Here is a 230,686-nt window from a genome sequence, read left to right on the forward strand (position 1 = left end):
TTGACTTCCTCCCCTCCCTAAACGGAGGGGATTCCTTCTACAAGACGGTCAAGCCCGACCGCAAGAATGTTTTTGGCCGCGTTAATATCGCGGTCATGAGTGACACCGCACTCGCATATCCATTCTCTTATTCCAAGATCTGCTCTACCTTTCGGACTGTTTTGGCGTGAGCCGCAACACGAACAAGTCTGGGTGGTGTAACTTTCATTAACTTCGATATAGTGACAACCTGCATACTTGCATTTATAATCCAGTTGTCGCTTCATCTCAAACCATCCTGCGTCATAGACAGACTTAGCTAGTTTGCTTGAAGTAAATGAGCTTGATTGAAGTTTACCGACCACTATCAAGGCGTTGTCCTTAATCAGACTGGTGGTAAACTTGTGAATTAAGTCTTGACGAGTGTTTTTTATCTTGGCGTGAATGGCTTTTACGCGCTTTTTATGGTTTGCTCTTTGAGCAATGGTAAGTTTTTTAGCCCATTTCTGGGTTTGCTTAATGGTTAGCTTGTCGCCTTGGCTGCTGGTAGCAGCATCCTTACACCCTAAATCAACACCAACCTTACCATCACCACCTTTAACCTTAGGAAAGTCTTTAACGGTGATACAGGCATACCAGTGGCCGCGATTGTCTTGCACTAGCTCCAGAGTATTGATGCTGTACAGGGCTAGATTATAGCTGTCCCATAGATCTATTGTGAGTTTTTTACCCTTAGCGAGGCTTAGTTGGATAGTGGACTTAAGGCTTTTCTTGCCTGATTGACGGGTTGCTAAGTGCTTAATGGCAGTCTTTTTAAACGGAATCCAGCCCAAGCTTCTTCTCTTGGCTTTTGGATTATTAGTACGCCAGTTGAGTTTGGCTTTTTTAAACTGTTTACGGGATTTAGCGTGAACCTCACTGATCGCTTGCAAGGTTTGACTGTGCAGATTTAGGTATTCACTAGCCCCTTTGGTGTACGTGGCCAAGTCATAGGCTGAAAAGAATTTGCCTGTGCGCTTAAGATGTTTAAAACTAAGCTCATTGACGTAATTCCAGACAAAGTTGACCGCACCAGCTAAGATATTGAGCTGCTTGGCATGTTTGTCTTTGGTGCGTAGTTTGAGCGTTTTCATAGAATGATTATGATCTCAATAAGCAGAGTTGACAAGGTAGATGTCATCTTAGGTGACAACGGTTGACGCCTTACATCCATGCCCTAGAAGGATGTGGTTTTACGGCGCTGGTGATAAATGCTATGAAAAAACTCATTCCAACTCATACTACAGCCGCTCATACAACAAACCCTTACTTAGGGTATAGCCGTCAGGAGTGTCGTCAATTATTGGCTAACAGTAATATTGAAAGTATTGCTTTTGGACACTGGCTTGCGATTCCTAGCCAGCAGCTATTATTGGTCTTTAAACACCAACGCTGCGTAGCCACTGATGACTACTCAAAAGTCGCTTAATAGGGAATCAACATCAGAGCACCTCGTACCACTGTTACAAGCACAAAAAAGCCTTTTACCTTTAATGAGAGTCAATAAAAGATAAAAGGCTCGCTACTGACCCAAGGCTTAGAGCTATTCAGTAATCGATGCAACCGGCGCGACTACGTCTGCATTTTGACCGCGGTGACGCAAGTAATGATCGAGTAATACAATCGCGAGCATCGCCTCAGCGATAGGCGTCGCTCTTACTCCAACGCAAGGGTCATGACGGCCTTTAGTGAGCATATCGATCGCTTCGCCATCGGTGTTTATACTTTTGCCAGGGGTGGTAATACTAGAAGTAGGCTTGAGCGCGATACTGACGCTAATATCTTGCCCAGAGGAGATACCGCCCAAGATACCGCCAGCATGATTGGCAGTAAAGCCATCCGGAGTCATCTCATCGCGAGATTTATGACCGAATTGACCGGCGACCGCCATACCATCACCGATCTCCACACCTTTCACCGCATTGATGCTCATCATCGCATGGGCAATCTCAGCATCTAGGCGATCAAATACCGGCTCACCAAGCCCGACCGGTACGCCGCTTGCGACAACCTCAAGCTTAGCACCGCAGCTGGTGCCCGCGCGTCGCAGACTATCGATTAAGGTTTCAAAGCGCGATACTGCTTCGCTATCCGCGCAAAAGAATGGATTGCTATTGACGAATTCCCAGTCGATTTGGCTTGGATCAGTGACTTGGCTGTACTCATTACCAATCTGCGTCACATGCCCATGAATCTGTATACCTAAGCGCTCAGACAGATACTTCTTAGCGATAGCGCCTGCGGCCACACGCATGGCAGTCTCGCGAGCTGAAGAGCGCCCGCCGCCGCGATAATCACGAAAGCCGTACTTCATACTATAAGTATAATCGGCATGACCGGGGCGGAAAGTATCTTTAATGTCGCTATAGTCTTTAGATTTTTGATTGGTATTACGGATCAGTAAGCCAATAGAAGTACCCGTCGTTTTACCTTCAAAGACGCCAGAGATGATCTCGACTTCATCGGGCTCGCGGCGCTGGGTTGCGTACTTAGAAGTCCCAGGCTTACGGCGATCTAGATCAACTTGCAAGTCCTCGCTAGATAATGCCATACCTGGCGGCACCCCATCGATGATAGCCATCAGGCCAGCCCCATGCGACTCTCCGCAAGTTGTGACACTAAAGAGTTTTCCTATACTATTACCTGCCATGTCTATCCTTCAATACTCAATGCTATTAATATTGGGCTACTGTCCATCTTACGCTTTTGGCTTCACTTACCTCTTTACTGGTAAAAGGTGCTGATTATTGCACTTGATGACTCTCTAAAAGCTGTACATAATGGGCAAATGACTCACGGTGCTCTAACAGGTCATCATAAGTGATCGCAAAGATACCGTGACCGCCATGAGCGAACTTTAACCAATTAAACTGAATATCAGGATAAGCTTGCATCAGTGCCCATTCACTATCGCCAACCTCACAGACGAGTAGACCTTCTGGCGTCAAGTAATCAGCGGCGTCAAATAATATTTTATGCACTAGATCTAAGCCGTCTTGACCGGCGGCTAACGCATGATCAGGCTCATATAGAAACTCAGGCGGCAAGTCAGCCATGATTGCCGCATCAACATAAGGCGGGTTAGTGACAATAAGTTCGTACTGATTGTCGCTTGGCAGCTTAGCAAACAAATCAGATTCAATCACATTGATTTGATGCCCCAGATCATGATGATCGACATTGACCATCGCCACCTCAAGCGCGCCTTTATCGATATCAGCGGCGTCCACCAAAGCATCGACAAAACGTGTCGCAAGCGCAATAGCAATACAGCCAGAACCGGTGCACAAGTCTAAGATACGCTCAGGCTGTGTCAACTGCTTCATGTCAAGGCCGTGCTCGAAGAACTTAGTGGCTGACTCGCCTGCATCCATAGCGTTTATGCTGCTGATACCAATCGGCTTGGCAAGCTCATTGACATCGAAATATGGATAGAACTGCTGACGGATCATCTCAGCTATTGGCGAGCGCGGGATAAGCACACGCTCATCCACATAAAAAGGTAAATCACAAAAATACGCTAAATTGATCAAATAACTAAGCGGCTTACGTTGAATGATACGCGCTTCTAATAGCTCTAGCACCGCTTGCTTCTCTGAGGCAGTCAGACGGCAGTCTAATATTTGCTCATTTGCTGACCAGTCAAGCGACAAAGAGTGCAAAACAATAGCAGAAGCCTCAGCGAATTCGTCGGTCGTACCTTGCGCTACTACCACATCATAGTTCCGCAATTGCGTCACACAAAAACGAATGAAATCGCGAATCGTCACTAATTGCTGACGCGCCTCTTCAAGCTCACTATGAAAATTAGCAAATTCGCTATGATCGGTGTCTTCAGCATTTAGCTCATGTCCATCTAGATCATGACCATCATAGTCATACTGATTTGGATTTTGCTGCTGAAAGTCTTCTGCGCTCATTATCTGCTCGTCTGACATACGGCCTCTTTTATGGTTTGTTTGATAGCGTTAAGGTTTGTTGATAGCATAAAATTATTGGTTTCGATTTAAAGCATTATAAACTTAAAGCGAATATGACGCCAATCAATCCTACAACTGATAATAGCAAATCCCCGGTTGCACTCTACTCAGACGAACTGCACTTCTAGAGCAATCATGTTATGATAGAAGCATGCTTAGTATAAGTTGCATTAATAGTACCTGACTCGAAAGCACCTTACTCGCTTCTTGCTAAGCGTCTGTTTTGCGCAATATACTCTTTATATTATGACTCAATCCTCTCTCCCTAGTCATTAAAGCGTCAACGCCTGACGTCTGTCTGCTCATTACTACAAAAAGAGGGGTTAAAAGTTTGCGAAGCGTCCAGATAATGCGCATAATACTTCCATAATAACCACCACATTGTGACCCTTTATGATGAAAATAAAACCTATTGTAACTGCAATCTCTATTGCCACGCTGAGTCTTAGTGCCACTGTCTTTGCTGCACCGACAGACAATACTCGTACTTTGCCTGTAGACAATCTGCCAGATATCGACAGCTTATCTGGTATCAATCTAGAAGAGAGTCGTAGCAGCTCAGTTGCTAGTGATGCGCGTAACACTTTGCCGAATAACGACTCAGCAACCAATGCTCAGCCGCAAGTGAGTACGCCGGCAGCCTCTGATAGAATGGGACAACTGATTAACAGTAAACGCGCCGCTCAGCCTAATATCGGGACTGGCATAGCTTCTAACGACATAGCTTCTACAGACATCGCTGCTAACAACACAGCATCTAACGCTGTTGCCGCTGATAATATGAGCGTAGAAGAGCTCACCCGTAAAGACCAGCAGTCTGATACGACTGATGATATCAGTGACGGTCAGGCTCTAGCAGGCCCTAGTAGTGCGGCAGCGGACACCTCAAATTTTGAAGTCACTAATAGCGCACAGCTCCAAAACATCGGCGATGAGTCTGCTATCAAGAGCATCGAGGATAAGAATGGTAAGAGATATACCACGCTAGATTTATCCAATTATGCCAAGCAAGTCAATGGCTCGACTTGGTCGCCCAACATGAACGTCAACTCAGCGATGACGATTAAATTGCAAGCGCTTCTCGACTGGAACCATGCTTCACCAGGCCCTATCGATGGTGGTTGGGGTATGAATAGTAAAAAGGCGCTCGTCAACTTTCAAAACATGAAAGGTCTGCCTGCTACTGGTAAAATGGATCAAAAAACTTGGGATGCTCTTAACAAAAACATTCCTGCCAATAAGCCAGTACTAGTCACTTATACCATTACTGAAGATGATGTAAATACTAATTTTGCTAGATTGCCATCTGGCTCTGAGGCAAAGTCAAAAGTCAAAGGCCTTTACTATCAAGACATCAAAGAGATGTTAGGCGAGCGCTTCCATATGGATGTACGCTATCTCGATAAGTTAAACAAAAACAAAACGTACAAGGCGGGCGAGACCATCACCGTATTAAACAATCGTGAGCCTCTCAATCAACGTATCAACCGTATGGTCGCCAATAAAGCGGATAAAACGTTATACGCTTATAACGGTGATAAATTAGTTGCCACTTATCCGACGACCATCGGTAGTGCGAGCACCCCTTCCCCGCAAGGCAGCTTTAAGATTATCAATAAAGTCAAGATGCCATGGTATAAAGCGACCGTTGGCAAAGGTGACGATAAGAAAGTACATATGCTGCCGCCAGGACCTAATAGTCCTGTAGGCGTGGTATGGATGGGACTATCAAAACCTTCTTATGGTATTCATGGCTCACCGAAGCCTGAGGGCATCAGTCGCCAAGCCTCGGCAGGCTGCGTGCGTTTGACCAACTGGGATGTGCTAGAAGTCTACGCCAATATCGAAAATGGCGCGACAGTTGAGCTACAATAACGACTGAGCTACGAGCGTATATCTGACGTCAAAAACAGTCTTAACAAAAATAAAAAAGCAGCCTCCACATAGGCTGTTTTTTTATTTAAATCATAACGTTTAGACCCAAAGCCCTTGCTAAGTCTACAAGCTAGACTGCCCTCCAAACACATCTAAGCTTTATAGCCTTTAAGCCTTATAGCCTTCCTCATTACCAGTGATGCTGCCTATTTTTTTGGTAAAAAATAAACCGACTGGAATAGCGACTAGTAGTCCTATGACTATGGCTATTTGAATATGCCGTATCTCGTTAAAGCCGGTTACTAAAGCGGCGATCATCAGTAAGCCGACGATGACAGTAGCTGCCATAGAGTAAACAACAGAAAGTAGTGGCCAGTTCATAGTCTAATCCTTATATTTTGTGTGGGTATAATTACTTTATACCTTAAACCCACATAAAAAGTAAGTCTTTATTATAACCAGCAAAGCCACCAAAACTAGGCGACTAATCGCTAAAACCATGCTAATATTAGGGAGTTATCTAGCGTATTAAAAACAATTACTTTACCGCTTGCTCTGCTACTCAAAGCTCGCTTGTTGCAAAAATCTATACTTCCTCCCCTATTTGTCTTTACAATAGTGATTTTCTTCTTACCTTTGAGAAAGTCCAATACTATGACCGCTAACCCTGCTAGCCGCTCTAATGACTCTGATAGCTCTAATAAATCTGACAACAAGAACGCTCAAGAGCCTGCATCTACCCCTAATAGTAATGATAGTAATTTTGATAATAGTGTCGACGTCGACGACGCTGGCGAGCATGCTGATAACAACGAGTCCTTAGAGTCTGAAAGTGAAGAGATAAATACCGTAGAAGCAGGACATCATCATTCTGACGCGAAAGTGACGATGACGGCTATTAGCGAAGAAGTGGTTGTCGCGACGGTTGAAGATATCACACCTGAGATGGCGCAAGCTCAAGCTGTCAACTTAGAAGCTGCGGACTTTAGCATTTCTAACGTCAGTTTTTCTAACATCGACTTTGCTCACTTGGCAATGGCTGACTTAGTATTTACTAAAGCCAACAGTGCCACTGTCACTGCTAATACCCAAGCAGCTGATGAAAACGCCCTTACCGATGACTCAGGAACTAGCGCCCATGGCGACACTGCTGATGTCGATAGTAACCAGTCTGATGAGCAAGCGATGTGTGTTGATGAAGCGTATATAGAAAACAGTGAGACAGCAAAGGTATCCGGCAACACAGACGCTAGCAATATAGATTCTAAGCAAAGCGAGAACGACTCTAAGAGTACTGCAGAGGAAGAAAACGCAAAAGAGGAAGTACAAGAGAAAAAAGAAGCCAAGCTTGAGTCTTATAAGCAGTTTGTCGCTGAACAGTTTAGTAACCAAAAAGTCGATTATCCAGAAGTACGCGTCAAAATCGAGGCCAATGCCCTACCGAGTAAGATGTATTTTATTATGAACATCCTCTCGGCCATTATCGCAAGCTATGGCTTAGTGACTAATTCTGCAGCGGTTGTCATCGGCGCGATGCTAGTGGCGATGATGTTAGGACCTATCACTGGCGTGGCGCTCGCGATTATTGACCACCGTATGCCGCTACTGTGGAAGTCGCTATTTACGGTCATCGCGGGCGTCTCTTTAGTGGTGCTCGTAGGCTTTTTGATCGGGCTGCTGCATAACGATCAACCGCTGACCGCTGAGATTTTATCGCGTACTCAGCCCACTTCTATGGACTTAATGATTGCGCTAGCTGGCGGCACAGCTGGCGCGTATGCAATGGTATCACCACATCTATCGGTCGCGGTCGTAGGCGTCGCGGTAGCCACCGCTTTGGTGCCTCCTCTAGCGGCAAGCGGTATTTTATTCGCTCATAGCGAGATGCAATTAGGTCTTGGGGCGCTATTGTTAGCTATTACTAATATTATCGCTATTCAATTTACCAACGCTTTAGTGCTCTGGCTACTTGGCTTTCGCCGCCTAGTCGATGATGATTATCAATCAAACACTTATCTGACTTTTTTACGCCGCAATGCAGTGACCTTATTACTACTTGCCGGACTCGGTACTTATTTGACTATCAATCTACAAACCAATGCTAAGCAGCAAGTCTTTGAGAGCAGCACTAAAGAGGCGATAAACAGCTATTTTATCGACAAAGGCAATGTACTGACCAACACTCAATTTGAGACCTCGAATGAGAACCAAATCGTGCGCGCTATTATTCGCGGCGAGACGACTCCTAGCTCTTACGATGTCCAGCAAATTGAGGCGCTCATCACCGCTGATATGGTAGAGAACTTTCCGGAGTATCTACCCATTAAGCTACAACTGCGCTACCTACCTGTACAAGTCATTGAAGCCAATCCATTAGTTACCGATAAACTAGATAAGACAGACGCGGCCATCTTGACCAATTAACGACTGTTTATGACTGCTAGTGTATTAGCCCTCACAGTGACTATTTGCGAATGTTCAACGAGGGCGGTATGTGCTAAAATCGCGGGCAAATTTAATATTCTATAACTATCTTAAAACCATTTTTTGTAAGGAGCCGCTGTGAGCCAGCCATCTCAAACAGCCGAGATTCGTCAAGCTTTTATCGATTTTTTTATAAGCAAGCAGCACACCCCTGTCTCCTCATCGAGCCTTATTCCGCATAATGATCCTACTTTACTGTTTACCAACGCCGGTATGAATCAGTTTAAAGAGACTTTTTTGGGGATGGAATCGCGTGATTATACGCGCGCGGTCACTTCACAAAAATGTGTGCGGGCAGGCGGTAAGCACAATGATTTAGATAACGTCGGCTACACCGCGCGTCATCATACTTTCTTTGAGATGCTCGGTAACTTCTCTTTTGGTGATTATTTTAAAGAAGCCGGTATTGCTTATATTTGGGAGTTTTTGACATCGACTGAATGGCTAGCTATCGACAAAGACCGTCTCTACGTCACTATTTATGAGACTGACGACGAAGCTTTTGATATCTGGCACACTAAGATTGGCCTGCCAGCGGAGCGTATTATCCGTATCGGCGATAATAAGGGCGCCCCTTACGCCTCTGATAACTTTTGGACAATGGGTGATACCGGTCCTTGCGGCCCTTGTACCGAAGTCTTTTATGACCATGGCCCTGAGATTGAGGGCGGCTTGCCTGGTACGCCTGAGGAAGATGGCGACCGCTATATCGAGATTTGGAACTGCGTGTTTATGCAGTTTAATCGCCAAAAAGACGGCACCATGCTGCCACTACCCGCCCCTAGTGTCGATACTGGTATGGGACTTGAGCGCATTAGCGCTATTATGCAAGGCGTGCATGGCAATTATGAAATCGATTTATTCAGCCACTTGATGGACGCTGCGGCAACTATTTTAGAGATTGACAACGAGCAGCAATCCTCACTAAAGGTGATTGCTGATCATATCCGTGCCGTATCCTTTTTGATCGCTGATGGCGTGATGCCAGGCAATGAAGGCCGCGGCTACGTGCTGCGCCGAGTTATTCGCCGAGCGGTACGTCATGGCAATAAGCTTGGCGCTGAGAGCGGGTTCTTTTATAAGATGGTAGCGCCTTTAGTCCGTGAAATGGGCGATGCTTATCCTGAGCTAAAAGACAAACAAAGCCTCATTGAAGCCGCTATTCAAAAAGAAGAAGCACAGTTTGCCAAGACCTTAGCCCAAGGCTTACGTCTGCTCGCCAGCGAGCTTGAGAGCTTAGAAGATGGCGATATTCTCTCTGGTGCTGCCGCTTTCAAGCTCTATGATACTTACGGCTTCCCGCTTGACCTCACTGCAGATATTACCCGTGAGCGCGGTATCAGCATCGATGAAGAAGAGTTTGACGAACAGATGCAAGCGCAGCGCGATCGCGCTCGTGATGCTGGCAAATTCGATGTCGACTACAGTAGCGTCATCCAAGTTGAGACGCCAACTGAGTTCATTGGCTACGAGCAGCTCAGCGATGATAATGTCAATATTACTGCGCTCTATCAAGACGGTAATGCGATCGAGTCTCTAGCAGAAGGCAGCGAGGGCGTTATCGTCTTGGATCGTACGCCTTTTTACGCCGAAGGCGGCGGACAAGTCGGTGAGCTTGGCGAGATACGTAGCGAGTCTGGCGTCTTTAGCGTACAAGACACCAAAAAATCAGGGCAAGCCATTATCCATTATGGCGTCGTCAGCATGGGTACTGTTAGCGCAGGTCAAAGCGCAGAGGCGCAAGTGCTCTCAAGCATCCGTGCTGCGAGCGCTAAAAACCATTCTGCTACCCATCTGTTACACGCGGCTCTACGTCATATACTCGGCGATAAAATCAGCCAAAAAGGCTCGCTCGTCTCAAGTGAAGTGCTAAGGTTTGACTTTGCTTATGATAAGCCGGTAAGCCAAGCTGAGATTGCGCAAATTGAGCGTTTGGTTAATGAGCAAATCCAAGCCAATACGCCAGCTTGTATAGAGAACATGGCTATTGATGAAGCCATGGAAAAAGGCGCGGTGGCGTTATTTGGTGAAAAATACGGTAACGAGGTGCGCGTACTCACCATGGGCACCGAGATGACTATCGATGGGAATAACCAACCCTTCTCTATTGAGTTATGCGGCGGGCTACACGTGCAGCGTACCGGTGATATCGGCCTATTTAAGATCACTGGTGAATCTGGTATCGCCGCTGGTATTCGCCGTATTGAGGCGCTCACTGGTATGGGCGCTGTCAAGTATGTTCAACAAAATGATCAGCAGCTAGCGACTCTTGCCGGACAACTCAAAGTTAAGCGTCCACAGGTTGCCGCGCGCGTACAGACCATGGCAGATAAGCAGCGCGATTTAGAAAAGCAGCTCGAGCGCTTGCAACAAAAGCTCGCCAGCAGTCAAGCGGCAGATTTATTGAACGAGGTGCAAACCATCAAAGATACGCCTGTACTGGTCAGCACTTTGAGCGGTATTGACGGTAAATCTATCCGCCCCTTAATGGACGATATCAAGTCCAAGCTTCCTGATGCCATCATCGTATTAGTCGGTGATAAAGACGAGCAATTAGCACTCGCTGCGAGCGTAGCGAAGTCGATGACTGCGCAGATTAAAGCCGGTGATATCATTCGTCACTTGGCAGGTGAGCTTGGTGGCAAAGGCGGCGGTAAGCCTGACTACGCGCAAGGCGGCGCGCCAAAATCTGGCAATACTCGCGCTGTGTTAGAGGCACTACCCGCTTGGATCGAAGCTAAATTAAGTTAAGCTCAATTAAGCTAAGTTAGCTCGTTTCTATAGTAAAACGCTTAACTTACATCTGATTTGTATTTGACAGATGGCAGTTGGTTATAGCATTGATAATTAATTACCATGTATCAAAGCGGCATGGCGACTTAAATTTGTGCTTTGATTATGGTATAAAGGTCAGCGTTCAAATATTAATTGACTCTATCACTATGCACGGTCATTAAAATACGATTGGATTTAATGGACACTTATAGTTGATAGAGGATGCAGAATAGGTAAAATCTTATGGCGTTAATAGTACAAAAATACGGCGGCACCTCAATGGGCAGTATTGACCGCATTAAGAACGTCGCCAAACGCGTCAAACGCTGGCATGATAACGGTCACCAAGTCGTCGTCGTGGTCTCAGCGATGAGCGGAGAAACCAACCGCCTCATCGATTTGGCACGTCAAATCAGCGCTCAACCTGATCCTCGTGAATATGATCAAATGGTCTCCACTGGCGAGCAAGTGTCGATCTCATTACTTGCTATGGCCATTCAGGATCTAGGTATTGGCGCGCGCTCAATGACCGGTCGTCAAGTCGCTATCAAGACCGACACCTCACATAATAAAGCCCGTATCGAGAGCATCGATGATGAAAACATCCGCCAGCAGCTAGATGCCGGTAATGTCGTCATTGTGGCAGGTTTCCAGGGTATCGATGAGCACGATAATATTACCACTCTCGGACGCGGCGGCTCAGACACCACAGGCGTCGCTATCGCAGCTGCCCTAGGTGCTGATGAATGTCAGATATATACTGATGTTGACGGCGTCTACACTACCGATCCACGCGTCACTTCAAAAGCTAAAAAACTTGAAAAAATAACTTTTGAAGAGATGCTCGAGATGGCAAGCCTTGGCTCCAAGATTTTACAGATTCGCTCAGTAGAGTTCGCCGGTAAATACGGTGTGCCCTTACGAGTGCTATCGAGCTTCGATGACAATAACGATGGCAGCTTTGACGATGATTTTAGAGATAACGTGGGCACCCTAATTACGATAGACGAAGGAGACAGTATGGAACAGGCAATTATCTCAGGTATCGCCTTTAACCGTGATGAAGCAAAGATTGTGGTACGCGGCGTCCCTGACCACCCCGGTATTGCCTCAGCTATTTTAAGTCCGATTGGAAATGCCAATATCGAAATCGATATGATTGTGCAAAACCTATCGGACCAAGGTACCACTGACTTCACCTTTACTGTCAACCGTACTGATTTAGATAAAGCGATGGCAGTGCTAAACGATGAAATCAAAGACGACATCGGTGCCAAAGAGATATTAGGTAACAGCGAAGTGGTCAAAGTATCTTTGGTCGGTGTGGGTATGCGCTCACACGCAGGGGTTGCAAGCTTGATGTTCCAGACCTTAGCGGAGAACAACATCAATATACAAATGATCTCTACTAGCGAAATCAAGGTCTCCGTCCTTATCCAAGAGCAGCACTTAGAAAAAGCAGTTAAATCCTTGCACACAGCATTTGGCTTAGATCGTGAAGACGGTGAGAGCAAAGTTGCTGGACAATAGGTTCTAGCATAAATTCTAGCTGTTTTTTTATTTATCTGCGCTTAACCGCTGATATTTTGCTAAACGGCTAAAATAAGTTTTAATATACAAAATGACAGAACCTATCAAGGTTCTGTTTTTTATGACTATTATACTCATAATTTCCATAATAGCGCTGCTTGCTTACTCTTTTATTGGCGCTAAATAGTCACAAGACTTCGGCTTTATCCAGTAGTATTGTTAAAATCCGTGACAGTACGGTCTATGGGACTTATAATGGGGCGTTCATTTGGGCAAAATGATACCTATAGTTATTGACCCTGTTTATCTTGTTTTAGACGGTATAATTACTTGTGAATTAAAACCTTAAACAGCTCGATACTGGTTCATTCAGTGATATTGAGTAATTGAGAAGTCATATGATAAGTAATCGTTCTTTACTGCGACATAAGGAGTGTGACGCATGTTAATTTTAACTCGCCGCGTTGGCGAAACTTTAATGATTGGTGATGAGGTCAGTGTTACTGTGCTAGGCGTCAAGGGTAACCAAGTACGCATAGGGGTTAACGCGCCAAAAGATATCGCGGTACATCGCGAAGAGATTTACCAGCGTATCCAGCAAGAGCGCACGGTACAATCACAGATGCAACATCTCGAGCAAGGCAACTTTGCGCCCTCTTTTGATGACGAAGACTATTTTAATCGTTAAAATAGAGCTTTATCGTTTATAGCAGACCCGTTACGGCTGCTCTGCCTATAAGCGCTTACTCTTTGTAATTTTAATCTTTTTGAGGTCATTTACTATGAGCATCCGCCAATCCGACGTCTCGGCTTTATTGAATGGTTTGAATAAAAAAGCCATAGGTTTTAACGATGTTATCAGCTTTATTGACGATTTTTATCGTTATTCCCCAGCGCCGTTTGTCAATGGTATGCAGCACAATGCCGCTGGCGAAAACGAAGGTAGTGCCAAAGTCTTTGGCTTTGCTAAGCATCATGGCCTAAACCAGCTAGATACCCTTAAACTATTTGGTGAGCATTATGAAAAAGTGCTAGCCACACCTAAGGGTACGGATCACGCCAATATCCGCAATTTCTTGCATTGGGGTTGGCAAGGATTTTTGATGCAAAAAAATCCTTTAACGCTACGTCCGACTGTCGATACCACTGCTTTGTAAGCTTAGTTCTAAAAGTTTAGTTTTATAAAATAACAGCATAGACCAAAAAATCCACGCTATGATCATAGTGTGGATTTTTGCTTTTAGGGCGTGTCCCTATTTTAAAAATGGTGATAAAAATGAGATAAATTGCAGGCAAACAAGGAAAATAGCGCAGGTAATATCAAGATATTGACCAGCTATTTGACACCGTTTGCCAAAGATTTAGCCATTTTTAGCCCATTTAGTCATAAACGCTTGAATTAGGGACACGCCCTAATATTACGCATTATTGATCGCGGAATTTTACCGGTTGGATCGCGCCTTTAGGATTGGGCATATTAGGATAATGATGTTCGTGCTCGACATCGCATTCCGCGCCCACGATACTGCCGTCGTCTTTGATAGGCTTATGAATAAAGCCGACACGCTCGGAGGGCTCTAGATGCTCGTGCTCCCACATCATCACCGCTTGCATACACGTTTCGCGCTGCTCAGCGCTTAGCTTACGGCCATCTGGCCATTTACCAATCTCAATGGCTACTCGGAATTTATCTACTATCTCCGGGGTCAAACTGGCTAGTACTGTCTCTTTATTCATCTTCACTCCTCTTCTTTAGCTATCTGTAATCTGTCTAAAATTTAGTGACTCGATCGGTGTTTGTATCTATCTGCTCAGGGGTAGTACTTTGAGCATCAGCCTCAATAATATGGTGGTCAGTACTTTGTATCTCTACGCTTTCTATCTCTATGCCTTCTATCTCAATGTCATCATCGTCATCGCTATCGAGACTGAACTCTTCGGCATGTACGTTCCAATGCAGCTTAGTACGGCAAGCTTCATAAAACTCAAACCCTGGTGGATGCAGCAAAGTTAGCTTATCAGGATGTTTACGGATATATAAGCGTTGATCCTGCTCAATAGGTACGCTAGGTTTACCGTCAGCGCTGACCATTGGCTGAGTGCGATTGTCCTCATGAATGCGAATACAGACCTCACTACTACCACTGACCACGATAGGCCTGCTTGAGAGCGTATGTGGATGCATCGGTACCAGACAAATCGCATCCATGCTAGGATGGATAATAGGCCCGCCACCCGAGAGTGCATAGGCTGTCGAGCCCGTCGGAGTCGCGGCAATGAGTCCATCACTGTGCTGACGATAGACGTCTTGACCGTCAATTTTCATTTGAAAGTCAATCATGTGTACCGACTTGCCCGCATGCAGCACAATGTCGTTGAGCGCCATATCTTCATGCAAGATATTGTCGCCTTCGCGTATCTCCATCGTCAGCAAAAACCTATGATCGAGCTGATAGTTCCCCATTAATACTTGCTTTAATTTAAAGGCAACCTCATTGGGCTTCACATCTGCCAAAAACCCAAGACGACCGCGATTGACCCCAAGCACAGGAACCCGGTACCGCGCCAATGCCTCAGCGGCATGTAAAATAGAGCCATCGCCGCCGACGACAATCACTAAGTCACAAATCTCACCGATCAAACTGCGCTTGACGATTTTTACCTTTTCGATATCTACTAAATTTAAAGTCGGTAGATTGGCGGTTTGCACATCCATAATCAGCGTTAGATTCATCTCGTTGACTGTGCTTGCCACTTGAATGAGACTCTCAATAACGCTGCGCTTGCCGGCACGGCCCATCAGACCAATGCGGCGAAAGGCTGGGTTTTTGATGGCGTGAAACAGTTCTGATTCGTGCAAGTGTGGCAATCGGGCTGACTGCGCTGAGTTTTCCATAAAGCGACTCGACAAACTTAAAGAAGTGCAAAGGTAAGTGATGCATGACATCGACTTTTTATAATTAACAGCATCGAAAGAGGGTTTTTAGATGACAACCCACAAACTTAAAAAGTCTAATGCTGATTTAGTCATAAACTATCAAGCTAATGATAGCGATAAATAAAGCGTTAAACTAGCATGTTTTACCAATCATCGTTGTTAACTGTCGTAATCGACCCCATCTATAAAAGGTTAGACGCTCACTTTAGCTGAATGATTTGTCTTAAATGACCTTTTTAAAAGGGCTTTTATTGACCGACTTAACCATTAGCTGATTTGCTGTGATTCATTTTTACTTATAGTTAGTAGCGCTGTTTTAGCGCTCAGTAGTGCCTTCTTGTGACTGCTCGCTAACCCTTAGCAATAAGCAGAGGATATCAAGGCTAAGCCTTGATATGAGTCACGCAAAGACAGTTGACAATAATCCCGGTTTTGCTAAAGTAACGTTGATTTATACTATTTTATATTAAGGATATATGTATGGCTAATCCTATTGTCAGCCGCGCAGAATTTGCGGTCGGCGGCGAGCCTATGACCGTTAAAGGTGTCATCCAAAAGACCAGTATGTTACTTGGGCTGGCGGCTATCACGGGCGTAGGCTTTTTCTTTTATGCTCTTATGGCAGGACTGTCACAAGGTTTTATCACTATGGCCGCTTTTGGTAGCATGTTTGCCGCCTTTGGCTTAGCTGTTTTTATGACTTTTAAACCCAAAAAAGCCAAAACCTTAGCTGTCCCTTATGCCCTACTCGAAGGTATATTTTTGGGTGGTATCTCGCTATTCTTCATGCGTATGTACCCAAGCGTACCTGTCACTGCTATGTGCGCAACCTTCGTCACCGCGGCAGTGATGCTAGGACTTTATCGCTCTGGTCTGGTGAAAGTCACACAAAAGTTCCGCTCGATTGTCACCTCAGCACTTATTGCTATTATGCTCGTTTACGTGGCGCAGTGGATACTATCTCTAGCCTTTGGCTCAAGCCTACCTTTCTTGTTTGAAGGCGGCGCTATTGCAATCGGCTTTAGCTTGTTTGTCATTGTTATTGCTTCTTTTACCCTCCTCCTTGACTTTGATAATATCGATCGCGGCGTAGCAGCGGGTATCTCTGAAGACTACGAGTGGTTATTTAGCATCGGTATCCTCGCAACGCTTGTGTGGATGTATATCGAATTTATGCGTCTGCTAAGCTACTTACAAGACTAGTGTTAAGGCTATTTGCTACTCATCTTTTAAAAATAAAAAACCGCCTGTTATATTTAGCAGGCGTTTTTTTTGCTCAATGTTCATGCTATTGTTTTGCTTGTAGCCTAGCCTTTAAGCCCGTTTCAGACGTAGAGCGTTAAGTACCACTATCAAGGAGCTTAGCGACATACCGATTGCAGCAAGCCAAGGCGGCACATAACCAAAGATAGCTGGCAGCAGGACAATGCCGTTATAGCCTAATGCCCAGCGAAAGTTTTGTTTGATAATGCGCTCGGTCTTATCAGCGATGCGCTTAGCCGCATTAATACCTTCGACTTGACCATTTAAAATAATGCTATCACTAGACACTTGCGCCAGATCAGCGGCGCCAGCGATAGACGTAGACACATCAGCGGCAGCGAGCACGGGCGCATCATTGATACCATCACCGACCATCAGTACCACTGCGCCTTTACTTTGTAGCTGCTGGATGTGATTGACTTTATCCGTAGGCGATAGGCCATTATAAGCGGCGCTCATCCCTAAGGTGTCCGCTATAACTAAAGCTTGCGGACTAGGGTCGCCTGTTAGCATCACTGACTCTATTCCTAGCTGCTTTAGAGAGTCCAAAGTCGCTTTGGCGCTATCACGAACCTTATCATTGAAATAAAAGCAGGCCAGTGCTTGCCAGCTAGGCACAGTATCTTCGGAGCTTTTAGTTAAAGACTGACAAGATAGAACCACCGCTGAGCTGGCTCGATGGGCTATCAAATCGATATTTAGCGACTGAGCACTGCTGCTCGTATCGTCATGGGCAGCGTCCATAGCGAAATCAGCATGACCGATCCGATATAAAACCCCATCGACTATCGCTTCAACGCCGCCTGCCGGGTAATGTTGAAGGTTTTGGGTAGTTGGCAGGTGTAACTGATAGGCCGCCGTCAGCAGCGCGTGGGCAATCGGATGGCGACTGCCCACCTCTAGCGCAGCCGCTATCGCTAATAGACTATCTTGCGAGTCGGCATGAGCTGATGCTTGAGCGTTTAACAGCTCAATACTTAATAAATTGGGCTTACCGTAAGTCAGCGTACCTGTCTTATCAAATGCCACGTGGGTAATCTCAGCCAAAGTTTGCAGCGTATGACCACGGGTGGTCAAAAATCCATAGCTTGCTAGCCTATTGGTCGCTACCGTCAGCGCAATAGGCGTTGCCAAGGATAATGCACAAGGACAAGTGGCGACTAACACTGCGACAGTGGCCCAAATGGCTAGACTAGGATCTACGATATACCAACCAATGAACACTAAGACCGAGAGCAACAAAATACGCGCGACAAACCAACGTGCCAGCTTATCGGCTTGCTGCGCAAGCTTAGGCTTCTCGCTCATAGCACGGTTCATTAGCCGGTCGATCAGTCCCATTTGACTGTCTTCTGGTAAGGCCGTCACTAGCATCTCAAACGGCTGACTGTCATTTTGCGCGCCGCCAAGGATGTAGTCGCCTTGACGCTTGATAATCAGGTCGCCCTCGCCGGTCAGCAGGCTTTGTGAGACGGTCGCAGTTGGACTCAGCAAGATACCATCGCTGATGATCTCCGCCCCTGCCTCGATCATGATAATATCGCCCACTTGCAGACTTTGAGCGGTGACCATGGACTTATCAGCGGCATGTAGTTCGGTTACCGAAGCCGCGGATTGTTGCCATGCGGCAGCAATCTTTTGCGTCAGTGTGTGGACATTAGCGTCCATATCTTGCATAAAGTTAGGTAACGGACTGGCTTTTAGATTGGTACTGATATCATCATTGGTATCAACCGCATTATTAATATCGCTGGCTACTAACGGTGCGACGTCAGCTTGGCTTTGCTGGTTTAAACGCTCTAAAATTAGCGCAGCCGACGCCTTATCTTCAGCGATTTTTTGGACTAAAATTGGCTCAACCACGACCAGATCATTGGCCATAGTCGCCGCTTTTAGCCGTGCATTATGCTCAATGTAGCGCCCAGCTAATAAAAAGAAAATGAACATACTTACTGAATCATAGTAAGTCTCGCCTTGTCCGGTCACGGTGGCATACATGCTAGCGAAAAACGTGACGATTAAAGCGACACTGACCGGCACATCCATATTGACTTGACGCGCACGAATCGCCGACCATGCTGAGGTAAAAAACGGCACGCCAGCATAAAAGAAAACAGGCGTGCTGACAAATAACGACACCCAGCGCAAAAAGTCGCGCTGAAAGACCAGCATATCGCTATATTCACCAAAGTATAGCGCTACTGCATACATCATCGCTTGCATAGCACCGAGAGCCGCGATACCGAGCCTGAGCAGCATCTTATTATTGTGCCGGGCTAGCATCGCCTCATGGGTATCTTGGCGATAAGGTTTGGCGTCGTAACCGATTTCATTGATCACCGCTAAGATACGGCTAATGGGCAGCTTGTTTTCATCCCAGATAATACGCATGCGCTGATTGGTCAAGTTGACTTGGCATTTATCCACGCCATCAATCTCATAAAGCCTTGACTCAATCAGCCAAGTACAAGCCGCGCAGCGCAGATTATTGACTGACAGCTCAGCGACTGATAGACCTTCTTGCGCGTAGACAAACTGCGACTTGATCTCATCATGATCATAAGCTTCAAGCTGCGTTAACTGAGTGGGCAGGCTTGCGGTACGGTTAATCTCTGAGCGATCAAGATAATACTGCTCAAGCCCTGCTTCTACGATACTCTCAGCTGCCAACTGACAACCCATACAACACATCTCACGCGCCTCGCCTAATATCTGTGCGTGAAATGGCGGCTTAGGTACTGGATCACCGCAATGAAAACAGTGCCCAACCTGCGGCAGCACTAGCCCTTGGGTGATGGAACTATCGTCATACTGAGAATGGGACACAGACGAGGATGAAAAAGAAGGGGACATGATTGCTCTTATTAATGACCGGCTTATTGTTAGAGGACATTACTTTATAAAATCAGCTTTTGGTAAAACTATCTTATCGTCAATCTAATCATAGCCGTACGCTGTTATTTGGGAATTACTATCTAACTAATGTTGCTTATACCTTGCTCAAAACGGTGCTTAATTCATATAAAAAACATAGTGAGACTCACTATAAGTCGTTATCTTATATGGCAGTGATATTCTAGATTAAAAGTAGGTATCGGTATTTATTCATTAAGCTGCGATTACAGCGCGATAAGCTCTACTTATTATAACGGTTTTATGCCATTGTATGATGAATGGCGTAATGAATGCCGGAACTGAGATGATAGATTGAAAATTTAGTCAATTTGCGTCATTATGAGGCAGTTTTTTTATGTTAAAACGGTGTGTTATCAGTGCAAAAACCTAATCTTACCCCGCCGCAGTCGCCTAGAGCTGCAATGAGCTCCCTACCCTCCAAACAAGGCGGGATTGTGTTTAGCAGTATCTTACTCATCATTGTCATCGTAGCTATGGTGTTATTGGCTCTATACCTAATCAAGCTTGATCGTACTATCACTAGTAAGTTTGAGGGTAAGCGCTGGGATATTCCAGCTAAAGTTTATTCGCAGCCACTTGAGTTGTATCAAGGCGCTAATGTCGATAAAGACACGATAAAGACTTGGCTTGATCTACTGAACTATCAAAGCAACACCGCTTATGATCGTACTGGTAGCTTCCACCGCTCCGGCAATACCTACTTTATTCATACTCGGGGCTTTAGCTATAGCGCTAACGATGTCGATAAAGAACAAGTCATCAAAATGACGCTTGCTAATAGTAAGATCCAAAGCATCCAGAGCACTGAGCAAAACGATACAGGTATCATACGCCTAGAGCCTGTCAGTATCGGCGGCATCTATCCAGATAGTAACGAAGATCGCTTAGTCGTCTCTTTAGATGAGGTGCCTCAGCCGCTCATAGATGCGCTAATTGCTACTGAAGATCGCGCGTTTTATGAGCATAAAGGCGTATCGATACGCGGCATAGCGCGCGCGGTCATCAATAACTTCTCAGGCGGCTCTATGCAAGGCGGCTCGACTATCACCCAGCAGCTGATTAAGAACTTTTATCTCAACTCAGATCGTACTCTTAAGCGTAAAGCCAACGAGGCGTTGATGGCGATACTGCTAGAGCTGCATTATAGCAAGGATGAGATACTACAAACTTATCTAAATGAGATTTACTTAGGTCAAAACGGCAATCGCTCTATTAATGGTTTTGGCCTCGCATCACAGTTTTATTTTAATAAACCTTTAAATGAGCTGCGTCTAGATCAGCAAGCGATGTTGGTGGGTATGGCAAAAGGGCCTAGCATCTATAACCCGCGTCGTCATCCAGAAGCGGCCAAAACGCGCCGCGATGTGGTGCTGAGTAATATGCAAGCGATAGGCAAGCTGACAGCAGAAGACTATGCAGCTGCCTCTGACAACTCTTTAGGCGTCGTCGATAAGCCCGTTGAAGGTAAGAGCCAGTTTCCTGACTTTTTGGACATCGTTAAACGCGAGCTCAATGATGTCTACTATGCTGACGATCTCAAAAACGAAGGTCTGACTATTATCAGTACCCTCGACCCTATTGCACAGCTAGCAGCAGACAAAGCGATTGATCGTAAGCTCGGTGAGCTGCGCCGTAATAATAGTAAGACCAAAGATTTACAAAGCGCTTTGGTCAGTGCCAATCCTGAGACCGGTGAGCTTGTCTCTGTCGTCGGTAGCGGTAGCGAGTTCACCGGCTTTAACCGAGCGGTAGATGCTAAACGTCCCGTCGGCTCGCTGCTAAAACCTATCATCTATATGACCGCGCTTGAGAGTGGACGCTATAATTTAGCCAGCTCAGTGGATGACTCACCTATCACAGTCACCTCAAACGGTAACGACTGGAACCCCGAAAACTACGATGGCCGCGATCATGGGTTTGTTCCTTTCACCACTGCCCTAGCTAAGTCCTATAACCAAAGCACTGTACGTTTAGGGATGGAGTTTGGTTTAGATACTTTTGCCAGACAACTACGCCGTATGGGTATCGAAGAAAAAATCTCTCCTTACCCTTCTGCGCTATTAGGCGCTGTTAATCTCAGTCCGATGGATATGCTTGGCGTGTATCAGGTCTTTGCTACAGGCGGCTTTCGTACGCCTATCCATAGTATTCGTACCGTTATCGATGATCGTGGTCGTATTTTGCAGCGTACTGGGCTCAACACACAGCGCAGTGTGCCGCCTGAAGCCAACTTTTTGACCAACTACGCTTTGCAGCAAGTGGTCAAAGAAGGTACGGCTCGCCGAGCGCAGTCTTTGGGTAGTGAGCTGAATTTAGCGGGTAAGACTGGAACCACTAATGACTACCGAGATGCTTGGTTTGCAGGCTATAGTGGTAACTATGTCAGTGTGGTTTGGGTAGGCCGCGATGATAATAAGCCTATCGGTCTTGGCGGTGGTACTGGAGCGCTACCGATTTGGGTTGATTATATGCGCCGTTTAAAGCTAACTCCTGTAGCCATGGCAGAGCCGGAAGGGATCGAATGGTTATGGCTTGAGAACAACTCAGGCAAGCTCTCTAATGAGCGCTGCGCCAATGCACGCTACTTACCTGTGATGTCCGCCTATCTACCTGAAGAGGCTAGTGAGTGCGCTTTGCAGCTTTATCAGCAAGAACAAGCGCGTGAACGCGGATTTACTTTCGGGCAGCCACAGTCAGAAGGTCTGGACAATACGCAACAGCCCACTGATGAAGATATGGAGAATAATGAGCCACAACGAGGCGCTGATACTTGGTACGACCGCGCGCTTGAGTGGTTCTAAAGGTTGATTCAATAGCTGCTAAAAGCAGGACAATCGAGTTATAATAAGGGCTTTAGAGTTATCTAAAGCCCATTATTTATAGTTAGGGGCTGTATACTGATACGTGCATAGTGGCATTGTGGCATTGTGGCATTGTGACATGATAACGACACATAACTTATTATCAAAAACAAATCACCCTATTATTCAGTAAATCTTTTGCTGTTTATAGATGATGTAATATTAAGTAGAGGTAGCAGGATATGGCGACAATAAAGCAGCAAAACTCACAACTTTTGGCAAGCGGAGCAGCACACTCATTACCGTCGAAGCGCGTACTTCTTCCTACTATAATAATGAGCGCCTTAACCCTGAGCGCTTGTCAAACCGCGCCGTCTACAATGGCTAATCAAGGGTCGGTAACTTCTACTACTCAAACGACTGCGGTTGCTGACTCTAGCCAGCCAGCACCTAGCTACACCAATGATGGCTACCCTATTGAGCCTTATCATCCGCCTGCCCAAGCCCCTACGACTTATGAAAATAGCAACAATCGTCAAAACCCCTTAACTCAGTCTGGCTCAGCCCCGAATCAGCCCATACCGACGCTTCCTAATGATAATGTTTTAGTCATACCGCTACCGGATGCGATGATTGAAGAGCCACCTGTTTATGACGCTAATACGCCTTCTCAATCGCCGAGCTTACCCTCACATAGCGATTTATTAGAGCGTGCCCGTAAAAACTCGCAGCAGTCCTCACAGTCCAGCCGGCAAGCTTCTAATAATAAAAGCGATTTACCTGCTTTTCAGAACCTGATGCGAGTCGGTACCTCGCAGCTGCAATCTGGTAATCTGACCGCAGCAGAGAACAGCTTTACCCGTGCGCAGCGTTTGGCGCCTAGATCGTCCGCGGTATACTTTTATTTATCGCAAGTCGCACTAAAAAAGAATCAGCCCCGTAAAGCCGAAGCGATGGCTCGCCGCGGCCTGACTGTCTCGCAAGATGCTAATCGTCGCCGCGCTTTATGGCAGCTTATTCTTAGATCTGGACAAGCACAGAATAACACTCGCGTGATTCGTGAGGCGCAGCAGGCGCTTCGTTAGTAGCAAGGCGAGATAGTCAGTATGTGTTAGGTAGCATTAGAACTTATCATTTTTAAACTCACTTTTATTTTTAAAGGCATTTTTATGGCATGGCAACAACTGCATCTACAGTGTAAAAAAACCAACGTTGATTTGGCAGAAGCGTTGTTATTAGAATCGGGCGCGCTGTCTATTATGTTAGACGATGCAGGCGACCAGCCTTTGTTTGAGCCACTACCTGGCGAGTCGCCACTATGGGATGAGGTAGTACTAACAGGTATCTTTGACGCCACTACCGAACAGGGTAATCGACAGGCTCTCGAGCAGCTCAGTCATGATATCGCTGCACAAGTAGACGCCAGTCGTACTTGGCTCAGCGCTGTCGAGGACAAGGACTGGGAGCGTGAATGGATGACGCATTATCAGCCGATCGAATGCGCCAATAACCTCTGGATTGTACCTGAATGGTTGACACCTCCAAACCCTGAAGCAACCAATATCATTATGGATCCAGGTTTAGCTTTTGGCACAGGCTATCATGCAACGACTCGCTTATGCTTAGATTGGCTCACCAACGAGGACCTGCAGGATAAAGTCGTCATCGATTATGGCTGCGGCTCTGGTATTTTGGGAATAGCTGCTCTGCTATTGGGCGCGCGTCAAGTTTATGCGGTAGATATTGATCCACAAGCAGTATTGGCCACTAAGCAAAACGCTGAGCGCAATCAAGTTGATGAGCGGCTATTGGCTTTTTTACCAGAAGAGTTCAACGATTACTACGCTGAGAATGACGTGATACCAGTAGACATAATAGCCGCTAACATCTTAGCAAAACCGCTTATTGGGTTAGCGCCTTATTTTGCAACGCTTATCGCTGTACAAGGCAGGCTAGTGTTGGCAGGTCTTATTGAGTCGCAGACTGAGCAAGTTATTGACGCTTATCAGCCCTATTTTACCCTCGACCCTAAGCATGCTTTTACCACGCAAGAAGATCATCATTGGCAACGACTTTCAGGAACATTTACAGGCTAGCAACATTTAATTACATCTGTTACGATATTGGCAGTACCTACTTACCGCCAATAGTAGCTGAGTAGAATTAATGAACACTGCTTCTGGACTTGATGACATGACTACGCGTATCAAAACTCAGTGTCCTAGTTGTCAGGTGTATTTTGAACTAAATGCTGAATTGCCAGAGCTCTTACAGCGACCGAGCACACAGATGCGCTGTGCCCATTGTCAGCACAACTTTTTGGTGAATGAGCATTTAGTTGTTTCTGCCAATGATGATTCATTGAATAATACAGTAACACCAGATGATAGCGCGCATTCAAATAATAACTGGCTCGAAGAGCTGCTCAGTAAGCATAATAGTCACCACGACAAGCCGCTCGGTCACGCTCAAGCACAATCTGCTGACCAGAGTGCTTCGCAGTCGACTACTCAATCAACGCCTTATTTAACTCAGCCCGTTTTGCCCACTAACAAGATCGATAAAGCGCTGAGTAATCAGTATTTGTATCAAGACTTAGCGCAGCGTAATTTAGCTCAAGATAGAGTGCCGCGCTATGTTGCTCAAGATGATGAGACGCGATCGGGGCACTACGATGACGGACCGCAATCAGTAGCAATATTACTGTGGAGCGCTGGTTGCTTGGTCTTAACCTTATCTTTATTTGCCCAATATATTATCTTTAATTTAAATACTTTAATCAAAGATCCAGACTATGCTGCCCGTTTGGAGGCTGTGTGTGTGATAGCGGCGTGCCGACTACCCTCTGCTGATCTAGATGCTTTTGTCATCTCTGACCCCGTATTTAGAGCAAGCAAGATTAAAGCGGCTACTGCTTATAGTGATGTGCAAGCGACCCTATCGAATCAAAGTGCCGAGACCCAGCTGGTACCTAGTCTTAGAGTTAGTATTTATGGTAGCGATGCATTAGTCGGAGAGTTTATTGCGCTACCAGAAGACTACTTGATGACTCGTCAAAGCCAGCTGTCTGCCAATTACAGCCAACCTTTTATGTTTACTATCCCTCTGACTCGCCAGCAAATTGATAGGATTACTATTGAACCTATTTATTGATCATCTGCCCAATATTGAGGAAAACACCTTATGACACCATCTGTACAGGGCTCCGCCAATCATTTTGCCCAAAGCGTACATTATGCAAGCTCAGCTGAGAGCTCTGAGCCTTTACGCTATCATGTTGAACGTGTGGTTCGTGAGTATTTTCTAGCCTTGGGCGACGAGCTACCAACTGATTTGTATGAGCTTATCTTAAAAGAAGTCGAGCTACCATTATTGACCGTAGTCCTCGAAAAGACTCGCGGCAATCAAACCAAGTGCGCGCAAATATTAGGGTTGAATCGTGGGACTTTACGTAAAAAGCTAAAGTGCTACGACTTGATGTAATGCTTCAAGCTGCTAGTTCATCTTCTAGGCGCTAAAGCGGCGAGTATTTTGACTAATAATTTGGGCAAACAAGACAAAATTTTGTACATACTAGCCAATATGTTTTATCATATCGGCCTTTATACTATTGCCTTAACCGATGAATCACTAGGCCAATCGTAATCACATAAACAACCATATCAGGCACCACATATTTTATAATAGTTATCACGACCTACTCATGGCAATAATTAAGCCGATTTTTTATGGCTTGTCTTGCCTATATCCCCTCGCCTGAGCCTATACGGTATCCATCGCTAGCAGCCTATGCTTGCGGTTTAATGCCTTTTATTTTCAGGATTTTTATGGAATGATTTTATTATGACAAAACCACTAGCTCTCCTCTCAGTATCTAATAAAGCAGGTATTGTAGAATTCGCTCAAGGCTTAATTAAATCAGGTTTTGGCCTATTGTCTACGGGCGGCACTTATCGTTTGCTACAAGACAATAATGTCGAAGTCACAGAGGTCTCTGACTATACAGGCTTTGCTGAGATGATGGACGGCCGCGTCAAAACCCTACATCCCAAAATCCATGGCGGTATCTTAGGCCGCCGAGGTACTGACGATGCGATCATGAATGAGCATGCTATTGAGCGCATTGATATGGTGGTCGTCAACCTATATCCGTTTGCTGAAACGATTGCACAAGCTGACGTGACTATGACTGATGCTATTGAAAATATTGATATTGGTGGCCCTACTATGGTCCGCGCTGCGGCAAAAAATCATGCTGATGTTGGCATCGTAACCGACCCTAATGATTACGAGCGCGTTCTATCTGCTCTAAACAAAGGCACGACGCTGACCTCAGCGTTACGCTACGATTTGGCAGTGAAGGCTTTTGAACATACGGCTCAGTACGATGGCATGATTGCAAACTTCTTAGGCAGCCGCGTTAACGACACACAGCAGCCAGAAGCTTTTTCTCGTACGCTCAATCTACAATTCGATAAAATGCAGGATTTGCGCTACGGCGAAAACCCGCATCAAAAGGCCGCCTTCTACGTCGAAAATTCTGCTTTAGATAAAAAAGAAGCGTCGATTGCCACTGCTAAGCAGCTACAAGGCAAAGCCCTATCCTATAATAATATCGCTGACACAGACGCGGCGCTTGAATGCGTAAAAGCCTTTACCGCGCCTGCTTGCGTCATCGTCAAACATGCAAACCCTTGCGGTGTTGCCGTTGATCCTGATCAAGTCGCTGCCTATCGCACCGCCTTTAGCACAGACCCTGAATCCTCTTTTGGCGGTATCATCGCTTTTAATACTGCGCTTAGCGTCGCTGCGGCAAAGGACATCATCGATAACCAGTTTGTCGAAGTGATCATTGCTCCCAGTATCGAAGATGGCGTGCTAGAGATAACGGCCGCGAAGAAAAACGTACGAGTATTGGTTTGCGGCGAGCTACCAGTAACGACTAACCGCCAAAGCAAACTCGACTACAAGCGCGTTAACGGTGGATTACTGGTGCAAGAGCAAGACTTGGACATTATTGGCGCTAATGACTTACAGATCGTCACTGACGTACAACCGACAGAGGCTCAAATTGCCGACTTGCTGTTCACTTGGACTGTCGCTAAATATGTCAAATCAAACGCTATTGTTTATGGTAAAAACAAGCGTACTATCGGCGTTGGTGCAGGTCAGATGAGCCGTGTCAATTCTGCTCGTATCGCTGCTATAAAAGCTGAGCATGCAGGCCTTGCCACTGAAGGCGCTGTCATGGCTTCAGACGCCTTCTTCCCTTTTCGTGATGGCATTGACAATGCTGCTGAAGTCGGTATTGCTGCTATCATTCAGCCCGGTGGTTCTATGCGTGATGACGAGACTATCGCTGCAGCTAATGAGCATGGCATAGCCATGGTATTCACTGGAATGCGTCATTTCCGCCATTAACCCGGTATCGATAAGCTTGCTTAACTATTAAGTACAACTGGTACACACAAAAAGCCACCGTAATGACGGTGGCTTTTTTGTGGCTAACCTTGTATTTAGCGAACCTGAGCGTTCGCCATATTCGCTTCATTGATCTCAACGTTATACACTAAACGTAGGTAGTCTAAGTAATCCTGCAACTGATCTTGGCCTAAATTATCACGGATAATAGCAGCGGTTTGTACTTTTTCTGCTGCAGATAGCTGCGACTCACCTTGTGTTTCTATATGGTCACCTACTAGCACTGACGCCCCCACTTCCGTAGGACTGGCTATCGCCACTACTCCATTCATAGGTGCTTGCTTACTAAACGCAAGGCCACGCTCTTTATCAGATAACAAAGGCGTTTGACGATTGATCTCACCCAATGCTTGAAAGGATACAGCTTGCTTTGCGATATCATCGACAGTATCAATAGCGGCTGCTACTTTTTTGGCATCGGCTAGAGCTAAAGCACTGGCTTTTTGTTTGCGTAGGGTTTGCGTGATAATCGGGGTCGCTGCGGCTAAGCTTAGAGTCTCAGTAGGACGATAGTTGCTCGGCTGCGCCCAGACCATACCATTACCGACTTCAATACCAGTCGTTACCGCTTGATCCTGAATAGTAAAATCATCAAACGCTTGTTTGATCACTGCAGGCTGCGCGAGTACGGACGTATTGTTTTCTTTGCGGTAGTCATTGATCCGCTTAAGCGTCACATTTTCTTGTTGAGCGATATCTTCGATACTAAAGCCGTCTGCTGCCAAATCATTAATAGCAGTGACTTTATCAGCATAAATCGTCTGGCGCTTATACTCTTTGGCTTTTGCCGTCAGCTCTTCGCGCATACTCTCCATAGTAGGCACGTCATCACTATTGTCTTCAGTGACTTTGAAAATCTGATAACCAAAGCTCGTATTGACGACTGGGCTCACTTCACCGACGGTTAATCCCTCAAGAGCGTCCTCAACCTTATCAGCATCATTACCAAATACCGAAGGATTAAAACGGCCAATAGCGCCGCCGCTTGCACCAGTAGGGTCATCAGAGTACTGTTCAGCCAGCGCAGCAAAATCTGCACCGTTATTTAGCTCGGCCAATACCTTATCAGCGCGTGCTTTGGCATCATCGCCGCTCAAAAGTATTTGGCTAATCATGCGCTCGTCACTCACCCCAAGCTGTTGCTTATAGCTCTCATACTGCTGTTCTAACTCATCTTCAGTCACTTGCTTAACTTCAATGTTAGCCGGTAACAGCTGAATATAAGCAAGATCGACCATAGCGTCGCTTTTTAGCTCATCTTTATTGGCATTATAATACGCCTCTACATCCGCCTGACTGATTTGTACTTGTTGCTGGTAGTCCTGCCAGTTGAAACGATGCAACCAAACCTTACGGGTCTCAAGCTGCAAGTCGATCAGCTGGTTGACAGCGCGCATTGGATAGATGGCTGTTCCCACAATACTGGCGTTGAGCTGATCTAGACTCAACTGATTGCGAAACTCTGCAAATAGCTGGTTTTTAGTCATTCCGCGCTGACGCAAGAAGTTTGAGAATTGATCATTAGAAAAATTACCTTCTGCGTCTTTGAATATCTCTTCTTGCAACAATAAGCGATTGATCGTGTCATCAGATACAGTCATACCCAGCTTGCCTGCTTGCTGCTCGAGTAAAGTGCGATCAATAAGGCCTTTTAACACTTGCTCATGCAGCACATCTTCATTGATCAAACTGGCATCATCGACCTGATCTAATAGCTCAGTACGGCGGCTGTTCACCGCAGACTGGTACTCGCTAAGTCCAACACTTGCCTCTCCTACCTGAGCGATTTGGTTGGGATCGACATTCCCGCCAAAATAGCTCTCAACACCCAACAACGCTAATGGCGCTAGGCATAAAATCAATAAAATGCGACCAGGCCAAGTTTTTAAAAAATCGCGCAATTTATCCATAATTATTTCTGCTTTATTAAACCGTGTTGGGAGGACCATTTTAATGCTATCAGTCGTCATAGGACTGACAATGGTCAGAATCAATAATATACAATACTTGTTAACAGGTCAGTATCTTGTCGATATATAAGTCTTCAAAACTTATCAACGCTATAGCTTATTAACGTTAGAAACAGGAGAATGACTGCTATCTCACTCAGCGCTTGGGCAAGCAAAACCTGCGCGCCTATGATACGTGATTTTTGCCATAGACTCAAAATATTCGTTTCGCCTTTACCAGCTTTTTTACCCATAAAAAAAGCACCTCAATTAAAGATGCTTTTTTTGTGCTATTTATCATGTTGTTTTAAGACAGCTAAAACCATAACTAACCGCACTGAATACTTCACAGCTTAGAGTCTGGCTTAGTTTAAGCGCTCTTTTAGGTTTTTACCGGCTTTAAAGCTAGGTACTTTACTAGCTGGGATAGCCAATTCTTCACCAGTCTTAGGGTTACGACCAGTACGTGCTTTGCGATCTTTAACACTAAAAGTGCCAAAACCTACTAGTGAGATGCTCTCGCCAGCTTCTAGTGCTTCACCAACGCTTTCCATAACAGCGTTCAATGCATCACCAGCTTGAGTCTTATTTAAACCGCTTTTGTCTGCGATGCTATCAATGAGTTCTGACTTATTCATAAAATTTCCTTCAAGTTTAAGGGCTATAATAAACGCTAGCTTCCGCTATTGTATCGCTCTAATAATGCTTAAGCAATAACGATAACTAGAAGCTTACGTGGTTGTGGTTACGCTTTATTAAGGCCTTTATATCAAGGCAGCATAGGGAGCGCAAGCGATTTTACATTTTTTTGTGTACTCTACAACGCATTCGACACTCAATATTACGTAAAATACCAGTAACTTTCTTACCTAGATTTTTATTGCTTTTATTTCTTAGCTGCTATTTCACTCTCTAACTTGTTATTTTAATTACCTATTCTATGAATGGCTGGTGCTCTGACATAAACAATATTGCCAATATTGCAACAATTCGGTTACTGACACTAGATAGCATTATTTTTATGATAAGTTTGTCAGTATGGTAGCAACCCCATAGCAGCAACGCTCCTGAACTTGAACGGACTAAGCAGCTTAACTAAAGAATGCCAAGACGCATTGACACATTTAAATTTTGACATACTGCGTTTTTACGCTACTCTTAGCAAGAATTTGCATTACTACTGATTCACTATATTGTGACTCTACTCATTTACCTCATAACCCTCCACCTTATAACAATGGATAATTGACATGAAGCGTTCTACATTGTCTCATTCTCTGCTAAATATCATTTTGGTTTTTATTGAATCAGCAATGACGTTATTATTACGCTTAGATCCTGAGCTACGTAAAGCAGCATACCCTTTGGCTAAACAAAACACGCTAGTGTGTTTGCGCTTATATTTGCCTCATGTCGAAGTGTTTGCCACTTTTAGCTATAAAGGGGTACTGTTAGATACAAGTATGCCGCCCGATCGTAGTGAGCCTGACGTCGTTATCAATGCTTATAGTATGCAGGTCATCAATGCGCTCACAACTCACGATATTGAGAGCACTGAAAAGCTGCAAATGCGCGGAGAAGTAGTGCAAGTACAACTGGTCAAACAGTTTATTATGCAGGTGGGTTTAGGCGGCATCATTCAAGGGCTAATCAAAAAAATCAAAGGCAGCGGAAAAACCAAACCCAGCGATGCCGAAAAGCAGGAAAAAACTGATAACTACAAAGCACGTATCGCAGAACAACAAACGCAAATCAATACCCTTACCATAAAGAACCGCGAACTTGAAACGACGCTCAAAGAATTGCAAAGTAAGCAAAAGCTCCTGATGATAAGTGCGGTTGTAGCTGCAGTTATTGCTCTGATCGCTATTATTGCTTTTTTTATCAGTCAATAATAGAGGGCTGTATTGTTTGCTCATTATTGCTCATCGCTGTTAGCAATACGCTGTTAGCAATAAATAGTAACCCCTCATTGTAATAATAAAGATAAATAGTAGTGGTGCTTGCTGTACTACTACTTTTACTTTTCTCCTTTCAATCATTACTGGATCAAAGCATTATTAAATCTAAACCTTTGTGAATCAAAGCGTTTTATTCAAAAGCGACTCTCTCTTTAGTATTCATTTACCCCTCGCCGTTCTTAGTATAAAAATAGCAATAATCTATCGATTTTACACCTATTACTGTCAATTAATATTATCAATCACTGGCTTAAATTTAATTAACGCGTCAACCACACTTTAATCTTGACTAAATTACTCAGGATTAAGTATAATACTCATATCGCGACATTTATAGGATTAACCATCTGTTGTGAGATAGCCATAGCGTATGACTTACTGACTATGAGTTTGTTATTTATTAGCGACTAACTCGTTAGTTTCAAGCTATTCGTTGGGGCAATATGTTGAATACATCACCAGTCTGATACTGGAATGTTAAAAGCAGCACTTTACCTACTTAAGCTTACTACTAATCAGTTTGGAGATCTTTCATGCGTTTAACCACTCGAGGCAGATATGCCGTTACTGCATTGCTAGATTTGGCACTGCAGACCAGTCAACAAGATAGTGCGGTGTCTTTATCTGATATCGCTAAGCGGCAATCAATATCGATCTCCTATCTTGAGCAGCTGTTCTCTAAGTTACGTAAACGAGGGTTAGTCACGAGCATTCGCGGTGCTGCTGGAGGTTATTATTTATCAAAGCCTCTAGACGAGATTGATGTCATGAGCATCATCTCAGCAGTGGATGAGTCCGTCAATGCAATGCAATGCGAGGGACGAGGCGACTGCCAAGGCGGCACCATGTGTCTGACTCATGATTTATGGTGTGCTTTATCAAATCATATCGAGCAGTACTTGAAAAATATAACTTTAGCACAACTATTAGATATGGAAAATGTGCAATCCGTTTCAGAACGCCAGCACAGCTCTTCTAAAGAGATTTCATCAAAAGACATCAATACCATTACTTTATCGACTAGCGAGGCAAACCCAGCATGAGCCAACATAATAATTTAATATACTTAGACTACGCCGCTACTACCCCTGTTGCTCAGCCTGTTGCTGCAAAAATGAGCGAATATCTAACGGTAGACGGTATCTTTGGTAATCCAGCTTCGCGCTCTCATGGTTACGGTTGGCAAGCAGAGGAAGCCGTAGAGACAGCGCGCGGACAAGTTGCAGAAGTGATTAACGCTGATCCACGCGAGATTGTCTTTACCTCAGGGGCAACTGAGTCTGATAACTTAGCCATTAAAGGCGCAGCGCACTTCTACCATTCTCGCGGTAAGCACATTATCACGAGTAAAATCGAGCACAAAGCCGTATTAGATACTTGTCGTGAGCTTGAGCAAGAAGGTTTTGAGATCACATATCTTGAGCCGCAAAAAGGCACAGGTCTGATACTGCCAGAGCAAGTCAAAGACGCACTACGTGAGGACACCATTTTAGTCTCACTAATGGCAGTCAATAATGAGCTTGGCACGATTACGGATATCACTGCTATCGGTGAGATTACTCGCGAAGCAGGCGTTATCTTCCATGTTGATGCCGCTCAAGCCATAGGCAAAATAAAAATTGATGTCGAAACGACTAAAGTCGATCTCATGAGCTTTTCAGGGCATAAAGCTTATGGCCCTAAAGGTATCGGTGCTTTATTTGTTCGCCGTAAGCCACGTGTACGTCTAAAAGCTGAGCAACATGGCGGTGGTCATGAGCGCGGTATGCGTTCAGGTACGCTGCCAACGCATCAGATTGTTGGTCTAGGCGCAGCCTTTAGCTTAGCTGAAGAAAAGCGCGAAGAAGATCATGCTCATGTTGCTAATCTTCGTCAGAAGTTGTGGGATGGCTTGCAAGATATTGAAGAGATCTATCTAAATGGTGATCTTGAGCACAGCGTACCTAACATCGTTAACATTAGCTTCAACTTCGTTGAAGGGGAATCTTTGATGATGTCGCTAAAAGACTTAGCGGTCTCTTCAGGTTCGGCTTGTACTTCAGCAACGCTTGAGCCCTCTTACGTACTGCGCGCTATCGGCCGCTCTGATGAGTTAGCGCATAGCTCTATCCGTTTTAGCTTTGGCCGCTATACTACTGAAGAAGATATCGATACGGTACTCTCGCAAATGCATAGCGCTGTTGACAAGTTACGTGCTCTATCGCCGCTTTGGGATATGTATCAAGACGGCGTAGATCTTGACTCAGTTGAATGGGCTGAGCACTAAGATAGTCGCTAGTTTAAGTACGGCGAATACTAAGTACAACGAGTAAATAAAAATTACAGACTATTAATACGTTTGACCCCAATTACAGATAAGCCCTCGAAGTAGTAACCTTAAAATACTTCAGGACTCATCGTCTAACCAGGAGAAAACCCATGGCTTATAGTGACCAAGTTATTGATCATTACGAAAATCCACGCAATGTCGGCAATCTTGATAAAAATGCTGAAAATGTAGGTACCGGTATGGTTGGTGCTCCAGCCTGTGGTGACGTTATGCGCTTACAGATTCAGGTTGGCGATAACGGTATCATTGAAGATGCCCGTTTTAAAACTTATGGCTGCGGCTCTGCTATTGCTTCAAGCTCACTAGTCACTGAGTGGCTAAAAGGTAAAAGCTTAGATCAAGCCAGTGAGATCAAAAACAACGATATCGCTCAAGAGCTTGCTTTGCCACCCGTTAAAGTGCATTGCTCAGTCTTAGCAGAAGATGCAATCAAAGCCGCTATCAGCGACTACAAAGGAAAGCATGGCACTAGCGATACGCAAGAAGAAGTCGCGCACTAAGCGGTTTAGTTGAAGGCGTCTTATCTTTATAATAAGTCTATAGAGCGCTGAGCTTTATACGCTACGGAGGTGACAATACAGCTTATGCCATTGTCACCTTTATTTTATACCCTACTTATGAGTTTACTCATCATAATCTTAGTGATTACAGTCTCAGTTATTGATAAATAATAGGAGTTGGCATGATTGAAATGACAGAACGCGCCGCTCAGCATGTTCGAGAGTTTTTAGATAATCGCGGTAAGGGCGAAGGTATCCGCGTTGGTATTCGTACTGCAGGGTGCTCAGGTTTGGCCTATGTTTTGGAGTTTGTAGATACTCCCGACGATAACGATACGCGTTATGACAGTCGCGGTGTCAGTATTTTTATTGATCCAAAAAGCTTAGTATATCTCGATGGTCTGCTGATGGACTACGAAAAAGAAGGATTAAATGAAGGCTTTAAATTCACTAATCCTAATCAAAAAGGCGAATGCGGCTGCGGTGAATCATTTACCGTATGATGTTTCGCTTGTTTAAAATAGACAAACCTTTGATAGATTAACCCTTAAATATAACAATAAATGAGTATCACTTTTTAAAGGTCAAAATATGACTTCAGATAACCATGCGCAGCCAGACGCTCAGTTCGATAATTTTTTTGCTTTATTTGAGCAGCCTGTTCAGTTTGACTTATCTCAGCAGGCTCTAGATCAGCGCCTGCGTTTGCTACAAAAACGCTATCATCCTGACAATATAGCAAAAAGTAATACTAGTGATCATCTGCAGCAGTCTGGGCAAGCATCAGCCGTTATCAATCAAGCCTATCAAACTTTGAGTCATCCAGATAGCCGAGCCGCCTATCTATTAGATATGGCTGGGCAAGCACAGACTTTGGAGCATTCCATTGCCGATTTAGAGTTCCTTGATGATGCCATGCAGTTGCGCATTGATTTAGAAACTGCTATTGAAGATAAAGCGCGCTCGAGCCTACAGCAGTTACATCCACAGATTACTAGCCGCTTAGAAAAGCAGTCAACGCGATTCAAAGAGGCGTATCAGCAGGAGCAATGGCAAACGGCCATCGATGCGACCCAAAAGCTAAAATTCTTAGTCAAGCTCAATGCTGATATCACTATAGCGCTCGATGAGCTTGCTAATGCAGAACAAGCAGACGATGATGATCTGTATGTCTAAGCTTACAAACTGAATCTTTATGTGGTTATTAATGGCCTTATGACGATGAGCGGTCTTTACCCTTTATATCATCAGTAGCTTTTATACTGTCGGAGCGATTGCTAGAGTTACGATATCAGCGGTAATCACGTATAATCTGCCTGACTTAGCTTTGTCTTAGAAAATATATAACAACAGATTCTAATAGCCGCTTTTTTATTACCCTCTCATTTTTCACTTTTATTTTTTGAGCTGTCTTATGTCTTTATTGCAAATTGCTGAACCCAATCAAAGTGCCCAGCCTCACCAGCATCGTTTTGGCCTTGGTATTGATCTAGGAACCACGCGCTCATTAGCAGCAGTCGTCCGTTCAGGCAAGGCGCAAGTACTGCCAGCGAAACATCATGCTGATACGCTACTCCCTTCTGTTGTTTACTATCCTGCTACTGGGGCACCTGTAGTCGGCTCTGAAGCACTAGCCCACCTTGCAGATGATCCTAAAAATACCATCATCTCCGCCAAGCGCTTTATGGGCCGTAGTCAAGCAGACATTAAATTCTCACATCCTTATGAGCTCAGTGGTAGCGAAAACGCTATGCCGGCATTTATGACCGCGCAGGGGGATGTCTCGCCAGTAGAAGTATCCGCGCGCATACTAGCCGCCCTAAATGAGCGCGCAAGCGATGCCCTGCCGGCAGATAGCGTTGAAGGCGCTGTCATTACCGTACCGGCCTATTTCGATGAGGCGCAGCGTCAAGCGACTAAAGACGCTGCTCAAGCCGCCGGTATTAATGTATTAAGACTGCTTAACGAGCCTACTGCCGCTGCAGTTGCGTATGGTCTCGACAAGCCTAATCAAGACGATACTGAAAGCTACTACCTCATTTATGATTTGGGTGGGGGTACTTTTGATGTGTCTATCTTAAAGCTGACCGATGGCGTGTTTGAAGTGCTCGCTACAGGCGGTAACAGCGCGTTAGGCGGCGATGATATTGACCGCTTATTGGTCAATTGGCTGATCAAGCAGCTTAGCATAGATCCTGCTGAGGTCAGTCGCCATGACAAATCTATCTTAGCTCAGCAGGCTAAAACCTATAAGCAGGCGCTCACCGACAGCCAACAAGTAGATGTCGATATCGCTATCAATGAGCAAACTTTCCAAGGGGTATTAACTCATGAGGATTTGCTTACTATTGCACAGCCCGTTAGCCGCCGTACCTTAGCGGTCTGCGAGCAAGTACTACGCGATGCCCAACTATCAGTGACAGACTTAGATGAGGTCGTTTTGGTTGGCGGCTCTACGCGTATGCCAACTATCCAAAATACCGTAGCTGAGTTTTTTGGTAAGCAGCCGTTATCTCGTCTTAATCCTGATGAAGTAGTCGCTTTAGGTGCGGCGCAAACAGCGCATCAGCTTATCAACGGTAATAGTGATAATAACCTACTCTTACTTGACGTTACCCCGTTATCACTTGGGCTTGAGACCATGGGTGGCTTAGTTGAAGTGCTCATCCCGCGTAATACACCTATTCCCGTCAAAAAACGTCAAACCTTTACCACTTATCAAGATGGGCAAACCGGTCTAGTAGTCCATGTGGTCCAAGGTGAGCGCGAAACGGTTGAAAACTGCCGCTCATTGGGACGCTTTGAGCTGTACGGTATCCCGCCGATGAAGGCCGGGTTTGCGCGTATTGAGGTGACTTTTAGTATCGATGCGAACGGGCAGCTAACTGTGAGCGCGCAAGAAACCAGTACAGGTACGGAAAGCCAGATCGAAATCACACCTTCTTATGGCTTATCTGATGAGCAAAAAGAGCAGCTGTTAGTAGCAGGTTTTAAACATGCCGAAGAAGATAAGAATGCTCGCTCTCTGATTGAAACAAAAGTCGAAGCGGAGCGTGAGCTGTTAGCGCTACAATCAGCGCTTGGCGAATTCGACAGTTTACTCACAGCAGAAGCCAAACAAGCATTAACCACGCAAATGCAAGCCTTACAAGAAGCGCTCGCTCATGATGATCTAGCCAATATCGAGGCCCAGCAAGCTAAGCTTAAACCTTTGAGCGATGCTTTTGCAGCTAGCATCATGAACCAAAGCGTCAAAACCAGCATGGCCGGCACTAGTGCAAAAGACTGGTAGCTCATAAAGAGCGCGCTTCCCACATAGACTTTAAACGCTATTAACCCCTACATTTTTAATTAATAAATCGCGGATAGATTATTTATGCCAAAGATTACTGTACTCCCCCATCACGAGATTTGTCCTGAAGGTACTGAAGTTGAGCTTGAGACTGGTAGTAACTTATGTAAAGCGCTACTCGAAAAAGGCATTAAAATTGAGCACGCCTGTGAGATGTCAAAAGCCTGCACTACCTGTCACGTCGTCGTGCGTAAAGGCTTTAACGGTCTAGATGAGATGGACGATATCGAAGCCGATTTATTAGATCGTGCTTGGGGGCTTGAGCCTGACTCTCGTCTCTCTTGCCAAGTTGTTGTCGAAGAGGATGACTTAACTATCGAGATACCAAAATATACTCTGAACCATGCCAAAGAAAACCATTAAGCTCAATCTATGAGCTCAACAATGAGCTTTTTTTAAATTGGAAAGAAAAAATCCAGCGATTCTATTTAGAGTCGCTGGATTTTTTTATTATAAAGACATACAAACAAGTTATAAAAACAAAGCTATAAGAAATTAGATGCTGTTTTTATCGACCTGACATTTGATTATTCTCTTCTTTTTCGATACGCTCTAGCGCAAAGTTGAGACGATTTCTAATTTCTTGATAATCATAGTTTTTCATATCTTTGAAGTTAAGATGCAGATTGAAACCCGGCAAAGTATGATCGACCCATTTAGACGACTCATCCTTATCGGCATCGGGATCAAGAACCTGCCAAGCACGAATAACATCATCAAAGCCTTTTAACTTATAGCTAATTGCATATTTACACTGATAATCATGGCAAATGTAGTCATAAGTCGCTTGGCTGATCAAAATCTCATCGTTGCCCGCGGCTTGCTCGAGACGCGCTGCACGATTGGCTTCTCTACCGATAATAGTATAGTTCAATCGGCTACTACTGCCAAAGTTACCAACATGGCAGTAGCCGGTAGTAATGCCAATGCGCACGTATAGACCATCAAACCCCATCAATCGCCACTTTTGTCTCAGCGAGCGCATCTCGCGGCGCATATCTATCGCCATCGCCACACAATCTAGCGCGTCTTGACGCACTCCGCGACTATTGGGCTCACCAAAGAAGCAAACCATACCATCGCCGATAAACTTATCTAACACTGCGCCATGTTTATTAGCGATATCGGTCATTACCTCCATATAAGTATTTAAAATATCGGCTAAATTGTCAGCGCTCAAACTATCGGACAGCTCTGTAAAGCCGACAATATCTGAGAACATAATGGACAGCTTCGCACGCTTATTAGCGACTTTAACCTCACTATTTGATTTAACAATAGGTTGCCATATCTGCTGCGGTACAAAGCGGGTCAGCTTACTAATCACTGACACCATAGTGCTGAGTCTGCCTTTAGACTGCGCGGCTGTGCGGCTGTGCTCAATGTACTTATTATAAAAAAACCAAAAGTGACCGAGCACAACTAACAAGCTTGCAAACAGAATAGTAAGCGGTACGAAGCCTTTATCACAATCTATTTTAGAGCCACTTAAAGTGATACTAACATAATAAAATATCACCATAGTTATGATCGCTGCCATCAAAAGCTTAGCGCGGTTCTCTGCTTCGCTAATAATGATGCGCACGGCAATCAGCACGGCTAAACTCAAAGCGATTACTACGCAAAATTGCATCGTACCAATGACTGTCCCTAATAAAACAACAACCGCATTTGAAGTCCAAAAATTTGCTGGCCGGCGATAGTTGTATACAAGAATCATCAGACTAGGCAAAGAGATGATGACAAAAAGGGCCATCGCTGTGGGACTGAACTCATAATATAAAGCGAGAAGAGCCACACTTAGCAGCAAGACATAAACCTCAGGATAGTTAAAATTAAAACCTTCACCGGTTTTTAGTGAAAATTTCGGTTTTAACATCTCTGATATTGACATGCTGTTATTCGCTTTATTAAGTCACCGTAAAATAATCTTACAGCAGAAGGGTTAATCATAATGTTTGGATAACCGAAACAGTATGATTATTGAAATGTGATAAATAGATAACTCTATTATAGTGCTTCAAGCCTGCTAAGCCTACGGCATTGATACCCAAAAAAATACCGCTTGTCAGTTAAATGCCGCCAAGGCCTTGAAAATATTAGATAATATTCGCTAACCCGTATTTAATATATGCAAATAATTAGATATTTATACTGGTCTTTTATAGAGTCCAAAGCGGCTTAAACCTCACTCTATTTACTGCACCGTAAAGCTAGGGCGTGTTGAACATTCGACCATGGCACTGACAGAGACTATTTTTTAGGCGATTTGCAGATAAAAATGGTAAGTTTAGTCGTTCTAAGCGTCTATTTTTATCAATAAAGCGGCAAAAAATAGTCCTGTCCCTGTTGTTGTCGTGAGGGCTGATGCTAAAATCGCCCTAGTCGTTGCGAAAATCTAGCCAATGCAATAAGCATTATCTGCAATTTTCACTTAGACTAGAACTATTTTAGCGATCAGCAGTGCGCATTTGTGAATGTTCAACACGCCCTATTAGAAGTGCCTGAGTACGGCTTGATTTTGTGTGTCCAGCCACTCTTCCAATCTCCGTAATGAGTCAAGCGATAAGTGCCAGCTGGCGTATCATCTGCTATGCGCCAATCGATAATCGCCTTACTGTATGCCGCACCTTGACGCTGCCAAGTATAAGTGGTCTCAGAGTCGCTATCGCTTAAATAGTCAATCCATTGACCGTTCTCATAGCGCTGCACCGCTAAGAAGCTGTCTTCATTTCGCAGATTGGTTTTGGGATGGGCGGCGCAGTACAAGAAGTTGTCATCTGTTATCCTTAATGTAGAGTGAAGTCACAGCTACTTATGTTGGCTTATAATAAGCACTAACATTTCGCTGAGACCAAATAGCTCAAACCACTTTTAAGGTGTTACATCAATGACGATTACGACCTACAAAAACAGCTCTAAGCCTACAAATTGACTAAATCCTTTAGTCAACCTTCTCTAATTAATGAATAACAGACAAATGTGAAACGCTTTATGGTGAATAGTGACATAAGCTAAAACTCGCTTATATCACCATAAGGTTATTTAGAAAGTACTAAGACGTGTTTATAACATTATGGCTTGACTACATTTGCCAATCAAACGGCATTTGATGATGTCCACGTAGTGCCATCATTAGCGGCTGCTGCATTTGCGCTAGTACTTCTTGCGTATAAGGAATAGCAGGCGTGCCCCATACTGGATTTGGCCATTTAATATCGTTTTGATAACGCACAATATGATGAAAATGCAGCTGCGGTACTTGATTACCTAAAGCGGCAACATTCATCTTTTCGGCTTGAAAAGTCTTGGCCAGTTGACTCGACAACCAACTTGACTCGCGTAAAAACTGGTTTTGATCGGCTTCTGAGAGCTCATATAGCTCGGTTATTCCAGTCACTCGCGGCACCAATATCAGCCAAGGAAACTGGCAATCATTGATCAAACGGCAGGTGGATAAAGGAAAATCACCAACCAAAAAACTATCACTAGCAAGCTTAGGATGCAATTGAAACATAAGATGTATTTCTCTAATAATAAATATAATAAAAAGGTAGAAGTAATTAAAGCTATTTTAGCAGTTATCGTTGTAGCCGTGTTAGCAATTCCCTTAAGCCGGCTCTGCTGTCATATGCTCGCTAAAGTACTTTAGTAGCTTCTCCACAGCTTTGACTCTTTGCTCAGCGCTTTCTAGCTTATCTACATCACTGTAGCGGATACCTGAGGCGCCATTCATCCGATACTTTTGTCCATTTGATTGAATGAGTTTAATAATAGCCAAAGCATCGACTGGGGTATCAGGGGCAAACTCTAAGCTGACGCTGCTACTATTGGCATCAATCTTATTGATCATCAAGGGCTCAGCTTGCAGCCGCAGACCATGTACAGCAAATAGCTGCTTGGTTTGATCCGGTAGCCCCCCGAAGCGATCTATCATCTCCGTACGGATATCGGTGAGGGCGTCAATATCATCAGCATTACTAATACGTTTATAAAACAGCAGGCGCTGATGCACATCGTGCACGTACTCCTCTGGGATAAGCGCTGAGCTATGCAAGTTAATTTCACTAGTCAGCGACAATGGCGTATTGAGATCAGGCTCTTTACCCGCTTTAATCGCCTTAGTCGCACGCTCGAGCATATCCATATAGAGGCTAAACCCAATCGCTTGCATATTACCGCTTTGCTGCTTACCTAATATCTCGCCTGCCCCGCGAATCTCTAAATCTTCACTTGCTAGCATGAAACCAGCGCCAAGCGTATTAGCGCGTTCGATAGCGCGTAGTCGGCGCTTTGCATCACCTTTTAGACCTTTGAGCGATGGCACCAGTAAATAACAGTACGCTTGATGATGACTACGGCCTACGCGGCCACGCAGTTGATGCAGCTGCGCAAGTCCAAACTTATCTGCGCGCTCAATGATAATGGTGTTGGCATTAGGCACGTCGATGCCGGTCTCGATAATGGTTGAGCAAACCAATACATTAAACTTTTTGTGATAAAACTGCTGCATGATTTGCTCAAGTTGCCGCTCTTGCATCTGCCCATGCGCGACACCTACTCTAGCTTCTGGTACCAACTCACGTATCGTCTCTGCCATGCGCTCAATACTCGCCACATCATTGTGCAGAAGATAGACTTGCCCACCGCGTAACAGCTCTCGCAGAATCGCCTCTTTCATTAATGCTTCGGTCTTTTGCATGACAAAAGTCTTGATCGCTAAGCGGCGCGCAGGCGGTGTGGCGATAATCGACATATCACGCATACCAGACAGCGCCATATTGAGCGTACGCGGAATCGGTGTGGCAGTCATCGACAAACTATCGACATCAGTCTGAATGGCCTTGATACGCTCTTTATGACGTACGCCAAAACGGTGCTCTTCATCAACGATCATCAAACCCAAATTGGAGAACTCGACGTCTTTTTGTAGCAGCTTGTGCGTACCAATAATGATATCCACTTTACCAGCGGCCAAATCTGCAAGCACTGTATCTTGATGTTTTTTGCCGCCAAAGCGCGATAAAGTCTCAATGCGCACTGGCCAATCGGCGAAGCGGTCGCGAAAGTTATCTTCATGCTGACCGGCAAGCAACGTCGTCGGTACTAACACCGCCACTTGATAACCGGCGCTAACCGCAATAAAGGCGGCTCGCATCGCCACTTCTGTCTTACCAAAGCCAACATCACCGCAGATCAGGCGATCCATCGGTTGGTTTTGGCGCATGTCTTCCATCACTGCGTGAATGGCATTGGCTTGATCGGGCGTCTCTTCAAAGGCAAACTGGCTGGCGAATAGCTCATACTGCGACGGCTCAATCTTAAAATGGATACCGACCTTGGCCTCACGTCTTGCCTGCATGTTTAAGAGTTCAGCCGCTACATCATGAATTTGTTGTAAGGCTTTTTGTTTGGCTTTGTCCCATTTGCCGCTACCGATTTTATGCAGTGGCGCTAAGGCCGGATCGCCACCACTGTAACGGCTGATCATTTGCAGATTGGCTACGGGCACATAAATACTCGCATCATCAGCATATTTTAAGTGAATAAACTCTTGCTCACCATCACCTACATCTAGAAGGATTAAGCCATCATAGCGCCCTATACCGTGCTCAATATGCACCACAGGGCTACCTTGGGTCAGCTCAGTGACGCTTTTAACTAAGAACTCTTCTGAGACCCCGCTTTGACGCCGACGGCGCGTTTGCAGCACTTGCCGGCCAAACAGTTGTGTCTCGCTGATCACCACTAAGCGCTCAGGCACATAAACGCCGCGCTCAATCGGTGCGACGGTCAACCCAACATGAGGCAAACGACTATGCTTATTAGGGTCGTTATGAGCTATGCTGCTATGATCGATAGCTAAAAAGTCTCTAAAACTATCATAAGCTTTGGTCTCAATTTTACCTTTGAATAACTCAATGAGAATTTCACGCCGGCCTGCGGTTTCAGCAACGATTAACACCGGCGTTGCCGTTTGGTTTTGTGTTTCTAGGAAAGCTAACAGATCAGCTAAAGGCTCAGATTTTTGGTGGTTGACAGACAACTGCGGCGGCTCTTGGGCGCTTAAGGTCACTAGTCCTTGCACCTTTTGATTATCTGAGCTGTTATCCTCCATTGCCGCCTGAGTCTGACTCGTCGCCAGCTCGCCGCGAGCGCTAACGATCACGCGCGGATACTGATTGAGCTGTTCGTTAAAGCGATTAGCAGGCAAATATAGGAATTCAGGCGCAAGTATTGGCTTATCGATATCGTGGCGACGCTCTTCATAACGGCGCTGTATTTGCGACCAATAATCGACTTGCCGCTCACCGATAAGCTCATCAGTAATAAATAGCGCGTCACTGGGCAGATAATTAAATAAACTACTCTCTTCTTGCCAATTATTTAGATCAAAAAACAGCGGCTGATAATACTCAAGACCACTACTCGCAATCCCTGCCATCACGTCTTTATGTAATTCAAACTTGCGGCTACTGGCATTTGGGAACATCGCAGCAAAGTTTGTTCTGAAGGTTTCGCGGCCTTCATCCAGTGGAAATTCTTTAGCAGGCAAGATTTGGAATTTCTTAATGGGTTTTGAGATATCAGGGAGCTTATGTAATAGCGACAGCGACTCTGCGCCCATGCTACTGTCGTTACCCGATAGCATAGCTCGCAAATCATCTTCAGTTAAAGTGCGCTGCGTTTGCGGATGAAAAAAACGAATAGTCTCAATCTCATCATCAAACAAATCAAGACGCAGTGGAAACGGCTGACCCATAGCAAAGATGTCGATGATACTACCGCGTACCGCAAACTCACCAGGCTCAAAGACGTTTTCGACTGCTCGGTAGCCTGCTTTTGCCAGTAGTTCGCGCTGAGTATTGATATCGAAGATATCACCTACGCTCAAGTCAAAGTGCTGGCCGATCAGCCAACTTGGCGGCGCGACTCGCTGCATCAGTGTCTGCACCGATATCAATAGCACCCCTGTCGTCGGCATATCGGTCAATAGATTGATACGCTCACTGACGATGTCTTGGTGCGGCGATAGCTCATCATAAGTCAAAGTCTCCCAATCAGGGAACACATAAGCATCGACGCCGCAAAACGCCAGTTCAGTCTCAATCTGATTGAGCTGGTTTTGATCGCGCGCTACCATAATCTTGAGCCGATCAGCCACCTGCCATAACTCAGTATTGACCAAGCTTGCAAGCCAAAGGCTACTCACCGCCCCATGCACAGGCGCCAGCCAGCGCCGCTGATGATCCTTAATAGGAAAAAGCTGCTTGTTAATAGGATAAAAAGCGTCAGTCAAAGCAGTGATAGGCATAAAGAGTAGTATCGAAGTTAGCGGATAAGGGAGATGAAAAATAAAGAGATATTATACGAATTTTTTAGCCATTGACCAAAAGTTATGCGGTAACGGTTTGTCAGTTTGAGGACTTGTCCGTTCCACGCTTTTCATTTTAGAGGTATGGATAGTTAGTTTAAGAGTATCCAATAAACATAGCTAAGCGCGAACTTGCATCAGTACTTAGCTACTTTTTGATCTTGATGTCGATATCTGACTTATAAATTTAATCGCTATATAAATCGAGCTGCTACAGTAATGCTTTATCACTAGCAATTATGCCGTTATTGTCAGCATAGACAAACATACCAGAATTAAGCGTCAAATCACCAAAACTAATTTCAATATCCGTTTGCCCTTCATCACGGCGCGTTGATTTGCGCGGGATACAGCCTAATGCCATTACTCCTATGTCCATCTGCGCCATATCATCGACGTCACGGACACAGCCGTAGACCACAACGCCTGCCCAGCCATTATCAATAGCCGCTTGCGCGATCATATCACCAAGCAGCGCGCAGCGCATAGAACCGCCACCATCGACAACTAATACCTTTCCGTTGCCATCAGCGTCTTTGCCATTACTATTCAATAACGCTTTCACGCGGCTATTATCTTCAAAGCACTTAACCGTGACAATCTCACCGCAGAATTTATCTTTGCCGCCAAAGCTATAAAACGACTTACCTTCGATATTAGGCAAGCAAACTTGTGATTCAGGATTAGCATCTAATAAGTCGCAGGTCACAAAATCTTCTTTCGTCATCTCGTTAATATCTGGCATAGTTATCTTCCTTGTTCAGTTTTTATTGATAATTTTTACTTAGGCTATTTTATAAGAGCGGGCTTACTTAGCGAGTCATATATTCATACTAGTGTTTTACTCGCGTCATCGCAAGCATCTGCTTATTTTCAATAATACTTGTAGTGCTAGGCAGATCAGCGGACTGAAATTTGCGGCGCTCATAAAGGTTATTAGCGCTCATAGTCATCGCGCTTGCGACACGTCTAGCACTAATAGGATGGATGGATAGCGACTCTGGTACCAAAGGCGAAAACACCTTAAAGATGTTTTGACTCACATTCTCAAGCGTTCGCCCTTTGTGTTTACCCAGTAATAACGAGGGACGAAAAATAAGGAGCTGTTTGAAACCCAATGCTCTAATAGACTGCTCGGTCTCTGCTTTTACTCGGTTATATAAGAAACGACTGTCGATATCATTATTCATTGCAGATAATAAAAAGAAATTCTCTACGCCTTTTTCTCGGCATAATTTTGCAAAACTGACGTTATAATCGTGATCGACTTTACGAAATGCCTCATCACTACCGGCTAGCTTGCGAGTGGTCCCTAAGCAGCTAAAAGCATCGGTATTTTGATCAGCGCCAATATTGGTACATACTTCGGCTAAGTTATCGAAGTCATTCACTTGATAAAAATGAATACTGGCATTGATGTAACGCAGCGGTCGTCTCGCAATCACGATTAAAGTGTCATAAATCTCACTTAATTGCTTTACTAAGTATTGCCCTACCAAGCCTGTGGCGCCAATTACAATTGCTTTTCGCTGCATAGCTTATCCATCTTTATAGTCAAATATTTTATAGTCAATCTTTTGGTTATCGTCTCATATATTTTAGTCTTATCGACAATAACTCTTATAAGTTAACCGATTCACTCTATGATTGCTTATCATTAATTGTAAGAGATTTTATCAAAAAACCGATGGCAGAAGTAAATATCGATAAAGTAGAAACTTTGTCCACAAAAGGCGTCTAGTCGCTTCAATGAATAGCAGCGATATCATATTACTGCTACTTAAATACACACTTCTTTATGCTTCTTCGCTCAAACATATTGTTCTTAGAGCAAGAATTTGTTAAAATGACCGGCTTTACACGTCGAAGCTATTTAATTATTCCAAACGGCTTTGACGCCTTTGATGACTTACTGTACATTTGGCATCAACATCATGTTTGGCGAGACGGCTGCTCGTCACCGATGATGGTTAAAACTATTACTGTATTCAACATTCATATTTTTATCTGTCTTTATCAAGGAGATACGCGTGGCTAATACTGCACAAGCTCGTAAACGCGCCCGTCAAAACACCAAACGTCGCCAACACTCTGCTTCACAGCGCTCTATGGTTCGCACTTACCTTAAGCGTGTAGATGCAGCTATCGAGTCAAAAGACTATGATGCGGCAACTGAAGCTTACAACAAAGCGGTACCGGTTTTAGACCGTATGGCTGACAAAGGCATTATTCACAAGAATAAAGCTGCTCGTCGTAAGAGCCGTTTGAACAAAGCAATCAAAGGCTTACAAGCTTAATCATAAGAGTATTCTCTTATTTAGATTGCTAGGTTTAAATCTAAAAAACCTTGTCACAGGCTAAAATGCTGAGACAAGGTTTTTTTATGGCTGTTAGTTTCTACGGGTGTAAGTTAGTGAAGCCTATTGGCGCTATACAATAACTATTAAGCTGGCGGAAATAGCTGAAAGCTTAGTTATTAACTACAAACTCAGTGATTAGCTACAAGCTCAGTGATTAACTACAAGCTCAGTTATCTCAATCCCATTTTACCTCTGACGGCAGCAGCAGCTTATCACTACCAAAGCCTGAAGCACTATAATAGCTCTCTAACAAATGACTCACTGGGCGGATATAATGCTCACCTCGCCATATCAAGTTCGCGTTCACCTTCTCAAAAGCGCCTTCATCGAACCATAAAAACACCCCTTCCATCATTTTAGGCCAATCATTCCAGTCGATCTCTATAAAGTCGAGCATGACCGCTAAGAATGCCGATAACAAGGTATCATGACTCACTGCTAGCAGCATATGACCTGGCTGCGGCTGATGTTGATAAAATAGTGAGAGAATATCTAAGCCGCCTTGATAGGGATTCTTGGTCCCCTCAAGATTGTTTTGCAAAAAACGATTGATAAAGTTCAGCACGCCAATCTCTTTAAATATCGGATTGGCAATCTCAGGGTCGGTGACTAAGCTACCCGGCTCTACCAGTAGTGATTGATGGACAATACTACGGCTAAGACCTGCGCCTTGTTGCATGAGCATAGCGGTGTCTATACAGCGTCCTATCGGACTTGAGAGACTATCCACATCTAAGGAGTACGGCAGATGCCCTGCGAGCCAGCGTCCCCAAGATTTGGCTAACACGCGGCCTCTAGGAGTCAAAGGCAGCTGATAACTGGCAAAACCGTTACCGTCTGAGCGCTCACGTAAAGAGTGCCGAGTAAATAATATCAGCCGCTTGTCCTCAGGCAACACCCCAACAGAAGACATCATGCTATCTGGCAGATGCGCTGGAGCTGGCATGCTTGGACTATGTCTTGAGTGCACACTCACATGAGAGTTAGTATGCTTAGGATCAGTAGTATTAGTCATAAAAGATAGTATAACGAGCTGTTTATTTATAAGGGGAAAATACAATTTGAGTCACTACTGTAGCCATCATAAAACCCACTCGCTATCTTATACTTCGATAACTCTATCCCAAGCGAACTCAAGAGCAGTACTGCTCACTTCGTTAGGATAAGCACGCGGATTGACGATAACACGAGTGTCATTGATACGGTAATCAAAGGCTTCATGAGTGTGACCATGCACCCAAAGCGTTGGCGCCCAGTCCTCAAACATCCAAGCAGACAAATCGGTGACAAACGCGGCGTTACTCGGTAAGGTCGCGTACTTTTGGGACACTGATAAAGGGCTAATACTATGGTGAGTCATCACTACCGTTTTTTTGCCTAACTGCTTAGCGGCTATCAGCGCTTGCTTGAGCCATTGCCGCTGCTCATCATGAATCTGCATTGAGACCTCTGGTGAAAACAGCTCATGACCTGCATATATTTGCTTATAGTCGCGCATAAAGCGCTTGGCAATATCTATAGTATCGCCATTAGCCTGATATTGATAGTCCGTCCATAACGTACAGCCTAATATTCGTACCTCACCAATGTCGATATGCTGACACTGCAAAAAACGCAAGCCTAAATGCTGAGTCGCATCGTAGTTATCCCAAGTCGCTAGCTTTTTATCAAAATACAAAATATCTTCGTTAAAGTATTCGTGATTACCTGCAATCGTTAGCAGAGGGACTTGTAGCCGTGCCGCTTGCTGTTGTAGCCAAGGCATACCGCTGTCACTATTAGCGGTGTCGCCTGCGACCAACACAATATCAGCATCAGTCTTTGGAATATGTCCTATGGGATGCGATTGTCTGACATAGCTATCGATATGAAGATCGCTTAATATCTGGAATTTCATACAACTCAATATAATAAATAGGTTAACAACGTAGACTCTAAACCGTGGTAGCGATAAAGCTAAAACGCTCACCTAGTGTAGCATTTATTTATATGGCGTTAGAGACTAAAAAAGACAACGGCTAGGTTGTCTTTTTATAATAGTATAAGGCGGCGTTAACGATATCTCATCATAATAGCTTATACCGATAGCAGCTATACCTTAGATATCTATACTTTGTAAAATAGTCTGTAGTTTCGCAGTAGGATCAGGCGAGTTGGTAATAGAGCGGCCGATCACCAGATAGTCCGCGCCGTCTTGCAAGGCTTGCTTAGGCGTACAAATGCGCTGCTGATCATCACTGTTATCTTCTGGCAAACGAATACCTGGGGTAATCAGTTTAAAATCATCACCGCATAATGTCTTGAGCCTTTTTGCCTCTTGCGCGGAGCAAACCACCCCATCGAGACCAGCTTTTTGGGTCAATTGTGCAAGCCTACTGACTTGAGTTTCAAGCTCATTATTGACTCCAATTTGCGCTAAATTCTGTTGATTCATCGAGGTCAGTACGGTCACTGCAATCAGCAAGGTATCATAGCCGCCTTCGACTAGGCGCTGTTTTGCTAGTGCCATAGCATCATAACCGCAGCTAGCGTGGACATTAACCATCCACACACCTAAATCAGCCGCAGCCATGACGGCTTGCGCGGTAGTATTAGGAATATCATGGAACTTGAGGTCTAAGAATACCTCAAAGCCTCGCTTTTGTAGCGCCTTTACGATAGCAGGCCCTGAGCGGGTAAATAGCTCCTTGCCTACTTTAAGACGGCACAGCGTAGGGTCTAGTTTATCTGCTAAAGCAAGGGCGGCGTCTAAGGAAGTATTATCTAAAGCCACAACAACAGGAGAAGTCAGGGTTGTAGAAACTGCTTTGAGAGGCGCCAAAATATCCGTCATGAGTTTACCGCTTTTTTAAATAGTAATTAGTGATTTGGTATTAAAGTGTTACCATAACTCCATCAACGACGAGGAGTTTTGCTAATGGTACTGGTCTTAGCAGCAATGGTGTTATCACTTTCATCAGCGACTACGTCAGGCTGAGCTGGCGTGCCATAGACAGCTTGTTCGGCGGTGGGTGCATTCGCTTGACGATCGATAGCGATATTGGCTTGATTGAGCTGCTCTTGTAGATGGGCGTTACTTTTTTGCAGACGAGAAATTTCCCATTTATTCTGAAATACTCGAAACAGTAATAACGACAGTATAAGACCAATTACAATACCCAGAGTCATACTCAAAATCAGCAGCAACCCTAAGTTCATAGCAGGCGCTTGTGAGAATAACAAATTCACCCCAATATCAGAATTATTTGCTAATACCAAACCAAGCGCGTAGGCAAAGCTCAGAAATAGTAGGACAAACAGTATAAAGCGCATAATGGGTTACCTTTTAGTTAGTAGTCATCTGTTGGTAGAGGCTAATCTCGATCAAAACCTTAGCTGCAATATCAAGCCAAAAGTAACTATACCGCTATTTTGTCATTGACCGCTTCACGTAGCGCTTTACCTGGCTTGAAATGCGGAATAGCTTTTGCAGGGACAGGTACACTTTCTCCCGTTTTGGGGTTGCGCCCTATACGCGCGCGTCTGTGATGCAAACAAAAGCTACCAAAACCGCGTACTTCAACACGGCCATCATTCGCTAAAGTGTCTACCATAAGATTGAGTATTTCACGCACTGCATCATCAACCACGCTCTCAGCCATTGGATCACAGCTGACACTCAAATTATTAATAAAGTCAGATTTATTTATCGCTTGCTGCATTGTCACACTTGCCTTATTGATTTAGATTTGTCAGATTAAAAACAAAAAACTGCACTTGTTCAAGCACTTAATATTAGTTTACGTCTCAAAACTCGTGGTGACAAATGATATCTCAAATAAAAACAAATAGAAATCAAAGTTTGCTCATTTTAGCTAAAAGTTTTTTATTTTTTATAAAAAGTGGCTTTGTTATCTGGTATTTGACAACTAATATTAAGGCCTATCGAAATTAGAACATAAAAAAAAGCGACCGAAGTCGCTTTTTTTATGTTCTATACAAACAAATCAGAGATTTACTGCATTTGCTCTTTGATTAAGTCACCAATAGTCTTAGGCTGAGCATCAGAACCTGCTGCTGGAGCTGCTCCTGCACCGCCAAGATCTTTAATCGCTTGACGCTCTTCAGCTTCGTCTTTAGCTTTGATAGACAAGCTGATGTTACGCGTTTTGCGATCAACACTGATGATTTTCGCTTCAATGTCATCACCAGCAGATAGATGCTTAGTCGCATCTTCTACGCGGTCACGTTGAATCTCAGAGGCACGTAGATAGCCTTCAACTTCATCAGCAAGCTCAACAGTCGCGCCTTTAGCATCAACTTCTTTGACTTTACCATTAACGATAGCGCCGCGATCATTAGCGACTAGGTATTCGTTGAATGGATCAGAGCTTAACTGCTTCACGCCTAGGCTAATACGGTTCGCTTCTGCATCTACAGACAATACCATAGCTTCAACGGTGTCGCCTTTATTGTAGTTACGGATAGCTTCTTCGCCAGTCTCGTTCCAAGAGATATCAGATAGATGAACCAGACCGTCGATACCGCCGTCTAGACCGATGAAGATACCAAAGTCAGTGATAGACTTGATAGTACCTGTGATCTTATCACCGCGCTCATGCTTCTTATCGAACTCTTCCCATGGGTTTGCTAGAGTCTGTTTGATACCTAGGCTGATACGACGACGCTCTTCGTCAATATCAAGGATCATCACATCAATCTCATCGCCAACTTGTACGACTTTTGAAGGATGGATGTTCTTATTGGTGTGATCCATCTCTGATACGTGGACTAGACCTTCGATGCCTTCAGAGATCTCAGCGAAACAACCATAGTCAGTTAGGTTGGTGACGCGAGCTTTAACGATACTACCTACTGGGTAAGTACCACCAACGTTATCCCAAGGATCTGTGCCTAATTGCTTCAGACCTAGGCTTACGCGGTTACGCTCACGGTCAAACTTCAGTACTTTAACTTTTAGGTCTTGACCGACTTCAACCACCTCAGATGGGTGCTTGATACGGCGCCATGCCATGTCAGTGATGTGAAGTAGACCATCGATACCACCAAGATCAACGAACGCACCGTAATCGGTTAGGTTCTTAACGATACCTTCGATCTCGATACCTTCTTCAAGCTTGTTCAACAGCTCTTCGCGCTCAGCTGAATTTTCAGCTTCCATAACCGCACGGCGGCTAACCACAACGTTGTTACGCTTTTGATCAAGTTTGATCACTTTGAACTCTAGCTCTTTGCCTTCAAGATGCGTGGTATCACGGATAGGACGAACGTCAACCAATGAACCTGGTAGGAAAGCGCGTACTGAACCGATATCAACGGTGAAACCGCCTTTAACTTTGCTTGAAATAATACCTTTAACGATTTCATCGTTATCGGCGATCTTCTCTAGGAAGTTCCAAGTTTCAACACGCTTCGCTTTTTCGCGTGACAGTAAAGTTTGACCCATACCGTTATCTACGGCTTCAACGACAACATCAACACTATCGCCAACTTCAACTTCAAGTTCGCCTTCTTCGCTTAAAAACTCTTCACGAGCGACGATACCTTCAGATTTTAGACCAGTATCTACAGTGATCCAGTCGTTATCGATGGCAACAACAGCACCTGTGATAACCGAGCCACGCTCGATATCTAAGCCTGTTTCTTCGATGCTCGCTTCAAATAGTTCAGCAAATGATTCCATTATATCTACCTTTGTGTAGCCGTAGCCTGTCCAGCACAGTACGGATCAAATTTATGATTTTATAAAACGTTATGCTGGTTTTATATCTTATAAAATCATATAAAAAACAGTTGTTAATAATAAGCGCGTCGTTGTAGCAACTCACTAGTAGCAACAGTCTAAAAACCTAGTTAAATCAGTATTATACTATTTTTAGTATCAAGTAGAAACCATGCAAATAGTGAAAATGTGACTCAATCCTTTAATCTTACTATTTTACCCTAAAACTGCATCGTTTACGACTCATTAATCGTTATATTTCTGTCAAAAGCATATCCCTTGTTGCTGACAGTAGCTTTTAATCTGTTCGTAAACCACATCCGCAGGCAGTGCTGAACTATCTAATACTAGCGCATCGGAGGCAGGCTTTGACGGCGCAGTGCTGCGGTTCTCATCACGATCGTCGCGCGCTTTAATCGTCGTTAAGATAGCCTGGTAGTCCGCAACTTGTCCGGCCTGCTCTAGCTGACATACTCGGCGTTCAGCTCGCGCCTCAGGGCTAGCTGTCAGGTAGACCTTAACATCAGCATCAGGAAACACGACTGTACCCATATCACGGCCATCAGCCACTAGACCTGAGCGCGTAGCCATATCTTGCTGTAGCTGCAACAGAGCTTGGCGCACTTCAGGGAATACCGCCACTTTCGAAGCATAACCACCAACCGTTTCATTGCGGACTTGCTCACCAACGCGCTCATCATTGACGATAATATCGATACGCCCTGAGGTGTTGTTCAGCTCAAACGCAATGTCTAAGCTTTGGGTTAGCTGCAACAAAGCAGCTTCATCAATAGTTTTACTGCCATCAGCACCCAGCAATCCGGCCTCAAAAGCTTTTAGACCGACGATCCGATATAATGCTCCAGAATCTAGCAATTGATAGTCCAAGCTTTGCGCCAATCGCCAAGCAACCGTACCTTTACCGGCACCACTAGGACCGTCGATACAAATCACAGGAAAGCGTTCTGGCAACACTTGGCTCTGTTGATTAGCAGAGTCAGTCTTAACAGAGGGGTTAGATAGCTCAGGTGCAGTCATAATGGCTCAGTCATTATTGGTTAGCAGTCCTAGTCAGCAAAACGCTGATAGAAGCAATTATCAATTCAAGTAATAGCTAGTAACTAGCTAAAAACTTTTATCGACTAATAAAGCAGGTTCACGCAATTAAATAGCGTCATATTATAGCAAGATAACGCGGCTGCCACTAGCACTAGATAGATGCCATTGTCTGACGATGGCATCGCTTTTATTAGCCTTCGGATAACATGTCTACTCTTACAGTACTTACTGGTGCTGTGTTTGCTGAATTTTACTAGCTTTTAACGCCTGTCGGCGCTGACGAAAAAATGCTTTTAGTAGTTGACTGCTAGACTCTTGGCATAGCCCTTGTTGTACTTGTATCTGATGATTATAAAAAGGCTGAGTGCTCAGATTCATCTGACTGCCGACCATACCAGCGCGCGGCTCATTAGCGGCATAAACGAGCCTGCCTACACGCGCATGAATAAGCGCGCCGATGCACATCGTACAAGGCTCTAAGGTAACATATAATGTAGTACCCACCGGCAAGCGATAATTATTAAGATGTCGACAAGCCGCTCTTATGGCTGTCATCTCCGCATGAGCTGTCGCATCGTGACGGCCTATAGGCTCATTAAACCCTTCACCGATAATGCTATGATCATGGACTAAAACGGCGCCTACTGGTACCTCTCCCTGCCCAGCGCCCCGCTTAGCAAGCGTTAAAGCATACTGCATCCAGTAGTAATCTGTAAGTGACCAAAAAAGACAATTGGCCAGCTCGTTACCAGTAACTGCCCTAGATAGCTCATTATTAACCTGTAAAGGCTGCAAAGCATTAGAGACCTGCCACAAAGGCAATAATAATAAACGTTGACTGCTCATTTGCATAGTAAACATAGTAAGCTACTGCGGTAATTGCCAATCGATCGGTGTCTGACCATGCTGCTTGAGATAATCGTTCGTTTTCGAAAAAGGTTTTGTGCCAAAGAAGCCTCCACGATTAGCAGCTAATGGCGAAGGATGCACCGCCGTCAAAATCAGGTGCTTATCGGTATCGATATACTTGCCTTTTTTCTGCGCTTTGCTGCCCCATAAGATAAAGACAGTATGCTCAGTTTGCTCATTGACCACATCGATAACTTTGTCGGTGAACTGCTCCCATCCCGCGTTTTGATGGCTATTGGGCTCGCCCTCGCGAACCGTCAACGAGCTGTTGAGTAATAATACTCCTTGCTGTGCCCAATAGGTTAGATCGCCATGCTTAGAGGGCGTGGTACCAATATCGCTTGCCATCTCTTTTAGTACGTTATTCAGCGATGGTGGCTTAGGTATGGTCTTAGGGACGGAAAAAGATAAACCCATCGCTTGCCCTGCGCCATGATAAGGGTCTTGGCCGAGTATAACCACTTTGACATTCGATAAAGGCGTCAAGTTTAGCGCATTGAACATTAAAGGCGCTGGCGGATAGATAGTATCACCTGACTGATAGGCTTGCTTTAAGAACTCACGCAGCTCATCCATATTCTCTGAGGTCAGCTCCTCCTCTAGAGCGCGCTTCCAATCCTCTGGGAGCTTTACTTTATCTAAAATCGCCTTTTTTTCGGCGGCAGTCTTAGTGTTAGAGTCATCATCAGATAGATCGTCAAATAAATTCATGGTTATCAAGCCTTATTAATTATCAGTAAATCTTACTAGCGAGGGTAACAAAAATAACGGTTGTTTTTCATTAGACTTTTAAAATAAATTGAGCAAACAAATTAGCTCAAACGAGAATAAGTGCATAAAAAAAACGACTACCTCTATAGATAGAGATAGTCGTTATAATAACCAAAGATCATATTAACTAGCGACAGATTCAGAATCTGAGCGCGGCTCATGAGTCTCAACGACTGTCAAAAGTATACGGCTGTCGTCTGAACTATTTGCTTTGCGGCTGCTCTTATCAAGATCTACCGACTCTGTCGTCTGCTCCTCTTCCGGTGCTAAAGTGAGCTGCACAACCCCGCCATTTACCAAATCACCGAACAAGATCATACTGGCAAGCGGTTTTTTAATCTCATCTTGAATGAGGCGCTGCATAGGACGTGCGCCCATCAGACGATCATAGCCTTTATCCGCTAGATAATCACGTACTTCGTCATCAATCTCAAGAGTGACTTGTTTGTCATCGAGCTGGACTTGTAGCTCAACCAAGAACTTATCAACCACTGAGGTGACAACTGAAGGCTCTAACGCGTTGAACTGAATAATCGCATCTAAGCGGTTACGAAACTCTGGAGTAAACACCCGTTTAAGCGCTTCAGTATTATCACGGCTATGGTCTTGCTCCGTGAAACCCATAGATGAGCGGCTAATACTCTCAGCGCCCACGTTAGTGGTCATGATAATGATAACTTGTTTAAAGACTGCCACACGGCCATTATTGTCTGTCAAAGTACCATGATCCATCACTTGCAGTAGCAAGTTAAAGACATCAGGATGAGCCTTTTCAATCTCATCAAGCAACAACACACAGTGCGGATGCTGATTGATCTTTTCAGTCAATAAGCCGCCCTGATCAAAACCAACATAGCCAGGAGGTGCACCAATCAGACGAGAGGCTGTATGCGCTTCCATATACTCACTCATATCGAAACGGACCAGCTCAACGCCCAGCAAATTAGCCAATTGGCGCGAAACTTCGGTTTTACCCACCCCAGTAGGCCCTGCAAACATAAAGGAGCCGATAGGCTTGTCTGGCGCTTTAAGACCGGCACGCGATAGTTTGATCGCATCCGCTAGGTTTTCAATCGCTTCGTTTTGACCAAAGACGAGATGTTTAAGGTCACGATCTAAATGCTCAAGGATACTCTTGTCATCGGTAGAGACAGACTTAGGCGGAATACGAGCTAGTTTAGCGATAATCGCTTCGATATCAGCCACATCGATTTTAATCGGTGCTTTTTGTGCCTTATTAGAGCCAGCATAATCAAAATCAGTAGCTTGCTGAGCATTTGTATGAGTCTGCGACTTATCATCCGACTTCGCTAATGCTGCTTGCTCACTCATCTCGTTATCAGTGTCGTCTTCAAGACTGGCGTCGATATCATCATAATCGGTATCATCGATGTCTTGTTCGAGATCGGCGATAAAGCTCTCTTCAGCTTTAATGTCTTCGGCATCAGGAATCACGCCCAAACGCTTGTACGCACCCGCTTCGTCGATAACGTCGATCGCTTTGTCTGGCAAGAAACGCTCATGAATATGCTTCGAGGACAGCTCTACTGCGCTAACTAAAGCCTCGTCAGTATATTCGACATTATGAAACTCTTCATAACGCGGTTTTAGACCGCGTAAGATATCAATACTGTCGTCTACGCTAGGCTCTTTGACATCGATCTTTTGGAAACGACGCGAGAGTGCATGATCCTTTTCGAACACTTGACGATATTCTGTAAAGGTCGTGGAACCAACACAGCGCAGCTCGCCATTGGCTAACGCCGGCTTGATCAGATTAGAGACGTCCATATTGCTACTCATAGAGGAGCCAGCACCGATAATCATGTGAATCTCATCGATAAACAAGATGGCATTTGGCTTTTTCTTGAGCGCATCAAGCAATGACTTCATACGTTTCTCAAAGTCGCCGCGATACTTAGTACCAGCAATTAGCGAACCGATATCTAAACTATAAATCACGCAGCCGTTGAGTGGTTTGGGCGCTTTATCATTAATAATTAACCAAGCTAAACCTTCAGCAATGGAGGTTTTACCCACGCCAGGCTCACCGACTAACAGCGGGTTGTTTTTGCGGCGGCGGCATAATACTTGGGCAGTGCGCTCAATCTCTAGGGCACGGCCAATGAGTGGATCTGTCTTGCCTTCAGCGGCGCGCTGATTAAGGTTAGTAGCAAACTCCACTAGAGGATCTTTACTGGTCTTCTCTTGAGCACTACGGCGCTCGCCCGTCATAGAAGAGCGCGACTCCGCAGGCTCGTCTTTGTCTTGACCGTGCGAGAGATATTGAGTCAGCTCCAAGCGGCTGATGCCTTGTTTTTTGAGCAAATAGACAGCGTAAGTATCATGCTCTGAGAACATAGAAACTAAAATATCTGACCCTTCAACCAAACGGCCACCGCCAATAGACTGCACATGAAAAATAGCTCGCTGCAAGATACGATCGAAGCTTTGAGTCGGCTGCGGAGACTGCTCTAGATCGGCATCTACCGTTGGCGTATGCTTATTAATATAAGTTTCAAGCTCTGTACGCAAGCTTGAGATATTAGCATTGCAGGCTGTCAGTGTGTTGGCCGCATGAGTGTTCTCAAGCAGCGCTAGTAGTAAGTGCTCAACAGTGAGATACTCATGCGATTTTTGGCGCGCAAGCGTCATTGCTAAACGTAAAGAAACTTCAAGATGACGACTTAACATAACGAATTCCTACGGTTGTATAACTTTTTATAATTGAATAGCTTAACTGATAAATTAGGGCGGTATGGTGAATGTTCAAGCGCAAATATCAGGGTTATGACTGGATAATAGCTCTTATTCATTACAGACTGAGTATTTCATCAGCGTTTATTCATATCAACATGATAGCCATAGATAGTCAATCTTTTAACAACGACTAAAATGTATCAAGGCATATAAGCTATAAGATAAACGCGTGAACAAGCATACGATCACCAGCCGATTGAATGCTGACTAATGAAATTGAAGGTGATAATAAATTGAAGAGAATGACAGTTTAAAGAAGATAAAATACAAAGCTGTAGCAGCGATAGCTGAATGAAAGGCTGTAGTAACGATATAAGTGCAGCCCTTATAAACTATATAGGGCTGCCTATCATAAAAATCAAGTGATAAAACAAGGAGATAATATAAAAAGGGCTCTGCAATGGCCTTATAAAAATAATGGCAAATGAGTCGATTAATCGTTTATTTGTAAAAAGACTTAAACTCGATTATGACTTATTCGCCTTGATGCGGCTCGATTTGTGTGAGTAGCGGATAACCTTCACGATGCGCTAAGCTATTGACCTTTTTGGCTTTTGTTTCAGCAATATCTTTAGGATAGATACCGGCTATTCCTTTACTAGTATTATGAATCGTCAACATGATTTGTACCGCAGAATCGACGTTATGCTTAAACTCTGATTGCAGCACATAGACCACAAACTCCATAGGCGTATAGTTGTCATTGTACATCACCACCGCATACATAGGCGGCTTAGCGACCTCAGGCTCAGCCACCAATACATCGGCTTGCGGCTCGCCTTGGGTATCGGGGTCATCATCTTGCGCACGGATACCTGCCGGCATACTAGGCAAATGCCAATCCATTACCGTTGGCTCACTGTTTTTAGCGATTGATAATTGAGGTGTCATCATAATAACTTCATAATAATATTAAGATAAAAATGTAAAGACCAGCTACCAGTTACTTCTTGTAGCTAGACTCATATTGAATAATTTAAGGTGTCAGGGAGTTAAGGCGTGCGCCTATATAGGAGACTGATCCACTTCTGGCAGATCTATCAAAGACAGCGGCATACTATCTACTCGATCTCCTAGCGTCCAGTCATATAGCTGCTCAACTTCTTGACCGTCTGCTGTCAGTACCAGCTTAACTTGTAATGGTTCAAAGTTGTTAGGCATGACAAAGCGGCCACGAATACGAGTAATCCCTTTGAGCAAATAACTTGCCGAATCTAAGGGAACTTCCACGAAATCATCGTCGTTCAGTAACATCAAAGTGGCATTCAAACGTTTTGCCTGACCGTCTTCGCTGAGCATAGCGACATCAAAGCCAAACTCAAAAGCGTTCTCAGGTAGTGGCTCAATTTTAGCCCCTAGTACTTGCAGCGGTAGGCCACCTTCTTCACTGAGAGCCGCAGCATAAACCTCGTTGAGCTGATTAAGCTGCTTGTTTTCGAGACTAAGCTCTTTTTGATTCTCACGCAGCTCATCCAAGTTATTTAGACTGATGGTCAGCTCTTGCTTAGCTACTGCAACTTGATTGCTCAGCTCCTTATAACTTGCTCGCATCTCCTCTAACTCTTGCACGGTCATCTGGGTACTGTTGATTGCTTGTTTATTTTGCACTTCTAGAGCATGGTAGCCACGCTTGTAACCCAAGCTATGGCCTAAAGCTAACCCTACTATCACCGTAAGCAGGATAGCTGCTGCAAACAACGCTAATATCCAAGACGCAGCCCCTGCTTGTTTGCTTTTAAAACCAGTACCATAAAGCTGCTTACTGCCCGAAGCTGTTATAGCGCTACGCTTCAATGGATAATCATCTACTTTTATTTGCTGTGCCTCGCTCATTAATGGCTGAGCGTCGTCATTGCTAGTGGTCTGCTGCGCTGTCAAGCCTGATTTAAAAGACAGTAAATCGTCCTGATAAGGCAAAGGTACTGGCGGCAAGCGTAAGCAAATAGCAGTCTTAGTACGCATCTGGACAGTATCTCTTAAGAGGAAAGGCAAGACATTATAACGGAATTTATGGGCAATACCTAGCATCGCCCTGTAAGCCAAATGAATCAATAGTCAACATCCTTGGTCAGATTATTGTCAGCCTCAGTCATTGTTAGACTTCATAAAGGTAAGTTTATCCCTAATTTATAGCGTCAGTAATTAGCTTTATCAATTTACATTAGTAATCACGCCTTTTCACTGAATTTTTGGCTTAATTACTAATATAAAAAAATTACTACGATAGACATTACTGCGATAAAACCTATCAAGGGACAATCGGCGCTGCGTTAAGGCCCATTGATTCCTCAAACCCAAACATCACATTCATGTTTTGTACGGCCTGCCCTGCTGCACCTTTGACTAAATTATCTTGAACCACCAGTACTGTCAGCTCACGGCGCTCATTGTCTTGATAGATCGCGATACGCAAACGGTTGCTGGCGCGTACACTACGCGTGTCAGGATATACACCAGTCGGCAATACATCAATAAAAGCCTCACCGTTATAGCTACTCTCAAACTCCTGCTGCCAATCGATAGCAGCACCTGACTCAGTCAGCTCTAAATGAATAGAGCTGAACATACCGCGTATCATAGGTACTAAGTGCGGTAAAAAGCGGATGCGCTGCGTGAATTGACTCGCTAATAGCTGCTCAATCCCTTGCTCAATCTCAGGCAAATGACGATGTCCTGTCACTCCGTACGCCTTAAAATTATCAGTGGTTTCGGCATAATTTAGCGCCAGACTCGCTTGGCGACCTGCACCTGAGACCCCAGACTTAGCATCGATTACGATACGAGACTCTATCAAACGCTCATTTTGCTGATTTTGCAACGCGATAATCGGTTTTAAACCTAAAATAGCCGTTGTTGGATAGCAGCCTGGATTTCCTACTAGCATCGCATCAGCTAATTTATCACGGTTGATCTCTGGTAGGCCATAAACTGCGCTTTTGAGCAGGTCAGGACACGCGTGTGATTGCTTATACCATTTTTCAAACTCCGCCAAAGACTGCAAACGAAAGTCAGCGGCTAGGTCGACGACTTTAATACCAGACGCGGTTAAAGCTTCGGCCTGCTGCATCGCTACGCCATGCGGGGTAGCAAAAAATACCACGTCGCACTTTTGCAGCGCTGCAAGCGTATCTTCACCTAGATCACTAAAGACAATATCTGATATCCCGCGCAAGCTTGGAAAAATCTCATCAGCGCGAGTGCCCGCTTCACTTCGTGAGGTCAATAGATCAATAGACACCTTAGGATGGGCAGATAATAAACGAATAAGCTCAATACCTGTATACCCTGTACCACCGACAATCGCTGCTGAAATCATAACTTATCCTTTTTTAAAACTTAATGCGGCTCTCAATACCAAACTCATACCTTCTAAACTTAGCGTCTAAATCTGGTAGTCATGCACGGCATCGACAAAGACTTTTGCATTGTCAGGGTTAACCCACTGAGTAATACCATGGCCTAAATTGGCAATATACCCTGTCTTGTCACCACCAGCATAAGCGCCATCTAGCATCAGCTTAACCTCGCTACGAATGCTCTCTGGAGAGCCATATAAAGTTGCAGGATCCAGATTACCCTGAATAGCCTTACTGCCTTGCAAGGTTTTATGGCGCTTAGTCAAATCACGCTGACTCTCAGTCAATACTTGGCGAGCACGGTCGAGTGGCGTAGTCCAGTCTAACCCCAACGCATCCGCGGCGCTATCGGCTTGCACATCGAGCCATAGACCGCCGCCTTTGGTAAATAGTACTACAGGCACATCTGGATGACGCTGCTTTAACTCCGCGACAATGCGCTTATTATAAGCATGCGAGAAGTCGATAAATTGACGATGGCCTAGCGCCCCGCCCCAGCTATCAAATATCTGTAAGACTTGCGCGCCAGCGACGACTTGGGCATCTAAGTAATCAATGACTGCTATCGCTAGCTTGTCTAACAACTGATGCAAAAAATCAGGGTTACTATACAAAAAGCCTTTAGTATAGCGATAGTCTTTTGAGCTACCACCCTCAATCATATAAGTCGCTAGTGTCCAAGGACTACCTGAAAAACCGAACAACGGCACTTGACCATTGAGCTCTTTACGGATGCTAGTCACGGCGCGCATCACGTAATCCAAAGAGTCATTGGCATCTAAGGTTGGCAAACGATCAAGATCGGCTTGCTGGCGAATAGGATGCTTAAATTTAGGACCTTCGCCCGTTTCAAAATACAAGCCTAAGCCCATAGCGTCCGGAATCGTCAAGATATCACTAAACAAAATAGCCGCATCTAAATCCATACGACGCAGGGGCTGCACAGTAACTTCTGTCGCACGCGCCGTATCTCTACATAAGCTCATAAAGTCGCCCGCTTCCGCGCGGGTTGCTTTATACTCTGGCAAATAACGACCTGCTTGACGCATCATCCATACTGGAGTGGTATCTATCGGCTCAAAACGCATGGCGCGCAGCAATCTGTCGTTTTTTAGGGGTGCAAATTCGTGCTTAGGCGAACGGCTATTGTCTGAAACACTCATTGACAAATCTCCAAAGTAGAAATAGGTATTATTATAAAATTTTATTGTCGCCTAAGTGGTAAAGCAAATACCAAGTAGCTCAACAAAAACGTTAAACTTAAGGCAGGTTATACTATCGCTAACCTGCCCTACAAAAAATCAAATATGACGTATTAATCAAACATTATGAAGTTAAAGCTAAATTGTCGCGGTGCACCATAACTATACGCTCATCTTTATCACCAAGAATCTTGTCAAACTGCTCAGTACGCTCACGTGCTACGCGCTGAGCTTCATGTGAAGAAAAGTTGACTTGGCCAACCGCTATTCGCTCATTGGTATCTTGATGCACGATTTCGACGACATCACCCTCATCAAAACCACCACGTACCTCTACCACCCCAACGGGTAATAAGCTGCGATTTTGCTCAACGAGTGCTTTAGCTGCGCCAGCATCAACGATTAAACTACCCGCCATACGTAGATGCGCGGCAAGCCACTGTTTACGAGCGATGATTTTGTCCGCTTCATTGGTAGTCAATAAAGTCCCTAACGCCTCGCCTGAGACCACACGAGTAATCACATCATCAATGGCACCGCTGACGATCACAGTTGGGCAACCGCCCATGGCTGCAAGACGCCCTGCGCGAATCTTCGTCAGCATACCGCCGCGCCCAAGTTTGCCGCCATCACCAGCGATGTCAAACAAATAATCAGCCATCGCTCGCTCTTGACGGATCATCTTCGCATCGGGATTGTCGCGCGGGTTATCGGTAAACACCCCGTCTTGATCGGTTAAGATGATGTATAGATCAGCATTGACTAAGGCCGCTGACATCGCCCCTAAAGTATCGTTGTCACCGAATTTAATCTCATCAATGGTGATCGTATCATTCTCATTAATGACCGGTAGTACGCGCCACTCTAACAACTGAGTTAAAGCGCCGCCAGTATTCAAATAACGGCTACGGTTAGATAGATCATCATGAGTTAGTAGTAGCTGCGCGCTTTGGACGCCATGCTGAATCAGCGCTGACCACCAAGTTTCGATCAAACCCATCTGACCGATAGAAGCGCAAGCTTGTAGTGCCATAAGCTTCTTGGGACGCTCTTCTAGATTCATCCGTACTACGCCTTCAGCCACAGCACCTGATGACACCAGTAACACTTCCATACCTTGGTTATGCAGTTTGGCAATCTGTTTTGCCCAACCATAAATAGCAGTTCGATCAAGCCCGCGACCATTATTAGTCAATAACGATGAGCCGATCTTGACAATAACGCGCTGAATATCAAAGTTGCGGGATTGTTTAATAAACCTTGCTTCTTCTGTCGTTTGTTCGCTGTCAACTGCCATAAAAAACTCCTTTCTATGAATGGTGCCTAGGGATTGGTACTTATATTATTGCTACTTGTATTAATATTTACATCACGCTGTTAAAGTTTTTGAGAAAAGTGACTACTCAAATCCTTTAGCGCTAAATCTAACACGTTTACTCCTTAGTGTTGAGCACTGTTGTATCAAAATCTATCAACTCACCAGTTAGTGAACCAATATATGATTATCGGCGCATTTATGGCTGTTGTCTTTATGACTAGTGTATTTGTGGCTATCGCATCTTAGTTAAGGAACATAAACCACTTCTACGCCGTCATCGTCGTCATCATCAAAGTCAGTTAGATTCTCACCATTAATATCAGTTCCTTCACGCTGCGCTTTACGAGCGGCGCGGTAAGCTTCGCGCTGTGCTTCAGTGTTGCGGCGCACCTCACTCTCTAAACGCTCAAAGCGCTCGGCTTGCTCTTCAGCAAAAATAGGATCCTCGAACTCACGTTCGCGCTCGCGCTCGATCTCATTCATCAGATGATACTTAACCGCGTCGACGCCTTCGCCGGTAAGGGTTGAGGTACGAAACACAATACCCGTCCAGCCAAGCTCAGCGACGATATGCGTACACAGCTCATTGAGCTCAGTCTCGTCTACAATCTGATCGATTTTATTGAGCACTAAAATTTGCGGTAAGTTGGCCAGCTCCGGTGAAAAACGCTCGAGCTCATTTAAGATGACATTGGCGTTCTCAACAGGATCACTACCATCAAGCGGCTGAATATCTACGATGTGTAATAGGCGGCGCGTACGGGCCACATGCTTTAAAAAGCGAATACCAAGCCCTGCCCCGTCTGAGGCGCCTTCAATCAGACCCGGAATATCTGCCATCACAAAGGAGCGATGACGACCGATATCAACCACCCCTAAATTCGGCACTAACGTAGTAAAAGGATAATCAGCGACTTTTGGTGTAGCGGCAGAGACCTGACGGATAAAGGTAGACTTACCGGCATTAGGCAGACCGACTAAACCGACATCAGCTACTACTTTTAGCTCGAACTTAAGTACCTTTAGCTCACCTTCAAAACCTGAGGTCGCTTTACGCGGAGCTTGGTTGGTTGAGCTCTTAAAGTGGGTATTACCCAAACCGCCATCACCACCTTTGGCGATCAGTAGAGTTTGATCCACTTCGGTCAAATCGCCAATGACTTCATCAGTTTCAGTGTCAATGATAGTCGTCCCAATAGGGACTGGCAAGTAGATATCGTCAGAGCCTTTGCCGGCGCAGTTCTTGCTATGGCCGTTCTCACCACGCTTGGCATCATGGCGGCGAGTATAACGATAATCCACTAAAGTGTTGGTGTTGTCGTTAGCGATGACATAAACATCGCCGCCTTTACCACCATCACCACCATCAGGACCACCACGAGGGACGTATTTTTCTCGGCGGAAACTGGCGATTCCGTTACCACCGTCACCTGCCTTTACCGTTACGACGGCTTCATCAATAAATCGCATGTTACCTTCCTTAATTTACTATTGTAGTACTGCTAAATATAAATACTGCTAAACGTCTTGGCCATTCACAGCCTACTGCTCAGGTCCAATCATACACTATAAGGTTATAAACCATAATACCAACAACACCCGATAACCAATGCGACTATCGGGTGTCTTATAGGCGACCTGATATAGCTTAACAACGATGCTTATTCGTTATGATTCACTATTATCTGACAGCCTGACCAGTCTACGCAAGCAAGCGTTACGCTGGAATTTGCGTGTAGCTGATACCAGCCATCTGCGCTGCTACGCGTAAGACTTGGGTGCTGTAACCGACTTCATTATCATACCAAATATAAACCGTAGCATGATTATCAGTAACGATAGTCGCTTGTGCATCAACGATACCCACATGCTTAGTCCCTACAAAATCAGTAGAAACAGCTTCGGTAGAGTCCGTATAAGCAATTTGTGCTTGCCAAGTGCTGCTATTGGCCATATCACGTAGGAAGTGGTTAAGAGCGTCAGCATCTTTTGGCGCAGTTTTTAAATTCAGATTTAAGATCGCTAAGCTGACGTTTGGCGTCGGTACACGAATGGCATTACCAGTCAATTTACCGCTAAGCTCTGGTAAAGCTTTACCCACAGCTTTTGCCGCGCCAGTACTAGTGATTACCATGTTCAGTACCGCACTACGACCACGGCGATCAGATTTATGATAGTTATCAATCAAGTTTTGATCATTGGTAAAGGAGTGAATAGTCTCGACATGACCGTTCTCGATGCCGTACTCATCGTTTAACACTTTGAGCGTCGGAGTAATGGCGTTAGTCGTACAGCTTGCCGCACTGACGATTTTGTCATCGCCAATAGTGTCGCTATTTACCGCATAAACGACGTTTTTGATATCGCCGCCGGCAGGAGCTGTTAGTAGTACCTTTTGTACGCCTTTAGACTGTAAGTGCTTACCTAAGCCGTCTTCGTCTTTCCAGATACCCGTATTATCAATAACCAATGCGTTGTCGATACCATAAGCGGTATAGTCAATCTCACTTGGGTCTTTGGCATAGATGACCTGAACAAAACGACCATTGATTAAGATGCCGTTATTGGCTTCATCAACGCTCACACTACCGGTAAAGCCGCCGTGGATAGAGTCGCGCTCAAGCAGCGAAGCACGCTTAGCTAGATCGCCTGCAGGTGCAGGGCGCACGACAATAGCTTTTAGCTGTAAGCCTTTAGCACTTGAGGCCTGCGCTAATAACAAACGCGTGAGGATACGTCCAATACGGCCAAACCCGTAGAGCACAATGTCAGTTGCATCGTTAGTCGCTCCATTAGCACTAGCCCCTTGTAGCGCTTGTTGTACATCGCTGTCACTAGCGATAAGCTGACCGACATCTACGCTTGCTGCAGTCACATCGCTTTGTGCTAATGTTTTTACGATGGCTAGCGTATCAGCAATAGTCACTGCTTGACCATTATTATTGCGAGTCGCCGTCTTTTGATGTAGCGCTAATATTTGCCCTACTGAGCTGGTATCTAATGTCTCACCAAATAAAGTGACTTGTACATCTTGCTCATTATAAAGAGTATTGAGTACACCCATCAGCTCAATCGCTTGTTGCTCTTGGTTATTATATTGGCTTAACTGGTCTTGATGTAATTGGCGTAAGGTATCAGCATTGCTCACAGGAAGCATCCTTATAATCAGTAAATGAATAGTCAGTAAATAAAAAACAATAAAAAAGAGGTAGAAAATGTTCGTTAATTATCCTTTGGTAAGCGCTACAAATAATAGCGGAATCAAAGGCAATAAATGGCGTAGATTTTAGCCTAAAACACTTAGTTTTGCCAGTAATAACCGTTTTACCCAAAACAACATAACCTAGTCGCTACTAAGGAATCAAGTTAACAGTCTGATTCGCATGAGGCGTTAAGGTAAACTCTTTAAGATTGTATCCTTGGTCCTGAGCGATCTGACGGTACTTTGCATAGGTTTGCTGAGTCACATTGGGCGAGCGTGCCAGCAACCACAGATAGTCTTTATCTGGCGTACCCACTAACGCCGTTTGATAGTCAGTATCACGCGCTAGTACCCAGTAATCAGCGCGCCCGATAGGCAACCAGCGAATCCAAGTAGGCAAAAAAGTTACTTTCAGTTTGCTGCCAGTAGCATCAGCAGGCTTAGCTAAGCCTTCAGCCACAGTTTGCGAGCCGTCTTTATCCAGACATTTATTCGTCACAATAATGCCAGAGCCATCGGCTTTTTCAGTATAGTTAGCGGTTACATCACTTGCACAATTACGCTGAAAGTACATCGGCAGACGTCCTATCTCGTACCAAGTACCAGCGTATTTATCCAAGTCCACGCTATCCACTGTCGTAGGCTGAGTCGCTGACTTATGGATAATGTTCTTGGGATCAATATTTATCTCTGTTGTTTGATCTTCAGTATTATTCATGTTCTTAGCAGCAGTTACTGTCTGCTCAGGAGTCGCAGCGTAAGCTGAAAACGCGGCTAGCGGAATAATAATAGCTAAAGCAATACCAGTATGCTTAAGAAGACTGGACATAAAAACTCTCTCCGAAACTTTAACAGTAGTATTTATAGCACTTTGATTCTGGTGCAGCTGTTTATGAGCCAAATCTGGATTATCTAGCACTCCATCGACCTCTGGCTCACTATTAGTAGTATTGATGACTTCTTGTTTTAATATATCTTGCTTGTTTTGCAGCGCATCCTGTCGTTCTGTAGTGTTAGCACTACTTTTCTTATTATCAGTCGACTGAGTATTGTTCTGCATATAGTGCAATAGCATCTCTTCTTCGTCAGATATTAGGGTACTTTTCATTAGAGTACTTTTAGCAACTGGCGTGGCTTTTTTATAGCCACAGCTGACATCACCAGAGCGACTAGGAGCACTAGCCGATTCACTGAAGTGATAAGCTGGCAGGTCATCTTGCTCATAAGCATAGCTGGCATCATTACTTGCAACCGAGCTATTCGCACTCGACTTCGATAAGTCTGATTTTGACAAATAGCTATCGTTTGCCGGTGTTTTGCTAGCGAGCGAATTGTGATTATTTTTAACCTGATGACCATTCGCCTGCCTATCGTATGAGCGATCATACGGGTCGGACTTAGTGGAGGTATTGGCTTTCATAGGCATAGGGTTACCGTATTTATTCATTTATTGAGGTCTATTAATAAGACACTACTTTGATATTTGTGCCGTCAATAATAAGGATGAGTAGGCAAAATAAGTAGTGAGGCTATGTATGAAAAAGCTACGGTTTGTAAAATACTCCAAAATTATTAACGCTATCAAATACATAGTAACCAGATAGTTGCCATTTATTAAATATAAGTAATGTTTTACCGGTATGATTAGACTCCTTCTTGAAAACTGCGGATACCTGCAACGGTGTTTGCGCCATTTATAGTCGCCAAATCGCTCATCGCTGGTGATAAACCGCCCAAAGCAATGACCGGTACATCAGCGAGCGCAGCCAGTGCAGACCACTGCTGCCAGCCAAGCGGTGTCTGCTCCGGATGAGTTTGGGTGTCTAGTACAGGGGATAAAAAGATAGCAATAACTGGCGCTAATGAAAGCGTTAGGCGCAAATTAGCCAATTGATTGGCGGCAGCGATACTTTCAGCGTCATGACAACTAATAATCAGCCCGGTAGTGTTTTGATCACTAGTATTGAGTAGGTCTAAGTCAAAACGGCAACTTACCTCGGCAGTAGCGCGATTAGAGCTAGAATCATAGCTAAGATCGTCATTGCTATCTGCGCCGCTATCTAAATGACTAGACTGCTTTTGATACTGACTAAACCAAGCCATCAGCTCCGTTTGCGTCAAGTGATAGGCAGATATTGGTAAGTTGTCTTGGTTTAAAGTCGGTTGATTAGTACTCGCGCTTATATTGTCATTTTTCAAATCATCTAGATGATTAAAATCTATAGCTTTGCGTAAGCGGTAAGGGACGATAGCGCTAATATCGCTTCTAATCGCCAGTAATTGCGTAATGATTTCGGCCTCTTTATCAGTATTATTATTCGATTGAGCGAGCTTAAGACGTAAATAACTCCAGCCTTGATACGAGAGCTGCTGCTGATGATACTTCAGCCACCTTTGAGCTGGCTCAGTGGCTAAACTGTCACCTGAGTCTGGCGTCTCAAAGTGCGCTAATGGGTAAGTGATGGCCATACACTTGGGCAGCTTGAGCCAAGCCAAAATAGTTCGGTTGGCAGCGGGCAGCGGATAATGATTATTGAGTAATAGATCTTTATCGGCCCACGTCAGCATTTGCGCTTCTAGTCCATACTCTTGCTGCTTGTAATACTGATACTGCTCAGCGCTAAGCTTAACTTTATAGACATGAAGGCAGACTTGTTTGTCACCATAGTCATGATGCAGCCGCCCAAGCTTGAGAATGACATTGCCAGCAATATCAAAGCCGGTCTCTTCTTTGACCTCGCGTATCAAAGCGGCAACTGGAGTTTCATTAATGTCTATTTTGCCGCCCACGAACTCATAACGGTCGCCTTGATGCTGCTCCCGCTTGCGGTAGCCAAGTAGATACTGCTGCTGATAATGAATAACAGCTACCGCGACATTGACGACTTTTGAGGATTTAGCTAGAGGTTGATTAGAAATAGGATTAGAGTTATTTGGCATGATAGTCCCTGATATTCAAAGATATTCAAAGTATTTACCGCTATTAAACGGCCGTTATCTTAAAACAGTTATTATTGAGGAGAAGCATCATCTATAACTGAATCAATTATCAAGCTAAAGATGATTTAATTCATAAAAGCACTTGCAAAAACCATGGATGTAAATGATAATTATTATCGTTAAGTTAATTCATTTATTAACGCTCTATTTTACTATCAAAAGGAATTCATTATGAGTCTGGTCATCTCTCGCTATCTAAACAACCGTGACAATCGTCTACCTACCCTGCAGTCGCAGCACTTATTTGCTTTGACCAAAGAGGTGCGTATAGAGCATGAGGGGGAAGAATATCGTCTGCGCTTGACTCGAAATAATCGTTTGATTTTGACCAAGTAGCTTTTGGCCAAGTGGTTTTTAATCAAGCAGCTTTTGGCCAAGTAATTTTTAATCGAGTAGCTTTTAACTCACTAGTTACTGAGCTTATTGCGCTGTTTTAGCTCATATTCGCCCAAGTCAGTATTAGGGCGTGTCCCTAATTCAAGCGTTTATGACTAAACGGGCTAAAAATGGCTAAATCTTTGGCAAACGGTGTCAAATAGCTGGTCAATATCTTGATATTACCTGCGCTATTTTCCTTGTTTGCCTGCGATTTATCTCATTTTTATCACCATTTTTAAAATAGGGACACGCCCTAGCTTGAATCAATAAAAAACGCCTTTAAATAAAGGCGTTTTTTATTGGTATTAGAACTGCCAACTATAGACCACATCCACCGCGTTTTCAGCAGCGGAGGTCGCTTCTAAATAGACACGGCGAGTCAACTGATACCGCACTGACAGACTATTTTCAGCATTGAACACCCCTACCCCGTAACGAATATACAAATCAGGCGAGATATAACCGGTAACGTTGACATTAGTGTCATCACTGTTGCCTGAAGCATCAACGGTTAAGCTTTGGAAACCAAAAGCTTGGCCGATCTGATTGGTGAGACTACGCGTACCACTCAAGCCAAAGTTAAGACCGGCAGCGGCTAAGTTATTGGTCACTTGCGACTTAAAGCCCTGCTCACTGATTTGGCTGGGGCTACCGTCATTAATACGTCCTGTCACCAAAGCATTCATTGCTTGTTGCTGCGTCAGTCCGGCATTATTAAAGACGATAATATTTGGATTTTCAGTATCGCCCTTGATGCGGACACCAACGATATTATCATCGATGATTTTGACCGCTTCGATGCTAAGATCAGGCTTCATGACATCGCCGTTAAAGCGTATTTGTCCGTAATTCAGCTCTAAGCTTTGGCCAAAAGCATCGATACTAGTACGCTTCGAGACTTGTACGACACCTTTAGCGCGCATGACGCCACTACCATTTTGAGTGATATTAATGGCGCCTGCCAGTGGAATAACCGCACCAAAACCGCGGAAATTGATATCATCGCCTAAATCGACACCGATATCGGCGTTGATCGACCAAGGCTTAGACACCGCCAGTACTTCATCAATATTACCGATTAGACGCCTATCGAGCACCACTGCATCTTCGGTCTGGGTGATGATATCTTCGCTGGCCTCAGGAGGACGGATCGTCGCAGTAGGTATACTGACAGCGCCTTCAATATTGACGTATTTGTCATTTGGACGCACGATGATATCGATGTCTGGATTGACCTCTGCTGAGAGTAGCGGCGGCTGAGTCAGCACTAGACGCTCACCGATGATACTGAGTTTGGCCTGTAGCTCTTGCTGCCAGTTTACCGTACCGGTAAGCTCACCGGTACCCGTACCACTATTGAAGCTACCGTCTATCACCGCCTCTGTACCGCGGATTTTGGCGGTGGTGTTGACATTAGTAAGATTCACCGGTAACCCAAGCATAGCGATACGACCATCAGCGAGTTTGACATCGCCGTAGAACTGCGGCTTGGTTAGAGTACCGCCAAGGCCACCTGCCATGGTGATATTCCCTTCAAGCACACGCATACCTGGGAAGAAAGGTTTAAATATCGCTAAATTTAGCTCATTTAATACCAAAGCGCCGGAGATAGGTTTAGGATCTTTATACGGATCCACAATGACTTCGGCATAGCCACGGGCACCGCGACCAGTGTTGATATCTGTACGCAGCTTGACACCTTCAGGGACCGATAACGCAATCAGCGAGACGCGCTTATAAGGTAAGCTCACTGGAGCCAAATCACCATCTTGAATCAGACCGATTTTGCCGTTGTCCGAATATAAAGTGGTGTTAATAGTAGGAGCACGGCCCTGTTGCCAACCAACGACAGCTTTGCCATTGATCTTCGCCTGCCAATCGATATCTTTAGGCAAAAATACTGAAAATAGGGAGGTATCAAGATTTTGTATCGCTAAATTGACTTGACCGGCATCGGCTGAGGCGATTAGGTTCTCCCGTAAGCACAGCTTGCCACTTTGATCAGCGGCCTGCCAGCAATGTGCTGCCAGCTGTACTTTTAGCGGATTGCTTTCGCCTTGAGGCAAGTTTAAGATAAGCTGCGCCGGTTGTAGCTGGTTGAGCGTGGCATATTTAGATTTGACGCTACCATTTCCTATTGCGCCGCGCCATATCAGCTCGTCGCGATTGAAGCCGCCTTTTAAGCGCGCTAAGACGTTAAGCTCATCATTGGCCACATCGAGATTGACCACGTGTGCCTGCTCAGTACCATTGAAGGTCGCTTTGACCTTTTGGAAGCTTTGACCAGCGGCATCTAAGCCTTCAGCACTGACTATCAGCTGACTTGGACTATTTGCGAGATTCACTAACTTGCCGCGCACGCGCCCTTGACGTAAAACAAACCCTGGCAAGGCAATGCGCTCACCCACTAAGTCCACGTAAATCGTTGGCAAGGCTTGGCCTGCGGGCTGCGATAGAGTGGCCCCGCCGCTAACCTTACCGGCGAGCTGGTCAGATAACTGATCTAGGCTTGTGATATTGATTTTGGCTTGTAGCTGCTTAGCATTACCGTTAGCAGTTAAGTAGTTATCGCCCCACCGTAGCACTAAATCATTGGCATCAAGGCTATCAATTAAAGCGTTCACTTGCTTGTACTGCGTTTCGCTATCCTGAGCTTGCAGGCGTTCAAAATAGCTGCCTAAGTCCTTGGGTAAGCTAAGCTTAGCAGACAAACTACCTTTGGCACTTAGTGGTTGACCCTTGAGCATGCCGCGCAGATTAATCTGCTGTAAGTTGATAACCTGCTGGGTTTCGCCCCAGCGTCCATCAGTTTTTATACTGCCGGTGATGGTACTTGGCGTGTCTTTTAAAAAGTACCCTAAGTTGAAGCGATCCATAGTGGCGTTGATGTCCCAAGCAATGCCTTGGCGTACGTCCACGCTACCTTTAGCATCGATACTGCCGGCCGCGCCTACATGACGAAAGCGCTTAATACGAATCAGCTGCGCATCGCCACTTGCATCAATCGTCAGCTTGCCTGCTGGCAGCTGCTCAGCATCTAAAACGCCATCAAAATTGACAGCAAAGCGCTGCAGCTTACCTTGGCTATTAGCCGCTGTACTCGCGGGCTGTTGCCACTCACCACTAGTAACCAAATCTCCGGTCAAAATAGCCGGATTATTAGGAAGAAAGTAACCAACATCGAAGTTATCAAAACGTCCTGTGACGCTCCAGCCAATATTATCACGCAGATCGATGACGCCTTTTGCGTTCACTGCGCCAGCTTCACCACTGTAATCCAGTTTGCGAACGCTGATAAGCTTTGGTGTGCCTGCTGCGCTTATCGATAACAAACCATCGGGTACATCTTGAGTATCAATGCGGCCATCGAAGCGTACGTCAAACACTGACAGCTCACCGCCGATAAGGTCTATCTCAGCGTCGCCATTACCAGTAACGCCGATAGCGCGCTGGTCTTGACTAGCGTCTAGCTTTGCTTGTAGGTCGGTACTCGTAATATTGACAATATGCCGCTGACCTTTGACGCCGTTTTTGCGGATATTTAGCAGGCGGCCGCGCGCGCTCAGGTTACCTGTTAAACGCTCAAGCGGCAGATCACTACGATATTGTTTCGGCAACAAGCCGTTGGTACGCGCATCCACCTGCCAAGTCAGCGGGCGCTGATTGGTGGCGAGTTGTATTTGCCCGGTGCCAGATAAGTCGCCAACGATGCCCTGATAGTTGAGACGATTGATATCGATGACATTAGCATTTTTGCGAATGCGGACATCATAATTGCCTTTTGGCGCGGCATTTAATTCATTGATGACAGCATTGGCATCGACAGATAAGTTTGAGCCGCGCACGATGACATCAGCGCGGCCGCTTGGGCTATCGATATTGCCAATACTTGGCACATCACGGCGGGTCAAGTTCTGCCATCTAGCATCGATATACATAGGCGCTGGCTGTTTAGATTTGGCAGATAGCTTACCGCGGACAATATTAGCGTTGATATGCTCGCCATCACGCTGACGCAAATCGGCATCAACTTGCAGATTATTGCTGAGGTTTTTTTGTTGATAATGTAGCGATAGTCGACCATTAAGCGTCTGCGGCGCATAAGCCTTAAAGTCGCTATACTCATCTGGAATCGCTTGGCGGATATCAAAGCCATTGCCTACAGCGCGAATTTTGGCATCGAAGCTCTCGCTCCAGTCCAATATCCCCTGCAAGGTTAGCCGTCCTGCGGGCACATCAGCATCTAAGCGATCGATACGCAGCTGACTATTGGCAATCACCGCGCGGCCTTTATAACGGCCTGAAGGTATGTCTTTGGCGGTCAGCTCCGTATTGATGCGCAGTTTAATATCCGAAACCACGCCAGAAGCAGTCGCCATACCGCTTTTTAGATGGATATTTTGCGCATCAGCATACGGTATCAGTACATCATCCCAGCGCAGTTTCGCTTCAAACGGTGAGCCTTCATCTAGCCCTTGTGCGACAAACTCGCCGCTGACATCACTATCATTGTAGCGGCTGCGCACTTTACCTATCGTACGTTTTAGAGTACCAGTTGCTTTGACATTGAGCGGATCTATATAAGCTTTTTCAAGGGCGCTGACTTCAACAATAGCGCTTAGATCTAAGGGGTAGTCGCCTTGTAGGTCGATCTCACCTTGTAGCGCACTGACTTTTACAATATCACTATAAAAGAGCTTACCACTGTCAACTGTGACCTGACTGCCGACCCAAGTCAAATCCCTTGCCGCTATATCGTTAACGATGACCGGCTCTTTAGTCACTTGCTTATAGACGATAGTTTTGATTTTGGCTTGGTCGAAACGCAGATTGACTGGTAGCTCAAGCGTCTTATAATCGAACGGCTCACCGGTTGGCGGCTTAGTATTGATAATCTCAATACGCTGGATATCGGCATCACGTAAGTGTACTTCTTTAGCAAATACAGCGCGCCAGCCTATTTTGACGTAAGCCTGGTCTACTTTAATCTCAAGATCTTCGGTAGCCTTAAGATCGATATCAGTGACCATAATACCGTCACGCAGGTTACCACTGCCATATTTGAGCTTGACGCCCGTTTCGCTACCGACTTTTTCTAATAAAAACTTAGTGCCTGCATCCGTACCTGCTGCATAAAAAAACACCGCGAACATCACAACTAAGACAATAGCAATCAATGCTAGCAGCTTTAGCAAAAAAGATAGCGGATACCACCGACGCACCGCGTGGGCATCTCGTTGCGCAGGATCTTTAGACGACGGGTCGTTAGGTGGGGTTTTATTATTCAACATGACACTCAATCAAGTAAAAAATTATTAGCTCTTCGCCTGCGAGCCTTGCTTGGGTTCTCGTTTAGCTTAGTTATAAGTTCTTAGTTAAAAGACTTAATTATGCATCCGCTTATAACGGCGAGCCGATAAAGAAATGCAAACGCACCGGAATACTATCCTCTGTCACCCCAGCTGCCACATCGACTCGCACCACACCAACAGGCGACGCCCAGCGAATACCAACGCCGACCCCTACTTTAGTATCAGTTTTGAAGTCTTTATCATAAGCATTACCCACATCGGTGAATAATGCCCCGCGGAAACCCGGTCTAAATTCATAGTTATATTCAGCACTACCGACGGCGAGAATCTGTCCACCAGTCAGATAACCGTTTTCTAACGGTGATAAGCTCTCATAATCATACCCGCGAATACTCTGATCACCGCCGGCGAAGAAGCGTAGCTTATAAGGCACTTCATAAAAGTCATCCGCCCAAATATACCCGGTATTGAAGCCGCCTAGCACTTGGTGCTTATCATCCTCACCAAAGCTATAAATACCGCTGACACCGGCGCGCACAATCGCCAGATCAGTATCGCTAAGTACGCTCTCAGCGCCGGCTTCGATACCATAATACTGACGATAGCCGCTGGTAGGATTGATAGCATTGTTGACGTCGGTTTTATTAATACCGTAACCAAACAACAAAGCTTGCTGCGTAGGTCTTGAAGAGGTGAAACGTACCGGTAGATCTTCTAACTTTGTATCGTCAACCCCAGTTTCGAGCTCATCTAACCGATAACGTACCGAATAGCTCCTATTCCAGCCGCTCTCTTTACGAATATTTCTAGCCAAAGCTGCCTTTACAGTATTAGTCGATAGATCAAAGTTCCCTTCACCTTGATCGATGACTTCCTCTTCATAAGTCAGACGCGCCTCTAATTTATCATTGAGCGGATGCTTCCAAGGGCGACTACCATAGACAGTCACGTTTTTACTGATGCGTGAGGCTTCTACTTCCGCGCCGGCTTGGTAGCCCTGACGATTAACCAAATTATAGTCAATCTTTGCAGTAGCACGGATATCGGTATCAGTACCATAACCCAGACCAATCTGAGCATCACGCGGCTTATCTGCGGAGACAAAGACGTACAAAGGCACTTTTTTACTTTCAAAAACCTCTTCAGGGGTAATACGATTGGCTAAAGTTGGCGGTACAAAATCCTCATCAAAAATGGTTTCTTCTTCAGGGAATATCTTCTCGGCAATATTACTGATTGAGTCGCTGATTTTTCCTAAGAAGTTCTCAGCCTTTTCGTCCTTTTCATCCAATACCCGATCATTAGGTAGGCTACTTAAACGATTGGCTTTGGCTTTGACTTCTTGTAATTTATTTTGCGTTTGTTCATCGACTTGGAACTCAATAGGAGCGATATCAGCGGCATCAACGGTAGTGCCACTGTTCGCCTCAAGGCTTTCAGCAACAACCTCTGAATCATCCTCATCACTGCTAAGATTGTCACGGCTCTCGCCAATGAGATCAGTATCGCCAGCGCCTACGTTTGCCCCTTCTTTAACATCAATGTCTAAATCGCCATCTTCTACATTATCTGACTGATTAGCAGTATTATCAAAAGCTAGCGTACTGCCAGCACTCAGCTCATCGGGTGGCAATAAGCTCTCAACGTTGACCGTATTGAAGTAGCGCGTTGCCGCTAGATCATTACTTAACTTGGTCACATCGGGACGATAAAAAGGATCACCAGCTTCAAAGTGTAGCAACTGACGCAGTAAAGGCAGCTCTACGGGTAGCTTATCAGGGTCGCGCGTGAGGGTGCCTGTCGCCTCATCGTACGTAAAAAACACCACGTCATCGAAGTCATAACGAACCCCAGTATCATAAACGAGTGATATATCGGCTTTATTATCTGGCAAGATGATGTCGACCGATTTATTCAGCCAATTCTCATCAAAATAGCCATAAGTGCGGCTTAGAGCCTCAAGAGCAGCCTTACTATTTTTATAAACTCTATGGTTAAAGACATCGCCCTCTGCTGGCAGCGCTGTCTCTTCTAGCGTTTTAAACTCGGCTTGCTCGGCGCCCTCACCACGGACATCGACGATACGGCTATCGACAATTACCGGTTCACCCAGCTTTTCGATGATCACATCGATACTGTTGGCATCCGGCTGACGTAGTTTGAGAGAAATATCATAATAGCCTACAGCTTTTGCCGCATTCAGAGCGGTCTCTCGCAGGCGTGGCAGGGCTGCGGTGAAGTCAGTGACCGACTGAACGGTAGTATCATCGATAGCAGCTTTGATATTATTAATCGGCTGAATATCTTCATCAGCCTTGATCAGTCTTGGCGTACCCTGAGCCGCATCATTGGTAGCATTGTTAGGGCTTCTATCTGCGTCTTGCTGCAGATAAACCGTGGTCTCAACACGCGGCAACGCTGCTACGCCGCCGTTAAATAGGCGATTATACAAACGTTTGACAATACCGCCTTCATTGCGAGCTAATGGTTTAGAATTATTCGCTTGAGTCACGCCTTCTGCGACGGCGTCAGCATTGTCCTGTGCTTGATAATCTGGCAGATAGTCATCAGGATTAAGATCGCCGCTTTGATCACTATTTTGATCATCAGCCACCTCGCCATCGCTGGCCTCGATTTGTGCTTCAGCGATAGTATCATCAGCACCTGTCACTGAACGATTGTCTTGCTGCGCTAATATCTGCTCAGGATTGTTTTTCTCAGTGATGTCAGCACCGTCATCGACTCGGCCACTACTAACAGAGTCGCTCACCTCAATAGGACGCGCCATTATCTCTGCTGTTTGTGCCTGCTCTTCTGGAGTTTGTGCGCGGTTTAAAGTCTCAAGATTGTTGGGCGTAGGCAAAGTCGCAGAGTCGATTTTTGGATCTAATCCTAAAGGTAATTGCTGACTATCAAGTCGGGCAATAGGCGCATTAAAGCCTTCGTCATTTAAAACAGTACGGTCATTAAAACTATCGAATTGACTGTCTACCTTATTACTATCAAAGCTGTTTGGGTCGCTACTAAACCCTGCATCAAAAACATCATCTAAACCGTCGGTGTTGCCATTACTCGTACTCTCCATAAAAGAGTCATTCTCAGCGTCCAAAGCCGCAAGTTCCCGATCAATCTGTTCGGGAGTCATCATCTGATACCCTTGCTGCTGTATCGCCGTTGCCTGTCGTTGCAGCTCGGCATCGCTATCAAAATCATTGTTACTGACTGGCGATACATCCGCTTCATTACTATTATTGTTTTCAGCGTCCGTGCCAGTATTTATCTCACTAGTATTAATATCGCCATCTTGGCTGACTTCTTCACTGAACTCATCGAGTACGGATTTATCGACTTCTCCCTGCTCAAAATCTCTTCTTAGGCGCAAAGCCTCTAAAGCCGCATCAAGCTCCGCTTCTGAGTCAAAATCAATAAGGCTATCGTCTGAACCATCCTGCGCTACATTGGTTTGTGAAGTGCTCTGAGAGTTGTTTTGGACTTCTACTTGCGGGTTAGACGCTGTAGGGCTTTGTGCCGCCTCTGCGCGAGGGTCGGTCTCAGCGGCACTGGCAGAGGCCATCCCAACACCAACCAAAACACTAGCGACAGCGCTAAATAAAGCGGTTCGGGCAAAATGGTGACGTACGCCAATGCTTGTGTGCTGAGCATGCGCGCCGATTAGCGCTAACCGATTAGAGGTAGATGACAGGGCCGTGCTGGATACACAAGGTTCCGACACGAGTATCGAAGCGGTCATTGAAGCGTGATGCAATGAGGGGTTACTTCTCATGACTAATACTATCCTATCATCTAATATGGCCACTTAAGCCTAGCGTAACGGTCAACAAACGCTCTAAAAAGCCTGTTTATAGCCTTGTAAAGCGAACCTATTGATATAGCGAAAACGATGCACACTTAACGATGTAGAGGCTGATAATTATCAAAATATCACTGCTGCATCAGGGCTTATAAAATTTACAAATCATAACTGAGCTCACGAACATATCATAGCATTTAACACATGTATTTGCCCCAAAGCCTTGCTATTATACGAGGTTAAAATCATAAAACCTATCATATATTTTAATAAGTTATTGATACTATTTATAATTACCATATTAGCAACAGCATAACCGCTATCCCTCGTATGGTAGCCTCTGGTCACGTCTGATAGCGTCATTATCCGACTACCCGTTTTTATCTTGATCTGTGGTTATTTAAACGATTAAAAGTACTCGCTCATAGGAAGCCTCATGGCAAATCAGTTTCAGTTATTCAAGCGGCGGCGTTTTAGTGCCATGTTTTTTACCCAGTTTTTGGGCGCTTTCAATGACAATATTTTTAAGCAGGCACTGATATTAGTGCTGACTTATACGGCCGCAAGCCAGCTCGGTGCTGAGGTTAGCATTCTTAACAACTTAGCCGCGATGCTCTTTATTTTGCCATACTTTTTATTCTCAGCGCTCGCCGGACAAATCGCCGATAAGTTTGAAAAATCCAAACTCACGCGTTTGGTAAAAATACTTGAGATCGTCATTATGACAGTGGCCGCTATTGGCTTTATGTTTGAGTGGTATGTGCTACTGTTTGTGGCGTTATTTTTGATGGGTACCCATTCTACCTTTTTTGGTCCTATTAAATATGCTTATCTACCCCAAGCAATGCGAGAAGATGAGCTGGTTGGCGCTAATGGCTTATTTCAGATGGGTACGTCTTTGGCAATTTTGCTAGGGATGATTATCGCAGGAGTATTAACGCAGCTACCGCAGTCGCTATACTGGATCAGCGCGACTGTGCTTTTGGTCTCATCTCTAGGTTATCTAGCTGCGCGCGGTATTCCGCACATGCCAGCCATGCAGCCGAAGCTAAATATCAACTGGAATATTTTTACCACTAGCCTATCAACGGTTCGCTACTTGTATTCGCTGCCCTTTTTATTTTTTATTATTTTAGGCAATAGCTGGTTTTGGTTTTATGGCGCGACTTTTTTGACACAGACGCCAGAATTTAGCAAAGTTATCTTACAAGGTGATGAGTCAGTCGTGATATTTTTACTGACTTTGTTTTCTGTAGGGGTCTCTATCGGCTCACTGCTGTGCAAGAGACTGACCAAAAACGAGGTTAGTTTGCGTCTACTGCCCTTTGGCATTGCCGGTTTAAGTATTTTTGCAATTGATCTTTATTTTTCTTTATCAGGGCTGAACATACAGCCTGCTGGGGATACTCTATTAACAATTGGCGACTTATTTGGAGTACCGGGAACTTGGCGTGTTTTTGTAGACTTATTCTTCTTAGGGTTTAGCGGCGGTCTGTATATTGTGCCGCTTTACGCCTCAATGCAAGCTTATGCGCCAAAGAGTCATCGCGCGCGTATAGTCGGCGCTAATAACATTTTTAATGCCATATTTATGGTCGGTTCTGCTATTTTTGCTATTGTAGTATTGAATAGCTTGCAGCTGACACTACCGCAGTTATTTTTGGTCACCGGCATATTAAATATTGGCTATGGCACCTTTTTGTACTTAAAGCTCAAAAAGCATCAACAGCAAGCTGTCATACAAAACCATGATGAAGGTTAAATGCTTTAGTATAGTTAGCTGAATGTAAAACTTTTACGGATTTAAACGCGCTACTGGTATAAATTTTACTTGCGTGCTGCGTTCCCAGAGGCTGCGCAAAATTCATCCCAGTAGCGCTATGACATTTTTAGAGTGTATCGACTATATTAATAGTATCAGTCGATAATCAGTAAGATGAATGTAGAAAACCGTACTTTATTAGGAGTTGTTTATGACAGCGCGTCCTCTTTCAAAGATTGACCATTTATTATTGAGCGTTGATAAAGCGCTACGAGCGGTAGTGCCGCACTCAAACCCAAGCTCTCGGCCCCTACCTGTGAGTAGCGATGAGATTCCTGAGCTGAGCATCACCGAATCTCGCCATGTCGCAGGCCTTATGCGTATCAACCATACCGGTGAGGTCTGCGCGCAAGGCCTCTATCATGGTCAAGCCTTTACCGCAAAAGACGAGACCGTCAAGCAAGCCATGCACCAATCTGCTACTGAAGAGGTCGATCATCTCGTTTGGTGCGAGACTCGCCTTGATGAGCTTGGTAGCCACCCAAGTGTCTTTACGCCGCTATGGTACGGCATGTCCTTTGGTTTGGGCGCGGTGGCCGGAGCTATCTCTAACGAGTTCAGTCTAGGGTTTGTCGCTGAGACAGAAGCGCAAGTCAGTGAGCATCTACAAGATCATATCGCCCAACTGCCTGCGCAAGATCAGCGTACTCGTGAGATACTAGCGCAAATGGACATCGAAGAGCTGCATCATCGTCAGCTTGCCCTTGATAATGGCGGTGCGGCGCTAGCACCACCGATACGCCGCAGTATGCGTTTTATGGCGAATTGTATGAAAAGTGCTGCTTATCATATATAAGTAAAGCAGTCATAGCTTGGCGCTGCAAACGATGGCAGAGGATTTACGGATAACGTCTGCCAGATAATGTTTAGTATTATTATTAACAATCCTACCGTTGCGAGCGCTGATACTAATTGCTAGGGTATGAAAAAATAAACTGCTTTGATAGCTTTGACTGCATTGACCTAAACACTTATTCATATAAGCAAAACTAAGATCAGTGAAAACCTCACTTTTCCCTTGAGACTACTAAAAGGCAACCGTTTTTATGAAACACAATATAACTCACAAATTTGCAACTCTGACTGCTCTAGCAGCGGCTTGTACTATGCTGTTGACCACCCCAGCCCTTGCAGCACCTGATAGCGTCACCGCAAGCGTGCCTAGCGCTAAGGACTCAAGTCAGCGTATCATTCGCCGTGCCCAGCCAGCCAACACTCAATCTGGCGCGCAGCCTATTCCGGTGCAGTCAAATGTAGCGACTCCAGCAGCCGCGGCTACTAATAGCGTAGCAAATGAGTCGGAGCGTGCTACTCGCGTGTATCAGCGTGGCCCTATCACTAGTACGGGCATCGATATTAGCCAAGGTCAGCTTCGCAATATCCCAGCGCCGCAAGCGACTATCTCTGATATCAGCTTTATCTCAACCGTACTTATCCCTACCAAGCGCGGTGTAGGCGCAGATAGGCTCGACGTTAGCTTACTTGATCATTTTATCGAAGACGTCTCGCCCAATGCGCGCCACTATCCACCAAACTTCCCCAACCGCTCACAGCGCTACTACACGCGCGAGAAGATTAAAGTATTAGCAGATTGGATTGAGCCTTTTGCCAGTGCGCCAGACGCTTCTTATGAGGTCTTAATTCGCGCCGCTAAGCTCAATGGTATGGGCCGCAACTTAGATTTGGGCTCAGATTATGCCGTACGCGGTGGTCAATATATAGATCGCGCAATCAAAGCTCAGCCTGACAGCGCTGAGGCCAACTTTTTATATGGCATGATGCTCTCAGAAGGCGGCGGTTTTAAGGAAGGTCAAAAGTATCTTGACCGAGCGGTTGGCCTAGGCTATACCGAAGCAGAACAAAGCTTGGCTCAATCTGATCTGTTAAGCGATCGCCGCAGTGAAGCACTCTCGCGCCTGCGTCGTCTCGAGCAAAAAGTACCAGATAATAAAGTAATACGTCAACAAATCAAACTCATTGAAGACGGGAAATACTATATCTGGGATCTACCCGCTCCTGATATCAATGTCAGCCCGAATAGTATCAACCAGACCAGTTAATCGGCAGTTAAAGATAGCATTATCTAAAACAGCGGTCGTTTAAAATAATATTAGTCGCTGAGGCTGACTTTAGTTATCAAGCCAGTCGATTATAGCGCCGCTTTAACAGCGCGCCTGCTTTATAGTGATTGAGTAGTGACTCACTATTATCTATAAAGCAGGCGCGCTTTTTTTGTTTTAGCGCTATACTGTTTGAGGTTTTATCTTATCGAATCTGTCTTTATTCTATATTGAGATTATCTACTGAGACTCGCTATGACTGTTGCAAGTAACGCTGTAAACGCTATAACATCTGCTCACAAACAAGCGCTTTTGGCTATCACTATTATTACCTCTACACTACTTGTCAGCGCTTGTAGTACGGTATCTGTAAGCCAGCAAAGCAAGTCCAAAGTCATTAGTAGCCAACGCGGTAATATCGTCTCAGACAATAAACTCAGTAGTAATACCGCGTCAACCTTGCTCTCGGCTGGTCTCAATGAAACGGCCTGTTTGCAGCACTTTGATCTGTGTTTAGGGCAGCTCTCTGATAGTCTCCTCGATGATAATTATCGTTCGCCGCTTGCTATCTTCGCTGAGCTGCATTATGCCAAAGCAAGGCAATTAGCCGAATCTTCAGACTGCCTCGCTGCGCTATCTCGGCCACCGATTGACCCCTACTTTGCCAACGCCCCACTCGATGAGGAGCAAGCAAAAAGTAAAGAACAAAGAACATCCGCTTGTCTTATGAATTATCAACAGCGGCTGTTTGATGCCGTCAAATCAAGCTACGCGTATCTATTTTATGACAGATTAGAACACGACTTTGAGAACGCTACTCAAAAACAAAAAAGCGCACCTTTACAAAACCGCATTCCAAACGATGTCGATATTCAAACTCAAGATATCTACAATGCCGCGAGCAATGACATCATAACCAAGCTGTATCAATCTAAAGCCCGCACTAAGAAGATGTTTGGCAACACTCACATTGAGTACTTACCAACAACAGCTACCGACGATTCAGCCCAAACCGCTATTTCTAATAAAGTTGCGATGGGCGGGCGTGCCACAGACCAAGTCAAGGTCATGACGGTGCAAGTTGGGGACTATGGTCTCAATGTCCATCTACCCAATGAAGACCAGTATCTACAAAACGCTCGTGAGCAAACTTCTGCTTTGACAGATCTGACCTCTACTTATGAGCTGCGTCTTACGGGACTAAACTCGATAAGTAAGCGGCCAGGTTTAGGTATTAGCTTCGTGGCGTCTCTCAATGACCGTTACACGACCACTATTCGCCAGCTGCTCGTCTCCTCTTTGTCAGGTAGATTGGCTCAAGACAATAGCACCGATAACGACGAAAGCATAAGCAATGAGGACCCGAGTAGTCGAATCTACCCTAGCGGTCATTTGCTGATGACCGGTTTGATTAAACCTGTAGGAGATAGCGTATTAGATGTACTCAGTAGCGAGCAACTCGATATTCATCTATATAACCCTTACCGCAGTGAGAGCACTACTATCTTAGGCGAAGACTATCCGCTGGCAGCGAATTTTTCGGCAGGTTATGGTATGTGGCTTGCAGAGAATCAACTAGACGGCGTCGGCTACTTAAACCTAATCACTCGTCAACAAAAAACCAATCTGCCCAAATTGTTTATGCTTGAGCCTTATGACCCTAACAAGCGGGTATTGATTATGCTGCACGGGTTAGCCTCGAGTCCTGCCACTTGGGTCAATTTGACTAACGATATTTTGAATGATGATAAATTACGTGAGAATTATCAGGTTTGGCAGATATTTTATCCCACTAACTTGCCTATATTAGAAAACCGTTATCAAATTCAGCAACTCATTGAAGCAACTTATCAGCAAACAGATCCTGATGGTCAAAATATTGCCAGCCAAAACAGCGTCATTATCAGTCATAGTATGGGCGGTATCATAGCGCGCATGATGTTATCTGATGAAAACCTGATAGATGATTTGGACAGACTTGATGAACAAGGGACGCTCTCTGCTAGTGAAAAACGAAAAATACGCGACGCGCTTAAGCAGTCTTTTGGTGAAGAGCAATTAGAAAAACGCTTTAGATTGCAGGCTTTGCCGCAGGTAGATACTGCCGTATTTTTATCAACGCCTTTTCGCGGTACCGACTACGCTGATCGCTGGTTCACCCGTGCGCTGCGCCGCATTGTGTATCTGCCCGTTGGGCTGGTCAAGACGGTCACAGACAATCTGGCGACCATTGCCACCCAAGGCGACTTAGCCAATAATCCTCTAGGCGCTTTATACTTGCAAAATGGAGCAAGCCAGCTGAGTAATAAGTCCTCTTTTATCCAATTAACCAAAGATATCTCTATTAACGATCGTATTACCTATCACTCCATTATCGCTAATAACGATGCCGATATCACTCAAGGTTTGGCAAAAATGCAGCCAGGCGGGGCTAAGATAGACTTATCACAAGCGCAAGCAGAAGATAGCGACTCCAATACTGTCGATAACACAGATAGAAATGTACGCCGCGAGCCTTTAGTCGCCGCTGTTACAGTTGATGGCGATATCAGTCAAGCCATCACTGAGCGGTTGTCTGACGGTATTGTGCCTTATACTAGCGCTCACCTTGAAGGTGCGGCTTCTGAGACCATTATCAACGGCGGCCACAGTATTCAACAAAACCCGCAAACGATTTTGACTTTGCGCCGTATTTTGTACAAACAACTTCAAGAGTAAGCCTATCTTTTATAGCTAACTTACAAAAACTGGCAACGTGCTGTTGATTTTCACAGTTTTGGTTTTCAATAGCCTCGTCATGACTGTTAGGTATGCTTTGGTAACATGGCACAACTTGCACCCGCTGTACAGCGAGCGCATAATGACTTCAATATCATCTTCAGTCGTATCTAGTAAGACTACTCAATTGCTTAGATCGATTGTCTAGATAGTAAAAATATAGTTTATAAGGACATAGATTCCACACCAGCCAAATTATTTTTGGCTATTGCCCGTGATAAAGGTTTATATATTGCGGACAGTTACTTGCGCGTATTATGGATAGTTACGCCAATCAGTTAACCAATATAGGTAACCCTTATGTTTGCCTCTTTTATGATAGATCAAATGGACGCGCTGATGCTCGCGCGTATTCAGTTCGCTTTTGTCATCTCTTTTCATATTGTCTTTCCTGCGTTCTCTATCGGTCTTGCCAGCTGGCTGACCGTATTAGAATTTCGCTGGCTCAAAACGGGTGATCCCATTTACGCTGAAGTTTATAAACACTGGGTGAAGATATTCGCCGTGGTGTTCGGTCTTGGCGTGGTGTCAGGCGTGGTGATGTCCTACCAGTTCGGCACCAACTGGGCGGTGTTCTCAGACAAAGCCGGTAACGTCTTAGGGCCTTTGCTTGCTTATGAGGTGTTAACTGCGTTTTTCTTAGAAGCATCATTCTTAGGTATTATGCTCTTTGGGTGGGGGCGCGTCAGCAAGCGCATGCACTTTGCCTCGACGGCAATTGTCGCTGTCGGTACGCTGATATCAGCCACTTGGATTTTATCAGCTAATAGCTTTATGCAGACGCCGCAAGGCTTTATGATAGGCGCTGATGGCCTTCTGTATCCAACCAATTGGCTTGAGATTATCTTTAACCCCTCCTTCCCTTACCGTCTTGCACATATGGTGACGGCAGCATTTTTGACTACTGCTTTTGTCATCGGCGGTATTGGTGCCTATTACCTGCAGTCCAAAAAGCATCAAGATCATCGCAAGCATGGCCGCGTGATGCTAGGTATGGCGATGATTATGGCCATCTTTGTAGCGCCGCTACAAGTGCTCATCGGTGATGAGCATGGCTTGAACACCCTTGAACATCAGCCTGCAAAAGTGGCGGCGATGGAAGGTATTTGGGAAGACGAGCGCGGCGCGGCACTACGTTTATTCGCGATACCTGATCAAGATAACCAAACCAATAAGTATGAAGTGAGTATTCCTTATGTCTCGGGTTTAATTTTGACCCATTCATTAGATGGAGAGGTCAAAGGACTCAAAAATTGGGCTGTCGAGGACCAACCGCCTGTTGCTATTGTCTTTTGGGCATTTAGGATTATGGTGGGTATTGGTATGCTCATGGTACTTGTTGGCTTATTTAGTGTTTACAAGTACTTTAAAAAACAACAATTTAATCCTGAGAGTAAATGGTTCCATAGGGCTTGGATGTTTATGACGCCGATGGGCTTTATTGCGATACTAGCTGGCTGGTTCGTCACCGAAACAGGACGTCAGCCCTGGACCGTCTATGAAGTCATTCGTACTAGCGAGAGTATGTCGCCCATTGCAGCACAGCAGGTGGCGACGACTTTGATTGGCTTTATCGTACTGTATATCTTTGTCTTTGGCGCAGGTAGCTTTTACATTATCCGCCTGATTACTCAAGGGCCTAAACCGTACGAGGATCCTTCAGAGGATACTTACTATGATCATTCTGTGACCGAAGCTCAGGGCCGTGCTTTGAGTGGTGATAATGCGCCGCAAGAAAAAACAAAGGATAAGAGTGATGAGCATCTAGACAGTCCTGCTGATGATGTTGATGATGGAGGGTTGCGCTAATGTTTAACTTTGGTGATGTATTAGACTTACCCCTTATCTGGGGCGGACTTATCGCGCTATCGGTCTTTATCTATGTGCTACTCGATGGCTTTGATTTGGGCTGCGGTATTTTGTTTCCCTTTGCAGGCTCAGATAAGAACCGAAGCCGGATAATGAACTCTATCGCCCCATTTTGGGATGGTAACGAGACCTGGCTAGTGCTTGGCGGCGGCGGCTTGTTTGCCGCTTTTCCTGTCGCTTATGGCATTATCATGAGCGGCTTGTATCTACCTGTGACCTTTATGCTCTTTGGACTCATTATGCGCGGGGTGGCCTTTGAGTTTCGCTTTAAAGCCAATACCCGTCGTCATGTTTGGGACACGTTTTTCTTTGTAGGCTCAGTGATCGCTACCTTCTCACAAGGCATTATGCTTGGCGCTTTGGTACAAGGACTCGAGGCCAGCAACCGCTTATATACTGGCGGTCCGTTTGACTGGCTCACGCCCTTCTCTATCGTTTGTGGTTTTGCCATGATTATCGGCTATGCGCTACTGGGTTCCACTTGGCTGATTATTAAGACAGAACACACGCTACAAGTATGGGCGCGCAAAGTCTCAGGTTGGATGCTCTCAGCGCTTATAGCCTCTATGATTGTAGTTACCGCCTTTATGTTCTTCTCTGATATTGAGGCGCTCGAGGGTTGGTTTAGCTTCCCAGGTCTGCTATATCTTGCCCCTATGCCGATTGTCGTATTGGCTCTGTTCTTTTTGATGCGTAAAGACCTTAAAACAGAACGTGAATATCGTCCGTTTTTGTTAGCCGTAGCGCTGTTTTTGATGGGTTATATTGGCGTCTGTTTTGCTATATTCCCATATATAGTGCCTTATCAGATGACCATTTATGAAGCGGCAGCCGCCGATACCTCATTGTCGTTTATGCTGATAGGCGCGGTTATCATGTTACCGATTATCTTAAGCTACACTGCGTTTGCCTATTATACGTTCAAGGGCAAATCTGATCACAATCCGATGTACTGATATCTAATCAATAACAGATGTCATAGACAATAAAAGGATAAGATTATGAAAAAGCTAAGTAAAAAACAAAGTCAATGGGCATGGTTCGTGGGTTTATATTTGGCAGGGTTTTTAGTCGTTTTTACCTTTGCACAATTAATCAGGCTTGCGATGGGACTATAAACTCCATCAGTAAAAAAACGCAGTCTTGATTATCAAGGCTGCGTTTTTTATTACGCTTATAAGCTGCGTGTCAATTGTCAGTCCTAGAAATTGTTAGTCCTAGAACAGGCTAGCCTTGCGGACTTTGTGTCATTTGGCGACAGTATCCTGCCAAGTTCTCAGGTAAATCCTCTGGACAAACGCCGCACTGCTTATTACCCGGTACCGCATAATTGATAAATTTTGGATACGGTAGGTTTAGATTATTCATAATGACCCTAAACTCCTCTATCGTCGTATCACCGCCAAGTCTTGGGTTGCGCTTTTTTTCTTGCGCAATTGAAGACACAAACCTCTCTTTATAGTCATGTGCAGGATACACCAAGGTCTCATCTGGTAAAGAAAACAGTTTGTCTCTTACAGAATGATACAGGGCGTCTGCGTCACCATTTTGAAAGTCCGTGCGACCGCAGCCTTCAATCAGTAAAGCGTCTCCTGTAAACACCCGCCCATCAAAGATATAGGCAAAATGCCCATCAGTATGCCCTGGTGTATGCAAAGGATGCAAAGTAATACCATCAAGCTCAAAGGGCACGCCGTCCTCTAAGCCAATATCTGCGCACTCCAAGCGATCATAGGCAGGTGCTGCAATCTTACTGCCCACTTCACGCTTCATCTCCAACGCTGCGGTAATATGATCAGCATGAATATGCGTATCAATGGTATAAGCTAGAGTCAAGCCAAGCTTATGTAGCTCAGCGAGGTCGCGATCCATCGTCGCAATGACAGGATCAATCAAGACGGCTTGTCCAGTACTCGTGTCCCCTATCAAATAGGTATAAGTACTAGAGAGCGGTTCATATAATTGCTTAAAAATCATAATCATTCCTTTTTGATGTGCATGGTTTATCGATACTGATATTTTGTAGTTTATCATTTCAGTAAAGTTAATATTTTCTATATTTAATCATTATATATTACATTATAGTATATATAATAATAAATATCTGGGTGCTGTGCTAGATTTGGTAACGTACAAGCGATTACTAGTATTACGTTCCATTAACAGAGATTAATATGCTGTAATCTGAAACAGTACCTGTATTAAAAAGGCTGCACTATTGTAATAGCGCAGCCTTTCTAATGATTATCACTGTTTAACTGTTTAATAAATGACTTTTAAGAATCAGATTTATCATTTGTAGAATGATGTTTAACAAACGCATTGACTTGCTCTAAGCGCTCAGGCGTACCGACATCTATCCAGTTATCGGTAATGACTTCTGCGGTGATCTGAAACTTAAGCATCGCTTGCTTAAGTAGTGGCGCAAGAGCAGCAGGCTGACCACTAACTAGACCATCTAGTAGTCTTGGTGACATCACACTAATACCAGCAAAAGTATACTTATCCGCATCAGCAATCGGCTGCTCGCTTGCCAAGCCATTATTGATAGCGAAATCACCACCGTTATTATGCTCAGGATTATCAATCAATAATAGGTGCGCGCGTTGATCGGCACTAAGCTCATAGCTTTGTAATTGCGCAAAATCATAGCTCGTCCACACATCAGAATTGACTAAAATAAACGGCTCATCTCGTAGCTTACCCGTTTGCAGCGCTTGAAAGATACCGCCTGCTGTCTCTAATGGCTCATCGCCTTCTTTTGACCAATGCAAATTTACGCCATATTGTGAGCCATCACCTAGCGCTGCCATCAGCTTATCAGCCAGCCATGAGGCATTAATAGTGATATCAGTGATACCAGATGCTTGTAGTGCTTTGATATGCCAGACAATCAAAGGCTGTCCACCGACTTCAACGAGTGGTTTTGGTGTCTCAAGGGTCAACGGACGCAGGCGTGTACCTTTGCCTGCTGCTAATATCATCGCTTGCGTTATTGCAGACATATCTGCTCCCTGATGTTATAAATTAGTGTAATAGGTTTAAATATACTGCTGCACAAACTTAGCCTGATAAGCGGGTAATACGGTCTCTTCCATCCACTGCTTAAAGGGAATAAGTGCCTGCTTTACCTCCTCACTACCCTGCTTACTCAGCCAGTCAAGCTCGAAGAGTAAATCGCTCATGACCTTTGGAATATCGGCCAGATAACGACTCTTACCATCACGCTCAAACAAACGAATAAAGATACCGAGCACCTTTAGATGACGCTGAACGCCCATCACATTGACATCGTTTTCAAGCTGCTCAGCACTATCAGTAGTGGTCAGCTCAGCGTTTTTCTGCCTCTGCCAAAAGTCCTTAATCCAGCTAGAGATTTGTACTTCAGGCCAGTCGACATAAGCATCACGGACTAAGGAGACCAAATCATAACTATAAGCGCCGATAACTGCGTCTTGAAAATCGATGACGCCTAAGCGCGAATGATCAGCTTGGTCTTGCATCAGATTACGACTGTGATAATCGCGGTGAACGACGACTTGTGGCTGCCGCAAAATCTCATTAATTAATGTTGTTTTGACAGTCTGCCAAAGACTAGCGTCTAAACTGACCTCAATGTGCGGTATAAACCAGTCACTAAATAAGTCCATCTCGCGATTGAGCAGCTCTTCATTATAATCAGGAAGCTGGTGCTTATCTTTGGCAGTCTCTACCGGCACTTGCTGCAGTGCAATCAAAGTCTGCATAGCCGCTTGATAATACGCATCGACTTGCGCCGGAGTTGCCCCAACCAGTAAGTGCGCAAACTCCACCGTACCAAAATCTTGCAGCACCAAAAACCCTTGCTCCATATCTTGCGCGATAAGGGTTGGTACATTAATCGCTGGTGCCATTAAAGCGGTGACGTTGATAAACTGCTGCATCGCTTGCTGCTCATCAGCAGAGTCCATCACTATATAATGCTCAGCTTCATCACTATCTGATTGGTTTAACCATTGTAGACGATGGTACTGACGACTGCTGGCATCCCCTGGCAAACTGTCGAGCTTAAAGTCTTGACCGGCAAATACTTGCTGCAACCAATGCAGTAGCTGCTGCTGACGCTCATCAGCGGCCTCGGTATCGCTCCCTATTTGCGTTGGGGTTTGGATGCTGATTGTAGAATCAGTATTCTTAAGCATTTTATCTGTCATCGCGCTAGTAGTCATAAAAAAATCGCCGGTTAAATAGAGTGATAAGTCAGGCAAATACTTGCTAAAATAACGAACCATCTGAGAGTGCTTAGTATTTTTATCCGTCTTATTGACTCGCTACTCACGATTAGCCCGCTTATCAATAAGCAAATACCTTGCTGCATTACAAAATTTGCAGCAATAGTGTAGCTGATTTGGTTTTTTTTGACTATCATAAGTCAAAATAATTGTCGCTTTGCTCATTACCCACTCATTGAACAAAGATTAAACTAGTTTTTCGCGTTATAAAGTTGAGTAGCTAACTTTTGGTTTGATACTTACTTTTAAGATTCATTGACTATCTGTCTCTATCGTCATCCAGTCGGCTAATAGGTTCTACAATCATAGGTGTGCCCTTGTTATATTCTCCGCTCTACCAAAGCATTCGCATGATTTTATTCGGTGCGTTAAGCCTATCTAGCTTAACCGTTAGTGCTGCTATCACCGATGATGACCAACAGATGCGCGAGCCTTTGGCGACTGAAGGAGCTGAACGCGCAGTGGCGGATCTCGATACAGCTAGCGCTAATGATATGGCTGTGACGTCCCTAGAGAAGAGTACCGCTATAGGCTCAGTAACTGCTGTAGAGAACAACACTACGCTAGTAAACGATGATGCACAAATAGCGGCTAACATGGATACAGAGCAGATTGCGGTTGTTGACGCCACTATCGAGGCTAACACTGATACTGATACTGACATTACTGCTACTAATGTTGAAAAGTTAAATTTCGACGACGACACTATTCAAGATAGCTTGATGCGCTTGGCAGAATTTTATGAATTAAAACCCGATAGCGATGTGACTAATGTTAACCAGGCGGCCACCAATACTGCCGCAAGCCTAGTCGATAATGACGTACCTATCGCGGAGCTAGATAACACCTTAGAGACAAAGCAAACCTTGCCCAAGCTAGGGAGTGATTTAAATGTTGTTCCCATTACTGTCGATACTGCGCCGCGCTGTGAAGGTCAATGGGTCTACCCTGATCGCAATCCAAATTACCAGCGGGCAATAAATGAGGCCAATCGCGACGCCAATGCGCCTCTAAACGATCAAGACTCTATATATGCTGAGTCTGATTATGGTTATTATGATAATGTTGATTATGCTGAGTTGTCTGGCAACGTGATTATCGATCAAGGTGAGCAGCATATCGAGGCCCAAAAAGTAGTTTTGGATCTCAGCAGTGGCGTGGCAGCAGCACAAGGGCAAGTGATGTTCACTGACCAAGCGATTGGCAATGCGCCAAACCGCGGTACGGCAACCGAGCGCCCGGCGGCCACTGTTAATGATAAAGTCTCACAAGGTGGTTTGATTGGCGTCGCGGACAGCTTAAATTATAATACCGAAACCGGACAATCAACAGCTAAGGACGTGGCTTTTGCTAGCGTAGAGCTGCAAGCGCACGGCTATGCCAAGCGCTTAAACCGCCCTAACGAGACGCAGTATGAGCTTGATGAAGTGATGTTTAGTACTTGCCCGCCGACCAACCGCAAATGGCAGTTTGATGCCAAAAGCATCGATTTAGATACCGAAACAGGCCGCGGCGAAGCTTACAACACAACGTTTAAAATTGCTGATGTACCGGTATTTTATTTACCCTATTTTAATTTCCCTATAGACAATAGACGCAGCAGCGGCTTCTTATTACCGAGCGCGAGTGTCGGTAGTAAAAGCGGCCTTGAAGTTGACGTACCTTATTATTTTAATTTAGCGCCGAACTACGATGCCACCCTTAATACTCGCGTTTATACCAACCGTAACCCCATGCTCTCAGGAGAGTTTCGTTATCTAACCGAAAATTATGGTGAAGGTATACTCAACGGCTCCTATTTGCCTAATGATAAAGAGTATGATGGTGAGGATCGTAGCAGTCTGTTTTATGATCACTATTGGTCCTCTAATAGCATTCCGCGCTTGAGCGGTGATGCCAAATACAGCTATGTCTCTGACGCGGACTATCTTAATGATTTTGATACTTTAGGGTTATCTGACAATACGCTCAACCTGCCGCGCCGGGCTCGGCTCAATTATTATAACGACTATATCAATGGTGAGCTCAAAGTTGAAACCTATCAGACTCTCGACGCTTTTACCAATACTGGCGAGCGCTTAGAAGATAAAGATAAACCTTACTCGCGCTTACCACAGCTATCGCTCAACTATCGCCTGCCTTGGTCTGATAATATAAACTTCACAGGGGTTCATGACTCAGCCTACTTTAAAAAGTCGATTGACGATGGCTCTGAGGCCGAAAAAAGCGGCGTTAGAGTTTATAATAAGCTAAGCGCCGCTTATCCTATCGAGGCTGCGTGGGGGTATATCAACCCTAAGCTGAGCTTACAGCACCTATATACTTCCTATGATCAAGACAGCTTAGACGCTAATAATCTCGATGAAGACGATGGTAGCCAGTCCGTATTTGTCCCGCAAGCAAGCATCGATGCTGGTCTGAACTTTTATCAGTCAGGCTCACCTTTTGGCGCTTTTGATGACACCATGGGCGGTTATCAGCTACTGAGCCCGCGGCTGAAATATACCTACTCTCCTTTTGAAGATCAGAACGATATTCCTAACTTCAACACGCGTATCGCTTCTATTAACTATCAGCAGCTCTTCTCGGACAGCTGGTTTTTGGGGTATGATCGTCTGCAAGATTTGCACGCCATTACCCCTGGTATCAATTATCGTTACATCGATGCAACGGGTGTGACACGTTTTGATGGTAGCATTGCAGAGCAGTTTTATTATGATGATGGCCGAGTAACTTTAGAAGATCAGACGCCAGTATTCGACACTGACTCGTCAGGAATGGTTTGGAATACTAGCACTCAGCCTTATAATAACGTTTGGGTCGATGTCAGCGGCGCGCTAAACAGTAGCTATGATCTAAATTACATCACTACTGAGCTACGGTACCAGCCTTCAAGCAATAGCTTATTCAACGTCGGCTTCGTCAAGCGTCAAGAAGATGAAAACACCAACCAGCTTCCTATTTCAGCGCTAACGGCGTCAGCTATCTTTCCAATAAACAACAACTGGCGAGTACTAGCACAAGGGCAGTATGACTATCGGCGCAACCAAACCCTCGATGCGTTAGTTGGCATAGATTACGAAGATTGCTGCATTGGCTTTGCCGTTTATGGTCGTCGTTATTATAATGATCTAAATATCAACGATAAACCCAATCAAGCTATCATGGCTGAAATTAGGCTCAATGGTTTAGGCAGTGACAGTGGCCGCTTAACTCGCCTATTAGCAGATAAAGTATTAGGGTTTGAGCCGACACAAACGGCTTGGAAAGACTAGCAAACGATCTACCCTATCGCTATTTAAAGTTGGCTTTTTGCCTACCAGTGCATGCCGCTGATCAACCCATAACCGACATGACGACATCAATAAGGATTATCATGAGACTTTTTTCTTTACGCCAGACGAACCGAGCCATACTCATGAGTATGAGCGCCAGTCTGGGTCTTGTACTCGCGTTTAATGCTCAAGCGGCTACTGTTGAACCGACTAATACTCAAAATGCTAGTGCTCAAAGCCAGAATACCAACCGTCTAACCTCTGCTACCAGTACCGATGGCATTATCGCGCTAGTCAATGATAACGCTATTTTAAAAAGCGATTTGATCAATGCTATTATGCAAACCCGAGCAAGAGCGCAAGCGGCAGGCCAGCCTATTGCCAACTCACCGCAGCTACAATCTGAAGTTCTTAACGGCTTGATTCAGCGCGAGTTACAGCTCTCCCTTGCCAATAGACTTGGCTTACAGCCTGACGATGCAGCTATCAATCAGCGTTTGGCGCAGATTGCTCAAGCAGAAGGCGTTAATAGCCTCGCCGGTCTACAACAAAAACTAGATGCCAACCAGCCAGGTCGTTATGCTGCCCTACGAGCGAAGTTATTTGAAGATGCCGCTATCCAAGCCTTGCAGCAGCGCCAAGTCAGTAGCCGAGTCCGTATCAGCGAGCAGGATGTCGATGCTTTTTTAGCTTCCCCTGAAGCCAAACGTCTTAACCAAAATGAATATCAGACCATTCACGTACGTGTGCCTTATATTGACGACTACAGCCGGCTGTCAGCCGCTCAGCGCGAGCAGGCGCTTGCCGTAGCAAATACTCTGCGCACTCGGTTATTAGAGTCTAATGTCGATGTAGAGGCAGCCATGAGCGCCGCGCAAGGTAGCTACCCTATTCCACTACAAGGTGGCGATATGGGCTTCCATAGCGCTGCTGCGCTGCCAACTGAGCTATCAAGCCAGATTACTAAGCTCGACGTTGGTGAAGTGAGCGCGCCTTTGGTCACTCCAGAAGGAATCGATATCGTCAAGCTAGCCGATAAAACCGTCAATAGCAAAATGATTGTGCCCCAATGGGATGTTCGACATATCTTGGTCAAAATCGATGAGTTACAGACTGATAGCCTAGCCCAGCAAAAAATCAACGATCTGTATGAGCAGCTGCGTCAAGGTGCGGATTTTGCCAGTTTAGCCTCGACTTATTCTGATGATCCCGGCTCTGCTGGACGCGGCGGCGATTTGAACTGGGTTGGCGAAGGTGAGATGGTTGGAGAATTCGAAGCGGTAATGAAGAACACTACCGTCGGCGACTATTCTGCACCCTTTAGAAGCCAGTTTGGCTGGCACATACTAAAAGTCGATGATAAGCGCCAACAAGATATCAGTAACGAGTATCGTCGTGACCTAGCTCGCCAAGCCCTGTATCAACGCTTAGCACCACAAGCCACAGAAGACTGGTTACAAGAGCTACGAGCAGGCGCCTACATTCAAGTGATTGAATAATAGCGCTTAGCTCGTTCACAGACCCTTATACATTTCTCTCATTATCTTAACTCTGTAAGTTCTAGTCTGCGCAGTTACAAAGGGTATATGCCAAAGCATATGCCCTTTTTTTATTCTTCACGCAAAAGTCCATTAGACTCTATTCTAATAATGCTCAAATGATGCGATTATTGCTTCCAAGTCACTATCCGTAACTCATTAAAACCTTGTTAAATCTTTATTGATAATAAGAACTAAACAATTATTCTGCCGATACCATTTAAATCCTAATTATTCACGGTCAGAGTGTACTTTGTACTGTGACTCTTTACAATTATCTAGCTTAGCTATAGATTAATTAATAATAAAAACAAACACTTAAATACAAAAAGATGTCTTTTGATACCCAAGTATTATTTTCTATTTTTCATGCTATTGGTAAAATAACCATTAAATACAACCGCTTAGGTTTCGCCACGCTATCAGTGATATTAATAACAAAATACTGATAATAAAGGGCGTACTAATACTAGCGTTAACTAATATCAATAGGAGAATCAGTGATAAATACTGGAGACGTACTCATTTGCACAAGTGGAAATCAATTCTATAAAGAAGGCGAGTTATATACCGTCGGCGACTTTGTGAATGATAAATACTTTATTTTATTTACAGGTCATGACGATGAGCATTGGTATGCCACCATCGGTGAGCAAGGTATATATGTCAGTTTTGAGTGTCTAACTGAAGAGTGCAGCGATGCTTGGTTTTCCGTTACTGAAGACAAGAATGATGACTGGCTTAATGCCTATAATACTCTAGACCACGCTTAAAAATAGCCAAACATTATCTATAAAGTTTAGAAGTATTAAATGAAGGCTAGCAGCGTGTATAATTAGCAACATTTTTTATGAACAATAACGTCATCGAAAAAACTATAGACAAGAAAAAACCCGAACCTTGGGCAATAGGTTCGGGTTATTGGTATTTCGTTTTATTATTATTCTATCCTTGATGACTTATAATAAGTCCTCTCTAAGCCATTTTACACCGACTCATAACGCTTGAGCTGACTCAAGGCTATGCTATAAGCCTCAACACTGCATCCTTGACTATCCTTGTGTTGATGAGTCTATTATAGGCTGACCTCACCGCGCAAACTAGACGCCAAAAGCCCTATTTTTTGTACGCTTATGCTTACAGAGGATTTGAGTCATTTGTCTATGTCATATGTAAGTATAATATAAAAGTACCTATACCGGTTTTGCTGCCTGGTCTTGTTGTGCTTCGTTGTCTTCTTCAGCATGTTGTTGTGAGACTTTTTCTCCCTCTTCTTTACCTTCTTCGATTTTATGATTGGTCTCTTGGATGTCTTCGGTATCAGTTGTAGGAGCGTTTTGTTCCTGCTTACTGGCCTCTTGCGGCTCGTATTGTAAGGTAGTCATCACCGGGAAATGATCGGAGCCAATAGAGGGCATTCGACTGATGTCCACTAGCGTAAAGCACGCACTATGAAAAATATGATCTAGCGCCCAACGCAAAAAAGGATATTTGACGTGAAAGGTATTGATAAAATGACGTCCAATACGCGGATCAAGCAAGCCTGAGATGCGCTGAAAACGGCGCGTGGTTTTTGACCATGCCACATCATTGAGATCGCCTGCTAATATGGCCGTTTGCTCATGCTCTTTGATGTGTTTGCCGACCATCAGCAGCTCTGCATCACGCGTCGTGGATTTATCTGCTTCAGTAGGGCTTGGCGGCATAGGATGCAGGCAATACAGCCAAATCACTCGGCCACTTTGCAAGCGTAACTGACTGTGAATTGAGGGAATATCATCGATAATCAGATACTTGATTTCAGGATCTATCAGCTCAAGCTTTGAGTACAAGTGCATGCCATATAAGTTGTCTAAGGGAACTTTGACCGTATAAGGATAGTCAGGCTCTATCTGCTCAAGCGCTCGCTCCCACTTCTTATCTGTCTCCAACGCGATCAGAATATCGGGGTTTTTGTCGTTTACCAAATTGACTAAATCTTGCTTTTGCTCATTGGGCGTTAATACATTAGACACCATGATTTTGATCTGGTGCTCAGCCAGCTTTGGGTCATCGGTGGCGTTTTGTACTTCTTTTTTCCATAACTGCGTATAAGGAAGCACCATTCTAAGTTGATAAGCTAAAGTCAGACTCAAGGCCAAAAACAATAGCCACTGACCTATCTGCCACTCAGAGTAGAATAAAATCATCGCCGCCCAAGCGACGACTCCTAACACCATAATCTGGATGCGCGGAAACTCGACTACTCGGACCCACCAATTATCAAGGGGCATCCAGCCCCAAATGGTCAAAAAGGTGATAAACCCTGCTAACCATTGCGCGCCGTAATACAGTAAAGAGATATCCATAATATAGCTAACCATGTATTTAGATGAAGGCTAGGCCAAGAATAAAGTCTGACTCAATAAATATATTTATTATCATTTTTAATTGTCGTACTTAATTCTCAAGCTTACTTTTGGCCTTTTATTAAGAAGCCTACTTTAGCATTTCATTAAGCGAATAAACATTATAAAACGTTACTGTTTAGAGCTCATGAATAGTAACGATATAGCAGTAAAAGAAATTTATCGAAAAATCTTGCTTTTTTGTTCTATTCACGGCATTGTTACGGGTTGTCCTTGTCACAAACTATGTCACAAACCATCGTACAAGAGGAAGGCATTTCATGAGTAATTTAACAGTAGGTTTAGTAGGCTGGCGCGGTATGGTCGGCTCAGTGCTGATTGAGCGTATGCGCGAAGAAAAAGACTTCACCGGTATCACCCCGGTGTTTTTTTCAACCAGTAACAGCGGCGGCGATGCGCCAAGCTTTGATGGTATTAGCCCAAGTAAACTCAAAGATGCTCATGATATTAAGTCTTTAGCGGACTGCGATGTGATTATTACCTGCCAAGGCGGCGACTATACCCAAAAAGTGCACCAGCCTCTGCGCGATAGCGGCTGGGAGGGTTATTGGATTGATGCTGCTAGTACTTTACGTATGGATGAAGATAGCATCATTATTTTAGATCCCGTCAATCGTAATGTGATTGATAACGCTTTAGCTCATGGCAAAAAAGACTTTATCGGTGGTAACTGTACGGTATCGCTTATGCTGATGGCTATCGGTGAGCTGTTCAACAGAGGCTGGGTGGAATGGGTCAGCGCGATGACTTATCAAGCGGCAAGTGGCTCTGGCGCTAACAATATGCGTGAACTTATCAGCGGTATGGGCGTATTACAAGATGCGGTCAAAGCTGAGCTGTCTGATCCTGCCAGTGCAATCTTGGATATCGATAAAAAGATCGCCGAGACTCAGCGCTCAGCCGATTTTCCTCAGCAGTATTTTGGCGTACCCCTAGCTGGTAGCTTGATTCCTTATATCGATTCGCAAATGGACAATCATCAATCAAGAGAAGAGTGGAAAGGCGGCGTTGAAACCAATAAGATCCTTGGTAATGATGAACAGAGTAATATTCCTATCGATGGTATGTGTGTCCGTATCGGTGCGATGCGCTGTCATGCTCAGGGTCTGACTATCAAGCTCAAAAAAGACATCCCGCTAAGCGAGATTGAAGAGGCGCTTCAAGGTAGCGATAATGAGTGGCTAGATGTAGTTGAGGATACTAAGGAAGCTACAGTCGAGCGTTTAACGCCAGTAGCAGTGACAGGTACTTTAACCGTAGCTCTAGGTCGCCTGCGTAAGCTCAATATGGGGCCTGAATATTTAGGTGCATTTACTGTCGGTGACCAGCTGCTATGGGGCGCCGCAGAGCCTTTACGCCGGATGCTAAACATCATTCGTGAGCAAAACAGCTAAGTTTGACTCAAAGCATCGACTATAAAAAGACAGCATATGCTGTCTTTTTTTATTGACCCGTGTATTTGACTATAACTGGCTGTTATTCATAACGAATCATCACCTCGTTACGACGCATAAAAGGCAGCGTCCATGGCGGGTTGTAACGAGCCAGCTCAGGCTCCCCTACCAGCTGTAAATTCTGCTTTTGCATCCACTCTATAAGTGTCAAACGCTATTGTCTGTGTCATTTGGGTAGAGAGCTATTAAAATAAAGGCTGTAGAGTTCTCGCTTGACGAGGATAACGGTCATACAAAAAACCGCTAATAATGATATAATTAGCGCCATTTTCATAGCTCATATAGCGATTATAATATGCAATTTACTTTACATAAAACTGCTAGCGGCGAGACACGCGCCCGCCGCGGTACCGTTCATCTCAATCATGGCGATGTACAAACGCCTGCTTTTATGCCTGTTGGCACTTACGGCACGGTGAAAGGCATGCTGCCTCGTGATATCGAGGCCATTGGCGCCGACATTATCCTTGGCAATACCTTTCATCTTTGGCTGCGCCCGGGTACTGATATCATCGATCAGTTCGGTGGCCTGCATAAATTCATGCACTGGGACAAGCCTATCTTGACCGACTCTGGTGGCTTTCAGGTCTTCAGCCTTGGCGCAATGCGTAAAATCACCGAAGAAGGCGTACATTTTAAGTCGCCTATTGATGGTGCGAAAGTGTTTTTATCACCTGAAAAATCGATGCAGATTCAGTATAGTCTGAATTCCGACATCGTCATGCAGTTCGATGAGTGTACGCCCTATCCGGCCACGCACGCTGAAGCGAAGAAATCTTTGGAGCTCTCCTTGCGTTGGGGGCAGCGCTGTCTTAATGAGCATCAAAACCTTGGCAGTACTAATGCGCTTTTTGGTATCGTGCAAGGCAGTATGTATAGCGACTTACGTCAGCAGTCACTTGAGGGTTTACTTGAGATTGGTTTTGATGGTTATGCTATCGGCGGTCTCTCTGTGGGTGAACCCAAAGAGGAGATGATGGCGGTATTAGATTACCTACCTGATGATATGCCAGCCGATAAGCCGCGCTATCTGATGGGCGTTGGTAAGCCTGAGGATCTAATCGAAGGTGTGCGCCGCGGCGTTGATATGTTTGACTGCGTCATGCCAACTCGTAATGCACGTAATGGTCACTACTTCGTCACTGGTGATGCTGATAACACTGGAGTGGTACGCATTCGTAATAGCCAATATCGTACGGATACAGGTCCACTAGATCCTGGATGTGACTGCTACACCTGTCAGAACTTTAGCCGCGCTTATCTTTACCATCTCAATAAATGCAAAGAGATGTTAGGCGCGCAATTAGCAACTATTCATAACCTACGTTATTATCAGCGCTTGATGGCAGGTATTAGAGACGCTATTGAAGCGGATACTTTTGATGAGTTTGTGAGTGAGTTTTATAGCAAGCGCGGGCAACAAGTACCTGAGCTAACGCTGCATTAAGTCATATAGCTGTTGATAAAGGCTCTTATTATTGTCTCTGTTCATACTAAAAAAGCCAGTCACTCATATTAGTGACTGGCTTTTTTACATTTATCTACTGATAGTCTTAATAAATTTGATCATCAGGTAGCTGCTGCATGGGAATATCAGGGTGTTTTCTTAGATGCAAAACAGCTAAGAGCAAACCGCCCCATATAAGCAGCATGGAGATAATCATAAAAATAATGGCTGAAGTTGACATAATTTATTCCTATTAAAGTGCTCATCTAAGAGCAGTGTGATTAGCGTGCATCATCAAGAGCGCGAGCTTTATCATCTTCTTCGTCATGGATACCTTTCATACGAGAGAGTATAAAGGCACCTAAGCCAAATAGTACCACCACGCCCCAACCAAATAGTAATAAAATGGTTGTTGAGTAGCCTTCATAAGGGTTTTGTACTAAATCAACTAATCTCATACCTAGCGCAATGACCAGTACAACAGGCGTAATAACCGTCAGCATAAATACCCAAGCACCGCCTAATTTAACACTAGACACCTGATTGATATGCGCTATTAAACCTGGGATTTTGCGGCGATTAAACCAAGTGACCAAGACAATAGACATGAGTCCACCTGCGACGATACCGATGTTATTAGCAAAATGATCAATCACATCGACCAATACCAATGAGCTACCAGTAGAGAAAGCTGAGATAGATATAACCGCAGATACACCCACGATTATGGCCACTGCTTTTTTGCGCGACCAGTCAAATTTACTTTGAAACGCAGAGATGGGTACTTCTAGGATACTAATTAATGAGCTAATACCAGCAACCACCAAAGAGCCAAAGAATAAGAAACCGACAAAGTCGCCACTAGCGCCCATAGTAGAGATGATTTTGGGGAAAACAAAGAAGGCTAGTCCAACACCGCCACTCGCGACTTCAGCAACATCTTGACCGGTTGACATCGCCATAAAGCCAATAGCTGAGAAGATACCGATACCTGCAATAAGCTCAAATGAGGAGTTAGCAAAACCAACCACTAAGCCTGCGCCTGTTAAGTTAGTGTTCCTTTTAAGGTATGAGGCATAAGTCACCATGATACCAAAACCCACTGATAGCGAGAAAAACACATGCCCATAAGCAGCTAGCCAAACACTAGGATCCGCCATTCTGCTCCAGTTTGGTTCAAAAAAGGCATTCAAACCAACCACAGAGCCTGGCAAAGTGACGGCTTTGAAAACCATAATACCAAACAGCACAATAAGCAGTGGTAAGCAGATTTTGTTCGCAAGCTCCACGCCTTTACGGATACCGCCAAACATAATCAATAGCGCTAAAGCCCAGACAATCACTAGACCTGTAAACATCTGCGGTACAAAGACGGAGGTCAGCTCGCCAGTATGCTGTATAAAGTCACTGACAAAGAAGTTAGTGGTATCCTCGCCCCACTTTTGTCCAAACGAGAAGACCATATAACTACCTGCCCAAACGATGACGGCGGCGTAATAGATGGCAATGACAAAAGAGACCAAAGACTGCCACCAACCGACAAACTGACCAGATGGTGAGAATCTCTTATAAGCTCGCGGCGCGGCGGCGCGGTATTTGTGGCCAATAATATAATCTAAAAATAATAACGGGATACCTGCGGTTAATAAGGCGATAAGATAAGGCACCATAAATGCCCCACCACCATTATCATAAGCCACATAAGGAAAGCGCCAAATATTCCCTAATCCAACTGCTGAACCGACAGCTGCTAGAATGAATCCAGTACGACTGGACCAATTTTCCCTTTGCTGTGCCATATAACACTCCTAAAATTCACTGGCGTTCTCTTTTAATGCCCTTTAAGTACCTTAAACGGTGCACTTTAGAGCAGCAAGATAATCAAAGAGACTACCAGTCAGCTATTGGTTAAAATAAGTTACTAAAACCTTACTACACATGACTTGAAAGTTTCTGCTAATCGATAGCAAATGTCAAGCAATGATAAACACAAAAAGCCATAACGTTATGTTATGGCTTTTGATGATAGAGGCTATGATGTTTAGACTCGAAATGATAGTACCAACTGTGCTGAGCTAAATTTTAACGGACGACACCGCGTTTACTGTGCTCTAAAGAGTCAATGAGTAGCTGGATTTTTGGCTCTTTGGGTAGCAGCTCATTTTGTAAAACCTCAAGCGCTTGCACAGTGGTCAGACCAGACCTAAAAACGACACGGTAAGCTTGACGTAAGACGTCGATAGTCTGTTTCGACCAATCTTTTCGGCGCATGCCTTCTATATTTAGACCATGAGCGCCTGCCGGATTGCCCGATACCATAGTAAAAGCCGCCACATCTTTTAGAATAAGGCTCGCTCCACCGACTAAGCTGTAGTCATCAACGCGGCAGAACTGGTGAATACCAGAATTGCCACCAATGATAGTATGATCGCCGATGGTCACGTGTCCGGCAATGCCAACGTTATTTGCTAAGACATTGTGGCTACCAATGGTACAGTCATGAGCAATATGGGTATTGACCATCAGTAAGTTGTGACTGCCAATCTTAGTGATAGTAGCGTCTTGCGCGGTACCACGGTGTAAGCTACAAGCCTCTCGAATAGTATTATGATCACCAATCTCAAGCCAAGTACGCTCACCGGCATACTTAAGATCTTGCGGATCCTCGCCGATACTAGCGAACTGATAAAACTGATTGTGCTGTCCTATACGTGTCAACTTAGCCACTACCACATGACGATGCAAGATCGTGTGAGCGCCGATAGACACCTCATCACCAACGATACAATACGGTCCTATAACCGCCGTCTCGTCAATAGTTGCGGAAGGTGAGATGAGTGCTGTAGGGTGAATCTGGCTCATAGTACAGGCCTTAGTATCATCTAATTCAATGGAATAATAAAAGTAGTTCGTGCTGATTTGTCGAGGTTATTTCTCTTGGCGAGCAATCATAATCTGAGCGCTGACGGCGAGCTGCTGCTCAACGTGAACCGTACAGTCAAACTTATAAATACCTTGCTTTTGCATAGTAATCTTAGAGCGAATGATAAGCTGATCCCCTGGAATCACTTGCCGTTTGAAGCGCACCTTATCTACCCCGGCAAACAGGTAGAGATAGCCATCCTTAGAGGTCAAACCGGCACTGATAAACCCTAAAACACCAGAAACCTGCGCCATACACTCAACCATCAACACCCCTGGCATAATAGGCTCGTCAGGGAAATGACCATTAAAAAACTCTTCGTTGATGGTGACGTTTTTTATACCGGTGATCCACTCCTCAGGTCGACAAGCCGTAATCCGATCGACTAGCATAAAAGGATAACGGTGCGGTAAATAATGCTTCAAATCATGATAAGTCAGCGGTAAGCTCAAACCGTTTGTTGCTAACTTACTGATATCTTCATCCGTTAATTTATCGAAATCAATGGCACTCATAATGGGCTTCCTTGCGGTACTCGCAATCAAAATATAAATTAGAAACATGCTGTTTTAGGGCGTGTTGAACATTCACAAGAAGGCACTGCTGATAGCTGCTAGTTAATCAAAGCTGTGTTCTAGTCGTCGGGAAAATTGCAGGTAATGCAGATGCCTTAGCTTAATTTTTACAACGACTAGGGCGATTTTAGCATCAGCCCTCACTCTAACAACAGGGACAGGACTCTTTTTTGCCGCTTTATTGATAAAAACTGACGTATAGAATGACTATACTTACAATTTTTATCTGCAAATCGTCTAAAAAATAGTCTCTGTCAGTGCCACGGTCGAATGTCCAACACGCCCTAGACAGACATTTTTAAAACAGATCACTTTAAATCAGTTAAATAAAAAATAGTCACATCTAAAACCAGTTGCTTTTTAAATTGGAGACTTTTAAAACAGTTGCTTTGGCTGTTGGCGTAGGGTTGACTACTCAATCATTACCCATTTGACGAAAACGTACTGCCGCGCGTCGCCATTTGGCTGTAGGCATAGCGGCTGTACCCGATGAATAAGAGCCTGAGGTTTTGATCGATTTTGTCACCATAGTCATACCAGATAAAGTGACATCGTCAGCAATCTCAATATGACCGTTGATACCGACAGCGCCGCCCACGATACAGCGCTTACCAAGGCGAGTGCTGCCTGCGATACCAGTATGAGCGGCGATGGCAGAGCCGTCACCAATATGGACGTTATGCGCTATTTGTACTAAATTATCGATAATCACATGATTACCGATAACCGTATCATCAATAGCGCCGCGATCGATACAGGTATTGCTACCTATCCGTACCTGATCGCCAATGACCACACGCCCTAGCTGAGCAATACGCTCCCAGCCACTATCACTCGGATTTTTGGTTGGGGCGAAGCCAAAACCTTCGCTACCTATACTAGCGCCGGCGTGAATTCTCACTTGATTACCGATGATACAGTCGTGACCGATAACCACTTGTGACTTAAAGTGACAACGCTCACCAATACTCGTATCAGCCCCAATAACCACATGGGCGTCAAGACAACTGCCTGCGCCTATCTGCGCGCGCGCGCCAACCACACAAAACGGCCCTATGCTGACCCCTTCACCGATGATAGCACTATCAGCAATGCTTGCTGCCGGGTGTATGACGCCAGTCTCAGGCTTTGACTCAAATAACTGAGTACTACTCGCATAAGCCAAATAAGGATTGGCAACGACCAAGGCTATCGTCGGTGCGCGGGCAATCTCAGCATGCAGCTCACTGACTAACACGGCTCCAGTCTCACTAGCGGCAAGATAAGAGAGGTATTTTGGATCCGCCAAAAAGCTGAGCTGGGTGCTAGTAGCGGTAGCCAAACTGCCGACGCCGCTAATTTCAAAATTAAGCTGCTCAGAGCTTAGCGCCGACTTGTTCAGTACAGGTTGGCGCTGCTCAATTTGTGTAATGAGATGCTCAATGGTAGTCATAGTCAGTAACACTGCTAATAGTATAGTAAAACAATATAGTGAAAATAGGCACTAAGCTAAGATAAGCTAACAGTTTAGCTCAGTCATTCATAATGCTCTATCGCTTAAGAGCTGACGTGATAGTCAGCTCTACATCAAGCCGTTATGGCAGCGCATTAAAAGTAAGGTCAATTAAAAAGTACTACCAATTTGGAACTGGACTTTTTCGGTCTTGTCGTCTTCTTTGTCGCCAATAGGTACCGCATAACTGATCGAAATAGGTCCGATAGGCGTGTACCAAGTCACGCCAGCACCGGCGCTAAAACGCAGATCATTGTCCTGCTTTAATAATGGTATAGGATTACCTTCTGTATCTACAGGACGCTCGCCCGTTACCGGGTCAACGAAGTTGCGATCTTCTCTATCGGTAGTATCAAAGACTTGTCCACCTTCCGCGAATAATACCGGACGTACTTGATCCGCCCAGTCGCCTTTGAATGGCATAGGCAAGATAAGCTCAGTACCGAAGCTTGCTAAGGCGTTACCACCGACCTCTTCGTCTCTGATACGATCACGACCAAGAACCGCATCAGAATAAGCTTTCGATCTAGGGCCTAAACTTAAGGACTCATAGCCACGTACAGAGCCATAACCACCAGCGTAGAAATTCTCATAAAAAGGCAAGTCATTACCATAACCAAGCTTAGTATAACCGCGTGCAATCACATCTTTATAAATCGGATAGTAGACGTTACCGCGATAAATGGCTTTTTGATAATCAGCATCGCCAAAGCCAATAGTCGCATCGACGCTATGGCTCATGCCCTTCGTGGGAAACACTGGGCGATCTAGCGTGCTGTAGTCCCAGCCTAGGAGTAAATTATAGCTGATATAATCATTCTTGAAGGTGGAAGCGCCTTTAATAGGGTCACCACTGTCATCTACAATTTCACTAAATGAGCCCCCATCGTCGACAATCTGGTCGACGTTAGACACGCCAAGGAAACGCCCGCCTCGAACCTCAGTATTATCGATGTTGATACCAGCGCTTATGCGTTTAGTCTCGTCAACAGGATAGCTATAGTTAAGCGTAGCGCCATAAGAGTCGGTGACATAGTTACTGACGTTTCTATCATCATATTTGGTCTCACGGTAATAAGCACTGACCCCTTGTGAGACGCCATTTTCAGTGAAGTAAGGATCGGTATATCCTAAGCTATAAGAGTCGCGTGTCTCTGAGCGTGAAAGTGCGGCATTGACGCGGTTACCGGTGCCCATAAAGTTGTTTTGAGTGAGGTCTAACTGGAAAGTTACCCCGCCACTTTGAGAGTAACCAGCGGCAATCGTTGAGCTACCTGAGGGTTGTTCTTCAACGGTATAGTTCACATCGACTTGGTCTGGCTGATTGGGCACCGATTTAACATCAACGTTAACGGTTTTAAAGAAACCGGTGCGCAATAAACGTGTGCGCGATAGCTGGATTTTTTCGTTAGAGGCCAGCGAACCTTCTAACTGACGCATCTCTCGGCGCAGTACTTCGTCTTGGGTTTTTATATTGCCGTTAAAATTAATACGGCGTACATAGATAGGTCTTACCGGATCGATATAATAGTCAACATCGACGATTTTGGTGTCGTCATTAATACGCGGTACTGGGCGAATCTGCGCTAGATAATAGCCTTCATTGCCATAACGGTTTTTGAGCGCAGCAGTTGTTGCATCAAGCTTAGCTTGCGAGTACTGCTCATCGGCATTAAAGGTCACAAGCTCGCTTAGATCATTGACATCGAATTTGGGCTCGCCCAAAAAGCTAATATCCCCAAACTGGTATTGGTCGCCTTCGGTTAAGCTGATTTCAATAAAGACGCTTTTTTTATCTTCACTGATATTGAGTATGGCATTGTCAACGTTAAAGCGTACATAACCATCGTTTTGGTACAGCGCTTTTAGGTTCTCTAAACTTGCGCCTAGCTTTTCTTTGGCGTAGCGATCTGACTTAGAGATGATATTGGCCCATGAGGTTTCTTTTACTGCGAACACATCTTTAATCTCTTCATCACTAAAGTGCTGATTACCAATAATATTAATATCAACTACTTTGGCCGCTTTACCTTCGATGAAGCGCACGTCAAGCTTGACCCGATTACCATCTAGCAAAGTCTGATCCACTTCGATACTGCTGTTGTAATAGCCTTGAGAGATATACTGCTGCTGCAGCTCATTAGCGACACCTTGTAGCGTCGCTTGCTTGAGTACGTCGCCGACTGATAAGCCAGCGTTTTCTAAGCCTTGCTCTAGCCCTTCTTTGGGAATGAGCTGGTTGCCCTCAAAATTGACTTCGGCAATGACAGGACGCTCAACGACATCAAAAGTCAGCTGACTACCCTCGACACGGCTTTGAATGTTAGCGAAGTTGTCAGTAGCATACAAAGCTTTAATACTAGCCGCTAAGCTGGCATCGGTCACCGTATCACCGACGCTAATAGGCAACACTGGATAAAGACTATCGGGAGTCAGGCGTTGTAATCCGGTGAAACCAATGTCAGTTGCCACAAAATCTGCCGCTTGTGCAGAAACACTCATCATGGCTACCACTAATGGCAACCCAGCCGCGCTCGTAAGTAAAGGCGTACGCATAAATACTATCCGTCAATAAAAAACTTGCTTAAGTTAAGGTAAAAAAGCATATTTTGTCTACCTTATTGAGACTTTGCTTATGGCTCATTAAGATAGAATTAGAACACTTTATATAAAACGCATCATAAAATAAACTAAAAATTACGTTAAATAAAGCTTAGCTACTATGAGTATTGTTTATTGCTATTTGTATAATGTTAGGCACAATCCTGCGCAGGCGTTAGTGTAGCGCATTTGGCTCGATATGTCGCGCCGCGTTCGCCTAAAACAGCCGGCTAATATCATTACCAATCGCTAACACCATGAAACCTACTAGCAAGAGTAGACCTATATTTAAGCCTGCGATTTGCACCCCTTCTGGTAGAGGTTTGCCTCGTATAAGCTCAATAGTGTAATAAACAATATGACCGCCATCCAATATCGGAATGGGTAATAAGTTCAATACGGCAAGACTAAGACTTATCAAGGCGGCAGTAGATAGTACCATCTCCCAGCTGATGTCGAAGCTTTGCTTAGCGACTTTGGCAATAGTAATGGGGCCAGATAAATTATCCAACCCTATCATACCTGAGAGCATCTTCCCCATTGAGCTGACCGTCATTACCGCTAACTGTTCGGTTTTCTCAAATGACTTCACCAGTGATTCACCAGGACCATAGACGACGGTATTTTTATAAGCATCAGGGATGACAATATCAGTCTGAGCGACCATCGCGCCAATCTGCCCATAGCGATTGCCTAAATTGTCTTTTTTGCCTTGTGGCATGATCTGTAACTGTAGCGGCTCGCCATCACGCAGCACAGTGAAAGTGAGCAATACTTCTGGGCTATCACGGATAATACGTGTGGCACTAATCCAATCGTTAATAGGGGTATCATCGATAGCGGTAATTTCATCACCGACCTGCATGCCCTGTAAACTTGCCGCACCATCAGCAGTCAAATCGCCAATAATAGGCTCAATAGTTGGCTGCCACGGTAGCGTGCCAAAGCTTGTCAGCGCGTCTTTGCCTTGCGCCTGCCCTTGCATAAAATTAGTCACTGGCGCTTGGTAAGTGGTTCGCTGAGCGCTTGCCGCCTCCATAGCTTGTGATTGTAAGGTAACGCTCACATTATCGGTCTCACCCATACGACTTGCTAAGCGATAGTTGATGTTCTCCCAAGTCTGCACTTCATGACCGTCGATAGCGACAATCTTCTCACCCTCTGGCAGCTGCGCCATAGCGGCTGGCGTGTCGGGCAGTACCTCACCGATAGTAGTCGCTAGCTGCTCTGAGGGCGTCATAAATAACACCCAAAACAAAGCAATGGCGATAATGAAGTTCATGATGGGGCCAGCGGCGACGATAGCTATTTTTTTTAAAGGATGCTGACGATTAAAGGCTAAGTGCTGCTCATGTTCAGCCACCTCACCTTCACGCTCATCAAGCATCTTGACATAGCCGCCAAGCGGCAAAGCAGATACTCGGTAGTCTATACCGCTGCGCTTACTGGTCCAGCCTGCAAGCTTAGGCCCAAAGCCAATAGAATAAGTTAGCACCTTGACGCCGCATAAACGCGCAACGATATAATGCCCCCACTCGTGCAAAGCAATCAGAGGTCCTAGTACAAATATAGCGGCAAGCAGCGTTAATATAAAAGTCATGGATGTCTCAAATTAGGTATAGATTTAAACGACCTCAAACCATCTGTCCCGCTATCTGTCCCGCCATTTGGCCAATAAGCGTCCGTGTGTAGCGGCGTGCGGCGTCATCAATAGCTAAGATATCATCGATACTAGCATCAGCAGTTAAGCTGGCTACTTTGACTTGGCTCAGCGCTTGCTCATTGATATCCGCTATATCAGTTAAGCGTATCTGCTCTGCTAAAAATGCCTCGACCGCAATCTCATTAGCCGCATTCAACACAATAGTCGCCTGAGTGCCCGCCTGCATCGCTTGCCGTGCTAAGCGCAGACAAGCAAATTTCTGCAAATCTGGAGCAATAAACTCTAAAGCACTTAGCGCAAATAAATCTAACGGCTGTGAGCCGCTGTCGATACGCTCAGGATAGCTTAGCGCATGGGCAATGGGCGTCTTCATATCGGGACTACCCAGCTGAGCCAAATAGCTACCATCGTTATATTCTACCATTGAGTGAATGATACTTTGCGGATGAATCACTACGTTTATCTTATCTTCTGGTAAATCAAACAAATGACAGGCTTCAATTAGCTCCAAGCCTTTATTCATCATCGTCGCTGAATCGACAGATATCTTCTGCCCCATGGACCAGTTAGGATGCTTTACTGCTTCAGCGACCCCAGCTTGCTGCATATGCGCAAACGAATGCTGCAAAAAAGGTCCGCCAGAAGCCGTCAGCCAAAGCTTACGCACCCCATAAGAGGATTTGTGAATCTGCGTATTATCTTGCTGAATAGACGGCGGCAAACATTGAAATATGGCATTGTGCTCAGAATCAATCGGTAATAAAGTTGCGCCATGAGTCTTGACCAGTGAGATCATCACTTGCCCGGCCATGACTAGCGCTTCTTTATTGGCTAATAAGATACGCTTACCGGCGCGCGCGGCTTTAAGCGTCGAGGACAACCCTGCCGCGCCAACGATAGCCGCTACCAACGTATCTACTTCATCGTCAGACGCGATATCATCAAGACCGGCAGGACCACCAATAACCTCGCAGTCTAAGCCTGCCTGTGCAAGCTTGGCGGCAAAGTCATCGACCTTATCTATAGGCACACAAACGCGCGCTGGTTTGAACTGCTGGCACAGCTGCAATAGCTTATCTAAACGCTGATGACCTGATAAGGCATAGACATCAAAGTTGTCACTATGCGCTGCTAAAATAGCTAAGGTGCTATCGCCGATGGAGCCCGTCGCGCCAAGTACAGCGATGCGTTGTCTGTTAGTCATAAGCTTAAGGGCCTATAGTATTATCAATAATAGATGAAGAATAAAGAGACTTATCAGCCTACAAGCAGACCAAGCTGCTGTAGACCTAAGAATCCTAAAGCAAATATAGGGGTGGCTGAAAGCAATGAGTCAATACGATCTAGCACGCCGCCGTGTCCTGGTAGGATAGTTCCCGAGTCCTTAACTTTAGCGCGGCGCTTGAGCATCGACTCAAACAGATCGCCTAACACCGATATCAAAATAGTCACCACAGATAAAGCGACAAAAGCCAGCAGTGCAGTACCCGACAATTGCAGCATAAAGACGCTAATACCGATAACGACTAATAAACCGGTAACGACTCCGCCTGCCAGTCCTTCCATGCTCTTATTGGGCGAGACATTTGGCGCCATTTTACGTTTGCCAAGCTTACGGCCAACGAAATAAGCCCCGCTATCAGCGCACCAGACCAATAAGAACACATACATCAGCCACCAAGGCGACTGCTGCCATAAAAAGAACATAGCAGTAATGGAGGCAACCAGTATCACCACCCCCATGGCTGACAGTCTGCGGCCATACCAGCTGGTATGAGTCGGAAACTTACTCACCCAAGATAAAGCCATCAACCATATGATTAAAGAAGCTATCCACCATAATACCCAGGTCATCGGCAATACGAGCGAGATGAGCGTCAGTGCCAAAACAATTAACACAAAAATCGTCGGCTGACGCCATTTTGGCATGAGCTTGGTCCATTCATGGGCTGCAATCGTCACACCAATAGCCAGTAGAGGCGCAAAAAATATAGGGGTTTGGCTTGCAAATAGCGCAATACCTACAATGATAATTAAGACGACTGCTGTTCTAATCCGTTGCCACATACCAATCAAGCCTTATACTCATAGTTGACAGAACTTCAGGGGGTATAGGGTATCTGAGAGTTGACAGACACTTATAACGCACTCATTCACTCTTTTTGTACTATTCGCTAATTAGTCGTTGTACTAGCGACTTGCTCACTAGTCTTGCCAAAGCGGCGCTGACGCTGACTAAACTCCTTTAGCATACCATCAAGCTCTTCTGCGCTAAAATTCGGCCATAATGTTTGCGTAAAAAACAGCTCAGCATAAGCGGATTGCCATAATAAAAAGTTCGATAAGCGGTACTCTCCGCCCGTACGAATCAGCATATCGACCGCAGGCTCATCTGCTAGCTGTACATATGCGCCTAATTTTTCTTTGGTTATCTCTTCCACCGCCAGATGTCCTGTTTGGACTTGCGCGGCGAGCTGTTTTGCAGCGTGGGCAATATCCCACTGACCACCATAACTAATAGCAATCACCAATCTCATAGCATCATAGTGGGCAGTCTGAGCCTCTGCATCGGCCATCTGCGCTTGTAAATCGTCAGACAACTGGCTACGATCACCAATAAAGCGTAGCTGAATTTGATACTTCTGCATACGTGGCAGCTGCTCACTGATAGTCACCGATAATAAGTGCATGAGTAATGCCACCTCGCTCGGTGGTCGCTGCCAATTTTCACTAGAAAAAGCAAATACCGTCAGTACTTCAATGCCTACTTCGCGGCAGTACTCCACGACAGGATCTAGCGCGTCTTTACCTTTTATATGGCCTTCGCCTTTGCCTAATTCGTGTTGTTTGCCATAACGATTGTTGCCATCCATAATAATAGCAATATGTCTGGGCTTTAGGTCTATGTCAGTTTCTGTAAGCATTCTTTAGCCATCTTAGTAGTAATAAATTCTTAGCCATAAAAGCTAACTAATAAAAAACTGGCGTCTCGACAATACCACTTGCAAGAGGCCAGTTCTTCATTGACATTCAGGTTTTGACTTTGCGTTGAATCTAGCAAGCCACTTATACTTCCATCAAATCGCTTTCTTTTGTGCTTAAACGCTTATCGATGGTGTCGATATATTTGTCAGTGATTTTTTGAATATCATCATTAGCGCGGCGCTCATCGTCCTCTGAGATCTCTTTTTCTTTGGCTAGATCTTTGATGTCATTCATCATATCACGGCGAATATTACGAATAGAGACGCGGCTGCTTTCCGCTTCACTACGAGCCAGTTTTTGCATATCGCGGCGAGTCTCTTCGGTCAGTGCCGGCATAGGCACACGAATCACATCGGCGCTCATTGGGTTAAGACCCAAATCAGCTTCGCGAATGGCTTTATCTACTGCTTGTACCATAGTGCGATCAAACGGCTGCACCAGTAAGGTGCGTGAGTCTTCAACGTTAACGCTAGCGACTTGGTTCAATGGCGTGTCGGCACCGTAGTAGCTGACCATGATCCCTGATAGCATGCCAGGATGGGCACGGCCAGTACGCACTTTACTAAAAGTATTATCAAGCGCCTCTAGCGTTTTTTTCATGCGCTCTTCGCCGTCTTGTTTGATTTCTTTAATCATCATATTTCCTTAATTTATCTATACGACAATAGTCATAGTTGCTTATTTTGAAGAGATACGGTTATAAATCGTGGACTGCCGATTTATGACTAGTGATAAACACGAGTGCCTTCATTTTCGCCCATAACGACATTCAATAACGCGTTAGGCTTAGTCATATCGAATACTTGTAGCGGTACATTGTGCTCACGGCACAGGGCAATAGCGGTCAGATCCATGACGCCAAGCTTTTGCTCGAGCACCTCATCAAAAGTGAGGCCATCGTACTTGGTCGCATCGCTATGCAGACTTGGGTCTTTATCATAAACTCCATCAACCTTAGTCGCTTTTAAGATCAGACCAGCTTCAATCTCAATACCGCGCAGGCAAGCAGCGGTATCTGTGGTGAAGAAAGGATTACCGGTACCGGCAACAAAGATACAAACCTCGCCGTTTTTGAGATAACGAATGGCATTACGGCTGCTATAGCTCTCAGTGACTTCGCCAATAGGTAAGGCTGACATCAAGCGCGTTTTGATATTGCGGCGCTCAAGTGCATCACGCATCGCAAGGCCATTCATAACAGTCGCCAGCATCCCCATCTGATCGCCTGTGACTCGGCCTACCAGACCCTCTTGTTGTAATTGGGCGCCGCGATATAAGTTACCACCGCCGACGACGATACCGACTTGCACCCCAAGGCCACGTAGATGAGCGATAGACAGACTCATCTTGTCGAGTACCTCAGTATCAATACCCATGTCTTTGCCGCCCGCTAAGGCCTCGCCTGATAGTTTAAGCAAGATACGCGAAAAACGGGGATTTTTATCAGACATAAGAGCACCTTTTTATCATTAAATATTATCGTTAAATTACTATCAAAACTGTCATCAAGTCGCTGATAGCTTGATCAGCACAGCAAATCAGGCTAAATTGCGCTAATTGTAGCAAAAACTATCCCTTATTGGGCAATTTTCATTCATTGCCTTTGTCATTATGTCTGACGGATATACGCTTTTATTGAGACTTAGCCCTAGCCTTAACCTCAATCTTAACCTTGAAAGCTTGCAAACAAATCGTATTCGCTAGCGTCATCGATAGTCACTGTTAAAAACTGGCCAACTTTTACCGTAGCGTCAATATTGTCGACATAGACATGACCGTCAATCTCTGGCGCGTCCGCGTAACTGCGGCAGATAGCGATATCCTCTTCCACATCAATCTCATCAACTAATACTTGTAGCGTCTTACCGATTCTCTCTTGTAGCTTTTGCGCAGAGATTTCTTGTTGGAGCGCCATAAAACGCTCATAACGCTCCTGCTTCACCGCTTCGGGAACGGGATTTGGCAAGTCATTGGCAACAGCGCCTTCGACTTCTGAATAAGTAAACGCTCCGACTCGGTCTAGACGGGCTTCTACTAGCCAGTCGAGTAGACACTGAAAGTCCTCTTCGGTCTCACCGGGGAAGCCGACCACAAAGGTTGAGCGAATGACAATCTCAGGGCAAATCTCACGCCACGCTTTGATCCGCGCCAAGGTGTTTTCGCTATGCGCGGGGCGTTTCATGGCTTTGAGGATTTTATGACTGGCATGCTGGAACGGAATATCGAGATACGGCAGCAGCTTACCCTCGCCCATCAGCTCAACCACTTTATCGACATGCGGATACGGATAGACATAATGCAGGCGCACCCAAATGCCTAATTGATTAAGCGCTTGGCACATATCATAAAATTTGGATTTGAGCGGCATACCGTTCCAAAAGCTGGTCTTATATTTAAGATCTAAGCCATAAGCTGAGGTATCTTGCGAGATGATAAGTAGCTCTTTGACGCCAGCATTTTTTAGCGCTACCGCTTCATTCATCACCTGATCTATGGAGCGCGAGACTAAATCGCCGCGCAGGCTTGGAATAATACAAAAGGTGCAGCGGTGGTTGCAGCCTTCAGATATCTTTAGATAAGCATAATGGCTTGGCGTCAGCTTGATGCCTGCCTCGTCGATCAGATCGATTTTGGGATTGTAGTCTTTATCTTGCTCTTTAGTAGGGCGCGGCACATGCTGGGCAACAGCAGTAATGACCTCGTCATAAGCATGCGCGCCGGTCACCGACAATACGGCTGGGTGCATAGTACGGATTTTATCCGCTTCTTTGCCCAAGCAGCCGGTGACGATCACTTTGCCATTTTTACTGATGGCTTCACCGATAGCGTCGAGCGACTCTTGTACTGCCGACTCGATAAAACCGCAGGTATTGACGACGACTAAATCTGCGCCGTCGTAATCACCGGCTACTTGATAGCCATCGCGGCTCAGCTCAGTGATAATGCGCTCGCTGTCTACCAAAGCTTTTGGGCAGCCAAGCGACACAAAACCGATTTTGGGCGCAGTGACAGGCGAGCTTGCATGAGCCTGAGCGCTGCTGCTACTTTGTTCGATACTACGGTTTTGGTTATGATTGGCTTTATGATGATACGCTTGAGTAGTGCTGGAGGCTTGCTCAGGACTCTCGCTACTCGGTACTTGCGCAGGATTGAATACTGTCGCGGTGTTTTTTAGCGCGGCATTAGCTGGCGATGGCGCTACCGAATCGGCTAAAATAGTATCATCTGATGGCATAGAATTTTTGGACATAGCTGACCTTGCTTGAGATAAAATGGCTGAGCGCATTGTACGTTTTTTTTGTGATAACTGCTAGTTTTGCCATGCTATGCTGTTGATTTATGGTTAAATGTTATTGATTTAATACATCATCTCTATGAACCATGCCCCCTTTTACTCTATAGGCTTTTTTATGAGCAGCCATTCGCTAGCCTCTGCTACTACGCCCGACTTAGCTTTTATCTCCCAGCAACTATTCACCGCCATCTTATGGGTTGATGATTCCTTAGTTATCGAGTGGATAAATGCGCAAGTAGAGCAGCTACTGGCTATTAGCCGCGGTAGACTGTTAGGGCAATCTATACTCAAATTACTCGCACCCGAAGAGTTAGAGCATATAGCGACAAACCTGTCTATAACGACAGATGATGCTCCAACCGGCCTACTGACTGAGCGTTTTTATCAAGCGCAGCAGTATCAGCAGCCCTTTGTCACTCATGATCATATAATAGATTTTTCTTCTGATAGCCGTGATGTCCTACTCATAGACTATAGCGTAACGCCGGTTGTATATCAGGAAAGACCCTATTTCATCGTTGAGATGTGGGGTAAAGATCGGCAAAGCCGCATCACGGAAGACCAGCGCCAACAGCAGCAATACGAAGTCGCTCGGCAAATGCTGCGCTCGGTGGCTCACGAAGTCAAAAACCCACTTGCCGGTATTCGCGGAGCCGCGCAGCTACTCGTGCGCCAGTTCAATAAAATCCAAAAGCTAGACGGCGACCCCAATGCTTTCTCGCTAAGCTCAAACGACAAAGCCACCACCGCTACGTCTAATATACTATTAGATAAAAGTATGCTTAAAGACAAGCTTCATGGGTATACTGATATCATCATCTCCGAGACCGATCGCTTAACGCAGCTCATCGGTCAGCTGCTAGGGTCCAACCAGCCTGCGCATTGGCAACTCATTAACATCCATCAGCCACTAGAGCATGTCTTGGCCTTAGTCCTTAGTCAGTATCCTAAAGTGACTATAAAGCGTGATTATGACTTATCTCTGCCAGAGCTTACAGCTGACAAAGACCAGCTGATTCAGGTATTTTTAAACTTACTTAATAATGCTTGTGAGTCGATGACCGAATTTGCGCAGTTGCAAGTCGATGCAAACTATCAGCCGCAGTTAGCCATTCAAACACGTATTGCATTTCAGCACACTATCGGTCAGCAGCAGCACAAACAAGTACTACAGCTCTCTATCACTGATAACGGCGGCGGTATAGAATCAAGCTTGCTCGGACAAATATTCTTCCCGATGGTGACGAGCCGCGCGGCGGGTACGGGGCTTGGCTTGTCGATTGTACAAGATATTCTCAGCCGGCATCATGGTATGATTGAAGTGCACTCTAAACAACATAAGAGTGGCAATTCAACTTGCTTTACACTGTACTTGCCGTTTACTCAGCCACTGCACTCACTTAATGCTGTCAGTTATAAATAATCCCTACTGCTAATAATGATAATAACGATGAGTTAATAACACTATGACCACTCTTGCTACTCTATGGCTTATCGATGACGATGCCGCACTACGCTTGGTATTGGCCGACACTTTTACCGAAGCTGATCTGACGGTGATTAGCTTTACACAAGCGCAAGCGGCCTGGACGCGCCTCAATGATATTTTACAAAAGCGCGAGCCTGCATCGCAGCTCCCTGATGTTATCTTGACTGACATTCGTATGCCTATGATGGATGGCCTGTCATTCAGCGATTGGGTGCATAAGCACTTCCCTGAACTGCCTATCGTCATTATGACTGCACATTCCGATCTGACGTCAGCCATCAATAGCTATCAGGCAGGTGCGTTTGATTATCTAGCCAAGCCCTTCGATTTGGATGATGCTGTCGCGATCATTTATAAAGCGCTCAATCATCAGCCAGATAGTGATACTCATCAAGACCGCTTAATGGATCAAAGCCGCACGGCGATAAATAAAGAACCTATAGAATCACACTCTACTCAGAATGCAGACAACCAGCAAAATACTAAAACTGCTAGCGAGGTTAAGAAGCCTGCCTCTACACCAAGCGATAACACCAATCCGAGTGGTATTATCGGGCAGTCGCAAGCCATGCAGACCGTGTTTCGCGCGATTGGCCGTTTGGCTCATTCGCCGATTACTGTACTGATCACCGGTGAGTCAGGTACAGGTAAAGAGCTAGTGGCAAGCGCCCTACATCAGCACTCGCCGCGCGCCAAGCATTCCTTTATCGCGCTAAATATGGCAGCGATTCCGCATGACTTAATTGAATCTGAGTTATTTGGCCATGAAAAAGGCGCTTTTACTGGCGCGACGACGCAGCGTCAAGGCCGCTTTGAGCAAGCTGATGGCGGTACGCTGTTCTTAGATGAAATCGGTGATATGCCGTTTAGTACGCAAACGCGGCTACTGCGTGTGCTCGCGAATGGCGAGTTTTATCGGGTCGGTGGTCAGCAGCCTGTTAAAGTTGATGTGCGTATCATCGCTGCCACCCATCAAAACCTAGAGCAGCTCGTCCAGCAAGGCAAATTTCGCGAAGACTTATTTTATCGCCTCAACGTCATCCGTCTACCGCTGCCGCCTTTGCGAGCCCGCCGAGAAGACATTCCAGCCTTAGCCAGTCATTTTATGCAGCAAGCAGGCAAGCAGATGAACACCGCCGTCAAACAGTTAAGTCCTGATGCTCTGCGTAGTATGCAATCCTTTGACTGGCGCGGTAATGTACGCCAGTTAGAGAACGTTTGTCTTTGGCTGACAGTGATGGCGGCTGGGGATACGGTGCTTACCCAAGATCTGCCTCCTGAACTGCTTGCCGATAATGCTGCGGACTCATTAAGTAATAATAACGCTCAGGCCGCTCTTGCTACTCAAGCAATTCCATCCGCGCAAACCTCGAATAGTACCTCGCCTATCCATTCGCATACTTCTACAGCGATTACTGAAACTTCGATAAGTTGGCAGCAAGCGCTAGCAGACTGGGCTAAACAGTCTTTGCAAGCGGGTGAAACGGACATCCTACAGTTAGCGACCCCAGAGTTTGAGCGTGTACTGTTGAGAGAAGCGCTTAGCCATAGCGGCGGGCGCAAGCTAGCTGCGGCTCAGCTATTGGGTTGGGGCCGTAATACGTTGACACGCAAGCTAACATTGCTTGATGTATCGTCGAGCAAGCCTACTACAGAGGAGTAGCCAAGTCTTTGATTAGCTTGCTTTTCCTATAAAAGGAGTACAGATTTTCATTTAATCTGCAAAAAAATTAAATTAATTTGCAAAAAAGGGTTGCCAAAACTGCGAAACTCTATATAATAGCCAACCACTGAGACGCACTACCGAATCAGTTATCTGTCTGTTAGACGTTTGAATTTAAGCGCTGACGATGATAGAGTGACGATAATGGGGCTGTGGCGGAATTGGTAGACGCACCAGATTTAGGTTCTGGCGCCGCAAGGTGTGAGAGTTCGAGTCTCTCCAGCCCCACCATTTTCGGATAGTACATCTTAGACCAAATATCAAAGCCTGCTTTTTAGCAGGCTTTTTTGTGTTTGTACGTTTATTTTATAATTGTAAGTCCTTCAAAACTGCTTTCATGCTTAGATATCTCTCACTGGTTCGTTTCGCCAAAGCCTTATCCAAAATATCTTGATAATGACTATATTGAAAAGGCAAATTAGGTATCGGCTGCTGACAATGCTGAATCGCCCAGTCTCGCCATGGCTGCGTAGTTGACGACTCAATAGCATAAGGCCTATCGCCTGCCAAAACCTCATACATCATAATCCCAAACGCATAGATATCACTTTGCACCGTACTGCTCTGCCCTTGCCATAGCTCTGGCGCAAGATAAGCTGGCGTACCCGCGCTGTTTTTAACTTGTAGCTTGTTTTTAGAACTGTTTGCAATTGGCCTCGCTAAAGCAAAGTCCGTTAATATTAAGTTCTGCTCTTTATCCATTAAAATATTAGTAGGCTTAATATCGTTATGCAGCCACTCTTTATCATGTAGAGACTTTATAAGCGCTGCCAATTTAACAATAATTAAGTGCTTTTGTGCAAGGGTTAGCGATTGCTTGAGATGTTGCGCCAAACTGCCTTGCGTGTAATAAGGTATAGCAAGCCAAGTGAGTGACTGCTCTTGTCCAAGTATGTTTAAGCGCAAGGTGCCGTAAGCAAGAACGGGCGGCGCGGTAGTGTTTTTTTGAGCGGCTCCATTGCTACTTTGCAAACGGTTTACTACTTTCAGCACCTTTATTTCATGATTCAAGGATGCTGCATCTAAAGAGATATCAGGGCTCAGTTGCCACTTTATCATCACTTGACCAAACTGAGCGTGAATAGCGCAGCTTAAGCCTTGATAGGTTATTGCAGTGTCGTTTTGTTGGCTCAGCCGTTGATGCAAGATATTAAGATAGCCTAGTTGCATGAGCGTATGAGTTATCGTAGGTAAGAGCTTATCAGCTTGCAGTTGCAGCTCTTGTTTTTTTGACCCATGACTTTCTTCATCTTTCATAGTAAAGTAAAGCCCTTATGTGGCTATAGTAGACCTGATTAAAAGTGTTATGCGTTTGATTGACCAGCAAGACTGATAAAATTTTCTGGCGTGCCGTGCCTACGCAGACAAGGCTGCAATAATTCATAGCAGCCTTGCATAACATTTTCATAGTGAACTGACTATATTATCTGCATTAAATTTAACCCAAACGATTAGAATAGATATGTCCGAATCCAAGCCGAACGATCACTACGCCCTACCCGCCCCTTTATTAGCATTGCTTAGCCAGTATCTACAAGAGCACGTCACACCAACCATTGAGATTGACCCAAGCCAGCTTGCGTATCGCTGGGTCGGTGGTCGCAGTGGTCATCTTGAACCCTTAGCAGTAAATCTGTTTTTAAGCTTAGATGACTTACAAGGTATTGAGACCCAAAAAACAAAACTGGTTCAAAACACGCGTCAATTCTTAAAAGGCTTTCCGGCCAATCACGTACTGATGACCGGAACTCGCGGCGCCGGTAAATCATCGCTAATACGCGCTCTACTGCAAGAATATCACAGCGAAGGTTTACGTATTATCGAGATTGCCCGTGATGATCTACAAGTGCTCGATAAAATTCGCGCTGCTATCAAGGCACTGCCTGCTGACACTCAGTGCCGCTATGTCGTGTACTGTGATGATTTGGCCTTTAACGGTCAAGATGAGAGTTATCGGGCGCTAAAAAGCGTGCTTGATGGCGCGCTTGACTCTGAGCAGGACAAGCTTTTAGTATATGCAACCAGTAACCGCCGCCATCTATTACCGCAATTGATGAAGGATAATATTAGTATTTATGATGGACAGACCGATGAGGTTAACCCTTATGAGACTATAGATGAGACCGTGTCTTTATCGGATCGTTTTGGTCTTTGGTTATCCTTTCATCCGATGGATCAACATACTTATCTTCAAATTGTGCAGCATTATCTGAGCTTAGAGCAAGCGAAAATATCGGGTGCTTTAGAAACCCATAACGAGGCTAAAACGACTACGATTGGCGAAGAAGAGCCGCCTCTAGCTGACGATATCAGAGCTGCGGCTTTACGCTGGGCATCAGAGCGCGGCGGACGCTCAGGTCGGGTGGCTTATCAATTCAGTCGTTATTGGAGTGGCAAAACACAATTGGCTGCGACTGATAGTGACTCTTAATAGAGTAAAATAATTTTAATCTTAGCTAAAGTTAACATGGAATGGAAAAGTTACAATGCTGGGCTAAAGCCACAGCCTGCACTACCTCGTTCTGAATAAAGATTAGTCTCTATCAAGCACTGAACCTAAATACTGAACGCTGGATTTGGCAGTGTGCTCACTACCTTTGTTAGTAGTAATTGGTTCGCCTTCGACCGTATATTGCGCAAAGTCCTCAGCTAACCATAACTGATTTTGATAATACCTTTGCGCTTCTAAACGAATATGACTCATATTAGCAGTAGTGCTATTAGGCTTATCAAAGTTTTGATAACGGGCGCTAAAATGGGTCAAGATTAAATGTTGTAGACCGCTATCCTTTGCAAATTGTGCCACTTGCTGAGCGCTACTGTGCATGGGATCAAAGCCTGCGTTGCCCATATTGCCAGAGTTTTTGGCTAAAATACGTGCTTTTACCGCATTAGTATAAGTCGCTTCGTGGACGAGTAGATCCGTATTTTTGATCGATGTGCTTAATAGCTCTGGACTGTCGTTATCCCCTGCCACCACTATCCGTGTGCGCCGCTGATTATTATGGACATAATCAGCTGATGCCAACTGTCGTCCGTCCTCTAAAGTGACATCATGACCTTGTTGTAACTGACCCCATAAAGGGCTAGCGGGAATACCTGCTGCTTTGAGCTTATCTGTATTTAGCACCCGCTGATGAATCGTTTGCGTCACCCCAAAAGCATGCGAAGCCACCCGGTGCGACAGTTTTGTGATATCAATCTCGAGCTGTTGCTGATTGTCTAAAGCTAGAGAGATTTTAGCTCCATTATCAGACAGAACCTCTTCTATCGCTATAAAGTCGATCGCAAAAGGAAAGTGTAGCTCAGTAGTTGATTTTACCGCGTCAAGAAAGTCGTGAATGGCTTTTGGCGCAATAATGGTTAAGGGCGCAGTGCGTCCTGACATTGCGGCACTTGCAAGCAAACCTGGCAGGCCATAACAGTGGTCGCCATGCACGTGCGTGATACAGATAACCGTCAGCTGATGCAAAGACAGCTTAGTCTGAAGCAGTTGCTGCTGCGTGCCCTCGCCGCAATCGATAAGTAGCCAAGGTCGTGATTTTTTGCGAGATTGGTTTTGACTAGATAAATAAGGATTTAGGCATTCGATAGCGAGCGCGGTGACATTACGCTGTTTAGTTGGTACGCCTGCCGAAGTGCCCAAAAAGGTCAGTTGTAGCATAGCTCGCTGCTTACTCCTTAGAGTCCAAAAAACTAGGGAAGCTCACAGATAAAGGTGCGCTTTCCTTCAATTATTTGTCCGCCACTAGCATAACACTCGTTTGCCATATTAGACTCATATGACTTCCAGCCACCATAAAAACTAGCAATACAAAGCAGCGCGACAAGGAGCTTTTGGCCCCAAGACTTGAGCGATATCGGCTGTTGCTCGATGATTTCTTCCTCAAAAGGCTCGTCAGTTACTTTATTTGGCTCTTTCATTATCCTACCTTTTTGAAGCGTTTAATTGTATTCGCTAGCCATTATAACCAAAAAGCGCATCATCAACGAATTGAATGACACGCTTTTGGCTTCTACCTAAAAATCTATTTTACGAGTTTAACCGCTTAGAAGTTAAGACGACCGCCTTTCTCTTCACTACGTTTAAAGGCTGGACGCTCTTCACTGCGTTTAAGCCAGTTTAAGATGTTGGCATATTTTTTTCTATTTAAACCTTCACCCGCATTGGCCCCTAACACTGCTAGATGCATCTGAATATCTGCCGCACTGAATTCAGCACCCGCAAACCACTGATTGTCTTCTAAGTGCTTCTCCATCATCGCAAATATCGGATCTAAGCTTGATTTGACCATGTTATTTTCGATTTGTGCTTGAATCTTTTTGCTGACCGGTTTGATGAGCATCGGCGATTGCTGCACTACTTTGGTAAATACCAAACGCATCACTAACGGCGGCATGACTGACGCTTCTGCAAAGTGTAGCCAAAAGGTATAATTCTCCCAAGCCGCTTCGTTATCGTCACTAGGCTTAAACTGCTGCTCCTTGTCATAGTGCTTGAGTAGATATTCGATAATAAAGCCTGACTCTATCAGCGTCCGTCCATCCGCTTCTAATATAGGCGCATGACCTAGCGGGTGCACCTCTTTTAGACTATCAGGGGCACGGTAGGCTTTGGTACGATTATAACAAGTCAGCTGATAATCAGCCCCCAACTCCTCTAATAACCATAAAATACGAAAAGAGCGCGAGTTTTCTAAATGATGAAGATGCAACATAAATTCTCCTAATAATATTTTGATAAATTGGGCTAGCTGATAAATAGTGAGTGATAAATATAAAAATCAATAATTTAAGATTTTGCTACTTTAATATCATCATATCTCAGTCAAACCGCCATTAATACCAGCAAAGCCCATTACAGTTACCAAAAATAATATCTAACCGGTCAAAATTTTGCCGCATTAGGGTCTATCTATAAATACAGAGTGCGCTCGAAAGCGTTGGCTTATTTTGTATTTAACTTCTCAATCTTACGCGACATTTTCGCTATTTTTCGTTGATAGCGGTTAATTTTACGAAAACGCCTAGCCGCTAATATTCCCTCGATACGGCGATTTTTGAGACGTTGACGCGAAGGAAAACTATGCACCAATGGCTCATTATAGCCATGCAAGCGATCCTCGCGGCGACGATATAGATAACCTCTAGCGCTGTCTATAATCATAATCGTTAAAGCCACTATAATCATACTATACATAAATAATGAGCCGCCCTCATGAAGCCCTTGACTCAAAATCGTAATAGAAAATATAAATAAGAAAATCGGCTCTAAATAGCTCAGCGTTCCAAACAGTGACACCGGCAACTTACTACTCGCCACCATCGTTAGCGACATCGCAAGCGCGCTAAATATTCCTAATAATGGCAGTAAATACCAAAACTTGTTATCGCTGAGCGCTGTACCAAAACCGCCACTGCTATACAACGCAAAAAGCACCACCGGTAATAGTAAAGTTAGATCTGATAATAGACCAGTAATCGGTGGCACAGCTAGCTTGCGGCGCATCAAAAAGTAAGGCGGGTATCCTAAACAGACAAATAAAGTCGCCCAAGATATCGTACCGTATTGATAAACATCATACGCAACGCCGAGCGCCGCTATTAGCGCAGCTAGCCACTGTAGAGCGCTCATATATTCTTTATAAAAAAATCGTCCTACCATAATCATCACTAATGGCAGTAAAAAATAGCCCAAAGTGACATCGAGCCCTAAGCCATTGACCGGCCCCCACATAAATAGCCAAATCTGGCCGCCCAAAATCGGCGTCGGTAAAATAAATATCAACCACTCTTTTGGGGTTTTTATGGTTTTTAGATAATCAAAAACATGCTGCCACTGCTTCGTTAAGCTGACCAATATTGTTAGGCTGATCAGCATCATGATGACCCGCCATGACGCTACTTGCGTGCCCGTTAAAGGCTGCATCAATAAACCAAATAAGAATAATAGCGAGAATAAAAAACTCGCAGACGCGCCAGCTACCGTTCCTTGAAAAGTTTGATTGTTAGTTAGCATAACAACAGCCTTTTAGATTTACCGTCCTTATTAAAGCGATGACTTAACGCTTTAGAACATCGAATTAAAGAGTATTAAAAATACAAATAAGAAAGTTAAAAACCTCTAACGATAACGTTAGAGGTTCTATGTGAAATGTGAAAACCAGAATGACCCTGTTTAGATTGGCGACTTAACTCTCGCCCTTAACTTAGCTATCTCCATCGACACCAGTTTTTAAGTCATAGTCATTAGCGATATCGACCGTATCACTGATATCATCGTTTGCGCCGCTTGCGGTAGTGGCATCGATATCTATCTGCTCCTGAGCTTCAGCGCCAAAGGTACCATCCTCACGCATGGCTTCAATCAGCTCATTATCGTCCTCTTCGTGCTCGACCCTTGCCATAGCGACTAGCGTCTCATCTTTAGACAGACGAATCAAGGTTACGCCCTGCGTGTTACGACCAGCACTTGCGACGTGCTCGACTGGCGTACGCACTAAAGTACCTTTATCAGATATTAAGATAATATCATCTTCTGGATCGACCTTAGTTGCGCGTACCAAAGCGCCATTACGCTCACTGGTTTTGATAGCGATAACCCCGCCGCCGCCGCGATTTTGGGTATTAAACTCTTCAATGAAAGTACGCTTACCAAAGCCGTTTTCACAAGCAATCAAAATCTCGCGGACGTCATCTTCGATAACGACTAAAGATTTAATAAACTCATCATCTTTTAGACGCATACCGCGCACACCTTTAGCGGTACGGCCCATAGCGCGAGCATCGTTTTCATCAAAACGGATAGCTTTACCGCTTGAAGCAAATAGCATCACCTCTTGACTACCGCTAGTGATACGCGCGCTCACAAGCTTATCACCTTCTTCTAAGCTTACAGCAATCAAGCCATTAGAGCGAATATTGGCAAACTGCTTGAGCTCTACCCGCTTCACCGTACCATTCGCCGTTGCAAAGAACACAAAAGGCGGCTCGGCAGTCGTGCTGCCTTCTAACGAGTCATCGTCTGTCTCGTTTACAGTCAGCTCACTTGTAGCGGAGGACTCTTCTACCATCTTTGGAATAGGCAGTATCGTCGTCACTGACTCATCAGCACTGAGTCCAATTAAGTTCACCAAAGGACGACCGCGCGAACCGCGACTGGCAATCGGGACTTCAAAGCCACGTAAGCTAAAGACGCGGCCAGTATCTGTGAAGCACAATACGGTCGCATGAGTAGACGTGACAAGCAGATGATCGATAACATCGTCTTCTTTCATCGCCGTCGCTGACTTACCTTTACCGCCGCGTTTTTGTGCGACATAATCATCGATAGGCTGAGTCTTGGCATAGCCGGTGCGCGAAACGGTCATCACCACCGTCTGCTCTGGGATTAAGTCTTCGCGGCTAAAGTCACTGCGCGAATCGATAATATCAGTACGGCGCTCATCACCGAAGTTGTCTCGAATCTCAATCATCTCATTAGAGATAATAGTCATCAGCTTATCAAAATCCCCTAAGATAGCTTCTAGGTTAGCAATCTCACGTAACAAGTCTTGGTATTCTTCAGTCAGTTTGTCTTGCTCAAGGCCAGTCAAGCGATGCAACTGCATCTCTAAAATCGCATTGACCTGCTCAAGTGATAAGCGATAACTTTGCTCGCCTTTAGTCGTATCATCGATAAGCCCGAATGGCGCTTTAGGGTCTTCGCCTTCGATATACTCAGGACGTACCGATTGGCTACCGGCGGCCTTTAGCATAGCGACGACACTACCTGAGCCCCAAGTATTACCAAGTAAGCTCTCACGCGCTTCACCGCGGCTAGCAGATGCTTTTATCGTGGCGATAATATCATCGATATTAGCGAGCGCTACCGTCAAACCTTCGAGTAGATGCCCACGAACCCGGGCTTTGTTAAGCTCATATATAGTACGGCGCGTCACCACTTCTTGACGATGGCGCACAAAGGCAGCAATCAGTTGACGCAAGGTTAATAGCTTGGGCTGACCGTTATCAAGCGCCACCATATTGATACTAAAGCTGGTCTCAAGCGGCGTCTGCAAAAATAAATTATTAACGATGACTTCAGCGGTCTCACCGCGGCGCAAGTCGATAGCGATACGCATACCGTCTTTATCAGACTCATCGCGTATTTCAGTGATACCGTCGATCTTTTTATCACGAACCAGCTCTGCGATACGCTCAATCAGCTTGGCTTTATTGGCCTGATATGGCACTTCAGTGAACACAATGCGCTCGCGATCACGGTTGACACCGGTAGTACTCATTGGCTCAATATGATAGCGACCACGTACGTGTAAGCGGCCTTTGCCCGTGCGATAAGCGTCTTGAATACCCGCGCGGCCATAGATGATACCGCCCGTCGGGAAATCAGGACCTGATATATGCGTCATCAGCTCCTCACCCGAGATTTGCGGGTTCTCAGCGTAAGCCAAGCAAGCATTGATCACTTCGGTTAAGTTATGCGGTGCCATATTGGTCGCCATACCGACCGCAATACCGGTTGTGCCATTGACCAAAAGGTTGGGCACGCGCGCAGGCAATACGCTTGGCATACGCTCAGAGCCATCGTAGTTATCTTCCCAATCGACGGTATCTTTATCCAAGTCGCCAAGCATCTGATGGGTCAGCTTGGTCATGCGTACTTCGGTATAACGCATCGCCGCCGGTGGATCATCATCGATTGAGCCAAAGTTACCTTGACCATCTACCATTGGGTAACGCAAACTAAAGTCCTGCGCCATACGTACGATCGCATCATAGACCGCGCTGTCGCCATGCGGATGGTATTTACCAATGACGTCACCGACGACACGCGCTGACTTCTTATAAGGCTTGTTGTAGTCGTTAGAGAGCACATGCATAGCATACATAACGCGGCGATGCACCGGCTTGAAGCCATCACGGACATCAGGTAGTGCACGCGAGACAATCACACTCATCGCATAATCTAAGTAGGACTGTTTTAATTCATCTACAATGCCAATAGGACTGACCGACTCGCTCATATACACTCCTTCACTCATATCCACTTTATTAATTTTGCAGGCTTTATAGATCGCTCACCACACTAAGCTGACTTTGATAACCATCAAAGAATTAGCCAGTAAAGCAACACCATAAAGCATGAAAAATCTTGGGAAAATGATGATCGTTTTAGTAGTAAATAAAGAGGACTATTTTAGCACAAATCTGCAAGCTTAGGGGTATCTATATACCAATAAAATCAAGCAAAACAGCTGATTAGCGGGCTTTATTTTTACTTGACAAAACGCTAGTAATATTACTCTGATAACCTGTCTGTTTTTCTATATTTATAGCTGCTTTATCAACAAAAAAACTGCACCTTTTCGGATGCAGTTTTTTTTGTCTACGCTATTTAATAATTACCAACCACTATCTTTTTTAGCTTAAGAGCGCTCAAAGTCTTGCTTAAAGAATTCACGAGCCGCTTGCGTACAAGCAGTGCTAACTAGTTCACCGTGATAATTACTCAGGAATGCAGCTCCCGCTGCACGAGTTGCTGACTCAACCGCCAATGCATTAGCTTGAGCCTGGTCATTGCCAGCTTGAATTGCTGTGGCATAGGCTGCTTTATAAGCATTAGTGTAAGCAGTAGTCTGAACTGACTGCACTTTAGTAGCGAATCTACTTTGAATATTATCAATAATATCGGTACTCATCCAAGCGTTACTCATAGCACTACCGATTGCTGTCACTGTATTTTGATCGCGGTCATCATCATTGGTTGTATCTACATCTAAGACTGTGATATTTAAATTAACTGATGGCGAGGCGTTTGCCTGTTGCAATATGGCAGACATAGACCCTGTATTTACATCATAAAACACGGTTGGATCGTTATTACCGCCACACAGGAGCGTTGGCATTTTTGGTATATATCCACGCAAGTCGTTATCCTTTAACGCCTTACGAAGGTTGTTTTGCGGGTTTTGTGCTGGTAGAGCATTGGTAATTGTCGGAACTAAACCATCAGGATTCTGAATCGCGTCTGCGACAAAGGCCGCTCTAAAATCAGTTTTGATAAGATAGTCGGTATTATCGAAACCTAGTGCGGCGAATGGTAGTTCAGATGGCGGTAAAGCAACTAAAAGCGGGTTGCTAGGACTTCTTTCAAACAAGGCAAATTCAGGAAGTTTATCGGCTTTTACTAATTGATCAAAGCTCAATAAATTTGGTAATTTAGTACTAGCATATTGGGCAGTAAATATCTCTGAGGTATCATTATATATATTGTATTTCTCTTGCAACCCTATCGCTAATAATGGTGCAAAGCGCGTAGCACCAAGGTTAACATTGCCAGCAAAGATAGCATCACCAAAAGCTGCTAGAGCATAAGGCCCTGATAGCGGCGCGATTGCCGTTACTGTTTTGTTTTGCGACTCTAGTAATCTCGCAGTTGCCATAGCGACATGACCGCCTTGTGAGTAGCCTGAGAGGTATAATTTACCTGAATCATCGATGTTGGTGTAATTGTCATTGTTCGCCAGCTTTTGCTTGTCAATCACTGAGCGAGCACTCTCTAGCGCATCGACCATGTCATTCGACTGCTGTTCAGCGACTAGATACGGATGATAATCAAGCTCAGAATCATCGTAGCCAGCATAGTTTGGCGCGACAACGATATAACCTTGGGCGGCAAAGTTAGCGGCTATGAGTGTTGACTCGCCGACTGCTGGATTATTGACATTACCGACTTGGGTAAAGTCATAGCCTCTATCGGTAGTCGTACCATGAGCGTACAGCAGCACCGGACGCTCGCCTTGACATTCATCGCTATCGCCAGTGGGTAACATTAACGCTGCCGTCGCGTTAGTCGCCTCACCTGCAGCGCCAACAGTCGGATAGCTGACCTTTTCAATGGTGACGCCGCACTCAGCATCAGGAGTGTCAGCAGTATCGCCAATAAGAGTATCTATTTGATCTTGGCTAAAGGCATTTATAAACTCTGAAGTAGTTGGAGATTCTGTTGATATTGACGCATTAAAATCATTATCATCATCGCCGCAAGCCGTTAGTAGTAAGCTACTAGCGACAGCTACCGATAATAGACAGCGCGACATCGTTGGGATTTTAGACAGATTGGCATGGGGAATGGTCATATTCGCTATCCTTAGCATTGAGTGACAGGGTTTTAATGTTAATTTTAGAATATTAATACAGCGCAATAGCCACTTTATCAAAAACAGCTTTAGTGATTAATAATCTATAATGCATACACCTTACTGTTTATACCGTAAAAGAGCATAAAAAGATACTTCAAATCGATAATTCCGGCTCTTGTATAAGCTCTTGAGCTCTAAGCACTCTAATATCATTCATTCTAATATAATCATAGACAAAATATTCTTAATCGCTAAACTGACTACGGGTTTTGCCTAGGGTCTATTAAAGCTCAACCCTTAAACTATTATTTTATAGGTCAATATTTTATGGATATCGTTTTAGCTATTGTTTGGATTTTGGCAATGGTGCTCTATAGCTTCTCTAGTGATTATGCCCAGTACTTTCCTGATCATAATAATCGCGCACTGCCTTTTGTGCGTTGGGGTTCGCTATTAGTCGCGATGGGCTTATCTGCATACCTTGCTCAAGCCTATCAACAACACTTACAAGGCACTGGTATTTGGGTCTTTGTCATTGTCGTCTTCGTTATTATCATATTATCTAAACTCGTCTTTAAATGGGTGCTCAAACGCCGCCGCTAAAGTACAAAATAAAGCTCTAATAAAAGTAAACTAAACATAACTACGCAGCGGTAGTAAATTTAATAATAAAGAAAATCAATTTATGACAGACAACAAAAAAGATAACTCACAAAACCAGCAGAGAGCGACACGTACCGATCGTAGCTTTGAGCCGATTGCTGATCATTTTGAAAAAAAGGTCTACGGCGGTTTAAAAGGAGAGATTCGGCTTGCGGTATTGCGCCGCGATATTTTTGCTCATGTCAATGAGCACAGTCGACGCTTAGGACGTCCGCTGCGCATATTAGATGTCGGAGCCGGCTTAGCGCAAATCGCTATAGAGCTGGCAGCGCAAGGTCACACGCTTGTCATCAATGATATCTCTGCCGCTATGTTAGACAAAGCGCAAACTCATGCTGCCGCCCTTGAGACAGGCACCAAAACCAAGCTAAATATCAGTTGGCTGGTTTGCCCTTATCAGGAGCTTGCATCCAAGCTTGCTGCAGACAGTGCTGCAGAAAACAGCGATACTAAGTTTGATCTCATCCTTTGTCACGCGCTGCTCGAATGGCTGGCCAAGCCGGCTGAGGTAATGAGATTTTTTGATACTCAGCTACGCCCTCAAGGCGCATTATCACTCTGCTTTTATAATCCAGCGAGCTTCGATTATCGCAACCTAATTATGGGTAATTTTAATCTGCTAGATAGACAGCTTGAAGGCAACTATGCCGCCGACAATAAAAAAAGCCTAACGCCCAATCATCCAGTCGCCAGACAAGAGGTAGAGGCGTGGCTACAACAACATCATTATAAAGTAGTGCTTGAGAGCGGGCTACGTGTCTTTCATGATTACGCGCCGCTTAAGCGCGGCGGTCATAACGACCCTGAAGCAGTGATAAAAATGGAGCTACGCTATTCTCAGTTAGAACCGTACAAATGGCTAGGACGCTACTTGCATATCTTAGCGACTGCGAACGGCTGATATTGACTGATATGTTTACTCCTGTTTAAGCGCGCTCAATGTAATCTATCGTACTCTGACCACGTGGTGGCATTGACGTCTTTTTCATCGAACACCACCACATGCTCAAGTAACGGCAAGATACCGATATGGCTACCAACTGCGTGGTTATGGTGGCTCGCGACTAACGACAATACCGTCTGACCACTGTCTAATTGCAGCCGATACAGATAGTTAGCACCGCGAAACACTCGTCCAACGACTAATGCAGTTTGCGGGCTATCATCATCATGAATGATATCATCAGGACGTACGAGTACTTTGATGGGCGTGCCATTAGGATAGTCATACTCGCAGTATTGCGGCTGCCCTGAGGCATCGTACACCTCCATGCGCCGATAAATATCGCCAAGTGCCGTCTCGACATGACCTTCTTTGATAATGCCATCTATCATCGCGCCCTCGCCGACGAACTCAGCGACAAAAGGACTAACCGGCTCATGATACAGCTCGCTTGGCGTTGCCCACTGTACCAGCTTGCCTTGATGCATAACCCCGACTTTATCTGCGAGAGCAAACGCTTCGTTTTGGTCATGAGTCACTAAAATAGCAGTAGTATTGGTGCGTTTTAGAATATCACGCACGCTCATCGCTAATGATTCGCGCAGCACCACATCAAGGTTAGAAAAAGGCTCATCAAGTAATAGTAACTTTGGCTTAGGAGCCAGTGCTCGAGCTAACGCCACGCGCTGCTGCTGACCACCCGATAGCTCAGCGGGACGTTTATCAGCGTGCTCGCTCAGTCCCACCAGCTCTAACATCTGCGCCACGCGCGCTTTTTTATCAGCGCTAGACCATTTATTAAGACCAAATCCAATGTTTTTGGCAACGCTGAGATGACCAAATAGCGCATAGTCTTGAAACACCATACCCATACCGCGCTTGGCAGGAGCCACCGCAAAGGAATGGCGGTTATCTTGTTCGGTTAGACGCTGATGATTGAGCTCAATTTTGCCCTGGCGGATAGGCTCAAGCCCAGCAATAGCTCGCAGCGCTGTGGTTTTTCCGCAGCCGCTATACCCCAAAAAACAACCGATCTCACCTTGTTGCAGGCTCAATGACAAGCCATTGACAATAGTCACATCATCGTAGCCCACGATTAAGTTTTCTACTTTTAAAAAAGGCTCAGTATCGCTCTTTGAGGCGCGCGGGTCACGGTAGTTACGTTGCTCGTCGCTCTGCTCACTGCTGCTATCGCTACCCGTATCCGCTTCACCAAGCGTTTGCGTATTTTGCATAGTTTGGCCTTTTTGCGGTAACGCTGATACCGGGAGCACAGATGATTTTTTGCTCACTTCTAGCCTAGCTTTGGCTTTGATAAGCTTTGGATCTAGACCTTTTGTAAGGGATTGACGGTCTTTAGAAGAAGGCTGTTTTGCATAGCTCTCCTCGGTATCTAAAGTATCATTAGTCAAGTTGGTATACATAGAAGGTTCTCGTAAGCGATAAATAAATGAGACGGGCGATAATAAATATTAGGGATACTCAATATTAGAGGTGCTCGCTGCTATTTAAAGGTGACAAAATTAAAGGAGAAATCTAAAAGTGCTCATACTAACATGTTAATCATGAACGATTACCATTTATGCAGATTAGCTATGCTTTTCACTTTGGCGTAGTAATATCCATACAGGTATTAGCCCCACCAACACAATCAGCAAACTCGGTAGCGCCGCTCTCGCCCACATGCCTTCGCTTGTCATCTCAAACACTCGTACCGCCAGCGTATCCCAGCCTTGCCGACGCGTCATTAGGGTGATTGGCATCTCTTTCATCACCTCCACAAAGCCCATTAGCAAAGCCGTCAGCACTCCCGGACTAAGTACCGGCAATACCACTTGTCGCCAGCGCTGGAACGGACTACTGCTTAACAGTTCAGCGGCGGCTTCTTGATTGACCGTCAGTCGCTGTAATTGACGATCGATCGGCTGAAAGCTCACCGTCATAAAACGCGTTGAGAGTGCTAATAGCATCACAATGACGCTACCTGATAATACTTGCTTAGTGGTAATACCAAAAGCGATCAGCTGATTGTCTAGCCAAGCAATAGGAATAAACACGCCAACAGCAAGCACGGTGCCTGGTACCACATAGCCCAAATTAGCAAGCGTGGTCATCAGTTTCGTGCTCTTATCGGCATACTGACGCTTAATCCAAGCAATGATAATAGCGAGAAAGGCAATCAGCACTGTGGTCATGCTCGCAATAAGCAGACTGTTAGTGACAAAATCGATATAGCGCGCATCAAAGTCTTGGCGGTAGTTCATCGCCGTCCAATACAGTAGCTGCAAAAACGGTACTAAAAATGCCAATAAAAATACCAGACTACAAAGCAGCGTCATGCCCCATTTAGCTGCTGCGTTACTCGTCAGGCGCTTATTACTGCTTTGCGCGGTTATCGAGCCGCGACGTGCCTGCCAATACTGCTCAAATATCACCACGATAAACACTACGCCAATAAGTAAAGCCGCCAGTTGCGCGGCAGTAGTCAGGCTAAAAAAGCCAAACCAAGCCTTATAGATAGCAGTGGTAAAGGTATCGACATTAAATACCGATACCGCACCAAAATCCGCTAGCGTCTCCATGCTGGCAAGTAAAAGTCCACCAATAATCCAAGGCAGTGCTTGCGGCAGCGCCAAACGAAAAAACACGCGGCTACGACTGAGCCCAAGCATCTGCCCCGCTTCGATCGCGCGGTGACCTTGCGACAAAAAAGCTTGCCGCGCTAATAAGTAAACATAAGGATAAAAAGCAAGCGACAAAATAAAGCCTGCGCCCCAAACGTTGCGCACTGAGGGAATAGCAGTGGTCACGCCCAGCTCTCGCAAGCTCGTCTGCAAAGGCCCACTAAAATCAACCATACCGACAGTGACAAAGGCGAAAACATAGGCGGGTATTGCAAGCGGCAACATCAGAGCCCAAGAAAAAAACCGCTGACCTGGGAAGCGGTACATACTCGTAACCCAAGCCAGCGAAGTACCCACGCTACCCGAGATGACCGTCACCATCGCTAATAAGATAGCGGTATTTTTTAGTACTTGCGGCAGCACATACTCGCCCATATGTGGCCAGATATCAGCCATCGGCTGTGTCCAAGACAGTAGGACGATCAAAATCGGTATCAGCATAAACAACGAAATCAGTCCTAAGACTGATTTCGATAAAACACGTTTAAGAAGGGTGCGATCCTTAACGACGATAAGGTCTGGAGCCCCTATATCGTCTGCATGTTCGCACGCTTTTGGTATCGTTACCATATTACTACCATCTTCTACCCTCTATAGCGACGCTAATGAACAAGCCTTACTTATAGCCTGCTTTGTCCATCATTTGAATCGCTTGAGTTTGTAGCGAGCCAAATTTTTGAACATTGATATCATCTTGTTTAAAGCTGCCCCAAGATCTGAGCATCTCTGACTCATCAACGCCCTGTTTTACTGGATACTCTTTATCGGAGCTGGCATAGATACCTTGCGCTTCATCAGACGACAACCACTCCATCAATTTAAGCGCGCCATCTGGGTTGTCTGCTGCCGCAACTACGCCCGCGCCAGAGATGTTGACATGGGTGCCAGTTGTGTCTTGATTGGCCCAAAATATCTCTACTGGAAAATCAGGGTTTTCATCAAGGATGCGGCCATAGTAGTAGCTGTTAGCGATACCCACTTCACACTGACCAGCCGCAATAGCTTCTAGCATACTCGTATCATCGCTGAACACATCAGTGGCTAGATTATCTACCCAGCCGCGAATCACTTCTTCAGTTCTTTCAGCGCCCAAGTGCTCAATCATACTAGCGACTAATGACTGGTTATAGACCTTTTTTGAAGTGCGCAGGCATAGCTTGCCTTTCCACTTTGGATCAGCCAGATCAGCATACGTCGATAGCTCCTCAGCATCGACTTTGCTAGGGTCATAAAAGATAGTACGAGCGCGTAGCGACAGACCTGTCCAATTACCCGCTGGATCACGGTACTTCGCCGGAACGTTAGTATTTAGAGTTTCTGATGCTATCGGCTGCAATAAGCCCTGCTCTCCTGCTTGCCATAAGTTACCGGCATCAACGGTTAATAGCATATCAGCTGGGGTGTTATCACCTTCTGCTTGTAGACGCGCCATCAGTGGGCCTGTTTTATCAGTTACCAGCTCAATCTCAACGCCAGTCTCTTCGGTATAGCGATCTAATAACGGCTTAATCAGCTGCTCATTACGCGATGAATAAATCGTCACCGACTGATCGCTATTGGCCGTTGCCGCTTCAGTTGTTGATGCCTCGTCTTCAGCCGTCTGTTCAGGTGTCTGGCTTTGATTACAACCGACCAAACCTAACATCATACTAAACATAGCCACAGATAACGTGGTCTTTATGGGCTGACTTACCGCAACTGAATCATTAAGCGCTTGTAACGACATGGCTTTCTCCAAAGCTGGATTATAAACAAAAGAACATCGATAGGGGGTTATAAATAACGAGATAAACGGCTTAAAACGAGCAAATACATACTAATAGAGATGATATTAATTATCAATAACTTTATGCGACTCGCTCATAAGAGCAGAAGCTATAATGTGCTTGATGTTGCAAGGTTTGTTAATGAGGTAACAGCCACTGCCCGACAATGACGTTGACTGCCGCTTCAGTACGCAATATTCTTGAGCCTATAGTAAGCGCTTGACAGCCTTGCGTAGCTAGTAGCTCAATCTCATAGTCGATCCAGCCGCCCTCGCTACCGATAAAAACTATCTTAGGTAAGCTATCAGTAGACGCTCGCTGTAAGTAAGCTGATAGCGATAACGCACCGTAAGGATGAGCAACGATCGCCTGTCCATCTATGTCTGTGAGCAAACGCGGTAGCTTGTCTTCCACAAAAGGTTTAAAGCGTTTTTCTAAGGTGATAGTCGGCGCAATAGTATCAACGGATTGTTGTAGTCCTTCGAGTACAAACTCGTCAAGACGGCCAAGCATCGGGCTTTGCCAGTAGCTTTTTTGGCTGCGATAGCTGTTTATTAAGATGATGTGTGCCACCCCAAGCGCTGTCATATCCATAATTAATCGGCGCAGCACTTTTGGGCGTGGCAGTGCTAAAACAACGGTGAGGTCTAACTTATTAGGCGGTGCAAGAGTAAGCTGCACCTCGCGTAGCTGAATGACAGTTGGTGTCATATCATCGATAATCGCGCTGCCCAGCTTGCCGCCTAATTGTCCAATCTTTAAGCTATCGCCTACCTGCAAGCCTAATACCTTATGGATATGATCGATTTGTTTAGGGTCGCTGATATAAGCTTGAGCGCTTGTAGCGTCAGCATTTGAGAAATTATCGATGGGTAATAGTAGACAGTTCACAGCACTTCTCTACCCGTTACTCCTTGTAATGACTGACTAATGACCGTCTCAATCATCTCAAGTTGCTGCGTAAGCACCGCTTGTTGCTCACTTGTCAATTGCGCGCCTGCCTGCCCTGCGCGCTTAGCGGCTGATAAATCACTCAGCCAAAGCTGTAACTGGCTATACATCTTAGCCTGATCTGATGAGTTTGCGCTCTTACTAGTGTTTGATGATTGGCTTTTACTAGTCTTTTGCAGAGCATCATTCTTTGAATTTTGAGAGAGCAATTGCTGATGGTCTTGATAAAACTCATTATTAGGCTGATAAAGCGCCCCTACCTCTACCAGTTTATCCACCACACTCTGACAAGACTGCGTATATTGGCCCATTAGCACAGGCGTCGCTACGCTCGCAGGCTCAACAGGATTATGACCGCCGATATCTACCAACGAGCCGCCGACCAAAGCCACATCCGCTTGCTCATACCAGTGCATCAGCTCGCCCATCGTATCCGCAAGATACACTTGGGTCTGTGCAGTGATAGGCTCATCCAAACTACGCCTTGCCATAGTCAGATTAGTGGCTTTGATAAGCTCAGCGACCTCAGCGAAACGTTCAGGATGTCTAGGTACGATAATCAGTAGCGTATTGGCAAGCTTAGGATCTGACAGCAACTGCTGCTGCCATGCCAGCGCAATACTCTCTTCGCCTGCATGGGTACTTGCTGCTATCCATATCGGCCGATTGAGACCCTTTAGCGTCATACTATTTGTAGACTCTTGCTCTACTTGCATATTTGTGGCTACTGGTTTTGGCGTGTTAATCACCCATTTTAATGAGCCGGCTACTCGTATCTGTGAGCTTAATGCGCCAAGTTGGCGAAAGCGTTTCGCCGACTCATCGTCCTGCGCGATAATCAGCGTTAGATTTTGCATCATGCTCGCGCTGACCGATTCGATCTTTTGGTAGCTTTTGAATGAAGAGGCGGATAAGCGTCCATTGACCAAAATACTAGGGATTTGCTGAATCGAGAGTTTGGTTAAAATATTGGCCCAAAGCTCAGTTTCGATAAACAAAGCGGCCATCGGCTGTACGTGACTTAAAAACTTATCAATGACAGCCGGACTATCTACCGGCACGTAGCTATGAGTCAGCCGTCCTTGCGCGATATCGTCAGCAAAACGCTGAGCGGCACGCGCAAAGCCCGTCTGCGTGGTATTGGTCAACCAAATCTGGTAGCCCTTCGCTAGTAAAGCGTCTAATAAAGGCGCGGCGGTGTTGGTCTCGCCTAAAGACACCGCATGACACCAAATTATTTTTTGAGTCGAGATATCTGCCGTTGATGGAGCTGCGAGCGCCGGATACTGCTTACCAAAGCGCTGAGCCACTTCTTGCTGATAGTTGTCGCGCTTATGCGAGCGGCGCCAGACTTGCAGACGATATAAGGGTTTGAGAATACCAATCACCACCCGATAATACCAAGGCGGGCTTTGCGGAGTACGCATAGCAAGCTTCATCGGCTCAGCGTAAACTTCGACTAAATCGACGCTAGGCTCCTGTGTCTCTATATCTGTTGAAGACGGCGGGGTATAAGAGGACGGCATGACATGAGACCCGTTCAATAAGGGATAAGACGGCAGCAAACACAGCCGACACGTTAACTTAAGCAGACAAGACGAAAAACTAAAAATGAGCGTGACAATTTTACCGTAAACTTTAGTCAATGAGAATTAGCCATTAGACAAATATAATTAATAAAAGCGCCGCTACCACTATCGCGCCAATAAGCCACTGATATCGCTTTAAGCTGTGCTGCTCTTGCGCTTTAGTCGTCATCAAGAGCTGTGCTTGCTGCCACTCTTGATTGATAGTTAGCGCTTCAGGATGACCGTTGTCCGCCGCCTGCTCGAGCCAATATTTGCCCATGTCTATATCTTGCGTCAGCCCAAACCCTTGATAGTACAGCTTACTTAACAAGCGCTGGGCGCGGCTATCATTGGCGTTAGCGGCTTGTTTGACTAAGCTTATACCCTTCTCCTTACTCGCCTGATCTATGCTAGCCCGATCTGTACTAGCTTTGTCCTTATCAGACTCGCTATCCATATTTAACTTAGCGGTGCCTTCGCCTAATAGCTCATACATCGCGAGTCGGAGCATAGCGGCAGTATGGCCGGCGTTAGCTGATTTTTGTAGTAAGCCTAATGCCTGCAGACGAGCGGCTTGATGAGTATCAGAGAATTTAACTTGCGCGCGTGGTTTGTTTTGTTTTGCGATATGACGCTCGAACTGATCGAGTATATGACAAGCTTGCTCATATTCCTTGTTTCCAGCATTTTGCGGTACTTTAATCTCATTGAGCTCGTTTAACAAACGAGTAAAGATCTCAGGCGTCGGTTGGGCGTTTTTATTAGCAACTTTATTATTTGCGGTCTGGCTATTAGGGCTTTTATGAGCAGGGTTATTAACTTCATTATTGGTTGCAATTTTAGGATGGTTATCGCTATCCGTTGGCTTTAACTGCGCTGTGGTTGACGATAAGACAGGCTGAATAGGCGGCTTAGCGTTTATCTGCACTGATTCATCTTGTCCTAAGTGTTGCTGATATTCTGAGTTATTTTCCGTATTCGCTGGCAGCCTTTGAGTCTCTACTGTGGTATTCGCCGACTGAGATGTTTGAGATATTTGCGAAGACACTTGAGGCAAGCGCTCTTTGACCGCTTGATATAGACCGCTAGCAATCTGTCCTCCTTGAGCGGCGACAAACTGCCTATCAATATGACCAAATAGGCGCAAACCGATTGGCTCTAAAGCAAAAAATAACGCCGCTGCATGAGCGCTTACCTCATTTAAATCATCGTTTACCTGAGCACTGTCTTCTCGATAAGCTACTGCCATGTCTTGATAAAAATCATCGGCAGATAGGCTCAGCTGAGGATATCGGCGGCGTAGATCAGACTGACTGTACCAATGCGGCAAGCTTTGCCACTCACCGGCTAAAATGCGGCCGGCATAAAACGCAAGGAACCATAATAGATGGCGAAAGCGATCATCTGCCAATAAGTGCTGCTCTGTTACTGCGTTTTTAGCATTATCTCGGCGTATCTGTAATAGTAGCGTGTCCACGCGCTGCAAACTCGCTAGCGTCTCATCTAACTTACAAGCCTGCAGCTCAGCCTCATAAGCGACACCGCCTGCGATAGGACGCTGAGCCAAAAAGTCCTGCCAGTACCCTTCAGCGATATAATCCAGTGAAGTCTTGGCTACAAATGAATCAGAGCTGACAGACATAGCGAAACGTATCCTATGGGTGAATAAACATGCAAATTATAATAAGGGACTAAACAAGCGTATCACATTATCGAACAAGCTTTTAGAACGAGGGCGCTGCTGCCAATAATGCAGCTCCAAAAAATCACAATTCTCCAAATAAGCGTTTTGGCAGCTCAGAACTTGCGCCACCATCTCTGGGGTATAAATCGCCAAAGTCACCTCCATATTCAAATAAAAGCTACGCATATCGATATTCACTGTACCAAACAGGCAGTAATCATCGTCAATGACCACGGTTTTGGTATGTAGCAAGCCGCCTTCAAAGCGTGCAATCTTCACGCCCGCCTCTAACAGCTCTTGATAATAAGCCTGCGAGGCATGCTGTACCAGAAATGAATCTACTTTCTTTGGCACAATCAACGTCACATCGACGCCGCGCCTTGCAGCTGTAGTTAGCGCCCCAGATAAGGCTTCGTCTGGCACGAAATAAGGCGTAGTAATCTGAATGCGCGTATTAGCACGGTGGATAACCGTGACTAGCGTATTATAAATGACATGCCCGGTCAGCTGCGGCGCTGATGGGATCAGTTGAGCGATAACGTTATTGACTATTGGCATAGGCGCAATATCTATCAAGTTTGTCCCCGCTAATGGCTGCACGGCACTCTCTTGCGTATGCCCCTGCTCATCAAGCAATTGCACCCGACTGTTCAGATCGTTGATAGTAGGATGCATCACACAGAGCTTACGCGTGTAATTATTTACCCGCTTATCAAGCTCATAGAGATTATCTTGACTCTCAGCGCCGATATCGGTGACCACCACTTTACTCATAGCCGTCGCGATACTAATCGGTTGCACGCTTGTGCTCCGAATCATCACATCGATCCACTGGCCGACGTTTTTATCTTGTTTAAAATAGTTAGGATCAACCAGATTGAAGCTACCGGTATAGCCTATATACTCATCGATGACGATAATCTTGCGATGATTACGCAAGTCTGAGCGCTTAAACAAGGTCTTAAGTAGACCTACTGGCAGTGACTGATAAACAAAGACACCGGCATTTTCTAAAGCTTCTTGGTGCTTACGATTAAAAAACCCTAGACTACCAACACTATCCGCTAGGATGTGACACTCTACCCCGCGCCTCGCGGCACTCATTAAAGCCTGCAGTACTTCAAGCACCTGGCCTCTCGGGTAGATAATATAAAACTCCATATAAATAGTGTGAGCAGCATTATGAATATCAGCAATAAGCTGATCAAAAATAGCGCTTGGACTCGTCAGCAGCTGCATTTGATGACCAGCAAATACGCCAAAGCCGGTCTTTCGCGTCCCGATAGAGCTCACCCCGCGATAATGATCGGACAATAGATCTTGGCCTTGATCAAATACCAAACGCTCGCGCGCTGCCATATCGTTGGTCAATAGCTGCGCTTGGTCAACGCGCTGCCGATAGCGCCGCCCAATCATCGGCTCACCTAATAATAGATAAGCGATAAAGCCGACTAAAGGCAGCGTGTAGAGCATAGCAATCCAAGCAATAGACACGCCAATATTGCGCTGCACTGTGACGATACGCAGCGTCATAACGACCATCAAAGTAATATGCAATACTAAACCAAGACCGGCCAAGTCGATCCAGGACCAAGGCGCAAGTGTCTGTTGTGTCGCTAAAGGGTCTATAATACTCTCCAATGATTAAGGTGTTCTAAGCTTGCAGCATCTATTAGCGTTTATGCAGCTTATATAGCACGTCTATCTATAGGTATGAAAAACAAACTGCTATGGTAAGCCTCCTTCCTATAATGTATCAAATGTAATTTATCATCCAACGCCGTAAAACCACATCCTTCTAGGGCGTGGATATCAGGCGTCAATCGTTGTCGCCCAGTATAGCGAACCCCTTGATAACCAAATACATTGAGATCATAATTATCCCATGAAAACGCTCAAGCTACGCATCAAAGACAAACATGCCACTCAGCTTAATATCTTGGCTGGGTCAGTTAACTTTGTCTGGAATTACGTCAATGAGCTTAGTTTTAAACATTTACAGCGCACAGGCAAATTCTTTTCAGCCTATGACTTGGCCGCTTATACCAAAGGTAGTGGCGAGTATTTAAACTTGCACAGCCAAACCTTGCAAGCGATTAGTGAGGTTCACGCTAAATCCCGTAAACAGTTTAAAAAAGCCAAACTCAACTGGCGCACCAACAACCCAAAGGCCAAACGTAGATCTCTTGGCTGGATTCCTTTTAAAAAGACCGCCATTAAGCATATCAGTACGCGCCAAAGCGGTAAAAAGTCTTTAAAAAGCACCCTGCAATTTAGCTTAGCTAACCGTCAAAAGCTCACAATAGACCTATGGGATAGCCATAACCTCTCGCTCTACAGCATCAATACTTGCGAATTGGTGCAGGACAATCGTGGTCACTGGTATGCCTGTATCACCGTTAAAGAATTTCCAAAGATTAAGTGCGGCACTGGCCAAGTCGGTATTGATTTAGGCTGTAAGGATTCAGCGGTCAGTAGTAATGGCGATGTTCTAACCACTAAGCTGACCCATCAATACGCCGAAAAACTGGCAATTGCCCAAAGAGCCAAGAATAAAAAACGGGTCCGTGCCATTCACGCCAAGATTAAAAATACCCGCCAGGATTTAATTCATAAATTCACATCAAAGCTTGTCAAAGCCAACAGCCTAATCGTTGTTGGAAAGATTAAATCAACATCATTCACTTCATCCAAACTGGCCAAATCCGTCTATGATGCTGGTTGGTTTGAGATTAAGCGGCAACTGGATTATAAATGCGCGAACGCAGGTTGCCACTATATCGAAGTCAATGAAGCGTACAGCACCCAAACCTGCTCGTGTTGCGGCTCTCGCCAAGACAGTCCGAAAGGTAGATCAGGTCTTGGTATAAGAGAGTGGTTTTGTCGTTCTTGTAAAATGACCCATAACAGAGATGTTAATGGAGCAAAAAACATTCTCGCGGTCGGGCTTGGCCGTCTTTAGTAGGAATCCCCGTTCCTTTAGGTCGGGGAGGAAGTCAACAAATAATATTGCCTACAAACCACTATTATAATTCGCTTTTAGCCAGTTACATTATTTATTTGTCGAATTTATAAAATAGTATTTGACAGGCATCACCAAATCTATATAATACACACCCACAGCAAGGGGCTTTATTGGTTCTGAGTTGTTAGAGGTTTTATAGTTTAAAGCGGTGACAGCTTTAAACGAGTTAGAAATTCTAATTTAAGGATTTCAGTACCTAGTTTAGGTACATAACTTCTAGAAAATTCCCTTTAAGGAATTTTCTCTTGCGAAGCTAAAATTGCAGTGCAATTTTTTAACGCTTCTCAGGGTGATTAGCTCAGTTGGTAGAGCGTCTGCCTTACACGCAGAATGTCGGCGGTTCGAATCCGTCATCACCCACCACTTATTAGCAAGTGAGCCTTTTATAAAGGCAAGATGCTAAGACGACCTAAGCAGCGGTAGTTCAGTTGGTTAGAATACCGGCCTGTCACGCCGGGGGTCGCGGGTTCGAGTCCCGTCCGCTGCGCCATATTTGAAAAATACATTTAACCACAAGGTTTAAACGATTTTCGCCTCAAGTATTCATTTACTTGGGGTTTTTTTGTTTTTAGGCTTTGACGCATTATAAATAAGGCGTACTCATCGTCATAGAGTCGTCTTCTGCTTCGATAAATATTATCGCTATTATTCCATCACTACCCCTCTAAAGCTTTGCTATTAGCACTTAATCGTCTGGTCAAAGCACCCCTTCTAGTCAATCGTGACCCATCTATTATGAGTATTCAGTAGTGCCCAAAAAACTACTCATAACAACTACTCATATGGCCACCACTGATTGCTCTTTTTCATAATTATCAAACCCTGCGGTAGCTATTATCGCAAGTCAAGGAAACGCTATGGCTTTTCGCCCTCCGTTAAAACATCTGCATATAAAGACTCAGGACTCAGGATTTTTTGAGGGTCTTAATCGCTTTGTGGCCCTGAGCGCTCTACTACTAATATCTTTAGTTGTAATTTGGATATTAAGTGATATCGAGCGCTCCGGTATCGTCCTCAGTGCTATAAAAAACTGGTCTTATGCTAATCTTAATGGCTATTATATTTATGCCGTTTCCTTCTACATCATTGTCTGCCTGACCGTCATATTATGGCCCTCGTTTGGGCGCACTAAGCTTGGAAATGATCCCAATGCAAAACCTGAATTTTCAAACTTCTCATGGTTTTCAATGATCTTTGGAGCCGGCATCGGTATCGGGGTATTGACCTATAGCGCCGCCGAGCCGCTTTGGCATCTGTCCAGTAACCCCGAGACTATCATGTCAAAAGACTTGATTATGGCAACGCTAAGTAATAACGGTATTAGGCTGCCTGAAGGGGCGGATGTCTTTGCTGTTTATCAAGAGCAAATTGCGGCCAACACGATAGCCCCTATTGATGGTGTAGTGCTACCCAGAAGCGAGGAGGCATTATCTGCCGCTTACCGTTACTCTTTTTTGCATTGGGGTATTAGTGTCTGGGCGACTTATAGTTTAGTCGGTATCTGCTTGGCGTTTTTTAGTTACGCACGCGGCTTGCCACTAACGATGCGCTCTGCTCTCACGCCACTGTTTGGTAAGCACTTAGAGGGCAAGCTTGGAGATATCATCGATATCTCAGCGGTGATTGCCACTATCTTTGGTATTTCGCAAACTATTGGAGTGGGGCTAAGCACCTTTGCCTCAGGCTTATACAGCATTACCGGAGCTGAGTGGCTAGTGACTAACACGGCGAGTCCTGAACCGACCACTGGCGCGCTGCTGTTATCGTTATTTATCGTGATGTGTCTATCGACTGCTTCTGCGCTATCGGGAGTGGGACGCGGGGTGAAATGGCTCAGTAATATTAATATGGTATTGTCGATCTTATTACTGGCTTTCTTCTTGATCTTTGGCGCAACGATGTTTGCCTTAGAGATGCTCGGTAAAGGTATTTTTAACTATATCGTCAATCTACCGGCGATGATGTTTACGGTTTGGGATCCAAATACAGAGCTTGGCAGTTGGCAGACCAGCTGGTCTATTTTTTATTGGGCGTGGTGGATCGCATTTGCGCCATTTGTCGGTATGTTCTTAGCGCGCATCTCTAAAAACCGTACTATTCGTGAGTTTGGCCTGATAGGTATCGTCGCGCCTAGTCTGACGCTATTTATTTGGTTCACTTTAATCGGTGGTACGGGTATCGATTTGGAGCTCAGCGGCGTCGCAGGAGGTCAGATATTCGACTCAGGCTTAACCGCTCAGCTGTTTGAGATTATAGGCTTTATGCTGCAGCCAGCGATGGCTATCGGCGTCTCCGCGATGGTTGTGGTCCTCTTGCTTACTTATTTGGTCACCTCAGCCGATTCAGCGATATTAGTGATTAATCTCATCAATGCGGCAGGTAAGATCAACATTAAGAATAGAGCCAAGCATATTCTTATTTGGATTGTCGCTTTGACCGCGGTGATTGCTGCATTACTTCTCGCAGGTGGACTAGATGCCATTACTTCTGCCATGATTATCGCGGCGGTGCCCTTCTCGTTTATTATTATCTTAATGGCGATCAGCTTATTAAAGGCGCTTATTGTCGATCTAGTACAAGCGCGTAAGTCTTAAAGTTTTAGCGTTAACGGTGTAAAGTTTAAGTATTTTCAACCTCAAACAGTGATCTGTTTGGGGTTTCTACTTTGGTTAGATGGATTATCTTTCACATCCGTACAGCGAACTATTTATTATCGTTAATGATCAAAAAGATCCAAATACCCCTTCTCTTCCTAAATGCTCTGTTTCATTTACAAAAAAGCAAAGCTGACCATTTGGTCAGTTATTCTTTATAAATCATAAACTTAGTGAACCCTTTTCTTAAACACTGCCTATATAGCTGATTTTGTTCGCTAATTTTCCATTGTCAGCGCCTTTAGAACGTGCTTAACTGTTTCAGATTGTTAATAAATATTGTAATAAGTAACCACGTGACGCCTCAATCAACTGTGATTTACGTGATTACCTTACTAGGCATTTCCCTTTATAAACGGCTACAGCGAAAGTAAAAAACTTTGCATTTAGAGATCAGCTTTTAATGAATGCCGTTATTATAAGTTAAGCCTGTTTTCGATAGTTAACTATGTTTCGCCAACGACTGTACATAAAGGAGTATTACTGTGCGTCATCCTCTCTCAATTGCATCAACCTCTGTGACCGAGATCAAAAAACCTTGCCTAAATATTAAGCGCTCTGTTGCCAAACCATTAGCCACGGCTGTTATCGCTACACTAGCACTAGGAGCGTTTAGCAATGCGCAGGCTAAAGTGCTGTTTTCAGATACTAGCGTCTCACTGCTATACGGTGAGGATTATGAGCTAGCAAAAGATGGCGAGCTGACTACGCTCACGCTTGAGCATGCCTCTGCGCATACTTGGGGCGGCGTGTTTTTCTTCGTTGATCGCTTGCAAGGCGCGAGCGATAATGAGAAAAGCCGAGCCAAAGACATCTATGGCGAGCTTGCGCCTAAATTTAAAGTCGCAACCTTTAATGATAGCTTTATCAAACAAGTCAATTTTGCCGCTCAATACGAGTTTGGCTCCAACTCTAGCGGCTTTAGCCAAGACAACTATCTGGTTGGAGTCGGTGCGGATCTCGATGTGCCTATCGGAGGTATGAAATACGCTTCCGCGTCCTTGTATCATGTATTCAATAACAACTCAGGCCCTAATGACGCTGATGATCAGCAAATTACTTTGACTTATGGTTGGGAGAAAAACAACTTCGTCGTTGATGGCTATATTGATTACTCATTTAACAATGATGATTTAGAAGATCAGCTACATATTAATCCGCAAATTAAGTACAATTTGCAAGAGGCGCTAGGCATCGATAACCGTATTGAAGTGGGTTTGGAATACAGTTACTGGCGTAATAAATTTGGTTTGGATGGCGTCAATCAAAGCGTACCTAGTGCCTTAGTAAAAGTGCATTTCTAAATCTCAGTAGCCTCATTATAATAGCGTTAGACAATATCCAACCCTCATTCAAGCTTAATGTTGAATGAGGGTTTTTTATGAGTACAGTTTGATAAAATAAGTAAACTTATGAATCTCGATGCTTATCATTGTAGAATAACAAGTGTGACGAGCAGCTCATATTTCACGCTAATACTAAATGTTTGTTTCGCTTGAAGTGACTATAAATCACTCTTAAAAATGGACTTTTTATGACTCATAACCTCCCTAAAGCGTCGCTAGGCTACTTCCCTACGCCCTTGATTGAATTGACACGTTTAAGCAAAACGCTTGGCGGCCCCAATATCTATATGAAGCGCGATGACAATACGGGACTCGCCCTCGGCGGTAATAAAACGCGTAAGCTTAAATACATTATCGGTGATGCGTTAGCCAAAGGCGCGGATACGGTGATTACTGCAGGTGCTATTCAGTCCAATCATTGCCGGCAAACGGCAGGGGCTGCGGCAAGCCTCGGGCTTGAGTGTCATCTCGTCTTAGGCGGCGAAGAGCCCGAGCAGCCGCAAGGTAATCTACTACTCGATAAAGTCTACGGCTGCCATATCCATTGGGCAGGCGAGAACCGTAAGGGGGAAGATATTCCAGCCCTCGTGGCACAGTTAAAAGCTGAGGGCAAAAAACCTTATGTCATTCCTTACGGCGGCTCTAATGAATTAGGTGCGGTGGCCTTTATCGAGGCGTACAAAGAGCTTAACGCGCAGCGTGAAGCGTTAAAGGTAGATTTTAGCCATATTATCTTCGCTTCTAGCTCTGGCGCGACTCATGCCGGCTTAATGCTTGGCAATAAAATACTGCAGACTCATAGTCAAATAGTCGGCATCAATATTGATAAAGGTGAGATGGATAAAGTGCCTTTTGATGAGCATATCGTGAGCCTAGCCAACAGCACAGCGCAGTTGATTGCAGCCGATTATCAGTTCACTGCGGACGATCTGATACTCAACTCTGATTATGTTGGCGACGGTTATGGGGTGATCGGCGAGCTTGAAAAAGAAGCGATTGCATTGACTGCGCAAAACGAAGGTATTTTGCTGGACCCTGTTTATACGGGACGCGCGATGGGCGGACTCATCGATATGATACGCACCGGGCAAATCAAAGCAACCGATAACGTCTTATTTTGGCATACCGGAGGCGCGCCGGCACTATTTGCCTACGCTGATGATTTAGATATACGTTAACGAAACTTGCACAGCGCGTAAAACCTTCTAAATTGAAAAACCAGTGATGAGCTAGTATCTTTTGCCTAAATATTCGGCTTAGCAGCAGTATTGTTCATTCTATTTTAAAGGTTTTTTATGGGTCAAATCAGTGACTGGGTACTCTCTATCACGGCGAAGTTTGGCTACTTTGGCATTATCTTTGCCATGTTTGCCGAAAACGTCTTTCCGCCTATTCCCTCTGAGGTCATTATGCCTGCTGCTGGGTTTGCCGCCTCAAATGGTGAGCTTAATCTCATACTTGCCATACTAGCAGGGACGCTTGGCGCGGTACTTGGTGCGTTACCACTGTACTATTTAGGCCGCGTGTTTAATGAAGAGCGCTTGATAGCCTTAACCAAAAAATATGGCAAATTTGTTTTTGTAAAACCTGACGATATCAAAGCTACCAATGAATGGTTCGATAAGCACGGTAAAAAAGCGGTATTCTTTGGTCGTATGGTGCCTGGTATCCGCTCGTTTATCTCGATTCCTGCCGGTATGAATAATATGCCGATGCTACCGTTTTTGGGGCTCTCCGCACTTGGTGCAAGCATTTGGACGACAGGTCTGACGCTCGCGGGTTACTATATGGGCCAAAACTACGAGGTTATTGAATCGACGCTCGCCCCTTACTCGACAGGTATTGGCATCCTTATCGTTGTCATTATTATTGGCTGGTTTGTAAAGCGGCGTTTATCTGATAAACACTAACAAACGCGCAGGCCGATAATCACTAAGTGCTAACGCCTTGATTTACTTGTCGATAGCGTCCAACCCTAAGCGCATCCAAGTAATCGCCTGCTCTTGATGCTCTGTCATCGCATTCCAAATACCGTCTTCGCTAAAGATAGAATGAGCCTCACCAGAGTGCTTAATCGTGACATCAGCCTTGCGATCTTGCATCCACTGCGGACTTAAATAGTATTCTTGTACCTCAGACAGTAGCGCTTCTGCCTCTCTCCAATCTTGCTGCGCCTGTAATAACTTTGACTGTAGAGCAGACCAACGCTCAAATTTGTGTTGTATGTCTTGTGGATCGACTCTATCAGTCATTTTTAGCTCCTAACCATTTATCAAAAGTTCAATTTCAAAGTATCACTTGTGCGAGTGTATAAAATCCACTAGCTTTTAGATAGTGGGTTTCTGCAAAAATGAATAAGCTAATATATCGGTTTTAAAGCCGCTATTTATGCGCTCATCTGCTCACGGTTATGCGGCTCGTTAAAGTCAATAACTGGGCCAAGTGGTATGATCTCAGTCGGATTGATAGTGTCATGACTGGTATAATAGTGCGCCTTAATGTGTTCCATGTTGACAGTCTCGCTGATACCGGGCACTTGATATAGCTCTTTGAGATAGTTCCAAAGGTTAGGATAATCAATAATACGGCGAATATTACATTTAAAATGACCGACATAAACCGCATCGAATCTTACCAAAGTGGTAAATAGTCGCCAATCGGCCTCAGTAAGTCTATCGCCTACTAAATAACGGCTCGTTGCCAGACGCGCCTCTAATTTATCAAGGCCGTCAAACAACTCGGTTACCGCCTCTTCATAAGCCTCTTGCGTTGTCGCAAAGCCTGTTTTATAGACGCCATTATTGACTGATGAATAGACCTGCTCATTAATCTCATCAATCTCGTTTTTTAGATCATCTGGTAGTAAATTAAGCGGTGTTGCCCCGACTTCATCAAAGGCGGAGTTGAACATACGGATGATCTCAGAGGACTCATTACTGACGATAGTATGGTTTTTTTTGTCCCACAATACAGGGACTGTCACGCGGCCGGTATAGTCAGATTTTGCTGCGGTATACACCTCATACATATAATTGGCATGGTTGATCGGATCTTGAATGACACCGTCGCTGTCTTTAAAGGTCCAGCCGTAATCGCGCATAAACGGATGCACTACCGATAGCGATATCATATCCTCAAGCCCTTTGAGCTTACGATAGATAGTCGTGCGATGCGCCCAAGGACAAGCTAAAGACACATATAAATGATAACGGTTTGGCTCAGCCTTAAAGCCGCCCTTTCCTGTTGGGCCTGCGCCACCATCTTTGGTTACCCAATTGCGAAAGCCCGACTCTTCGCGTTTAAAGCGGCCGCCAGTAGCATCCGTGTCATACCACTGGTCTTGCCACTGTCCTTCTACTAATAATCCCATCATCTTATCCTTATCAAAACATTATGCTTTTTAACGAACTCTATAAAATTCTGCTTATGCTCATTTAGGCAAAGCACTAAGTGAATATACGTTCATGTTAGCTTGGTCCGACTATAACACTTTACTCGCCAGCTATACATTAGAGTAAACAAATATGACTCTGAATCATAAAACCTGTCTGCTGACTAAATGCAGGTGCTAGAAATCAGTAGAAGACGATACAGCAACTAATCTGGACGCTAACCACCTAATAACTAACACTTTCTTACCTAAATTACTCACCGTTACACTTAGGCTATTTTTACGACAATTCTTGTCTAATTTGAGCTATTAAACCATATTATTATGACTTTATAACTGAGTATAGCTTTACTATTAATAGCTCTGTTCTTACATGACTGACGCCTAAAATTATAAAAATAACTTTAAAATTATAATTATCAATACTTAACCCTATTAGCCATAAGTTACGTGGATGCTCAAGGATAGATCATGACCGTTAATGAAGTGACTGCTTTTACGCCTAATTTCACTACTTATCATTCAAGCCGCAGCTCTTATGCTGAAGGTTTGGATAATGAGGATACGGTTAGTTTAAGTTTTCAGATTATGACTCGTGCTGAACCGTTTGAGGTTGTCACAGCGACTATTGAGTCTTTGCTAGCCATTAAGTCCGCTAATGACGAGATTCTCATTATCGATAACAACCATACAGATAAAGCCTTGTACGAGCCTTTGGCCGCTTATTGCGCCAGTTTGGCAAGTGAGCTTAAAGTACGTTTTTATCATGTGGATAAAGTCGCTAACTTTAAATCAGGAGCGCTGAACTTAGCGCTAGAGTTGATGGACGCAAGCTGTAGTCATATTGTGGTAGTCGATAGTGATTATCAAGCGCTCCCTTATGCTAGAGAAGCTATCGCTCAAGCAATAGTAGACTATCCTACTCATGCTTTGTTGCAGTTTCCGCAGTTTTATCGCGATAAAGGCCTAATAGATGTGCATAGCGAATTAAACCATTATTTTAATTATCATCTGTACCGCCCTTTCAACCGTCAGCGCGCGTTATCAACGGGTACTTTTGCAGTTATTCGCAGGCAAGCCCTTACCCAACTAGGCGGCTGGTCTGGCGCGTCTATTACTGAAGATGCGCAAATGGGTGTCTTGATGCACCGGCAAGGGCTGAAGAGTCAGTTTATCCCTAAAGTGATAGCGACAGGCCTGTTGCCCAACACTTTGCCGGATCTTATCTGTCAAAGACAGCGCTGGATTTATGGCAATATGCAAGTGCTGAGCTCTTATTTTGCTACTGATAAGCAAGCGTCGGTAGCAGAGAAAACACCTTTTAAAGCTCAACAAAACTCTGAGCGCCTATCTTATATCAGAGCGCATCTCTCGCAGCTTAGCGCTTGGGTCAACTTCACTGGCTTATTTATTTTGCTGCAGCTAGCGTGTGTCCTGATGGTTACTGGCGCTTTATTACTTAATTTTGCAGCAAATTTTCAGTTATTACTCGCGCCTTTGTATGCCGTTTTTGCCAGCTACGCGCTGTTTTTAGGCAGACGCTTTTGGGCTTATAGTCATGATAGCGCCCCTCTTAACCAGCAAATACATAGCGCTAAACAAACTAGCCATAAGCCTGCCTCTCTTCTACAAAAATATAAACCGTTAAAAAAACAAACGCGAGCTTGGCTGCTGCACCTGAATTTTTGGGAGTTTGGCGCTTTATCGTGGATGCCAGTACTTTGGGGCCGTGACAAACCTTTTATTTGTACGCCTAAACAAGCTAATAGTAGTACCTCTCGCTCGACCTTTATAGCCAATATCAGGGCGCTACCTAAACTGCTATTGATGCTTAACTTGGCTACTTTGCTACTAGTTGCGCCTTTTTCTCCGCTTTATTCGCCGGTGTTGTTTATTGCTGCTTTAGTGATTTGTTTGATAAAAGTGTTTGCTGCCAGTGTGGCGCTAGACAACTATCGTTATCAGCGAACAGAGGGACAAATTATTAACTTTAAAACGCATAGCCAGTATAAAGCTGGGCGTAAGCCAAGCAAAACGGCTACCTCACTAGCAAAAGCTAAATCTATTCCATCAACAGCTATGAGCCGTCACTCTATTAATAAAGCTTGCGCGGACAAAGAAGCCGCAAGCTCATAGCTGTTTTTATTCAGCTTGTGCGGCTATTGATAATAAAAGCTATAACGAACGTTTAAACCGATATAAATATAATACCGGTATAAATACAATACTTACATTCTCCTTATCGCCCCTTACTGGACACATTATGTCACTGACAAATCCTAAAGCTTCGATGCAGATTCGCTCTGCGCCGCTCATGCATGCGCCTCTAAAGATCGCTATCATCGCTCATTCGCTCTATCCGATTGCACAGCCTTATGCTGGCGGTTTGGAGATGATTACTCAGCTACTATGTGATGAGCTAGTCGCGCGCGGTCATGACGTACTGCTCTATGCTCATGAGGACAGCCAAACGCAGGCTAACCTACAGCCGCTCATGACTCGCGAACAGTTTGATGCTTTAGTTTATGACAATGAGCACGACTCTGTCGGCATGAGCCGTGAGGATATGTATCAGTATCTTGTATATCAGCAGGCGCTTAGCGATATCATTGCTAGGGACAAACGCGGCGAGATTGATATCATCCATAACCATAGTCTGTATCACGTACCTATGCTAACGGGTCAGGCATTTGGTAAGCGTTTTTTTACTACCTTTCATACGCCTATTTTTCCACATATACGCTTAGCTTTATTAACCCTGCAGCAAGGCACTGCCACGCAATTTACTTCAATCAGCGCTCACCAGCAGCAGCTGTTTGACGAGTTTGTGCCATCACATGTGGTCTATAACGGTATCGATGTCGACTCTTTTACAGCCAATATTGAGCCTATTAACGAGGAGGTTTATTTTTGGTATGGGCGTATTTGCCCCGAAAAAGGCACACACTTAGCGATGCAATACTGTCAGACAGCGGGTAAACACTTGATTATCGCAGGTCCCAAAAGTAATCAAGAGTATTTTGATAGCAAAGTTGCGCCACTACTGGCAGCGGATGCCGATAAGGCAGATGGCGAGGCGCTATTCACTTACGTGGGTCACTTAACCAAAGATCAAATCAACGACTATTTGTGTCAAGCAACCGCCATGCTATTTACGAGTACTTGGGATGAGCCGTATGGCCTCACTTTGGCTGAGAGCTTAGCCTGCGGTACGCCAGTGATAGGCTTCGACGTAGGCGCTGCGGCAGAGATTATCAACGATGAGACAGGTATTATCGTCCCTAAGTGTAATGAACAGGCCTTTGTAGCAGCTTTTGATACTATTAAGACTCGCTCAAGAGCGGCTTGTCGTGCGCGTGCTGAGCAGTTTTGTTCGGTTACGGCTATGGTCGATGGCTATGTCGATTTATACAGACAAGCGTTATCGCTAGAACCTTTAGTATCAGATAGCGCTAATTGTAAAGCTAGCAATACTGTTTCAAATATAAATCGTCAAAATAGTGTTAATAATCCAAGTGAAACGACTACTCAAAATAAAGACGAAACTAGGAAGCAAAAAGTTGAAAGAGTCGTTTAATTTTTACTCTAAACCTTTATATAATTTTTGGAATTTTTATGCGCATTGGCTATTATGCTCATCACCACGGCTCAGGTCATTGCCGACAAGCGGATAAACTAGCCGCGCTTATGCCTATCAGCTTACGTAACAACTTTATCGTTTTTACCAGCCTTACCATAGACGCTTATACTTTTACGACTGTCAAAAATGACCAAATTATTCGTCTTAATGCAGAGGATGAGCGAGAGGATGATATTTTGGCTGGCCGTGCAGGCAAGTACTGGCAGCCGGCAAGTCTGCATTACTCTCCTGTAGGTAATCACGATATCCAAACTCGTAGCCTACAACTCTTAAATGCTATTCAGCAGCATAGCATCGATCTAATGATTATCGATGTCAGCGTAGAAGTCGCTATGCTCTGCCGCGCTGCTAGCGTGCCTTATCTTTACGTTAGGCTTGCAGGTATTCGCGATGACGATCCGCATCTCAATGCTTTTGCCGGGGCCCTAGGCTTACTTGCGCCCTACCCGAAAGCCTTAGAGACGTCTGAGACCGACGACTGGCTTCAACAAAAAACCTTATACTTAGATTTTTTGCCTGAAAAGAGCGCCAAGTCCATCTCTTATGATGCATTTATAGTATCGCTAGCCGATCTAATCAAAGACGATAATAATGGCTCAAACCCTGCTACAAAGTTTAATCTAACCGATGAAGCTGAACAAAACCCAAAGATTATTACAGTGATTAAAGGCTATGGTGGCCATGAAGCGATTGACGCTAAGCTGCCGAAACTGCGAGAGATGCACCCTGATGCCTTGATTATATCGCTTGGGCTAATCGCTGATAACAAACGTAGCTATGTTGATATCGCCGCGCAAGTAACCGATGTCTCGCCTTTTCTTATGCATAGCGATCTGTTGATAATGGCGTGCGGACTCAATGCTATCGCCCAAGCTTATCATCACAAGACGCCATTAGTAGTGCTACCAGATGAGCGGCCACATCGTGAGCAAGAAGTAATGGCAGAGGCGCTTATCGCACAAGGGCGGGCGATGAGTTGGCAACAATTTGTAGACGTGTCAAAAAACCCTCCTAGTCTCGGCAGTTTACTCACTTCATCTGCTAAGCCAGACAGCAACCGAGTGAGTAACAATACGGTAGATGAAACAAACACTAAAACCGCGGCCCAAGCCTTGATGGACAGCTTTGTTGATTATCCGGCTACTAAATCCTGGTTTCAGGACTGGTTATTACCAAAGCTAGATATGACTCCTAAATGATTAATACGATAAAAATAAACTATGAATCAAGCAAACCACCCTCGACCCAAAACTATCGATGTCAGCGTCATTACCACTTGCTATGGTCGTAATCGCCACCTTTATAATCTCCTTAGTAGTTTAGCTAACGGTAGCGTGCAGCCTGCTGAGGTCATTATCGTCAACGATGATACTGAACCTAAGCGCTTAGCTGAGTATCCGCTCAATATCGTGCAAATCCCTACTTTGGACAGTAAAGAGACTGATTTAGCAGCAGCTAGTCAAGAAGATCTGCTGTCGGACAACGAAAACGACGCTATAGAAAAAACAGGGTTCGATATTGGCCGAAACCGCAATCTTGGCGCAGCTAAAGCCAGTTATGAGCAGCTGATATTTTTGGATGTCGATTGTATCGCGTCGACGACTTTTGTTGAGCAATTAAGCGCGAAGCTAGCCGCGCATCCCAGTGCCCTGCTGATGGGTCAGCCGCTCTATCTGACGCGTCCGCTAACCGATAATGAGTCTGGTAAATTACAACAAGGTGATTGGGGCAATGGTGAACTAAATGCTCTCGCGGTGACTAATCCTTATCGTCATAACCTTGTTGAACAAGCGGTTGAACAAGCGGTTGGGCAGGCGGTTGAACAAGCTGCCGAATCCACTGACAGTATAGAATTAGAGTCCGCGAAGATAACTAACAGAGCGAAAAGAACAATTGAGCGTACGCAAGACTATGGTGCGTTTTGGAGTTTATGCTTTGCCATTAGCCGTACTCAATTTGAAAATATCGGCGGTTTTGATACTCATTATGTCGGTTATGGCGCAGAAGACACGGACTTTGCTTTTATGGCACGCGAACTAAATATTGAGTTTTATTTGACTGGTGATATTATCTATCATCAGCAGCACAGTGTCTATCGTCCGCCGCTCAATCACCTCTCGAGTATCGTTGTCAATGCCAATCGCTTTTATGAGAAGTGGCAACACTGGCCCATGGGCGGCTGGCTTGAGAGCTTCGCCGATATGCAACTTATCAACTGGCAGCCTGAGCAGCAAAGCGCCATCACTATCACTCGTCAGCCTACAGATAATGAAATTAAGGCTGCACATTGCCCTGACGCGCCCTACGTTTAGACTATCACCTAACCAAAAGCACCTAACCAAAATCACTTAACCCAAATCATTTAGACTTTACAAAAAAAGCACCCTAACTCGGATGCTTTTTAGCTTTTGCTTCATTTTAGAAAAAACATTTAATCGTTAAGCTTTGATCTATGCCACTTTAATTTATGCCACTTTAATTTATGCCACTTCAATTTATGCCAATAGTCACTTTTAAAAAAAGGCATAATCAGATCCGCTCACCAGCCAGTTAAAGATATCGCGCTACGCTGGGTGATAAAACCATCTGGCGTTTGTCCATTAGCCGCTTGCCAGCGCTGAAAAGCCTTGCGCGTATTGGTACCGATGATACCATCAGCGCCCTTGGTATCGTAGCCTGCGCTAGTCAAACGGCGCTGCAAATTTTTGACTTGTACGGTCGATAGCGGACGCTCGTATCGCGGCCATGATGTGCGTAGGCCACTTTGACCCGTTATCGCTTTGCCAAGTAGACTTACGCCCAATGCATAATTTGAGGAGTTGTTATAGACTTTAATCACATCAAAGTTTGGGCTTAGCAGCAAGATTGGACCATCTTTACCGGCTGGTAACCACAGCTCCATCATCGTATTGGCATCTAGATTGACATCTTCTATAGTGTCTAGACCCATCGACGCCCATCTTGCCGCTGTTTGCTTCGTGCCGACTAAAGAGTAATCGAACGAGGCAGGAAGCGTCGCTTCATAAAACGGCGCCAGACCGCGTACCCACCCTGAAGCATTTAGATAATTGGCCGTGGAGGCGAGCGCATCTTTGGTAGACCAAGGGTTACGATGACCGTTATAATCGCCATCCACACCATAATCGAGCCAAGTCTTTGGGATGAACTGCGTCTCACCCATGCCGCCAGCCCATGAGCCATCGAGCTGCGACCAATACACATCACCGCGCTGCAATAAGTCAGCCAATGCTAAGAGCTGCTCTTCGGCAAACGCTTGGCGGCGGCCATCATAGGCAAGGCTGGCAAGCGAGCTTGGTATATAGCTGTTACCTGTCACTGCGCCAAAAGACGACTCCATACCCCAAATCGCCGCTATTATCTCAGCCGGAACACCATAACGCGACTCAAGGCTAGATAAATAAGAACGCTGCTCATTAAACTTGCGCTGGCCAGTACTGACTCTACCACTTGATACGGCGGAGTCGGCATAGTCCCATGGCATTTTAGAAAATTCTGGTTGGCTCGAGTCTAGCGAGATGACTTGTTGATTGAGATTAGCTGAGGCTAATAAACGCTGAATATCGGCAGGGTTTTTGCCGGCAGATATCGCGCGCATACTGAAGTCTGACTTCCAGTCTGAGAAACTAGTATAGCTTGGTTTTGGTGCAGGCGTTACCACTTGCGGTCTGACAACTGGCTTTGGCTTAACCGTGATGGTTTGCGTTTGGGTGACTTGCACATTACCTTGGCGTACCGGCTTAGTCGGCTGAGTGGCAGGCTTTTGGCTAGCACAGCCTACAACCATAAGCGTAGGTAGCAAGATTGCGATGTGATGTTTTTTGAAAATCATGAGCGTCTCGAGTATTAATAACAGGTGAAATAAGGCAAATATAGGACAATATAAAACGAAGGCAGCAGTAGCACAATCCGTTGCTCGCTAAAAATCACTTTAGCAACAAATAATAATAAAGTCGATGATATCAATAAATATTATAAATGATAAAAAAGGTCGCTATCTGTGGATATCGACCTTTATACCATTACGTTTATGGCTATACTTTTTGACGAGAAACTACCTTGCCAAATAAGCGGTCATATCCTCTACCCCATGCAAAGTCATCGGATACATGTGGTTGTCAAAGATCTGTTTTATCTCAGTGATGGTTTGCGTATAGGACCAAAATGCGGCTTCTTCTGGGTTAAGCCAAGCGACTTTATCGAAGTGCGCGAGCACACGCTTTAGCCAGACTACTCCCGCTTCGTTGTTCATATACTCAACGCTGCCGCCAACTGAAAACAGCTCATACGGTGACATAGATGCGTCCCCTACAAATATCACTCGGTACTCGCGCCCGTACTTATTAAGCAGCTCGTAAGTCGGCATAGGATTACTATGTCGGCGATTATTATCCTCCCACACATAGTCATACAGACAGTTATGGAAGTAGAAAAACTCTAAGGTTTTAAACTCGTTTTTCGCCGCTGAAAACAGCTTCTCTAAGGCTTCAACATGGATATCCATACTGCCGCCGACATCGAATAGCATGAGTACTTTGACGCGGTTACGGCGCTCAGGCTGCATATGAATATCGAGCACGCCTTTTTTGGCGGTACGCTTAATGGTCTCATGAATATCTAGCTCATCCTCGCTACCAGTACGTGCAAACTGACGCAAGTTGCGTAGCGCCATTTGGATCTGGCGCGTGCCAAGCTGTTTATCATCATCAAGGTTACGATACTTACGCTGCTCCCAGACTTTGACTGCACTGCCCTTACGCGACTCACCGCCGACGCGTACGCCTTCGGGATGATCGCCATAAGCGCCAAAAGGAGAGCTGCCGCCAGTGCCGACCCATTTACTGCCGCCTTGATGACGCTCTTTTTGCTCTTTAAGACGCTCCTCTAGCGCTTTCAGCAGCTCCTCTAGCGAGCCATACTTATCTAACAAACGGCGCTGCTCATCGGTTAGGTTTTTGGGATCGAGCTTGAGATCGAGCCACTCTTTGGGGATATCGGTCAGCTTATTCATCAGCTCATCGATATCTAAGCTATCCACGCCTTCGAAGTAATCTGCCATCGCCCGATCGAACTTATCAAAGTGACGCTCGTCTTTAACCATGCAAAGCCTTATCAGCCGATACATATCCTCGCGACTGGCAAAAGTCTGCAGCTCTGGATACTCTGAGTCTGCTGAGCTCTCAGGATGCGGCTGCATCATTAGCCCTTTGTCGAGCGCGGCATTGAGATCGAGCAGCTCGCGAGTCGTGACGGGTACGCCGTAAGTTCGCAGCGTATAAAAGAGTTTTATAAACATGATTGTCTCTCACTTATTGACAGGCCTAGCTAGCAAAATGGCTCATACGAGCTTATCGTAAACGCCCTACAAAGCTCATGATTAACGGCGCATCATATTGGCAAAGCGCTGTAATAAATTGACGTCAGCTTCGTTCTTGAGTAGCGCGCCATATAACGGCGGAATGGATTTTTCGCCGCGCAAGTTTTCTTCGAGCTCTTCTTGTGCCATATCGTCAGCTAACAATAGCGTTAACCAATCGACCAACTCAGAGGTCGAAGGCGGCTTTTTAAGACCTTGCAAATTGCGCAGTTTATAAAAAAGATCGAGCGCATCATTGACCAACTTTTCTTGGATATTAGGGAAATGCACCTCGATAATTTGACGCATGGTTTGCTCATCAGGAAAGTCGATGTAGTGAAAGAAGCAGCGACGCAAAAACGCATCAGGTAGCTCTTTTTCGTTATTAGAGGTAATGATGACCACTGGGCGCTGCTCAGCTGAGATGGTCTCGCCTGTCTCATAGACATAAAATGACATTTTATCGAGCTCATGCAATAAGTCATTAGGGAATTCGATATCGGCTTTATCGACTTCATCAATAAGCAGCACACTACGCTCCTCACTAGTAAACGCCTCCCACAGCTTACCGGGCTTGATATAGTTGCCGATATCATAGACTTTATCATCGCCAAGTTGCGAGTCGCGCAGACGTGATACTGCATCATACTCATACAAGCCTTGCTCAGCTTTGGTCGTGGACTTGATATGCCAAGTAATCAGCGGCATACCTAGACTCTCGGCTACCTCTTCAGCGAGCAAGGTCTTACCTGTGCCCGGCTCGCCTTTTATCAACAGCGGCTTTTGTAGCGTCATCGCCGCATTAACGGCGAGCTGGAGATCGTCAGTGGCGATATAAGTATTGGTACCGGTAAAGTTCTTTTGGTTATTGTCTGCCATAAAGTTAAATCTCAATATTAGTGGTTAGGATGTGTTGAAAATAAAGGCGTTTGATAGATGCTAAATTTAGACACTAACATGCAATAAAAGCCATGCAATATAAATAATTTAAGATTAGCATAACCGGTGTTAATGCCAAAATACTGATGGGTTTGCAATTTTTAGTTACGATAGTCTATGCCTTATAAAAAACAAACAATGAAACGGATATAAAACCGTATATTTGAGCAAGCTAATTTGGATGTAAAAAGTTATAGAAAGAAAAAAAGACACTAATAAATAGTGTCTTTTCTTTAATGCTAATACCATCCAAAATAATGTTTACTGAGTATTGCCATTAGTCTTTTTTATCTACGTGCGACGCCGCTTCATTACTTGGTTTTTTACTATAAAATCCTTTCACAGGCTTTTTGGTAGGGCTATCAGACGCTTTAGGCTCAGCTGCAAGGTCGTTTGTTTGTGCGGTTTGTGCTGTTGGTACTGGCTCGCTATGTTTTTTTTCTAAGTAGTTGCCTGATGCCAGTTGCATATTGGCTTCGGTGTCTTCAGCACTATTGCGCCGCGCCTTATCGAGACTGGACTCAAAAGCGCCGCGGATCAGTTGCCAAACAAAACCGATAAACAAACCAACCACTAGCACCACCAAGATAGGCAGGGAGTTGCTCACCGCTGAGGCAGTATCCTTCATCAATAGTGCATAAATCACGCCGATACTAGCAGGCGCGATCTCGCCTTGTTCGCCAAGCGCGGTACCGGGCGCTAATAGTACGGCAAAGATAACCATCCAAATCATACCACCAAGTGGCTTTGGCAAAACGCGTGCAACCAAAATCCATAATAGCAAGACGATGACCGTCCCGCCTAGATAAGCGTACATAGGTAAGTCGGCAGGTGGTACGTTTTTGACCATCTGACTCCACCAAATCACAATCTCACCAAGAATATCGCTGAGCTGCTCAAGTGGCAAAAAATTTAAAATACCTTTCAACCAATCCATGCTTATTCAATCACCTACGTTTAGTGATGCCGATGTCAAACGACGTCTAAGTTAAAAACTCTGTTAAAAAACTATATTAAAGAACTATGTTAAAGAACTATGTTAAGAAGTTATGCTAAAAGCCGGTGTCAAAAACCTTTGCTAAAAACCTTCATTAAAAATATTCTTTGAACACTGCACTAAAGCACTATGTTAAAAAGCACTATAGTCGAACCACTATTAAAGTGTTACAGCGTTAGACTCGTTTAGCCTACTACTGTAGTACTTGCACTCGTCTGCCTTGTACCACTTTTAATATTGATTGACTATATGTTAAAAGGCTATTTTATCACGACTTGTGAAGGTACGACATGTTCTAATCATACTTATTGTCTTGCGCTTCTTTTGCGCGCATCTCGGCCTGCCGGCGCATCACGTCCGCAGGCGGCATCTGTACAAAATATCCTTTCTCTTGTAGCTTAGCCAGCACTTCCTCTTTATCGACTCGTGCAAGCTTCTTGGTATTACTAAGGTCTAAATGCATCACAAACTTGCTCGTGCCTAGCCCTGCCCGAAAGTCTTTGGGTAGTACACTGAGCCAATCTTTGATCTCGTCGGTGTCATCTGGGTAATCAGGGCGCGCTATGTAAACGTACATATCTGGATGTTTAGGGAATTTATAAATGTCACAATGCATAACCATTACCTATCTGTAAAATATTTATCAAAGTTATGGCTGTAGCCTAGCATAATTTGACTAATTATCTGTAGTGGCTTTACGTTTTATTGCGCGAAACGCTGAGCTGATAGCAGCTCAACCGCACTGCTAACCCTAAAACAATATCTGTAAAGGACAACCAGCCTCTTAACGTCTCAAAAAAAGACGGTTAAATGATTCATTTTGATTAAACGCTTAATTAAACACCAAGATGCCTTGTAAAACAGCGGGGAACCTTTCATAATAAAAGGGTTTTTCAGGAGAGAGTTTTATCATTATGGCAATAGCCTGTAGCTATGACCAATGACAAGACCACCGAAGGCGCATCCACCCTGCCAATCGCTCAGGTAAAAGGACTGAAAAACTCATGCCTATTATTACGACTTGATAATAGCTTAAATATCCAAACTATTATCACAGCACACAACTGGGCATAACAAATCTGGAGAGCGGTGAAGACTTATAGAGCTTCATCCACCGAAGGGGAGAAAATACGCTGTTGCCTTTTCACTATAAAAGTGAGGACTCAATAGCGTATTGAAAATCTCAGGTCACAGGACAGATAGGGCTTATATGCAATTGACACTGCTAGTGTTTTTGCGTAGCTTTATTTTGTGCCACCCTTTTTATTGCCAACGGTGTCGTTGGTATGGTTACCTCTCATTATGGTTTACTTGCTTCCTTTATACTATTAATCAATAAATTGTCATTATTGGATCGCTCACCCTAAGATCCACTAGTAATGACTTTGATAACTCTGTAATCGTCATTAGCTTGATTATTATTGACTTACGATTTGACTGATAAATAGTAGAGGCGGCGTAACTACAAGGATTTGTTATGACTGACTCTAATACTCAAAACACTGACTCTGCAACACCTTCAGCCCCTAAGCGCACCCCTCTGTATCAGTCGCACGTCGATAGCGACGGCAAGTTGGTGGACTTTTCAGGTTGGGAGCTACCTATTCATTACGGCTCACAAATAGAAGAACATGAAGCGGTGCGTACCGATGCTGGGATGTTTGACGTCTCGCATATGGTCGTCGTCGATATCAGCGGCGCTGATGCTAAAGCTTGGCTACAAAAGCTGCTAGCGAATGATGTTGCTAAACTCAAAACCGTGGGTAAAGCGCTGTACTCGCCGATGCTAAATGAGCAAGGCGGTATTATCGATGATTTAATCGTCTATCTAATGAATGAGGCCGAAACTGAGTACCGCATCGTCTCTAACGCCGCCACTCGCGACAAAGATATCGCTCAGTTCCATAACGTTGCTGAAGGGTTTGAGGTCACTTTAACAGAACGCCCAGAGCTTGCCATGATTGCGGTACAAGGTCCAAAAGCGGTTGAAAAACTAGCCAAAGCCAAGCCAAGCTGGTCAGAGACACTATCAGGTCTTAAGCCTTTTGTTGGTGCGGATTTGAGCCATATCGAAGGCCAAGATTGGTTCGTTGCGCGCACCGGCTACACCGGTGAAGATGGCGTTGAGGTCATTATGCACGGTGATGACGCGCCGGCCTTTTTTGACTTATTAAAAGATAATGGCATTAAGCCTGCTGGCCTCGGCGCTCGCGATACCCTACGTATGGAAGCGGGTATGAACCTTTATGGTCATGATATGGATGATAATATCAGTCCTTACGAGTGCAATATGGGCTGGACGCTGGCGCTAAAAGACGAGCGTGAGTTTGTCGGCCGCGACGCTTTGGTCAGTAAGCGTAAGCAGGCAAAAAAGAATAATACCGCGATGAAGCAAGTTGGCCTGCTTATGACTAGCCGCGGGGTGCTGCGCGAAGGTATGGAAGTGACCATTAACCAAGGCACTGACAATGAGCAGACCGGCGTCATCACTAGTGGCACCTTTTCCCCTAGTCTCAAAAACTCTATTGCCATCGCTCGCGTACCCGCTAGCCTCTCAGAGGAAGATACGGTACAGATCGACTTGCGCGGTAAAGGCAAGTTTGTCGATGTACGCGTATTAAAGCTACCTTTTGTGCGTAACGGTCAGCAGCAATTCGACTAATACTATTTGTTTTGCCAGTCCCATCACTGATAATATTACAGTCAGCTTTGGCTATCCGCTTTATCTGATGATAAAGTTTGCATTCATTATAAACCACCCGCTACTCTTTAGGAGAGAACTATGAGTAATGTCCCAGCAGAACTAAAATATATCGCCAGCCACGAATGGCTACGTTTAGAAGACGACGGCACGGTTACTGTCGGTATCACTGACCACGCCCAAGACTTGTTAGGTGATGTGGTATTCGTTGAGCTACCTGATGTTGGCGATACTATCGCTGTTGATGATGAGATCTCAGTCGTTGAATCTGTCAAAGCTGCCTCGGATGTCTACGCTCCTATCTCAGGCGAAGTCGTCGCTATCAACGAAGCCTTAGAAGACGATCCGGAAATCATTAACTCAGACCCGTATGGCGAAGGTTGGTTCTTTAGAATGAAGCCGGACAATATGGACGACTATGAAGCGCTACTAAGTGCTGAAGAGTATGAGAACGAGCTGTAAGTCTTAAGCCCTCATAGCTTATATAAAAGGTTTTGCAGGTATTGGTGTCAGTAGGTTCTATACCAGTAGACTCTGAGGTCAATATCTGCCCTTATTTTTAAACCTTTTGTACATTTGTACGTTTGAGCTTATAAGTCTGCTGCGTAATACCTACCTACTAGATAAATAGTATACGCAAGCACTATCTAAATATTACGTGTTATCACGTTTTATCATAATACAGCTTAGGTTTTGAACGCCTACCCCTATCTTATCTATACATGCCGGACTTAGGCATTTTGCCCACTTTAACGACACTTGCACGGACTTTGACATGAGTACTGATAATAAAAGCGCCAACTCTACTAAAGACACCTTAGCCATGCCGGAGCATACTCCTCAACTACAAGCTTTTACTCAAGTAGTCGAGTCGCGCCGTTCAGTGCGCCGCTTCACTGACACGCCTATTCCTGATGAGGTTATGGCTGACTGCTTACGTTTGGCGATGCTAGCGCCGAACTCAAGTAACTTACAGCCGTGGGAGTTTTATGTCATTGACAGCCCAGACAAGCGTAAACGCGCCGTTAAGAATTGCATGAATCAAAACGCGGCGAAAACTTCCGCGCGCTTGATAGCCGTCGTGGCACGTACCGATATTTGGCACGATCATGCCAAACAAATCCTCGATGAATATCCAGATAAGCCAGTGCCAAAAAAGGTCAAAGACTACTATACCAAAGTGGTTGCACTAGACTTCTTACGTGGTCCTGCCAATGTCATCTCTGCTGCCAAATGGAGCGCGACCAAAGTCTTTAGACAAGTCAAAGGCCCTATCAAGACGCCTTATTATACCTTTGACGATGTCAAAAACTGGGCGACGAACAATACTGCCCTCGCCGCCGAAAACCTCATGCTAGCTCTCAGGGCGCATGGATTTGATAGCTGCCCGATGGGCGGTTTCGATGAGCCGGCGATGAAGCGACTACTTAAGCTGACCGACGATCATCACATCATTATGATGATAGGCGCCGGTGAGCGCGCTGATAACGGCATCTACAGTTCGCAGTTTCGCTTCGAGCAAGAGCAATTTGTACATTACGTTTAATAAAATGAAGTCGCATTATTGATCATAGCGATATTGCGACGCTGAGCTCGCTTTTACTACTAAATTACTAACAACAAGTCGCGTAATAAATGACTTTATCTTTCTACCCTTACTTTAAACGCTAATAAGGACTGTCATGACCACTTCTCAAAAACCGACGTTCGATACCTTTAAAGGTTTATTTAATGAGTCTGAATTTGTCTATCGCCACTTAGGCTCAAACGAAACCAAGCAAGCTGATCTGTTGAGCGCCATTGGCTATCAAGACATGGCAAGCTTTATTAACGATACGGTACCAGAGCCAGTACGTTTGCATAAAGATCTTGATCTACCACTGGCGATGAGTGAGCATGCGGCGCTTGCCAAACTGCGCAAGATGGCAGATAACGTCACTGTGAATAAGAGCTATATCGGTCAAGGTTACTCGCCAGTACGTATGCCAGCGGTCATTCAGCGTAACGTGCTCGAAAACCCAGGTTGGTACACCGCTTACACGCCGTATCAAGCCGAAATTGCTCAGGGCCGCCTAGAAGCTTTATTAAACTTTCAGCAAGTGTGTATTGATCTGACGGGTCTTGAGATGGCGGGCGCCTCCCTACTTGATGAAGCGACGGCAGCTGCTGAAGCGATGGCGATGTCTAAACGCATGAGTAAAAGCAAGTCAACGCAGTTCTTTGTTGATGAACGTATTTATCCGCAGACACTAGACGTTATCCAGACTCGCGCTAAGTACTTTGGTTGGGACGTAGTCGTTGGCGACTTTGAACTGGCAAAATCAGGCGATTACTTCGGTGCGATCTTCCAATATGTCGGCAAAGAAGGCGATGTTCAGGATTTAACCGACGTTATCAGTGCCATTAAAGAAAAGAAAACCTATGTCAGCGTCGTCAGCGATATCATGAGCCTTGTGCTGCTAAAGTCGCCTGCCGATATGGGCGCAGATGTCGCTTTAGGTAGTACGCAGCGTTTCGGTATTCCGATGGGTTATGGTGGTCCACACGCCGCTTACTTTGCTTTTTCTGACAAAGCCAAACGCTCAGCGCCGGGCCGTATCATTGGTGTCTCAAAAGATGCGCAAGGTAACACGGCGCTACGTATGGCACTACAGACTCGTGAGCAGCATATCCGCCGCGAAAAAGCCAACTCAAACATCTGTACCTCACAAGTCCTACTCGCCAACCTCGCTGGCATGTACGCTGTCTATCATGGTCCAAGCGGTGTCAAACGTATTGCAACGCGTATTCATGCTTTTGCCACTGCCTTTGCAGAAGTCATCAGACAGGCTAATGGCGAAAATAAACTTAGCGTTGTACATGATCAGTTCTTCGATACTGTTGTCGTTGATTGTGGTTCAGAAAAGCTAGCGACCCAAATTTTTGAGAACGCTGATAATATTGGTTATAACCTATGGCGTTTTGACGATACTAAAATCAGCGTCGCCTTTAGTGAAACCAGCGATGAAGAAGACTTCAAAGTATTGACTCAGTTGTTTGTTAATACCTCTCATCAGCTACCAGAAACCGCTAGCGTATCACTAGATCAGACGTATCTGCGTAACGATGATATCTTAAGCCATCCGGTGTTTAACTCGCACCACACTGAGCACGAAATGCTACGCTATCTAAAATCTTTAGAGGATAGAGATTTGGCGATGAACCGCAGCATGATTGCGCTAGGTAGCTGTACGATGAAGCTGAACGCCACAAGCGAGATGCTGCCAATTACTTGGCCTGAATTCGCCAATGTGCATCCTTTTGCGCCGCTAGATCAAGTCTCAGGTTACATCGAGATGATCGATAGCTTACAAGAGCAGCTAAAAGCCATCACCGGCTTCGATGATATCTCTATGCAGCCAAACTCCGGTGCCTCTGGTGAATACGCCGGTCTGTTAGCTATCCGCCGCTACCATGAGTCTTTAGGCGAGACCAATCGTAATATCTGCCTAATTCCTATGTCAGCACACGGAACCAACCCAGCAACCGCTATCATGATGGGCATGCAAGTCGTCGTAGTCAAAACCGATGACAACGGCAACGTCGATATCGATGACTTAACGGCAAAATGTGAAGAGCACAGTGCCAATCTAGGCGCGTTAATGATTACCTATCCATCGACCCATGGCGTCTTTGAAGAAGGTATCCGTGACATCTGTGACCTCATTCATAAGCATGGTGGTCAGGTCTACATGGATGGCGCCAACATGAACGCGCAGGTAGCTATTATGCAGCCTGCTGATGTCGGCGCAGATGTGCTGCACATGAACTTGCATAAGACTTTTTGTATTCCGCATGGCGGCGGTGGCCCTGGTATGGGTCCTATCGGTATGCAGGCGCATTTGGCACCGTTCAAAGCCAACCATGCCGTGGTTCCAGTACATAATGCACTAAACGCCTGCTCAGCGGTATCCGCAGCACCGTATGGCTCAGCTAGCATCCTACCGATTTCATGGATGTATATTACGATGATGGGCCGCGATGGTTTGCTTGAGGCGACCAATCTGGCTCTGCTCAATGCCAACTATGTCGCTGATCAGCTCAAGTCTGACTATCCGGTCTTATATGCCGGTAAAAACGGCCGAGTGGCGCATGAATGTATCATTGATATCCGTCCGCTAAAAGAAGACACCGGCATCACTGAGAGCGATATCGCTAAGCGCTTGATGGATTATGGCTTCCACGCGCCAACGATGAGCTTCCCTGTCGCCGGAACGCTGATGATTGAGCCGACTGAGTCTGAGTCTAAAGAGGAGCTAGATCGTTTCATCAATGCGCTCAAATCTATCAAAGCTGAGATCATGAAAGCCAAAGCTGGTGAAGATGGTTGGACATTAGAGAACAACCCAGTCGTTAACGCGCCGCATACCGCCTCTGTGATCACTGATGAAGAGTGGTCCTATCCGTATAGCCGTGATGTTGCGGCATTCCCGCTATCGTACGTGCGCGCGCACAAATTCTGGCCAAGCGTCGGCCGTATCGATGATGTTTATGGCGATAAGAATCTTATGTGCTCATGCCCAAGTATCGAAAACTATATGTAGTTTTTGATATGTTGACATACTCCCACCACTTTCGCCAAGCTCAAGTGGGGGATTCTAAAAGCAGATGCTCTTAGGCGACTTTCTCACGAAGGTCGCTTGTTTTCTGTTTCAACGGGCGACCTTTACTGCATCCTCCCTCCGCAGACAAAACGGCATGTCCTGCCGCTAATATGTTACGAGCTGCATTAATATCAGCGTTCGCAACATACCTACATTTGACGCACTCAAATTTTGCCTGAGTTTGTCTGTTTTCCTTGGCGATATGATTGCATTCAGAGCAGGTTTGGCTAGTGTAGCGTGGGTTTACCTTAACCAGCAACCCACCGCGCCACTGCTGTTTATACTCAAGCATATTGACCATCATGCCCCAACCTTGATCTAGAATGGATTTATTTAATCCTGACTTGGCTTTGACATGACGACCTTTGTTCTCCACCGTGCCACTGGCTGATTTCGACATATTGGCGACTTTCAAGTCCTCACAAGCGATCATGGCGTGGCTTTTGCTGATGCTGGTGGTGATTTTATGCAAGTAGTCGTGTCTGATATTAGCAATGTGGCTGTGGAGTTTTTGAATCTTGCGGTTTTGCTTTTTCCAGTTTTGGCTAAACAGAACCTTTCTGCTTAATTGACGCTGTAATTTGGCCAGTTTTACTTGATTGGCTTTAAAGCTGTTCTTAGGTTTAATGTACTGACCGTTTGAGGTGGTGAGTAGTTTGCTGATACCCATATCCAAGCCAATAGCGCTTGTGGCAGGGTGGCGAGGGTTTTCAGTCAGTTCGCGCTCTGTGCCAAACGACACGTACCAGTGCCCTGACTTCTTGCTGATGGTGATGTTTTTAATCGTGCCAATGATGTCTTGCGATTTTCTAAACTTCACCAGACCAATGCCATTAGGCAGTTTTACTCGATTGCCCTCAACACGGCAGTATTTGTCAAACTGAACCAAGCGAATTGAGTCATACCCATCTGATTTGCGCTTAAATTGTGGCATCAACGGTCGTCGTTGAATCTCTGTGCCATCAGCCAGTTTAAAGAACTTGGGTTTGCGAGGTTTCTTTTTATTTTCTTTCAATCTGGCATGTGCTTTAGGATCAAAGAAACGTGACCAAGCTGATGCCAGATCACGTACCTTTTGTTGTAAAGATACAGCGTTTGAGCTGGTTTTTAAGAACGCGAAATCAGGGTTGCTCTTTAGATCCATGATTTTATTAACAAGGTTCGTGGCATTGATAAACTCATCTTTAGCAAACATCTCAAATGAGATTGCCAGCATTTGATTCCAAACAAAACGTGCAGAGCCGACAAGATTATTTAAAATAATCTCTTGCTCCGCATTAGGCTCAAGCCTAAATTTATACGCTTTGTTGATTTTCATAAATGCGTTCTTTGTTAATGAGTGTGTGTTTGGTATTATGCTTGTAATACTAGCATTTGAGGATATTTATTGCAATGAGTGAGATACATAAAAACCGCCATGCTGCCTTTAACCTCCACGTTCATTTGGTTTTTATCACTAAGTACCGAAAAAAAGTTTTAGGTGAGCTGCATCACGAGTATTTCAGTGAGTGTGCCGCTGAGGTGTGCAAGAGTTTTGATGCTGAGTTAAAAGAATGTAACGGTGAGGCAGATCATATCCACATGCTTATCCAGTATCCGCCAACGGTGCAATTAAGCAAATTGGTTAATAACTTGAAGTCAGTCACAAGTAGACGAATGAGGGGTGATTTTATTGATTTAAGAGCAGCTTATTCCAAGCCTGTGCTTTGGTCACGCTCCTACTTTGCAAGCTCTTGTGGCGGTGCGCCATTAGATATTATTAAGCAATACATTCAGAACCAGCGAGGTTAGCCAGTGATGCGAAATTCACCTCCACCCTAATGTCGGGTGGAGTCCTCTTTCGCTTTTTTGATAGATGGCATCGAAAACTATATGTAGCTTTCACGATTTAGAATAAAATAAACCTTCAAGTCAGTAGCTGGCTTGGAGGTTTTTCTTATTAAGCTGCTTTTGTTACAGTCAGTTCGAAATAAAAGTGTTATGAATTTAGAGACGCTACTGGTATAAATTTTACTTGCGTGCTGCGTTCCTTCGATGCTGCGCAAAATTCATCCCAGCAGCGCTATACCATTTTTAGAGCGAATCGACTATAGCGCTGCTATAACTAGCGTTGCCATAAGATAAAATAAGTGCTCTAAGTTAAAGCTTGCACTACTCCATTAGCTTAAAAAAGTGCTGACGATAGTGCTTCAGCTCGCGAATAGAGTCGCGGATGTCATCTAACGCTAAATGGCTACCGCCCTTCTCAAAATTCTTTAAGATGTCTGGCCGCCAGCGAAAGCACAGCTCTTTTACCGACGACACATCTAAATTGCGATAGTGAAAGAAGCGCTCAAGCTCCGGCATCTGGCGCGCCAAAAAACGTCTATCTTGGCAGATAGAATTACCACACATCGGCGACTTACCACTATCAACCCATTTATTCAAAAACTTAATCGTTTCCGCTTCAGCTTCTGCTAGTGTTACTTTGCTACGGCGCACCCGATCGACTAAGCCTGATTGGCCATGCTGCTTAGTATTCCACTCGTCCATCTGATTGAGCCTTTGATCCGATATTTTGATCGCAAATACCGGCCCCTCAGCCAACACATTGAGATCCTCATCAGTGACCACAGTTGCAATCTCGATAATCTCATCATTGAGCGTATCGAGTCCAGTCATCTCAAGGTCTATCCAGACCAGCCCCTTTTTGCCTTGATTCTTAATTTTTATCTTATTGGGATGGTCATCGCTACTCATAAGGCGTCCTATTATTAAGGTTTAAAATATCTCGTTATTTCTTTCGCTTCAACGGTGTTTACAATGTTACAAAACCCCTGTTAAGCTTAAGCTGTATGGTAGCAAATTTTCGCGCTACACTGAGCAATATTTTCGTTATAGGCAGCACTCATGGCATTGATTCGGCAACGCAAACTCACCAAACAACAGATTCGGCGCATAGACAAGCAGCAACTAGAGAGTCAAGATAGTATTGATGATAGCTTGATGGATGGTGTGGTCATGGCGCACTACGGTAAGCAGCTAGAGGTGCAAGTCACCAGCTTACCGGCCGTTATTGCTGAGCCGCCAGAGATTGGTCCCGACGACCCTGAGCCTTTTTGGCAAGAGCTTGCACTTGGAGACATTTGGCGCTGTCATGTACGCACCAACCTGCCGATGCTCGCCGCTGGCGACCAAGTACGCTGGACGGCTGACTCTAATACCGGCTTTGGACGTATTGAGTCCGTCAAGCCGCGCACCTCTTTAGTCTCGCGCCCAGATCGTTACCATAAGCTCAAACCTGTCGCCGCTAATGTCGATATTTTGGCGATTGTTTTTGCGCCGCTGCCAGCTGCTGCGCCTTCATTGATTGACCGTTATTTAGTCGTTTGTCATCACGCTGGTGTGAAGCCGCTACTGGTCTTAAATAAAGCAGACTTATTGGCGCAAGATGACTACGCTGACACCCGTGAGCTACTCACTCAATATGCCGCATTGGGCTATGAGAGTGTGCTGACCTCTGTTGATTGCCCTGAAAATATCGCTGAGAGCGCCGAGCAAATAGGCCTCAGTGAGCTCAAAAGCTATATCGATCATAAGCTTGTTATTTTCGCCGGTCAGTCTGGTGTTGGTAAGAGTAGTCTTATCAACGCGCTGCTGCCGGAGTCCGCGCAAAGCGTCAATGTCATCTCTGAGAACTCACAATTGGGTCAGCACACCACGACGACCAGTCGGCTATTACCCTTCAACCCTGATGATTTGACTGCTGGCGGCATCGTTGATACGCCCGGTATTCGCGAATACGGCATCTGGCATCTGACCCCTGAAGATATTATTTCAGGCTTTATTGAGCTGGCTCCCCTAGCAGGCTATTGTCAATTTCGCGACTGTCGGCACACTTATAACTCCAAAGGCTGCGCGCTATGGCAAGCGGTAGCAGATGGGGAAGTCTTGCAGCGCCGCGTTGAGAATCTGGTCACTTTGCGAGAAGAGGCGGACACTAAGCCATACTAGCGCCGGTTTGCTCTGATCGGCCGTTTACTATAACGAGTCTTATCGGTATAATAGCGCCTGGTTCGATATGGTTGGGCTGTATTCGCAGTCTGCTAGAGCCCTAATTTTTTGGAGGTCTGTTGTGGATCGTGCGCTTGAATTTGTAGGCAATCACCCTTTTTTATTTGGTATTTTGGCGGTATTAGCTATATTGTTTTTTACCATTGAAAATAAACGTAGTGGCAAAAAAATATCTCCTAACACGCTTGGGATGCTGGTCAACTCGCAAAATGCGCAATTGATCGATATTCGTACCAAAAAGAAATTTGAGACCGGCTATATTCAAGGTAGCCGCAATATTCCTTTTACTGAAATAAAAGATCGTATAGAAGAAATCCGCGCAATCGAGCAGCCTGTGATTATCATTTGTGATATGGGCGTGCAAGCGGGTGCGGCGATACAGATGATCGGCAAAGACAACGTTTATCGTCTAGAAGGCGGCGTTGGCGGTTGGCAAGGCGCTGGTATGCCATTAGTGAGCCCAAAAGATGCGCAAGCCAAAAAAGGCAAAGCTAAGCCGAAGCTCAGTAAATAGTAGATCCCAATCTTACAAATTTGTGGTTTAGCAAGCTTTGTATTTACCAATTATGTATTCGCCAAATATCAAGACATCATAGCTATCGTAAAAAGCTATGATGTCTTTTTTTACAAAAGTAGCAATCGCAGTTATTGTGAACTTTTATTACATTTATCGCTATCCGCTTGAATTTATACCCGAGAGCCCCACTTCATAACTGAAGACAATGAAAACGACACTGCTCAATAATGGCAGCTGATATTCATCATAACGACTCATTTATTATAAATAAGGATTTATTATGACGGTTCCTGTAAAAGTATATACCACGCCAATCTGCCCCTATTGCACAAACGCCAAACAATTATTACAATCTAAAGGCGTCGACTATGAAGAGATTGGTATGCATGATATCAGCAGCGATGACCGCCGTGCTTTGATGCAAAAAACCAATAATTACCGCACCGTGCCACAGATCTTTGTGGGTGATACTTTTATTGGCGGCTTTGATGAGCTTAATCAACTTAATCAGCAAGGCAAGCTTGATGAGCTATTAGTAGGTTAAACGGCATAACTTCGCATTATTTTGAACGACTAATTTATTAATTTTTAGAGGAAATACCATGGCTGAAGAACAAGCACAACCCCAACTGGCGTTAGAGCGCATTTATGTCAAAGATATGTCGCTTGAAGTACCTGGCGCTGATGTATTCACCAAAGAGTGGAACCCAGAGCTAGATATCAACCTATCAAGCAATGCTGAGAAGTTAGACGACGACCATTATCAAGTGACTCTAACCGTTAGTGTCAATGCTAAAAACGCAGAAGCACCAGCGTTTATCGCCGAAGTACACCAAGCCGGTATTTTCTTATTAAAAGATATTCCAGAAGACCAAATCGGACAAATCTTAGGCGCGTACTGCCCTAACGTCTTGTTCCCTTATGCGCGTGAAGTGATCAGCGACATCGTCACTCGTGGTAGCTTCCCGCAGTTGCTACTAGCGCCGGTCAACTTTGACCAAGCTTATGCCCAAAGCCAAGAGCAAGCTCAAGTAGACGCACAAGGTAAAGCGTAAGCCTATATTAAATAGACTCGTTTAAACCGATTAATCGGTAAAATAAAAACCGCCTAACTCATGAGTTAGGCGGTTTTTTATGCATTGATATAAGCAAGTATGAGCTTATTGCTAGCTGTTTAGTCTTTTAATGCGGCTAAGATTTGCTCTCTGACTTCATCAATCGCTTGGGTACCGTCAAACTTATCGTAATCAGGAGTATCCGCGCCTTCTTTGGCTTTGTCTTGATAAAAACCGACCAAAGCAGAGGTTTGCTCATGATAAGTGGCTAGACGCTCACGAATGGTCTCTTCTTTATCATCTGGACGCTGAATAAGCGGCTCACCTGTTACGTCATCGATGCCTTCAACTTTTGGCGGATTATGGTCAATATGATAGATACGGCCTGAGTCAGCATGCTGACGACGACCAGAGAGACGCTTGACGATTTCGTCATCAGGAACGCTAATCTCAATCACATGATCGATAGCGACATTTGCTTCAGCTAACGCTTGCGCCTGTGGAATGGTGCGCGGGAACCCATCTAATATGCAACCATTGGCACAATCAGGCTTAGCGAGACGTTCTTGCACTAAGTTGATGATAAGATCATCAGAAACAAGACCACCTGCATTCATCACGCCTTGGGCTTGTTTACCAAGCTCAGTGCCTTCTTTGATCGCAGCGCGTAGCATATCACCTGTGGAGATTTGCGGGATATCATACTCTTTAGAGATGAACTGGGCTTGGGTGCCTTTACCAGCGCCAGGGGGACCTAGCAAAATAATACGCATCATTATACGTTTCTCCTCAATAGATGGGTTTTCGAAATTCTAAAAAATTACAAAACATAGGGATTGGTGAATTGCAAGCCATACCTTACCTTGTGGGTTTATAAAGCTCAAGTTTTTTTATCTTATATTGCCAAAGTTGCTATGACTTTACTGTTCATGTAAAGCAATTGCGTGCCAATATGACTCGTCAAATAATGAGCTTTGACACGCTGTTTGTAATAACCATAAATATTAACCGTAAGACCATTTAGCTTAAGGTACTTGCTGATTAATCTCGACATTGACTTGGTTTTGGTCGGTGCTGATCACCACCGGATTACCGGATAAATCTCCAGATTCAGCAACTGCATTACCACTATGACTAATACGAGCAATTACTACCAGCTGCGTTTTTTGCTCGCGAGCTGAGGCTAAAGTGCGCTCAGGCATCATAGCGTCCAGATCGCTCAAGCTGATATTGGCTTCGCCTTGCTTAATCACCGATATGGGTAGACGCTTGGCAGCGAAAGGTGGTCCGCCATTGACATCACGTATCGCCACAAAGAGCACATCGTCCCCTTTTACTAGCGGCAATAAGCTTGAGTTGACCACAACCGTAACATCGACACCTTGCGCCGCTTGCGCTTTTTGCGCGTTAATATTGGCGCTGAGCTCATCTAGGCTGGCAAGCGCTCGGCTATGATCGCCAGGCTTAGCAGCAATGCTGTTTCGCAAACGGCTAATCCAGCCTTGCGCTTCATCGAAGTTACTACTACGCGCCTCGCCCATGGCCATTAGCATCTGCGCGCCTTCGTGCTGCGGGTTATCGACAAGCACGTCTTGCAGTACTCTACGGATATTGGCATCAAGCCGGCCTTCATTGGCAAAGAAACTAATCTGCGCGTAACTCGTTGCAATCTCTTCGTTTTCAGGCGACAAGCGATAAGCTCGAGACAGCGCTTCTATCGCAGAAGGCGTCGCTTCTAGCGATAAGAACAGCTCTGATAAGCGCATCCAGCGATCTGGGTCATCAGCGTGGCGATAGACATTGGTCTGCATCGCGCTGATAAGCTGTCTGCCATCTTCAATCGCCCAAGCAGGCGGCTGATCGATTTTACCGGTCAACAGATCATCAGCGACTTGACCGACTTTGTCCTCGCTTGCCCATAGCTCAAATACTGGGGTACGATTGCCGATCAACAGATACGCCATAGCGGCTAATACTGGCACCCAAACCATCACAATCAGACGGCTTTTGATACCTGGCGCAACCATAGGCGTGACTTCTCGCTGCGCATCTAACAACTGACGCTCAAGCTCAAGCTTTTGGTTTTGATAATGAGTGTCGTCAATCGTTCCACTGTCTTTATCGCTTTTTAGCTCAGCCAAACGCTCACGGAATACCGCGACGTTGATATCGAGCAGCTGATTGTCTACTGGGTTCGATTTGATACGCGCGGCGCGTAGCCACGGAGTAATAGCGATAACCGCCAAAATCAGCGCCATAAATAAGCTTAGAGCAATAAATAAGCCGATAGTAGAAAATAGGGTCATTTTTTGTCCTCTGGGCTTGAGATATCATGGTCGGTGCTATCAGTACTGGTACTATTACTATCACTGGCACGTGATAATAGACGATCTAGTTCTGCTTTTTCTGCTGGAGTAAGCGCCGCAGCGGTACTCTCGACCTTCACTCGGCTTTGACCGCGAGCAGCAGCCTGTCGGCGTTTACTTTGCCAAAACCAACCGCCGATAAGCACGATTAGCAATAATGGCGGAAAGAACCATAGAATCCAAGTCGATGGACGCACTGGCGGCTTATAACTGATAAAGTCGCCATAGCGCTCTTGCATGTAACTGCGAATCTCACCATCGCTGCGCCCTTCTTTAACCAAGTCAAAGGTCTTTTGCTTGAGGTCTTGGGCAATAGGGGCGTCAGAGCCTGCCAAGTTTTGGTTCTGGCACTTTGGACAACGCAGCTCTTCGATAAGGCCGCGATACTGCGCTTCTTGCTGCGTGGATTCAAAATCATAGACATCAATGGCCGCATAGCTTGATAGGCTAAACAGACAAGCGAGCATTAGGCCGGCGGCTTTCAGAATTATATGAGTCATTATTGACAGGCCTCCGTAACTTGACTGGCCTCAGGGACCGCATTGGTCTTATTGGCTTCATTGAGTACCATCAAGCAAGGAGTGATACGGTCTTGCCAGTTGGCTTCATTAATCTCGCCAATAATATGCTGACGAATAATGCCATTACCATCGACTATAAAGGTCTCAGGCGCGCCCGTTAAACCCAAATCTAAAGCAAACTGACCCGTTAAGTCCTGAATAGACATCGAAAAAGGATCGCCGCCGCGGTTTAGATAACTCAGCGCGTCACCAATTTCATCTTTATAATTGACGCCGACCAGATTAACACCGCGCTCCTCAAGTTCCATCAAGAAAGGATGCTCAACGACGCAAGTGGGGCACCAAGAGCCCCAAACATTCATCAAAAAAGGCTCATCAGGCAGATTATCGTTCGTCACAATACGGCTAGTATCTGATAATAAAGGCAGCTCAAAGGCAGGTACTGGGCGCTCAAGCGCAGTATTCATCACCACTTCAGTCGGCTTACCTAGCTGATTGCCTAGCAGATAAAGCACCCCAATAAATACCAGCAGCGGAATCAAAAACCATATTTTTAACTGTTTTTTCTTCATCTTACTTCTCCTTCGCACTTGCTGCTAGCGTTGCCGTATCTACCGTACGCGCGGTGTCGGTACTACTGGTTTCTAATAAAGCACCTTTGGATTTTTTGATACGGTAGCGCTTATCGAGCATACTCAGCAGCCCGCCTAAAGCCATAATAATCGCGCCAAGCCAAATCCAGCGAATCAGCGGCTTAACATAGATACGTAACGCCCATTCGTTACTGCCCTCAGCGATAGGCTCGCCAAGCGCTACATAGACATCACGCATTAAGCTGGGATCAATCGCCGCCTCGGTGGTCGGCATGGTACTGATAATATACGTACGCTTTTCTGGCGTCAGTGTCGCCACTGCTCGGCCGTCTTTGCTGACAGCCGCTGTTGCTTGTGTGGCATCAAAGTTACTCGCTTTGATCTCTTGAAAGTCCACTAAATTAAAGTCGTAGCCTTGGACATTAACAGTATCACCTTCAGCCATCGCGACATCGCGCTCGATGCTCAGACTGGTCGTAAACGCCACCCCAATTACCGCTATCAGCACACCAATATGGGCGACTTGCTGTCCCCAATAGCTCAGGCGCAGCTGACGCAGACCTTTAAAGAGACTAGGTGCGTTTTTAGTTTTATCTCTAAAATCAATCACCATCCATAAAAGCACCCAAAAGCTCACTGCTAACGTCACACCGATATTGAGCATAGAGGACGGATGAGCAAAGTAGGCAATGATCGCTGCGAGCACTAAACTACTGACCGCGATGACCATCCCCACGCCTAATAAAGGCCGCTTGTCTTTTTTCCAGCGGATATTAGAGCCCATGCCCATCGCTATCAGCAGCAGCCAAGTTAACGGAACAAACAAAGCGTTAAAGTAAGGAGGGCCTACAGAGACTTGGCCTAAATTGAAAGCGTCAGCGATGATAGGATATAGCGTGCCTAAAAGCACTACTAAGGTTGAGATCAAGATAATGACGTTATTAATCACCAAAAACGATTCGCGCGATATCAGCTGATATTGGCTCTCAACCGTCAAGCGCCAACCGCGTACCGCAAACATCAATAGGCCGCCACCGATGATAATACCTAAAATCGCCAAAATCACTAAACCGCGAGTCGGGTCAGCGGCGAACGAATGCACGGAGGTGATAACCCCAGAGCGCACCAAAAACGTCCCTAATAAACTCAGCGCAAAGGAAAAAATAGCCAACATAATAGTCCAAGCTTTAAAGACCCCGCGCTTTTCGGTGACCGCCAGCGAGTGCAACAGCGCAAGCCCTGCCAACCACGGCATCAAAGATGCGTTTTCTACGGGATCCCAAAACCACCAGCCGCCCCAGCCAAGCTCGTAGTAAGCCCACCAAGAGCCAAGAGCGATACCAATCGTCAAAAAGCCCCAAGCTGCTAGCGCCCAAGGACGCGACCAACGCGTCCATACCGCATCGAGTCGCCCTTCCCATAATGCTGCCATACAAAACGCAAAAGGCACTACCATACCGACATAACCCATATAAAGCATAGGCGGATGGATAATCAGACCAAAGTCTTGTAGTACGGGATTGAGATCAGCGCCATCTACCGGCAGGTTAGGTAGAGTACGCTCGAACGGCGATGAGGTAAAGATCAGCATCGCCAGCATCATCAGCTGCACTGCTGCCAATATCACGAGTACCCGCGCGCGCATAGATAATGGCAGACCGCGGCTAAAGTAGGAAACTAAGGCGCACCAGCTGGCCATGATAGTCATCCACAGTAGCAGCGAGCCTTCATGCCCGCCCCATGTTGCGGATAGCTTATAGTACCAAGGCAGCAACGTATTGGAGTGCTGAGCCACATAGACCAAAGTGAAATCATTGTAATAAAAGCCTGCCATCAACGCGGCAAATGACACAATCATAGCGGCAAACTGTGCCCAAGCTAGACTTGGTGCCAAGCGCTGCCAAGCGACTTGATGACGCATAACGCCAATGGTCGGTAATACAACTTGCAATATTGCCAACACAAAAGCGGCAAGCAAGGCAAAATAACCCAATTCTGTGATCAACATACCGTCTAACCTTGTCTACTTTAGCGCAAAACCTCAAACCGCCATTAAGCGGTATAAGCATGCTACATTTAGCGGCTTATCTTTTAGGTTTTGCTTGATACCATCGTCGTTTATTTTGTCGCCGCGAGTATAGTACGGTTCAATAATTTATAACTACTTAATACATGCAGCGATTAAGTAGTTGTTGAGTAGTTATATTGTCTTTTGAGTAGGGCGTTATTTATCGCAGCTTTTAGCCTACTTTGGATATCGAGGTATTTGGCTATAAAAAACCTAACCCACAGCGGGGAAAAATACTAATACTAAGTGTAGCCAACCGGCTAAAAACCCAGTCAAACCGCCAAGTACAATCAGCGTCAGCTCATCCTCTCGAAAGGCAGGTCGCAGCAAGTTTTGAAACTCACGCGGGGTCAAAGCGCGGATGCGGTCACGAAATAAACCAAAAATTTTGCTAGCGCGGCTCTCGTTCAGCTCAGGATCGCGTATTGGTACCATCGTAGCGCTAATCGACTTATCGATGATAGTGTTTTTGAGCTTACCAAACTCGCGACGACCTAAGCTCATACGCAGCGACGTCCTAATGACAGGAGTCTCTAACAGCTCATAAAGGTGCGACTTCATCAATACACGCGTATCGTTTGCGCGCGTACCATACATCATCTCATTCATGATGTTCTCAAGTGTCACCAAGTCTTTGACCACAATCTCAGCAAATACCTCAGAGACCTCTTCTTGGCGCTTCATAAAACCGCCTTGAAAGCGAAACTGAGCAATATGCGGTAGCTGCGGCACTACAAACGGAAAGCGGCTACTGCGTCTAAAGAACTTTACATAAGGAATAAAGCGCGGCTCTACAGGATTAAACACCATCCAAATAGCAATCCAATTGGTCAAAAGCCCCCAAATAGCAGCAAAAAACGGTACTGTCCAATGCTGCGGTACAAACAAGAAGATAAACATCTGAATCAGGCCGAATACTAACCCAATGAGCGCGCTGATATGCCAAATGAAATTAATCTCTTTTTGCCCAACCCGTAAGAACATATTGACCATCAAGCGCCGATCGTTCTCCATCGTATTGACGATCATCTGGCGCATATCTACTAATTCTTCGACGTTATTGGTCAAATCCAGTACCAAAGCTTGCATAATCTCTGGCAGGGCTTTGTGCGCTTGATTATAAATACGGCGTTTGATGGCATAAGGCAAATTGCCCCACAACGTCTCTGAGCGCTCAAGCATAATCTCATCGATGAGCGCCTCGAGGTTTTCATCGACCTTTTCGGTAATAAAAACAGCCATCTGTTCAGGCTCCATCGCCTTAAAAAACTCATCTAATGAGCCAAGCTTTGAGAGCGTCTGATCAACGATAACCCCAGATATCTTACCCGCTTTACGCGGTACAATACCTTGCCACCCTATCCCTGGTAAACCAAAGAAGGGAAAGTTAGGAATGCGAATACCCCAAAACTTGATGGGATAAAATAGCATTTTTAATGCCATCCATACGTGTGCCCAAGTGACAAATGCAGTCACCGGCGGAATAGTCAGCATAGCAAGGAATTCTGGATGCTCAGCGATTGTCTGCCATATCGAGGTTACGTCCATGACTTTGCACGTCCCTTATATAAAGGTTATTGTCAGCCTATTGATTTTATACGGTTACGTTTTTACTGATAACTTTTTATTAGGCTTAATGATAAGCCGTCTTACTGCATTGATACCGTTTTGATACCGGACATAAAGCCGCCTGATTTTAACATACTTGCTATTTTTTAGCACCCATATAGGTTATGGAAGTTATGACCGTAGGCGACACTTTTAGTGAAGCTCAATTGGCTCTACTCATCTAAAATAGTGTTGTTAAGTAAGCGTCTAAGAGTAAGGCTAAAAGCAAGATTGTGGGCCTTTTACATCAGTCATTATTTAGCGTCACTGTGCATAATTTTTATTAGCCAATACTCATTAACATATCCTCATTATTGGACACTTATTAGTGAACTTATAGCCTGCTACGGTTATATCCTTTTATATTTAGTGAGTAGTCTCTGTTATAATCTGCGCCTTGCAGCTTGGCTGACATTATAACTTAGCGCAAAAAAATCGCTATGTGATTGAAATTATTATTGTTATTTTTGTCAGCATCCTATATATTTGCTGCACTCTTTATTGCTTAGTTATTGCTCAGCGCTGTATGTGTCGCCCCTCTCGTTTTAGGTCCCTGTCTGCTATGAATAAACCACTCACTCCAAATACTGAACAGGTCAATCGCATGTTTATGCGGCGGATTATTATCCTTGGAGTGCTGATATTTTTGGGTTTGAGCGGTTTGATAGTGCGTTATGGTTTTTTGCAGGTGTACGCTCACGATCGTTATAGTACGCAGGCGGACAATAACCGTATCAAACTGATATCTGCGCCGCCGAGTCGCGGTTATATCTACGATCGTAACGGTATCTTGCTTGCGGATAATCAGCCGGTATTCACCGCTATGATTAACCCAGATATTGTCGAAGACCCTGAGCGTGTGCTTGCGCTACTTGCACCTATTTTTGATTTGAGCGATAAAGATATTACCGATATTTTGTCCCGTCTGTCTCGCAGTAAGCGCGATCCTGTCACCGTCAAAATCGATTTAACAGAGACTCAATTGGCGCAGTTTAGCGAGCGTAAGCCTTTTTTTCAGGGGGTGACTATTCAAAGTAAGCTCACCCGCTCCTACCCTTACGATGAGCTGTTTGCCCATGTGATCGGTTATGTTGGCCGGATTAATGATAAAGAAACCAAGCGCATCGATAAGGATCGTTACGCAGGTACAGACTTGATTGGCAAAATCGGTATCGAGGATTATTACGAAGATATCTTGCTCGGCGAGCCAGGCTATCAGTCGGTGGAGACTGACGCTCATGGTAATATCATTCGCCAATTAGAAACCAAGCCGCCTATCGCAGGCAATGACATTACTTTGAGCTTAGATTATGGCCTACAAAAAATAGCGCAAGAGCAGCTAGATGGTAGACGCGGCGCTATCGTCGCTATCGACCCGCAAAATGGCGATGTACTCGCCTTTGTCAGTAACCCAAGCTACGATCCCAATCCGTTTATCTCTGGTATCTCATTCAAAGACTATGGCGCCCTGCGCGACGATATCGATCAGCCGCTATATAACCGTGCCCTGCAAGGAATGTATCCACCAGCATCTACAATTAAGCCTTTTGCAGGTTTAGGCGGTATTCATTACGGTCTACGCGACTGGGAAACCACTATCTATGACCCTGGTTACTTCAGCTTGCCTGGGGACTCGCACCGTTTTCGTGATTGGAAACGTGGCGGTCACGGTACCGTCGATCTCAAAAAATCGATCATGATGTCGGTCGATACTTATTATTATAAGCTTGCTTATGAGATGGGTATTCAGCGCCTACATGATTGGATGGTTAGATTTGGCTTTGGAGAGCGTACCGGTATCGATTTGCCTAATGAGAAATCTGGCATCATGCCTTCGCCCAAGTGGAAAAAAGATCGCTATGATAAAGACTGGCTGCCGGGCGAGACGATATCGGTGAGTATCGGTCAGGGTTATTTTTTAGCCACCCCGCTCCAAGTCGCTAACGCCACTGCGATGACGGCTAATAAAGGCAATCATATCACCCCACATCTACTAAAAAGCAGTGAAGGCGCGGCTCCTGTCAAGGTCATTAGCAAGCCTGATGGCAAAATCGACTATAATGGAAAGCCATCCGACTGGCTGCGTATGCACGATGCTATGGAAGATACCGTAAAGCGTGGAACCGCGCGCCGTATTTATACCAAAGACTATCGTATCGCTGGTAAAACCGGTACCGCACAGGTAAAGTCTATCGCGCAGGGTAAAAGCTATGACAAATCGGCTCTGGATAAACGGCACTGGGATCATGCTTGGTTTACCGGTTTTGCGCCAGTTGAGAACCCAACTATTGCGCTAGCAGTATTGGTCGAAAACGGCGGCGGCGGTAGTACCGTGGCCGCCCCTATCGGACGAGAGCTCTTTGACTATTGGGTCGTGCAGCGTGATAAAGACCCTATTATGCCGCCAACCCCAGATCAGCTAAAAATAATTAAGCGTCACAAAGCGTTAGAAAAGGCGCGCCTTGATGCTATCCGTGAAGCAGAAGCCGCCGCCGAAGCTGAGGCCGAAGCTTTAGAAGAAGAAGCGCTATCTACTACCGAGACATCTACTCCCTAAAACTATTAATATTCAACCGTTTTATTATGAAAAAGCCCTCAGCAATACGCCGCTCGCAAGCCCAAAAAGTAAAAACTCAAAGAACAAAAGCTTCAAAACCAAAGGGCGGTAAAGCAAAAGATAGTACATTAAGATCGCAACAAGCGGCCGGCCATGTCCGCATCATCGGTGGTCAGTTTAAGCGGCGTAACATCACCTTTATCGATGGTGAGGGCCTGCGTCCGACGCCAGATCGCCTGCGTGAAACGCTATTTAATTGGCTACTCGCTGACATTCATAGCGCGCGCGTATTAGATAGCTGTGCAGGTAGCGGCGTCTTAGGCTTTGAAGCTTTATCTCGCGGCGCTACGCATTGCACTTTTATTGAAGCCAACCCAGCACAAGCAAAACTGCTAGCACAAAGCGCTGAACAGCTACGTTTAGAGGCGGATAGCTTTATTATAAAGTCTGGTAAAGCTGAGCTATTATTGCAGCAAGATCAGAATATTAACCAACCGTTTGATATTGTCTTTATCGATCCACCATACGCAGACGATCTGTGGCAGCCTATCTTGAAGACACTTATAGAGCAAGAATTACTCACTCCGAGCACGCTCATCTATTTAGAAGCCGATAAAGACTTAACGACTCAATTGGCGCAATTGGCCGAAACCCTCAATGAGAATAGTAATTTGCAGCCAATAACTGGCTTTGAGTGTCTAAAACAAAACAAAGTAGGACAAGTTGTCGCTGGACTTTATCAGCTGTCAACGTCATAATTATCTCACTGCTTTTTACGATTAGACTTAACCCCTCATCATCAAATAATGATAAGGTATCGAGTGCTTTATCGCTGAAAAGTACAAAACCCGTAAAAACCTGCTAAATACGACTGTTTAATGTAATGCAGGAGAAAATAAACCCCATTGGCGCTTGCAAGCCGGAGCGCTACTGCTTATAATGTGCAGTCTGTTTTTTGAGAGCCCCGTTCCCAGCTAAACTCTCAACGAATTCTAAATTTAAGGTTTTATCATGAAAACACTTAGTGCAAAACCAGCTGAAGTGACCCATGACTGGTATGTTGTCGATGCTGACGGCAAAACCCTTGGTCGCTTAGCCACGCAAATCGCTACTCGCTTACGTGGCAAGCACAAAACGTCTTATACCCCGCACGTTGACACTGGTGACTTCATTGTCGTCATCAATGCAGATAAAGTCGCGGTAACGGGCAAAAAAGCACAAGATAAAAAGTACTATCGCCACAGTGGTTACCCAGGTGGTATTAAAGAAACCAACTTCAACAAGCTGATTGCACATAAGCCTGAAGATGTTCTACACAAAGCAGTTAAGGGTATGCTTCCTAAAGGCCCTCTTGGCTATGCGATGATCAAGAAGCTGAAACTATATGCGGGTACAGAGCATCCACATGAAGCTCAGCAACCTAAAGAACTAGACATCTAAGGATAATTTTATGGAACGCAATTACGGAACTGGTCGCCGCAAGACGTCTACCGCTCGTGTCTTTTTAGCGAAAGGTACTGGTAGCATCAATGTCAACGGTAAACCACTTGATGAATACTTCAGCCGTGAAACTTCACGTATGGTTGTTCGTCAGCCATTAGAGCTACTTGAATCACCTAATGATTACGACCTTTACATCACTGTAAAAGGTGGCGGTATCAGTGGTCAAGCAGGCGCGATTCGCCACGGTATCACTCGTGCCCTAATCGAGCTTGACGAAACTAATAAGCCTGCTCTAAAAGCAGCTGGTTTTGTAACTCGTGATTCACGTCAAGTTGAACGTAAGAAAGTTGGTCTACGTAAAGCACGTAAGCGCCCACAATTCTCAAAACGTTAATCGAAGCTATGGCTTATTGGCTTGCTACTCTATTTCTCGTCAGATATTGGTAAGAGTAGCTGCTAATTTAAGCTTAGTTTTGCAAAACCTTATAAGTGGCTCGCTGCTTATAAGGTTTTTTTATGCCTGACGATTTATATATTGTAATCAACGATGTAAATAAATTATTGGGCTCAAACACAGACTCATACTTGCTACAAGCAAAACTCATCTTGTAAAGCAAGCTTATCTACCCCATCATAGTAGCACCTTTTATTATAGTACCTTCTTATGAAAGCGCCCGAACAATACGATCCTAGCAAAGCCGATAACCAAAATTCTACCGCACCAAATAGCGTCTCTAATAAGCAAGCAAAATCACCTGCTCTGCCGGCAGGTACGCCTATGATTACTGAGACGCAAAAGAAAACTGCCCAAGCCGAGAAAAGGCCTTTTGAATGGCAGTTTTTATTGCCGAAGTACTGGGGTATTTGGCTAGTTTTAGCGCTAGTATTGCCGCTGATTTATTTGCCGCTACGTTATCAGTTTTGGCTCGGTCGTAAGCTCGGTGTTTTGATTTACAAGCTAGCAGGTTCGCGGCGTCGTGACACGCTGATTAACTTAAGTCTGGCTTTTCCAGAGAAGCCGGAAGCGGAGCGCGAGCTAATGGCAAAGCAAGTCTTTGTCAATCAAGGCGTCGGAGTGTTTGAAACCTTATGTGCTTGGTTCCGTCCTAATGTATTTACCCGTACGGTATCGGTATCGGGTTTGCAGCACTTAGTCAACGCCCAAAATGAAGGGCGTGCGGTAATTTTACTGGGCGCGCACTATACGATGCTCGATTTGGGCGGTCTACTTTGCACGCAGTTTTTTGCCGCCGATTGTATGTACCGCGCGCAAAATAACGCGCTGCTTGATTGGTTTATCTACAATGGTCGCACCAATATCTTTGGCAAGCAGATCTCTAGTCGTGATATGCGCAGCTTAGTCGATTCTATTAATAAAGGCCATGTCATTTGGTACTCACCCGATCAAGACTATGGCCTCAAGCAAGGAGTTATGGCGCCCTTTTTTGGTGTACCTGCGGCGACCATTACGATGGCACGGCGTTTGGCTAAGCTAGGTAGTAAAACCCATCCACCAGCAGTAATGGCGCTGCATACTTATCGGCAGACCCCAGATAATCTGCCGCGTGGTAAGCGCCCACATTATCATCTAACAATCACACCAAAGCTTGAGAACTATCCGAGTAAAGATGAAGTCGCTGATGCCACGCGAGTCAATGAAATACTAGAGAGCCTCATTCGTATTGACCCCACTCAGTGGATGTGGTTTCATCGGCGCTATAAGCATGGTCCTAACGGCCGCCGCGATATTTATAAGTAATAGGCTAAATAAACTGCTCTTCAGTTATTCGAGCATAAAAATCGCCGATAAATTTGTTATACTCTGCGGTTATGATTTAGCACCTAAACGCCTATACACCATAATTTAAAAACACTGTAATGGATATTTTATGAGCGATAACTCTAATTCGGACGCTTCCAATCAAAGCAAACGCATCCTTACCGGTATAAAACCCACCGGTATTCCTCACTTAGGTAACTATGTTGGTGCCATTCGTCCTGCGATTGAGTCCATTCAGAATAGTGACGATGAAGCGTTTTTTTTCTTAGCCGATTATCACGGTATTATTGGCTGTTATGATCCTGCTATCATTCATGAGTCAACTAAAACCATCGCCGCCACTTGGATCGCTTGCGGTCTTGATCCTGAGCGCGTAACCTTTTATCGTCAATCCGATGTGCCAGAGATTACCGAGCTGGCTTGGATCTTAAACTGCTCTTGCGCTAAAGGTCTGATGAACCGCGCACATGCTTATAAAGCTGCAGTCGATATTAATGCTGAGAAACCAGACGTCGATGCAGATTTTGGCATTACTATGGGTCTATTTGGCTATCCGGTGCTGATGGCGGCTGACATCTTGATGTTCAATGCCACTCACGTTCCTGTAGGCCGTGACCAGATCCAACATATTGAGATGGCACGCGATATCGCTGGTACTTTCAATCATAGATATAAGCCACTATTTACCTTACCAAGCGCAGTAGTCGATGATGACACTCCACTACTGACGGGCCTTGACGGCCGTAAAATGAGCAAGAGCTACAGTAATACTATTCCGCTGTTTGGTGAAACCAATCCGCAAGTGAGCTCAGAGAAGCAAATGCATAAAGCCATTATGAAGATTGTGACTAACTCACAGCTGCCTGATGAGCCAAAAGACGCGGACGATTCGGCTATCTTTGAGATATACAAAGCCTTTGCTACTCCTGCTGAGATCGCTGATATGCGCGCGCAATTTGCGACAGGTATTGGCTGGGGCGATGCCAAACAAGCGCTCTTTGATAAGATTAATAATGAGATTGCCCCGTTCCGCGCGCGTTACGAAGAGCTGATGGCCAATCCAAAAGAGTTAGAAGAAATCTTGCAAATGGGCGCAGACAAAGCTCGCCGTCATAGCCGTAAACAGCTTGATAAAACGCGCCGCGCCATCGGTATTCGCCCACTAGCTAAACTCAAATAACCAGTCAGCTAGTCAGATTAAGATGCCTTCAACGATTAGCCTAGCGCCTGATGCTGCCTCTGATTTAGCCGACCAGGCGTCAACTGATACGATTGATGCCGCTCTGCGCATTTATCAAACGCCAGTAGCAAACCTGCCCGAGGACTTATATGTACCGCCGGGCGCTTTTGCTATTTGGCTTGAGCAGTTCGCAGGGCCGTTAGACTTTTTGTTGTATCTCGTCAAAAAAAACAACGTCGATCTAACCCAGATGGATATTTTGCCGATCACTGAGCAGTATTTGGCTTATATTGGCGAGCTTGATAGTGATCATTTTGAGCTCGCTGGTGATTATCTACTGATGGCCTCAACTTTGATTGCCATCAAGACAGAGCTGCTGCTACCAAAACCGCAAACCCCAACTGATGAACGTGACCCAAAAGCGGAGCTGATTGAACGCTTAGAATCTTACGCGCAAATCAAAGAAGCAAGCCTGCGTTTAGATAGCTTAGTTCGTCTTGAGCGCGATGTGTTCTTAGCTATGGTCAGTTTGCCAAGTACGGATGTCATGCAAGCTGAGCTACCTTGCTACTCACCTACTCTACTGATCGATAGCTTATTTAAGATGCAACTGCAGCCTGATTATCAAATGCATAACATCAAAGTCGACGCGGTGCCCCTATCTGATCGAATCGCTAGCATTAGTCGGCAGTTAAGTACTGGTAGTGCTCGCTCCTTTTATCAGCTATTAGACAAGTCGCAAGGCAGAGTCGGCGCAGTAGTGAGCTTCGTAGCGGTGCTAGAGCTCATGAAAAGACAGTTAGTAGGCGTAGTTAGTAGCGATGTAGAAGCTGATAAAGAGGCTAGCCAGATAAACTCGTTAACTTTGCAATGGTTGCTGTAGTGTTCGCCGTTGGCGTTTAATTTACCGATAAATAGAACAGACATGATAAATAATAACGATATCTCTAATACTAAAGAGCATAGCCTACAAATAGAGGTGCTACTGCACGCCTCAGATGCACCGCTGACTGATAAAGCTCTACGCAAGCATCTGTCTGTGTCTGCCAAGGAATTAGAGCAAGCCCTAGCGGAATTACAACAGCGCTTAGCTTCTAGTGTGTTAAGACTTCATCAAACCGCTAGCGGCTACCGTTTGCAAATCGCTGACGACTATAGCGCGCTCATTCAGCGTGTGTTTCCACAGCGGCAACAGCGTCTTAGCCAGGCGCTACTTGAGACGCTAAGCGTCATTGCCTACAAGCAGCCGGTCACTCGTAGCGATATTGAGTATGTGCGCGGCGTGACGTTATCTAGTAGCCTATTAAGACAGCTGTTTGATAAAGGTTGGATTATGGAAGAGGGCTATAAAGACACTTTAGGACGTCCAGCGCTACTGCATACTACCCCACAATTTCTGGACGCTTTTGGATTGACAGCTTTGGACGAGCTGCCACCGATGCCGGATTTGTCCTCAACTGTTACGTCTACTTGATTCGCAATAAAAAAGAGCTTACTAATCAACTAGTAAGCTCTTTAAATTACAATAACTTAGTTTTAGTAAGTCGCAAGCTCAATACCGATACCAACACCGACATCGGTTGACTCTACATCTGAATCTACTGCCCATAATCTTGTGCTAACTTTGGTCAGCGGCTGTAGCTGATGCTCCCATGCAACATCGACAGCGGTGAGCTTATCCGTTGTTGGATAGGCTTGGTTATCCGCCTCCCCAGTGCGAGAGTCTAACTCTCCTGACTGATTGACTTTAGCGTGTTGTAGTTTGGCATTGATAAAGTTACGCTCATCAAGCCATAAGCGACCACCAAGCGCAATACTTTCCGCATCACCGCCTAGTGCATAGCCTAATGGAAAACCTTGCTGATAATAACCATCGGTATAGTTAATATGGTCATAGGAGATCCCTCTGACCTCACCACTTGTACGCGTATCGGTATATTCAGCATACAGCTGATAGGGCTTGCCGTAGGCAGATGAAGCATAGTCAGCGCCAGCTAGATACATGTTTTTAGCCGGTAAGCCGCCAGCTTCGTCTTCACCAATATACTGGCCGTAGACGCTAGCCGGAACATCAATCAGTGAGGCAAGCTTGAGTTTGGCATCAAAGCCGCCCAATTGATTGGCTGGATCGCCACCATCACGACCACCATTGTCTTTGGTACCTAATATGGCATCACCAAAGGAGCTTAAACTTTCAGGTCGACCCTCGCCGCCCCACATAAAGGTACGAGAAGCGCCGACTTCTAACCAAGGCAATGGACTAGCGGTTAGACGCGCGCCAAATAGCTTAGCGTCAGGAACCGCATCATAATCATCCAATTGCCCAGCAAATAGCTGATACTGCCAAGGTCCGACCCAGTTTAAATACTTATAATCAGGCGCAGTTTGCGTATCACGCTGCATAGTAAAGCCGGTCACCGGGATACTAGCATCACCGCGAATCAGGCTACCATCATGCCCAGGACCCCACCAAGTCGGAATCTTACCAGCGACTAGCCATTGGTTAGCAGCCATACCCGCTAGATAAGAGCCTTCAAAGCTGACGTCAGAATCATCATCTATGAGCTCATCATTCTTGACATTAGCCTGCAGATTAAACTCCCAATTGGCTTCGCTAAGTCCGACTGAACCGCTAAGTTGCTGCCCAGCGAGTTTATTATCGCCGAAGCTTTGTGGCAGCTGTTGACGATCGGTCTGTATAGAGAGCTCGCCAGTCGCTTTAACTAAGGACTCACGATCTTTATTAAGACGGGTTTGGATAGACTGCACGACTTGCTGCTGCACAGGCGTAGTTAACTGGGCGCCCAATAGTCCGCGCTCAATCTCATTAGCCGTCAACGGCCAAGTGCTCGTACTGATCTGAGTGACGCCTTGAGTGTTGAGCCAGTCGATATCAGCCTTTAAGCGCAAGTCATTCATATAGAGGTTTTGCGCAGTAGCGGTTGTGGCTAGCATAGAAGACATTGTTACGATACTGGCAGTTAATGCCGTCATTAACTTTTTATTCATAAGGGTCTGCTTTTATAACAAGGTTTGATAAATAATAGCTTAATAATACAGATTATACTTACACAGCATCAGCCATTTTGGTAAATACTTGTTCGATAGCTTGCACAGTTTGTTCAATCTCTGACTCAGTTAAAGTTGGATGTACCAAGAACATAAGACTCGTCTCACCCAATTGCTTGGCTATCGGTAATGGCAATGTTGGCCGCAGACCTGTATCATCAAAAGCTTTTTCTAAATACACTTCAGATGCTGAGCCTGAAAAGCACGGCACGCCTTGCTCATTAATGGCTGCAATAATACCGTCTCGTGTCCAGCCTTTGGGTAGGTTTTCAGGCTTTACATAGACATACAGCTTATAGTAGGCGTGCTTGGCATCAGCAAAGTCGGTGCGCTCTTCTAAGCGGGGTACAGACAAATAGCCTTTTTCTGCCCAGCGTGTGCACGCATCCAAAATTGCCTGCGCGTTTTGCGTGCGCTTTTGTGTCCAATCGCTCATTCGCGCCAGCTGGATACGCCCGATCACCGCTTGCATCTCAGTCATACGCCAATTGGTACCAAAGCTCTCATGCAGCCAGCGATAGCCTGGTGGATGCTCGGTTTCATAGACCGCGGCATAGCTTTTACCATGGTCTTTATACGCCCACATCTTGCGCCATAATTGCTCATCATTGGTGGTGACCATACCGCCTTCACCGCCTGTGGTCATTACTTTATCTTGGCAAAAGCTCCACGCACCGATATGGCCAATACTACCAACGCTACGACCTTTGTAGCGCGCACCATGTGCCTGCGCGCAGTCTTCGATGACATATAAATCATGCGCATCCGCCAATGCCATGATACCATCCATATCGCACGGCCAGCCAGCCAAATGTACACAAATGACCGCTTTGGTCTTATCCGTCAATACCGCTTTGATGGTCTCAGGCGAGATGTTGCCAGTCTCGGCATCCACATCCGCAAATACAGGCGTCGCACCTGCATTGACCACACAAGAGATACTGGCAATAAAGGTGCGCGGCGTGACAATCACTTCATCACCTGCGCCGATATCCAGCGCTTTTAATGCCACATCCAATGCCAGTGTGCCATTAGCAACGGCTACTGCATATTTGCTGTCTGCCCATGCTGCAAATTCTTTTTCAAACTCGCGCCCTTCTTGTCCGGTCCAGTAGTTAACTTTATTAGACAACAAAACAGCACTGACCTTGTCCGCCTCTTCTTGAGTAAAGCTCGGCCACGGTGAAAAAAATGAATTTAGCATAATATCCTCAATAAATAAGACGTTGGAACAATTAGGGCAATATATTAAGAAAAAATTGAGCGGGTATTAGCGCGCCAACGGTCTGGCGGGGTTGCCTATCATAATAGCACCTGCAGGCACGCTCTTGGTGACGACAGCGCCCATACCTATGACTGCGCCCGCACCGATGACTAAGGGCTTGTCAGGAGTACCCTGTTTAATCACGGCACCTGCACCGATATAGGCATGGTCATGGATATGAATGTTGCCGTTACAGCTGACACGCGGGGCAAAGGTCACATAGTCGCCAATGACGCAGTCATGCTCGACATAACTGTATAAATTGGCATGAAAGCATTTGCCAATACGCACATTTGCACCAATCGTCACAAAAGGGCTGAGCGCTGCACCGGCAGCGATACTGACTGCATCCATAATTAAAGTGGTGGTTCCCTTTACTGTCCACAATGAGATACCATCTTGAACCAATTTATCTGCAATTTTTTGACGAATGCTGCTATTAGCAATGGCAATCAAGACAAATTTATCATCACTATTTATACTCTTAAATTTTGCATAATTCATCGCTGTATAGCCGTTAACATTCGCATCTTTATCTAATGCGTCATCAATAAATACGATTTGGCTATCTGCTTGAGCATTTAAGCTCCGTAATTGATCAACGGCTACCGGCATTAAGCTACGACCACAGCCTGAGGCACCATAGACGGCAAATATTTTACTCATAGCTATTTTCTAAAGCTGATTGGTTTTGAGAACCAGTAAACTTACTCATGGTCGCTTCGCCGTCAGCGCTAATACCATCTTTGATAACTACTTTTTTTACCGTCTTAAACAATATCTTGATATCTAACCACAATGATTGGTTATCTACATACCACGTATCAAGCTCAAACTTCTTATCCCAACCGATGGCATTACGCCCATTCACTTGCGCATAACCCGTAATACCAGGGCGAACATTATGGCGACGCGCTTGTTCTTTACTATATAGCGGCAGGTATTCCATTAATAATGGGCGTGGTCCCACTAAACTCATATCACCTTTGAAGACATTCCACAGCTCAGGCAGTTCATCCAAACTACTATTACGTAGTGCTTTACCAAAGTCAGTTAAACGCTCACTATCAGGCAAAGGATTGCCATCACTATCTATGGCATCTTTCATGGTACGAAATTTAATCATCTCAAATGGCTTACCGTCTAGACCCGGACGTGTCTGACGAAATAGCACTGGTGAGCCTAAGTTCTTTTTGACTTTGTAAGCAGTGATCACATATACCGGAGATAAAGCAACTAAAGCGGTGGTAGCGGTGGTGATATCAAAAAGGCGTTTTATCATTCTTCTTCCTGTGACTCTACTATATAAATTATAAACCCATCGCTTCTAGCATTGATTGATTGACAGCATCCACATCAAACTTTTCTTCTACCAATTGGCGTGATGCCTTACCCATTTCAATAATAAGCGCTGGATTAACAATAAAATATTCCATCGCAGCCGCTAATTCTTCTACCGCTTTAACAGGAACGAGATAACCATTATAACCATCAATCACTGTTTCACGACAACCTGGTGCGTCCGTCGTAATGATTGGGCGACCCATTGCCATCGCTTCTAGTACCGTGCGCGGTGTGCCTTCTCGATAAGAAGGCAATACATAAATAGAACTCGCTGCAATGGCTGGCTTCACATCATCAAGCTTACCCCAAAAGTTAAATAACCCTTCATTAATCCAATTATCTAACTCTTTTTGCTCGATAGCATCAGGGTTATCGTCGATCCAGCCTACTAAGTCAAATTGAGCTTGCGGATATTTCTCTTTTACAATACGAGCTGCCTGTGCATATTCGCGTACTCCTTTATCGCCCAGCAAGCGAGCTATCAATAGAAACCTAGGGATCAATATATCATCTATAGTGGCAAATGGCTGGACACTATATTCTGATATATCAACACCTGAGCCATTAACAACGGTAGTTGAGGCATTGGGCGTTAAGATACCCATAGATTTAAATAATGCTTCATCATCAGGATTTTGAAAAAATACTTTATGAGTTGATGCTAATGCTACTGAATACAGCTTATGCATTATTTTTTGTAGATTAGACTTTTTATAGTCTTGTTCATCTGCTCCTTGAAAGGCGTAACCAAGACCTGTAATCAGAGCAAAACGATGCGGCACACGAGCGAGTTTAGCTGCTAGCGATCCATAGATGACTGGTTTAATGGTATAACCCATTACATGGCTGGGCTTAATTTTCTTCATCAATAAGTATAAAGCAGACAAAGTTTTAGCGTCGTTTAACGGGTTGGTCCCTGTACGCTGCATAGGTATAGGGTGAACCACATAGCCTAAAGCAGTGAGATTCTCATACTCTTCTGGAAAAGTCTCAAATTCAGGAGCAGCAATGTGAACCTCAAAGCTCTTATCTTGTAGCGCTTGAATTAAAGCACCACGAAACTTTAGAATTGAAGCGGGATAGCTGGCTATAATTAGGAATTTCATTAGTTACTTTAGCCTTAGTTCTTTATGAGAAAAGTCAATCTCAGAATAATCTTAATTTGTAATAACTGCTGTTTTTCTTTCTTTTCCAATGAGAGATATTAGTAGAAATATAAGCATAGGGGCAAACATCCACTTCTGTCGCATAGCTATACCTAAGTTTGCAGTAGTCATTGCCAAGATAATCCAAGCTAAAAAGCAGTATATCCACAAGAACATTCTATTATGCTCAGCGAACTGACTAGGCAATTTCTTTTTTATAGCAGCACGAGTACCTGCAATGAACAAAAATAGCAATATTATATTATCTATTGATGCCAGTAGCGAAAATATACTATTCGCCTCAAATGGCATAGGGCGGAATAAGTAGGTAAACAGTTTCATAGGAAAGCTCATGTTGGCAATGTCAACACTAGAACCGCCTTGTAAGTTCTGTCCTTCACGTCCTTCAATATAACTCATTACATCACTAGAATTTGCATCCTCACCTACTCCAGCATAATTAAGCCCTAAAGGCACCAAAACAGCGGTTGCTACAATAGCCACTGCACCAAAAACTATGCGTTGGACAATAGGTGTCCTGCGCTGAAATACCATAGAACCGGCTAACCCGATCACCATCATGCCAGCAATATGTGGTCGCACAAACAGCATAACTAATACAGCAATCACCATCAACACTACTCGGCGATTGAGCTTCATTGCTGCCCATAGCGCTAAACCCATTGCCATAAAAGATAAGGAGTCTTTACCTATTGCAGACGACCAAAAACTAACTGAGGGTAAGAATACGATTAAGGTGGCTATACGGCGTATTTGACGAGATTTATATTGTGTTACTTCTCTTAGAGCGGCATCGAAAGCTAACAGACCAATAAACCCAAAAATTTGAAAAACAAGAAACGTACCTAATAGTGAGAGACCAAAACCTTGGGTAAACAAAGAGGTAAATAATATGACGCCTTTCGTTCCAAAAGAAAATACTAGTTCTGGTAAAAAACTACTCTTAAAATACATAATAGCGTCTCCGCCATTATTGATTACATAAAAAACATAAACAATAGATAAAAGAGCATGCCATAAATAAAGCGCAAGCGCACGTTTAGTAGAACAGTTAAATGATCTACGCAAGCTTATAGCGATAATTGCACCGAAGACGAAAACTATAAAGGCTGTAATTATTTGCCATGGGTTTGTAACAAGATTCATAAGCACAACTTTAATCTAGGGGCTGTAGTAGATAAGGATTAAATATCACACCATTTTTTCAGCGTTTTCAGCTTATTAGATGGTGAGCCATAGTTAAACCTAAACTCACACTCTTTTAAAAATAAATGGAAGTTCTTCTTATCGATCCCATTATATTTTCTGAGCGTTCGTTTAGACTGATTCCAAAAGTTCTCAATGCCGTTGATGTGATTGTTTTTACCGCAAGTGAACTCTATAGAGTGATTGACTCTGAAATGTTTAAACTCGCTCACATCCAGTGCATTGTAACTTCGATAGCTATCCGTATAAACAAAGCTGTCAGGCTTGATTTTACGCTTAATAACAGGCATTAGAGTAGTCTGTTTGGTGTCTGCTACGACAATGGTATACACCTTACCGTTTCGTTTTAGAATCCCAAATACAGCGGTTTTACCAGCAGCCCCGCGACCTCTTTTGCCTTTGCGTACGCCGCCAAAGTAACTTTCATCTAATTCGACTTCGCCATCAAAAAGCTCATCAGCTTGTAATGAGAGATGATGATCTATCACAAGTCTTATTTTATGATAAAAAAGTGCAGCAGTATTAGGCTGAATATCAAGCAAATCTGCGGCTGTTCTAGCAGTCACTTCAGCCGTAAAAAACTCTAACAGCCTTCGCTGTACTTTTTTACTGAGTTTACAACGGGTTATCTTCATAAAAGTAGTCTAGCATAGTGCTTATCTACTACAGCCCCTTAATCTATATTATTTACTATATTATTTAAAAACCAAGATTATTATCAGCTTAAAGAGATATTTTATAAGTTTTATTTATAAATATTATTATCATAATAAACCAGCTAAATATAAAAAAGAAATTAACTATTAAGCATCAGTTCTTCTAAATCACGTGTCGAAGCAGAATAGAGGTACAACCACTTCTTAATAGCGCCACCTAATGAATAATGCTGTATAACCCTCTGCCTTGCCTTTATACCTAATTCTAGTCTCTCATTAACACTTAACTCTAAAGCTCGTTCTAGTGCATTAGCTAATGCCTGACAATTCTTAGGCGGCACAAGAAAATTCGTTTCACCTATTACTTCTTTTACTCCGCCACAATCAGTAGCCACAACTAAACGCTCACAGGCCATAGCTTCAGCAACTACCAAGCCAAACCCTTCCCAAGCTGAGGAAAGTACAAAAACATCTGCAGCAGACATCAAAGATGGAATATCTCTTCGTATCCCTAAAAACTGAATAACATCAGTCAGGTTTAGCTCATCAATGCGCTGTTTGAGGTCATCTTTTAGGGGGCCATCACCAGCTATAAAAAGCTTAAAGTCTTTTCTGTTTTTGCTTAAAAAATGTACAGCATTTATAAGATTTGGATAGTCTTTTTGTGTATCTAATCGTCCAACAGCAAGTAATACTTTCTCATTATTTACGGATAGCTCGGCTCTTATATTTCCTCTAGCATTTCTATCGAATGAAAACTTTCTAATATCAATCCCATTTGTTACGTTGACCATGCGACCTGTTTTCACTGCACCTTTACGAATAAACTCAGATACTGCTTCACTACTTACATTTGTAGAAATATCTGTCAACTTATCCGTTATTCGATAAGCCAACATTCTAGTCTTTCCACCTTCATTAGTGTTATGTGCTGTACTTATTAATTTAGGAATATTAACGGATATCCTTAGAAGTCTTGTGAATATATTTGCATGAAACATATGGCTATGAACAACATCTGGATTAAAGCTATTAATGAGCTTTCTCAACTGTAAATATGATGAAAGGGTATCTGTATAGCTATTCATCTCTAGAGAAACGACCTCTATTTTCTTACTCTTAGGCAGCACTAACTTTGGCCCAGTCATATAAGCTACTTTAACCTCATGATCTCTATTAACAAGTTCATCTGCTAAATTAGCTACTACATGTTCAGCACCTCCCATACCCAGGCCTGTTATGACTAATAATACTTTCACACCATTCACCTTATTATTTATTATTTATTATTAATTCTATATATGAATGTATTTTTCCTAGCACTTCGTCTTCATTGAATATTTTAGCTTTATCAATACAAGCTTGATGATAGCTTTCTGCATTATCAATTAGTGAAAGTACTTGTTGTTGAAATTCTAAAGAATCTATTTCCTTGGGCTCAAAAGAGATACCAGTAGCTCTACCAAAGCCCTCTACAAACTCCGCACAGAATCCAGCACTTTTAGTTGTTATAGCTGGCACACCACGAGCATGCGCTTCAAGTAAAGTAGTAGCAAACCCTTCATGATGACTGGTAATAGCAAAGCATTTGATACTGTCGTATATAGCTGGTAGATCTTTCCTATCCGCCCAGTCTTGCAAATCTATAACATCTTGCAACCCTGCTTGTTCAATAGCACTGATGATGTTTTCTTTTTCTTCACCACGCCCTAATATTAGAGATTTGATTGGCTGAATGCCTTGAGAATTAAGCCTATTTATCAAATTAACAAAAAGCGGAATATTTTTTTCCTTGGAAAGTCTAGAAATAATAGCTAAATCATACTTCTTAGATGCTTTACTGTCACTAAAAAACCAAGGAGAGATAAAGTTACCTATAAATTCAACCTCTACAGGAAATGCTTGTAAGTTCTCTTTATTTACACTAAAAACCTTGTCGCAAAAACGGCTTGAAAACCTTAATAGATGGTATTCCGCATCGCTATGTCCCAATCCAGCCGCATTCCTTTTCTGCAGATATAAATGCAAAAGAGACACTACCTTAAATCCCTGTAATCTAAACATGGGGGCTAGCCATAATGAAGACAGGTCATTAAGAACGATAACTTTGATACCAGAACGCTTAAGGGTTTTAGCAAGGTGTAATGAGCTGGATAGTCTTTTGGCTTTTGAAGCGACTGAATCCATCGTTATTGTGGGGCAAGAAAAGGTATCAGGCTCTGAGGTTGCAATGACAGTCGCTAGACCTTTATCATTCATATAGCGACATAGATTCTCTATATAAATCTGACCGCCACCCCAAATATTCTCACTCGGAGAGTAAATACATACCTCTAAATTTTTTATCATAACTTTATACTCATTTATCTTATCAACTAAACTTTAAACTTTAACGCTTGTAAAATATATCGATTAATTCTTTATATAAGAGTATATTTTAAAGGTATTTTTTAATATAGGTTCTGGAGTGAGGTTAAACGTAAATAAGAAAATAGAAATCTTATCTAGCTGAGGTAAAGACAAACTAGAAAGCTTCTTTGCTCTCTTGATATCTTTATTAAACACTGATGCTTTTACACCGTTGAATAGGCGACTGTTAATATATTTCTTTACGTTATTTCTTTTGAGAATTGCAGGATTCTCCGTAGCCCTCTCTACTAACATATTTACAGAGGGTGACAAGTCTTTCAGTGATTTGATACCTGTTCTCTTCCGAGCTGCTACGCTTTCGCTCTCCATTATACCTCCTGTCCCTCTGAAGTAATAACAGGTTATTTTATCAGATATTGCTACTGGATAAGATAGTGCTACTCTTGCCCAATACTCTAAGTCTTCTCCCATTTTTGCATCACTAAAGCCACCAATACTACTAAACACTTCCTTTTTGATTGCTACTGAAGAACTGTGTATAACACTTATATCTTTAGCAGCTTCAAGGAAATAGTCTGCTACGCGAATAAAACTTAGCGTATCTTCTTCAGTATCAGTTATATTCATAGCTGTATTTAACTGTAATACCTTATTAGATACCATCTTTGATAAAGGAAAGGCATTGATTATTTTCACTAATTCAGCTAAATGAAAAGGTGACCATGCATCATCAGCATCAAGGAGTGCAATCCAATCATATTTTGCTTCAGCCATTCCTGTATTTCTTGCTGGACCTACGCCTTGATTAGCCTGCTGTATGATTCTAACTCTAGGGTCTGAAATATTTTTAATAACCTCTAAACTACTATCGACTGAACCGTCATCGACAATAATTAGTTCGAAATCCACAAAACTCTGAGAGAGAACGCTTTCTACTGTTCTTAAAATATATTCTTCTTTATTATATAGAGGTATAACAACACTGAACATTTTGACTTCCTTAAATTAAAATTGGTGTGCATCCTGCTTTTTTACTTAACTCAAATAGCTCAGGGGTTTTAGGAGCGCCTTTAGGAAGTAGTACTATACACTCTTTACAAAGAGGTCCTATATTGAGCATAACTGTGCTAAACAGACCAACTAATACTATAGAAGCATCTTTTGCATCTAATATTATCGCTTCTTCAGCAATCCTACCTCTTTTATCTAGAAGTTTAGCACCCAGATTAAGTAGATTTTTCTCCCTTGGGTGAGCAACATACGCGTCTACTTCTAGAGCTCTGGCATACTTCTCAAGCCTATCTATTTCTTGTAGATTCATAACCTCTTCAAAGGGTGCACCTAGAAAATATATTTTACTTTCATTAATATTTCTAGATAATTTTTCAGTCCATCCTTCTATATAGCGAAGCCTATTTGATTCTACTATATTCTCTCGATCCCTATATAAGGTGTAGTGCCTACTAATTTTTTGCTTTAATTGTATAAGCGGCAAAGCTTTCATAAAATATCTATAGAGAAAAATCCTCAGATTATTACTCTCTACGTGATAGATACTATTAGGATTTATATTTGCAGTCCCATCATCAAAAGTTATCAATTGTGCATTAGGATAAGCATTTGCTAAAGAATTAATAAAAAACGCATCAATGCTCGCAAAGAGCAATTGATTATAATTTGATGATTTATACCAGGCTCTCGATTTGATTTTGAACATTATAGCCGACAGTATACTAAACCGTTGAGAAGGTACAAAAACATACTCTGAATTTCTAGCTTTCAAAGAAAGTTTTTCATAGTAAAAACCATCTTCTTTAGAGTTATTTTGAGTAAAATATAGAACATCGAAAATTTTAATACACTCTTTTTCTAAAACTTTTTCTACTAACCATGCTTGAAATGGTGTTCTAATAATTACTAAGGCCCTCATGTAGCTCCTACTCTAAATAACTTAGATTTATTTAATATTGTTAGTGTATTAACAATTAACTATAAGCATTCTAATTTTACTGGCGTGTTTTTATACACTTCTTTAGTCAATCGCTTCCCTATAACCTCATCCAAAAACTTAGGAGCCAACCCAAACCCAGGACGCACACTACGCACTGCATCTTCAGTAATAATATCCCCAGCTTTTAAATCTTTTACAAAGTATAACGAGCGACGAAATTTAATGTTGCCTTGCTCACTTGCTTTGCGCCCATAGTCTACTTTACCAAGAGCTTGCCACGCAGTCTTACTATCACGGCATAGAGCGGTTAAGTCCTTAGGTTCTAAAGAAAAGCTATCATCAGGACCACCGCCGTCACGATTAAGCGTAAAATGCTTTTCTATAATAGACGCACCTAGTGCCACACTAGTGATTGCTGTCGTATTATCAATAGTATGGTCAGAGAGGCCTGTAACTAAGCCAAAACGCTCTCTCATATCTAAAATAGTGCGTAAGTTATAATCTTCTGCCGGTGCAGGGTAACCACTAACACAGTGTAGGATAGCAAGCTCTTTACAGCCTCCAGAACGAGCTGCTTCAATTGCTTCTTGTATCTCTTCAGCATCAGCCATACCGGTTGATATGATCATTGGTTTACCAGTACTCGCCACATATCGTATTAAAGGCAAGTCAATCGCTTCAAATGAAGCGATCTTATAAGCTGGTGCATTTAAGTCTTCCAATAAATCTACAGCCGTATTATCAAAAGGCGAGCTAAACATAGTGATATCTAACTCACGAGCATAGTCAAATAAGGGTTTATGCCACTCCCAAGGTGTATGTGCTTCTTGATAAAGCTCATAAAGCGTACGCCCATCCCACAGACCACCATGAATCTGAAAGTCTGGTAAATCAGAATTCAAGGTTATTGTATCAGGCGTATACGTTTGTATTTTTAAAGCATCTGCACCTGCTTTTTTCGCTTCTGCAATAATGTCTTTAGCTGCATTGAAGTCACCATTATGATTAGCAGACATTTCAGCAATTATATATGGAGGTGTGTCTAGACCGATAATACGGCCGTTAATATTAATATTATTCATTGTCTATTTTCTCTAACGTTAATTTAAATTTTTTACCATGAATTTCTAAATAAGCTGGAAACCGACTAGGGTCGCATACTCTTATTTTGTCAAATTGGCTTTCAATGCTTTTAGATATATCTATTTTACTATCTAACGGAGTCCGTTTTGGATAATAAGTTGGTTGTATATCAGAGCTTTGCGGAGTGGGAGCAATAGATTCAAAGTTTTGTACGGCTAAATCTATTAGTTCAATCTCTTTATCAAAAAGTATATGGTTGATTTCATCCCATAATGCATGATTCGGTATTTTAAACTTTATTTTCTTCCATATGTTTCCGCTATCAACCTTATCCGCAGCTTCTAAAAGGGTGAGAGTTATTTCATCGGAACCATCAATGATTTGCCATATATGTGGACTCCATCCTCTTCCTTTCGGAAGATCACTGGCATGAAGGACTAGGCTTTTGTTGTAAGAAGAACGATCTTCTTTATTAATAATTTCTGAGCAAGAAATAAGAAATAAGATATCACCTCCGCTCAGCTCACTTTTTTTCCTAACTAATTCAATAGTATGCTTATCAGTATTGTCTTTAATCCAGTTGTATAAGTATGTGTTAACCGGATGCTCTGAATCACTACATAAAAAACTGATTTTCATTATTAAATTTTATCCTTAGCAGTATTAGACAATAACTTTAAGAGTCTTTGCGCACCTAATCCATCACAAATTAAGCTGGCTGCCTCACTCATTTTAAGAAGGTTATCTTCCTTGCTAATAAAACCTACGCTTAAGTCAGTTATGGAACCGTTATTTAACTTCACCAGAGATACTGCGCCTGCGTCTTCTAAATTTTTAGCAATTAGAAGCTGATTTTCCGCTAAAACTAACATGAGAGTAGGCAAGCCTAAGCAACACCGCTCCCAAGATGTAGATCCAGCAGCACCAATAGCTAAGTCACTGTTCGCCATTAGCTCAGCCATATTAGAAACACCTGTTTTTACTTCCGTAGGCCAAGGCAGTTGTTCAGCTTTCTTCTTAACCGCCTCTATCCAGGGAGAGGTTGAGCCCATTACCACAGTGATTTTGCATGAATCAGATAGAGGGGTCTGTTTTAATGTATCTAGCATCTTTGACGTTAGATTATCTTTATCCACACCACCCAAGTTAACTAATATATGCTCTAAAGTATTATTTTTTCGACGTTCTAAACTGTATTGACGCCATTTAGAAAACTCTGGGCGTAACAGTGCATAAGTAGTACCACATAAAACTTTACAGTGATCTCGAACTAAGCCCTGGTAATCCTGCCTGTTACGACCAAATGTTTGATCTAATAAGACATCGCAGTCATGTTTTCTATCTGCTAAATCATCAATTACTAATATACTGTCACAATGAGGTCTAAACTTTTGTTCCCAATAATCGTTTAGTGCATAGTGATCAACAATAAGCCATTTAGGCTCTATATCACTAACGATATCTATAGTTTGCTTAGCGTCTTCAGCTTGACTTGTTCCTAACCATTCTGAATGAAATAGAGTAGACTCCGCTTCACCCTTGTTGCTATTATTTAGAGGTATTGCATCAAGCTTATAAACCTTATAACCCTTTTTAGTAATAAGATCTATAAGATTGCCTTCATGCTCACGACATATAAAATAGCATTTAGCACCCTGACGAGCTAACTCATCAGCAAGGGTTAAGCAGCGCATGACGTGACCGGTGCCTATTAGAATGGAGGCGTCGCAGCGAAAAACTACATTCATAGTTGCATGGCCTTAAACAATAGCTCAGCACGTTGCCAGTCTTCAGGAGTATCAATATCTTGAACCCGATGTCTAGGCAAAATAACAGGTGTAGATTCCGAGCCAAAGATAATCTTTTCTATTAGCCAAGCCTCTTTAGTACCCCAGTAAAACTGCCCAGCATCATGATAAGCTTCTTCTAAGTCTTGTGAGCGAGTATTAAACTGTTGTGGCTCAAACATTTCTACGCCAAGAGAGGACTTAATTTTAAAGGCCCGTTGAATAGGAAAGGCATAGCTGGTCGCTGAAAAAGCATACGCAGCGTTCGTATCTTCTAACTGCTGTAAACCCTGTTTTATTGCTTCCGGCGTTATAAAGGGTGCAGTAGCATACAGACAGCAAACAAATTCAGGAGTTCTACCCTGCTCAATTAAGCAGTTAACAGCGTGCTGTATTACAGGAATGGTACCTGCATGATCATTAGAAAGTTCTTCCGGTCTAATAAAAGGAACTTCTGCATTATACGCCTGCGCTACTTCTGCAATCTCAGTATCATCCGTAGAGACAATAACTCTGTCAAAGCAGCCAGATTCAATAGCTGCTTCAATAGAGTAACTTATCATTGGTTTTCCACAGAACTCTTTAATATTCTTTCGTGGAATACGTTTGCTACCGCCTCTTGCTGGAATAATAGCTACTTTCATTGATGAGGCTCCAGTAATCCTAAAAGCTTTATAGGTTTACCCCATGAGAGATCTCGGTTCTCTAGAAAGTAAGCAGTTTGGTCGTTTAATTGTAGGTATGATAAATACCAGTGAAATAAAAAGTAAGTTTTGAATTTTAAGCTTTTACTTTCTAGAAGTGATATATGATTTTGTGTAAGGTTTAATTCGGTAGATACTTCTCTAAAGTATCGCATTATTTTATGTGTGATTAGCCATTTTTTGGAAGGCTTAAGTGAGTTGAAGATACTAACGTTTCCAAAAAGAGTATAATTAATAAACTTAGTTTCTAGTAGCTGTAATTGTTCCTTATTATTAGTCAATTTTCGAGCTGCTTTGAAGCATACTACTGGAGTAAAAAGTCTATCAAAGTTCCTTGGGCTGTATTCATTACCTCTTGTGATAGAGTCGAATTCAGTATTATGAGTGTATGCAACAGTATCCGATTTATAGCATGTTTTTATAAAAAATGGATATATGAAAAAAGTCATTGGACCATCTTCATATATACAGTTTTCTGGAAAAAATAAACCATTATTAATTAGAAGGTCTCTTTTAAAGATATTTGTCCATATCCATCCAAAATTTAAAAGAAGGGTCTCGGGCATATATTCTTGATCACTATAAACACCCTCTTTAAGGCGCATACTATTATGGGTTTCGTTATTATTAGAGTGATTAAAAGCAATCAAATCATAACTTTCAAGACTTAAGCTTTTTATTTCTTCTAATGCTTCTGGTTTAATGTCATCATCTGAATCAACAAACCAAACATACTGACCCTTAGCTACTTTTAGCCCAGCGTTTCTTGCTCCACCAGGGCCTTTGTTTTCTTGGGCTATAACAATAACATTAACCTTACAACTCTCTTTGAATTCTTCTAAAGCAGTCAGTGTACTATCAGTCGAACCATCGTCAACTAATATTAGTTCTATTCCATTATCTTCTATACTAGATAGAGTTGATAGAAGTCTCTTAGATTTATCCTCAGAATTATGGAAAGGTATAATTATTGATAAATAGTACATTGTTTTAAGCCTCTAGAATAGATTTTAGACTAGAGACAACCTGATTTTGCTGATCTTCAGTCATGGTTGGAAACATAGGTAAGCTAATGGCTTCTTTATAGTACTGCTCAGCTTCAGGGAATTGATCTTCGTTAAAGCCCATTTCCTGATAATAAGGCTGCAAGTGTACTGGAATATAATGAAGGTTTACCAGGATGCCTGCTTCACGCATACCATTAAATACTTCAAGATGGGTTTTGGATATCTTATCTAATTGCAAACGAATCACATATAGATGCAAACCTGAGTAGCTGTCCTCAATCTGCCAAGGTAATGTAATAGGCAGGTCTTTCAGTAACTGATTATAACGCTCAGCTAAATTATGGCGTTTAGCAACGTACTCATCTAAGCGCTGCATTTGCGAAACGCCTAAGGCAGCTTGCATATCCGTCATGCGGTAATTATAACCAAGCTCAATTTGCTGATAATACCAGGGTCCATCAGCAGGTTTAGTCATTAAGCCTTCATCACGAGTGATACCATGGCTGCGTAACAGATTTAACTGCTCCGCTAACTCAGGATCATTCGTAACTGCTATGCCACCCTCAGCAGTGGTTACGATTTTTACAGGATGGAAGCTAAAGACAGTGATGTCACTATAACGGCAATTGCCGATAGGCTCGTCTTTATATTTACCACCGATAGCATGAGAAGCATCTTCAATAACCTTAAAGCCATATTTCTGAGATAAGGCATGAATGGCTGCCATATCACAGGGCTGTCCACTAAAATGAACAGGAATGACGACTTTAGGCAGTGTACCTTCTTGTTCTGCAATAATAAGCTTTTGTTCCAAAGCCTTGGCAGACATATTATAAGTACGAGGATCGATATCAACGAAGTCCACTTGGGCACCACAATATAAGCCACAGTTAGCAGATGCCACAAAGGTATTAGGTGTTGTCCATAACCAGTCCCCTTTAGCAAGTCCTAATGCGAGACAAGCGATATGTAGGGCAGAGGTTGCACTGTTAACCGCTACTGCATACTTAGCGTTACAGGCATCCATAACGGACTTCTCAAAAGCAGGCACCTTAGGTCCCTGCGTTAAGAAGTCAGATTGTAATACTTCAACTACCGCATCAATATCTTGTTGACTAATATCTTGGCGACCATATGGAATCATTTAGATGCTCCCGATTTTTTCACGATTGATTTCGATCCACTCTTGAAGTTGCTCGTCACTCATCCATTCAGAGTTGTTATCGCTAGCATAGACAAAACCTTCTGGTACACGTTTACCGTCTTTAATGCGTTTAGGATCAGTTGCCCAATGATTAATAGTGGGTAAAATCTTGAAATGCTCTGGATATTCGTAGGTGTAATAGGCGTCTTCAGCACTGATCATTTGTTCATGAAGTTTTTCGCCAGGACGGATGCCAATGGTTTCTTGCTTGGCTTCTGGAGCTACAACGCGAGCCAAATCAGTCATCTTCATTGATGGAATCTTCTTGACGTATATCTCACCACCGACCATATCTTCAAAAGCATGCCAAACCAATTCCACACCATCTTCTAACGAAATCATAAAGCGGGTCATACGCTTATCAGTAATAGGCAATACGCCTTTGTCTCTAATAGACATAAAGAAAGGGATGACTGAACCGCGTGAACCCATCACGTTACCATAACGCACTACTGAGAACTTAGTGCCATGTTCACCAGAGTATGAGTTACCTGCAACAAATAGTTTGTCTGATGCTAGTTTGGTCGCACCATATAAATTAATTGGACTGCTGGCCTTATCCGTCGATAGCGCAACAACTCCTTTAACACCTTTATCAATACAAGCATCAATTAAGTTCATAGCGCCATTGATATTGGTTTTTACACACTCAAAAGGATTATATTCAGCTGTAGGTACAATTTTTGTTGCAGCCGCATGAACGACATAATCCACTCCATCTAATGCACGATATAAGCGCTCTTTGTCACGAACATCACCAATAAAAAAGCGGACTCTATCATCCCCAATAAATTTTTTGGCCATGTCCCATTGTTTCATTTCATCACGTGAAAAAATAATAACTTTTTTAGGGTTATATTTTTCTAACACCATGGGAACAAAAGTGTTACCGAATGAACCTGTTCCGCCGGTGATCAGAATAGTACTATTACTTAACATTTAGAAATTCCTTTAGCGTAGTTATGTTGTAAGCAACTCATATTTACGAGATATTTAAGAATTAAAATATTTATTAGCTTTCCAAAGCTCAGCTACTTAAGCTTATCTATTGATATACAACAACTTTAAAAAGCATTTATTTATTAGGCTTTAGTCAAAATTTTTCCAATAATTTTTAAGCGTTTTAAACGACATAGTATGCTTTGTTTTAATCGATGCCGAATAACTACTAAGTCGCTCCGAATCGTCTATATTTGCTGACTCAATTGCCATATCTATTGCGCTTTCTAACGTCGGGCTATTGAAGGTATTTATTTGATAGTCTTGCTTAAATGTTAAATCATTTAAAGAGTTAGTTATGGTAATAACTTTGCCAACTTTGGCTAAATGCATGATTAGGTTAGGTTTGAACTGATTAAAAGCTTTCTCTACCGCCTCTGCATCACAAATGTCAATCTGTTGAAATGTATATCTTGGATTTTGATCAATCTCTTTGAGAGATTCTAAATTACCCGCGTAGGTTAATTTATCAATATTTAAGACTTCGTCGTCCGTATTATGGATAATATGGCGGATAACAGCAGAGCCGATAAAGCCTGCGCCACCTGTAACTAATATTTTCATGATTAAACCTTTATATATGCCCTATTATAGGAAGCTAAGAATGCTCTGCCATCTCTCTAAATTTAGGGTTGTTATCTACAAGCTGTTGGTAGGTGCCCTGGTCAACGACTTTACCTTTTTCCATTAGATAGATGGTGTCGCACTTCTGAACTGTTTTTAGACGATGGGCAATCATAATAATAGTTTTTTGGCCACTAAAATCATGAATAGCATCCATGATTATTTTCTCAGTGATACCATCAAGCGCACTGGTCGCTTCATCAAATATTAAAACATCTGCTTGATTATAAAGGGCTCGAGCAATACCAATGCGCTGGCGCTGACCGCCAGAAAGTTGTACTCCACGCTCACCCACTCTGGTATGAAGTCCTTTAGGTAACTCTTCAACCAGTTCAGTTAAATGTGCCAGCTCAATAGCCTTCAGCACTTGACTATAATCAATTTCATTAGCGGATATCCCAAAAGCAATATTTTCAGCAATACTACCTTCACTCAAAAAGATACTTTGGGGCACAAAACCTAAGTTATTTCGCCAGCCCCTTATATTATCTTCAGTGATAAGCGTGTCATCAATATAAATGTGACCAGATTGAGGAGGCAGTAGACCCAGAATGATATCGATTAAAGTAGATTTACCTGAGCCGGAAGAGCCCACGATGCCTATCACATGATTAATAGGAATAAAGATACTGACATTATTGAGAGCGTAATTCTCTTTGTTGGGATAAGCAAAAGTAATATTATCAAGTTTAATTTGCTGCTCAAACTTTAGTTTTGGAGATACTGTTTTTTCATTGAGCTCATTCTTAGTTATTTTCGATTGCTGTAAATCCTCTTTAACAGCTTCAAAGGCTGCTGAGTTCCCTTTAATCTGCGTAATACTAGAGTAAATTTGCTGTAAAGCAGGCAGTAGTTTAAAACAAGCTAATGCATAAATAGCTAATACCGGAAGCACCTGCCCTAAATTTCCATCGTAACTTTTTATTAAGACGAGTACTAAGCTAATCATAGCTCCAAAAGCCAGCAGCTCAACAAAAAATCTTGGCACTAGGCTAATCGTATTATTCGTTCCCTGCGCGCGAGCTTGCAACCCACCTTCCTCTGTGAACCTATCTATGAAGTCATACTTACGGTCTAATAGCAATACATCCTTAATACCACCAAAGCCTTCATTCATTAATCTAAATCTTTGCGTAGAAACTTCTGATAGTCTACGCCCATTAAGTATAAGGGACTTACGCACGAGCTTGTACATAATCATATAGGCTAAAACAAAGGCAAATATACCTGCTAGAGCAATAATAGGGTTGTAGATAAAGATACTTACTGAGATAAATAAGGCCAATACTAACTTAGCATTAAGACTCATCAAAGGCTGAATAATACCTCCACTGATTCTATTAGCTTCAGTAGATACTTGCTTGGTAAGCTGGGCGCTACTACCACTGGCGTGAAATAGCCAAGACTGCTGCATATAGTAAGAATATAGGCGGTCTGCAAGTTCTGTACCCACGCTTGCCCCATACACCGCTAAACGCCAAGTAGTGAGCATAGACACTATAGTAGATATTGTAAGCATTAAAAGCACTAGACAACCGGCAGCAAATACAAAGTCAACAGGGCTATTTATCCCCGAAAACTGATATAGCTTAGAATAAATACCTTCCTGTTGTAGCAAACTCGTATCACCTACTAATGCCATAAAGGGAGCAATAGAAGCAATCCCTAGTAGCTCTGTAAAGGCCATAAGAATGACTAGAAACTGTAATATGTAAAAATGCTTACGTTGCTTCTCAGAAAGTAAAGAAAATAGCTCTTTTATGACGCTTAACATATAATTTCATCTACAGTTTATTTTGAAGTGAGTGAACATACCAAGGCATCGCTTTCTCAATACCTTGAATAATATCAAACTGTGGCGCATAGCCTAGTGCACCTTGTATCTTACTAATATCAGCCTGACTATGACGCACGTCTCCTTCACGGAAATCTCGATAGACTGGTTCTTGAGTATAGCTAACTCCGTTAGCACTTAAATGTTCTTTCAGTGCTGAAAACAGTGTATTAAGGGTAGTACGACCACCAACTGCCACGTTATATACTTGGTTCTTGGCTTCTTCGGTAGCAGTCGCTGCCAAAATATTAGCTTGTACTGCATTTTCAATAAAGTTAAAGTCGCGACTGGTATCGCCATCACCATTAATATAGACTGCATCACCTGCGATCATAGCAGCCGTCCACTTTGGTATTACCGCTGCGTAGGCACCATCTGGTGTTTGGCGTTTACCAAAGATATTGAAATAACGCAGACCAATGGTCTTAAAGCCATAAGTACGTGAGAATACATCTGCATATAGCTCATTGACATATTTAGTTACCGCATAGGGTGATAACGGATTGCCAATAGCATTCTCGACTTTTGGTAACGCAGGATGATCGCCATACGTTGAGCTACTCGCCGCATAGGTAAAGCTAGCTACCTGAGCATCACGAGCTGCTACGAGCATATTTAAGTAGCCTGAGATATTGGTATCATTGGTATTGATAGGGTCAGCGATAGAGCGTGGCACCGAACCTAGGGCTGCTTGATGCAGTACGTAGTCCACGCCTGTACATGCTGTCTGACAGTCATTTAAATTACGAATATCACCTTCTATAAAGGTAAAGCTCTGCCACTGATCTTTGCTGACCAAACCCTGTACTTCATCTAAATTATGCTGAAAACCCGTCGCAAAATTATCTAAACCGACTACTTTTTGATTTAGTAATAGTAAAGTTTCAAGTAAATTAGAACCAATGAACCCCGCTACCCCAGTAATTAACCATGTCTTTGGCTCGTTAATTAGCGACTCTTTAATTTTTTCATATGCAGTTAACGTCATAACCATTACTTTCCGTATTTTTTATAAATTTATAGGCGGATATCAGTGTCTTCTTTAGTGAAAACATACTTTAAATCGTAAAGCACGTGTTCATTCTTTCCAAACGCTCTAATCTGCTCGATACCTAGATCGACGAACTCATTATGCGCGACGGCTAAGATAATACCATCATAGTTATTTACAGTAGGTTTGCTGATAGGCGTAATATTATACTCACGCTCAGCTTCTGCTTTATCTACCCAAGGGTCATAAACGTCAACTTCAATATTATATTCTTCTAACTCATGGACAATATCTATAACCTTAGTATTACGCACATCAGGACAGTTTTCTTTGAAACTCAGCCCTAAGACCAATACCTTGGCACCTTCAACTTGAATACGCTTTTTAATCATGGTTTTGACCAACTGCGTGACCACATACTCACCCATGCTGTCATTCAAGCGACGACCGGCCAATATAATTTCTGGATTATAACCAATCGCTTGCGCTTTATGAGTCAAGTAATAAGGATCTACACCGATGCAGTGACCACCGACGAGACCTGGACGGAAAGGTAAGAAGTTCCACTTGGTGCCAGCTGCTTCTAAGACCGCTTGAGTATCGATACCCATTTTATTAAAGATAACGGCTAACTCATTAATTAAGGCAATATTGACATCTCTTTGGGTGTTTTCGATCACCTTTGCCGCTTCTGCTACTTTGATGCTTGATGCCTTATGTGTACCAGCGGTAATAATCAAGTTATAAACACTATCGATGAAGTCTGCGACTTCAGGTGTAGAACCTGCAGTTACCTTCAAAATATTAGTAACTCTATGCTCCTTATCTCCTGGGTTGATACGCTCAGGACTATATCCTGCATAAAAGTCCTGATTAAAGATAAGTCCAGAAACATGCTCCAATACTGGAATACATACTTCTTCAGTTGCGCCAGGGTACACAGTAGACTCATAAACGACAATATCGTCTTTTTTAAGTAGACTACCGATAGCTTCTGATGCTTTGATCAAAGGGGTCAGATCCGGCTGCTTATAATCGTCGATAGGCGTAGGTACAGTCACTATAAAGAAATTGCATTCTTGGAGATCCGCTATTTCTGAACTGAAACTCAAATGTGTTGCTTGAGATAACTCTTCATTATTTATTTCTAAAGTATGATCTGTACCTGATATTAGTTCAGCTATACGATCAGTATTAATATCAAAGCCGACAACTGAGTGATGCTTACCAAATTCAACTGCCAATGGTAGCCCTACATATCCAAGACCGATGACCGCAATTTTCGAATTTTTAATATTGTGCATAAGTTTTCTCTGTATAGTATCTATCAATCGATATTACTAATTAGTATAACCATCAGGGTTTTGAGATTGCCATCGCCAAGTATCTTTCATCATGTCCTCAATAGACCTTTGGGCAAACCAATTTAGTTGTTGATGAGCTTTAGTCGCATCAGCATAACAACTAGCAATGTCACCAGCTCTTTTCTCTACAATTTGATAGGGGATGTTAGTGTTACTGGCTTTTTCAAATGCTTTCACCATATCTAAAACAGAATGGCCGCTACCAGTTCCTAGATTCCATACATGGTATCCTAGATTGTTAACTATATAATCTAATGCTCTTAAGTGCCCTTCAACCAAGTCCATAACATGTATATAATCGCGTATACCTGTCCCATCATGGGTAGCATAATCATTACCATAAACAGAGAGTTTATCTCTTTTACCAACTGCAACCTGAGCGATATAGGGCAAAAGATTATTGGGAGTGCCATTAGGGTCTTCACCTATCATGCCACTCTCATGTGCGCCAACTGGATTGAAATACCTCAACGTAGCTACTGCCCAAGTAGGATCAGACTCTACTACCTGCATTAGCATTTGCTCTACCGCCATTTTTGTATAGCCGTAAGGGTTCGTAGGCATATACATAGGGCATTCTTCAGAAATTGGTAATTCGTCTGGATCGCCATATACGGTAGCAGAAGAGCTGAATACTATTTTCTTTACGTTGTATTTTTGCATAGACCTTAATAGTTGTAGGCTTCCGCTAATATTATTATCAAAATACAACAATGGTTTTTCGGTACTTTCACCTACTGCTTTTAGACCTGCAAAGTGGAGGACAGCGTCGATATTATATTTATCAAAAATACTATTCAGGCATTCACTATCTCTTATATCACCTTCAATAAATATACACTGCTTATTACTTAGAGCTTCGACTCTCTTGATAGACTCGTAACTACTATTTAATAGGTTATCTAAAACAACTACTTTATGATTCGATTCTAGTAATTTCAGTAGCATATGGGAACCTATGTAGCCTGCTCCACCTGTTAATAGAATCATAGAAAGCACCTTATAAAATTTAATTCTGTTTTCGAAGAGTTTTACTAAAATGTTTGATTATGAAACCGATTGATACCCTGCGACAAAATAGCGAAACTCTTGTTTGAGCCAATCAACATCATAGTTCTGCGCTCTTTGCGCAAGCTCGTTCAATGTCTTTTCTATATCCGCCAAAGGAAAGCTAGATTCCATCGCCTGCATGATCAGCGGATGGTCGGTGTCTTCAACATTGTCATCACCGATTATGAGCTCCTCATAGAGCTTCTCTCCTGGGCGTAGTCCAGTATAGGTGATCTCGATATCTCCATAGGGATGGGCTTCGTCTTTTACCTCAAAGCCGCTTAATTGAATCATACGGCGCGCGAGATCAACAATCTTTACTGGTGCGCCCATATCGAGGACAAACACTTCCCCACCTTTTGCCATTGCCCCTGCTTGAATCACTAAGTTTGCCGCTTCAGGGATCGTCATAAAGTAACGTGTGACATCTGGATGGGTCACAGTAATAGGCTTACCCTGCGCGATTTGCTTGGTAAATACCGGCACTACTGAGCCTGACGAGCCTAATACATTACCGAAGCGCACCATACTGATAAGGGTATGATTGTTATTAGGGTTATTTTTCTGGCTCAGTGCTTGACAAACTAATTCCGCTAAACGCTTCGTCGCACCCATAACATTAGTCGGTCTTACTGCTTTATCAGTGGATATCAAGACAAAAGTCTCAACCTTCGCTTCGATAGCGGCGCGAGCACAGTGATACGTGCCCTTGCTGTTATTTATTGCACCTTCAAAAGGGTTATGCTCGACGATAGGCACATGCTTATAAGCAGCGGCGTGATAGACGGTCTGGATTTGATAGCGTTTGAGTACACGTAGTAGATTGGCTTCATTAGTGACATTACCGATCACTGCGATGACTTCGATGCCTTGATAGATGTCTTTGCTAGCGACTCGAGCGATCAGCTCTTGATGGATACTATAGAGCGCAAACTCAGATAGCTCGTAGAGTACCAAAACTTTGGGCTTATTTATGATAATTTGCCGGCACAATTCGCTACCGATAGAGCCACCGGCACCAGTGACCAGTACGCATTTATCAGTGATATTGTGCCGCAATAAGCGCTCATCAGGCTCGACCGTCTGCCGATCTAGTACATCTAAGATATCGACTTTGCGCATACTACTGACAGTGACTTTACCATCGACTATCTCTTCTAGGCTTGGTAGCTCTTTGATTTTAATCGAGATGCCTTCTAGCTTGTCGATGATTTGCCGCTTGCTAGCACGGCTGATAGAAGGAATAGCTAAGAACACTTGAGAGATATCAAGCTTAGATACGACTTTCACTAGCTCATCAGCACCATAGATGCGCTTGCCTAACACATAAGCGCCGGTAAGCTGAACATCATCGTCAACAAAAGCCACGACATTATACTTATGAGAGTTTCTAAGGCCCTCTAGCAGCTCTTTACCTGCCTCACCTGCACCATAAATGATGACATTATCAGAGTCATCATTGAGCTGACGCTGCGGCCGCTGACCTTGCCAACGTGCAAGTAGCTCGCGAATAGTTAAACGACTATTCCAAAGCCAAATAAAGAATAAAAACAAGTATAGAATAGGTACGGCACGCGGCATACCGGGTATCAGATCAAGATAAAGAGCCCCTTGCGCGATGACGATCAGCAATAAGAACAGTTGTAGCACTTTGCCCATCGCTGAATCAAAAAAGCTACGGGCAACACCTTTATAAAAGCCTATAAGGTATAAACCAATCACCGGGATTAATGCATAAAAGCATAGCGCAACTGGGCTGATATGATTGCCCATATAACCATAGCGTGCTGCAATGGCGAAATATAAGCATACCGCTGACATCATAAAGTCAGCCGTCATCAAGATAGCTTGCTTAGCGCTGCGCGGTAGCGCTAGTAGATACTCAGCAACCCGTTGCGACCAACTGGTCGCTTCTTGGTGCTGCTGAGCGCTAGTAGGCTTAGACTCTATCGACATAATGGACAACTATTTTATTTATAGGCTTAGTTAAATATTCACAAAACCATAGTTAGCTATTATTACCATAGGCATAGCTATAGTGATAACTATATTTACTCATTAGGCCTTGTTGTACATCATTAAGGACGATGCCATCGACTTGGATATCGGCCTTATGCATCTGCTTGATCGCATAAGCCACTTGCCCTTCTACCGATTGATCATAGCGCGTGACCATCAGTACTTTATCCGCGTAATGCGACATAATCATCGCGTCTGAAGCAGCTAAGATAGGCGGCGAATCGATAATAATATAATCGTAGTGCTCATTGAGCTCAGTCATCATCTGTTCAAACTTATCACCTGAGAGTAAGGATGATGGGTTCTTAGGATGCTGTCCACGCGGCATAAAGTCGATATTATCTATAGAGGTCGGATGTATAGCCGCTGCTAACTCTCCCTGCTGCGCTAAGTAATCTCCTAAACCATTATCAGGCGTCATATCGAACATTCTATGTAGTTCACCTAAGCGCATATCCGCATCTATGATCAACACCTTTTTATCGAGTTGCGAAAATACTTCAGTTAAGTTAGCAGAGATAAACGATTTACCTACCCCTGGGCTCTCACCGGTGATTAAGATGACTTTAGCACGTTCACCGACTTTGCCGACTACTGGCATACCAAACATTAAGTTCGTTCTTAAACTCTTTATCGCCTCGTAGCTCAGGCTATTGTTATCGGCATGGGCCAACAGACGATTTGGTGACTTCTTATTCTTTCGTAGTCTGGTTAACAGTGGTGAGCGCGGAACAGTCGCAATGACTGGTACACCGGTCTTAGCTTCAAGGCGCTCAGGATCTTTAACCACGTTTCGTAATAAGTTTTTAAGCAGCACTAACATAGTTCCTAGCATGCCACCTAATAATAGCGCTAAGATCATGATTTGTAGCTTTTTAGGGGCGATAGCATCAAAGGTGTTGATAGGCAAGTCAATAATACGCGCAAAGCCTTTTTGACCTGCTTTTGCTATTTGTAGCTGTTGATAGTTCTTAAGTAGATTTAAATAGATCTCTCTATTTATCTCGGTATCTTGTGATAGCTTTAAGAACTCACGCTGCACTTCTGGTAGGCCGGCAATGGTATTATCAATTTTTTGCTTGCGAGCATTCAATACAGCTATTTGCTCATTGATTTGAATAACTAATGGATGCTCGTCAGTGTAATACGTTGTGAGATCTGCTTTTTTTAGCTTAAGCTCACTGAGCTGTGTGTCAATTTGAGAGTTTTCTGCTAATAAAATCTCTGCTTCTTGGCTGACATCGATGGTACCGTACTTAGTTCGAAACTCATTGAATTCTGCCTCAGAGTCTTCTAATTTTTCTCTCAATACCGGAATTTGAGTCTCCATAAACTCAAGCGTTCTAGTGGTATCTTCAGTGCCACGAGACTGGTTTTGACCCACATAAGATAAGACGATCTCTTCAAGGATAAGACTAGTCTGTTGCTGGTTATTACCTGTCATGGACAGTTCAATAATACCAGTCTGTTGACCCTTTTCAACTACCGATAGCGCGCTATTTATCGTATTGGTAGTCTTTTGTAATGATTGCTTAGTCAGGCTAATAGCATGATTATCAGGTAAATCGTTTACCGTAATCTGGATCTGGCCATCCGCCCCTTTGAACTGATGAGGTTGGTTCAGCTGACCTTTAAACTCATCAAGCTCATTGCTAAGCGTAAAACCCGTTTCAGAGCGAGTGAGAGTAAATGGCTGATTTAGATAGCCTTGCGAGACATTAAATTGACTGATATTGGCTTGACCGTCTGTCGTAGTTAGGGACACTCCTTCTGGCGTATGTATAGCAGTATTTGTACGGTCATTGACGATTCTATCTATAGCGCCTACTTCAGGATCAGCCAGACGGATACGCAGATGTAGCGAGTTAATCACGGGCTCTAAGATCATCCGAGAACGGATCAATTCAGCTTCCGCCTGCGCTTTACTATCTTCAGCGCCGATTAGCTCTGAGATATCGCCGCCAAGCGCTGATACCCCTGATGATTTTTCATCGATCTGTATGAGAGCTTCAGATTTATAAGTCGGATTGACATAGCGACTATATAAGATACCAATCAATAGCCCCAGTATGGCAAAAAACAGTATAGTCTTCCAACCACGCAATAACGCTAATAGTAGCGCCATTAGGTCGATTTCATCGTCTTCTTTTTCGACAGCCGTTTTGGCACTATTTTGTGAATCTATAGTCATAACTTTGGGTTCATCATCTTAGATTAGTAGCTCAATATCAGTAACTCGATATCACTTAATTAGGGGTAAGCCGTTAGCTAATTTTATCAGCCCAAGGTTTTAGGCTATCAAAGATATCTTGCCGCGCCTTTTCAAACACAGCAAGATCATGGCGATATGGATCAGCGATGTCTTTGTCAATCCAATGCCCAATACGAAAAGTCTTACCGCGGCAATGCGGCCAACGATCCTCAATCCATTTGCTTTGATTATTAGACATCGTCAGGATCAAATCCGCGCGCTTCACTAGCGTCTCGTCAATCTGCTTGGCAATATGCGCAGACATATCTATGCCGAGCTCTGACATCACTGCCAAAGCGTTAGGATCAGCGCCATTACCGACTACAGCAGAGAGCCCAGCAGAGTCGATTGTCTTATTAGGATACTGCTGCGTAAGAGCCGCCTCAGCGATAGGACTGCGACAAATATTGCCTACGCAAACCACCAAAATATTATCAAATGCCATAATATTTGCCACCTATAAGATTGAAACGCTTCTAATTGCTGATGTAGAAGGAAGCAATGCACTGATCACACGGTTCCAACGCGTCAGGCCAGTTGGATCCACATAGAGAATATCATTAGGCTGCATCTCGAAGCGATTGGCCAGTGCGAGGCTAGTCAGATTTTGCATATCAGCATAATAAATGTTGGTACGCTGATAGTTTGGATTGTCACGGACTACATATACTTTGGCCGCATTAGCAGTAGCAGAGTTCAGACCTTTAGATCTGCCTAAGACTTGCGCTAAGCTCAGTCCTTGCTCCAAGATAGGCACCGGCTCAATTTGACCAAACTCGCCTAAGACATAGACAGTGTTTCGATCTTGGCTATTAACATGAATAGAGTCGCCGTCTTGAATATAGATCTGATTACCCGAAGCGCCTATCTGCCGTAGATCGCTTAGACCGATATTATAATTACGGCCATTACGGTTTAGCACGATACTGTTTGAATCGCCGGTCTCTGTCGCGCCGCCTGCTTTAGAGATCGCACTATATAGTGATACAGGCGCATCATCAATAGCAAACTCGCCAGGCTGTTTGACTTCACCATCGATAAAGAACTTATTACCGCGGTAATTGATAATCTTTACTTGTGGATCGGAGTATTTCAGATAGCGTTGCAGTTGACTTTGCAAGGAGGCGGTAAATTGCGGTACGCTCAATCCTGCGGCCTTAACTCTGCCGACTAACGGAAACTGCACGAAGCCTTGCTGATCTACTGGGTATCCTGCAGATGCCGGGCTATTACCACCTCCAGATGAGGCGATATTCATATCTGGATAACCCACTAAATTAATAGCTAAGATATCACCTTGAGAAATACGATACTGTTTCTTAGTGGAGCTCGCTATCAACTGATAAATGTCATTTGTAGGACGGCTGACTTGCGGAGGCGGCAAGGTCGCTAAGTTGAGCGGCTGAATATTAAACTGTAAACCATTTTCGGCAGTGAAGTCCCCTACTGGCGGCAAATCACCTGCTTGTAAGCCTGAATTGATCGTCGTCGTCGCGCATCCTGCAGACCATAAAGTCATGAGCAATAAGCCCGAGGTGCTTAACAGTTTAAAGGATTGGCGCATAATGAAGACCTTTATAGAGCATGATGACAGATAAAAAGTATAGATAACAACGATATACTACTAATTTAGTAAGGCATTTATACTATAAAAAAAAGCCATAATAACATAATTGGTTAAAATTTCATCTATTGTTATTATTTTTGTTCACTTTTATCTACACTAGTTTGCAGATATTATAGTCGCTGACTACTGCTTTGTCGTTCAAAGTAGCGTAAAATAGCCAATCTAACTTTTTACATTGAGAAATGTACACACTCACCCGATTCAAGGATATATTATGAAAGATGAAAAACTACAAAAAGCACTCGCCCGTATGGGCCTTGGCTCACGCCGGCAGATGGAAGAAGTCATCAAATCTGGGCGCGTCACGGTCAATAATGGCCCTGCGACTATTGGCGATCGCGTCAGCCCAGGTGATGAGATTCGCGTTGATGGTCGTCAGATCAAATACACCAGCGAAAATGAAAAGCGCCGCCGCGTCATTGCTTATTATAAGCCTGAGGGCGAGATTTGTTCCGCTAATGACCCAGAGGGTCGTCCAACTGTGTTTGAGCGCTTGCCAAAACTGACTCATGACCGCTGGGTAATGGTCGGTCGGTTGGATATTAATTCAACTGGACTACTATTATTTACCAATGATGGGGAGCTGGCGCATCGCTTAATGCATCCATCGAATGAAATCACTCGTGAATATGCGGTACGAGTGCTAGGCGAAGTGACGCCTGAGATTGCCCGTACCTTAACCTCTGGCGTGATGCTAGAAGATGGTATGGCGCAGTTTGAAGATATTAAGGAAGGCGGCGGTGAAGGCGTGAATAAATGGTATCACGTCAAGCTTAAAGAAGGACGTAATCGCGAAGTGCGCCGTCTATTTGAGTCGCAGGGTCTAAAAGTCAGCCGCCTATTACGTACGCGCTACGGCTCTATCGATCTACCCAAAGAGCTGCGTACAGGTCGTCATATTGAATTAGACAAAAAAGACATTAACACTTTGACTGATTTAGTTAGCTTGCGCCCGCGTCAGGGTACCGGTCTGCATGGTGCAGCTAAAGAGAAGCAAAAGCGTATTAGAAGTAAACCGCTAAAAGCGCGACGTAGTGACAACCGTAGATCTGAGAGCAATGATAATAACGCTAAGTCTAAGCGTAGTGGCAGCCCTGCTAGTAAAGGTCGTAGCCGTAATAGCAATCGTTAAAACAAATTTATCAAGTTAGGTTAGACAAAATAAAACGGCCATTGATATTTAATATCAATGGCCATTCTTTTTGTAGGTTATGATTTTAGCTCACGTAAGGTGCGCCCTGCGCACCGATTATTGAGAAAAACCTAGCCAATGGTACGTGGAACGCACCTCACAGAAGTTGCAGCATAAGCTAACTTTGGCTATCCATATACTGCTTCATCACCCGTAGATCTTGCAGATGATGGCTTCGCATTTGTTCGAGTAAAGACTCTAATCTTGATTCAATATTATCCAACATTGCTTGCAGTAACTGCCGCGCCTCTACTTGCTTGCTATTTTCGGTTTTATTATTTTGCTTAAACAGATGGTAATAGCTGGCTAGCATCTCCGGCAGTCTTGTGTGTAGTAACTTATGCAGCACAAACTGCTGCTCGGTCATAGTGGCGGTGATTTTTTGCTGCGCTAAGCTCTGCTGATAATCGCTATATACCGCTACCCTATCGTCGATAGCTTGTAGCTGTCGCAGCTGCTGTTGCGTTAAAGTTGCTAAGTGCTTTGGATCCAAAGTAAGCTGACGCCAGCGCATATCTTTAGGTGTTAGCGCTTGATTAGGGTCTTGATAAACCAACACGCCAGGGCTAATCCCAACTGCTTTGTGCAGCGCCTGCCAGCCTTTTTTACCAATGTAAATGACGCCGACAGTAGTCGCAATGCCTACGCCTATCAGTACACTCATGTCATTTAGCCTTCTATTTTCTTACTACTCTTTGCCGCTGCTTTTGCAAACTATGCCTATTAATAAGTTTATATTTAGATCTAAAAACTCGATTAATAAAATTCCAAATTAATAATTAAACTTGCGACTCGCTTTTATCACTTAGCGCTTGCTCATTTATGACTATATTTGGCGCTCTATTAGTATTATTACTAGTAGTAGGAGCATCGAAACGCTGCTGTAAGTAGCGATTGGTCACTAGTAGTTTTTGCCCGTCTTGATGATAAGATGCATCGAGTAAGTCATCGAATTGACGATCTACTGTATTTAGCACCTCTAACAGCGCCTCTTTACCCGTGACACCAGAGTGTTTTATCTTAGTGGTATCGGCGCGCTGACCATCCAAATCGTGGAGACGACGGTAGTCGGCTACCGCTTGCGGGATATGCTTGTCCATCAAGTTTTGAATCATGATATAAGTTTCGGTCACCGTATCCGTATCATCAATTTTGCCATCGTTATTGGTATCGCCGTAGATGACTCGTAGCTTCTCACCTTTTTGATTAATCTTATCAAGTAAGGTTTTGACCTCAGTAGGTAAGCTCTTTTCAGGAATATAACCGAGCTGCGGCATCGCCTTGTACTCAAGCATTTTTGGCGCCGTTACTTTTTTGATACCGCGGTAACCCAGATACAATCCTGCTGCCGGTAGCACACCGTAGAGGATGAACATCACAAACATGGCGGTTACTTGAGTCATGGCGGTATCCTTATAAAAGGTGGAAAAATTATCTGTATTTTGCTTACTATGTTAGTAAATACAGCTTAGCTTTGCGTGCGGCTTTTGACATAGCGATGAGTCGATGCCAAGCGATTGAGCACGGTTTGATGCAGCTCATCAAGGAGCTCATCAAGCTCGTAATCAATCTCCAAAAACAGATCAGTCAACATATCACCTGCCGTCATACTCCCTTGCACCATAGTGTTTCTGGTTCGATGCGGACTAAAGCGCAGTAGTTGCTCATAATGATGCAGCGCTTCTGGGATGCTCTCGGACACCAGTTTATCGATGACGAACTGGCGCTCATTATGCTGCTGTTGCTCTTCATTCAGCTCATCGCTCCAGTCACGGTAGCGTTTGAGCTTGCCATTAATACGATCAAGAATAGCCACCGCCTCGATAGGCATAGCGTTTAGGGTGGCCTCATCAACCACATCGACAAGTTCGGTCATAATCGGGCAGCGTCCATGTTTGAGATACCACAAGGTATCGGGGTCAAAAGGAGGTCGATTGGGCGAGCGCCACTGAGCGCGGTTCGCCAAATAGCGATCGGTCAGCGGCGTTGGCGTACCAATATCATTAACTTGTGCCAATGCAGCACAGATACGCTCAGCGCGTTTAGGCTCAGTAAGCGGCGATAACGCTTCAATATGTTTACGGCTATTGTTAGCACTACTGTCAGCAGCAGTATCATCTTGATTCACGTTACTTGCTGCTTTTTGTACATTTTTGGCAGCCGAAGTCGGCAGGTCATCTTGCTCTTGCCCAAATGACTGTAGCATTCTTGCCAGACTTATTACCATAACTTGCCTTTCCCTAATCGCTCATAATCTACCCGCTCAAAGCGCACTTACGCTATTGCATTCGACTTTTGAATAGCTTATCTTAACAGCTTTTTTGCCATCTTCCAGTAAGCAAACGTCACCAATTATAGTAAAAAACTAAGCCACTCTTTATGAATATTGCTGATTATTTGTCTGGGTTTTTTCTAGGCTTATCGCTGATTATAGCTATTGGCTCACAAAACGCCTTTATCCTCAAACAAGGCCTTAAACGCGAGCACGTGTTTCTTATTTGTCTATTCTGCGCTGTCAGTGATGCATTGCTGATTTCAGCGGGCGTCGCAGGCTTTGGCGCGGTAACGGCTCGTTTCCCGCAAGTGGTGACTATCGCAAAATTCGCAGGTGTGGTATTTTTAGTCGGTTATGGACTGCAAAGCCTATATGCTAGCGCAAAACTATCTCATGCCTTGACGACCGAAGGCCAAGCAGTAGGCAGCCTTAAAAAAGCGCTACTACTTTGCATTGGCTTTACTTGGCTCAATCCGCACGTCTACTTAGATACTTTGGTGCTCGTGGGTATGGTTTCAACCGGTGCTAGTAGCAAACTCACCTTTGCTCTAGGAGCCGTCAGCGCTTCTTTTGTGTTCTTTTTTGCGCTAGGCTATGGTGCACAGCTATTACGGCCATTATTTGCCAAACCTAAGGCTTGGAATATACTCGATGCCTTAGTCGGAATACTGATGCTGTATCTAGCGTGGCATTTATACAACAGTTAGCATTTTACAAACCTTTCATCGCTAATATATTTAGCCATAAAAAAAACCAAACACACTATCTCAGCATGTTTGGTTTCGATGTGATAAGCGTTATAAATGTTATCTATTTAAGCATTGTCTAATAACTATTAGCTAAAATAGTATTGATAACCTTTAGCTAAGACGCTTTTTTGTGCTTTTTGGACTTAATAAAGCTTAAGTTCAAAAAGTGCTCTAGCGAATCATCAGTGATATCTAACCAAGGCTCTGGTAGCTCTGGCGCTAACGTACCGGTCAGCGTTGAGCGGTAGGCTTTTTCTCTGAATTTCATGATATCTTCCGTTTTATCTTTCTGCCACTGCTTCAAGATATCTGCTTGCTTTTCGACTGCAAATTCAGGATAGTTCGTCGCGTTATTGAGATCGCGGATATAGGAGGCTTGAAAATCGATCGAATCATTGACCGTTACACACTTAGCGTAAGTGGCGAGCCATTTTTCTTCGTCTGCTTGGCGGCTCTCAAGATCCGGCAACTCAATATCACCTAGGATGACATCACGAGCGTACCACGCTTGCGCGTCAAACATATTAAAGGTGAAGTACTGATCCTGCATACCTAAATAGATAAGCTGCGGGTTTGGCTGCCAAAAGATGCCTTTATAAAGGTTGGCCGGATACAGACAGTTATGCGTCTGCAAACGTAATTCATCTGGCAAGAACGGGAAATGGAACAAATAGCCGGTACACATAATAATCGCGTCAAAGCGCTTACTCGTACCATCAGCGAAATGCGCCACATCGTCTTCAAAATGCGTCACTAGCGGGCTCTCGCTAATGCCCTCGGGCCAGTCATATCCAAGCGCTTGCGTGCGATAGCTGATAGTGACCGATTTAGTGCCGTATTTATAGCACTGTGTTCCGATATCTTCAGCAGAATAGCTACTACCGATGAGTAAGATATCTTCATCTTTAAACTCTAAGGCATCACGGAAATCGTGAGCGTGCAATACGCGGCCTGGGAAGGCTTCTAGTCCTTCAAAATAAGGCATATTCGGCGTTGAGAAATGACCTGTTGCGACGACCACATGATCAAACTCACCGACTTCTTGCTCGCCGGTTTTGTGGTTCATCACTGTTACGGTAAATAACTTGGTTTCATCATCAAAAGTGACCCAACGTACCGGGCACTCAAAACGGATATATTTTTGGATATTTTGCTTATCGATACGTCCCATGATGTAGTCTTTTAGGACTTCGCGCGGTGGGTATGACGGGATAGGCTCGCCAAAATGCTCTTCAAACGAATAATCGGCAAACTCTAAGCATTCTTTAGGGCCATTCGACCATAAGTAGCGATACATACTGCCGTGAACGGGTTCACCGTTTCTATCTAGACCAGTACGCCAGTTATAGTTCCACATGCCGCCAATGGCATTTTGTTTTTCATAACATACAATTTCTGGTAAGTCCTTAGCGCCTGCTAAACGCGCCGCTTCAAAGGCACGTAATTGTGCCAAACCGCTTGGACCTGCACCTAATATAGCAATTTTTTTCTTGTTCAAGATTTACTCCTGCTGATAATAGTGGAGCACTACTATAACATATTTTTATATTTCATGTTTTTAGACGCTCTACTTGGTCATGGATCAGGGGTTTAGAGCAATACAGAAGACCTCAGCAAACCTCTAAAAGAACGAGATTGCTGAGGGGTTTTAGGCAGGGTAATTTGTATGGCAACAGACAAAGGCATGAAGCGTTATCAATCAATATAGTCGAACCACTATTAAAGTGTTACAGCGTTAGACTCGTTTAGCCTACTACTGTAGTACTTGCACTCGTCTGCCTTGTACCACTTTTAATATTGATTGACTATAAGTACGCTGATAATTGAGCTAATAAACGAATTGATAGAATAGCTATAATAAAACAGGAAACAGGCTACGCAGAGCATTGACGATGATTTCGATAGAAACAGCTGCTAATAACATACCCATAATTCGGCTCATAATATTGAGTCCGGTATCGCCTAATAAGCGGCTAATCCGGCCTGCTGCCATCAGCGCTAAATAACAAAAGATACTGATTAGCAAGCCGGCGATAAGAATAGCGGATATCTGCAAAATACCAGACACTTGCGATGAGTAGATGATAACCGTTGAGATACCGCCGGGCCCAATCATCATCGGAATGGCGAGTGGTACCACTGCTGCGGCTGTCGTTGGCGGTGCGTCCTGCACATGATCGACATCGAAGTTCTCTTGATCAGGCTTAACAGGATTACCCTCACCGTTCATCATATTAAGGGCAATTAAAAACACCAAGATACCGCCTGCCAGCTGAAACGAGCCGATGGAGATGCCCAAAGCCTTTAGTAGAGTCTCCCCCACTACGGTAAAAAAACTAATAGTAATAAAAATAGTCAAACAAGCGATGCGCGCGACTTTGCGGCGGTTCATCATCGAATAACCGCGCGTCAAATCCAAAAACAGGGTCAAGGCGCTAAAAGGATTAATCAGCACCAAAAAAGCTAAGATAATTTTGATAATTTCAGTATTCACGGAGCGCTCGCTTGTTTTGCATAAACATCGGGCAAAAGATAAGGCCATCGTGCGATTGCAGCGATGACCCCGTGTATTTTTGATGCCATTATTATAGCATGGCAAGAGAGGCGAATTAAATCACTAACTGCCTTTAAGTGTTTCATTTTAAGATATTAATTTAAGGCATCGCTAGTCGCTTAAGCGCTAAAATCCAA

At 44.4% G+C, this 230,686-nt stretch carries 185 protein-coding genes, 3 tRNA genes, 1 pseudogene and 2 riboswitches (1 of these 191 cut by a window edge); of the genes and pseudogenes, 72 read left to right on the top strand and 117 right to left on the bottom strand.

The genetic code is table 11. The annotated features are described in order from the left end of the window. Positions 1-17 precede the first annotated feature (17 nt). Positions 18-1,112: an RNA-guided endonuclease InsQ/TnpB family protein gene (locus W234_RS0111600; RefSeq protein ID WP_025643888.1), complete on the bottom strand. Its 1,095-nt coding sequence runs from the start codon at positions 1,110-1,112 to the stop codon at positions 18-20. 122 nt (positions 1,113-1,234) lie between these two features. Here W234_RS0111600 and W234_RS0111605 point away from each other — a divergent pair, with 122 nt between their 5' ends. Continuing rightward, a complete protein-coding gene (locus tag W234_RS0111605) occupies positions 1,235-1,447 on the top strand; it encodes a hypothetical protein (RefSeq protein WP_025647005.1) in 213 nt (70 codons plus the stop codon). 114 nt (positions 1,448-1,561) lie between these two features. Here W234_RS0111605 and aroC read toward each other — a convergent pair whose 3' ends face one another. Beyond that, positions 1,562-2,668 carry a chorismate synthase gene (gene aroC / locus W234_RS0111610; RefSeq protein WP_025647006.1) on the bottom strand — a complete coding sequence of 369 codons (1,107 nt, stop codon included), beginning with the start codon at positions 2,666-2,668 and terminating at the stop codon, positions 1,562-1,564. A 94-nt stretch (positions 2,669-2,762) separates the two neighbouring features. After that, a complete protein-coding gene (gene prmB / locus W234_RS0111615; RefSeq protein WP_025647007.1) occupies positions 2,763-3,956 on the bottom strand; it encodes a 50S ribosomal protein L3 N(5)-glutamine methyltransferase in 1,194 nt (397 codons plus the stop codon). A gap of 435 nt (positions 3,957-4,391) precedes the next feature. Here prmB and W234_RS14015 point away from each other — a divergent pair, with 435 nt between their 5' ends. Next, complete coding sequence (locus W234_RS14015; protein WP_037059811.1) at positions 4,392-5,873, top strand: L,D-transpeptidase family protein; 1,482 nt, start codon at positions 4,392-4,394, stop codon at positions 5,871-5,873. 168 nt (positions 5,874-6,041) lie between these two features. Here W234_RS14015 and W234_RS0111625 read toward each other — a convergent pair whose 3' ends face one another. Further along, positions 6,042-6,254, bottom strand: coding sequence for a hypothetical protein (locus W234_RS0111625; protein ID WP_025647008.1), 213 nt, complete (start codon positions 6,252-6,254; stop codon positions 6,042-6,044). A gap of 273 nt (positions 6,255-6,527) precedes the next feature. Here W234_RS0111625 and W234_RS14240 point away from each other — a divergent pair, with 273 nt between their 5' ends. From W234_RS14240 to W234_RS0111650, 5 genes and pseudogenes are all read left to right on the top strand, one after another. Next, positions 6,528-8,297: a TIGR00341 family protein gene (locus W234_RS14240; protein ID WP_025647009.1), complete on the top strand. Its 1,770-nt coding sequence runs from the start codon at positions 6,528-6,530 to the stop codon at positions 8,295-8,297. 138 nt (positions 8,298-8,435) lie between these two features. Next, entirely contained in the window at positions 8,436-11,108 is a 2,673-nt protein-coding gene (gene alaS, locus W234_RS0111635; protein ID WP_025647010.1) for an alanine--tRNA ligase, read from the top strand. Between the two features lie 267 nt (positions 11,109-11,375). Beyond that, a complete protein-coding gene (locus W234_RS0111640; protein ID WP_025647011.1) occupies positions 11,376-12,662 on the top strand; it encodes an aspartate kinase in 1,287 nt (428 codons plus the stop codon). 442 nt (positions 12,663-13,104) lie between these two features. Beyond that, positions 13,105-13,272 (top strand): annotated as a pseudogene (csrA, locus tag W234_RS0111645) (carbon storage regulator CsrA); the annotation flags it as partial. A 172-nt stretch (positions 13,273-13,444) separates the two neighbouring features. Then, positions 13,445-13,819, top strand: a complete 375-nt coding sequence (locus W234_RS0111650) for a HopJ type III effector protein (RefSeq protein ID WP_037059813.1) — start codon at positions 13,445-13,447, stop codon at positions 13,817-13,819. A gap of 268 nt (positions 13,820-14,087) precedes the next feature. Here W234_RS0111650 and W234_RS0111660 read toward each other — a convergent pair whose 3' ends face one another. Together W234_RS0111660 and W234_RS14025 are read right to left on the bottom strand one after the other, a co-directional pair. Then, positions 14,088-14,399, bottom strand: coding sequence for a YeaC family protein (locus W234_RS0111660; RefSeq protein ID WP_025647014.1), 312 nt, complete (start codon positions 14,397-14,399; stop codon positions 14,088-14,090). Between the two features lie 34 nt (positions 14,400-14,433). Then, positions 14,434-15,558, bottom strand: coding sequence for an NAD(+) kinase (locus W234_RS14025; protein ID WP_227501951.1), 1,125 nt, complete (start codon positions 15,556-15,558; stop codon positions 14,434-14,436). Positions 15,559-16,080: 522 nt separating this feature from the next. Between W234_RS14025 and W234_RS0111670 the strand changes: the two genes are divergently transcribed. Then, entirely contained in the window at positions 16,081-16,803 is a 723-nt protein-coding gene (locus tag W234_RS0111670) for a Bax inhibitor-1/YccA family membrane protein (RefSeq protein ID WP_025647016.1), read from the top strand. 111 nt (positions 16,804-16,914) lie between these two features. On the opposite strand, the gene W234_RS0111675 is transcribed toward W234_RS0111670, so the two are convergent. Then, complete coding sequence (locus tag W234_RS0111675) at positions 16,915-19,716, bottom strand: heavy metal translocating P-type ATPase (protein ID WP_037059815.1); 2,802 nt, start codon at positions 19,714-19,716, stop codon at positions 16,915-16,917. A gap of 419 nt (positions 19,717-20,135) precedes the next feature. On the opposite strand from W234_RS0111675, the gene mrcB reads away from it, so the two are divergent. The 6 genes from mrcB to purH all read left to right on the top strand — a co-directional run bounded on the left by mrcB (position 20,136) and on the right by purH (position 28,001). Next, positions 20,136-22,580, top strand: coding sequence for a penicillin-binding protein 1B (gene mrcB, locus W234_RS0111680; protein ID WP_025647018.1), 2,445 nt, complete (start codon positions 20,136-20,138; stop codon positions 22,578-22,580). A gap of 242 nt (positions 22,581-22,822) precedes the next feature. Continuing rightward, positions 22,823-23,665, top strand: coding sequence for a tetratricopeptide repeat protein (locus tag W234_RS14245; RefSeq protein WP_198013364.1), 843 nt, complete (start codon positions 22,823-22,825; stop codon positions 23,663-23,665). Positions 23,666-23,749: 84 nt separating this feature from the next. Continuing rightward, on the top strand, positions 23,750-24,676 hold the full coding sequence (gene prmA, locus W234_RS0111690; RefSeq protein WP_025647020.1) for a 50S ribosomal protein L11 methyltransferase: 927 nt from the start codon (positions 23,750-23,752) through the stop codon (positions 24,674-24,676). A 70-nt stretch (positions 24,677-24,746) separates the two neighbouring features. Then, positions 24,747-25,733 carry a zinc-ribbon and DUF3426 domain-containing protein gene (locus W234_RS14250; protein WP_084212665.1) on the top strand — a complete coding sequence of 329 codons (987 nt, stop codon included), beginning with the start codon at positions 24,747-24,749 and terminating at the stop codon, positions 25,731-25,733. A 30-nt stretch (positions 25,734-25,763) separates the two neighbouring features. Further along, the gene (fis, locus tag W234_RS14040; RefSeq protein WP_025647022.1) at positions 25,764-26,063 is read left to right on the top strand and encodes a DNA-binding transcriptional regulator Fis; all 300 of its coding nucleotides are present in this window, start codon (positions 25,764-25,766) and stop codon (positions 26,061-26,063) included. Between the two features lie 360 nt (positions 26,064-26,423). After that, positions 26,424-28,001, top strand: a complete 1,578-nt coding sequence (gene purH / locus W234_RS0111705) for a bifunctional phosphoribosylaminoimidazolecarboxamide formyltransferase/IMP cyclohydrolase (RefSeq protein ID WP_025647023.1) — start codon at positions 26,424-26,426, stop codon at positions 27,999-28,001. A 95-nt stretch (positions 28,002-28,096) separates the two neighbouring features. Here the strand turns inward: purH and W234_RS0111710 are convergent, their stop codons facing one another. The 3 genes from W234_RS0111710 to W234_RS0111720 all read right to left on the bottom strand — a co-directional run bounded on the left by W234_RS0111710 (position 28,097) and on the right by W234_RS0111720 (position 30,648). Further along, complete coding sequence (locus W234_RS0111710; protein ID WP_025647024.1) at positions 28,097-29,971, bottom strand: SurA N-terminal domain-containing protein; 1,875 nt, start codon at positions 29,969-29,971, stop codon at positions 28,097-28,099. A 134-nt stretch (positions 29,972-30,105) separates the two neighbouring features. Further along, on the bottom strand, positions 30,106-30,264 hold the full coding sequence (locus W234_RS14590; RefSeq protein WP_156923996.1) for a hypothetical protein: 159 nt from the start codon (positions 30,262-30,264) through the stop codon (positions 30,106-30,108). A 111-nt stretch (positions 30,265-30,375) separates the two neighbouring features. Then, entirely contained in the window at positions 30,376-30,648 is a 273-nt protein-coding gene (locus W234_RS0111720) for an HU family DNA-binding protein (protein WP_025647025.1), read from the bottom strand. A gap of 675 nt (positions 30,649-31,323) precedes the next feature. Here W234_RS0111720 and W234_RS0111725 point away from each other — a divergent pair. The 8 genes from W234_RS0111725 (at position 31,324) to fdx (ending at position 38,515) form a co-directional block, all read left to right on the top strand. Beyond that, the gene (locus tag W234_RS0111725; RefSeq protein ID WP_319802573.1) at positions 31,324-31,905 is read left to right on the top strand and encodes a hypothetical protein; all 582 of its coding nucleotides are present in this window, start codon (positions 31,324-31,326) and stop codon (positions 31,903-31,905) included. Between the two features lie 599 nt (positions 31,906-32,504). Continuing rightward, a complete protein-coding gene (locus tag W234_RS0111730) occupies positions 32,505-33,014 on the top strand; it encodes an Rrf2 family transcriptional regulator (protein ID WP_025647027.1) in 510 nt (169 codons plus the stop codon). Beyond that, the gene (locus W234_RS0111735) at positions 33,011-34,237 is read left to right on the top strand and encodes an IscS subfamily cysteine desulfurase (RefSeq protein ID WP_025647028.1); all 1,227 of its coding nucleotides are present in this window, start codon (positions 33,011-33,013) and stop codon (positions 34,235-34,237) included. Before W234_RS0111730 ends, W234_RS0111735 begins: the two co-directional genes overlap by 4 nt. Positions 34,238-34,389: 152 nt before the next feature. After that, on the top strand, positions 34,390-34,800 hold the full coding sequence (gene iscU, locus W234_RS0111740; protein WP_025647029.1) for a Fe-S cluster assembly scaffold IscU: 411 nt from the start codon (positions 34,390-34,392) through the stop codon (positions 34,798-34,800). Positions 34,801-34,982: 182 nt separating this feature from the next. Beyond that, entirely contained in the window at positions 34,983-35,303 is a 321-nt protein-coding gene (gene iscA, locus W234_RS0111745; RefSeq protein ID WP_025647030.1) for an iron-sulfur cluster assembly protein IscA, read from the top strand. 88 nt (positions 35,304-35,391) lie between these two features. Then, positions 35,392-35,976 carry a Fe-S protein assembly co-chaperone HscB gene (gene hscB, locus W234_RS0111750; protein ID WP_025647031.1) on the top strand — a complete coding sequence of 195 codons (585 nt, stop codon included), beginning with the start codon at positions 35,392-35,394 and terminating at the stop codon, positions 35,974-35,976. Positions 35,977-36,214: 238 nt separating this feature from the next. Then, a complete protein-coding gene (gene hscA / locus W234_RS0111755) occupies positions 36,215-38,092 on the top strand; it encodes a Fe-S protein assembly chaperone HscA (RefSeq protein ID WP_025647032.1) in 1,878 nt (625 codons plus the stop codon). Positions 38,093-38,176: 84 nt separating this feature from the next. Beyond that, the gene (gene fdx / locus W234_RS0111760; RefSeq protein ID WP_025647033.1) at positions 38,177-38,515 is read left to right on the top strand and encodes an ISC system 2Fe-2S type ferredoxin; all 339 of its coding nucleotides are present in this window, start codon (positions 38,177-38,179) and stop codon (positions 38,513-38,515) included. Between the two features lie 145 nt (positions 38,516-38,660). Here fdx and W234_RS0111765 read toward each other — a convergent pair whose 3' ends face one another. From W234_RS0111765 to W234_RS0111790, 6 genes are all read right to left on the bottom strand, one after another. After that, positions 38,661-40,046 (bottom strand): adenylate/guanylate cyclase domain-containing protein, encoded by a 1,386-nt coding sequence (locus tag W234_RS0111765; protein WP_025647034.1) that lies wholly within the window; start codon positions 40,044-40,046, stop codon positions 38,661-38,663. Between the two features lie 587 nt (positions 40,047-40,633). Beyond that, positions 40,634-40,921 carry a neutral/alkaline non-lysosomal ceramidase C-terminal domain-containing protein gene (locus W234_RS0111770; RefSeq protein ID WP_025647035.1) on the bottom strand — a complete coding sequence of 96 codons (288 nt, stop codon included), beginning with the start codon at positions 40,919-40,921 and terminating at the stop codon, positions 40,634-40,636. A gap of 316 nt (positions 40,922-41,237) precedes the next feature. Then, on the bottom strand, positions 41,238-41,669 hold the full coding sequence (locus W234_RS0111775; RefSeq protein WP_025647036.1) for an HIT domain-containing protein: 432 nt from the start codon (positions 41,667-41,669) through the stop codon (positions 41,238-41,240). A gap of 93 nt (positions 41,670-41,762) precedes the next feature. After that, on the bottom strand, positions 41,763-45,467 hold the full coding sequence (gene mfd / locus W234_RS0111780) for a transcription-repair coupling factor (RefSeq protein WP_025647037.1): 3,705 nt from the start codon (positions 45,465-45,467) through the stop codon (positions 41,763-41,765). A 271-nt stretch (positions 45,468-45,738) separates the two neighbouring features. Then, the gene (rraA, locus tag W234_RS0111785; RefSeq protein WP_025647038.1) at positions 45,739-46,254 is read right to left on the bottom strand and encodes a ribonuclease E activity regulator RraA; all 516 of its coding nucleotides are present in this window, start codon (positions 46,252-46,254) and stop codon (positions 45,739-45,741) included. Positions 46,255-46,360: 106 nt separating this feature from the next. Beyond that, positions 46,361-47,062 carry an NAD-dependent epimerase/dehydratase family protein gene (locus tag W234_RS0111790; protein WP_025647039.1) on the bottom strand — a complete coding sequence of 234 codons (702 nt, stop codon included), beginning with the start codon at positions 47,060-47,062 and terminating at the stop codon, positions 46,361-46,363. Positions 47,063-47,557: 495 nt separating this feature from the next. On the opposite strand from W234_RS0111790, the gene rpsT reads away from it, so the two are divergent. Continuing rightward, a complete protein-coding gene (gene rpsT, locus W234_RS0111800) occupies positions 47,558-47,824 on the top strand; it encodes a 30S ribosomal protein S20 (RefSeq protein ID WP_025647041.1) in 267 nt (88 codons plus the stop codon). Between the two features lie 238 nt (positions 47,825-48,062). Here the strand turns inward: rpsT and W234_RS0111805 are convergent, their stop codons facing one another. The 19 genes from W234_RS0111805 to W234_RS0111895 all read right to left on the bottom strand — a co-directional run bounded on the left by W234_RS0111805 (position 48,063) and on the right by W234_RS0111895 (position 71,126). Continuing rightward, on the bottom strand, positions 48,063-48,902 hold the full coding sequence (locus W234_RS0111805; protein WP_025647042.1) for a histidine phosphatase family protein: 840 nt from the start codon (positions 48,900-48,902) through the stop codon (positions 48,063-48,065). An 87-nt stretch (positions 48,903-48,989) separates the two neighbouring features. Continuing rightward, complete coding sequence (locus W234_RS0111810; RefSeq protein ID WP_025647043.1) at positions 48,990-49,784, bottom strand: metallophosphoesterase; 795 nt, start codon at positions 49,782-49,784, stop codon at positions 48,990-48,992. Between the two features lie 201 nt (positions 49,785-49,985). After that, positions 49,986-50,720 carry an orotidine-5'-phosphate decarboxylase gene (pyrF, locus tag W234_RS0111815; RefSeq protein ID WP_051397488.1) on the bottom strand — a complete coding sequence of 245 codons (735 nt, stop codon included), beginning with the start codon at positions 50,718-50,720 and terminating at the stop codon, positions 49,986-49,988. Between the two features lie 62 nt (positions 50,721-50,782). Next, positions 50,783-51,199: a LapA family protein gene (locus W234_RS0111820; protein ID WP_025647045.1), complete on the bottom strand. Its 417-nt coding sequence runs from the start codon at positions 51,197-51,199 to the stop codon at positions 50,783-50,785. Positions 51,200-51,285: 86 nt separating this feature from the next. Beyond that, a complete protein-coding gene (locus W234_RS0111825; RefSeq protein WP_025647046.1) occupies positions 51,286-51,588 on the bottom strand; it encodes an HU family DNA-binding protein in 303 nt (100 codons plus the stop codon). Between the two features lie 293 nt (positions 51,589-51,881). Then, a complete protein-coding gene (gene rpsA, locus W234_RS0111830) occupies positions 51,882-53,570 on the bottom strand; it encodes a 30S ribosomal protein S1 (protein ID WP_025647047.1) in 1,689 nt (562 codons plus the stop codon). A gap of 303 nt (positions 53,571-53,873) precedes the next feature. Then, positions 53,874-54,647 (bottom strand): (d)CMP kinase, encoded by a 774-nt coding sequence (gene cmk / locus W234_RS0111835; protein ID WP_025647048.1) that lies wholly within the window; start codon positions 54,645-54,647, stop codon positions 53,874-53,876. Between the two features lie 246 nt (positions 54,648-54,893). Then, on the bottom strand, positions 54,894-55,529 hold the full coding sequence (tadA, locus tag W234_RS14045) for a tRNA adenosine(34) deaminase TadA (RefSeq protein WP_025647049.1): 636 nt from the start codon (positions 55,527-55,529) through the stop codon (positions 54,894-54,896). Between the two features lie 6 nt (positions 55,530-55,535). Further along, entirely contained in the window at positions 55,536-56,288 is a 753-nt protein-coding gene (locus W234_RS0111845) for a uracil-DNA glycosylase (protein ID WP_025647050.1), read from the bottom strand. A 183-nt stretch (positions 56,289-56,471) separates the two neighbouring features. Next, entirely contained in the window at positions 56,472-59,042 is a 2,571-nt protein-coding gene (clpA, locus tag W234_RS0111850; protein ID WP_025647051.1) for an ATP-dependent Clp protease ATP-binding subunit ClpA, read from the bottom strand. Positions 59,043-59,582: 540 nt separating this feature from the next. Then, a complete protein-coding gene (locus W234_RS0111855) occupies positions 59,583-60,002 on the bottom strand; it encodes an ATP-dependent Clp protease adaptor ClpS (protein ID WP_413771581.1) in 420 nt (139 codons plus the stop codon). Between the two features lie 111 nt (positions 60,003-60,113). Next, positions 60,114-61,070: a hypothetical protein gene (locus W234_RS14050; protein ID WP_156923997.1), complete on the bottom strand. Its 957-nt coding sequence runs from the start codon at positions 61,068-61,070 to the stop codon at positions 60,114-60,116. Positions 61,071-61,356: 286 nt separating this feature from the next. Continuing rightward, a complete protein-coding gene (gene argC / locus W234_RS0111865) occupies positions 61,357-62,424 on the bottom strand; it encodes an N-acetyl-gamma-glutamyl-phosphate reductase (protein ID WP_025647053.1) in 1,068 nt (355 codons plus the stop codon). A 66-nt stretch (positions 62,425-62,490) separates the two neighbouring features. Continuing rightward, positions 62,491-63,627 carry a uroporphyrinogen decarboxylase gene (gene hemE / locus W234_RS0111870; RefSeq protein WP_025647054.1) on the bottom strand — a complete coding sequence of 379 codons (1,137 nt, stop codon included), beginning with the start codon at positions 63,625-63,627 and terminating at the stop codon, positions 62,491-62,493. 163 nt (positions 63,628-63,790) lie between these two features. Continuing rightward, a complete protein-coding gene (gene proB / locus W234_RS0111875) occupies positions 63,791-64,963 on the bottom strand; it encodes a glutamate 5-kinase (RefSeq protein ID WP_025647055.1) in 1,173 nt (390 codons plus the stop codon). 267 nt (positions 64,964-65,230) lie between these two features. Then, a complete protein-coding gene (gene cgtA, locus W234_RS0111880) occupies positions 65,231-66,454 on the bottom strand; it encodes an Obg family GTPase CgtA (RefSeq protein ID WP_025647056.1) in 1,224 nt (407 codons plus the stop codon). A gap of 247 nt (positions 66,455-66,701) precedes the next feature. Further along, a complete protein-coding gene (locus tag W234_RS0111885; protein WP_037059819.1) occupies positions 66,702-68,141 on the bottom strand; it encodes a glyceraldehyde-3-phosphate dehydrogenase in 1,440 nt (479 codons plus the stop codon). Positions 68,142-68,337: 196 nt separating this feature from the next. Beyond that, entirely contained in the window at positions 68,338-69,633 is a 1,296-nt protein-coding gene (locus tag W234_RS14055; RefSeq protein ID WP_025647058.1) for a lipocalin family protein, read from the bottom strand. A 197-nt stretch (positions 69,634-69,830) separates the two neighbouring features. After that, the gene (locus W234_RS0111895; protein WP_025647059.1) at positions 69,831-71,126 is read right to left on the bottom strand and encodes an NUDIX domain-containing protein; all 1,296 of its coding nucleotides are present in this window, start codon (positions 71,124-71,126) and stop codon (positions 69,831-69,833) included. Positions 71,127-71,357: 231 nt separating this feature from the next. Between W234_RS0111895 and hemP the strand changes: the two genes are divergently transcribed. Further along, positions 71,358-71,522, top strand: coding sequence for a hemin uptake protein HemP (gene hemP / locus W234_RS14365; protein ID WP_084212668.1), 165 nt, complete (start codon positions 71,358-71,360; stop codon positions 71,520-71,522). 347 nt (positions 71,523-71,869) lie between these two features. Here hemP and W234_RS0111905 read toward each other — a convergent pair whose 3' ends face one another. Both W234_RS0111905 and W234_RS14060 read right to left on the bottom strand, forming a co-directional pair. Then, complete coding sequence (locus tag W234_RS0111905; protein ID WP_025647060.1) at positions 71,870-76,855, bottom strand: translocation/assembly module TamB domain-containing protein; 4,986 nt, start codon at positions 76,853-76,855, stop codon at positions 71,870-71,872. A 109-nt stretch (positions 76,856-76,964) separates the two neighbouring features. Next, on the bottom strand, positions 76,965-80,660 hold the full coding sequence (locus W234_RS14060) for an autotransporter assembly complex protein TamA (protein WP_227501950.1): 3,696 nt from the start codon (positions 80,658-80,660) through the stop codon (positions 76,965-76,967). 463 nt (positions 80,661-81,123) lie between these two features. Between W234_RS14060 and W234_RS0111915 the strand changes: the two genes are divergently transcribed. The 7 genes from W234_RS0111915 to W234_RS14595 all read left to right on the top strand — a co-directional run bounded on the left by W234_RS0111915 (position 81,124) and on the right by W234_RS14595 (position 90,334). Next, complete coding sequence (locus tag W234_RS0111915) at positions 81,124-82,449, top strand: MFS transporter (protein ID WP_025647062.1); 1,326 nt, start codon at positions 81,124-81,126, stop codon at positions 82,447-82,449. Between the two features lie 211 nt (positions 82,450-82,660). Then, positions 82,661-83,305 (top strand): 2-polyprenyl-3-methyl-6-methoxy-1,4-benzoquinone monooxygenase, encoded by a 645-nt coding sequence (gene coq7 / locus W234_RS0111920; protein WP_025647063.1) that lies wholly within the window; start codon positions 82,661-82,663, stop codon positions 83,303-83,305. A 250-nt stretch (positions 83,306-83,555) separates the two neighbouring features. Next, positions 83,556-84,569: a tetratricopeptide repeat protein gene (locus W234_RS0111925; protein ID WP_025647064.1), complete on the top strand. Its 1,014-nt coding sequence runs from the start codon at positions 83,556-83,558 to the stop codon at positions 84,567-84,569. A 255-nt stretch (positions 84,570-84,824) separates the two neighbouring features. Further along, a complete protein-coding gene (locus W234_RS0111930) occupies positions 84,825-87,287 on the top strand; it encodes an esterase/lipase family protein (protein WP_025647065.1) in 2,463 nt (820 codons plus the stop codon). Positions 87,288-87,647: 360 nt separating this feature from the next. Beyond that, a complete protein-coding gene (locus tag W234_RS0111935) occupies positions 87,648-89,156 on the top strand; it encodes a cytochrome ubiquinol oxidase subunit I (protein WP_037059821.1) in 1,509 nt (502 codons plus the stop codon). Next, entirely contained in the window at positions 89,156-90,172 is a 1,017-nt protein-coding gene (gene cydB, locus W234_RS0111940; protein ID WP_025647067.1) for a cytochrome d ubiquinol oxidase subunit II, read from the top strand. The genes W234_RS0111935 and cydB overlap by 1 nt, the downstream gene beginning before the upstream one ends. Positions 90,173-90,217: 45 nt before the next feature. Continuing rightward, positions 90,218-90,334 carry a DUF2474 domain-containing protein gene (locus W234_RS14595; protein ID WP_156923998.1) on the top strand — a complete coding sequence of 39 codons (117 nt, stop codon included), beginning with the start codon at positions 90,218-90,220 and terminating at the stop codon, positions 90,332-90,334. 109 nt (positions 90,335-90,443) lie between these two features. Here W234_RS14595 and W234_RS0111950 read toward each other — a convergent pair whose 3' ends face one another. The 3 genes from W234_RS0111950 to W234_RS0111960 form a co-directional block, all read right to left on the bottom strand. Next, a complete protein-coding gene (locus W234_RS0111950) occupies positions 90,444-91,193 on the bottom strand; it encodes an MBL fold metallo-hydrolase (protein ID WP_025647068.1) in 750 nt (249 codons plus the stop codon). Between the two features lie 299 nt (positions 91,194-91,492). Continuing rightward, positions 91,493-92,221, bottom strand: a complete 729-nt coding sequence (gene murU, locus W234_RS0111955; protein ID WP_025647069.1) for an N-acetylmuramate alpha-1-phosphate uridylyltransferase MurU — start codon at positions 92,219-92,221, stop codon at positions 91,493-91,495. 36 nt (positions 92,222-92,257) lie between these two features. Beyond that, the gene (locus W234_RS0111960; protein WP_227501949.1) at positions 92,258-93,424 is read right to left on the bottom strand and encodes an aminoglycoside phosphotransferase family protein; all 1,167 of its coding nucleotides are present in this window, start codon (positions 93,422-93,424) and stop codon (positions 92,258-92,260) included. A 380-nt stretch (positions 93,425-93,804) separates the two neighbouring features. Here W234_RS0111960 and W234_RS0111970 point away from each other — a divergent pair, with 380 nt between their 5' ends. The 3 genes from W234_RS0111970 to W234_RS0111980 all read left to right on the top strand — a co-directional run bounded on the left by W234_RS0111970 (position 93,805) and on the right by W234_RS0111980 (position 99,073). Continuing rightward, complete coding sequence (locus W234_RS0111970; protein WP_025647071.1) at positions 93,805-96,762, top strand: LPS-assembly protein LptD; 2,958 nt, start codon at positions 93,805-93,807, stop codon at positions 96,760-96,762. A 101-nt stretch (positions 96,763-96,863) separates the two neighbouring features. Beyond that, positions 96,864-98,261 carry a peptidylprolyl isomerase gene (locus W234_RS0111975; RefSeq protein ID WP_025647072.1) on the top strand — a complete coding sequence of 466 codons (1,398 nt, stop codon included), beginning with the start codon at positions 96,864-96,866 and terminating at the stop codon, positions 98,259-98,261. 539 nt (positions 98,262-98,800) lie between these two features. Next, positions 98,801-99,073, top strand: coding sequence for a hypothetical protein (locus tag W234_RS0111980; protein WP_025647073.1), 273 nt, complete (start codon positions 98,801-98,803; stop codon positions 99,071-99,073). A gap of 420 nt (positions 99,074-99,493) precedes the next feature. Here the strand turns inward: W234_RS0111980 and W234_RS0111985 are convergent, their stop codons facing one another. Further along, the gene (locus tag W234_RS0111985) at positions 99,494-100,648 is read right to left on the bottom strand and encodes an endonuclease/exonuclease/phosphatase family protein (protein ID WP_198013363.1); all 1,155 of its coding nucleotides are present in this window, start codon (positions 100,646-100,648) and stop codon (positions 99,494-99,496) included. A gap of 320 nt (positions 100,649-100,968) precedes the next feature. Here W234_RS0111985 and asd point away from each other — a divergent pair, with 320 nt between their 5' ends. Then, positions 100,969-102,102: an aspartate-semialdehyde dehydrogenase gene (asd, locus tag W234_RS0111990; protein ID WP_025647075.1), complete on the top strand. Its 1,134-nt coding sequence runs from the start codon at positions 100,969-100,971 to the stop codon at positions 102,100-102,102. Positions 102,103-102,184: 82 nt separating this feature from the next. Here asd and W234_RS14370 read toward each other — a convergent pair whose 3' ends face one another. After that, positions 102,185-102,313, bottom strand: a complete 129-nt coding sequence (locus tag W234_RS14370) for a heme-binding protein (protein ID WP_264673189.1) — start codon at positions 102,311-102,313, stop codon at positions 102,185-102,187. A gap of 144 nt (positions 102,314-102,457) precedes the next feature. Here W234_RS14370 and tgt point away from each other — a divergent pair, with 144 nt between their 5' ends. Further along, entirely contained in the window at positions 102,458-103,609 is a 1,152-nt protein-coding gene (tgt, locus tag W234_RS0112000; protein ID WP_025647076.1) for a tRNA guanosine(34) transglycosylase Tgt, read from the top strand. Between the two features lie 106 nt (positions 103,610-103,715). On the opposite strand, the gene W234_RS14375 is transcribed toward tgt, so the two are convergent. The 13 genes from W234_RS14375 to rimO form a co-directional block, all read right to left on the bottom strand. Continuing rightward, the gene (locus W234_RS14375) at positions 103,716-103,850 is read right to left on the bottom strand and encodes a methionine/alanine import family NSS transporter small subunit (RefSeq protein WP_084212669.1); all 135 of its coding nucleotides are present in this window, start codon (positions 103,848-103,850) and stop codon (positions 103,716-103,718) included. Positions 103,851-103,890: 40 nt separating this feature from the next. Then, positions 103,891-105,408 (bottom strand): sodium-dependent transporter, encoded by a 1,518-nt coding sequence (locus W234_RS0112010; protein WP_025647077.1) that lies wholly within the window; start codon positions 105,406-105,408, stop codon positions 103,891-103,893. 283 nt (positions 105,409-105,691) lie between these two features. Further along, complete coding sequence (lpxA, locus tag W234_RS0112015) at positions 105,692-106,471, bottom strand: acyl-ACP--UDP-N-acetylglucosamine O-acyltransferase (protein WP_025647078.1); 780 nt, start codon at positions 106,469-106,471, stop codon at positions 105,692-105,694. 66 nt (positions 106,472-106,537) lie between these two features. Continuing rightward, positions 106,538-107,047 carry a 3-hydroxyacyl-ACP dehydratase FabZ gene (gene fabZ, locus W234_RS0112020; RefSeq protein ID WP_025647079.1) on the bottom strand — a complete coding sequence of 170 codons (510 nt, stop codon included), beginning with the start codon at positions 107,045-107,047 and terminating at the stop codon, positions 106,538-106,540. 475 nt (positions 107,048-107,522) lie between these two features. Beyond that, positions 107,523-108,539: a UDP-3-O-(3-hydroxymyristoyl)glucosamine N-acyltransferase gene (lpxD, locus tag W234_RS0112025; RefSeq protein WP_025647080.1), complete on the bottom strand. Its 1,017-nt coding sequence runs from the start codon at positions 108,537-108,539 to the stop codon at positions 107,523-107,525. A 171-nt stretch (positions 108,540-108,710) separates the two neighbouring features. Further along, on the bottom strand, positions 108,711-111,155 hold the full coding sequence (gene bamA / locus W234_RS0112030; protein WP_025647081.1) for an outer membrane protein assembly factor BamA: 2,445 nt from the start codon (positions 111,153-111,155) through the stop codon (positions 108,711-108,713). Positions 111,156-111,417: 262 nt separating this feature from the next. Next, entirely contained in the window at positions 111,418-112,800 is a 1,383-nt protein-coding gene (gene rseP, locus W234_RS0112035) for an RIP metalloprotease RseP (protein ID WP_025647082.1), read from the bottom strand. Positions 112,801-112,834: 34 nt separating this feature from the next. Continuing rightward, positions 112,835-114,067, bottom strand: coding sequence for a 1-deoxy-D-xylulose-5-phosphate reductoisomerase (gene ispC, locus W234_RS0112040; RefSeq protein WP_025647083.1), 1,233 nt, complete (start codon positions 114,065-114,067; stop codon positions 112,835-112,837). Positions 114,068-114,120: 53 nt separating this feature from the next. Then, entirely contained in the window at positions 114,121-114,930 is an 810-nt protein-coding gene (locus W234_RS0112045) for a phosphatidate cytidylyltransferase (RefSeq protein ID WP_025647084.1), read from the bottom strand. 107 nt (positions 114,931-115,037) lie between these two features. After that, complete coding sequence (uppS, locus tag W234_RS0112050) at positions 115,038-115,787, bottom strand: polyprenyl diphosphate synthase (RefSeq protein WP_025647085.1); 750 nt, start codon at positions 115,785-115,787, stop codon at positions 115,038-115,040. A gap of 142 nt (positions 115,788-115,929) precedes the next feature. Beyond that, on the bottom strand, positions 115,930-116,484 hold the full coding sequence (gene frr / locus W234_RS0112055) for a ribosome recycling factor (RefSeq protein WP_025647086.1): 555 nt from the start codon (positions 116,482-116,484) through the stop codon (positions 115,930-115,932). Positions 116,485-116,573: 89 nt separating this feature from the next. After that, the gene (gene pyrH, locus W234_RS0112060; RefSeq protein WP_025647087.1) at positions 116,574-117,299 is read right to left on the bottom strand and encodes a UMP kinase; all 726 of its coding nucleotides are present in this window, start codon (positions 117,297-117,299) and stop codon (positions 116,574-116,576) included. A gap of 215 nt (positions 117,300-117,514) precedes the next feature. After that, positions 117,515-119,098 carry a 30S ribosomal protein S12 methylthiotransferase RimO gene (gene rimO, locus W234_RS0112065; protein ID WP_025647088.1) on the bottom strand — a complete coding sequence of 528 codons (1,584 nt, stop codon included), beginning with the start codon at positions 119,096-119,098 and terminating at the stop codon, positions 117,515-117,517. 160 nt (positions 119,099-119,258) lie between these two features. Between rimO and W234_RS0112070 the strand changes: the two genes are divergently transcribed. The 3 genes from W234_RS0112070 to W234_RS0112080 all read left to right on the top strand — a co-directional run bounded on the left by W234_RS0112070 (position 119,259) and on the right by W234_RS0112080 (position 122,586). Beyond that, the gene (locus W234_RS0112070) at positions 119,259-120,566 is read left to right on the top strand and encodes a two-component system sensor histidine kinase NtrB (RefSeq protein WP_025647089.1); all 1,308 of its coding nucleotides are present in this window, start codon (positions 119,259-119,261) and stop codon (positions 120,564-120,566) included. Positions 120,567-120,609: 43 nt separating this feature from the next. Further along, positions 120,610-122,295: a sigma 54-interacting transcriptional regulator gene (locus W234_RS0112075; RefSeq protein ID WP_025647090.1), complete on the top strand. Its 1,686-nt coding sequence runs from the start codon at positions 120,610-120,612 to the stop codon at positions 122,293-122,295. Positions 122,296-122,501: 206 nt separating this feature from the next. Further along, positions 122,502-122,586, top strand: a tRNA-Leu gene (locus W234_RS0112080). 75 nt (positions 122,587-122,661) lie between these two features. On the opposite strand, the gene W234_RS0112085 is transcribed toward W234_RS0112080, so the two are convergent. Further along, on the bottom strand, positions 122,662-123,612 hold the full coding sequence (locus W234_RS0112085; protein ID WP_025647091.1) for a serine/threonine protein kinase: 951 nt from the start codon (positions 123,610-123,612) through the stop codon (positions 122,662-122,664). Positions 123,613-123,817: 205 nt separating this feature from the next. Between W234_RS0112085 and W234_RS0112090 the strand changes: the two genes are divergently transcribed. Next, the gene (locus W234_RS0112090) at positions 123,818-124,786 is read left to right on the top strand and encodes an ATP-binding protein (RefSeq protein WP_025647092.1); all 969 of its coding nucleotides are present in this window, start codon (positions 123,818-123,820) and stop codon (positions 124,784-124,786) included. A 102-nt stretch (positions 124,787-124,888) separates the two neighbouring features. Here W234_RS0112090 and W234_RS0112095 read toward each other — a convergent pair whose 3' ends face one another. From W234_RS0112095 to W234_RS0112120, 6 genes are all read right to left on the bottom strand, one after another. After that, positions 124,889-126,019 carry an MBL fold metallo-hydrolase gene (locus W234_RS0112095; protein ID WP_025647093.1) on the bottom strand — a complete coding sequence of 377 codons (1,131 nt, stop codon included), beginning with the start codon at positions 126,017-126,019 and terminating at the stop codon, positions 124,889-124,891. 32 nt (positions 126,020-126,051) lie between these two features. Beyond that, on the bottom strand, positions 126,052-126,279 hold the full coding sequence (locus W234_RS0112100) for a hypothetical protein (protein ID WP_025647094.1): 228 nt from the start codon (positions 126,277-126,279) through the stop codon (positions 126,052-126,054). Between the two features lie 125 nt (positions 126,280-126,404). Next, a complete protein-coding gene (locus W234_RS0112105) occupies positions 126,405-127,073 on the bottom strand; it encodes a glutathione S-transferase (RefSeq protein WP_025647095.1) in 669 nt (222 codons plus the stop codon). Between the two features lie 230 nt (positions 127,074-127,303). Then, positions 127,304-128,374 carry an EamA family transporter RarD gene (gene rarD, locus W234_RS0112110; RefSeq protein WP_025647096.1) on the bottom strand — a complete coding sequence of 357 codons (1,071 nt, stop codon included), beginning with the start codon at positions 128,372-128,374 and terminating at the stop codon, positions 127,304-127,306. 190 nt (positions 128,375-128,564) lie between these two features. Then, a complete protein-coding gene (gene gyrA, locus W234_RS0112115) occupies positions 128,565-131,381 on the bottom strand; it encodes a DNA gyrase subunit A (RefSeq protein WP_025647097.1) in 2,817 nt (938 codons plus the stop codon). A gap of 402 nt (positions 131,382-131,783) precedes the next feature. Then, the gene (locus W234_RS0112120; RefSeq protein WP_025647098.1) at positions 131,784-133,496 is read right to left on the bottom strand and encodes an alpha/beta hydrolase family protein; all 1,713 of its coding nucleotides are present in this window, start codon (positions 133,494-133,496) and stop codon (positions 131,784-131,786) included. 330 nt (positions 133,497-133,826) lie between these two features. Here W234_RS0112120 and W234_RS0112125 point away from each other — a divergent pair, with 330 nt between their 5' ends. After that, entirely contained in the window at positions 133,827-134,102 is a 276-nt protein-coding gene (locus tag W234_RS0112125; RefSeq protein WP_025647099.1) for a hypothetical protein, read from the top strand. Positions 134,103-134,184: 82 nt separating this feature from the next. Further along, entirely contained in the window at positions 134,185-135,063 is an 879-nt protein-coding gene (locus W234_RS0112130; RefSeq protein WP_025647100.1) for a methyltransferase domain-containing protein, read from the top strand. A 35-nt stretch (positions 135,064-135,098) separates the two neighbouring features. On the opposite strand, the gene W234_RS14065 is transcribed toward W234_RS0112130, so the two are convergent. The 7 genes from W234_RS14065 to W234_RS0112165 form a co-directional block, all read right to left on the bottom strand. Further along, on the bottom strand, positions 135,099-136,202 hold the full coding sequence (locus tag W234_RS14065) for an ABC transporter ATP-binding protein (RefSeq protein WP_037059882.1): 1,104 nt from the start codon (positions 136,200-136,202) through the stop codon (positions 135,099-135,101). Between the two features lie 492 nt (positions 136,203-136,694). Further along, a complete protein-coding gene (locus tag W234_RS0112140; RefSeq protein ID WP_025647102.1) occupies positions 136,695-138,359 on the bottom strand; it encodes an ABC transporter permease in 1,665 nt (554 codons plus the stop codon). 46 nt (positions 138,360-138,405) lie between these two features. Continuing rightward, a complete protein-coding gene (locus W234_RS0112145) occupies positions 138,406-139,515 on the bottom strand; it encodes an extracellular solute-binding protein (RefSeq protein WP_025647103.1) in 1,110 nt (369 codons plus the stop codon). A gap of 178 nt (positions 139,516-139,693) precedes the next feature. Next, on the bottom strand, positions 139,694-140,446 hold the full coding sequence (locus W234_RS0112150; protein ID WP_025647104.1) for a 16S rRNA (uracil(1498)-N(3))-methyltransferase: 753 nt from the start codon (positions 140,444-140,446) through the stop codon (positions 139,694-139,696). Continuing rightward, positions 140,443-141,945 (bottom strand): 3-deoxy-D-manno-octulosonic acid transferase, encoded by a 1,503-nt coding sequence (locus W234_RS14070; protein WP_413771583.1) that lies wholly within the window; start codon positions 141,943-141,945, stop codon positions 140,443-140,445. The genes W234_RS0112150 and W234_RS14070 overlap by 4 nt, the downstream gene beginning before the upstream one ends. Before the next feature lie 220 nt (positions 141,946-142,165). Then, positions 142,166-143,716 carry a tetratricopeptide repeat protein gene (locus W234_RS0112160; protein WP_025647106.1) on the bottom strand — a complete coding sequence of 517 codons (1,551 nt, stop codon included), beginning with the start codon at positions 143,714-143,716 and terminating at the stop codon, positions 142,166-142,168. 36 nt (positions 143,717-143,752) lie between these two features. After that, on the bottom strand, positions 143,753-145,399 hold the full coding sequence (locus W234_RS0112165) for a cardiolipin synthase (RefSeq protein WP_025647107.1): 1,647 nt from the start codon (positions 145,397-145,399) through the stop codon (positions 143,753-143,755). 244 nt (positions 145,400-145,643) lie between these two features. On the opposite strand from W234_RS0112165, the gene W234_RS0112170 reads away from it, so the two are divergent. From W234_RS0112170 to W234_RS0112200, 7 genes are all read left to right on the top strand, one after another. Next, entirely contained in the window at positions 145,644-146,720 is a 1,077-nt protein-coding gene (locus W234_RS0112170) for an RNA-guided endonuclease InsQ/TnpB family protein (RefSeq protein WP_025647108.1), read from the top strand. A 350-nt stretch (positions 146,721-147,070) separates the two neighbouring features. Beyond that, a tRNA-Val gene (locus tag W234_RS0112175) sits at positions 147,071-147,146 on the top strand. A 50-nt stretch (positions 147,147-147,196) separates the two neighbouring features. Then, positions 147,197-147,273, top strand: a tRNA-Asp gene (locus W234_RS0112180). Positions 147,274-147,640: 367 nt separating this feature from the next. Further along, entirely contained in the window at positions 147,641-149,377 is a 1,737-nt protein-coding gene (locus tag W234_RS0112185; RefSeq protein ID WP_025647109.1) for a BCCT family transporter, read from the top strand. 545 nt (positions 149,378-149,922) lie between these two features. Beyond that, positions 149,923-150,741 carry a DUF5020 family protein gene (locus tag W234_RS0112190; protein ID WP_025647110.1) on the top strand — a complete coding sequence of 273 codons (819 nt, stop codon included), beginning with the start codon at positions 149,923-149,925 and terminating at the stop codon, positions 150,739-150,741. 230 nt (positions 150,742-150,971) lie between these two features. Continuing rightward, on the top strand, positions 150,972-151,961 hold the full coding sequence (locus tag W234_RS0112195; protein ID WP_025647111.1) for a D-cysteine desulfhydrase family protein: 990 nt from the start codon (positions 150,972-150,974) through the stop codon (positions 151,959-151,961). 117 nt (positions 151,962-152,078) lie between these two features. After that, positions 152,079-152,693: a DedA family protein gene (locus tag W234_RS0112200; protein ID WP_025647112.1), complete on the top strand. Its 615-nt coding sequence runs from the start codon at positions 152,079-152,081 to the stop codon at positions 152,691-152,693. 42 nt (positions 152,694-152,735) lie between these two features. Here the strand turns inward: W234_RS0112200 and W234_RS0112205 are convergent, their stop codons facing one another. Both W234_RS0112205 and W234_RS0112210 read right to left on the bottom strand, forming a co-directional pair. Continuing rightward, positions 152,736-153,035 (bottom strand): DUF4298 domain-containing protein, encoded by a 300-nt coding sequence (locus tag W234_RS0112205; protein WP_025647113.1) that lies wholly within the window; start codon positions 153,033-153,035, stop codon positions 152,736-152,738. A gap of 134 nt (positions 153,036-153,169) precedes the next feature. Further along, on the bottom strand, positions 153,170-154,153 hold the full coding sequence (locus tag W234_RS0112210; protein ID WP_025647114.1) for a glutathione S-transferase family protein: 984 nt from the start codon (positions 154,151-154,153) through the stop codon (positions 153,170-153,172). A gap of 492 nt (positions 154,154-154,645) precedes the next feature. Between W234_RS0112210 and W234_RS0112215 the strand changes: the two genes are divergently transcribed. The 4 genes from W234_RS0112215 (at position 154,646) to W234_RS0112230 (ending at position 160,126) form a co-directional block, all read left to right on the top strand. Beyond that, complete coding sequence (locus W234_RS0112215; RefSeq protein ID WP_025647115.1) at positions 154,646-156,310, top strand: glycosyltransferase family 2 protein; 1,665 nt, start codon at positions 154,646-154,648, stop codon at positions 156,308-156,310. 127 nt (positions 156,311-156,437) lie between these two features. Next, positions 156,438-157,751 carry a glycosyltransferase gene (locus W234_RS0112220; RefSeq protein ID WP_025647116.1) on the top strand — a complete coding sequence of 438 codons (1,314 nt, stop codon included), beginning with the start codon at positions 156,438-156,440 and terminating at the stop codon, positions 157,749-157,751. A 38-nt stretch (positions 157,752-157,789) separates the two neighbouring features. After that, positions 157,790-159,013 (top strand): hypothetical protein, encoded by a 1,224-nt coding sequence (locus tag W234_RS0112225; RefSeq protein WP_025647117.1) that lies wholly within the window; start codon positions 157,790-157,792, stop codon positions 159,011-159,013. 21 nt (positions 159,014-159,034) lie between these two features. Next, entirely contained in the window at positions 159,035-160,126 is a 1,092-nt protein-coding gene (locus W234_RS0112230) for a glycosyltransferase family 2 protein (protein WP_025647118.1), read from the top strand. A gap of 227 nt (positions 160,127-160,353) precedes the next feature. Here W234_RS0112230 and W234_RS0112235 read toward each other — a convergent pair whose 3' ends face one another. From W234_RS0112235 to W234_RS0112255, 5 genes are all read right to left on the bottom strand, one after another. After that, positions 160,354-161,664, bottom strand: coding sequence for a lytic murein transglycosylase (locus W234_RS0112235; RefSeq protein ID WP_025647119.1), 1,311 nt, complete (start codon positions 161,662-161,664; stop codon positions 160,354-160,356). A gap of 222 nt (positions 161,665-161,886) precedes the next feature. Further along, a complete protein-coding gene (locus W234_RS0112240) occupies positions 161,887-163,128 on the bottom strand; it encodes a vWA domain-containing protein (protein ID WP_025647120.1) in 1,242 nt (413 codons plus the stop codon). Between the two features lie 81 nt (positions 163,129-163,209). Next, positions 163,210-164,067 carry an AAA family ATPase gene (locus tag W234_RS0112245; protein ID WP_025647121.1) on the bottom strand — a complete coding sequence of 286 codons (858 nt, stop codon included), beginning with the start codon at positions 164,065-164,067 and terminating at the stop codon, positions 163,210-163,212. Between the two features lie 337 nt (positions 164,068-164,404). Next, positions 164,405-165,064, bottom strand: coding sequence for a hypothetical protein (locus W234_RS0112250; protein WP_025647122.1), 660 nt, complete (start codon positions 165,062-165,064; stop codon positions 164,405-164,407). 355 nt (positions 165,065-165,419) lie between these two features. Continuing rightward, positions 165,420-165,740, bottom strand: coding sequence for a YcgL domain-containing protein (locus tag W234_RS0112255; RefSeq protein ID WP_025647123.1), 321 nt, complete (start codon positions 165,738-165,740; stop codon positions 165,420-165,422). Positions 165,741-166,008: 268 nt separating this feature from the next. Beyond that, a riboswitch (glycine riboswitch) is annotated at positions 166,009-166,130 on the top strand. A gap of 63 nt (positions 166,131-166,193) precedes the next feature. Beyond that, positions 166,194-166,333: riboswitch (glycine riboswitch) on the top strand. Between the two features lie 268 nt (positions 166,334-166,601). On the opposite strand from W234_RS0112255, the gene gcvT reads away from it, so the two are divergent. From gcvT to gcvP, 4 genes are all read left to right on the top strand, one after another. After that, positions 166,602-167,786, top strand: a complete 1,185-nt coding sequence (gene gcvT, locus W234_RS0112265) for a glycine cleavage system aminomethyltransferase GcvT (RefSeq protein WP_025647124.1) — start codon at positions 166,602-166,604, stop codon at positions 167,784-167,786. A 120-nt stretch (positions 167,787-167,906) separates the two neighbouring features. Further along, the gene (gene gcvH / locus W234_RS0112270; protein WP_025647125.1) at positions 167,907-168,287 is read left to right on the top strand and encodes a glycine cleavage system protein GcvH; all 381 of its coding nucleotides are present in this window, start codon (positions 167,907-167,909) and stop codon (positions 168,285-168,287) included. Between the two features lie 313 nt (positions 168,288-168,600). Beyond that, entirely contained in the window at positions 168,601-169,371 is a 771-nt protein-coding gene (locus tag W234_RS0112275) for a nitroreductase family protein (RefSeq protein WP_037059828.1), read from the top strand. A 136-nt stretch (positions 169,372-169,507) separates the two neighbouring features. Beyond that, on the top strand, positions 169,508-172,408 hold the full coding sequence (gene gcvP / locus W234_RS0112280; protein ID WP_025647127.1) for an aminomethyl-transferring glycine dehydrogenase: 2,901 nt from the start codon (positions 169,508-169,510) through the stop codon (positions 172,406-172,408). A 70-nt stretch (positions 172,409-172,478) separates the two neighbouring features. On the opposite strand, the gene W234_RS0112285 is transcribed toward gcvP, so the two are convergent. After that, complete coding sequence (locus W234_RS0112285) at positions 172,479-173,786, bottom strand: RNA-guided endonuclease InsQ/TnpB family protein (RefSeq protein WP_025647128.1); 1,308 nt, start codon at positions 173,784-173,786, stop codon at positions 172,479-172,481. Between the two features lie 74 nt (positions 173,787-173,860). Between W234_RS0112285 and tnpA the strand changes: the two genes are divergently transcribed. Continuing rightward, entirely contained in the window at positions 173,861-174,259 is a 399-nt protein-coding gene (gene tnpA / locus W234_RS0112290; RefSeq protein WP_025647129.1) for an IS200/IS605 family transposase, read from the top strand. Between the two features lie 360 nt (positions 174,260-174,619). Here the strand turns inward: tnpA and orn are convergent, their stop codons facing one another. Then, positions 174,620-175,207 (bottom strand): oligoribonuclease, encoded by a 588-nt coding sequence (orn, locus tag W234_RS0112295; protein WP_025647130.1) that lies wholly within the window; start codon positions 175,205-175,207, stop codon positions 174,620-174,622. A 150-nt stretch (positions 175,208-175,357) separates the two neighbouring features. Here orn and rsgA point away from each other — a divergent pair, with 150 nt between their 5' ends. The 4 genes from rsgA (at position 175,358) to secB (ending at position 178,093) form a co-directional block, all read left to right on the top strand. Further along, entirely contained in the window at positions 175,358-176,461 is a 1,104-nt protein-coding gene (gene rsgA / locus W234_RS0112300) for a ribosome small subunit-dependent GTPase A (protein WP_025647131.1), read from the top strand. 121 nt (positions 176,462-176,582) lie between these two features. Then, on the top strand, positions 176,583-177,035 hold the full coding sequence (locus W234_RS0112305; protein WP_025647132.1) for a rhodanese-like domain-containing protein: 453 nt from the start codon (positions 176,583-176,585) through the stop codon (positions 177,033-177,035). Between the two features lie 283 nt (positions 177,036-177,318). Next, positions 177,319-177,582, top strand: coding sequence for a glutaredoxin 3 (grxC, locus tag W234_RS0112310; protein WP_025647133.1), 264 nt, complete (start codon positions 177,319-177,321; stop codon positions 177,580-177,582). Positions 177,583-177,640: 58 nt separating this feature from the next. Further along, complete coding sequence (gene secB / locus W234_RS0112315; RefSeq protein WP_025647134.1) at positions 177,641-178,093, top strand: protein-export chaperone SecB; 453 nt, start codon at positions 177,641-177,643, stop codon at positions 178,091-178,093. A gap of 119 nt (positions 178,094-178,212) precedes the next feature. Here the strand turns inward: secB and adk are convergent, their stop codons facing one another. The 6 genes from adk to W234_RS0112345 all read right to left on the bottom strand — a co-directional run bounded on the left by adk (position 178,213) and on the right by W234_RS0112345 (position 185,189). Then, positions 178,213-178,866 (bottom strand): adenylate kinase, encoded by a 654-nt coding sequence (gene adk, locus W234_RS0112320; RefSeq protein WP_198013365.1) that lies wholly within the window; start codon positions 178,864-178,866, stop codon positions 178,213-178,215. Positions 178,867-179,118: 252 nt separating this feature from the next. Continuing rightward, positions 179,119-180,399 (bottom strand): c-type cytochrome biogenesis protein CcmI, encoded by a 1,281-nt coding sequence (gene ccmI / locus W234_RS0112325; protein ID WP_025647136.1) that lies wholly within the window; start codon positions 180,397-180,399, stop codon positions 179,119-179,121. Next, complete coding sequence (locus W234_RS0112330; RefSeq protein ID WP_413771584.1) at positions 180,396-180,926, bottom strand: cytochrome c-type biogenesis protein; 531 nt, start codon at positions 180,924-180,926, stop codon at positions 180,396-180,398. Before W234_RS0112330 ends, ccmI begins: the two co-directional genes overlap by 4 nt. Before the next feature lie 32 nt (positions 180,927-180,958). Further along, complete coding sequence (locus tag W234_RS0112335) at positions 180,959-181,552, bottom strand: DsbE family thiol:disulfide interchange protein (RefSeq protein ID WP_025647138.1); 594 nt, start codon at positions 181,550-181,552, stop codon at positions 180,959-180,961. A gap of 1 nt (position 181,553) precedes the next feature. Then, a complete protein-coding gene (locus tag W234_RS0112340; protein ID WP_025647139.1) occupies positions 181,554-183,581 on the bottom strand; it encodes a heme lyase CcmF/NrfE family subunit in 2,028 nt (675 codons plus the stop codon). A gap of 273 nt (positions 183,582-183,854) precedes the next feature. Next, positions 183,855-185,189: a membrane protein gene (locus tag W234_RS0112345; RefSeq protein WP_025647140.1), complete on the bottom strand. Its 1,335-nt coding sequence runs from the start codon at positions 185,187-185,189 to the stop codon at positions 183,855-183,857. A gap of 622 nt (positions 185,190-185,811) precedes the next feature. On the opposite strand from W234_RS0112345, the gene mrdA reads away from it, so the two are divergent. The 8 genes from mrdA to scpB all read left to right on the top strand — a co-directional run bounded on the left by mrdA (position 185,812) and on the right by scpB (position 193,683). Beyond that, positions 185,812-187,806 (top strand): penicillin-binding protein 2, encoded by a 1,995-nt coding sequence (gene mrdA, locus W234_RS0112350; RefSeq protein WP_025647141.1) that lies wholly within the window; start codon positions 185,812-185,814, stop codon positions 187,804-187,806. Between the two features lie 26 nt (positions 187,807-187,832). Beyond that, a complete protein-coding gene (gene rsmD / locus W234_RS0112355) occupies positions 187,833-188,564 on the top strand; it encodes a 16S rRNA (guanine(966)-N(2))-methyltransferase RsmD (protein WP_025647142.1) in 732 nt (243 codons plus the stop codon). A 253-nt stretch (positions 188,565-188,817) separates the two neighbouring features. Beyond that, positions 188,818-189,246: a 50S ribosomal protein L13 gene (gene rplM, locus W234_RS0112360; RefSeq protein ID WP_025647143.1), complete on the top strand. Its 429-nt coding sequence runs from the start codon at positions 188,818-188,820 to the stop codon at positions 189,244-189,246. 10 nt (positions 189,247-189,256) lie between these two features. Beyond that, positions 189,257-189,643: a 30S ribosomal protein S9 gene (gene rpsI / locus W234_RS0112365; RefSeq protein WP_025647144.1), complete on the top strand. Its 387-nt coding sequence runs from the start codon at positions 189,257-189,259 to the stop codon at positions 189,641-189,643. A gap of 270 nt (positions 189,644-189,913) precedes the next feature. Continuing rightward, entirely contained in the window at positions 189,914-191,008 is a 1,095-nt protein-coding gene (locus tag W234_RS0112375) for a lipid A biosynthesis acyltransferase (protein WP_025647145.1), read from the top strand. Between the two features lie 130 nt (positions 191,009-191,138). Continuing rightward, positions 191,139-192,209, top strand: coding sequence for a tryptophan--tRNA ligase (gene trpS / locus W234_RS0112380; RefSeq protein ID WP_025647146.1), 1,071 nt, complete (start codon positions 191,139-191,141; stop codon positions 192,207-192,209). Positions 192,210-192,231: 22 nt separating this feature from the next. After that, the gene (locus tag W234_RS0112385; protein WP_051397486.1) at positions 192,232-193,092 is read left to right on the top strand and encodes a segregation and condensation protein A; all 861 of its coding nucleotides are present in this window, start codon (positions 192,232-192,234) and stop codon (positions 193,090-193,092) included. A 42-nt stretch (positions 193,093-193,134) separates the two neighbouring features. Continuing rightward, the gene (scpB, locus tag W234_RS0112390) at positions 193,135-193,683 is read left to right on the top strand and encodes an SMC-Scp complex subunit ScpB (RefSeq protein ID WP_025647148.1); all 549 of its coding nucleotides are present in this window, start codon (positions 193,135-193,137) and stop codon (positions 193,681-193,683) included. Positions 193,684-193,745: 62 nt separating this feature from the next. On the opposite strand, the gene W234_RS0112395 is transcribed toward scpB, so the two are convergent. The 27 genes from W234_RS0112395 to W234_RS0112525 form a co-directional block, all read right to left on the bottom strand. Further along, entirely contained in the window at positions 193,746-195,218 is a 1,473-nt protein-coding gene (locus tag W234_RS0112395; protein WP_025647149.1) for a capsule assembly Wzi family protein, read from the bottom strand. 58 nt (positions 195,219-195,276) lie between these two features. Further along, the gene (locus W234_RS0112400; protein ID WP_025647150.1) at positions 195,277-196,482 is read right to left on the bottom strand and encodes a DegT/DnrJ/EryC1/StrS family aminotransferase; all 1,206 of its coding nucleotides are present in this window, start codon (positions 196,480-196,482) and stop codon (positions 195,277-195,279) included. Between the two features lie 66 nt (positions 196,483-196,548). Continuing rightward, positions 196,549-197,208, bottom strand: a complete 660-nt coding sequence (locus W234_RS0112405; RefSeq protein ID WP_025647151.1) for a NeuD/PglB/VioB family sugar acetyltransferase — start codon at positions 197,206-197,208, stop codon at positions 196,549-196,551. Beyond that, positions 197,201-197,824: a sugar transferase gene (locus W234_RS0112410; RefSeq protein ID WP_025647152.1), complete on the bottom strand. Its 624-nt coding sequence runs from the start codon at positions 197,822-197,824 to the stop codon at positions 197,201-197,203. The genes W234_RS0112405 and W234_RS0112410 overlap by 8 nt, the downstream gene beginning before the upstream one ends. A 28-nt stretch (positions 197,825-197,852) precedes the next feature. Further along, positions 197,853-198,992 carry a glycosyltransferase family 4 protein gene (locus tag W234_RS0112415; RefSeq protein WP_025647153.1) on the bottom strand — a complete coding sequence of 380 codons (1,140 nt, stop codon included), beginning with the start codon at positions 198,990-198,992 and terminating at the stop codon, positions 197,853-197,855. 51 nt (positions 198,993-199,043) lie between these two features. Further along, positions 199,044-200,198, bottom strand: coding sequence for a hypothetical protein (locus W234_RS0112420; protein ID WP_025647154.1), 1,155 nt, complete (start codon positions 200,196-200,198; stop codon positions 199,044-199,046). A 38-nt stretch (positions 200,199-200,236) separates the two neighbouring features. Then, on the bottom strand, positions 200,237-200,893 hold the full coding sequence (locus W234_RS0112425) for an IS1595 family transposase (protein ID WP_025647155.1): 657 nt from the start codon (positions 200,891-200,893) through the stop codon (positions 200,237-200,239). Between the two features lie 161 nt (positions 200,894-201,054). Then, positions 201,055-202,173: a glycosyltransferase gene (locus tag W234_RS0112430; protein WP_025647156.1), complete on the bottom strand. Its 1,119-nt coding sequence runs from the start codon at positions 202,171-202,173 to the stop codon at positions 201,055-201,057. Positions 202,174-202,186: 13 nt separating this feature from the next. Next, positions 202,187-203,263 (bottom strand): glycosyltransferase family 4 protein, encoded by a 1,077-nt coding sequence (locus W234_RS0112435; protein WP_025647157.1) that lies wholly within the window; start codon positions 203,261-203,263, stop codon positions 202,187-202,189. 63 nt (positions 203,264-203,326) lie between these two features. After that, complete coding sequence (locus W234_RS14255; protein ID WP_025647158.1) at positions 203,327-204,274, bottom strand: glycosyltransferase family 2 protein; 948 nt, start codon at positions 204,272-204,274, stop codon at positions 203,327-203,329. A gap of 10 nt (positions 204,275-204,284) precedes the next feature. Continuing rightward, entirely contained in the window at positions 204,285-205,214 is a 930-nt protein-coding gene (locus tag W234_RS0112445; RefSeq protein ID WP_025647159.1) for a glycosyltransferase family 52, read from the bottom strand. Positions 205,215-205,273: 59 nt separating this feature from the next. Beyond that, positions 205,274-206,317 carry a pseudaminic acid synthase gene (gene pseI, locus W234_RS0112450; RefSeq protein ID WP_025647160.1) on the bottom strand — a complete coding sequence of 348 codons (1,044 nt, stop codon included), beginning with the start codon at positions 206,315-206,317 and terminating at the stop codon, positions 205,274-205,276. After that, on the bottom strand, positions 206,310-206,957 hold the full coding sequence (locus W234_RS0112455) for a formyltransferase family protein (protein WP_025647161.1): 648 nt from the start codon (positions 206,955-206,957) through the stop codon (positions 206,310-206,312). Before W234_RS0112455 ends, pseI begins: the two co-directional genes overlap by 8 nt. Before the next feature lie 2 nt (positions 206,958-206,959). Further along, entirely contained in the window at positions 206,960-208,066 is a 1,107-nt protein-coding gene (gene pseG / locus W234_RS0112460; protein ID WP_025647162.1) for a UDP-2,4-diacetamido-2,4,6-trideoxy-beta-L-altropyranose hydrolase, read from the bottom strand. Continuing rightward, entirely contained in the window at positions 208,063-208,749 is a 687-nt protein-coding gene (gene pseF / locus W234_RS0112465) for a pseudaminic acid cytidylyltransferase (RefSeq protein WP_025647163.1), read from the bottom strand. Before pseF ends, pseG begins: the two co-directional genes overlap by 4 nt. Next, complete coding sequence (locus W234_RS0112470) at positions 208,746-209,795, bottom strand: glycosyltransferase family 2 protein (RefSeq protein ID WP_025647164.1); 1,050 nt, start codon at positions 209,793-209,795, stop codon at positions 208,746-208,748. The genes pseF and W234_RS0112470 overlap by 4 nt, the downstream gene beginning before the upstream one ends. A 4-nt stretch (positions 209,796-209,799) precedes the next feature. After that, entirely contained in the window at positions 209,800-210,960 is a 1,161-nt protein-coding gene (pseC, locus tag W234_RS0112475) for a UDP-4-amino-4,6-dideoxy-N-acetyl-beta-L-altrosamine transaminase (RefSeq protein ID WP_025647165.1), read from the bottom strand. Then, positions 210,961-211,959 (bottom strand): UDP-N-acetylglucosamine 4,6-dehydratase (inverting), encoded by a 999-nt coding sequence (gene pseB, locus W234_RS0112480; protein WP_025647166.1) that lies wholly within the window; start codon positions 211,957-211,959, stop codon positions 210,961-210,963. A gap of 150 nt (positions 211,960-212,109) precedes the next feature. After that, complete coding sequence (locus W234_RS14905; protein ID WP_025647167.1) at positions 212,110-212,583, bottom strand: NAD-dependent epimerase/dehydratase family protein; 474 nt, start codon at positions 212,581-212,583, stop codon at positions 212,110-212,112. Between the two features lie 34 nt (positions 212,584-212,617). Further along, on the bottom strand, positions 212,618-214,417 hold the full coding sequence (locus tag W234_RS0112490; protein WP_025647168.1) for an ABC transporter ATP-binding protein: 1,800 nt from the start codon (positions 214,415-214,417) through the stop codon (positions 212,618-212,620). Between the two features lie 10 nt (positions 214,418-214,427). Beyond that, entirely contained in the window at positions 214,428-215,471 is a 1,044-nt protein-coding gene (locus W234_RS0112495) for an NAD-dependent epimerase/dehydratase family protein (protein WP_025647169.1), read from the bottom strand. Positions 215,472-215,494: 23 nt separating this feature from the next. Further along, a complete protein-coding gene (tviB, locus tag W234_RS0112500) occupies positions 215,495-216,772 on the bottom strand; it encodes a Vi polysaccharide biosynthesis UDP-N-acetylglucosamine C-6 dehydrogenase TviB (protein ID WP_025647170.1) in 1,278 nt (425 codons plus the stop codon). Positions 216,773-216,808: 36 nt separating this feature from the next. Then, positions 216,809-217,822 (bottom strand): UDP-glucose 4-epimerase GalE, encoded by a 1,014-nt coding sequence (gene galE, locus W234_RS0112505; RefSeq protein WP_037059832.1) that lies wholly within the window; start codon positions 217,820-217,822, stop codon positions 216,809-216,811. 57 nt (positions 217,823-217,879) lie between these two features. Continuing rightward, complete coding sequence (locus W234_RS0112510; RefSeq protein WP_025647172.1) at positions 217,880-219,838, bottom strand: polysaccharide biosynthesis protein; 1,959 nt, start codon at positions 219,836-219,838, stop codon at positions 217,880-217,882. A gap of 52 nt (positions 219,839-219,890) precedes the next feature. After that, positions 219,891-222,092, bottom strand: a complete 2,202-nt coding sequence (locus W234_RS0112515; RefSeq protein ID WP_025647173.1) for a polysaccharide biosynthesis tyrosine autokinase — start codon at positions 222,090-222,092, stop codon at positions 219,891-219,893. Positions 222,093-222,165: 73 nt separating this feature from the next. After that, a complete protein-coding gene (locus W234_RS0112520; protein WP_025647174.1) occupies positions 222,166-222,597 on the bottom strand; it encodes a low molecular weight protein-tyrosine-phosphatase in 432 nt (143 codons plus the stop codon). Positions 222,598-222,609: 12 nt separating this feature from the next. Then, the gene (locus tag W234_RS0112525; RefSeq protein ID WP_025647175.1) at positions 222,610-223,716 is read right to left on the bottom strand and encodes a polysaccharide biosynthesis/export family protein; all 1,107 of its coding nucleotides are present in this window, start codon (positions 223,714-223,716) and stop codon (positions 222,610-222,612) included. A 277-nt stretch (positions 223,717-223,993) separates the two neighbouring features. Between W234_RS0112525 and rluB the strand changes: the two genes are divergently transcribed. Then, entirely contained in the window at positions 223,994-224,911 is a 918-nt protein-coding gene (gene rluB, locus W234_RS0112530; protein WP_025647176.1) for a 23S rRNA pseudouridine(2605) synthase RluB, read from the top strand. 178 nt (positions 224,912-225,089) lie between these two features. On the opposite strand, the gene W234_RS0112535 is transcribed toward rluB, so the two are convergent. The 3 genes from W234_RS0112535 to W234_RS0112545 all read right to left on the bottom strand — a co-directional run bounded on the left by W234_RS0112535 (position 225,090) and on the right by W234_RS0112545 (position 227,198). Next, positions 225,090-225,635 carry a hypothetical protein gene (locus W234_RS0112535; protein WP_025647177.1) on the bottom strand — a complete coding sequence of 182 codons (546 nt, stop codon included), beginning with the start codon at positions 225,633-225,635 and terminating at the stop codon, positions 225,090-225,092. A gap of 115 nt (positions 225,636-225,750) precedes the next feature. Further along, complete coding sequence (locus W234_RS0112540) at positions 225,751-226,374, bottom strand: hypothetical protein (RefSeq protein WP_025647178.1); 624 nt, start codon at positions 226,372-226,374, stop codon at positions 225,751-225,753. A gap of 65 nt (positions 226,375-226,439) precedes the next feature. Beyond that, on the bottom strand, positions 226,440-227,198 hold the full coding sequence (locus W234_RS0112545) for a hypothetical protein (protein WP_227501947.1): 759 nt from the start codon (positions 227,196-227,198) through the stop codon (positions 226,440-226,442). Positions 227,199-227,350: 152 nt separating this feature from the next. Between W234_RS0112545 and W234_RS0112550 the strand changes: the two genes are divergently transcribed. Further along, a complete protein-coding gene (locus W234_RS0112550; protein WP_037059835.1) occupies positions 227,351-227,953 on the top strand; it encodes a LysE/ArgO family amino acid transporter in 603 nt (200 codons plus the stop codon). Positions 227,954-228,110: 157 nt separating this feature from the next. Here W234_RS0112550 and W234_RS0112555 read toward each other — a convergent pair whose 3' ends face one another. From W234_RS0112555 to nadC, 3 genes are all read right to left on the bottom strand, one after another. Beyond that, a complete protein-coding gene (locus W234_RS0112555) occupies positions 228,111-229,493 on the bottom strand; it encodes an NAD(P)-binding domain-containing protein (RefSeq protein ID WP_025647181.1) in 1,383 nt (460 codons plus the stop codon). A gap of 354 nt (positions 229,494-229,847) precedes the next feature. Then, entirely contained in the window at positions 229,848-230,489 is a 642-nt protein-coding gene (locus W234_RS0112560) for a MarC family protein (RefSeq protein WP_025647182.1), read from the bottom strand. A 179-nt stretch (positions 230,490-230,668) separates the two neighbouring features. Then, positions 230,669-230,686: the final stretch of a carboxylating nicotinate-nucleotide diphosphorylase gene (gene nadC, locus W234_RS0112565; RefSeq protein WP_025647183.1), read on the bottom strand. 843 nt of this gene lie beyond the right edge of the window; only the last 18 of its 861 coding nucleotides appear in the window; its start codon lies beyond the right edge, outside the window; it ends in the stop codon at positions 230,669-230,671.

Source organism: Psychrobacter sp. TB15, assembly GCF_000511655.1.
GTDB classification, from domain to species: Bacteria; Pseudomonadota; Gammaproteobacteria; order Pseudomonadales; family Moraxellaceae; genus Psychrobacter; species Psychrobacter submarinus.

Bases quoted from the DNA above. Each gene is read 5' to 3' on its own strand.
- hemP (WP_084212668.1), top strand. From the start codon at position 71,358: ATGAGTCTGGTCATCTCTCGCTATCTAAACAACCGTGACAATCGTCTA.
- W234_RS0112395 (WP_025647149.1), bottom strand. From the start codon at position 195,218: ATGAATAAAAAGTTAATGACGGCATTAACTGCCAGTATCGTAACAATG.
- pseB (WP_025647166.1), bottom strand. From the start codon at position 211,959: ATGTTAAGTAATAGTACTATTCTGATCACCGGCGGAACAGGTTCATTC.
- cmk (WP_025647048.1), bottom strand. From the start codon at position 54,647: ATGACTGCACCTGAGCTATCTAACCCCTCTGTTAAGACTGACTCTGCT.
- hscB (WP_025647031.1), top strand. From the start codon at position 35,392: ATGACTTCAGATAACCATGCGCAGCCAGACGCTCAGTTCGATAATTTT.
- W234_RS0112160 (WP_025647106.1), bottom strand. From the start codon at position 143,716: ATGTCTGTCAGCTCTGATTCATTTGTAGCCAAGACTTCACTGGATTAT.
- ccmI (WP_025647136.1), bottom strand. From the start codon at position 180,399: ATGACCCTATTTTCTACTATCGGCTTATTTATTGCTCTAAGCTTATTT.
- W234_RS0111775 (WP_025647036.1), bottom strand. From the start codon at position 41,669: ATGTTTCAATTGCATCCTAAGCTTGCTAGTGATAGTTTTTTGGTTGGT.
- W234_RS0112335 (WP_025647138.1), bottom strand. From the start codon at position 181,552: ATGAAGAAAAAACAGTTAAAAATATGGTTTTTGATTCCGCTGCTGGTA.
- trpS (WP_025647146.1), top strand. From the start codon at position 191,139: ATGAGCGATAACTCTAATTCGGACGCTTCCAATCAAAGCAAACGCATC.
- pseC (WP_025647165.1), bottom strand. From the start codon at position 210,960: ATGATTCCATATGGTCGCCAAGATATTAGTCAACAAGATATTGATGCG.
- W234_RS0111625 (WP_025647008.1), bottom strand. From the start codon at position 6,254: ATGAACTGGCCACTACTTTCTGTTGTTTACTCTATGGCAGCTACTGTC.
- W234_RS0112230 (WP_025647118.1), top strand. From the start codon at position 159,035: ATGAATCAAGCAAACCACCCTCGACCCAAAACTATCGATGTCAGCGTC.
- W234_RS0112415 (WP_025647153.1), bottom strand. From the start codon at position 198,992: ATGAAATTCCTAATTATAGCCAGCTATCCCGCTTCAATTCTAAAGTTT.
- W234_RS0112200 (WP_025647112.1), top strand. From the start codon at position 152,079: ATGGGTCAAATCAGTGACTGGGTACTCTCTATCACGGCGAAGTTTGGC.
- W234_RS0112495 (WP_025647169.1), bottom strand. From the start codon at position 215,471: ATGGTTATGACGTTAACTGCATATGAAAAAATTAAAGAGTCGCTAATT.
- W234_RS0111960 (WP_227501949.1), bottom strand. From the start codon at position 93,424: ATGACTACTAGCGCGATGACAGATAAAATGCTTAAGAATACTGATTCT.
- rimO (WP_025647088.1), bottom strand. From the start codon at position 119,098: ATGTCCAAAAATTCTATGCCATCAGATGATACTATTTTAGCCGATTCG.
- W234_RS0112225 (WP_025647117.1), top strand. From the start codon at position 157,790: ATGCGCATTGGCTATTATGCTCATCACCACGGCTCAGGTCATTGCCGA.
- W234_RS0112285 (WP_025647128.1), bottom strand. From the start codon at position 173,786: ATGAAAATCAACAAAGCGTATAAATTTAGGCTTGAGCCTAATGCGGAG.
- W234_RS14905 (WP_025647167.1), bottom strand. From the start codon at position 212,583: ATGAAAATATTAGTTACAGGTGGCGCAGGCTTTATCGGCTCTGCTGTT.
- W234_RS14250 (WP_084212665.1), top strand. From the start codon at position 24,747: ATGAACACTGCTTCTGGACTTGATGACATGACTACGCGTATCAAAACT.
- W234_RS0112255 (WP_025647123.1), bottom strand. From the start codon at position 165,740: ATGCATTGTGACATTTATAAATTCCCTAAACATCCAGATATGTACGTT.
- W234_RS0112235 (WP_025647119.1), bottom strand. From the start codon at position 161,664: ATGATTTTCAAAAAACATCACATCGCAATCTTGCTACCTACGCTTATG.
- fis (WP_025647022.1), top strand. From the start codon at position 25,764: ATGACACCATCTGTACAGGGCTCCGCCAATCATTTTGCCCAAAGCGTA.
- W234_RS0112170 (WP_025647108.1), top strand. From the start codon at position 145,644: ATGAAAACGCTCAAGCTACGCATCAAAGACAAACATGCCACTCAGCTT.
- W234_RS0112105 (WP_025647095.1), bottom strand. From the start codon at position 127,073: ATGTTGCATCTTCATCATTTAGAAAACTCGCGCTCTTTTCGTATTTTA.
- W234_RS0112405 (WP_025647151.1), bottom strand. From the start codon at position 197,208: ATGAGTAAAATATTTGCCGTCTATGGTGCCTCAGGCTGTGGTCGTAGC.
- lpxA (WP_025647078.1), bottom strand. From the start codon at position 106,471: ATGAGCCAGATTCACCCTACAGCACTCATCTCACCTTCCGCAACTATT.
- W234_RS0112345 (WP_025647140.1), bottom strand. From the start codon at position 185,189: ATGGACGTAACCTCGATATGGCAGACAATCGCTGAGCATCCAGAATTC.
- W234_RS0112145 (WP_025647103.1), bottom strand. From the start codon at position 139,515: ATGTCGTTACAAGCGCTTAATGATTCAGTTGCGGTAAGTCAGCCCATA.
- W234_RS0112400 (WP_025647150.1), bottom strand. From the start codon at position 196,482: ATGCTAAATTCATTTTTTTCACCGTGGCCGAGCTTTACTCAAGAAGAG.
- W234_RS0112425 (WP_025647155.1), bottom strand. From the start codon at position 200,893: ATGAAGATAACCCGTTGTAAACTCAGTAAAAAAGTACAGCGAAGGCTG.
- rplM (WP_025647143.1), top strand. From the start codon at position 188,818: ATGAAAACACTTAGTGCAAAACCAGCTGAAGTGACCCATGACTGGTAT.
- W234_RS0112100 (WP_025647094.1), bottom strand. From the start codon at position 126,279: ATGAAAGAGCCAAATAAAGTAACTGACGAGCCTTTTGAGGAAGAAATC.
- W234_RS0112195 (WP_025647111.1), top strand. From the start codon at position 150,972: ATGACTCATAACCTCCCTAAAGCGTCGCTAGGCTACTTCCCTACGCCC.
- W234_RS0112525 (WP_025647175.1), bottom strand. From the start codon at position 223,716: ATGCGCCAATCCTTTAAACTGTTAAGCACCTCGGGCTTATTGCTCATG.
- tviB (WP_025647170.1), bottom strand. From the start codon at position 216,772: ATGCACAATATTAAAAATTCGAAAATTGCGGTCATCGGTCTTGGATAT.
- W234_RS0111825 (WP_025647046.1), bottom strand. From the start codon at position 51,588: ATGCAGCAAGCGATAAATAAATCTGACTTTATTAATAATTTGAGTGTC.
- coq7 (WP_025647063.1), top strand. From the start codon at position 82,661: ATGACAGCGCGTCCTCTTTCAAAGATTGACCATTTATTATTGAGCGTT.
- W234_RS0112085 (WP_025647091.1), bottom strand. From the start codon at position 123,612: ATGAAAGATGAAGAAAGTCATGGGTCAAAAAAACAAGAGCTGCAACTG.
- rsmD (WP_025647142.1), top strand. From the start codon at position 187,833: ATGAAAAAGCCCTCAGCAATACGCCGCTCGCAAGCCCAAAAAGTAAAA.
- tgt (WP_025647076.1), top strand. From the start codon at position 102,458: ATGCAATTTACTTTACATAAAACTGCTAGCGGCGAGACACGCGCCCGC.
- W234_RS0112120 (WP_025647098.1), bottom strand. From the start codon at position 133,496: ATGACCATTCCCCATGCCAATCTGTCTAAAATCCCAACGATGTCGCGC.
- W234_RS0111640 (WP_025647011.1), top strand. From the start codon at position 11,376: ATGGCGTTAATAGTACAAAAATACGGCGGCACCTCAATGGGCAGTATT.
- W234_RS0111600 (WP_025643888.1), bottom strand. From the start codon at position 1,112: ATGAAAACGCTCAAACTACGCACCAAAGACAAACATGCCAAGCAGCTC.
- ispC (WP_025647083.1), bottom strand. From the start codon at position 114,067: ATGACTAACAGACAACGCATCGCTGTACTTGGCGCGACGGGCTCCATC.
- W234_RS0112445 (WP_025647159.1), bottom strand. From the start codon at position 205,214: ATGAGGGCCTTAGTAATTATTAGAACACCATTTCAAGCATGGTTAGTA.
- W234_RS0112075 (WP_025647090.1), top strand. From the start codon at position 120,610: ATGACCACTCTTGCTACTCTATGGCTTATCGATGACGATGCCGCACTA.
- W234_RS14060 (WP_227501950.1), bottom strand. From the start codon at position 80,660: ATGAGAAGTAACCCCTCATTGCATCACGCTTCAATGACCGCTTCGATA.
- W234_RS0111925 (WP_025647064.1), top strand. From the start codon at position 83,556: ATGAAACACAATATAACTCACAAATTTGCAACTCTGACTGCTCTAGCA.
- mfd (WP_025647037.1), bottom strand. From the start codon at position 45,467: ATGCCTATCACTGCTTTGACTGACGCTTTTTATCCTATTAACAAGCAG.
- W234_RS0111805 (WP_025647042.1), bottom strand. From the start codon at position 48,902: ATGACTAATACTACTGATCCTAAGCATACTAACTCTCATGTGAGTGTG.
- W234_RS0112410 (WP_025647152.1), bottom strand. From the start codon at position 197,824: ATGATAAAACGCCTTTTTGATATCACCACCGCTACCACCGCTTTAGTT.
- W234_RS0111720 (WP_025647025.1), bottom strand. From the start codon at position 30,648: ATGAATAAGTCAGAACTCATTGATAGCATCGCAGACAAAAGCGGTTTA.
- aroC (WP_025647006.1), bottom strand. From the start codon at position 2,668: ATGGCAGGTAATAGTATAGGAAAACTCTTTAGTGTCACAACTTGCGGA.
- W234_RS0111855 (WP_413771581.1), bottom strand. From the start codon at position 60,002: ATGATGACACCTCAATTATCAATCGCTAAAAACAGTGAGCCAACGGTA.
- W234_RS14070 (WP_413771583.1), bottom strand. From the start codon at position 141,945: ATGAAGCTTGCTATGCGTACTCCGCAAAGCCCGCCTTGGTATTATCGG.
- W234_RS0111765 (WP_025647034.1), bottom strand. From the start codon at position 40,046: ATGTCAATATCAGAGATGTTAAAACCGAAATTTTCACTAAAAACCGGT.
- W234_RS0112510 (WP_025647172.1), bottom strand. From the start codon at position 219,838: ATGTCGATAGAGTCTAAGCCTACTAGCGCTCAGCAGCACCAAGAAGCG.
- pseF (WP_025647163.1), bottom strand. From the start codon at position 208,749: ATGAAAGTAGCTATTATTCCAGCAAGAGGCGGTAGCAAACGTATTCCA.
- W234_RS0112045 (WP_025647084.1), bottom strand. From the start codon at position 114,930: ATGTGGCAACGGATTAGAACAGCAGTCGTCTTAATTATCATTGTAGGT.
- W234_RS0112545 (WP_227501947.1), bottom strand. From the start codon at position 227,198: ATGGTAATAAGTCTGGCAAGAATGCTACAGTCATTTGGGCAAGAGCAA.
- W234_RS0111845 (WP_025647050.1), bottom strand. From the start codon at position 56,288: ATGAATTTATTTGACGATCTATCTGATGATGACTCTAACACTAAGACT.
- W234_RS0112550 (WP_037059835.1), top strand. From the start codon at position 227,351: ATGAATATTGCTGATTATTTGTCTGGGTTTTTTCTAGGCTTATCGCTG.
- bamA (WP_025647081.1), bottom strand. From the start codon at position 111,155: ATGCGTACGCCTTTACTTACGAGCGCGGCTGGGTTGCCATTAGTGGTA.
- W234_RS0112010 (WP_025647077.1), bottom strand. From the start codon at position 105,408: ATGGCACAGCAAAGGGAAAATTGGTCCAGTCGTACTGGATTCATTCTA.
- gcvT (WP_025647124.1), top strand. From the start codon at position 166,602: ATGACTGACTCTAATACTCAAAACACTGACTCTGCAACACCTTCAGCC.
- cgtA (WP_025647056.1), bottom strand. From the start codon at position 66,454: ATGCGATTTATTGATGAAGCCGTCGTAACGGTAAAGGCAGGTGACGGT.
- orn (WP_025647130.1), bottom strand. From the start codon at position 175,207: ATGAGTAGCGATGACCATCCCAATAAGATAAAAATTAAGAATCAAGGC.
- asd (WP_025647075.1), top strand. From the start codon at position 100,969: ATGAGTAATTTAACAGTAGGTTTAGTAGGCTGGCGCGGTATGGTCGGC.
- W234_RS14025 (WP_227501951.1), bottom strand. From the start codon at position 15,558: ATGGAAAACTCAGCGCAGTCAGCCCGATTGCCACACTTGCACGAATCA.
- W234_RS0111675 (WP_037059815.1), bottom strand. From the start codon at position 19,716: ATGTCCCCTTCTTTTTCATCCTCGTCTGTGTCCCATTCTCAGTATGAC.
- W234_RS0112275 (WP_037059828.1), top strand. From the start codon at position 168,601: ATGAGTACTGATAATAAAAGCGCCAACTCTACTAAAGACACCTTAGCC.
- rsgA (WP_025647131.1), top strand. From the start codon at position 175,358: ATGGCATTGATTCGGCAACGCAAACTCACCAAACAACAGATTCGGCGC.
- W234_RS0112070 (WP_025647089.1), top strand. From the start codon at position 119,259: ATGAGCAGCCATTCGCTAGCCTCTGCTACTACGCCCGACTTAGCTTTT.
- W234_RS0112090 (WP_025647092.1), top strand. From the start codon at position 123,818: ATGTCCGAATCCAAGCCGAACGATCACTACGCCCTACCCGCCCCTTTA.
- W234_RS0111985 (WP_198013363.1), bottom strand. From the start codon at position 100,648: ATGGATATCTCTTTACTGTATTACGGCGCGCAATGGTTAGCAGGGTTT.
- W234_RS0111950 (WP_025647068.1), bottom strand. From the start codon at position 91,193: ATGATTTTTAAGCAATTATATGAACCGCTCTCTAGTACTTATACCTAT.
- rluB (WP_025647176.1), top strand. From the start codon at position 223,994: ATGAAAGATGAAAAACTACAAAAAGCACTCGCCCGTATGGGCCTTGGC.
- W234_RS14240 (WP_025647009.1), top strand. From the start codon at position 6,528: ATGACCGCTAACCCTGCTAGCCGCTCTAATGACTCTGATAGCTCTAAT.
- pyrF (WP_051397488.1), bottom strand. From the start codon at position 50,720: ATGACGGATATTTTGGCGCCTCTCAAAGCAGTTTCTACAACCCTGACT.
- W234_RS0111660 (WP_025647014.1), bottom strand. From the start codon at position 14,399: ATGAATAAAGAGACAGTACTAGCCAGTTTGACCCCGGAGATAGTAGAT.
- argC (WP_025647053.1), bottom strand. From the start codon at position 62,424: ATGATTTCAGCAGCGATTGTCGGTGGTACAGGGTATACAGGTATTGAG.
- secB (WP_025647134.1), top strand. From the start codon at position 177,641: ATGGCTGAAGAACAAGCACAACCCCAACTGGCGTTAGAGCGCATTTAT.
- W234_RS0112125 (WP_025647099.1), top strand. From the start codon at position 133,827: ATGGATATCGTTTTAGCTATTGTTTGGATTTTGGCAATGGTGCTCTAT.
- scpB (WP_025647148.1), top strand. From the start codon at position 193,135: ATGATAAATAATAACGATATCTCTAATACTAAAGAGCATAGCCTACAA.
- W234_RS14050 (WP_156923997.1), bottom strand. From the start codon at position 61,070: ATGCGTACTAAGACTGCTATTTGCTTACGCTTGCCGCCAGTACCTTTG.
- W234_RS0112215 (WP_025647115.1), top strand. From the start codon at position 154,646: ATGACCGTTAATGAAGTGACTGCTTTTACGCCTAATTTCACTACTTAT.
- W234_RS0112470 (WP_025647164.1), bottom strand. From the start codon at position 209,795: ATGTACTATTTATCAATAATTATACCTTTCCATAATTCTGAGGATAAA.
- W234_RS0111725 (WP_319802573.1), top strand. From the start codon at position 31,324: ATGACGTTATTATTACGCTTAGATCCTGAGCTACGTAAAGCAGCATAC.
- W234_RS0111810 (WP_025647043.1), bottom strand. From the start codon at position 49,784: ATGAAATTCCAGATATTAAGCGATCTTCATATCGATAGCTATGTCAGA.
- adk (WP_198013365.1), bottom strand. From the start codon at position 178,866: ATGCGTATTATTTTGCTAGGTCCCCCTGGCGCTGGTAAAGGCACCCAA.
- W234_RS0111930 (WP_025647065.1), top strand. From the start codon at position 84,825: ATGACTGTTGCAAGTAACGCTGTAAACGCTATAACATCTGCTCACAAA.
- grxC (WP_025647133.1), top strand. From the start codon at position 177,319: ATGACGGTTCCTGTAAAAGTATATACCACGCCAATCTGCCCCTATTGC.
- rseP (WP_025647082.1), bottom strand. From the start codon at position 112,800: ATGACTTTTATATTAACGCTGCTTGCCGCTATATTTGTACTAGGACCT.
- hemE (WP_025647054.1), bottom strand. From the start codon at position 63,627: ATGAGTGTTTCAGACAATAGCCGTTCGCCTAAGCACGAATTTGCACCC.
- rpsI (WP_025647144.1), top strand. From the start codon at position 189,257: ATGGAACGCAATTACGGAACTGGTCGCCGCAAGACGTCTACCGCTCGT.
- W234_RS14055 (WP_025647058.1), bottom strand. From the start codon at position 69,633: ATGAATAAATACGGTAACCCTATGCCTATGAAAGCCAATACCTCCACT.
- W234_RS0112205 (WP_025647113.1), bottom strand. From the start codon at position 153,035: ATGACTGATAGAGTCGATCCACAAGACATACAACACAAATTTGAGCGT.
- W234_RS0111730 (WP_025647027.1), top strand. From the start codon at position 32,505: ATGCGTTTAACCACTCGAGGCAGATATGCCGTTACTGCATTGCTAGAT.
- iscA (WP_025647030.1), top strand. From the start codon at position 34,983: ATGATTGAAATGACAGAACGCGCCGCTCAGCATGTTCGAGAGTTTTTA.
- frr (WP_025647086.1), bottom strand. From the start codon at position 116,484: ATGATTAAAGAAATCAAACAAGACGGCGAAGAGCGCATGAAAAAAACG.
- W234_RS0111670 (WP_025647016.1), top strand. From the start codon at position 16,081: ATGGCTAATCCTATTGTCAGCCGCGCAGAATTTGCGGTCGGCGGCGAG.
- W234_RS0112490 (WP_025647168.1), bottom strand. From the start codon at position 214,417: ATGTTAAGCGTCATAAAAGAGCTATTTTCTTTACTTTCTGAGAAGCAA.
- prmA (WP_025647020.1), top strand. From the start codon at position 23,750: ATGGCATGGCAACAACTGCATCTACAGTGTAAAAAAACCAACGTTGAT.
- W234_RS0111885 (WP_037059819.1), bottom strand. From the start codon at position 68,141: ATGCTTCCTGTGAGCAATGCTGATACCTTACGCCAATTACATCAAGAC.
- W234_RS0111605 (WP_025647005.1), top strand. From the start codon at position 1,235: ATGAAAAAACTCATTCCAACTCATACTACAGCCGCTCATACAACAAAC.
- W234_RS0112540 (WP_025647178.1), bottom strand. From the start codon at position 226,374: ATGACTCAAGTAACCGCCATGTTTGTGATGTTCATCCTCTACGGTGTG.
- murU (WP_025647069.1), bottom strand. From the start codon at position 92,221: ATGTCTGCAATAACGCAAGCGATGATATTAGCAGCAGGCAAAGGTACA.
- W234_RS0112210 (WP_025647114.1), bottom strand. From the start codon at position 154,153: ATGGGATTATTAGTAGAAGGACAGTGGCAAGACCAGTGGTATGACACG.
- W234_RS14375 (WP_084212669.1), bottom strand. From the start codon at position 103,850: ATGTCAACTTCAGCCATTATTTTTATGATTATCTCCATGCTGCTTATA.
- rarD (WP_025647096.1), bottom strand. From the start codon at position 128,374: ATGCTAACTAACAATCAAACTTTTCAAGGAACGGTAGCTGGCGCGTCT.
- W234_RS14590 (WP_156923996.1), bottom strand. From the start codon at position 30,264: ATGGGTAAAAAAGCTGGTAAAGGCGAAACGAATATTTTGAGTCTATGG.
- W234_RS0111915 (WP_025647062.1), top strand. From the start codon at position 81,124: ATGGCAAATCAGTTTCAGTTATTCAAGCGGCGGCGTTTTAGTGCCATG.
- W234_RS14015 (WP_037059811.1), top strand. From the start codon at position 4,392: ATGATGAAAATAAAACCTATTGTAACTGCAATCTCTATTGCCACGCTG.
- W234_RS0112330 (WP_413771584.1), bottom strand. From the start codon at position 180,926: ATGCTCGCTTGTCTGTTTAGCCTATCAAGCTATGCGGCCATTGATGTC.
- W234_RS0111735 (WP_025647028.1), top strand. From the start codon at position 33,011: ATGAGCCAACATAATAATTTAATATACTTAGACTACGCCGCTACTACC.
- uppS (WP_025647085.1), bottom strand. From the start codon at position 115,787: ATGCTTACAGAAACTGACATAGACCTAAAGCCCAGACATATTGCTATT.
- pseI (WP_025647160.1), bottom strand. From the start codon at position 206,317: ATGAATAATATTAATATTAACGGCCGTATTATCGGTCTAGACACACCT.
- rpsA (WP_025647047.1), bottom strand. From the start codon at position 53,570: ATGGAATCATTTGCTGAACTATTTGAAGCGAGCATCGAAGAAACAGGC.
- W234_RS0112385 (WP_051397486.1), top strand. From the start codon at position 192,232: ATGCCTTCAACGATTAGCCTAGCGCCTGATGCTGCCTCTGATTTAGCC.
- W234_RS0111650 (WP_037059813.1), top strand. From the start codon at position 13,445: ATGAGCATCCGCCAATCCGACGTCTCGGCTTTATTGAATGGTTTGAAT.
- W234_RS0112130 (WP_025647100.1), top strand. From the start codon at position 134,185: ATGACAGACAACAAAAAAGATAACTCACAAAACCAGCAGAGAGCGACA.
- proB (WP_025647055.1), bottom strand. From the start codon at position 64,963: ATGGCAGTTGACAGCGAACAAACGACAGAAGAAGCAAGGTTTATTAAA.
- rraA (WP_025647038.1), bottom strand. From the start codon at position 46,254: ATGACGAAAGAAGATTTTGTGACCTGCGACTTATTAGATGCTAATCCT.
- gcvH (WP_025647125.1), top strand. From the start codon at position 167,907: ATGAGTAATGTCCCAGCAGAACTAAAATATATCGCCAGCCACGAATGG.
- W234_RS0112375 (WP_025647145.1), top strand. From the start codon at position 189,914: ATGAAAGCGCCCGAACAATACGATCCTAGCAAAGCCGATAACCAAAAT.
- gyrA (WP_025647097.1), bottom strand. From the start codon at position 131,381: ATGAGCGAGTCGGTCAGTCCTATTGGCATTGTAGATGAATTAAAACAG.
- W234_RS0111975 (WP_025647072.1), top strand. From the start codon at position 96,864: ATGAGACTTTTTTCTTTACGCCAGACGAACCGAGCCATACTCATGAGT.
- W234_RS0112140 (WP_025647102.1), bottom strand. From the start codon at position 138,359: ATGGTAACGATACCAAAAGCGTGCGAACATGCAGACGATATAGGGGCT.
- W234_RS0112220 (WP_025647116.1), top strand. From the start codon at position 156,438: ATGTCACTGACAAATCCTAAAGCTTCGATGCAGATTCGCTCTGCGCCG.
- W234_RS0111935 (WP_037059821.1), top strand. From the start codon at position 87,648: ATGTTTGCCTCTTTTATGATAGATCAAATGGACGCGCTGATGCTCGCG.
- tnpA (WP_025647129.1), top strand. From the start codon at position 173,861: ATGAGTGAGATACATAAAAACCGCCATGCTGCCTTTAACCTCCACGTT.
- W234_RS0112535 (WP_025647177.1), bottom strand. From the start codon at position 225,635: ATGAGTGTACTGATAGGCGTAGGCATTGCGACTACTGTCGGCGTCATT.
- W234_RS0112435 (WP_025647157.1), bottom strand. From the start codon at position 203,263: ATGATAAAAAATTTAGAGGTATGTATTTACTCTCCGAGTGAGAATATT.
- W234_RS0112455 (WP_025647161.1), bottom strand. From the start codon at position 206,957: ATGAAAATCAGTTTTTTATGTAGTGATTCAGAGCATCCGGTTAACACA.
- W234_RS0112245 (WP_025647121.1), bottom strand. From the start codon at position 164,067: ATGGCAGACAATAACCAAAAGAACTTTACCGGTACCAATACTTATATC.
- W234_RS0112340 (WP_025647139.1), bottom strand. From the start codon at position 183,581: ATGTTGATCACAGAATTGGGTTATTTTGCCTTGCTTGCCGCTTTTGTG.
- W234_RS0111905 (WP_025647060.1), bottom strand. From the start codon at position 76,855: ATGTTGAATAATAAAACCCCACCTAACGACCCGTCGTCTAAAGATCCT.
- purH (WP_025647023.1), top strand. From the start codon at position 26,424: ATGACAAAACCACTAGCTCTCCTCTCAGTATCTAATAAAGCAGGTATT.
- W234_RS0112515 (WP_025647173.1), bottom strand. From the start codon at position 222,092: ATGACTATAGATTCACAAAATAGTGCCAAAACGGCTGTCGAAAAAGAA.
- hscA (WP_025647032.1), top strand. From the start codon at position 36,215: ATGTCTTTATTGCAAATTGCTGAACCCAATCAAAGTGCCCAGCCTCAC.
- gcvP (WP_025647127.1), top strand. From the start codon at position 169,508: ATGACCACTTCTCAAAAACCGACGTTCGATACCTTTAAAGGTTTATTT.
- W234_RS0112250 (WP_025647122.1), bottom strand. From the start codon at position 165,064: ATGGATTGGTTGAAAGGTATTTTAAATTTTTTGCCACTTGAGCAGCTC.
- fdx (WP_025647033.1), top strand. From the start codon at position 38,177: ATGCCAAAGATTACTGTACTCCCCCATCACGAGATTTGTCCTGAAGGT.
- iscU (WP_025647029.1), top strand. From the start codon at position 34,390: ATGGCTTATAGTGACCAAGTTATTGATCATTACGAAAATCCACGCAAT.
- W234_RS0112520 (WP_025647174.1), bottom strand. From the start codon at position 222,597: ATGGCATTTGATAATATTTTGGTGGTTTGCGTAGGCAATATTTGTCGC.
- W234_RS14245 (WP_198013364.1), top strand. From the start codon at position 22,823: ATGGCGACAATAAAGCAGCAAAACTCACAACTTTTGGCAAGCGGAGCA.
- galE (WP_037059832.1), bottom strand. From the start codon at position 217,822: ATGATTCTATTAACAGGTGGAGCAGGCTACATAGGTTCCCATATGCTA.
- W234_RS0111820 (WP_025647045.1), bottom strand. From the start codon at position 51,199: ATGCGCTTTATACTGTTTGTCCTACTATTTCTGAGCTTTGCCTACGCG.
- cydB (WP_025647067.1), top strand. From the start codon at position 89,156: ATGTTTAACTTTGGTGATGTATTAGACTTACCCCTTATCTGGGGCGGA.
- W234_RS14255 (WP_025647158.1), bottom strand. From the start codon at position 204,274: ATGTTCAGTGTTGTTATACCTCTATATAATAAAGAAGAATATATTTTA.
- pseG (WP_025647162.1), bottom strand. From the start codon at position 208,066: ATGAATGTAGTTTTTCGCTGCGACGCCTCCATTCTAATAGGCACCGGT.
- clpA (WP_025647051.1), bottom strand. From the start codon at position 59,042: ATGTTAAGTCGTCATCTTGAAGTTTCTTTACGTTTAGCAATGACGCTT.
- W234_RS0111895 (WP_025647059.1), bottom strand. From the start codon at position 71,126: ATGCCAAATAACTCTAATCCTATTTCTAATCAACCTCTAGCTAAATCC.
- lpxD (WP_025647080.1), bottom strand. From the start codon at position 108,539: ATGACTACCATTGAGCATCTCATTACACAAATTGAGCAGCGCCAACCT.
- tadA (WP_025647049.1), bottom strand. From the start codon at position 55,529: ATGTTTACTATGCAAATGAGCAGTCAACGTTTATTATTATTGCCTTTG.
- W234_RS0111790 (WP_025647039.1), bottom strand. From the start codon at position 47,062: ATGCAGCGAAAAGCAATTGTAATTGGCGCCACAGGCTTGGTAGGGCAA.
- prmB (WP_025647007.1), bottom strand. From the start codon at position 3,956: ATGTCAGACGAGCAGATAATGAGCGCAGAAGACTTTCAGCAGCAAAAT.
- pyrH (WP_025647087.1), bottom strand. From the start codon at position 117,299: ATGTCTGATAAAAATCCCCGTTTTTCGCGTATCTTGCTTAAACTATCA.
- W234_RS0112420 (WP_025647154.1), bottom strand. From the start codon at position 200,198: ATGAATCTTGTTACAAACCCATGGCAAATAATTACAGCCTTTATAGTT.
- mrdA (WP_025647141.1), top strand. From the start codon at position 185,812: ATGAATAAACCACTCACTCCAAATACTGAACAGGTCAATCGCATGTTT.
- W234_RS0111710 (WP_025647024.1), bottom strand. From the start codon at position 29,971: ATGGATAAATTGCGCGATTTTTTAAAAACTTGGCCTGGTCGCATTTTA.
- W234_RS0112240 (WP_025647120.1), bottom strand. From the start codon at position 163,128: ATGTTTATAAAACTCTTTTATACGCTGCGAACTTACGGCGTACCCGTC.
- fabZ (WP_025647079.1), bottom strand. From the start codon at position 107,047: ATGAGTGCCATTGATTTCGATAAATTAACGGATGAAGATATCAGTAAG.
- W234_RS0112095 (WP_025647093.1), bottom strand. From the start codon at position 126,019: ATGCTACAACTGACCTTTTTGGGCACTTCGGCAGGCGTACCAACTAAA.
- W234_RS14595 (WP_156923998.1), top strand. From the start codon at position 90,218: ATGAAAAAGCTAAGTAAAAAACAAAGTCAATGGGCATGGTTCGTGGGT.
- W234_RS0112185 (WP_025647109.1), top strand. From the start codon at position 147,641: ATGGCTTTTCGCCCTCCGTTAAAACATCTGCATATAAAGACTCAGGAC.